196 protein-coding genes, 1 tRNA gene, 1 other RNA gene and 1 riboswitch (1 of these 199 running past the window's edge) are annotated in these 230,686 nt (G+C 46.3%); of the genes, 147 read left to right on the plus strand and 51 right to left on the minus strand.

Annotated features, from left to right (window positions below; genetic code table 11):
- From MKY95_RS10995 to MKY95_RS11010, 4 genes are all read right to left on the minus strand, one after another.
- Positions 1–159: the beginning of a DsbA family oxidoreductase gene (locus tag MKY95_RS10995; RefSeq protein ID WP_076318403.1), read on the minus strand. It extends 567 nt beyond the left edge of the window; the window shows 159 of its 726 coding nt (coding positions 1–159); its start codon is at positions 157–159; its stop codon lies off the left edge, out of view.
- Between the two features lie 82 nt (positions 160–241).
- Complete coding sequence (locus MKY95_RS11000) at positions 242–670, minus strand: cytidine deaminase (protein ID WP_076318404.1); 429 nt, start codon at positions 668–670, stop codon at positions 242–244.
- Between the two features lie 75 nt (positions 671–745).
- On the minus strand, positions 746–2,746 hold the full coding sequence (locus MKY95_RS11005; RefSeq protein ID WP_076318405.1) for an LTA synthase family protein: 2,001 nt from the start codon (positions 2,744–2,746) through the stop codon (positions 746–748).
- A 213-nt stretch (positions 2,747–2,959) separates the two neighbouring features.
- Entirely contained in the window at positions 2,960–4,114 is a 1,155-nt protein-coding gene (locus tag MKY95_RS11010) for a class I SAM-dependent RNA methyltransferase (RefSeq protein WP_074094429.1), read from the minus strand.
- 238 nt (positions 4,115–4,352) lie between these two features.
- Here MKY95_RS11010 and MKY95_RS11015 point away from each other — a divergent pair, with 238 nt between their 5' ends.
- Positions 4,353–4,985, plus strand: a complete 633-nt coding sequence (locus tag MKY95_RS11015; protein WP_076318714.1) for an O-methyltransferase — start codon at positions 4,353–4,355, stop codon at positions 4,983–4,985.
- 185 nt (positions 4,986–5,170) lie between these two features.
- On the opposite strand, the gene MKY95_RS11020 is transcribed toward MKY95_RS11015, so the two are convergent.
- Entirely contained in the window at positions 5,171–6,382 is a 1,212-nt protein-coding gene (locus MKY95_RS11020) for an asparaginase (protein ID WP_047842361.1), read from the minus strand.
- 486 nt (positions 6,383–6,868) lie between these two features.
- Between MKY95_RS11020 and MKY95_RS11025 the strand changes: the two genes are divergently transcribed.
- Positions 6,869–8,071, plus strand: coding sequence for a cytochrome P450 (locus MKY95_RS11025; RefSeq protein WP_076318406.1), 1,203 nt, complete (start codon positions 6,869–6,871; stop codon positions 8,069–8,071).
- A 106-nt stretch (positions 8,072–8,177) separates the two neighbouring features.
- Here the strand turns inward: MKY95_RS11025 and MKY95_RS11030 are convergent, their stop codons facing one another.
- Positions 8,178–9,389 (minus strand): MFS transporter, encoded by a 1,212-nt coding sequence (locus MKY95_RS11030; RefSeq protein WP_036670103.1) that lies wholly within the window; start codon positions 9,387–9,389, stop codon positions 8,178–8,180.
- Positions 9,390–9,593: 204 nt separating this feature from the next.
- On the opposite strand from MKY95_RS11030, the gene hemE reads away from it, so the two are divergent.
- The 6 genes from hemE (at position 9,594) to MKY95_RS11060 (ending at position 16,088) form a co-directional block, all read left to right on the plus strand.
- A complete protein-coding gene (hemE, locus tag MKY95_RS11035; RefSeq protein WP_076318407.1) occupies positions 9,594–10,658 on the plus strand; it encodes a uroporphyrinogen decarboxylase in 1,065 nt (354 codons plus the stop codon).
- On the plus strand, positions 10,651–11,601 hold the full coding sequence (hemH, locus tag MKY95_RS11040) for a ferrochelatase (RefSeq protein ID WP_076318408.1): 951 nt from the start codon (positions 10,651–10,653) through the stop codon (positions 11,599–11,601). Before hemE ends, hemH begins: the two co-directional genes overlap by 8 nt.
- Positions 11,601–13,025: a protoporphyrinogen oxidase gene (hemY, locus tag MKY95_RS11045; RefSeq protein ID WP_047842365.1), complete on the plus strand. Its 1,425-nt coding sequence runs from the start codon at positions 11,601–11,603 to the stop codon at positions 13,023–13,025. Before hemH ends, hemY begins: the two co-directional genes overlap by 1 nt.
- A 185-nt stretch (positions 13,026–13,210) precedes the next feature.
- Positions 13,211–14,632 (plus strand): CapA family protein, encoded by a 1,422-nt coding sequence (locus MKY95_RS11050; protein ID WP_076318409.1) that lies wholly within the window; start codon positions 13,211–13,213, stop codon positions 14,630–14,632.
- A 24-nt stretch (positions 14,633–14,656) separates the two neighbouring features.
- Positions 14,657–15,409, plus strand: coding sequence for a glycerophosphodiester phosphodiesterase family protein (locus tag MKY95_RS11055; protein WP_047842367.1), 753 nt, complete (start codon positions 14,657–14,659; stop codon positions 15,407–15,409).
- Positions 15,410–15,455: 46 nt separating this feature from the next.
- Positions 15,456–16,088 (plus strand): fumarylacetoacetate hydrolase family protein, encoded by a 633-nt coding sequence (locus tag MKY95_RS11060; RefSeq protein WP_076318410.1) that lies wholly within the window; start codon positions 15,456–15,458, stop codon positions 16,086–16,088.
- A 122-nt stretch (positions 16,089–16,210) separates the two neighbouring features.
- On the opposite strand, the gene MKY95_RS11065 is transcribed toward MKY95_RS11060, so the two are convergent.
- Positions 16,211–16,618, minus strand: coding sequence for a hypothetical protein (locus MKY95_RS11065; protein WP_036609695.1), 408 nt, complete (start codon positions 16,616–16,618; stop codon positions 16,211–16,213).
- A 386-nt stretch (positions 16,619–17,004) separates the two neighbouring features.
- Here MKY95_RS11065 and MKY95_RS11070 point away from each other — a divergent pair, with 386 nt between their 5' ends.
- The 9 genes from MKY95_RS11070 (at position 17,005) to MKY95_RS11110 (ending at position 26,456) form a co-directional block, all read left to right on the plus strand.
- Positions 17,005–17,562 (plus strand): MarR family transcriptional regulator, encoded by a 558-nt coding sequence (locus tag MKY95_RS11070; protein ID WP_076318411.1) that lies wholly within the window; start codon positions 17,005–17,007, stop codon positions 17,560–17,562.
- A gap of 58 nt (positions 17,563–17,620) precedes the next feature.
- Complete coding sequence (locus MKY95_RS11075) at positions 17,621–19,069, plus strand: aryl-sulfate sulfotransferase (protein ID WP_076318412.1); 1,449 nt, start codon at positions 17,621–17,623, stop codon at positions 19,067–19,069.
- 12 nt (positions 19,070–19,081) lie between these two features.
- Positions 19,082–20,137 carry an ABC transporter substrate-binding protein gene (locus tag MKY95_RS11080; protein WP_076318413.1) on the plus strand — a complete coding sequence of 352 codons (1,056 nt, stop codon included), beginning with the start codon at positions 19,082–19,084 and terminating at the stop codon, positions 20,135–20,137.
- A 27-nt stretch (positions 20,138–20,164) separates the two neighbouring features.
- A complete protein-coding gene (locus MKY95_RS11085; protein ID WP_076318414.1) occupies positions 20,165–20,941 on the plus strand; it encodes an ABC transporter ATP-binding protein in 777 nt (258 codons plus the stop codon).
- A gap of 17 nt (positions 20,942–20,958) precedes the next feature.
- Complete coding sequence (locus MKY95_RS11090; protein WP_074094444.1) at positions 20,959–21,732, plus strand: ABC transporter permease; 774 nt, start codon at positions 20,959–20,961, stop codon at positions 21,730–21,732.
- A gap of 228 nt (positions 21,733–21,960) precedes the next feature.
- Positions 21,961–22,770: a DUF92 domain-containing protein gene (locus tag MKY95_RS11095; RefSeq protein WP_076318415.1), complete on the plus strand. Its 810-nt coding sequence runs from the start codon at positions 21,961–21,963 to the stop codon at positions 22,768–22,770.
- Between the two features lie 13 nt (positions 22,771–22,783).
- Positions 22,784–23,362, plus strand: coding sequence for a TetR/AcrR family transcriptional regulator (locus tag MKY95_RS11100; RefSeq protein WP_036609680.1), 579 nt, complete (start codon positions 22,784–22,786; stop codon positions 23,360–23,362).
- A 60-nt stretch (positions 23,363–23,422) separates the two neighbouring features.
- Positions 23,423–25,354: an ABC-F family ATP-binding cassette domain-containing protein gene (locus MKY95_RS11105; protein ID WP_076318416.1), complete on the plus strand. Its 1,932-nt coding sequence runs from the start codon at positions 23,423–23,425 to the stop codon at positions 25,352–25,354.
- 163 nt (positions 25,355–25,517) lie between these two features.
- Positions 25,518–26,456 (plus strand): hypothetical protein, encoded by a 939-nt coding sequence (locus MKY95_RS11110; RefSeq protein ID WP_076318417.1) that lies wholly within the window; start codon positions 25,518–25,520, stop codon positions 26,454–26,456.
- Between the two features lie 119 nt (positions 26,457–26,575).
- Here MKY95_RS11110 and MKY95_RS11115 read toward each other — a convergent pair whose 3' ends face one another.
- From MKY95_RS11115 to MKY95_RS11135, 5 genes are all read right to left on the minus strand, one after another.
- Complete coding sequence (locus MKY95_RS11115; protein ID WP_076318418.1) at positions 26,576–27,616, minus strand: M42 family metallopeptidase; 1,041 nt, start codon at positions 27,614–27,616, stop codon at positions 26,576–26,578.
- Positions 27,617–27,729: 113 nt separating this feature from the next.
- The gene (locus MKY95_RS11120) at positions 27,730–28,110 is read right to left on the minus strand and encodes a lipopolysaccharide assembly protein LapA domain-containing protein (protein WP_076318419.1); all 381 of its coding nucleotides are present in this window, start codon (positions 28,108–28,110) and stop codon (positions 27,730–27,732) included.
- A gap of 132 nt (positions 28,111–28,242) precedes the next feature.
- Positions 28,243–30,033 carry an oligoendopeptidase F gene (gene pepF / locus MKY95_RS11125; RefSeq protein WP_076318715.1) on the minus strand — a complete coding sequence of 597 codons (1,791 nt, stop codon included), beginning with the start codon at positions 30,031–30,033 and terminating at the stop codon, positions 28,243–28,245.
- 213 nt (positions 30,034–30,246) lie between these two features.
- Positions 30,247–30,432, minus strand: a complete 186-nt coding sequence (locus tag MKY95_RS11130; protein WP_036609669.1) for a hypothetical protein — start codon at positions 30,430–30,432, stop codon at positions 30,247–30,249.
- Between the two features lie 3 nt (positions 30,433–30,435).
- Positions 30,436–30,669: a hypothetical protein gene (locus tag MKY95_RS11135; RefSeq protein WP_017689395.1), complete on the minus strand. Its 234-nt coding sequence runs from the start codon at positions 30,667–30,669 to the stop codon at positions 30,436–30,438.
- A 162-nt stretch (positions 30,670–30,831) separates the two neighbouring features.
- Between MKY95_RS11135 and MKY95_RS11140 the strand changes: the two genes are divergently transcribed.
- A complete protein-coding gene (locus tag MKY95_RS11140; protein ID WP_017689394.1) occupies positions 30,832–31,029 on the plus strand; it encodes a cold shock domain-containing protein in 198 nt (65 codons plus the stop codon).
- Positions 31,030–31,185: 156 nt separating this feature from the next.
- Here the strand turns inward: MKY95_RS11140 and MKY95_RS11145 are convergent, their stop codons facing one another.
- Together MKY95_RS11145 and MKY95_RS11150 are read right to left on the minus strand one after the other, a co-directional pair.
- Positions 31,186–32,358: an MFS transporter gene (locus tag MKY95_RS11145; protein WP_036670134.1), complete on the minus strand. Its 1,173-nt coding sequence runs from the start codon at positions 32,356–32,358 to the stop codon at positions 31,186–31,188.
- 40 nt (positions 32,359–32,398) lie between these two features.
- On the minus strand, positions 32,399–33,739 hold the full coding sequence (locus MKY95_RS11150; protein ID WP_047842380.1) for a multi antimicrobial extrusion protein MatE: 1,341 nt from the start codon (positions 33,737–33,739) through the stop codon (positions 32,399–32,401).
- Between the two features lie 179 nt (positions 33,740–33,918).
- Between MKY95_RS11150 and MKY95_RS11155 the strand changes: the two genes are divergently transcribed.
- Together MKY95_RS11155 and pfkA are read left to right on the plus strand one after the other, a co-directional pair.
- Positions 33,919–34,998, plus strand: coding sequence for a tetraprenyl-beta-curcumene synthase family protein (locus MKY95_RS11155; protein WP_017689390.1), 1,080 nt, complete (start codon positions 33,919–33,921; stop codon positions 34,996–34,998).
- A 53-nt stretch (positions 34,999–35,051) separates the two neighbouring features.
- Positions 35,052–36,023, plus strand: a complete 972-nt coding sequence (gene pfkA / locus MKY95_RS11160; protein ID WP_036609663.1) for a 6-phosphofructokinase — start codon at positions 35,052–35,054, stop codon at positions 36,021–36,023.
- Positions 36,024–36,110: 87 nt separating this feature from the next.
- On the opposite strand, the gene MKY95_RS11165 is transcribed toward pfkA, so the two are convergent.
- The 4 genes from MKY95_RS11165 to MKY95_RS11180 all read right to left on the minus strand — a co-directional run bounded on the left by MKY95_RS11165 (position 36,111) and on the right by MKY95_RS11180 (position 40,198).
- Positions 36,111–37,463 (minus strand): MATE family efflux transporter, encoded by a 1,353-nt coding sequence (locus MKY95_RS11165; RefSeq protein ID WP_076318716.1) that lies wholly within the window; start codon positions 37,461–37,463, stop codon positions 36,111–36,113.
- Between the two features lie 205 nt (positions 37,464–37,668).
- Positions 37,669–38,829: a putative glycoside hydrolase gene (locus MKY95_RS11170; RefSeq protein ID WP_235200769.1), complete on the minus strand. Its 1,161-nt coding sequence runs from the start codon at positions 38,827–38,829 to the stop codon at positions 37,669–37,671.
- A 184-nt stretch (positions 38,830–39,013) separates the two neighbouring features.
- On the minus strand, positions 39,014–39,202 hold the full coding sequence (locus MKY95_RS11175; protein ID WP_029880762.1) for a hypothetical protein: 189 nt from the start codon (positions 39,200–39,202) through the stop codon (positions 39,014–39,016).
- A gap of 174 nt (positions 39,203–39,376) precedes the next feature.
- On the minus strand, positions 39,377–40,198 hold the full coding sequence (locus tag MKY95_RS11180; protein WP_036609659.1) for a YitT family protein: 822 nt from the start codon (positions 40,196–40,198) through the stop codon (positions 39,377–39,379).
- Between the two features lie 305 nt (positions 40,199–40,503).
- Between MKY95_RS11180 and MKY95_RS11185 the strand changes: the two genes are divergently transcribed.
- The 4 genes from MKY95_RS11185 to MKY95_RS11200 all read left to right on the plus strand — a co-directional run bounded on the left by MKY95_RS11185 (position 40,504) and on the right by MKY95_RS11200 (position 43,951).
- The gene (locus MKY95_RS11185; RefSeq protein WP_076318420.1) at positions 40,504–42,102 is read left to right on the plus strand and encodes a DEAD/DEAH box helicase; all 1,599 of its coding nucleotides are present in this window, start codon (positions 40,504–40,506) and stop codon (positions 42,100–42,102) included.
- Positions 42,103–42,320: 218 nt separating this feature from the next.
- Positions 42,321–43,133 carry a DUF624 domain-containing protein gene (locus MKY95_RS11190; protein WP_017689383.1) on the plus strand — a complete coding sequence of 271 codons (813 nt, stop codon included), beginning with the start codon at positions 42,321–42,323 and terminating at the stop codon, positions 43,131–43,133.
- A 51-nt stretch (positions 43,134–43,184) separates the two neighbouring features.
- Positions 43,185–43,376, plus strand: a non-coding RNA gene (gene ssrS, locus MKY95_RS11195) — 6S RNA.
- Between the two features lie 182 nt (positions 43,377–43,558).
- On the plus strand, positions 43,559–43,951 hold the full coding sequence (locus tag MKY95_RS11200; RefSeq protein WP_017689382.1) for a DUF1499 domain-containing protein: 393 nt from the start codon (positions 43,559–43,561) through the stop codon (positions 43,949–43,951).
- A gap of 72 nt (positions 43,952–44,023) precedes the next feature.
- On the opposite strand, the gene tpx is transcribed toward MKY95_RS11200, so the two are convergent.
- Complete coding sequence (gene tpx, locus MKY95_RS11205) at positions 44,024–44,542, minus strand: thiol peroxidase (RefSeq protein ID WP_076318421.1); 519 nt, start codon at positions 44,540–44,542, stop codon at positions 44,024–44,026.
- Positions 44,543–44,690: 148 nt separating this feature from the next.
- On the opposite strand from tpx, the gene MKY95_RS11210 reads away from it, so the two are divergent.
- Both MKY95_RS11210 and MKY95_RS11215 read left to right on the plus strand, forming a co-directional pair.
- Positions 44,691–45,317, plus strand: coding sequence for a rhomboid family intramembrane serine protease (locus tag MKY95_RS11210; protein WP_036670140.1), 627 nt, complete (start codon positions 44,691–44,693; stop codon positions 45,315–45,317).
- 69 nt (positions 45,318–45,386) lie between these two features.
- Positions 45,387–46,298 carry a LysR family transcriptional regulator gene (locus MKY95_RS11215; protein ID WP_036609648.1) on the plus strand — a complete coding sequence of 304 codons (912 nt, stop codon included), beginning with the start codon at positions 45,387–45,389 and terminating at the stop codon, positions 46,296–46,298.
- A gap of 43 nt (positions 46,299–46,341) precedes the next feature.
- On the opposite strand, the gene MKY95_RS11220 is transcribed toward MKY95_RS11215, so the two are convergent.
- Both MKY95_RS11220 and MKY95_RS11225 read right to left on the minus strand, forming a co-directional pair.
- Positions 46,342–47,022 carry a zinc metallopeptidase gene (locus tag MKY95_RS11220; protein WP_036609646.1) on the minus strand — a complete coding sequence of 227 codons (681 nt, stop codon included), beginning with the start codon at positions 47,020–47,022 and terminating at the stop codon, positions 46,342–46,344.
- 28 nt (positions 47,023–47,050) lie between these two features.
- Positions 47,051–47,479 (minus strand): MerR family transcriptional regulator, encoded by a 429-nt coding sequence (locus tag MKY95_RS11225; RefSeq protein WP_017689377.1) that lies wholly within the window; start codon positions 47,477–47,479, stop codon positions 47,051–47,053.
- 352 nt (positions 47,480–47,831) lie between these two features.
- Between MKY95_RS11225 and MKY95_RS11230 the strand changes: the two genes are divergently transcribed.
- Genes MKY95_RS11230 through MKY95_RS11240 form a run of 3 tightly spaced genes read left to right on the plus strand, consistent with a single transcriptional unit; the run spans position 47,832 to position 51,093 of the window.
- Positions 47,832–49,232, plus strand: coding sequence for an ammonium transporter (locus MKY95_RS11230; RefSeq protein WP_076318422.1), 1,401 nt, complete (start codon positions 47,832–47,834; stop codon positions 49,230–49,232).
- A gap of 38 nt (positions 49,233–49,270) precedes the next feature.
- On the plus strand, positions 49,271–50,359 hold the full coding sequence (locus MKY95_RS11235; protein ID WP_143781031.1) for a DUF294 nucleotidyltransferase-like domain-containing protein: 1,089 nt from the start codon (positions 49,271–49,273) through the stop codon (positions 50,357–50,359).
- A complete protein-coding gene (locus tag MKY95_RS11240) occupies positions 50,356–51,093 on the plus strand; it encodes an exonuclease domain-containing protein (RefSeq protein WP_017689374.1) in 738 nt (245 codons plus the stop codon). Before MKY95_RS11235 ends, MKY95_RS11240 begins: the two co-directional genes overlap by 4 nt.
- Here MKY95_RS11240 and MKY95_RS11245 read toward each other — a convergent pair.
- Complete coding sequence (locus MKY95_RS11245) at positions 51,079–51,570, minus strand: M67 family metallopeptidase (RefSeq protein ID WP_076318424.1); 492 nt, start codon at positions 51,568–51,570, stop codon at positions 51,079–51,081. The genes MKY95_RS11240 and MKY95_RS11245 overlap by 15 nt on opposite strands.
- Before the next feature lie 225 nt (positions 51,571–51,795).
- Here MKY95_RS11245 and MKY95_RS11250 point away from each other — a divergent pair, with 225 nt between their 5' ends.
- Positions 51,796–52,347 (plus strand): TlpA disulfide reductase family protein, encoded by a 552-nt coding sequence (locus MKY95_RS11250; RefSeq protein ID WP_076318425.1) that lies wholly within the window; start codon positions 51,796–51,798, stop codon positions 52,345–52,347.
- A gap of 82 nt (positions 52,348–52,429) precedes the next feature.
- Here the strand turns inward: MKY95_RS11250 and cimA are convergent, their stop codons facing one another.
- Positions 52,430–54,049 (minus strand): citramalate synthase, encoded by a 1,620-nt coding sequence (cimA, locus tag MKY95_RS11255; protein WP_047842385.1) that lies wholly within the window; start codon positions 54,047–54,049, stop codon positions 52,430–52,432.
- Positions 54,050–54,580: 531 nt separating this feature from the next.
- Here cimA and MKY95_RS11260 point away from each other — a divergent pair.
- From MKY95_RS11260 to MKY95_RS11270, 3 genes are all read left to right on the plus strand, one after another.
- Positions 54,581–55,882 carry a DNA polymerase IV gene (locus tag MKY95_RS11260; protein ID WP_076318426.1) on the plus strand — a complete coding sequence of 434 codons (1,302 nt, stop codon included), beginning with the start codon at positions 54,581–54,583 and terminating at the stop codon, positions 55,880–55,882.
- A gap of 116 nt (positions 55,883–55,998) precedes the next feature.
- Positions 55,999–56,241 carry a ferredoxin gene (locus tag MKY95_RS11265; RefSeq protein WP_017689369.1) on the plus strand — a complete coding sequence of 81 codons (243 nt, stop codon included), beginning with the start codon at positions 55,999–56,001 and terminating at the stop codon, positions 56,239–56,241.
- Positions 56,242–56,459: 218 nt separating this feature from the next.
- Positions 56,460–57,902, plus strand: a complete 1,443-nt coding sequence (locus MKY95_RS11270) for a L,D-transpeptidase (RefSeq protein ID WP_076318427.1) — start codon at positions 56,460–56,462, stop codon at positions 57,900–57,902.
- 42 nt (positions 57,903–57,944) lie between these two features.
- Here the strand turns inward: MKY95_RS11270 and MKY95_RS11275 are convergent, their stop codons facing one another.
- The gene (locus tag MKY95_RS11275; RefSeq protein ID WP_017689367.1) at positions 57,945–58,082 is read right to left on the minus strand and encodes a hypothetical protein; all 138 of its coding nucleotides are present in this window, start codon (positions 58,080–58,082) and stop codon (positions 57,945–57,947) included.
- A gap of 255 nt (positions 58,083–58,337) precedes the next feature.
- On the opposite strand from MKY95_RS11275, the gene MKY95_RS11280 reads away from it, so the two are divergent.
- The 3 genes from MKY95_RS11280 (at position 58,338) to MKY95_RS11290 (ending at position 60,855) form a co-directional block, all read left to right on the plus strand.
- Positions 58,338–59,435: a quinone-dependent dihydroorotate dehydrogenase gene (locus tag MKY95_RS11280; protein WP_076318428.1), complete on the plus strand. Its 1,098-nt coding sequence runs from the start codon at positions 58,338–58,340 to the stop codon at positions 59,433–59,435.
- Between the two features lie 135 nt (positions 59,436–59,570).
- Positions 59,571–60,386: a GTP pyrophosphokinase family protein gene (locus tag MKY95_RS11285; RefSeq protein WP_036609636.1), complete on the plus strand. Its 816-nt coding sequence runs from the start codon at positions 59,571–59,573 to the stop codon at positions 60,384–60,386.
- Positions 60,373–60,855 carry a DUF309 domain-containing protein gene (locus MKY95_RS11290; protein WP_076318429.1) on the plus strand — a complete coding sequence of 161 codons (483 nt, stop codon included), beginning with the start codon at positions 60,373–60,375 and terminating at the stop codon, positions 60,853–60,855. Before MKY95_RS11285 ends, MKY95_RS11290 begins: the two co-directional genes overlap by 14 nt.
- Positions 60,856–61,072: 217 nt before the next feature.
- Here MKY95_RS11290 and MKY95_RS11295 read toward each other — a convergent pair whose 3' ends face one another.
- Positions 61,073–61,621, minus strand: a complete 549-nt coding sequence (locus MKY95_RS11295; RefSeq protein WP_047842389.1) for a thioredoxin family protein — start codon at positions 61,619–61,621, stop codon at positions 61,073–61,075.
- A 221-nt stretch (positions 61,622–61,842) separates the two neighbouring features.
- On the opposite strand from MKY95_RS11295, the gene MKY95_RS11300 reads away from it, so the two are divergent.
- From MKY95_RS11300 to MKY95_RS11325, 6 genes are all read left to right on the plus strand, one after another.
- Positions 61,843–63,540, plus strand: coding sequence for an RsmB/NOP family class I SAM-dependent RNA methyltransferase (locus MKY95_RS11300; RefSeq protein ID WP_076318430.1), 1,698 nt, complete (start codon positions 61,843–61,845; stop codon positions 63,538–63,540).
- Positions 63,537–64,283: a pseudouridine synthase gene (locus tag MKY95_RS11305; protein WP_076318431.1), complete on the plus strand. Its 747-nt coding sequence runs from the start codon at positions 63,537–63,539 to the stop codon at positions 64,281–64,283. Before MKY95_RS11300 ends, MKY95_RS11305 begins: the two co-directional genes overlap by 4 nt.
- A gap of 267 nt (positions 64,284–64,550) precedes the next feature.
- The gene (locus tag MKY95_RS11310; protein WP_339199947.1) at positions 64,551–65,354 is read left to right on the plus strand and encodes a Cof-type HAD-IIB family hydrolase; all 804 of its coding nucleotides are present in this window, start codon (positions 64,551–64,553) and stop codon (positions 65,352–65,354) included.
- A gap of 96 nt (positions 65,355–65,450) precedes the next feature.
- On the plus strand, positions 65,451–66,491 hold the full coding sequence (locus MKY95_RS11315) for a hypothetical protein (RefSeq protein ID WP_339198752.1): 1,041 nt from the start codon (positions 65,451–65,453) through the stop codon (positions 66,489–66,491).
- A 106-nt stretch (positions 66,492–66,597) separates the two neighbouring features.
- Positions 66,598–67,146 carry a GNAT family N-acetyltransferase gene (locus MKY95_RS11320; protein WP_100529317.1) on the plus strand — a complete coding sequence of 183 codons (549 nt, stop codon included), beginning with the start codon at positions 66,598–66,600 and terminating at the stop codon, positions 67,144–67,146.
- Positions 67,147–67,339: 193 nt separating this feature from the next.
- Positions 67,340–68,470 carry a glycosyltransferase family 4 protein gene (locus MKY95_RS11325; RefSeq protein ID WP_100529318.1) on the plus strand — a complete coding sequence of 377 codons (1,131 nt, stop codon included), beginning with the start codon at positions 67,340–67,342 and terminating at the stop codon, positions 68,468–68,470.
- 135 nt (positions 68,471–68,605) lie between these two features.
- On the opposite strand, the gene MKY95_RS11330 is transcribed toward MKY95_RS11325, so the two are convergent.
- Positions 68,606–69,661: a membrane protein gene (locus tag MKY95_RS11330; RefSeq protein WP_036609619.1), complete on the minus strand. Its 1,056-nt coding sequence runs from the start codon at positions 69,659–69,661 to the stop codon at positions 68,606–68,608.
- A gap of 204 nt (positions 69,662–69,865) precedes the next feature.
- Here MKY95_RS11330 and MKY95_RS11335 point away from each other — a divergent pair, with 204 nt between their 5' ends.
- The 4 genes from MKY95_RS11335 to MKY95_RS11350 all read left to right on the plus strand — a co-directional run bounded on the left by MKY95_RS11335 (position 69,866) and on the right by MKY95_RS11350 (position 71,683).
- The gene (locus MKY95_RS11335; RefSeq protein WP_036609617.1) at positions 69,866–70,447 is read left to right on the plus strand and encodes a xanthine phosphoribosyltransferase; all 582 of its coding nucleotides are present in this window, start codon (positions 69,866–69,868) and stop codon (positions 70,445–70,447) included.
- A 97-nt stretch (positions 70,448–70,544) separates the two neighbouring features.
- Positions 70,545–70,874, plus strand: a complete 330-nt coding sequence (locus tag MKY95_RS11340; protein WP_036609615.1) for a hypothetical protein — start codon at positions 70,545–70,547, stop codon at positions 70,872–70,874.
- Positions 70,875–70,993: 119 nt separating this feature from the next.
- A complete protein-coding gene (locus MKY95_RS11345) occupies positions 70,994–71,212 on the plus strand; it encodes a hypothetical protein (RefSeq protein ID WP_036609613.1) in 219 nt (72 codons plus the stop codon).
- 141 nt (positions 71,213–71,353) lie between these two features.
- Positions 71,354–71,683, plus strand: coding sequence for a carboxymuconolactone decarboxylase family protein (locus MKY95_RS11350; protein ID WP_017689352.1), 330 nt, complete (start codon positions 71,354–71,356; stop codon positions 71,681–71,683).
- A 73-nt stretch (positions 71,684–71,756) separates the two neighbouring features.
- Here MKY95_RS11350 and MKY95_RS11355 read toward each other — a convergent pair whose 3' ends face one another.
- Positions 71,757–72,221, minus strand: coding sequence for a C40 family peptidase (locus MKY95_RS11355; RefSeq protein WP_036609611.1), 465 nt, complete (start codon positions 72,219–72,221; stop codon positions 71,757–71,759).
- A gap of 5 nt (positions 72,222–72,226) precedes the next feature.
- A riboswitch (cyclic di-AMP (ydaO/yuaA leader) is annotated at positions 72,227–72,358 on the minus strand.
- A 419-nt stretch (positions 72,359–72,777) separates the two neighbouring features.
- On the opposite strand from MKY95_RS11355, the gene pelA reads away from it, so the two are divergent.
- Together pelA and MKY95_RS11365 are read left to right on the plus strand one after the other, a co-directional pair.
- Complete coding sequence (pelA, locus tag MKY95_RS11360) at positions 72,778–73,740, plus strand: pectate lyase (RefSeq protein ID WP_036609609.1); 963 nt, start codon at positions 72,778–72,780, stop codon at positions 73,738–73,740.
- A gap of 176 nt (positions 73,741–73,916) precedes the next feature.
- Positions 73,917–74,000 (plus strand) — tRNA-Leu (locus MKY95_RS11365).
- Positions 74,001–74,144: 144 nt separating this feature from the next.
- Here the strand turns inward: MKY95_RS11365 and MKY95_RS11370 are convergent.
- A complete protein-coding gene (locus tag MKY95_RS11370) occupies positions 74,145–75,830 on the minus strand; it encodes a carbohydrate-binding protein (RefSeq protein WP_339198756.1) in 1,686 nt (561 codons plus the stop codon).
- Between the two features lie 415 nt (positions 75,831–76,245).
- Between MKY95_RS11370 and MKY95_RS11375 the strand changes: the two genes are divergently transcribed.
- A complete protein-coding gene (locus tag MKY95_RS11375; protein WP_101313410.1) occupies positions 76,246–77,085 on the plus strand; it encodes a divergent polysaccharide deacetylase family protein in 840 nt (279 codons plus the stop codon).
- On the opposite strand, the gene MKY95_RS11380 is transcribed toward MKY95_RS11375, so the two are convergent.
- Positions 77,060–77,806, minus strand: a complete 747-nt coding sequence (locus MKY95_RS11380; RefSeq protein ID WP_036609607.1) for an N-acetylmuramoyl-L-alanine amidase — start codon at positions 77,804–77,806, stop codon at positions 77,060–77,062. The genes MKY95_RS11375 and MKY95_RS11380 overlap by 26 nt on opposite strands.
- A gap of 195 nt (positions 77,807–78,001) precedes the next feature.
- Between MKY95_RS11380 and MKY95_RS11385 the strand changes: the two genes are divergently transcribed.
- Complete coding sequence (locus tag MKY95_RS11385) at positions 78,002–78,220, plus strand: YqzE family protein (protein ID WP_036609606.1); 219 nt, start codon at positions 78,002–78,004, stop codon at positions 78,218–78,220.
- Between the two features lie 120 nt (positions 78,221–78,340).
- Here the strand turns inward: MKY95_RS11385 and MKY95_RS11390 are convergent, their stop codons facing one another.
- From MKY95_RS11390 to MKY95_RS11400, 3 genes are all read right to left on the minus strand, one after another.
- A complete protein-coding gene (locus tag MKY95_RS11390; RefSeq protein WP_339198762.1) occupies positions 78,341–79,291 on the minus strand; it encodes a hypothetical protein in 951 nt (316 codons plus the stop codon).
- Positions 79,292–79,501: 210 nt separating this feature from the next.
- Positions 79,502–80,701, minus strand: coding sequence for a YqhG family protein (locus tag MKY95_RS11395; protein WP_339198765.1), 1,200 nt, complete (start codon positions 80,699–80,701; stop codon positions 79,502–79,504).
- A 3-nt stretch (positions 80,702–80,704) separates the two neighbouring features.
- Positions 80,705–82,468 carry an SNF2-related protein gene (locus MKY95_RS11400; protein WP_051447131.1) on the minus strand — a complete coding sequence of 588 codons (1,764 nt, stop codon included), beginning with the start codon at positions 82,466–82,468 and terminating at the stop codon, positions 80,705–80,707.
- A 566-nt stretch (positions 82,469–83,034) separates the two neighbouring features.
- On the opposite strand from MKY95_RS11400, the gene MKY95_RS11405 reads away from it, so the two are divergent.
- Positions 83,035–85,674, plus strand: a complete 2,640-nt coding sequence (locus MKY95_RS11405) for an adenosylcobalamin-dependent ribonucleoside-diphosphate reductase (protein ID WP_339198769.1) — start codon at positions 83,035–83,037, stop codon at positions 85,672–85,674.
- An 82-nt stretch (positions 85,675–85,756) separates the two neighbouring features.
- On the opposite strand, the gene catA is transcribed toward MKY95_RS11405, so the two are convergent.
- Entirely contained in the window at positions 85,757–86,404 is a 648-nt protein-coding gene (gene catA / locus MKY95_RS11410; RefSeq protein WP_339198773.1) for a type A chloramphenicol O-acetyltransferase, read from the minus strand.
- A 233-nt stretch (positions 86,405–86,637) separates the two neighbouring features.
- On the opposite strand from catA, the gene MKY95_RS11415 reads away from it, so the two are divergent.
- From MKY95_RS11415 to MKY95_RS11455, 9 genes are all read left to right on the plus strand, one after another.
- A complete protein-coding gene (locus MKY95_RS11415; protein WP_076318443.1) occupies positions 86,638–87,198 on the plus strand; it encodes a flavin reductase family protein in 561 nt (186 codons plus the stop codon).
- 574 nt (positions 87,199–87,772) lie between these two features.
- Entirely contained in the window at positions 87,773–89,866 is a 2,094-nt protein-coding gene (locus MKY95_RS11420; protein WP_076318444.1) for an acyltransferase family protein, read from the plus strand.
- Positions 89,867–90,124: 258 nt separating this feature from the next.
- Complete coding sequence (locus MKY95_RS11425; protein ID WP_036609593.1) at positions 90,125–91,438, plus strand: extracellular solute-binding protein; 1,314 nt, start codon at positions 90,125–90,127, stop codon at positions 91,436–91,438.
- A gap of 101 nt (positions 91,439–91,539) precedes the next feature.
- Positions 91,540–92,421 (plus strand): sugar ABC transporter permease, encoded by an 882-nt coding sequence (locus tag MKY95_RS11430; protein ID WP_076318446.1) that lies wholly within the window; start codon positions 91,540–91,542, stop codon positions 92,419–92,421.
- 36 nt (positions 92,422–92,457) lie between these two features.
- A complete protein-coding gene (locus MKY95_RS11435) occupies positions 92,458–93,312 on the plus strand; it encodes a carbohydrate ABC transporter permease (RefSeq protein ID WP_235193817.1) in 855 nt (284 codons plus the stop codon).
- Between the two features lie 30 nt (positions 93,313–93,342).
- Entirely contained in the window at positions 93,343–95,124 is a 1,782-nt protein-coding gene (locus MKY95_RS11440) for a sensor histidine kinase (protein WP_339198778.1), read from the plus strand.
- Complete coding sequence (locus tag MKY95_RS11445) at positions 95,121–96,707, plus strand: helix-turn-helix domain-containing protein (RefSeq protein ID WP_339198781.1); 1,587 nt, start codon at positions 95,121–95,123, stop codon at positions 96,705–96,707. Before MKY95_RS11440 ends, MKY95_RS11445 begins: the two co-directional genes overlap by 4 nt.
- A 90-nt stretch (positions 96,708–96,797) precedes the next feature.
- Entirely contained in the window at positions 96,798–99,374 is a 2,577-nt protein-coding gene (locus tag MKY95_RS11450; RefSeq protein ID WP_339198784.1) for a glycoside hydrolase family 2 protein, read from the plus strand.
- A gap of 215 nt (positions 99,375–99,589) precedes the next feature.
- Positions 99,590–99,820, plus strand: a complete 231-nt coding sequence (locus MKY95_RS11455; protein WP_076208990.1) for a hypothetical protein — start codon at positions 99,590–99,592, stop codon at positions 99,818–99,820.
- A 117-nt stretch (positions 99,821–99,937) separates the two neighbouring features.
- On the opposite strand, the gene MKY95_RS11460 is transcribed toward MKY95_RS11455, so the two are convergent.
- Complete coding sequence (locus MKY95_RS11460) at positions 99,938–101,053, minus strand: FAD-dependent monooxygenase (RefSeq protein WP_076318450.1); 1,116 nt, start codon at positions 101,051–101,053, stop codon at positions 99,938–99,940.
- Positions 101,054–101,323: 270 nt separating this feature from the next.
- Between MKY95_RS11460 and MKY95_RS11465 the strand changes: the two genes are divergently transcribed.
- The gene (locus MKY95_RS11465; protein WP_036609579.1) at positions 101,324–101,806 is read left to right on the plus strand and encodes a MarR family transcriptional regulator; all 483 of its coding nucleotides are present in this window, start codon (positions 101,324–101,326) and stop codon (positions 101,804–101,806) included.
- A 98-nt stretch (positions 101,807–101,904) separates the two neighbouring features.
- On the opposite strand, the gene MKY95_RS11470 is transcribed toward MKY95_RS11465, so the two are convergent.
- Positions 101,905–102,204, minus strand: a complete 300-nt coding sequence (locus MKY95_RS11470; protein WP_076318451.1) for a hypothetical protein — start codon at positions 102,202–102,204, stop codon at positions 101,905–101,907.
- Positions 102,205–102,418: 214 nt separating this feature from the next.
- On the opposite strand from MKY95_RS11470, the gene MKY95_RS11475 reads away from it, so the two are divergent.
- The 5 genes from MKY95_RS11475 (at position 102,419) to MKY95_RS11495 (ending at position 107,370) form a co-directional block, all read left to right on the plus strand.
- On the plus strand, positions 102,419–104,443 hold the full coding sequence (locus tag MKY95_RS11475) for a Na+/H+ antiporter (protein WP_036609574.1): 2,025 nt from the start codon (positions 102,419–102,421) through the stop codon (positions 104,441–104,443).
- Positions 104,444–104,552: 109 nt separating this feature from the next.
- Positions 104,553–105,491 (plus strand): aldo/keto reductase, encoded by a 939-nt coding sequence (locus MKY95_RS11480; RefSeq protein WP_339198788.1) that lies wholly within the window; start codon positions 104,553–104,555, stop codon positions 105,489–105,491.
- Between the two features lie 66 nt (positions 105,492–105,557).
- Positions 105,558–106,346 (plus strand): polysaccharide deacetylase family protein, encoded by a 789-nt coding sequence (locus MKY95_RS11485; protein WP_051449686.1) that lies wholly within the window; start codon positions 105,558–105,560, stop codon positions 106,344–106,346.
- A 215-nt stretch (positions 106,347–106,561) separates the two neighbouring features.
- Complete coding sequence (locus tag MKY95_RS11490; RefSeq protein ID WP_026081155.1) at positions 106,562–106,768, plus strand: YwbE family protein; 207 nt, start codon at positions 106,562–106,564, stop codon at positions 106,766–106,768.
- A 20-nt stretch (positions 106,769–106,788) separates the two neighbouring features.
- Positions 106,789–107,370, plus strand: coding sequence for a DUF4269 domain-containing protein (locus MKY95_RS11495; RefSeq protein WP_339198791.1), 582 nt, complete (start codon positions 106,789–106,791; stop codon positions 107,368–107,370).
- Between the two features lie 184 nt (positions 107,371–107,554).
- Here the strand turns inward: MKY95_RS11495 and MKY95_RS11500 are convergent, their stop codons facing one another.
- Positions 107,555–108,997 (minus strand): hypothetical protein, encoded by a 1,443-nt coding sequence (locus MKY95_RS11500; protein ID WP_339198794.1) that lies wholly within the window; start codon positions 108,995–108,997, stop codon positions 107,555–107,557.
- A 397-nt stretch (positions 108,998–109,394) separates the two neighbouring features.
- Between MKY95_RS11500 and MKY95_RS11505 the strand changes: the two genes are divergently transcribed.
- The 20 genes from MKY95_RS11505 (at position 109,395) to MKY95_RS11600 (ending at position 138,861) form a co-directional block, all read left to right on the plus strand.
- A complete protein-coding gene (locus MKY95_RS11505) occupies positions 109,395–111,194 on the plus strand; it encodes a sensor histidine kinase (RefSeq protein WP_076249870.1) in 1,800 nt (599 codons plus the stop codon).
- Positions 111,169–112,782 carry a helix-turn-helix domain-containing protein gene (locus tag MKY95_RS11510; protein ID WP_076318456.1) on the plus strand — a complete coding sequence of 538 codons (1,614 nt, stop codon included), beginning with the start codon at positions 111,169–111,171 and terminating at the stop codon, positions 112,780–112,782. Before MKY95_RS11505 ends, MKY95_RS11510 begins: the two co-directional genes overlap by 26 nt.
- Positions 112,783–112,962: 180 nt before the next feature.
- Positions 112,963–113,949: an ABC transporter permease subunit gene (locus MKY95_RS11515; RefSeq protein WP_036670214.1), complete on the plus strand. Its 987-nt coding sequence runs from the start codon at positions 112,963–112,965 to the stop codon at positions 113,947–113,949.
- A 17-nt stretch (positions 113,950–113,966) separates the two neighbouring features.
- On the plus strand, positions 113,967–114,875 hold the full coding sequence (locus tag MKY95_RS11520) for a carbohydrate ABC transporter permease (RefSeq protein ID WP_017689303.1): 909 nt from the start codon (positions 113,967–113,969) through the stop codon (positions 114,873–114,875).
- A 133-nt stretch (positions 114,876–115,008) separates the two neighbouring features.
- The gene (locus MKY95_RS11525) at positions 115,009–116,538 is read left to right on the plus strand and encodes an ABC transporter substrate-binding protein (protein WP_036670216.1); all 1,530 of its coding nucleotides are present in this window, start codon (positions 115,009–115,011) and stop codon (positions 116,536–116,538) included.
- 182 nt (positions 116,539–116,720) lie between these two features.
- Positions 116,721–117,419, plus strand: coding sequence for a hypothetical protein (locus tag MKY95_RS11530; RefSeq protein ID WP_339198798.1), 699 nt, complete (start codon positions 116,721–116,723; stop codon positions 117,417–117,419).
- A 300-nt stretch (positions 117,420–117,719) separates the two neighbouring features.
- Positions 117,720–119,474, plus strand: coding sequence for a sensor histidine kinase (locus tag MKY95_RS11535; protein ID WP_339198800.1), 1,755 nt, complete (start codon positions 117,720–117,722; stop codon positions 119,472–119,474).
- Positions 119,475–119,536: 62 nt separating this feature from the next.
- The gene (locus MKY95_RS11540) at positions 119,537–121,165 is read left to right on the plus strand and encodes a response regulator (RefSeq protein ID WP_036670221.1); all 1,629 of its coding nucleotides are present in this window, start codon (positions 119,537–119,539) and stop codon (positions 121,163–121,165) included.
- Positions 121,166–121,288: 123 nt separating this feature from the next.
- Complete coding sequence (locus MKY95_RS11545) at positions 121,289–122,974, plus strand: extracellular solute-binding protein (RefSeq protein ID WP_076249867.1); 1,686 nt, start codon at positions 121,289–121,291, stop codon at positions 122,972–122,974.
- A 189-nt stretch (positions 122,975–123,163) separates the two neighbouring features.
- Complete coding sequence (locus MKY95_RS11550) at positions 123,164–124,054, plus strand: ABC transporter permease subunit (protein WP_339198803.1); 891 nt, start codon at positions 123,164–123,166, stop codon at positions 124,052–124,054.
- A gap of 29 nt (positions 124,055–124,083) precedes the next feature.
- A complete protein-coding gene (locus MKY95_RS11555) occupies positions 124,084–124,962 on the plus strand; it encodes a carbohydrate ABC transporter permease (RefSeq protein ID WP_036670224.1) in 879 nt (292 codons plus the stop codon).
- A 32-nt stretch (positions 124,963–124,994) separates the two neighbouring features.
- Positions 124,995–126,080, plus strand: a complete 1,086-nt coding sequence (locus MKY95_RS11560) for an arabinogalactan endo-1,4-beta-galactosidase (protein ID WP_082219046.1) — start codon at positions 124,995–124,997, stop codon at positions 126,078–126,080.
- 91 nt (positions 126,081–126,171) lie between these two features.
- A complete protein-coding gene (locus MKY95_RS11565) occupies positions 126,172–128,244 on the plus strand; it encodes a beta-galactosidase (RefSeq protein WP_339198807.1) in 2,073 nt (690 codons plus the stop codon).
- A 208-nt stretch (positions 128,245–128,452) separates the two neighbouring features.
- Positions 128,453–129,892, plus strand: coding sequence for an NAD-dependent malic enzyme (locus MKY95_RS11570; RefSeq protein ID WP_036670229.1), 1,440 nt, complete (start codon positions 128,453–128,455; stop codon positions 129,890–129,892).
- 1 nt (position 129,893) lies between these two features.
- Entirely contained in the window at positions 129,894–130,616 is a 723-nt protein-coding gene (locus MKY95_RS11575; protein ID WP_339198809.1) for an HD domain-containing protein, read from the plus strand.
- Between the two features lie 300 nt (positions 130,617–130,916).
- Complete coding sequence (locus tag MKY95_RS11580; protein ID WP_017689291.1) at positions 130,917–131,984, plus strand: aromatic acid exporter family protein; 1,068 nt, start codon at positions 130,917–130,919, stop codon at positions 131,982–131,984.
- Positions 131,985–132,303: 319 nt separating this feature from the next.
- Positions 132,304–132,765 (plus strand): hypothetical protein, encoded by a 462-nt coding sequence (locus tag MKY95_RS11585; RefSeq protein ID WP_076249985.1) that lies wholly within the window; start codon positions 132,304–132,306, stop codon positions 132,763–132,765.
- Between the two features lie 244 nt (positions 132,766–133,009).
- A complete protein-coding gene (gene helD, locus MKY95_RS11590; RefSeq protein WP_339198812.1) occupies positions 133,010–135,385 on the plus strand; it encodes an RNA polymerase recycling motor HelD in 2,376 nt (791 codons plus the stop codon).
- Positions 135,386–135,695: 310 nt separating this feature from the next.
- Entirely contained in the window at positions 135,696–137,555 is a 1,860-nt protein-coding gene (locus tag MKY95_RS11595; protein WP_339198814.1) for an adenine deaminase C-terminal domain-containing protein, read from the plus strand.
- Between the two features lie 385 nt (positions 137,556–137,940).
- Positions 137,941–138,861: a hypothetical protein gene (locus MKY95_RS11600; RefSeq protein WP_036609539.1), complete on the plus strand. Its 921-nt coding sequence runs from the start codon at positions 137,941–137,943 to the stop codon at positions 138,859–138,861.
- Between the two features lie 175 nt (positions 138,862–139,036).
- Here the strand turns inward: MKY95_RS11600 and MKY95_RS11605 are convergent, their stop codons facing one another.
- Positions 139,037–139,957, minus strand: coding sequence for an AraC family transcriptional regulator (locus MKY95_RS11605; RefSeq protein WP_339198817.1), 921 nt, complete (start codon positions 139,955–139,957; stop codon positions 139,037–139,039).
- Positions 139,958–140,129: 172 nt separating this feature from the next.
- On the opposite strand from MKY95_RS11605, the gene yicI reads away from it, so the two are divergent.
- From yicI to MKY95_RS11625, 4 genes are all read left to right on the plus strand, one after another.
- Positions 140,130–142,448, plus strand: coding sequence for an alpha-xylosidase (gene yicI, locus MKY95_RS11610; RefSeq protein ID WP_339198820.1), 2,319 nt, complete (start codon positions 140,130–140,132; stop codon positions 142,446–142,448).
- A gap of 75 nt (positions 142,449–142,523) precedes the next feature.
- Positions 142,524–143,534 (plus strand): aminoglycoside phosphotransferase family protein, encoded by a 1,011-nt coding sequence (locus MKY95_RS11615; protein WP_339198823.1) that lies wholly within the window; start codon positions 142,524–142,526, stop codon positions 143,532–143,534.
- A gap of 19 nt (positions 143,535–143,553) precedes the next feature.
- Entirely contained in the window at positions 143,554–146,505 is a 2,952-nt protein-coding gene (locus MKY95_RS11620; protein ID WP_339198826.1) for a glycoside hydrolase family 3 C-terminal domain-containing protein, read from the plus strand.
- A gap of 82 nt (positions 146,506–146,587) precedes the next feature.
- Positions 146,588–147,889 carry an MFS transporter gene (locus MKY95_RS11625; protein WP_339198829.1) on the plus strand — a complete coding sequence of 434 codons (1,302 nt, stop codon included), beginning with the start codon at positions 146,588–146,590 and terminating at the stop codon, positions 147,887–147,889.
- Between the two features lie 160 nt (positions 147,890–148,049).
- Here MKY95_RS11625 and MKY95_RS11630 read toward each other — a convergent pair whose 3' ends face one another.
- Entirely contained in the window at positions 148,050–149,393 is a 1,344-nt protein-coding gene (locus tag MKY95_RS11630; protein WP_339198832.1) for an MFS transporter, read from the minus strand.
- Positions 149,394–149,423: 30 nt separating this feature from the next.
- Positions 149,424–149,870: a MarR family transcriptional regulator gene (locus tag MKY95_RS11635; RefSeq protein WP_235200756.1), complete on the minus strand. Its 447-nt coding sequence runs from the start codon at positions 149,868–149,870 to the stop codon at positions 149,424–149,426.
- A 231-nt stretch (positions 149,871–150,101) separates the two neighbouring features.
- Here MKY95_RS11635 and MKY95_RS11640 point away from each other — a divergent pair, with 231 nt between their 5' ends.
- The 3 genes from MKY95_RS11640 (at position 150,102) to MKY95_RS11650 (ending at position 152,042) form a co-directional block, all read left to right on the plus strand.
- The gene (locus MKY95_RS11640; RefSeq protein WP_036609525.1) at positions 150,102–150,575 is read left to right on the plus strand and encodes an RbsD/FucU domain-containing protein; all 474 of its coding nucleotides are present in this window, start codon (positions 150,102–150,104) and stop codon (positions 150,573–150,575) included.
- A 267-nt stretch (positions 150,576–150,842) separates the two neighbouring features.
- A complete protein-coding gene (locus MKY95_RS11645) occupies positions 150,843–151,343 on the plus strand; it encodes a GNAT family N-acetyltransferase (protein WP_339199950.1) in 501 nt (166 codons plus the stop codon).
- Between the two features lie 78 nt (positions 151,344–151,421).
- Positions 151,422–152,042 carry a TraX family protein gene (locus tag MKY95_RS11650; protein ID WP_339198834.1) on the plus strand — a complete coding sequence of 207 codons (621 nt, stop codon included), beginning with the start codon at positions 151,422–151,424 and terminating at the stop codon, positions 152,040–152,042.
- A 116-nt stretch (positions 152,043–152,158) separates the two neighbouring features.
- On the opposite strand, the gene MKY95_RS11655 is transcribed toward MKY95_RS11650, so the two are convergent.
- Together MKY95_RS11655 and MKY95_RS11660 are read right to left on the minus strand one after the other, a co-directional pair.
- Entirely contained in the window at positions 152,159–155,866 is a 3,708-nt protein-coding gene (locus MKY95_RS11655; protein ID WP_339198837.1) for an amino acid adenylation domain-containing protein, read from the minus strand.
- A gap of 46 nt (positions 155,867–155,912) precedes the next feature.
- On the minus strand, positions 155,913–157,655 hold the full coding sequence (locus MKY95_RS11660) for a methyl-accepting chemotaxis protein (protein ID WP_036610901.1): 1,743 nt from the start codon (positions 157,653–157,655) through the stop codon (positions 155,913–155,915).
- Positions 157,656–158,165: 510 nt separating this feature from the next.
- On the opposite strand from MKY95_RS11660, the gene rpiA reads away from it, so the two are divergent.
- The 13 genes from rpiA (at position 158,166) to MKY95_RS11725 (ending at position 171,370) form a co-directional block, all read left to right on the plus strand.
- On the plus strand, positions 158,166–158,837 hold the full coding sequence (gene rpiA / locus MKY95_RS11665) for a ribose-5-phosphate isomerase RpiA (protein WP_047842431.1): 672 nt from the start codon (positions 158,166–158,168) through the stop codon (positions 158,835–158,837).
- A gap of 25 nt (positions 158,838–158,862) precedes the next feature.
- A complete protein-coding gene (locus MKY95_RS11670) occupies positions 158,863–159,462 on the plus strand; it encodes a GNAT family protein (protein WP_076318719.1) in 600 nt (199 codons plus the stop codon).
- Between the two features lie 15 nt (positions 159,463–159,477).
- Entirely contained in the window at positions 159,478–159,939 is a 462-nt protein-coding gene (locus tag MKY95_RS11675) for a MarR family transcriptional regulator (protein ID WP_036670259.1), read from the plus strand.
- A gap of 286 nt (positions 159,940–160,225) precedes the next feature.
- Entirely contained in the window at positions 160,226–161,314 is a 1,089-nt protein-coding gene (locus MKY95_RS11680) for a cobalamin-dependent protein (RefSeq protein WP_076318470.1), read from the plus strand.
- Positions 161,315–161,329: 15 nt separating this feature from the next.
- Positions 161,330–163,027 carry an ATP-binding protein gene (locus MKY95_RS11685; protein ID WP_339199951.1) on the plus strand — a complete coding sequence of 566 codons (1,698 nt, stop codon included), beginning with the start codon at positions 161,330–161,332 and terminating at the stop codon, positions 163,025–163,027.
- Between the two features lie 36 nt (positions 163,028–163,063).
- The gene (locus tag MKY95_RS11690) at positions 163,064–164,017 is read left to right on the plus strand and encodes an alpha/beta hydrolase (RefSeq protein ID WP_047842434.1); all 954 of its coding nucleotides are present in this window, start codon (positions 163,064–163,066) and stop codon (positions 164,015–164,017) included.
- Between the two features lie 68 nt (positions 164,018–164,085).
- Entirely contained in the window at positions 164,086–164,799 is a 714-nt protein-coding gene (locus tag MKY95_RS11695; RefSeq protein ID WP_339198840.1) for a class I SAM-dependent methyltransferase, read from the plus strand.
- A gap of 68 nt (positions 164,800–164,867) precedes the next feature.
- A complete protein-coding gene (locus tag MKY95_RS11700; RefSeq protein ID WP_339198842.1) occupies positions 164,868–165,053 on the plus strand; it encodes a hypothetical protein in 186 nt (61 codons plus the stop codon).
- 55 nt (positions 165,054–165,108) lie between these two features.
- Positions 165,109–165,546: a GNAT family N-acetyltransferase gene (locus MKY95_RS11705; RefSeq protein ID WP_036609514.1), complete on the plus strand. Its 438-nt coding sequence runs from the start codon at positions 165,109–165,111 to the stop codon at positions 165,544–165,546.
- A 220-nt stretch (positions 165,547–165,766) separates the two neighbouring features.
- Positions 165,767–166,225, plus strand: coding sequence for a MarR family transcriptional regulator (locus MKY95_RS11710; RefSeq protein ID WP_339198846.1), 459 nt, complete (start codon positions 165,767–165,769; stop codon positions 166,223–166,225).
- Positions 166,222–169,389 carry an MMPL family transporter gene (locus tag MKY95_RS11715; RefSeq protein ID WP_339198849.1) on the plus strand — a complete coding sequence of 1,056 codons (3,168 nt, stop codon included), beginning with the start codon at positions 166,222–166,224 and terminating at the stop codon, positions 169,387–169,389. The genes MKY95_RS11710 and MKY95_RS11715 overlap by 4 nt, the downstream gene beginning before the upstream one ends.
- A gap of 200 nt (positions 169,390–169,589) precedes the next feature.
- A complete protein-coding gene (locus tag MKY95_RS11720) occupies positions 169,590–170,216 on the plus strand; it encodes a GDSL-type esterase/lipase family protein (RefSeq protein WP_017689264.1) in 627 nt (208 codons plus the stop codon).
- A 92-nt stretch (positions 170,217–170,308) separates the two neighbouring features.
- A complete protein-coding gene (locus tag MKY95_RS11725) occupies positions 170,309–171,370 on the plus strand; it encodes a phosphotransferase (RefSeq protein WP_339198852.1) in 1,062 nt (353 codons plus the stop codon).
- A gap of 113 nt (positions 171,371–171,483) precedes the next feature.
- On the opposite strand, the gene MKY95_RS11730 is transcribed toward MKY95_RS11725, so the two are convergent.
- From MKY95_RS11730 to MKY95_RS11740, 3 genes are all read right to left on the minus strand, one after another.
- Positions 171,484–172,161, minus strand: coding sequence for a tetratricopeptide repeat protein (locus tag MKY95_RS11730; RefSeq protein ID WP_339198855.1), 678 nt, complete (start codon positions 172,159–172,161; stop codon positions 171,484–171,486).
- 14 nt (positions 172,162–172,175) lie between these two features.
- Positions 172,176–174,164: a translation factor GTPase family protein gene (locus MKY95_RS11735; protein ID WP_339198858.1), complete on the minus strand. Its 1,989-nt coding sequence runs from the start codon at positions 174,162–174,164 to the stop codon at positions 172,176–172,178.
- Between the two features lie 141 nt (positions 174,165–174,305).
- Entirely contained in the window at positions 174,306–175,232 is a 927-nt protein-coding gene (locus tag MKY95_RS11740) for an AraC family transcriptional regulator (RefSeq protein ID WP_339198861.1), read from the minus strand.
- A gap of 141 nt (positions 175,233–175,373) precedes the next feature.
- On the opposite strand from MKY95_RS11740, the gene MKY95_RS11745 reads away from it, so the two are divergent.
- Entirely contained in the window at positions 175,374–176,891 is a 1,518-nt protein-coding gene (locus MKY95_RS11745) for a tagaturonate reductase (protein WP_339198863.1), read from the plus strand.
- Positions 176,888–178,402: an altronate dehydratase family protein gene (locus tag MKY95_RS11750; protein ID WP_338708415.1), complete on the plus strand. Its 1,515-nt coding sequence runs from the start codon at positions 176,888–176,890 to the stop codon at positions 178,400–178,402. The genes MKY95_RS11745 and MKY95_RS11750 overlap by 4 nt, the downstream gene beginning before the upstream one ends.
- A 100-nt stretch (positions 178,403–178,502) precedes the next feature.
- Here the strand turns inward: MKY95_RS11750 and MKY95_RS11755 are convergent, their stop codons facing one another.
- The 3 genes from MKY95_RS11755 to MKY95_RS11765 all read right to left on the minus strand — a co-directional run bounded on the left by MKY95_RS11755 (position 178,503) and on the right by MKY95_RS11765 (position 182,646).
- The gene (locus MKY95_RS11755; RefSeq protein WP_339198866.1) at positions 178,503–179,222 is read right to left on the minus strand and encodes a hypothetical protein; all 720 of its coding nucleotides are present in this window, start codon (positions 179,220–179,222) and stop codon (positions 178,503–178,505) included.
- Position 179,223: 1 nt separating this feature from the next.
- Entirely contained in the window at positions 179,224–180,180 is a 957-nt protein-coding gene (locus MKY95_RS11760) for a YafY family protein (protein ID WP_339198869.1), read from the minus strand.
- A gap of 438 nt (positions 180,181–180,618) precedes the next feature.
- The gene (locus MKY95_RS11765; protein ID WP_036670290.1) at positions 180,619–182,646 is read right to left on the minus strand and encodes a beta-galactosidase; all 2,028 of its coding nucleotides are present in this window, start codon (positions 182,644–182,646) and stop codon (positions 180,619–180,621) included.
- Between the two features lie 128 nt (positions 182,647–182,774).
- Between MKY95_RS11765 and MKY95_RS11770 the strand changes: the two genes are divergently transcribed.
- From MKY95_RS11770 to coaD, 16 genes are all read left to right on the plus strand, one after another.
- Entirely contained in the window at positions 182,775–183,608 is an 834-nt protein-coding gene (locus MKY95_RS11770) for an AraC family transcriptional regulator (RefSeq protein WP_036670294.1), read from the plus strand.
- Between the two features lie 143 nt (positions 183,609–183,751).
- Complete coding sequence (locus tag MKY95_RS11775; RefSeq protein WP_036609494.1) at positions 183,752–184,540, plus strand: alpha/beta hydrolase; 789 nt, start codon at positions 183,752–183,754, stop codon at positions 184,538–184,540.
- 81 nt (positions 184,541–184,621) lie between these two features.
- Complete coding sequence (locus MKY95_RS11780) at positions 184,622–185,287, plus strand: SGNH/GDSL hydrolase family protein (protein ID WP_017689253.1); 666 nt, start codon at positions 184,622–184,624, stop codon at positions 185,285–185,287.
- 12 nt (positions 185,288–185,299) lie between these two features.
- Positions 185,300–186,181 (plus strand): SMP-30/gluconolactonase/LRE family protein, encoded by an 882-nt coding sequence (locus MKY95_RS11785; RefSeq protein WP_036670296.1) that lies wholly within the window; start codon positions 185,300–185,302, stop codon positions 186,179–186,181.
- 404 nt (positions 186,182–186,585) lie between these two features.
- Positions 186,586–189,654 carry a X2-like carbohydrate binding domain-containing protein gene (locus MKY95_RS11790; protein ID WP_036670298.1) on the plus strand — a complete coding sequence of 1,023 codons (3,069 nt, stop codon included), beginning with the start codon at positions 186,586–186,588 and terminating at the stop codon, positions 189,652–189,654.
- 271 nt (positions 189,655–189,925) lie between these two features.
- Positions 189,926–191,473 carry a response regulator transcription factor gene (locus tag MKY95_RS11795; RefSeq protein ID WP_127543821.1) on the plus strand — a complete coding sequence of 516 codons (1,548 nt, stop codon included), beginning with the start codon at positions 189,926–189,928 and terminating at the stop codon, positions 191,471–191,473.
- Positions 191,474–191,491: 18 nt separating this feature from the next.
- Entirely contained in the window at positions 191,492–193,261 is a 1,770-nt protein-coding gene (locus MKY95_RS11800; RefSeq protein ID WP_339198876.1) for a sensor histidine kinase, read from the plus strand.
- Positions 193,262–193,614: 353 nt separating this feature from the next.
- The gene (locus MKY95_RS11805) at positions 193,615–194,898 is read left to right on the plus strand and encodes an extracellular solute-binding protein (RefSeq protein WP_235193818.1); all 1,284 of its coding nucleotides are present in this window, start codon (positions 193,615–193,617) and stop codon (positions 194,896–194,898) included.
- Positions 194,899–195,039: 141 nt separating this feature from the next.
- The gene (locus MKY95_RS11810; protein ID WP_036610887.1) at positions 195,040–195,930 is read left to right on the plus strand and encodes a sugar ABC transporter permease; all 891 of its coding nucleotides are present in this window, start codon (positions 195,040–195,042) and stop codon (positions 195,928–195,930) included.
- Positions 195,923–196,753 (plus strand): carbohydrate ABC transporter permease, encoded by an 831-nt coding sequence (locus tag MKY95_RS11815; RefSeq protein ID WP_036609483.1) that lies wholly within the window; start codon positions 195,923–195,925, stop codon positions 196,751–196,753. The genes MKY95_RS11810 and MKY95_RS11815 overlap by 8 nt, the downstream gene beginning before the upstream one ends.
- A gap of 157 nt (positions 196,754–196,910) precedes the next feature.
- Positions 196,911–199,958, plus strand: a complete 3,048-nt coding sequence (locus tag MKY95_RS11820) for a glycoside hydrolase family 2 TIM barrel-domain containing protein (protein ID WP_339198880.1) — start codon at positions 196,911–196,913, stop codon at positions 199,956–199,958.
- A gap of 168 nt (positions 199,959–200,126) precedes the next feature.
- Positions 200,127–200,432 carry a hypothetical protein gene (locus MKY95_RS11825; RefSeq protein ID WP_017689244.1) on the plus strand — a complete coding sequence of 102 codons (306 nt, stop codon included), beginning with the start codon at positions 200,127–200,129 and terminating at the stop codon, positions 200,430–200,432.
- A gap of 183 nt (positions 200,433–200,615) precedes the next feature.
- A complete protein-coding gene (locus MKY95_RS11830; protein WP_143781035.1) occupies positions 200,616–200,822 on the plus strand; it encodes a hypothetical protein in 207 nt (68 codons plus the stop codon).
- A 46-nt stretch (positions 200,823–200,868) separates the two neighbouring features.
- Entirely contained in the window at positions 200,869–201,303 is a 435-nt protein-coding gene (locus MKY95_RS11835; RefSeq protein WP_076326834.1) for a hypothetical protein, read from the plus strand.
- Between the two features lie 302 nt (positions 201,304–201,605).
- Positions 201,606–202,214 carry a 16S rRNA (guanine(966)-N(2))-methyltransferase RsmD gene (rsmD, locus tag MKY95_RS11840; RefSeq protein ID WP_076326833.1) on the plus strand — a complete coding sequence of 203 codons (609 nt, stop codon included), beginning with the start codon at positions 201,606–201,608 and terminating at the stop codon, positions 202,212–202,214.
- 1 nt (position 202,215) lies between these two features.
- Positions 202,216–202,722 carry a pantetheine-phosphate adenylyltransferase gene (gene coaD / locus MKY95_RS11845; RefSeq protein WP_085981453.1) on the plus strand — a complete coding sequence of 169 codons (507 nt, stop codon included), beginning with the start codon at positions 202,216–202,218 and terminating at the stop codon, positions 202,720–202,722.
- Here coaD and MKY95_RS11850 read toward each other — a convergent pair.
- Entirely contained in the window at positions 202,700–204,037 is a 1,338-nt protein-coding gene (locus MKY95_RS11850; RefSeq protein WP_076326832.1) for a nucleoside recognition domain-containing protein, read from the minus strand. The genes coaD and MKY95_RS11850 overlap by 23 nt on opposite strands.
- Before the next feature lie 251 nt (positions 204,038–204,288).
- Between MKY95_RS11850 and MKY95_RS11855 the strand changes: the two genes are divergently transcribed.
- On the plus strand, positions 204,289–205,329 hold the full coding sequence (locus MKY95_RS11855) for a SepM family pheromone-processing serine protease (protein WP_076326831.1): 1,041 nt from the start codon (positions 204,289–204,291) through the stop codon (positions 205,327–205,329).
- Between the two features lie 362 nt (positions 205,330–205,691).
- Here MKY95_RS11855 and MKY95_RS11860 read toward each other — a convergent pair whose 3' ends face one another.
- Both MKY95_RS11860 and hmpA read right to left on the minus strand, forming a co-directional pair.
- Positions 205,692–206,924, minus strand: coding sequence for a nucleotidyltransferase (locus tag MKY95_RS11860; protein ID WP_339198886.1), 1,233 nt, complete (start codon positions 206,922–206,924; stop codon positions 205,692–205,694).
- 218 nt (positions 206,925–207,142) lie between these two features.
- Positions 207,143–208,378, minus strand: coding sequence for an NO-inducible flavohemoprotein (hmpA, locus tag MKY95_RS11865; protein ID WP_076249835.1), 1,236 nt, complete (start codon positions 208,376–208,378; stop codon positions 207,143–207,145).
- Between the two features lie 463 nt (positions 208,379–208,841).
- Between hmpA and MKY95_RS11870 the strand changes: the two genes are divergently transcribed.
- The 21 genes from MKY95_RS11870 to MKY95_RS11970 all read left to right on the plus strand — a co-directional run bounded on the left by MKY95_RS11870 (position 208,842) and on the right by MKY95_RS11970 (position 228,987).
- A complete protein-coding gene (locus MKY95_RS11870; protein WP_339198889.1) occupies positions 208,842–209,348 on the plus strand; it encodes a DUF177 domain-containing protein in 507 nt (168 codons plus the stop codon).
- A 67-nt stretch (positions 209,349–209,415) separates the two neighbouring features.
- Positions 209,416–209,589: a 50S ribosomal protein L32 gene (gene rpmF / locus MKY95_RS11875; RefSeq protein ID WP_017689233.1), complete on the plus strand. Its 174-nt coding sequence runs from the start codon at positions 209,416–209,418 to the stop codon at positions 209,587–209,589.
- Positions 209,590–209,961: 372 nt separating this feature from the next.
- Positions 209,962–210,510: a transcription factor FapR gene (gene fapR, locus MKY95_RS11880; RefSeq protein WP_047842457.1), complete on the plus strand. Its 549-nt coding sequence runs from the start codon at positions 209,962–209,964 to the stop codon at positions 210,508–210,510.
- A complete protein-coding gene (gene plsX / locus MKY95_RS11885) occupies positions 210,507–211,502 on the plus strand; it encodes a phosphate acyltransferase PlsX (RefSeq protein ID WP_017689231.1) in 996 nt (331 codons plus the stop codon). The genes fapR and plsX overlap by 4 nt, the downstream gene beginning before the upstream one ends.
- A gap of 8 nt (positions 211,503–211,510) precedes the next feature.
- Positions 211,511–212,500, plus strand: coding sequence for a beta-ketoacyl-ACP synthase III (locus MKY95_RS11890; RefSeq protein ID WP_036610885.1), 990 nt, complete (start codon positions 211,511–211,513; stop codon positions 212,498–212,500).
- 25 nt (positions 212,501–212,525) lie between these two features.
- Positions 212,526–213,467, plus strand: a complete 942-nt coding sequence (gene fabD / locus MKY95_RS11895; RefSeq protein ID WP_339198894.1) for an ACP S-malonyltransferase — start codon at positions 212,526–212,528, stop codon at positions 213,465–213,467.
- A gap of 211 nt (positions 213,468–213,678) precedes the next feature.
- On the plus strand, positions 213,679–214,428 hold the full coding sequence (gene fabG / locus MKY95_RS11900; protein ID WP_017689228.1) for a 3-oxoacyl-[acyl-carrier-protein] reductase: 750 nt from the start codon (positions 213,679–213,681) through the stop codon (positions 214,426–214,428).
- Positions 214,429–214,580: 152 nt separating this feature from the next.
- Positions 214,581–214,814 (plus strand): acyl carrier protein, encoded by a 234-nt coding sequence (gene acpP, locus MKY95_RS11905; protein WP_024630176.1) that lies wholly within the window; start codon positions 214,581–214,583, stop codon positions 214,812–214,814.
- 177 nt (positions 214,815–214,991) lie between these two features.
- Complete coding sequence (fabF, locus tag MKY95_RS11910; RefSeq protein WP_036609459.1) at positions 214,992–216,230, plus strand: beta-ketoacyl-ACP synthase II; 1,239 nt, start codon at positions 214,992–214,994, stop codon at positions 216,228–216,230.
- A gap of 13 nt (positions 216,231–216,243) precedes the next feature.
- Positions 216,244–216,948 (plus strand): ribonuclease III, encoded by a 705-nt coding sequence (gene rnc / locus MKY95_RS11915; protein ID WP_036670338.1) that lies wholly within the window; start codon positions 216,244–216,246, stop codon positions 216,946–216,948.
- Between the two features lie 371 nt (positions 216,949–217,319).
- A complete protein-coding gene (gene smc, locus MKY95_RS11920) occupies positions 217,320–220,889 on the plus strand; it encodes a chromosome segregation protein SMC (protein ID WP_339198898.1) in 3,570 nt (1,189 codons plus the stop codon).
- 108 nt (positions 220,890–220,997) lie between these two features.
- Positions 220,998–222,011 (plus strand): signal recognition particle-docking protein FtsY, encoded by a 1,014-nt coding sequence (gene ftsY, locus MKY95_RS11925; RefSeq protein ID WP_036609455.1) that lies wholly within the window; start codon positions 220,998–221,000, stop codon positions 222,009–222,011.
- 146 nt (positions 222,012–222,157) lie between these two features.
- Entirely contained in the window at positions 222,158–222,805 is a 648-nt protein-coding gene (locus MKY95_RS11930) for a hemolysin III family protein (protein ID WP_338708453.1), read from the plus strand.
- Between the two features lie 262 nt (positions 222,806–223,067).
- Complete coding sequence (ylxM, locus tag MKY95_RS11935; protein WP_017689221.1) at positions 223,068–223,418, plus strand: YlxM family DNA-binding protein; 351 nt, start codon at positions 223,068–223,070, stop codon at positions 223,416–223,418.
- Positions 223,419–223,480: 62 nt separating this feature from the next.
- Positions 223,481–224,860 carry a signal recognition particle protein gene (gene ffh, locus MKY95_RS11940; RefSeq protein ID WP_017689220.1) on the plus strand — a complete coding sequence of 460 codons (1,380 nt, stop codon included), beginning with the start codon at positions 223,481–223,483 and terminating at the stop codon, positions 224,858–224,860.
- Positions 224,861–224,913: 53 nt separating this feature from the next.
- Complete coding sequence (rpsP, locus tag MKY95_RS11945) at positions 224,914–225,186, plus strand: 30S ribosomal protein S16 (protein ID WP_017689219.1); 273 nt, start codon at positions 224,914–224,916, stop codon at positions 225,184–225,186.
- Positions 225,187–225,209: 23 nt separating this feature from the next.
- Positions 225,210–225,440 carry a KH domain-containing protein gene (locus tag MKY95_RS11950; protein ID WP_017689218.1) on the plus strand — a complete coding sequence of 77 codons (231 nt, stop codon included), beginning with the start codon at positions 225,210–225,212 and terminating at the stop codon, positions 225,438–225,440.
- A 301-nt stretch (positions 225,441–225,741) separates the two neighbouring features.
- Positions 225,742–226,254 (plus strand): ribosome maturation factor RimM, encoded by a 513-nt coding sequence (rimM, locus tag MKY95_RS11955; protein ID WP_036609454.1) that lies wholly within the window; start codon positions 225,742–225,744, stop codon positions 226,252–226,254.
- Position 226,255: 1 nt separating this feature from the next.
- Positions 226,256–227,023: a tRNA (guanosine(37)-N1)-methyltransferase TrmD gene (gene trmD, locus MKY95_RS11960; protein ID WP_036609453.1), complete on the plus strand. Its 768-nt coding sequence runs from the start codon at positions 226,256–226,258 to the stop codon at positions 227,021–227,023.
- Positions 227,024–227,210: 187 nt separating this feature from the next.
- Positions 227,211–227,585, plus strand: a complete 375-nt coding sequence (locus MKY95_RS11965; protein ID WP_036609452.1) for a VOC family protein — start codon at positions 227,211–227,213, stop codon at positions 227,583–227,585.
- Positions 227,586–227,739: 154 nt separating this feature from the next.
- Positions 227,740–228,987, plus strand: coding sequence for a hypothetical protein (locus tag MKY95_RS11970; RefSeq protein ID WP_076326824.1), 1,248 nt, complete (start codon positions 227,740–227,742; stop codon positions 228,985–228,987).
- A 3-nt stretch (positions 228,988–228,990) separates the two neighbouring features.
- Here MKY95_RS11970 and MKY95_RS11975 read toward each other — a convergent pair whose 3' ends face one another.
- Entirely contained in the window at positions 228,991–229,893 is a 903-nt protein-coding gene (locus MKY95_RS11975; RefSeq protein WP_235200753.1) for a polysaccharide deacetylase family protein, read from the minus strand.
- Between the two features lie 357 nt (positions 229,894–230,250).
- On the opposite strand from MKY95_RS11975, the gene rplS reads away from it, so the two are divergent.
- Positions 230,251–230,592 carry a 50S ribosomal protein L19 gene (gene rplS / locus MKY95_RS11980; RefSeq protein ID WP_017689212.1) on the plus strand — a complete coding sequence of 114 codons (342 nt, stop codon included), beginning with the start codon at positions 230,251–230,253 and terminating at the stop codon, positions 230,590–230,592.
- Positions 230,593–230,686 lie beyond the last annotated feature (94 nt).

The raw sequence follows: 230,686 nt of genomic DNA on the forward strand, positions 1-230,686 counted from the left end.
TTTGCCTGGGTTCAATGCAGCGTTTGGATCAAGCTCGAAGCTTTTGAATTGCAGCTTCACTTCATCACGGTGTGGGAACTGTTCCAGTACATTCTCCAGGCGGCGTTTGCCGATATAACAGAAAGGGCACAGAAAATCAGACCATATCTCAATATTCATTTTATTATAACCTCCATCATCCTTTTAGTTGAAACCAATATGGTTACAATTATAAAGCCACTTTCTATAATTCGCAAGGAGATTACTTTTTATTCTGATATGCCTTGGACCAATGGTAAGGTTGAATCTCATCCAGTCTCTTAAAGACCAGTTGACCAGAAGGATCATATACGGCAGCTTTGACTTCTTCGCCCCAGTAAAATAATCGTTCCTGGCATACACCGCAAGGTGTAAGAACCTTAAATTCCGAATGCTCGTCATCACGAGCGATACAGAGGGAGTGGGTGACACGTTCGTTCAATTTGTGGGCTTCCAGATAAGCTCCTGTTTCCATACACAGATGCGTGGCATCGTTGATGACCTCTGGAGCTACACTAATCAGCAGGGAGCCAGCTTCGGTATAGACGGCACCCGCGCCGCCCCATCCCTGAGGATAACGTTGCTTCACAAATTTTGCGGCTGCATCGAACAATTGCTGTTCGATATTGAGTGGTTCAGTGTGTGATGTCATGTAATGAGAGTTCCCCTTTTTAAATCCAATTCAATTCATTTCGTGTATTTGTTTAGTTTGTCATTACGATATTGCTCATTGCGGTGTTGCTGCTCCACTGTCTTCCTCTCGAAAGCGCTGAATCAAATCATAAGTAATGACCGTGTCCGAGACATGCAATCGTTTGGTTGCTTCATCATGACCGGGGCGGCAAGCATTGATGTCCGTTTTGTCGCGTGTGGACAGGTCATAACAAGCACCGCTCTCATAGATATAATCATCCGATGGAATATAGAATACAGAACCATCCGAGAATGTGCCATTACGCAGCACAACCGTACGCCCAGACCCGTCATATACGTCGTTACCCATGTGATAATAGGACTGGTCGGATAAGCCTAGCAAATGCAGTACGGAAGGCGTGATGTCCAGTTGTCCCGAAGGTTCGTTGATGGTTCCGGCAGCTGCTCCGTCCGGTAAATGCACGAGCAGGGGGACCTCGTTCATGATCTGTGCCATATCCAGTTCGTTCAGTGAACGTCCCAGGAACTGTTCGTATTGTGATTGTTCCTTAATCGAGTTGTCGTGATCCCCGTAGAACATAAAGATGGTATTTTCCCATAAGCCCCGATTTTTCAGATCCTCGACCATCTTACCCAGTGCCGAATCCACGTAATGAACGGACTGCAGATAGTTACCAAACATGGTTCCCTGGAACTCGCCTACATCCAGTTGCTGCTTCTCTTTTGGCAAGGCATACGGATGGTGACTGGTAAGAGTGATTAGGAAGGAATAGAATGGTTCGGTCACCTCACTACTCATTTTCTCAACGGATTGCCGGAAAAAGGATTCATCAGACAGGGACCAGCCAAGCGGGTCATCCTGTGCAAAATCATTTTTACTATAGAACTTGTCGTACTTCATGTTCTGATACATCGTATACCGATTCCAGAAGCCACTCTCATAAGCGTGAAATACGTTGGTGCTGTACCCGTTATCCTTCAGGATGGAAGGAAGGGAATCATACGTATGGTCTGCATAACGTACAAACGCTGATCCAACCGGAAGCGGATGTAGGGAAATGTTTGCTCCAAAATCGGCATCTGACGTTCTACCCTGACCTGTCTGGTGGTAAAAGTGGCTATAATACTGACTTTCTTTCATCAGTTCATTAAAATGCGGTGTGATCTCCTGACCGCCAATGCTCTGGCCAATCATGAAGTTCATAAAAGCCTCACCCTGGACAATGATGACATTGCTGTCCTTATATTTGCCGAACAAGGCATCGTTCTGTGGTTCAGCTCCTTGCCTCTCAGCAAAGAATGCCTTTGCTTGTTCAACATCTGCGGGTTCAGCCTGCGGCCCGGAGCCGATGTGGTCTTTGGCATAGTTGTACAGATCATAACCGTGAAAAGCGAGCAGTCCGGTCACATTATACATGGATACATTCCACCAGTTGTTATCAAACAGGCCTTTGGCCCATGTTTTGCTGTAGAAATAAATCGGGCCGACGGCGAGGCCAAGTCCCAGCACAAGGGCAATGCTGCCAGCCGTGAGACGGCGGCGCAACCGTGCCTTGCCATCGTTGTACGAATAACTCCCATAGCCATGAACAGACGGACTGATGTGCTTCGAACGGTAACGTCTGTTGAATAGTACGATAGTTGCGAATGGAATGACGACAAGCCAATCAGCAAAGAACCATAGATCGCTTGTGTAGATCAATGTAGCGATGCTGTCACCCAATGCGTCAACTTGTCTAGCCTGCAACAATACCGGGAGGGTCAAGAAATCCTGGAAATAGCGATAATACACCATATCGGCGTAGATTAGTGCGGTAAGCAGCAGGTTAAGCACCACGAGAGACACGATCATTCCTCTACGTGGCAGCAACCAGGTCCAGAAGGACAAGAGTAGTAAAGATCCAATAGCAATGACTTTATCCAGCAGTCCCATCGTAATGTTATAAGCGTGAAGATTGTGGTGGAGCCACATGAGTTTGAGCAGCATGAGCACAAGAAAAATAAGATATAACGTTAATGGATGATTTAAAAGCCCGCGTGGCATGGAGCTGCGCGTAGGCCGAGTGACAACCATATGTATGTCCTCCTTGCTTTTGTTGTTTTGTAATCGGAATGTAAAATAGGGCTCCATCCATTATAGCGTGGCCTCATGTGTTTTCAACTATGCCTCAGAAGAATTGATTTCTGCGGAAGAGAAGACCGAAGTCGGTGAATTCATATGACCAGAAAAGCGCACAAAAAAAGCGCCCCGGCCATGGATGGCAGGAGCGCTTTAGATTCGAAATAATTATGAAGATTGTGGTGCTTTATTTCGTGGGGGCAGTGGGCCCAAATACTGATAGTACTGGGTTTCTATTCGTCCGTTGAACAACTTGCGACGTTTGTCTGCCTTATGACCGAAATACTCCTCAAAAGCTTTGGTTGATGTGATTGCAAAAAAGGACCATGTTGGCATGTCGAGGTAACTGCGCCCTAATGAGCGGAGCAACTTCTGAACTTCTTTTTCTTCACTCAAACGTTCACCATATGGGGGATTGGTAATGATAACACCATATTCACCCTGTGGTCTTGCGCGATGAGCGGGCAGGACGCTGACTTCAATATCTTTGGCGAACCCAGCACTTTTGATCGCTGCCATAGCAACTTCAATCGCTTCAGGATCAATATCGCTACCTGAAATTTGTAACGGGACATCGTCACGTACAGCATCAAATGCTTCTTCGCGCGCCTGTTCCCATAATTCTTCAGGAATAACAGCCCAGTCCTCGGAGTTGAAGGTCCGACGAAGTCCCGGTGCAATGTTCCAGCCGATCATAGCGGCTTCGATCAGCATTGTGCCTGATCCACAGCATGGATCATAGAATGGACGAGATACATTCCAGCGGCTGAGCTGAATAAGAGCTGCAGCAAGTGTTTCTTTGAGTGGCGCTTCGGTGACGAGTTTACGATAACCCCGTTTATGCAGACCTGGTCCCGTCGTATCTAAAGTAAGCAGGGCGCGATCGTTCAGCAGAATGACCTCAATCACATAACGAGACCCATCCTCTGGGAACCACTCTGTGTCATAAGTCAGCTTCAGTTTCTCTACGATTGCTTTTTTCACGATCCCTTGTGATGCAGGCACACTGCTTAACTGGGATTTTTGAGAACGACCCTCTACAGGGAATTCGCCGTCGGCTGGAATCCACTCTTCCCAAGGCAGTGCTTTGGTGCCTTCAAACAATTCGTCGAAAGTCGTGGCAGGGAATTCACCCATTTTCACCAATACGCGATCCGAACTTCTCAGCCACAGATTACAACGGCAAATATCAATATAATCTCCTGTGAAGAAAACCCGTCCATTGTCGATCGTAACATCTTCATACCCCAGTTGTTTCAGTTCCCGGGCAACAACAGCCTCGAGTCCCATCGCCGAGGTTGCAATCAATTGCAATTGAGCCATGTGATTCATTTCAACTCCATTTCAAGCTGGAGAAGGATATCCTTCTCTCTGCTGTATAGTAACGGTGCGGCCTTGCCGCTTTCCGTGAAAAAACTTACAATGAGAAATGCGGTGAACGTATGCACTCCTCTTTCGAAGTGATGCATCAGTCAACCGCCTGTGTTGATAACAAACATTTATTATAGAACATTGGCATCCATATGGAAAGCAGTCCAAGTGTCCAAGGAGGATTTTAGTGGTGAATCTGACCCCTGATGAATATGTAAATCAATTATTTCAAGAGGATGAGCTTTTGCTGAAAGTGAAAGAGGCCATCCGTTCGAACGGTATGCCGGAAGTTTCGGTTGCGGCGGCATATGGACGATTGCTCACGTTTCTAGCGAAGACATCCAAAGCAGAAGCTGCGCTCGAAATCGGCGTGCTGGGCGGTTACAGTGGGATCTGCATTGCGCGTGGATTGCGTGAGAATGGAACCCTGACTTCGCTGGAACTGAAAGGGGAATATGCGGCAATGGCGCGTGGTCATCTGGAGGAAGGTGGTTTTGGCGAAAAGGTGGAGTACCGCATTGGCCCGGCGGCAGACAGCCTGGAGCAATTGGAGCAGGAAGGTCGCACATTCGATTTCTTCTTTATTGATGCAGATAAGGAGAATTATCCGGTATATCTTGACTATGCCATCAAGCTGGCTCGGCCAGGTGCTGTTATTGTTGGTGATAATTGTTTCCTGCGTGGTCGTACGCTGAATCCGGACAAGCAGGGCCCGGCCGTGCTTGCTGTTCGTCGTTTCAATGAACAGATGGCAAGTGACCCGCGCCTGGTGACGACCATGTTGCCGGATTACGATGGGCTGGTACTTGCTTGGGTAAAGTAAAAGTGGAAATTTCCTAAAGATAAAACTCCGATGGAGCACGATCTCACGCTTTTATGTTTGTGAGGTGGATCGTGATGCTGTACGGAGTTTTCTAAAAACACACAAAGAAAGAGACGACACACCTTGAATCACAGGGAGTATCGTCTCTTTCTTTGTATTTACAGATATCGTTGTTGTAGTTCGATTTATACTTCAGGTGTTCCGTACGTTTCAAACCATTTTTTGATGGTGTCAAAATCATCACTGAAGGACAAGCCCAGCATCAATAATACACGAGCTTGTTGTGGACTCAGGTTGTCGCCTGCAATGATACCTTTGCCGCCACCGTACACACTTCCTGAACCCGTCCGAGTGGTGGTCACAAAGATGACACCTTCTTCAATGGCTTTGGTACGAGCTTGTCCCATAGCTCTGGAGATACCGCCAGCTCCGGTACCGGAAGTCACAATTCCTTTGGCACCGCTGCTCACGAATCCTTCAATGGCTCCGCCGCCAGCTTCTTGATACGAGATCGCAATTTCTACTTTGGCCAGATCTGCCTTTGTGATTTTACTTAGATCAAATACGGGCTTTGCTGTGCCTTCAGGTTTCAAGGCACGTGCAGGAGCACGGTAGATTCGGATATTTTCTTCATCAATATATCCTACAGCGCCGAGCATCGGCGTTTCAAACGTATCTGTCCGATAATCATTTGTCTTGGTTACACCACGAGCAAGCTGGATTGTATCATTCAACATGAGTACTGTGCCAAATGAAGTGGTACGACCACTGCCTGCAAGTTTGATGGCGTTGTACAGATTGGCTTGAGCGTCAGAACCGATGACGGTCCATGGACGCATGGAGCCTGTGATCACGACAGGTTTGTCACTCTGAACAGTCATATCGAGGAAATAAGCGATTTCTTCCATTGTATCTGTACCCGTGGTAACGACAACACTGTCATACGTTGCTAGAGCTTTGTCTACCGTCTGCGACAAGTCATAGAGGTCGGTCATGCTATAGGAACCTGAACCTGAGTTTCCGAATTGGAGTGTGCTAACATCGGCAATCTTCTGTTTATCCGGTAAGGCGTCTACCATCTCTCCAATGGGAAGTGTACCTGCCTTGTAATTCTGGAAGCTGGTGGCATCCTCGGATTGACCGGCAATCGTTCCGCCAGTTCCAATCACCAATACATTAGGAAGTGCAGATTGTTTGGAAGAGTCTGGTATTGCAGGAATGGAAGTATTGCGAGCCGGAGTAGTAGTTGCTGTCTGAACAGCACCTGTTGTGCCTTTCACCTCTACCGTAGCTGCGTGCGCGGCGTAGGTTCCAATGGGGGACAACGAGATGGTCAATGCTGTTAAAGCTGCGGTACTCCATACGGCCCAGGGACGAAGATTGGATGTTTTACTCATGAATAGCACTCTCCTTCAAGTAAGTGTGATGTTAAGTTTGTTAAGAAGAATATGTATACCATTTCAAATTTATTGTATTTCATGTTAATTAATATGACAAACGTAGATAATGGTAGAGTAATCGGTTACATTCGTAGATAATGAGAGTAAAGTGATTATTTATGAGGAATTACGAAAGAATATTCATTTTGCTAGAGATATATAAGAGCTGGTTTTAGTAATTTTGAAGGAAAATAAACCCTTTTAATGTTAGTTAACATTACATAATGAGTCTTTTGTCCTGATAAAATGAAGAATTTCAATAAAAGAATGTCGAATTGGGACTCATATCAGAAGTAGGTAACAGAATGAGAGGATGATAGTAACGCATATTAGGTAATGGGGATCAATTACGGTCTAAAGAGTGGTTTCGTAATAGAGTTATGTTTATAATAGGGGTGATCACCATATGTAAATAAATATATAATATTGATTGGAGGAGAAACGATGAAACAGGCACCGAGAAAGTATGCAAATTACATTCCGATTCGGGAACTGGAGACTTTGGAAGAGAGGTTATCTCCCTTCAAGGTGTATGCAGAACTTCGTGATAACACTCCAGTCCGCTATGATGAGCATCGAGAATGTTGGGATGTTTTTGGTTATGAAGATGTGAAGTACGTTCTGAAAAATCCGAAACTATTCTCTTCTGCACGTGATCGTGCCAATACGAGCATGTTGACGACAGACCCTCCCAAACACAAACAGCTGCGTGATCTGGTGAACCAGGCGTTTACACCCAAGGCAATTGAAGCATTGGCTCCGCGTATTCAGGAAATCACAGATGAGTTAATTGCTCCACACCTGTCAGAAGGACATATGGAACTTATTGATGACCTTGCAACACCATTGCCCGTCATTGTCATAGCGGAATTGATCGGAGTCCCTGCGGCGGATCGTCAAAAGTTCAAAGACTGGTCTGATGTGTTGGTGAAAGGCGCGCGTGACGATAGTGAGCAGGCCTTCCAGGAGTTATTGGAGGAGAAAAAAAGAAATATGCAGGAGTTGCATATCTATTTCACTGGCATTATGGAAGAACGTCGGTTGCAGCCAAAGGATGATCTGATCTCATTACTGCTTGCTGCGGAGATTGATGGTCAGCAATTGACTTCAGATGAAGTGGTAGGCTTTTGTATTCTCTTACTTGCTGCCGGTAATGAAACAACAACCAACCTGATTACCAATGCGGTTCGCATTCTGTCTGAACAACCCGAGCTACAACAGGAGTTGCGCGAACATCCAGAACGGATTACTTCTGCGATTGAAGAGACGCTGAGATATTATCCGCCAATTGTCGCGATTGGGCGGGTCGCCAAGGAAACTGTAGAGTTGAATGGCCAGACGATTCAAGCTGGAGAGCAGGTGATTTCCTGGGTTGGAGCAGCTAATCGGGACAGTGCCCAATTTGAAAACCCGGAAGATTTCATCTCTGATCGCAAGCCGAACAGGCATATGGGGTTTGGTTTTGGCATTCATTTTTGTTTGGGCGCACCACTCGCTCGATTGGAGGCAAGGGTAGTTCTTCATACATTGCTTCAGCACATGGGAAACATTCAACTTGTGTCTGGAACGGCTCTGCAACCGATACAAAGTGCTTTTGTATTTGGTGTGAAACATTATCCGATAGAATTCAATCTAATAAATAAATGATGAATGGCGCATGAATGACAAAAGCCGCTCTCAGGCCAATTAGGCGCTGGAAGCGGCTTTTTCAAATGAAAAATTAAGATGGACTATTTAAGAAATGGATAGGGAATCAGGATTCCCGAATAGAAGCAGGTTTGTTATACAATTTGAATCGGACCCAAACCATATTAAGCAGCAGCAGTCCGCCAGAGACGATAAACAGACCTTCGATCCCGATGAATCCTGCCATAAATCCTCCAATGATCGCTCCAAGCATGTTGCCCAGCGCCAGAGTACTCGTATTAAAACTGAATGCACGGCTGATCATGCTATCTGATGTATAGGAACGGATCAAGGCATTAACGCTTGGAAGCAAGCCACCCATGAACACACCCATCATGAAACGAACAAGAATGAGCTGCCACACGGTCTGAACAAATGCCTGCGGGATAAGCATGAGTCCTGTTCCTATGAGGGAGAACGTCAGCACCTTGTGAGGACCAATCCGGTCACTCAGCTTCCCGAGAATCGGAGACATTGCCATATTGGATAGTCCCGTAACTGCACCGACAAGTCCTGCCCAGAAGGCCACATTTACATCCGAAGCATGCAATTTTTGCACATACAGCGGCAAGAGTGACATGGGGCTGATCATTGCAAACTGCAACAGAAACGTCACAGCAAACAGTGCGGGCAGTTGAGGTGACTTGTTCAATTCCTTCAGACCGGATAATACGGATTGTGCCGGCAGTTTGGCTGCTTCTTGACGGTCAAACTTCTCTCTGACCAGGAACATGGCGAGCATGGAAGCGACAAAGATCAGTCCACCTGTAATGTAGAAAATGGGGCGGAAGCCTACCGCATCCGCTAACAAGCCACCAATAAGTGGACCCAGGATTGTACCGGCAACCTGTCCGGACTGACTGATTCCCATGGCAAAACCCATGCGATCTTTCGGAGTGGTACCCGATATCAGTGCAACAGCTGCAGGGTTGAAACCGGAGATGGTACCGTTAAGCAAACGCAATAAGAGAAGCTGCCAAGGATTCTGTGCCAGACCCATAAGGGCAATTACGATGGCCATCCCGAATCCCGACCGCAGCAGCATAACTTTACGGCCATACTTGTCCGATAACTTGCCCCAGAGTGGTTGGAACAAAAATGAGGTGAGGAAATTGGCTGCAAAAATAAACCCCGCCCAAATGCCAATTTCATGTTCGCCAACAACACCCAGATCTCTTGCGAGATAAAGAGACAAAAATGGGGTAATCATGGTCATGCCCGAATTGACCAAAAATTGTCCGAACCAAAGCACAATGAGGTTTACTTTCCACGTTTTCAAAGTGCTTTCACTTCCTTTCAAAGATATTTCTGTAATTCTCAAAAAAACACCATTCTTTCATTATAACATAATTGGCATATGAGGGATGGGTGTAAGGAATGTCATAGTATTGTCACGTAGAACGCATCTGCATGTGGTTGTTACGGCTGTTTAAAAAGGGCATAATGGTAATTATGAGTCCAAAAACTATTGGAGGCTTCTTACATGAGCTATAATGATCGACTGATTCGGGCAAGTTTTAAACAACAGGTAGACCGTGTCCCGGTATGGTACATGCGTCAAGCTGGACGTTACGATCCTGAATATCGCAAAATTAAAGAAAAGTACTCCTTGCTAGAAATCTGCAAACAACCCGAGCTGGCGGCTGAAGTTACACTCATGCCGGTACGCAAACTTGGTGTAGATGCGGCTATTTTGTATTCCGATATTATGAATCCGGTTGCCTCTCTGGGCATTGATTTTGACATTGTAAAAAATATTGGTCCAGTTATCGATAATCCTATTCGGTCCGCTGCAGATGTGGATCGGCTGCGTCCCATCGACGTAGAAGGAGATCTGTCACATATTCTGGAAACCATTCGAATTCTGGATAAGGAGCTTGATGTGCCTCTTATTACGTTTGCGGGCGCACCATTCACGATTGCGAGTTATCTGATTGAAGGACGACCTTCGAAAGGTTATATCCGCACCAAAACGATGATGTACAGCGAGCCTGAGGTGTGGCACAAGCTGATGCAGAAGCTTGGTGATATGGTTATTACATATGTCCGTGCGCATATTGCGAATGGCGGTAAGGCATTCCAGTTGTTTGACAGCTGGGTTGGAGCACTTTCTCCCAAAGACTTCAGAACATATGTGTTGCCTACGATTACCCGTATCTTTACCGAATTATCGGATTTGAATGTACCGAAGATTTATTTCCCTGGTGTTGCATCCGGTGAGTTGTTGCCAGCACTGCATAATCTGCAAGCCGATGTGATTGGACTCGACTGGAGAGTATCCATTTCGGAAGGGCGTCAACGTCTTGGCGGCAAATTTGCAGTACAGGGTAACCTGGACCCATATTTGCTGACTGCCCCGATGGAACTGATTAAAGAGCAAGCCAAATTGATTATTGACGAAGGAATCAAGGAGCCGGGTTATATTTTCAACCTCGGACACGGATTATTTCCTGAAGCATCGCTAGAAAAGCTCAGAGAACTAACGGCGTATATTCATGAATATTCTGCCGAAGCAATGAAGAGTGGGGTGACGGTAACCAATGACTAATACTGTAGGTGTACTGGTGATGTCGTATGGCACACCGGAAAATATGGAGAGTGTTGGAGCGTATTACACACATATCCGCAGAGGACGTCCGCCTGAACCAGAGCAATTGAAAGAACTGACGGATCGTTATGAAGCCATTGTTGGCGGTGTTTTTCCACTTCGGGAGAACACAGACAATCAGGTCAAGGCCCTTCAAGAGACATTAAACCGCGATGAGCGTGGCACTGAGGTGGAATTCCGTTGTTATCAAGGACTGAAGCATGCCTATCCGTTTATTGAGGATGGCGTGGAGCAGATGGCGAAGGATGGAATTCAGACAGCGATTGGTATTGTACTGGCTCCTCATTTTTCCACGATGAGTGTAGGCAGTTATATCAAACGTGCGCGTGAAAAAGCAGAAGAGCTGGGCGTTCATATGTCCTTTATTGAGAGTTATCATCTGCATCCGAAGTTAATTCAGGCGTTGTCCACACGTGTCAGTGCCAAGTTGGATGCGTTCGAAGAAGCTGGAGCAAAACGCGGAGATGTGAAGGTGTTGTTTAGTGCGCACAGTCTGCCGGCGCGTATTGTGGAGATGGGTGATCCATACCCGCAACAATTGCTGGAGACTTCAGAAGTGATTGCCTCACGTGTAGGCATAACCAATTGGCAATTTACGTGGCAGAGTGCCGGACGAACAGCTGAGCCTTGGCTTGGACCGGATATTCTGGATACGTTACAGGAGCTTTCTCGTGAACAGGTAGAGGATGTGCTGGTGGCACCAATCGGGTTTGTCTCGGATCATCTCGAAGTGCTCTATGATCTCGATATCGAGGCCAAATCGATTGCCAAAGAGATCGACATGCGCCTGATGCGTATTGACTCTCTCAATAGCGATCCTCTATACATGGAGACGTTAAGCGACGTTATTATAAGCCAATGGCAGCAAGGGTCGGATGAGTAATGGGTGATAAGAAACGCCGTGTTGTTGTTGTCGGCGGTGGCCTTACCGGCCTCAGCGCGGCATTTTATATCCGCAAGCATTACCGGGAAGCGGGCGTTGAACCCGTGATTACTTTGGTCGAGAAAAGCTCGTCCATGGGAGGCATGATTGAGACACTGCACCGGGATGGATTTGTGATTGAAAAAGGGCCGGATTCTTTCCTGGCTCGCAAAACAGCAATGATTGATCTTGCCAAAGAATTGGAGATCGATCATGAATTGGTAAGTCAGAATCCGGAGTCGAAGAAAACGTATATCATGCAGCGTGGCAAGCTTCATCCTATGCCAGCAGGACTTGTTCTCGGTATTCCGACAGAACTAAGACCATTCTTGAGAAGTGGTCTGGTCTCTCCGGCAGGCAAACTGCGGGCGTTGATGGATTTTGTCATCCCGCCGCGTCGTACAACAGAGGATGAATCGCTCGGTTATATGATTGAACGTCGTCTTGGAGCAGAAGTGCTGGAGAACTTGACGGAACCACTGCTCGCAGGAATCTATGCAGGTGATATGCGGCGATTGAGCCTCCAGGCTACCTTCCCGCAGTTCGGAGAAGTAGAGCGCGATTACGGCAGCTTGATCCGGGGCATGATGACGGGTCGCAAACCGGCTGAGACGCATACCGGAACAAAACGAAGTGCCTTTCTGAACTTTCGCCAGGGGTTGCAGAGCCTTGTTCATGCCCTCGTACATGAACTGCAGGATGTGGACCAACGTCTGAACACTGCGGTGAAGTCGCTGCAACGCCTTGATGGAGCGCAGACCAGATACCGTGTTGAACTGGGTAATGGCGAAATGCTTGAAGCGGATGATGTAGTGGTTACTGTGCCAACATATGTTGCGTCGGAGCTGCTGAAGCCTCACGTCGATACAGCGGCACTGGATGCAATTAACTATGTGTCTGTAGCCAATGTGGTGCTCGCTTTTGAGAAAAAAGAGGTGGAGCATGTATTCGACGGATCGGGTTTCCTCGTTCCGCGGAAAGAGGGCCGTAATATTACGGCTTGCACGTGGACATCGACGAAATGGCTGCATACGAGCCCGGATGATAAGGTGCTGCTTCGCTGTTATGTTGGTCGCTCCGGTGACGAACAGAACGTAGAGCTTCCGGATGAAGCGCTGACGAATCTCGTTCTCAAGGATCTGAGAGAGACGATGGGTATTGAAGCAGTGCCGATCTTCTCCGAGATTACAAGGCTACGTAAATCCATGCCACAGTATCCGGTGGGACACCTCCAACATATTGCCGCCCTCCGTGAGGAGCTTGGCAGCAAATTACCTGGTGTGTACATTGCAGGTGCAGGTTATGAGGGCGTAGGCTTGCCTGATTGCATCAGACAAGCGAAGGAAATGTCTGTTCAGGCTACACAAGAGCTTGCAGCAGATTAAGTACAGCAAGAGAGCTGTCTCAAACGTAGAATTATCTACTGGAGAGATGGCTTTTTTTATGTGAAGATCTGGAAGCTAACTGAGTTCATACCCTTTCAATCGATACAGTTCCAAGGAATGATGGAAATCCAGAATATGCCTGATATAATGGTATGTATGGCTGTGAAGAAGAAGAGGAGTTGCTTATGTATCCCCCAAGATCAGAGCGAAGCGTAAAGAAGAAAAAAGGTAGTAAACGCACCCGCAATACAATCACAATCATCTGGACAGTTAATATTGTATTGATCATTGCAATTGGTCTGGTGGGCATTTTTTATGTCATTGATACACGTCAGCAACAGGCAGACCAGCCGGTGAAACAAGAAATCGTCGATCAGGATCAGCCTTCCATTGGAGACGATGCCAAAGGCGGCGATCAAGTAACTTATCCAGACTCGGAATCCGATGAGACTTCGGAAGAAGAACACGAAGCTACGGATGAAGAGACAACAGCGGATGCAGATAAGACATCTGGAGTAGCGACACCTGACACTTCAAGCAATACCAATAGTGAGAAAGTAGAATCCGGAACGAAAAAACCTACGGCAACTTCAACACCATCCAGCACCAAGGGAAATGCAGGTGTGGATCAGGAATCAGGGACGTCGAAACCTTCCAATTCAGCGAAGGATGTTACGATTAACTTTGTGGGTGATATTCAATTTTCGGGCAAAGTTGCTGAACTGCTGGATAAAAACGGTTATGATTATCCCTTTGCCAAACTCGGCAGATTATTCAAGGATGATGATCTTACCATCGGTAACCTGGAGACACCAATAACTCAGGGTGGTACCAGTGCAGCTGATAAAACCTATGTCTACAAATCTTCGCCCAAAGCATTGGCGGCAATGGCTTCAGCCGGTTTTGATGCTGTGAATTTGGCTAACAATCATATTCTGGATCAGGGCGTAGAGGGCTTGGTGGATACGTTAACTTATCTCAAGGAATATGGCATAGCTCACACCGGGGCAGGTATGAACAGGGATGAGGCCTATGCACCAGCATATCTGGAACGCAAAGGCATGAAGATTGCATTGCTTGGGTTCTCCCGAGTTGTACCGGAAACGAGTTGGAAGGCGGAAGGCAATCGGGCTGGCGTAGCTGAAGCCTATGATTCCACAGGAGCAGTCAAAGCGATCCAAGAGGCCCGTAAGAAGGCTGATCTGGTCATCGTGGTTGCACATTGGGGAGAGGAACGTGTAAGTACTCCGAATAGTGACCAGACCCGATTGGCTCATGAGTTTGTAGATGCTGGCGCTGATCTGGTCATAGGTGGTCATCCTCATGTGTTGCAAGGGTTGGAGTACTATAAGGGGAAGTGGATTGCATATAGTACGGGAAATTTCATTTTCTCCAGATCAACAACCGAAGAGACGTGGAAAACGGCGGTATTTCAGGCTCGCTGTAGTCAAGATGCAGCTTGCAGCATGAAAGTTATCCCTTATGAGGCCGGGCTAGGTCAGGCCATTCCAATGATTGATGAGGCGAACAAACTGCTGTTGGAACAGATGGCTAAGCTCTCCCCGGGTATTCGATATGATGGGAATGGGGTCGCTTCACCTAATTAACAACCTTTTTGAGGAGGGAATCGAATGAACAACCTTTGTGTAGCGCACCGTGGATTTTCTTCTATTGCACCAGAGAATACGATGGCTGCATTCCTGATGGCCATGGAGCGGCCTGAAGTTCAGTGGATGGAGCTGGATGTGCAGTTGTCGCGTGATGGTGTGCCAGTGGTCATTCATGATTTTACAGTGGATCGCACGACGAATGGCAAGGGCCTGGTACGGGAAACCGATTGGGCTGATCTGCAACGTTTGGATGCCGGAGCATGGAAAAACAAGTCTTACAAAGGCGAACGGATTCCGGCGCTAAGTGAATTGTTAGATCGCTCGTGCGGCAGAGTACGTTTGAACATTGAACTGAAAACGCAGGGAGACATGTACCCGGGTCTGCCTGCGGCTGTTATACATGAAGTGAGAAAAAGACATATGCAAAATGATGTTGTGATCACCTCATTTGAACCAGCCGCTCTGATCGAAGTGAAGAAACTTGCACCGGAGATCCAGACAGGGCTGATTATCGATGCACGACCAGGTGATCTGTTAACCGCATTGCGGCAAATGAATTGTACATTCCTATCGATTGGATACACCAATGTAGACAAATCCTTAATGAACGAGATGCGGAGTGCAGGCATTCGGGTGATGGCTTGGACAGTGGATGACAAGACCATTATGAAGAAACTGGCGGCAGTTGATCCAGAACTGATGTTATGTACGAACCGTCCTGACGTGTGGGAGCTGGCATTTCAGGAGACAAGTAGCCGATTTTTCAGACCTTAACTTTACTATATGCACTAATGAATCCGATAAAGGTGGTAATATACCCATGTTGACTAACATTCGCAATGTATACTGTGTAGGACGCAATTATAAACTTCATGCGGAAGAATTGGGTAACGCGGTTCCGGATGAGCCAATGATCTTTATGAAACCTTCTCATGCAGTCGTGCCCTTGAATGGTGAAACGCTTGAATTGCCTGCTAGCAAGGGTGAAGTTCACTATGAAGCTGAATTGGTCGTGCAAATCGGCCGGAGTTATGAGTCAGGTATGGCGGTAGATGAGCTGGTGGATGCGTATGCGTTTGGTATTGATTTTACGTTACGTGACGTACAGACCGTGATTAAGAAAAAAGGCCACCCGTGGACAGCGGCCAAAGGGTTCAGAAATTCCGCTCCGGTTACTGCATTTCAGGCATTCCCGGGTGCGGCAGCTTTACTGAAGAAAGACTTTACATTGACCAAAAATGGTGAGGAAGTCCAGCGTGGTAACATTCGTAACATGATCTTCAGTTTACAAGATATTGTGGATTATGTAGGTCACCATTACGGCCTGGGGCCGGGCGATGTCATTTTTACAGGAACACCTGAAGGTGTTGGACCAACACAAGCAGGAGATGTGCTCGAACTGGCATGGGACGGCGAATCCTTGGGTGCCTGCACGATTGGGGCAGCGCAATAAGGATTACACATCATACCTGCTTGAGATGAATAGGGTACAAGAAAGGGGCGTGAATACGCTCCTTTTTGCTGTGTTATCGTGGATATATGTTTATATCTTCATCGTACGGATACGCTACTAATTTAGGCCAAGCTGTATGCGGTGTTTGCACTCCGCGTGACCAACTCTTCCAGTTCAGCTTGTTGTGCAGCATGTTGCTCCGAGCTGATACTTCCACTTGCGAGCCGTTCATCCAACTGTTCCTTGAGCTGCCTTACTTGTATAGCAATGACCTCATCCAAATTCCCGTTGTTTTCTTCCGTAATCGTCCTCAGTGATTTGCCGTTGTACAGTTCCTGGTACAGATCCACTTCTGAAGCCTGATTCAGAGCGTCGAGCAGCTCATCACTGCTTCCCTCACGAGTGTCCAAGTCAACGATGGACCATTTAGCAGTAGGTATGGGAGAGATGGCAGACTGGCCCCAGGCTGTTCCAGCGAAGGACATAGTGACAATCATTGTGCCTATAATAATGACTCTTTTCATATTCATATGGATAATCCTCATTTCTTTAGTTGAGTACGAACTGAATCGTAGCTTGTCGTTGATGTAGTTGTAGATGTTTCGATCTGAGAATAGTGTAAACGGGAAACCTGAAGTGAAACTTAAAACAGGATAAGTAATTTCAAACCGGCGGGTAATGACTGTAAAAGTAGATCTATATTTTAATTCTCACTTGACAGGTTGGGTTAGTTGGTTATATGATAATCTCAATTATTTTAATACTCATTAAATGAACAGTGAAATAATTTGAACTGAAAACTGCATTGAGCTGATTGGATCACCAAAGGCTCCTGGGACTACTCCTCTAAGGAATGTCCTCGGGGGCCTTTTTTCGTATCTTTATTGAAGCTTCAAACGATCAGGGAGGTTATGAAATGAGTGATAGAGACTGGGAAGCGTTGGAGCGGACGGATTGGTTATTTCGCAAAATGGTCAGACGATTTGTCAAAGAGCGGGATCGCATCTCTGTAGAAGGTATCAGCCTGCCAGGCATGCTTATCCTGCACAAAATCATTCGTGAGGGAGAACAGCGGCTTGGAGATCTGGCAGAACAGTTGGACTTTACATCCGGTGCCATTACTGCTCTAACCGATAAGTTGGAAAAAAAGGGACTCACCATCCGCAGACGAAAGGAAGACGATCGCCGGACGGTTTTACTGGACATCACATCCAGCGGGCGGGAGATGTATGCGAGAAACAGCAACATCGGTGCCCGATGTATCACGCTTCTGTTTGAGGGTTTTACGAGTGAGGAACTGGAGCAGCAAAGTCAATTCTACGAGCGGGTAGTAGCGAATCTGGAGGGATTCTCGGACACGGTGCTGGAATTGGCGGAGAGCAACGGGATACAAGAACATGATCGGTCCTCCACAAGTGACCTTGAGCAGAAGCAGCGGGACAATGCCGGGAAGAGGAACTATCTCAGTTATTGAGGTTGGGTCAATGTAACGACATTTGATATACCACAAACATTCTAGGGAGAGATGATCAATGGGACACTCAACAATATATCCAACTGGAGCGACGTTATACAATCCGGATAAGGCTTGGGGCGGTTATACCGTTTATCAGGCAGGTGAAGAAGGCGTAGTATTGATCGATATGAATGGCAAGGAGGTTCACCTGTGGAAAGGATTATTAGGTTTTCCGGCCAAAATATTACCTGGCGGCTACGTGCTGGGCAGCACGGGTCGGAGAGATCCGAAGTTCGGTATTCAGGATAATGTCGATCTGGTTCAGGTGGATTGGGACGGCAACATTGTATGGAAATACAATAGCTACGAACACATCGAAGATCCGGGGTATGAGCCACTATGGTATGCCCGCCAGCATCATGATTATCAGCGTGAGGGGAATCCGGTAGGTTATTATGCACCTGGCCTTGCGCCAAAGACGAAGAGTGGTAAAACACTTATTCTGGCTCACAAAAATGTGAGTAACCCGCAAATTTCAGATAAGCCATTGCTTGATGATGCCATTATCGAAGTGGATTGGGAGGGGAAGGTACTCTGGGAGTGGCTGCCTAACGAACACTTTGAAGAATTAGGTTTTGATGAAGCTGCTCGAAATGTCCTGTTCCGTGATCCAAATACACGTTCTTTCGGTCATCTGGGTGGTGGCGTTGGTGACTGGTTACATATTAATTCTGCCTCTTATGTCGGACCCAACCGTTTCTATGAAGAGGGAGACGAACGGTTCCACCCCGACAATATTATCTGGGATGCCAGAGAGGCCAATATTATTGCCATTACAGACAGACAGAGTGGAAAGATCGTGTGGAGATTAGGGCCAGACTATACTTCAACTGAAGCGAAACACATCGGCACAATTATCGGACAGCATCATGCACATATCATTCCCCAAGGTCTACCAGGAGAAGGCAACTTGCTCGTATTCGACAATGGCGGCTGGGCAGGTTACGGCCTTCCAAATCCGGCTTCTCCATTTGGATTGAAACATGCGATTCGGGATCACTCCCGTGTACTGGAGATTAACCCGGTCACTCTGGAGATTGTCTGGCAGTATACATCGGCAGAAGCAGGTTTCTCAGTTCCGACGGATTCTTATAAATTTTATAGCCCATACATCAGTTCCGCCCAGCGTTTACCTAACGGCAACACCCTAATAACCGAGGGTTCCAATGGCAGATTGTTCGAAGTGACTGCGGAGCATGAGCTGGTCTGGGAGTATGTCTCCCCTTACATGGATGGGCGGAATACCAATATGGTCTATCGCTCATATCGAGTTCCTTATCAGTGGGTTCCACAGTTGGAGAAACCGCAGGAAGTTGCCATCGAAGCCATTGATGTCTCCACCTACAGGGTCCCGGGAGCAGCACCCAAAGGTTCTGCATCCATCGTGAGCGTAGAGACAACTCTTCCATTTGTGGAGGGTGCAGCCTGTGTGGCAACGTCGGATGAAGGCAAGTCAGGCGGTTAAGCGTCAAGAATCATGACTAGATCGAATGGGGTGTATATTGTGAGAAAACCATCCATAGTAACCGGCGTATTGATATTATTCTTGGCAACGGCACTCCTATTATCCGGATGCAGTTCAAACGCAGCAGGATCTGGAGCAAAAGACGCTACCGGTAAAAATACCGATAATGTAAAAATTCGAATCGCAGATACAAGTACCAACCCAACGTTCAGGGTAGCCATTGCCAAAGGTTTTTTTGAAAACAGGGGCATTGATGCAGAGAGTATTACGTTTGGCTCACCGGCTGAAGGTGTAAATGCACTATTTATCAAACAGGTAGATATTGCGTACGGGGCGGACTTCCCTGTATTAAATGCTTTGTCTAAAGGGGAATATTCAGTCATCGCTTCTGCAGGCCAGACTACGGATGAAGCGGCAGCCGCCTGGAAGCTGTATGCAAAGGAGGATATTCAGAGTGGAGCGGATTTGAAGGGCAAGAAAGTGAGTTTCATTCGAGGCACATTTATTCCATATCTATGGGATGAATATTTGAAAGATCAGGGGGTGGCGCTGAGTGATGTGACGCAAATTGGTCAGGGGGCTTTTGATGAGGCCTACATCGCACTGAAACAGGGAGACCTTGATGCCGCTTGGGTCATAGGTTCCGCGTTAACCGATAAATTCGATGCACTCGAAGGAGTACACCAGCTGACGGATATGTCTCAGACGCCTATACGCCTTGGTATGGGACTGGTATCAAGTAATGAATTCATCCAGGCAAACCCTGAAAAGATCAGTGACTTCCTTGCGGCGCTGGATGAAGCTTCCACGTATGCTCAAGCGCATCCTGAAGAGGTTGCAGATCTGATGTATCAAGAGACCAAACAGCCTAAAGATGCCACATTAAAAGACCTTCCGATCAATCCATGGGAAGTTGGATTTACGCAGGCTGCTTATGATAGTTTGGCAGGTCAGAAGCAATATATGGTGGACACTGGAATCATCGAACAGGATTTTGATCTCGACTCCAAACTCGATCTGACTTCTCTCCAGCAGGCTCTGCCGGATAAAGTGACATATAGTAAATAATTTATATTCAAATGGGAGGTGTCCGTTATGTCCTTACCTGCAACTCAGCATACCATTCATATTGAACAGCTACGGAAAACGTATCATGCCCCGACCAATGGGGATGTGCATTATATCATTAAGGATGTCGATCTGGTTATCAAGGGAGGAGAGTTCTTTGTCCTGCTTGGTCCCAGTGGGTGTGGGAAGTCAACGCTGCTGAACATGATCGCGGGTTTTATCTCCAAGTCGGGTGGACAGCTCAAGGTAGACAACAAGGAGATCGACAGACCGGGAAGGGATCGGGCAATGGTATTCCAGCAGGCGGATTCATCTCTCTTTCCATGGTTAACTGTGAGGGAAAATGTTGAATTCGGACTTCGAATGTCCAAGGTGCCTAAGACAAAACGACGTGAGATCTCTGATCGATACATCCAGCTTGTGGGACTGAGTGCTCATGAGGGGAAATTTCCGAAAGAACTCTCGGGTGGCATGAAGCAGCGGGTTCAATTGGCCCGGGTACTTGCGAATGACTCGGCGATCTTGCTGATGGATGAGCCATTTGGTGCGCTGGACGCAATGACGCGGCGGACCATGCAGAAAGAACTGGTGAATATTTGGAAAGAAACCCATAAAACCGTTATCTTTGTCACTCACGATATTCAGGAGGCGTTATTGCTTGGTGAGCGCATAGGCATTATGTCTGTAGGTCCGTCTTCGAATATAACGGATATTTACCACAACACGTTACCTTACCCGAGGAACATCGCCTCGTCTGAGTTCAACACTTTGTATGACCGAATTCAAGGCCACTTTGAAGAATAATTGAGGTGATATACAAGATGAAATGGTTGGAGAAAAAATGGGTGTCTATCCCGCTTCTATGGGTAACGGTCATCTTAATCTGGCAGCTGGGTGCCCTTATCTATGGGCCTGACGTAATCCCTGGTCCGTGGCACACGATCCTGGGAGCACGCGAACTGATAGCTGACGGTACGCTGATGGAGTATATCGGAATCAGCTTCACTCGTGTACTGGCGGGCTGGGTACTCGGAAGCATCATTGCTATTCCGGTAGGGCTGATTATTGGCAAAGTTCATCTCATCCGGCTGTTCGCGGAACCGTTCCTTAACTTTATACGTTTTATCCCGCCGATCGCCTTTATTACCTTATTTCTGGTGTGGTTCGGAATTGGTGAGCAATCCAAGATCGCGCTCATTATGTATGCAACCTTCTTCATTGTTGTATTGAATACACTGACAGGTGTACTCTCCGTTGAAGAAGACAAAATCCGGTCGGCCCGCAGTATGGGAGCCAATGAACGGCAGATTCTGCTGCATGTGATTGTTCCGGCGACAACCCCGTATATCTTCACAGGTGTGCGACTGGCGATGGGAACCTCGTATATGGCCATAATCGGTGCTGAGATGATTGCCTCCAATGAGGGAGTGGGTTACTTAATCTGGAACTCCAGACTCTTTTTCCGAACAGATTGGATCTTTGTCGGACTGATTTCCCTGGGTTTTATGGGATTCCTGACGGATCGATTGTTCAACTGGTTTGGTCGCAGAGTACTCTACCGATATGGAGTCATTGGAGGAGCGAAGCGGGTCTGAAACAGAACCTGGGAACACCAAATTCCAGACGTTACTTGAAGAGGGAAGTTATCTTATTTTAACGTTTGATCAATAACCTGTTTTGGCACTTCTACACGAGGCCAAAACGGGTTTTTTGTGTGCTGGCGTAAGGAGTTTCGGCATTGGGATCAAACCGTGGTATAATTGAATTTCAAAAATACAATAAACGTCATGCGGGCTGTACATACGCTGCATGCAGGAGACATTATGGATTGGATTATTGGCGCCGTATGCGCTTCTATGGTGGCAGGTGCTGCCTATGCGAAAAAGTCGCTAACCTTGTCTGGCTGCCTGGCAGCCATCATGATGGGAACGATATATTACGGAGCGGGCAACCTGTTCTGGTTTGGCACGTTATTGTTGTTTTTCATTACTTCAACGTTGCTCTCCAGGTTTCGTAAAGATCGGAAGCAGGAGCTGGAGAAATCCTATGCCAAGTCAGGAAATCGGGATGCCGGACAAGTGATGGCTAATGGTGGAATGGGCATGTTCCTATGTCTGGGATACTGGATATTTCCACATCCGGCATGGGTGTATGCTTTCATTGGTGTAATGGCTACCGTTACATCGGATACATGGGCAACCGAAATTGGGAGTCTCAGTCGCAAGCCGCCGCGCTCTGTTCTCACGTGGAAGGTACTTAAGCCAGGTGCTTCAGGAGGTGTTTCACTTCTTGGCACCGTGGCTGCAGCCGTAGGCGGGGCTCTGATTGGTGCGGGAGCATTCTTGTTTTCCTGGATCGCCGGGATAGAAGGGCTTAGTCTGTTTAGTTGGACTTTTGTCGGTCTTGCAGGCGGGTTGGCAGGGGCTTTTGCCGATTCCTATCTGGGCGCAACGGTGCAGATGATGTATCGTTGTACTGTGTGTGGCCGTGAAGTTGAGGTACATGAACATTGCGGGCATCCAACGGTTCGGGCTCGTGGCTGGGCATGGATGAGTAACGACCTGGTGAACGTGCTTAGCTCGGTGATCGGCGGATGTGTGGCGATTGGTTTAGGTAACATTTTGGCGTTGTAGGGGGGAGTACATTTTGAGCACTGTACAGGGAGACAAATCGGAGGCTATTTTGGATGCGGCCTATGGTATTTTTGGCTCGAAAGGTTTTTATGAGACCAAAATGTCTGATATTGCAGACGAAGCCGGCATCGCAAAAGGCACCATTTATTTATATTTCAAAAGCAAGGAACAATTATTTATCGCAGTATCCAAGCGGGATTGTAACAGTTTTATCAGCCGTCTTGAATATGCTTTGAACTCGTATGAGAACACAGGTGATAAACTTGGAGCAATAGCCAAGACCCACCTTACGTATTATTATGAGCGTCGCAATCATACCAAGCTCTTTTTTATGGCACCCAATAATGATCCGGATCTGATGAAATTCATGAAGGCATTCATGAATCAATACATGAGTATGGTGTGTGAGGTACTGGAGAGTGCAAGTGTACCTGAGCCTGTATTGCTCGCTGAAGCATATATCGGAATTCTGGACCGGCTGAAGATGGATATCATGTTAAATCCAGAGTTTAATGAGGAACATCTGAACAAACGAATTGCTTTTGCAGCAGCATTGTTTCTGGACGGATGCCGTTCTTTTTTACAAGTTTAAAGTAAGTGCGCGGATGTACGTAATATTGAATTTTAATTCACAGAGAAGTGGGTACGAGCAATGAACATAATGACGGTAGAGCAAATTGCAAAAAGTTATGGCGAAAAAATATTGTTCAAGGATGCTTCATTTGGTATGGCTGATCAGGACAAGATTGGTGTCGTTGGTGTAAATGGAACCGGTAAATCTACGTTTTTGCGTGTGATATCTGGTATGGAACCTGCAGACGCGGGACAGATCTCGATCGGTAATGACGTACGTATTCAGTTCCTGGCGCAAAATCCGGATTTCAATCCGGATAATACGGTACTGCAACAAGTATTCGAAGGTGACAGCATGGAAATGAAAACCGTGCGTGAATATACGGAAACGATGGAATTAATGGAACTGAATTCGTCCGATCCAGCGTTGCAAGAGAGATTATTACGTTTGAATCAGCAAATGGAGCAGCTTCAGCTCTGGCAGATGGAGAGCGAAGCGAAGAGCATTTTGTCCAAATTGGGTATTCGTCAATTCGATGCACTGATGGGCACATTGTCTGGTGGACAACGCAAAAGGGTAGCACTCGCTGCTGCGCTGATTCACCCTTGTGAACTGCTCATTCTGGATGAGCCGACGAACCATATTGATAATGATTCGGTCGTTTGGTTGGAGCAGTACTTGCAGAAGCGCCGCGGCGCACTGCTTATGATTACGCATGATCGGTATTTCCTGGATCGTGTGGCGAATGTCATGCTGGAATTGGATCATGGACGTTTGTTCCGATACGAAGCGAACTATACACGTTTCCTGGAACTTAAGGCGGAGCGCGAAGAACGGGAAGCTTCTTCGGAACAGAAGCGTAAGAACTTGCTTCGGACGGAGCTTGCATGGATTCGTCGTGGTGCCAAGGCTCGGACGACGAAACAAAAAGCGAGAATTGATCGCTTCGAACAACTTAAAGATCAACAAGGACTCCAGCGCTCGGGTTCATTGGAAGTATCGGTTGGCTCCACTCGTTTGGGTAAAAAGATTCTGGAGATCGAGCATCTTTCCAAATCCGTCGGTGGCCGCACGCTGATCGAAGATCTGAGTTATATTGCCGTACCTGGAGATCGGGTAGGGATTGTCGGACCGAACGGTAGTGGTAAGTCCACGTTGCTTCAGATGATATCTGGCAAGCTGGAACCCGATGCAGGTGTGGTTGACGTTGGTCCTACGGTCAATCTGGGCTACTTCACACAGGAACATCAGGAGATGGATGAATCACTTCGTGTGATTGAGTACATCAAGGAAGTGGCCGAGAATGTGAAAACAGCTGATGGCTCTCTGATTACAGCATCCCAGATGCTGGAACGGTTCCTGTTTACCCCGGCATCCCAGTGGACGCCAATCTCGCGTCTGTCTGGTGGAGAGAAGCGTCGCCTGTATCTGCTGCGTGTGCTGATGGCTGCGCCGAATGTATTGCTGCTGGATGAGCCGACGAATGATCTGGACATCCAGACACTCGCTGTACTGGAAGACTACCTGGATGATTTCCCCGGTGTTGTCTTTGTCGTATCCCATGATCGCTATTTCCTTGATCGTACTGTGGATAAAGTGCTGTCTTTTGAGGGCAACGGTGCTGTACGTGTGCACGTCGGCGACTACAGTGAGTATGCGGAATGGATGCTGAAAAATGCGCCTGGAGCTAATCAAGAGAGTGATACAGGAGCGGCGAAGGTGAAGCAGTCATCGGAGAAAACGACGCCTGCAGTGTCAGCGGCTAAACCGAAGTTGAAATTCAGCTTTAAGGAGCAACGTGAATACGACCAGATTGATGAAAATATTGAGAAGGCTGAAGCCAATCTTGTCCGGATTAACAAAGAGATGGAAGAGTCATTTAGTGATTCTGCCCGTCTGCAGGAGTTGATGGCGGAGCAGGTTGAGGCTGAACGTCATCTGGATGAATTGATGGAACGCTGGACCGTTCTGAATGAACTTGCAGAGCAGATTGAACAGAGCAAGTCTTGATTTATAACTAAACATCGCCCTTTCTTCTACAGTGACTTTATGTCGCATTGGAGAAAAGGGCGATTTTTTTGTCTGCGAATTTGCGATTTTATGTGAAACGTTCTGTATGTTCATTACGTTGTATAAGTAAAGAATTCCATAGAAGGGAGAGAACACCACACTTATGTATAAAGAAATTAATCAACAGTTGGCAGCGCTCAAGGAAAAGGGGAGAATTTACGAGAAATGGACCAAACGTCTGGAGAAGCTTCAAACGGAGGAAAGCGAATGGGAAGCAAAGGTGAAACGTCGTCTGGAGCATCTCCAGAAGGAGCAGAAGGACGTTGATCGACTGAACAGTATGACATTGTCGGCATTTTTCTATCAACTGATAGGCAAGAAAACAGAGCGTCTGGAGAAAGAAGAGCTGGAACTGATGGAGAGCAAGGCTGCATACGACACCGCTTGTCGCATGTTACAAGACGTACAGGAGCAACGAATTCATGTGGAGCAGGAGTTGGAGGGCGGGCGGCAGTATCAGTACTGGCAGAGCGACTACAACGCGCTGTGGGGGAAGAAGGAAGGTCGTCTGCTGGACCAGGATGCGGAATTGCAACACATGGCTGAGAATCGGGAACATCTGGCGAGTGAGCTTCAGGAACTGGATGAAGCTTTCCGGGAGGGAGAATACCTGCTCTATGCTCTTGAACGTGCCGAGAAGGCTTTGTCTTCGGCAGGTAATTGGGGTGTATATGACATGATGGGTGGTGGAGTGATCTCCACACATATCAAGCGAGGACGAATGGATGACGCTCAGGTCGCCATCATGGATGCAGGTAAGCGTCTACGACGTTTCCAGAAGGAGTTGGAGGATGTAGAGATGGCTGTACACGCGGATCTGCATCTGGGAGGTCTGCTTTCATTCGCAGACTATTTCTTCGATAACCTCTTCGTGGACTGGATGGTTCAGGACAAAATTCGCAAAGCCGAACGTCAGGTGAAGGATGGACTGAGTGCGGTTCGGAAAACCATGCATGTGTTAAGAAATGAAATACGTGACCATAAGGCAGAGTTAGAGATATTGGATCGTAAGTATCATGCATATGTCGAACAGGCAGATTAAAAGACATGACAACAAAGGCCCCTTCCAAGCACACCGAATTGTGTGCTTGGAAGGGGCCTTCTGCTTAGACGAACATGTGGATATTATTCATGACAATTTCGTCGATCAATGATTCTGTTTTACTTGGTTGTAATGTAGGCTGCGAGCAATCGTGCCGTATTCAGGACAGCATCCTTATGTGTACGCTCCATGGAATGAGATGCATGAACTCCAGGACCGATCAGTGCTGCACGGATATTGTTTCCTCCGCGTAATGCTGCACTGCCATCTGAGCCATAGTGGGGATAAATGTCCACGACGTAATCCATTCCATCTTGTTTGGCCAGTTCAATGAGACGGCTAGTCATATCATAGTCATACGGGCCAGAAGAATCTTTGGCACATATGGAAACGTCGGTTTCTTTACAGCTTAGGTCATCACCCATAGCTCCCATGTCTACAGCGATCATTTCACTGATTTCCGCAGGGATATATGATGCGCCATGTCCAACTTCTTCATAGTTCGAGATAAGCAGAGAGACGTTATGTAATGGTTTCCAGCCTTCACGATGTGCAGACTCAAGGATGCCAAAGAGGGCAGCCACGCTGGCTTTGTCGTCCAGATGACGTGATTTGATATAACCACTCGGCGTGATGACTGCGCGAGCATCAAAGGAGATAAAGTCGCCGACAGAGATCCCGAGTTTCAACACATCTTCCTTGGAGGAGACGACCTCATCGATTCGAACTTCCATATGGCTCTCGGACCGTTCAAAGGTACGTGCATCCGGATAGACGTGGACAGACGGATGAAGGGAGAGAATGGTGCCTGTGTATGTTTTTCCATCCCGAGTATGGATGCTGCAATATTCGTTTTCGATACTTTGCATCGAAAATCCACCGACAGAGGTAAGCTTCAATGTGCCGTAGGATGTAATTGAGCGTACCATGGCCCCTAGCGTATCCACGTGAGCGCTTAAAGCGATTGTCTTGGAAGAGTCCTGTCCGGGCAATGTAAGCACCGCACCGCCCTTGTTATTCAGCTCACAGGCGATGCCCAGTGCGGCTGCTTCCTTCCGGATCATCTCGATAATATGATGTGTGTAACCACTTGGGCTTGGTGTATCCAGCAATTTTTTCAGGAAAGACAGAACGTATGATTCATCAATTGTAAAACTCATTGTGTAATTTCCTCCTCGGATCATGGGTATGGTGTGAAACAAAATACAGCCTGTCTGGGGGAGAGAATGTGATACTACCATTCCTGACTCGCCAGCAGGCTGTCTCTGATTGGTTACAGTGTTCCCGTAGGGTTTCCTTTGCGCTGACTCTGGATCGAATCATTCTCCAATAGGCTGTCGGATTCATTTGAGTCAAGCGAATCCATCGATTTGAAAGAATCCAACGTAGATTTGTTTGTCGCGGAACTTTCCAATTCAGTTACACGCAATTTCAATTGCTTGTTCTCGCGTTGCAGTCTGTATTGGCGATAGATGCCATATGACCCTACAATAATTCCACCGATCAGGGTACAGCCGAGAATCAGCAAGATCAGCGGGATTTGTACCGTGTTAAATAACAGGTTGACTTGCACGGAATCCACATTAATAACCGCAAAGATTCCCGTGAGCAGTGCAAAAACAAGACCTGCTATGAGTGCCCATTGCATTTTCATGGTGTTGCCTCCTTGTTGAACAATTGAGAACTAGATATGCATTACCCATATTCGGGTATGTTGCATCTTGCAATGATGATAAAATCCCCTGCCCGAACGGGCAAGGGATGCAGGTCACATGGAAAGACAACCTTATTTGGTTAGTTGCTCCATCTGTTCAATCAATTCCTTGAACACACTCATGGCTTCACGAATTGGCTGTGGTGTAGACATATCCACACCTGCTTTTTTCAGAATGTTGATGGAGTAATCACTTCCACCACTCTTCAGGAAGCCAAGATATCGGTCAACAGCCGGTTGGCCTTCTTCCAGGATTTGCTTGGAAAAGCTTGTTGCTGCGGAGAAGCCTGTAGCATATTTGTAAACGTAGAAGCTGTTATAGAAGTGGGGAATACGAGCCCATTCCATTTCAATTTCTTTGTCAACAGCCATGCCTTCTCCGTGATATTTAACGTTCAGATCATAATAGATCTCGGATAACAATTGTGGTGTTAATGCGTCACCTTGTTCCGCGCGTTCATGAATGATTTTCTCGAATTCAGCAAACATGGTCTGACGGAATACCGTTGTACGGAATTGGTCGGCATAATAGGTCAACAGATACAATTTTTCCTTTGGATCTGTTGATTTGTTAAGCAGATAATCCATCAGCAACGCTTCGTTGGTTGTGGATGCAACCTCAGCCAAGAAGATGGTGTACTGTGCATCACGATACGGAAGTGTTGTATCCGAGTAATGTGAATGCAGAGCGTGACCCATTTCATGTGCGAGTGTGAACATACTGTTCAGGTTATCTTTGTGATTCAACAAGACATACGGGTGAGTGCCGTAAGCGCCCCAGGCATATGCGCCTGAACGTTTATTTTCATTCTCATATATATCGATCCAGCGGTTATCATATCCAGTCTGCAATGCGTCAGCATAGTCCTTTCCGAGTGGTTTCAGACCGTCTTTAACCGTTTGTTTCGCTTCCTCATAGGTAATATCCATTTTGTATTCGTCTACGAGTGGAGCGAACAGATCGTACATGTGCAATTGATCCACACCCAGCAACTTTTTGCGCAGGTCCATATAACGATGCAATAACGGAAGGCTCTCGTGAATGGTGTCTACCAGATTGGTATACACATCCGTTGGGATGTTATCTCCATATAGGGACATTTCCATCACGGAAGGGTACTTCCGAACATTAGCATAGAACATATTTTTGGTTACATTTGCATTCAAGGCAGCCGCAATTGTGTTCTTCTGTTTGGCATAGGTTTCGTATACCGCTTTGAAGGCACGTTCGCGAACTTCACGGTTAGGGTTCTCCAGGAACTGAATGTAGCTGCCGTGTGTCAGCTCAACGTCGTTACCATGTTCATCCTTGATTCTTGGGAACTTGAGATCGGCGTTATTCAGCATGCTGAAGATTGTCTGTGGTGCTTGTGAAAGGTTGCCTACCTGTGCAAGCAAAGCCTCTTCTGCTTGGCTAAGAACGTGGGCTTTTTCGCGTTTCATCTCTTCCAGCGTAAATGTATAAGCAGAAAGTTTTTCGTTCGCAATAAATGCGTCCAACTGATCATCCGGCAGGGAAAGAATCTCCGGTGTGACAAAAGAAAGTGCTTCACCAACCCGTACGCCTAATTTCTGGGCTTTTTGGGACAGGTTTTGATATGTAGGATTCGCTGTGTCTTCATCTTGATGCATACGTGCGTACACAAAGAGGCGTTCTATTTTGAGGCTGATCTCATCTTCGAATTCGAAGCAAGATTTGAGTACATCGGGTTGATTCAGTTTGCCTTGGAATTCGGAGGCCTTCTTGGTCAAAGACGATACTTCTTCATATTCTTGATCCCAGGCTTTCTGATCGGCAAATAAATCTTCCAGTTTCCAGCTATGTTCAGCCGGCACCTCGGAACGTTTCAATAATTGACTCATGGAAATCCCCCTTTGATGATCTGATGAATGTATGGACGAAGCTGCCTTCGTCTCGCTTGCCTGTGCGGAGAGAGACGAAGGAATCAGACTAAGTACCAGGATAACAGATAGCGATTTCTGGTATTTCAACGGCCTTCCTCCTTACGATACGAATAATCTCGTATAGTATGACCTTAGGCACGTTGAAATATTTGAGCATCTGGGTCCCCGTGATTAGGCTCCCATGTTATACAGAAAATAAACGATCAGGAAAAAGGCGAAACAAATGAGCAGGGTAGCAATAAGCGCCATTCCCCGTCTTAATCGATCCGGGATGGAATTGCGTCCCAGAATAAGCACAATACCAAGGGAGAAGGCAAGGATAATGAAGATGACGACATTGCTTGAGTCAAGCTGCATGGGTTAGACCCCTTTGAAGGCAGCCATCAATTGACGCCATTCATCCTCACGGTTCTCAAAATCTGCTTTTGGAAAACGGCGTTCAGCCCAGTGCATTAATGCAGGACGGCTAAGGAATGTATGGCATTCTTCGCCCCACTCTTCCGAAATTTCTCGCAGTACGAGATATTTGCCTTGAACTTCTACGGTCATCATATTCCACTTGTCTGTTTTGTATATTTCATGTTTTTTTATCATAGGTAGTCTCCAAACTAACGGTTTTGGTAAAATGATACCGTACCCTACGATTCAAAGCAAATTTTTTCGACATTTATGGAAAGATAAATTGCAAAATGGAAGCCCATACAGTATAATAAGGGTATTCGCCATAGATGGCGATATTTTTAGGAGGTTTTTCATTTGAAAGGTACAGTTAAATGGTTTAACGCAGAAAAAGGCTATGGCTTTATTTCAGTTGAAGGCGGCGAGGACGTATTCGTACATTTCTCCGCAATCCAAGGAGATGGCTTCAAAACATTGGAAGAAGGTCAAGCGGTAGAATTCGAAATTACTGATGGAAACCGTGGTCCTCAAGCAGCTAACGTAAACAAACTGTAAGAATTTATCCGGCTAACGGACTTCTTATATATTATAAATTTATAGCTGAATATTAAGAACCTAAGCACAGTCCCCCCATGGGAGGCTGTGCTTTTTTTGATTCTAAAATTTTCAGTTTAAATAACGGTTGAATACGATGGAAGTTTCCCTGTGTGTTCAGGAGACACGATTGGTCATGCTGGACCATAACTTCAATCCGAAACCGATCAGTGCAGCCAGGGAGAAAGCCATAGCGGTGAGATAGAAGGTTTGTCTGCCTGCATGTTCCAGCAGCAGTCCGCCCAACGTTCCGCTAAGAAGTCCCGAAGCACTGGACCAGACAATGGTGAACAAAGCCATACCTGTAGCTCTGTAGCCGTCCGGAACTAGGCGAATGATGTAGCGGACCGCCGTAACGTAGAAAATACCAAAGGTTACACTGTGCATCGTCTGAATCGCAACAACAGCTGCAGGTGTATCGGAGACGGACATGAGAAGCAAACGAACCGTATACATCAGTGCAGCAAAAGCAATTAGCGGCAGTTCTTTATAACGGTTTCCATACTTGCTGAGCAGTAGAAATATGGGGATTTCACTTACGGAAGAGATCAGCAAAGACCAGCCGATCAGCCCCTCACTGGCACCCAGATCTTTTAGCGTGATGGTAAGGAATGCTTCGTTCATGCGATGTCCCATGGCAAGCAAAAATACACAGCCAAAAAAAGTGAGCACATCTCTGCGTTTCAAAATAGCCCATAACCCCGATAGGTCCATTTTGCTACTGCTCCCCGAAGGTTGATCCTTCAGTTGAAAACTGATCAATAGTGTAGTTGCAGCAAGACCAACGCAGACCCAAATCGTCCATGCTGGACCAAAAGATCCAAGGAAATACCCGATACTTAATGCAAAGAAGGCATAACCGATCGATCCGAAGACTCGAATGGAAGTGAAATTTCGGCCGTACTTGCTGGCCGTTGTAATAGCCATCGTATCGGAGAGTGGATAGACCGGATAATAGAAAAAGTAAAACAGGGTCACGAGTACAAATACCTGACCAAAAGTTGTCGCATTGGCGAGCATGATTCCTGTGATCAATTGACCACCAAGCAGAATGATCATCACTTTGCGTACCGTTTGGTAGCGGTCGCTGGCCATGCTCCAGAACATATTGGAGAACACAGAGATGAGGGGGCCAATTCCGTAGAGATATCCAATCTCAGCCCGACTGAAGCCCAGATGACTGAAGTAAAGCTGGAAGTAGGATACCACCAGGACGGTGGAACCAAAGATGGTGAACATGAGAGCCCGCAGCCAGTTCTGGTCCGGGCGGGCGTTGTGACTTAATTTCATGATGAGAGACTCCAATCCTGATAACAATTCAATGATTTTATTACCCTTTCAGGGATGTTGATTTACGGGCTCTAGGCACGGACATCGTAGGTTCTTGCTTCGTGCGCCGGATGACAAGCCAGACAATGATAAGTTCGGCGAGCAGGCCAAGGGATTGGGCTACAGCGCCAATCATGCCGTTCCACGCAGGAAAAATACTAACCAGTATAAGCAGCACAATCACCGTGCAGATTGCATTCGCCGTTTGCGAACGAAACATCGTTTTTGTCTGACCGCGAAGCAGAATGAGGCCATTGCTGAAATCCAGAAAAGGGAAGATCAGTGGAAATAAGACGAACGCACGCAGTGTCCACAGACTTTGTTGCAAAAGTTCGCCCTGAACGCTCATGACATTTTCGAGTACCCATGGTCCCAAGGGGGTATAGGCAATCGACACCATCATCGCAAACGGAATAAATCCGGTGACAAGTGCAAATTTTCGTACCAATTTGGCGTCCACAAGGTAGAAATTCAGCACGATCTGATGGATGTATGTAAAGAAGCTTAGCATCAACTGCATCAGACTGCTTGCTATGGCAAAGGATGAAATGGCTAGTGCGATCCCGGTCGTTTTGCCAAGTACGATGTTAATAACCGGTCCTATGAACAGCGCTACAAAGCTGGATAAAAGCAGTGGCTTATAAAAGCGAAATACGTCTCCCTTGCTCTCGACGGGATGATCCTCAAGCTTGGCTGGCATCTTGCGCTTGATGCTGTTACCCTCCAGAAAGCTGACAAGCGCTTCAATCATCATGCCAGTAGCAAAAATGATAGCGCCTACACGTCCACTGTCAATGCTGTCTGTGTATATGAAATAGAGGGATAGGCCGTACATTCCGGCTAAACGGAATACCATCCCGATGGTTAACCACTTGGTGCGGTTATTCGTAATGATGATCCCCTGATAGATGTTGCGGATCACTGAAAAGATACTTACATACATGAGAATTTCATATACGTCGATGACTTTGTTCAGCAGATCCGGACTTACACCAAACAAGTATTTGAACACCCCGGTACCAACGGGAGAGTATACGATAAGAAACCCAATGAGAAGCACACAGGCAAGAAATATTTTGGTCACAAACGTGAGGGCCTGAAAGGAAAGGCGATCGCGGACCAGTGCGGAACAGGTTTGCCGCAGCAGGGTGGAGGGGCGTTCCGTGAGGGTTAACAAGCTACCGGCGATGGCATAGCTGGCAATAACCGTCTCGGGATGAGCGGAACGTGCTAATGTGCTGTTTATGATGACGTGAGAAATGGTGACGAGAGAGGCGGAAATGCCAAGTGGCACAAAAAAAGAAAATAACCGTCTCCACGAAAGTGATTCACTTGACGACATGTCAACGACTCCTTTGATGGATGAAATATGCCTAGTATATCACAAAGCTTTGGGCGCGGATGCGATTTTTTATGCGGAATATACGGCAGATCATTTGTACAATTAAGGGGATCATATTATAATAGGAATGGTTAAAAATCGCTCTAATACGTATTCAACCAAGTGGAGGCACATTTATTTTGAGCCAATCAAATCGAAAACGTCATCAATATCCGCGTGGACCGCTGGCATTGATGAGAGGGGTGTACAAATACACCATTCCGGAAACACGGAAGGCACTGAATGGATGGCGTGCTCAAGCTGAGGCGATTCCGAATGAGGAGTTGCGTACACAGGCACTTGCCAGTCTGAAGGATAAACAGTTTCACTGTGAAGGCGGAACCGTCTACGCATTGGCTGATTTGCCCAACAGGCACATTCTGATTCCGCTGATCGTTTCATATCAAACTATTAGTGATTATTTGGACAATCTGTGCGATCGCAGCACGTCGATGGACCCGGATGACTTTCGTCTTCTCCATCAATCCATGCTTGATGCGGTAGATCCCGAAGCAATTCCCGTCAATTATTATGCCCTCCGTGAGGAGCAGGATGACGGTGGATATCTGCGGAATCTGGTGACAACATGTCAGGAACTGACCCGTCAGTTACCAGGCTATACGTCCGCCAAGCCCCAAATTCAGGATCTGGCAGGCCTATACACGGACCTGCAGGTATATAAGCATATCAAGCCGGAACTGAGAGAAACGGCACTGCTCGAATGGTGGTCGGAGCATCGTCATCGCACACCTCAGTTTCGTTGGAACGAATTTGCTGCTGCAACTGGCTCTACACTGGGCGTTTTCATGCTGTTTCTGGCTGCGAGTGACGATCAGTTGACTGAAGAGCAAGCGGCCTCGATCCACACGGCCTATTTCCCACATGTATGCGCATTGCACATTATGCTCGATTATTTAATTGATCAGGATGAGGACCGCATCGGGGGAGATCTCAACTTCTGCAACTATTATGAGAATGTGGAGACAATGCTGGACCGAATTGCTTTTATTGTGGAGATGGCACGCAGCGATGTGCAGAAGATTCCGGGAAGCTCCTTTCACCGGATGATCATCGAAGGACTGATTGCCATTTACCTGTCTGATCCCAAAGTTAGCGAACAACAGGAAGTTCGCGTTGTATCCAAACGTCTGCTGAAAAATAGTCCGATCACAAGAATATTTTTCTTCATTTTCAGTCGCTGGATACGGAAAAATATGTAAGTCAGGTGTGATATTGCGGAGCCTGAAGTGAAACTAGAGGAGGAAGAAACATCATGACAGCAGTAAAGAAAATCGCAGTATTAACGAGCGGTGGTGATTCACAGGGGATGAACGCGGCTGTTCGTGCGGTTGTTCGCAGCGGACTGTTTCACGGTCTCGAAGTATTTGGAGTTCAACGTGGATACCAGGGTCTTTTGAATAATGACATTTTCCCAATGGATTTGCGGAGTGTAGGGGATATCATCCAACGTGGGGGAACGGTTCTTCAATCGGCACGTTGCAAGGAGTTCTATACCGCTGAAGGTCAGCAAAAAGGTGCGGACATTCTGCGTGCGCGTGGCATTGACGGTCTGGTTGTTATCGGTGGGGATGGTTCCTACAACGGAGCAAACAAACTCAGCAAGCTGGGCATTAACACCATGGGTCTGCCAGGAACGATTGATAACGATGTTTCATTCACCGACTATACCATCGGATTTGATACAGCTGTAAGCATAGTAGTTGATGCAGTAAACAAATTGCGTGATACGATGTCTTCACACGAACGTTCTTCCATCGTTGAAGTTATGGGTCGTCACTGTGGAGATATCGCTCTGCATGCCGGACTTGCTTCGGGTGCTGAAACGATTCTTGTCCCAGAAGTTCCGTTTGACATGGACGAAGTAGCAGATCGGATGAAAGCTAACTTTGCACACGGCAAACGTCACAGTATTATTATCGTTGCTGAGGGCGTGGGCAAGGGTGAAGATGTAGCAAAAGAACTGATGGAACGTTGCCCAACGTATGAGCCGCGTGTAACCGTTCTGGGTCACATTCAGCGTGGGGGTACGCCAACACCTTTCGACCGTAACTTGGCAAGCCGTCTTGGCGACTTCGCTGTTCGCAGTCTGATTGCAGGCGAGACAGACAAAGGTTGTGGCATTATCAAGGGTGAACTTACCCTGACGGATATTGATAAAGTGGTTAACACAAAAAAAGATTTCGATATGGTGACTTACGAGCTTGCACAACGTTTGTCCCAATAATTCGATTCATAAGCAAAGAGCACAATCCCGCATTGACGAGGATTGTGCTCTTTTTGTTGTTTTCCAAAGTAAGTAAGTGTTCCGATGTTACGCCTTGCGGAGTGCGGCTTGTTTTTGTACCAGGAAGAGTCTCCAGAGAAGCGCTGTTGCTCCTACAGCAAGGCCGGCAATGAGGCCGATCCAGTATCCGAAGGCACCGAGTGAAGTATACGTAGCAGTTAGATAACCTACAGGCAACCCAATAATCCAATACGCTATGAACGTAATGATCAGTGCCGGATTAACATCTTTGTAGCCACGCAATGCTCCTTGGGTCGGTGTAGCAATCGCATCCGAGATCTGAAAGAAAATGGCGTAGATGAGGAAATGCTGCGTAAGTGCAATGACCTCTCGATCGTTTGAATACACGCCTGCAATCTGTTCGCCGAACACAATCAACACGATCGCTGTCAGCAGTGAGAGCCCGATGGCTCCACCAATTCCAAGCAGACTGTATTGTCTGGCATCTCTCAGACGCCCCGCACCTGCTTCATAGCCCACAAGGATCGTAAGAGCCATACATATGCTCACAGGCAACATGTAGAGCGTAGAAGCGAAATTCAGCGCCGCCTGGTGGGCAGCAATGGTTGTGGTATCGAAACGGCTCATCATTAAAGTCACAGCAGCGAAGATGGACGTTTCGAAAAAAGTCGCAAATCCGATGGGCACTCCAATCTGGAGTAACTCTTTCCATTTGGAGAATGAGACACGGGTCCATTGACGGAAAATGCCATACTGGGCGAAAGGTTCGACCCGATGGACAAAAAAGAGACTAATAAGAAAGATCAGCCAGTATGTACATGCTGTAGCAACACCAGCACCAACACCGCCTAATTGTGGAAAACCCCAGCGGCCGAATATTAGCAGATAATTTAGAAAGATGTTAACGGGCAGGGAAACCAACGTAATGAACATCGTAGTCCGTGTCTGGCCAAGTGCATCCATGAAGCTGCGCAGCACTGTATATCCGAAGAGCGGAATAATGCCAAAAGCGAGTGCGCACAAAAAATAGAAGGCGACTTGGGCAACCCTGGGCTCCAGAGGCATTCCGTTCAGTATAGGGCCAAGTAACAACGCCCCGGCTCCGATAACGACGAGACTGACTGCAATCCCGAGATACAGCGCCTGGATGACGTTATACCCAATCTGATCATTACGTTTGGAACCTAACAGATGGGAAACGACAGGTGTAATACCGATCAGAATCCCGCTTAGTCCAGTTTGAACTGGCATCCACAGACTTGTGCCAATCGCGACGCCTGCAAGGTCGGCCGGAGAAAACTTGCCTGACATATTCGTGTCGAAGAACGACATGGCAGAGAGGGCGATTTGAGTGGTGAAGATGGGCAAAAATATAATCAGGAATTGCTTCACTTTTTGGGAAAAACTTGTTGTGTTCATGTTCACTGGCAGTGCCTCGCTATTCTGAAGAGATGTCATCCAAGTGTCATATCTGGACAGCTATTTATTGTAGTGGATTTTGATCAATTTGAATAGGGACAGAAAGCAGAGTAGGGGTGTACAGAGAAAAATGAACACCAAAAAACCTCGCTCCGCTTCAAGCAGAACGAGGTTGGATGAAATGAGAAGTATGAAAGAGTGCGGATTACTTATATTGTACACCTGATGTATAACGGTTGGACGCATTCCAGAGCAGATATTCATGCACATCCATGTCTTTCATCGCTCGAATCTGGTCTTCCACTTGTTTCTTGCCATACTTGACATAATGCCCACTGCCCAGCCAGCTTGCTGTGAAGTCCTGGATCCACGGACGAATGACAGGTTTGAGTTCTTTGGTAGGGTCCAGTTTCTTGTGTGTATCTTCCATTGAACCCTTGATGGTTGTGTAAGGATCTTTGTCAGGGTCCTTGACCCCATACCAGCCAGTAGAATAGTGACTAGGGTATACCATCGGTGAGATGACATCCACATTTTCGGATATTTTAACAAAATCCTGTCCAATGCCTTCAGCCGCAGGTACAGAAGCGGCATAACCGAAAATATCAACCGAGACACGAACACCTAGCGGGGCCAACTCCTTGCGTGCATATTGCACGAATTCAGCCACAACATCGACGCGTGACTTGTCAGATTTGGTATATTTCAGTACATCGGCTCGAGTTTCGAAACCTTCCGGGAAACGAACGTAGTCAAATTGAATCTCTTTAAATCCAAGCTTGGCAGCTTCCTTTGCAATCTCAATGTTATAGTCCCATACTTCCTTGCTGTACGGATTCACAAAGCTGTCGCCTTTGCCATTTGCCCATACAGATCCATCCTTGTTGCGGAAGGAGAGCTCCGGATTTTTCTTGGCAAGAATCGTATCTTTGAATACAACGACACGTGCAATCGGGTAGACCTCATGTTTTTGCAATCGTTTCATCAAGGCATCGATATCCCGGATAAAAGGTTGCGATTTACCCATTTTCTGAAGCGCTTTGTTTTCTGTGGGATAAGTTATGTATCCGAGATCGTCTTTGATATCAATGACCATGGCATTCAGTTCTGTACTGTCGGTCAGTTCCAGCAATTCTTTCATACGTGCACCGCCGGCACTGTAGGCCGTTACATAGATACCTTTGACCACGGGTGCATCAGGTTGAGGATCAATTTTGGCAGGTGGGTTATCGGCATCAATAACAACCTGATCTTTTTGAGATTGGATAATTGCGGTGTTAAAACTGTTGGTTAACGATTGGAATTGAGGGGTTCCCTGGTCCGCCACTGCGGGGGCACCACCAAAGCTTCCAAAGGCCATAGCCATTAAAGCCCAAAACATGTTCATTCATTTCCACTCCCTTATGTGTGCATTCCATGTATGAATTATACATTAAAGCCTCTGGGCTTTTAACCATATTAATCAAGTAATGAAACACATGGAAAAAATGAAAACCGCTTCCTGCTGAGGAAATCCCCTGCAAGAAGCGGCGTGATCAATCTGAAAAAAATTATTGAATGTAAATCTCATTTTGATGCTCACAAATACTGTACTGAATGATTTCCATTGCGTCTCCCTGTTCCAGGATGCCCAGCCCATCCCGGAGGACAATCAGTGAGTCGAGTTCATTCGGTTTCAAGAAAGGGAGCATTTCCGGGCACCATCTGTTGACAATCTCAAACAGTTTTACCGTTTCCATATCCACAATAATCACCCTTTCCTACTCGAATTCCAAAATGGTAAGTCATTCGGCGCGATTCGGGAAAGCATATGGCCTGTGAAATTGAAGGGTTGAACCTGCTATACAACATATTTAGGAGCCGTACACCGTTATTATACCACAATGTTGTGAATTGTTAACCGTACAGGTGTCTCAACTTCTGCGAAAAGAACCCATAACACCAACCGTTTCCACAATGTTAACAAAAGCGTTTGGATCTGTATCCTTGATAATACGTTTAATTTCAACCAACTCGTAGCGGGTGGTAACGGTCATGAGCATGTCCTTCTCAATATCCGTGTATGCTCCCTGAGTCTTAATTTTGGTAACTCCACGAGGCCGAACAAGTAATTTTTTTAACATGGCTTCGGTTTCGTTTGTAATAATGTACAGTGTTACTTTGACGTGACTGATATGGATCAGATCAAGCACTTTGCCTGTAATGTAGATGGATACCATCGAGGCCAAGGCTGTATTCCAATTGTCACTCAGGTATCCTGCAAGCATAATGATCGTACCGTTCATGCCGGCCATCACTGTACCAATTGGAAAGTCACGTTTACGCGTGAAAATGGACCCAACAATGTCGAGTCCTCCTGTGGAGCCGCCGACTCGGAAGGAAACGCCAGTGCCCATTCCAATAAGCACACCGCCAAATACAGAACTAAGTAAAGGGTCTGTAGCCACAGCAAAAACAGGCAGAAGCGCAATGAACCAGGAAGTGGCTGCTACCGAAAGAATACTTAATGTAATGAAGCGTCGTCCAAGAATAAACCAACCTGCAATGAGCAGGGGAATGTTAAGAACAAAATACATTATACTAAGATTCAACGTTGTAAAATAACCCAGAAGCATTGAAATACCGGACACCCCGCCGCTTAAAAGCTGATGGGGGACCAAAAACCAGTTGAAGCCGCAGGCAATAGCTGCAGCACCCAAAATGATCACTAAAGAGTGCCAAATTATTTTGGGCAATTTAATCACCTCATTTATATTTAAAACCAGATTGCTGGTAATCTTGAATTGTTTTGTGATATAATAATTTGTGGATATTCTTGAGTAGGAAACTTTTCCTAAATGGAGCAATAAAATTTTGAAATGTTTCAAACACATGTATGTAGTTTTAGTCTTATGTTGGGGACCCATTCATGGAATTATATTCGTTAGTGAAAATAATTTGCCCTGTTGGGATACCCTATAAATATTAACGCTACTTAAGAATACAGACAACAAAGTGGATTGTCCACCATGTCCACCATATAAAAGGAGCATGAATAATTTTGACAAATTTAAATTTCTCAGATTTCAATCTTGAACCACTGGTGCTGCAAGCCATCACTGAGCTCGGGTTTGAAGAAGCAACACCGATCCAATCCAAAGCGATTCCTTTGGCACTCGAAGGCAGAGACTTGATTGGTCAAGCTCAAACAGGTACGGGTAAAACAGCTGCATTCGGTATTCCGTTGATCAGCAAAATCTTAAAAAGTGACGAGAAAATCCGCGCCCTTATTATGGCACCTACACGTGAACTTGCAATTCAAGTTGCTGAAGAGATCGAAAAACTCACTCGCTTCAAAGGTCTGCGCTCCCTGCCAATCTACGGCGGACAAGATATCGTGCGTCAAATCCGTGCACTGAAAAGAAAACCACAGATCATCATTGGTACACCTGGACGTCTCCTTGACCACATCAACCGCAAAACAATCAAACTAGATGATGTACAAACTGTTGTTCTGGATGAAGCAGATGAAATGCTCGACATGGGTTTCATGGAGGATATCCAATCCATCCTGAAACAAGTTCCAGACGAGCGCCAAACGATGCTGTTCTCAGCAACAATGCCTCCTAACATTCAAAAATTGGCACAACAATTCTTGAACAATCCTGAACACATTTCTGTGATTCCGAAACATGTTAGTGCACCATTGATTGACCAATCCTATATCGAAGTACCTGAGCGTCAAAAATTCGAAGCATTGAGCCGTTTGTTGGATATGGAATCTCCTGAACTGGCGATTGTATTCGGACGTACAAAACGTCGTGTTGACGAATTGGCTGAAGCTTTGCAAAAACGTGGATATTCTGCAGACGGTCTTCATGGTGACTTGTCCCAGAATCAACGTGATGCGGTAATGCGTAAGTTCCGTGACGGCAGCATTGACGTACTCGTTGCAACAGACGTGGCTGCACGTGGTCTCGACGTATCTGGCGTAACTCACGTTGTTAACTTTGACCTTCCGCAAGATCCGGAGAGCTATGTTCACCGTATCGGTCGTACAGGTCGTGCGGGTAAAGAGGGTGCTGCTTGGTCCTTCGTTACACCGCGTGAGATTGATCACTTGCACTTCATCGAGCGTGTAACACGTCACCGTATTCCACGTAAACCACTGCCAACAATGGCAGAAGCGGTTGAAGGTAAACAACGTTTGACAGCAGAGCGTTTGCTGGAAATCGTACAATCAGGCGAACTGAACGAATACAAAGGTATTGCGATTCAAATGCTTGAGCAATATGATTCTGTTCAACTGTTGTCGGCTGCACTGAAGCTCCTGACAGGTGACAAGAAAGATGCTCAAGTTGATCTGACTCCTGAAGATCCAATCCGTGCAAAACGTCGTAAACCGGATGTTCGCTCTGGCGGACGTAAACCATCGGGTTACAGCGGTAACCGCACAAGTGGTAGCGGCAGTGGTGGTGGTTACAACCGCGATCGCAACAGCAGTGGCGGCGGACGTGGCGGTTACAACCGTGATCGTAACAGCGGCAGCAGCACTGGCACTGGCGGTGGAAGCAGAGAAGGTGGTTACAACCGTGACCGCAAACCGCGTCCAAGCAGTAACGAAGGACGTCGTCCAGCGAAAGATTCTTCTTTCGAGTAATTTAAACGTATGATCTGAAAAATGGAGCGGGCAACTGCTCCATTTTTTTATTTTCAAAGTGACTGCATCATTTTATTTTACTATCATAAGCGGCCAGAAGCGCTAGCTAAGGACAATGACGATCTCTTTTCGGGAAGTACTGGCTTTTCCTATCTATAATAAGGTATATTAATATTAGACTTCAGGTAATTCGCAAGGCTGCAGAGGAGGAGAAATGTTTGGAATTTAAAGGAGCTATGGGTGGGATCTACCGGCTTACAGAGTGGATTACGAGACTGGCCGCAACCAATCTGTTGTGGGCTATTTGTTCGTCTCCGTTCTTGTTTTTCTTGATTATGAAACTGCTCGTGATGCAGCAGAACCTCGCAAACGAATCATTGCAAATGAACTGGGCTATAGCTATTGTGGCACCGCTTACACTGTTCCCGGCGACTTCGGCGCTGTTTACGGTTGTTCGTAAATGGAATATGGGCGATACGGATGTACCGATCTTCCGTACTTTCTTTGTAGGTTACAAGGAAAACTACAAGCAAAGTTTAATTGGGGGTATTTTTTACACACTGCTATTCGCGATTATGTATCTGGATTATACAGTGTACATGACGCAGTTCCGCAATATGCAGCTCGTGGGAATCATCATGTTAGTACTGTTGCTCTTGTTATTTGTATCACTCTTTAACTTTTTCTCGATGGTTGTACATTATCATATGTCCATCGGACTCATTATCAAAAATGCGGTATTGCTTACGCTGATCAGACCATTCCGTGTATTTTCCACATTGCTGGGAAGTGGATTGCTGTTCTACATCGGTTTCCGTTATCCGGTCTTGTTTGTTTTCTTCATTATCAGCATCATTGCCTGGTTCGCTTTCTTTAACTTCTACGCAACCTTCAACAAGATGCAGGAGCAGATGGAGAAGATGCAACTCAAGAAGGAAGAAGAGGAAGCTGCTGCGCTGGCTGAACAATCAGCAGAGAATGGTGAAACATCTGAGCCATCAGACGACAAAAACATTACATTGCAAAAATAAAACATGATGAATCGCCATTTACTTTTTACACAGTTAGGGATATAATAATTGTACATCCTGCGATGTACGTTTCGGTTATTCGTTGTTTTGAACCAATGATGATGTCTTCGGGAGATCAACACAGAATGTTGCTGAAAAGCCCTGTCTATACGACATGGGGACTTCAAAAAGCATTTTTGCGGTCACCCACCTGCCAAGCAGGTTCATAAGACAATGTAGCCGGACGGCATAGGCGGGTTCCTAAATCTTCATGTACAGCACCCTGACTTTTCCTCTACAAAAGGAATTTCAGGGTGTTTTTAAGTTGTGATGAATGTTTTTGATTGGTTTTATGATAAATATGATGCTTGCCCTTTTGTTACTACTTGAACAATGTTACACTAAGATACATAAATGGAACGGTTACAATCAAAGGAGGAAGGGTCTTGACCTTAAAGAGAACGCTCGTCGGTATCATCCGCAGCATGGAGGGGACCAGCGATCGAGCCAAGGATCCCAAATTAAAAACACGGTATTATAACTTATCCAAAGACAGAGCCTGGGAAGAGGTCTCTTCGACACTCAAAAAGATTCCGGGTTATAAAGTGCTACATGAAGTGCCTTCTGTTGGAGAAGTTATTCTGGAGAAGCGGACTACCTTTGGACGGACGATGGATATTACAGTTTCCATTATCTCAGTAAGTCCTGTTCGCAGTGCGGTGGATATGTATTCAGCTTCACGTGGTTCACTTGGAGACTTGGGTTCCAATTATCGCACGATTATGAACTTATTCTCTGTACTGGATAAAAAGCTAAGCAAGTATAAAGCAAATGATTGAAATAGATGATAAATAACAAAAAGCGAGTGAAGGTTAACCTTCCTCGCTTTTGTTCTGAACGTATGATAACTTCTACAGCAAAGCTTTTACAGCAGCAATCGCTTGTTCGAAGTTAGGGGAGTCTGTCATTTCAGGCAAATACTCCACATATGTAATCCGGTCTTTGGCATCCAAAACAAAAATGGAGCGCATGTCGAGTTGGAATTCTTTGATCAGAACGCCGTAGTCTTCACCGAAAGAACGTGTTTTGTAGTCTGACAATGTAACTACGCGGTCAACACCAGCTGCTCCACACCAACGAGCCTGAGCAAACGGAAGGTCAACACTGACTGTCAAGACAACAACATTGTCTCCGAGTTCTCCAGCTTCCACGTTGAAACGACGAGTTTGCGCATCGCATACGCCAGTATCCAGGGAAGGAACAACGCTGATTAATTTGATTTTGCCTGCGAAGTCTTTCAGGGAAGCATCCTCAACCAGGTTCTTGCTCAGTGTAAAATCAGGTGCTTGATCGCCGACTTTCAGTTCGGGTCCGATCAATGTAATAGGGTTGCCTTTAAATGTGGCTGCGCCTGTACGTTCTTGTGTCATAATAATGTTCCTCCTTATAAATTGGTGATCCGTGCCAAAATCCATTATAATCTTTTATGAAAGGCATTGTCCAATTTGGGCATGTACCATTACGATGGATCAGAGATGTGAGTCCGATCTGAACAGGGTGGAGTGAAAGAAGAAATTTATGATATTTATTCGCTATGAGAACTGGAAAGGTTATTTGAAGTATTTCCCTTTGACGTCGCTTTTTTTAATTGCCAATGTAGTCATGTTTATTGTGTTAACGGTAAACGGTGGATCAACGAACAATATGGTGCTGCTGAAATTCGGGGCACTTACGAATCATGAACTGTTCGCGCATGAATGGTGGCGTTACATTACATCCATGTTCCTGCATGCGGGCTTCGGTCATTTATTGTTTAACAGCTTTGCGTTAATTGTATTTGCTCCACCGATGGAGCGGTTGCTCGGGTCGGTAAGGTATGGTGTATTGTACCTGGGTGGCGGTGTATTGGGTAATATTCTTGCTGTTGCGTGGTACAACTCGGTTGGGAGTATTACCATCTCGGTAGGTGCTTCAGGAGCGATCTATGCCGTCTATGGTGCATTCCTGTATGTAGCGCTGTTCCAGCGAACGATGATGGACGAGGCTTCGCGCAAAACGATGTACACATTGCTTTTGTTCGGGATCATATTCTCCTTCGCCATGTCAGGCATCAACTGGATGGCTCACCTTGGCGGATTGTTGGGTGGATTCTTTATTTACGGACTGTTGATCAGATTGTGGAAACCCCGCAGCTTAAAGCGGTAGTCAGAACGTTCTCAAGATGGAATACAGTCAAGGATAAGTAGGGTATAACAGATTGGAGCGATCAGGCGAGTGGAATTAAGACAGTTGCATTACTTTTTGAAAGTGGCACAGAAGGAACATGTAACACAGGCTGCTGAAGAGTTGCATGTGGCACAGTCGGCGGTGAGTCGTCAGATTCATCAGCTGGAAGAAGAACTGGGCGTGGACCTTTTTATGCAAAAGGGACGAAACCTGCAGTTGACTGCAGTGGGGCAGCTTTTTTGCAAACGAATTGAAGGTATATTAAAAGATTTGGACAAGGCAGTTGGGGAAGTTCATGAGTTTCTGGACCCGGAGCATGGAGAGATTCGAATTGGGTTTCCGCATAGCCTGGGAATTCATCTCATTCCTTCCGTGGTGGCTGCTTTCCGTCAGCGCTACCCCAACGTGAAATTCAGATTCAAGCAGGGGATGTTCCCTACGCTGATTCGTGATGTGTTATCCGGAGAGGTAGACTTGGCATTCATTTCTCCTTTTCCAGAGAAGCATGATCAAGTAGATGGCGATATTGTACTCACGGAAGAATTACATGCGATCCTTCCTCCTAATCACCCGTTAGCTGGTGAAGAGACAATTGCGCTTGAACAGCTCAAGGATGATAAATTTGTATTGTTTAGCAAAGGTTATTCTCTTCGTCCTATTGTGTGGCATGCCTGTCTGGAAGCTGGTTTTACACCCAAGATCGCTTTTGAAGGGGAAGAGACCGACACCATCCGCGGATTGGTCGCTGCGGGCATGGGGGTCAGTCTGCTGCCTGAGATGGCTTTATTCCAGACGAATCCGTTGCAACCGGCACATGTGGCTATCTCCCATCCAAAAGTAACGCGAACTATCGGGTTAATTCATCGTGCGCATGATAAACTGCCGCTGGTTGCTCAGTCCTTTCGTTCATTCTTGCTTGATTATTTCGGTTTACAACAAAACAATACCCCATCCGATTAACGGTGGGGTATTGTTTTGTGTTTTTGTTGTATTAAGTATCCAATTAATCGCGGCTGTTGAAGATTCCGATGTAACGAATCAACTCAAGCAGTGAAATCAACGCTGCAGCAACGTAAGTCAAGGCTGCGGCATTCAGAACTTTTGCAACACCTTTTTCTTCTTCATTACGGATGTACCCTTCGGATACCATAATCTCTCTAGCGCGATTACTTGCATTGAACTCAACCGGTAAAGTGATGAGTTGGAATGCTACAGTTACGGAGAAGAAGATGATACCGATACCTACAAGATTCATGGCATTGAAGATGAATCCTGCAATTAACAGGAATGGAGCTAATCCGGATGCAAAGTTCACAATTGGGAAGATTCGGTGACGCAGTGCCAGCATCGGATAACTTTCTTTATGCTGAATGGCGTGGCCAACTTCGTGACACGCTACCGAAACAGCTGAGATTGAGTTTTCGTAATATACTGGTTCTGATAAACGTACAACCCGATTGATCGGATCATAGTGATCAGAGAGTGTACCACGTACAGGTTCAATTGGAACATCATGCAGGCCGTTAGCATCAAGCATCTGGCGAGCGGCATCGTAACCAGTCATTCCGTTCTGGTTCGGAACCTCCGACCAACGTCTAAACGTACCTTTAACGCGAAATTGCGCCCATAAAGAGAGCAAAAAGGCGATAATGATCAATACGAACATACCGTTATTAAAACTCATATTCATTCCTCCGCTTTCTAAGAATAAGCTACATCATGGTGTTCTCAAGCAAGATTTTTAGTGCCTCCATTGTACCGGCACTTTTGGTGAGGAGTCCTGCCATCATTTTACGTGCTTGTACAGGTTTCATCTCTCCAAGTAGCGGTTTGAGTTCGTTAACCTCTCGCTCAAGTTGTTGTACGTGAAGTTCCAATGTTGTCAATTTGCTGGCAACTTGTTCTTCTGTACTAACCAGACGCCACTTCTCAAGAGATTGCTTAATCTCGTCGAGACTATACTTCTCTTGTTTCATCTGTACAATACGTTCAAGCCTCGTTAAAGTTTCATTACTATAGAGACGATAATTTTTTTGTGTACGTTCTTCGGGAGCGATTAGTCCAAGCTTTGTGTAATAATCAATCGTCCGTTCACTAACACCAGCGGTCTTGGCGAGTTCGCCAATCCGAAAAAGTTTCATATCCCCAATGATATTCACCTCGCTTGCAAGTTCAAATGTAGGGAATTGTAGTTTCCACTTGTGAATTTCTAGACTACGCCCAATTTTTCTTACTAATAAGTATGATACATGATCTTTAACCGTACAGTCAAACGTTATGCTTTGGCAATCAGCATACTGCATTTCTATATCTATGTACTCATAGAATGTGATTATGTACTTAAGTGCAAGAAAAAGACGTATGACTTTATTCCCAGAAATAATTTTCAATTTTGATGAAAATACTCTTGTCAACTTTCCTCTCTTCTGCTTATAATGACATTAAGAGTTTCACGTTATGTGAAGAAACTTAACATAAGAGGGAGTGGGGTATATGAGAAAGAAATGGTTGGTTTCCATGTTAGTAATGCTTACTTTGTTCGCTTTTCCGCTTAGCGCATTTGCGGCTACGGAGGGTCCGACTAACATTGAACTTCAAAGTGGTTTGAACTCAGCCTTTACGTTTCTGGCTGTTGTACTCGTGTTCTTGATGCAAGGGGGATTTGCTTTACTTGAAGCGGGTTCAACACGAATGAAGAATGCAGGACACATTGCGGGTAAGACCATCCTGACATTGGGAATTTCAGTTATTGCCTTCTGGGCTTTGGGTTTCGGTCTTGGTTTCGGTAATGGTAACAGCTTCTTTGGAACAACAGGATTCTTCCTGAGCGGTGACAAGATGGCTGCTTCCTTCGAATCACTGGCTTTCTCTGATGTTCCACTGACTGTTAAATTCGTTTTCCACCTCGCTTTTGCGGCGGTATCTCTGGCCATTGCCTGCGGTGGTATGGCTGAACGTGCAAAAATGAGCGTATATATTGTATTCGGTACACTTTATACCATTATCATGTATCCGGTTGTTGCTCACTGGGTATGGGGCGGCGGCTGGTTGGCTGAGCTGGGTATGCAAGACTTTGCAGGATCGACGGTTGTTCACTTGACTGGTGCGACTGCAGCATTGGTAGCGACCATCTTGTTGAAACCACGTATTGGTAAATACAACAAAGACGGCAAACCTAACATCATTCCAGGTCACAACCAAGTGTATTCCGTACTCGGGGTTATTATCCTCTGGATCGGTTGGTTCGGTTTCAACCCAGGTAGTACGTTAACGGCCTTGGACGATGGATTCTTTGGTTATGTTGCATTAACTACTAACGTAGCTGCTGCAGCTGGTGGTGTTGCTGCACTGTTGATTTCTTGGGCAGTTCTTGGCAAGTCCGATATTCCTAGCATGTTGAACGGTGTGCTTGCGGCACTCGTTGCAATTACAGGTGCTTGTGCCTTCGTTGAACCTTGGGCAGCGCTGGTTATCGGTGCTTTGGCTGGTGTTATCACATTCTTCACGGCACAGTACTTCGATCGTAAAGGAATTGACGATCCAATCTACGCTTTCTCCGTACACGGTGTTGCTGGTATGTGGGGAGCAATCTCCACAGGTTTGTTCGCTACACCAGAACTTGCTGAGCATGCGGGTGTAGGTCAAGCGGGTCTGTTCTATGGCGGTGGATTCCACCAATTGGGCGTACAGCTTCTCGGTCTGGTAGGTGCTTTTGCCTTCGTACTGGTAATGTCCTTCATTATTCTGGGCGGTATGAAAGCGATCATGGGCATTCGTGTTACTGAAGAAGAAGAAACAATGGGTCTGGATATCAGTGAGCACGGTACTTACGGATACCCTGAACAAATGAAAAATGTAGATTCTAAATCCAATGGTGGTACGTTCAGCTCCTGAGGTGAATGATGCTGAATCATGCTTCAAGGAGGCTGGACATGATGGAACCCATCTCGTATACAAACTATTCCTGGTCTTATCAGGGAATCGATGGTGCGGTGTCTTCTCAAGAACTGCGCCAGGCACGTGTGATATTACAGAACGAGCTCCAGGAATTGTTGTCCGCTTCCTTGTCGCCGATCGAGTGGTACCAAACGGTAAATGAACTGCATGACCGGATTGCACGGAAAGCAGTAGAGTTATGCATTCAGGGGATGGTTGAGGAAGGCTTCGGCCAACCTCCCGTCCCCTATGCCTTTATCGTATTTGGCAGTTCCGGCAGGGAAGAAGCAACGTTATGGAGTGACCAGGATAATGGCATGATCATTAGCGATACTCCGCATGAAGGTAAAGAGGAATATTTTGCTCAGCTCGGACAGCGAATGACGGATGTGTTAGAAGAGCTTGGTTACGCCAAGTGCGAAGGTAAAGTCATGTGCTCTGAGCCACTCTGGAGAAAAACACTGGCGTCATGGAAACAACAATTAGCAGATTGGAGCTCGGATCTGAATTGGGAGCCCGTTCGTAATCTGATTATTGCTTCAGACATGCGTTTTGTTGCAGGTGAGCAAAGTCTGGCGGAGGAATGGATCACGAGTTTTTATGAACAGTTCAGACTGATTCCTGAACTTTCGGATGCGGTTCTTCGCAATACGGTTAAACATAAAGCTACATTAAATGTACTTGGACGTGTGGTCACAGAACGATTTGGTGAACATGCAGGCGGATTTGATGTCAAGTATGGTTTGTACATTCCGCTGGTGAACAGTGCTCGTTATTTGGCTTTGCAACATGGGATCAAGGAGTCATCGACGTTAAAAAGAATGGAGAGACTGACTTCACTTGAAGCTGTTCCATTTACATTACTGGATGCATGCCAGCGGGCCTTCTTTGCCGCTTTGAAATTTCGCCGAAGTACACCGGTTGTCATCCAAGGGGATTTGCAACATAGCAGTGGGTTCCTGGATGAGAAACAGATGAAACAAAAGCAAATTCATTATGAGCTCAGGGATACGCTCGGGTTGGTACGACGAGTGCATCGTGCTTTGCAAAGACAGTTGCGTTTTGCAGAAAGGAGACGTCCATGAGAGAGCCGGCAAGGGGCAATACAGGATTCTGGAATTCGCTGCGTCAGGGAGGGGTTCCTTCCGCCATCGCTTCCATTATGGGAGCCCCTACGGCGCAACACATGGCGTTTATCCGCTCTATGATGAGAGAACAGCGCAGACCTGAGGTTCTGCATACACCTCTAAATGAGTTGGACGCAGTTGTATTTGATCTGGAAACGACGGGATTTTCGCCCCAGCACGGGGATGAGATTATCTCATTTGGTGCGGTCCGTATACATGGTGGTGTGGTACTGGAAGGGGAGCAGTTCTACACGGTGGTGCAGTCCAAGACTGCGGTTCCGGAACATATTACTGAACTTACAGGTATTACACAGGAGATGACGTTGGACGCACCGACTTTGCTGGAAGGGCTGCATGATTTCATGTCTTTTGTAGGTGGAAATGTTCTGATTGCACACGCAAGTGCGCATGACCGAGCCTTTCTGAATGCAGCTCTGTGGCGGACTTCAAAGGTAAGGCTGACGCATCGTTTAATCGATACGATGATGTTGGCCCGCTGGCTTGAACCAAGCAGGCCGGGGTATGGTCTGGATGAATTGCTGGAATCCAGAGGGATTCCGATCTATGGACGTCACCATGCACTGGAAGATTCAAAAATGACTGCACAGTTATGGTCCTGCTACTTGGAGGACATGACTCGTAAAAATGTGGAGACCTTGGGTGATCTGTATACCCAGCTAAGTCACGCATAACGGAACGGGAAGCAGATTGTATGAAGGCACAACGTGTTGTGCCGGATCCTGCGATTCCTTCGAAGATTCAATCAGATAACCGTTCAGATGCATATGAGATCGCGACCCGCTTGTAAGGTCGGGTGAGCCGATGAGGTACATCTGAAGCAAACCGGCGAAGGCCGGAAGAGCTTGCAAGTCCTCTAAGGAAGGAACAGGCCTGGTCTGGGGATGAGAATGGAAGATACCGATGAGCTTGGGCTCGGAGAATACGCACCGAATCCATTCGGCATCGTCCAGAGTAAAATGGTGCAGCGGGTCAGGTGCTACGTTACGAATGGGCTGAAACCGACTGATTCGTATACCGCCCGCTGCGGTTTCACCCAGCATAACCCCACAGGCTTCTTGTGGCAGCGAAAGGAACATGTGCTTTGACATCTCTTGTTCTACGGAAGAAGGGATGTAGAAGGCGTTTTGCTGCCCGTGAAGTGCTGCCATTTGTATTCACCCCTCTCTCTTTGGCTCCTGCTACGGCAGGAGTCCTTTTTCATTTTATTTTCTGTAATGCGGATTGTAAAATTTTAAAGGAAAAGGGTACAATAACAAAGAGAACATTTGGAATCATGTTCTGGTGAACTGTCATAGAGCGTGATAAACACTTAGCATGTGCAGAAATTATGGTTTCAGTTTCAATATGCTAATTATATAAAAGGGTGGCGGGTTATGAAACGAAACATATACATACTCCTTGGTGCTGTCTTGCTAGTTGGGATTGCACTGGCCCAGAATGCGGGTGACGGCATTGCAGCCGTCTTTAAGCAGGAAGAACCGATGCCTACTGAGACGGGACCACGTGCGGGTCTTCTGGCGCCTGCTTTTTCTCTGACAGCAATGGATGGAGAGACATACAGTGTGGGCGGTGCCAAAGATAAGGCCACATTCGTCAGTTTCTGGGCATCCTGGTGTGAGCCGTGTAAGCAGGAAGCTCCGGAGCTGAACAGAATGGCTGCGAAATACAAGGATAAGCTTGACATGTATGGGGTTAATGTAACGTCATACGATAAACTCAAAGATGCCAAAGCTTTTGTAGATGAGTACCAACTGACATTCCCTATTCCCTTGGATGAGAAGGGGACTGTGTATGCTCAATACAATGGGGTGGCTTTTCCAACGAATGTTCTGATTGACTCCAGAGGAGTTATACAGGAGATTGTTCTGGGCATATTGCCTGAGAAAGAGTTGGAACGTAAGATTAAAAAGTTAATTGCGAATTAATTTCCATGTAAACAAAGAAGCCTTTGCATCCATGAATCATGGGTACAGAGGCTTCTTTATATTTTCCGGGAAATAAGCGTTATTAGTGGTTGCTTATCCCATGAGCAGGAATAGGGAGTGTGCCCGGCTCATCCTGTAATTTTTCTTGAAGCAAAGCATAGCGGAAACTGTGAACGAGCGCTTCCCAACTTGCTTCAATTACGTTCTCGGATACACCAACAGTGTTCCATGTGTTTTCCGTATTTTTGGATTCGATCAATACACGAACTTTGGCAGCTGTAGCATCCTTCTCATCCAGAACACGCACTTTGTAGTCCGACAGATGCATGTTGGCAAGTGAAGGGAAGTATTGCACCAGCGCTTTCCGAAGGGCGTTATCGAGTGCGTTAACCGGACCATTGCCCTCAGCAGCGGTATAAGCGCTTGTTCCAGCGATATTCACTTTGACAAAAGCTTCAGAAACAACGGATTTGCCTGCCGTTTTCTCCACAAGCATTTTGAATGATTCAAACGTGAACAATTCCTTCATGTCACCGTTCGCTTCACGAATTAACAATTCAAGCGAAGCATCTGCACCTTCGAACTGGTAACCCTGATGTTCCAGATCTTTGATCTTCTCAATAATCTGACGTGAATTGGCACTGCTTGGATCGAACTCAAGCCCCAGTTCCTGGGCTTTGGATACAATGTTACTTTGTCCGGCAAGTTCAGAGACCAGCACACGTTGTTTGTTACCAACCAGTTCAGGCACGATGTGTTCATAGGTACGTGAATCCCGCAGGATGGCAGAGACGTGAATCCCACCTTTGTGAGCAAAAGCAGCATTGCCGACATAAGGCTGATTAATCGGCATATTCACATTGGCAATCTCGCTAACATAACGAGCCACGTTTGTAAGTTGTCTCATGGAATCATCAGTAACACATTCATAGCCAAGTTTCAGTTGCAGGTTCGGGATAATGGATGCGAGATTGGCGTTACCGCAACGCTCTCCATAACCATTCATCGTTCCTTGCACCTGACGGGCTCCGGCTTGTACAGCGCTGAGTGTGTTGGCCACAGCCAGTTCACAATCATTATGTGTATGGATGCCGAGATGTGCATGAGGCAGGCTTCTATGCAGTGTGGATACGATCTCGTGCACCTCGTTTGGCATCGTCCCGCCGTTGGTATCACACATAACGAGCCAGTCCGCTCCAGCTTCGTGGGCCTTGGTCAAGACCGCTTGAGCATACTCCGGGTTATGTTTGAATCCGTCAAAGAAGTGTTCTGCATCAAAGATCACTTCCATTCCATTCTGTTTCAGATAGGCGATGGAATCATAGATCATGGACAAATTTTCTTCCAAAGTAGTCTGCAAAGCGGTATGCACATGGAAGTCCCATGATTTACCGACCAAGGTTGCAGCCTGAGCACCAGATTCGATCATGCGCTTCAGGTTGGCGTCTTCACTAGCAACACTGCCTTTTCGGCGGGTACTGCCAAAAGCAACAACCTTTGCGTTCAGGTTTAATTCCTTGACTCTTTTGAAAAACTCAATGTCCTTGGTATTGCTGCCGGGAATTCCGCCTTCAATATAATGGACACCCAGGTCATCAAGCTTCTTGGCAATTTTGAGTTTGTCGTCTGCCGATAAGCTGACACCCTCCCCTTGTGTGCCGTCACGTAAAGTCGTATCGAAGATGGAAATGGCCTTTGACATGAAGATCCTCCTTTGAGATAAAGCGCTCTTTTAAAAGTTTGGATTTTAAGTTAGGAAAAGCTGTTAAGTACGTTAGTGGTCGAATCCTTCGATTCGGCAACGCTACACTGTGTTAAACTCAATGCGCTGATTTGTCCTAAAGTCGTCAATTTGTATAATTAATTATTATAGCACCATTATAGCCAAATGCTACATAGAAATCGCAGTTTCATGTAACAATTAACGGATTTTAGAGAAAAAAGAAGGATGTTAATCATAATCCGGATGTATGTTATAATCTATTATTGAGTTTTAATTGGAATATATGGAAGAAAAGGAGGGTTAATTTTGACTTTTGTATGGGAAAATACGATTATTGCTCTGATCACTTTGATACTTTTTGTGAGTGTAGGCTGGTTAATTATTCGCTCTCTGATCAGATCTCGCAGAAAATAAATGCTCATGACTGAATTAACATAACGGGTTTGATATACTATAGAAGAAAGAAATTCGTTTCATTAATTAGTGTGCAAGAAAGGGCGGGGGTTCATGATGTCTTCAGGCGGCAATCCTCCAGCAAATGTGGATCAATATTACCCTGCAGCCGGACGGGTAATTCTGCATGTCGATATGAATGCTTTCTACTGCTCTGTACATGAAGCCGAGGAACCAGATTTATATAGAGGAAAAGCAACGGCCGTTGCGGGCAGCAGTGAACTGCGAAAGGGTGTAATTGTAACCTGCTCATATGCCGCTCGTAATCGAGGCATCTCAACAGGTATGGTTGTGCACCAAGCCATGAAAAAGTGCCCTGATCTCATTGTGATACGTCCTGATTTTCATTTATATCGTCAATATTCAAGAGCCTTCATGCAGATTGCGTATAGCTATACGCCTCAACTTGAGGCGACATCCATTGATGAATGTTATCTTGATATTACAGGTTCAAGGCTATTCGGGAATCCAATGGAGATTGCGGAGAGCATTCAGCGGAGAATCAAGGATGAATTGGGGCTGCCATGTTCCATAGGCATTGCGCCCAACAAATTACTGGCGAAAATGGCTTCGGATCTGAAAAAACCGAACGGTATCTCCATTTTACGCATGAGGGATGTACCCCGGATTCTTTGGCACAGACCATGCAACGAGATGTTTGGCATTGGCAAAAAAACGGCCGAAAAGTTGAAAAAACTGGGCATTGAAACGATTGGTCAATTGGCCAAGTCGGATGAGAACATGTTGACCGAACTATTTGGAGTTAATGGAGCATGGCTCAAAAATTCCGCAAATGGCATTAACCATTCCGCAGTTCACGCGGAACGTGAGGCCAATAAATCCATTGGGCATACAACCACTTTACCGGCGGATGTATCGGATATGAATGAGATTCATCGGGTGTTCCTCAATATAAGTGACCAGGTAGCCAGAAGGTTGCGTAAGCACGAAATGTTCAGCCAGGGTATTCAGATTACAATCCGGACACCGGATATGAAGACAATCACTCGATCACGTCTAATGGAAGTTCCTACGGAGGATGCAACGGTCATTTACCGTGAGGCCTGTAAACTATTTGAGAAGCATTGGGGTAGTGGCAAGCCTGTACGCATGCTGGGTGTGACACTTCAAAACCTGATTCCAAGAGAGGAATCCGCTGTACAGATGGACTTGTTCGAATATGAGCAGAAGCCCAAGAAGGACAATCTGATTCGGATTATGGATCAGTTACGTGATAAATTTGGTGAGAATGCTGTTGTGACCGCGGGCATGCTTGGAGACGATCCTTCCGTGCTGCTTCGTAATCATAAAGTGCGCGGTACTTCCCTGCAAAAAGATAACTTGCAAAGTCTTGATTAAATAAGGGATAATAGAGACTTGTGGTTGCAAAATGTTTGTAATTATCCTTACTTTGTATTAATATGTTTCTAGATAAAAACACTGTACGTTTTGAATTTTAGGAGGAGAGAATGTAAATGAGTAAATATACTTGGGTTGAAAAAGACACATGCATCGCATGTGGCGCTTGTGGAGCAACGGCTCCAGACATCTACGATTATGATGATGAAGGTTTGGCTGAAGTTATCTTTGACGGCGATGCTAACCATGGTGTCAAAGCTATTCCAGACGACTTGTTTGACGATATGCAGGATGCATGCGATGGCTGCCCTACAGATTCAATCAAAGTAGCGGACGAGCCTTTCAATAAAGAAGGCTAAGTATCTCTCACATGAACATAGAGCACTTTCTTTTGTCTTAACGACAAGGGAAGGTGCTTTTTTTGCATTCATTTAACTGTGATTATCTGACTATGGATCAAGGACGAACATTGTCGAACCCCCTTTTTTCCACCGGGTACTCAAGTCCTATGGATTCAACGCCTGGTTATGCCGATATATAATGATATACGGAAAAAGGCGAAATAGTGGAGGATCGGATGCAAAATACTCATCTAAGAACATATGTTAAGAAACATCCCGACAATAAAATGGCTTGGTACTTGCTCGGAAAGGAGTATTTGGGCGAAGGACAGGAGGCCAAAGCCAACTATTGTTTTCAGCAAGCGGGCGAGGTTTATGAGGCATTTGAACGCAGTAAAGCTCCTGCGGACATCTGGGTAGACTATCAGGATAAACTGGTGGAAATGTCTGAGCAAAAAGAGAAAAAACAACGTAGACGCAAAATGTGGCTTACATTGTTAATGCTGCTTGTGCTGGCAGGTCTGCCACCTGCGGACGCTCCGGGTTTCAGTCGTGAAGCAGCTGACGCACTGTCAGCAGCACTGGAATCCACAGATGACATCGAAGCGCCTGTAGAAGCGGATAAACAGGTTGGAACTGCATCCATTGCGCCAAGCAATGTGTTCACTGCTGCGGCATTTGGTGGAGGTAATCATGGCGAGACTGCGCTCGCAGCTGCCTGGTCCGGGTCTGGCCCAAAAGTAGAGACCTCTGCTGTACTGGGCATGCAAACCTCGGATGACTGGTCTTTATGGAAACGAAATATGCCTGTGAAATACATAGTACAAACCAATACAAGCGGGAAATTAACTGCACAGAGTTATGATGCCAAGCAATGTAACTGTGAACCTCCTGAAATTACACCGAAAATCAAAAAGATGGCCTTGGCGTGGACCGCCAAGCAGGAAGCAGCTGCATCATTATCAAGTGCAATCGTTGCCTATCGCAAAAAAAATGATGCTTGGCCCAAGAGTGTAACACAAATGGCTCAGCCATTTCCGAACAATATTCTGGGAGAGACTGCGTCAGGGATGAGCGAGATGTTTCCGAAGCTGCTAGCTTTGCATCAAGGAAAGGTACAGGAAGGAAAGAACGATTCGAGTGGTAAAGAGAATGGTTCAACGACTTCGAATTCGTCTCAAAGCAAAAATGCCGCTTTTGCAGATACGCTGGGAGGTCTGCCTTTTTTGCAGGAACCGCTGGAGATTGTCATTGATAAGGATAAACATAAACTTGCATTAATCAGTGGGGATACCATTATTCGTATGTATGATGTGGGACTTGGCGGTGATCGAACACCGGAGGGCTCATTTATCATTACAGATAAAGTGGTCAATCCGAATGGACGCTCGAACGGTGAGTTTGGAAGCAGAGGTATGCAACTCTCGAATACGAATTATGCCATCCACGGGACCAACGAGCCAGACAGTATCGGACTGGATGAGTCCCTTGGATGTGTGAGAATGCGTACAGGAGATGTAGAAGAGTTATTCGCTCTTGCTCCGCAAGGCACTCCGGTACGCATTGGAGAAGATGTACTGCCAGATCTGACGCTTGTTCCAGAAGCAAAGCAGCGTTATCAGCATACGCTTGTTCCAAAGCAGAATAATCCGAACAAAACGTATCACTGGCTGAATTGATCTGTTTGATATGTAGAATCAGATGGATTCAGCCTGAATCATCTACATGTTGGCAATAATGATAAGAGCACCAATGATGATGATCAGGCCGCCTACACTGGCTGCTGTCCATGCAATGGCTTTGCGATTCACTTCTTCTTTCTTTTGCTGTAATGCAGGTGGTTTACGTTTGGGAGCCATGAGTTATTCCTCCTTATTTGGAATAGAACTGGTGTAGAGTAACCATGCTCTCATTGTAAAGAATTCAACTCGTCATTTCCAGTGGGCGGGTGGATTTCTTGTGAGCATTTTGTATTATTCGATTTGTGCTGTCTATGCGCAAACTACTTTCCTTTTTAATAAGAAACAGATAAACTTGTGAGTAGAGTGTTTTTTTACATATGAAAAGACGGACAACGGCTTTTTGGCGTACCGGACCAGAACGGAGTGAGTGATTTGTTATACAGAAGTCTTGCTAAACCTTTGTTGTTCAAAATGGACCCTGAACAGGCCCATCATCTGATTATTGGCGGCCTTAGTGGCGTGGGTAGCATCCGTCCGGTTCCTTCCGGACTGCGTGTGATGTACGGCGTTCGTGAAACGTCTGATCTGGCTGTTGACATGTTTGGGTGTCATTTCCCTACACCTGTTGGTCTGGCTGCGGGTCTGGACAAAAACGGGCAGGCCGTAACGGGCTTTTCTTCCATAGGATTTGGATTCATGGAAGTGGGAACCGTGACACCACTTGCACAACCAGGTAACGATCAACCACGGCTGTTCCGTTTGCCTCCAGATGAGGCGTTGGTGAACCGAATGGGCTTCAACAATCTTGGCGCGGAAGCCATGGCAGGTGAATTGGCACGTCTACAGGATCGGCGTATTCCAGTGGCTGTTAACATCGGCAAGAATAAGGCAACTTCTAATGAGGAAGCTCACCTGGACTATTCGAAGTGCATTCAGGCACTATACAATTATGCTGATCTATTCGTGGTTAATATCAGTTCACCAAATACACCGGATTTGCGTAATCTGCAACATGGGAATGAATTGAAGGAACTGCTCGCTGCGGTTATGAACGAGATGAACGTGCAGCATGCACGAGCGGGCGGAGCGACCAAATCCGTTCTGGTGAAAATTGCACCGGATGTGAATGATCAGGAACTTGAATATATGGTTCGCACAATTGCAGACAGCGGTGTTGCTGGTATTATTGCAACGAACACAACCATCAGTCGTACAGGACTTTCCCACCAACATGCGAAGGAAACAGGCGGTCTGAGCGGTAAACCTCTACGTGACCGTTCAACGGAGATTATTCGCCAGATCTATCGCCAGACTGAGGGAAAACTTCCGATTATCGGTTCAGGTGGCATTTTCACAAGTGAGGATGCATACGAGAAAATTAAAGCCGGAGCAAGCTTGGTCGAAATATATACAGCATTGATCTATGAAGGACCTGAGGTGAATCGGCGCATTCATGCCGGACTGCGTGAGTTGCTGCGCAAGGACGGTTATCGTCATATCTCCGAAGCGGTTGGTGCGGAGCATCGTTAAGAAGGAATGTGAATCCCCGGAATGAAAATATAGAAGCATGGGAAGAGCGTAAAATGGTTCGGGACTCTTCCCCCCACCAAACATCATGTATAATGGAATAGAACAGGGGACGCTATAGAGACAGGAGGCATAAGCATGGACGGTAGAGACTGGGGTACATTTTTACTTCCTTATGAACAAGCGGTAGAGGAATTGAAAGTCAAGTTTAAGACAATGCGAGCGGAACTGAAGAAACGGGAAGAGTATGCCCCGATTGAATTCGTTACCGGTCGTGTCAAAAAAATATCCAGTATTCTGGAGAAATCCAGACGACTGAATGTGTCGCTTGATGACGTGGAAACAGGCATTGAGGATATTGCAGGTATCCGCATTATGTGCCAGTTCGTGGATGATATCCGTCGGGTTGCCGAGTATATTCGAGGTCGTAAGGATCTCACGGTACTCATTGAGAAAGATTACATTACGAATTTCAAAGAGAGCGGCTATCGTAGCTTCCATATGATTATTGAGTATCCCGTTCAGACGGCTCTGGGACAAAAGAAAGTTTTGGCCGAGATACAGATCCGGACACTTGCCATGAACTTCTGGGCTACCATTGAACATTCGCTGAGTTACAAGTTTCGGGAAGGGTTACCTGATGAGATGAGAACTAGGCTGAAAAAAACGGCTGAGGCCGCGTTTATACTGGACAACGAGATGTCTGCTATTCGTCTACAGATTTTGGAGGCGCAGAAGGCATTTGAGGATGATTCCAATATCGTGTCAAGAACATTGAATATCATTCATCAATTATACTTCTACCACCTTGTCAGTGAAGCAATTGAAGCACAGAAGCGATTTAACGATTACTGGGAACGGCATGATATGGAAGGGCTCAAAGACTTGCTGGATGACGTGAAGAAACTTCTGAACAACGCCAGAAAGGGCGAAAACCCGGATGAGCATCTATGAGCCACTGTACGTTGACTACTTAATCTACTTCAATCGGGATCAGGATTATTTCGAGTGTCATGAGGTGTTGGAAGAATTGTGGCTGGAACGTAACCGGGATTCTCTCTATAAAGGGTTGTTGCAAATTGCAGTTGGTTTATACCACTTCAGGAATGGCAATCTCCGCGGAGGAACGATGATGTTACAGAGCTCACTTGATCTTCTGGAACCTTATCCTGCTACGATTCTGGGCATTGACCTAGGGGCTTTGGTACGGGATGTACAGGAAATCGTGAAGCAACTGTCCCAATCAGATGTTCAGTCTGTAACTTACAGGAATTTGTCCATACGAATTGTTGATGAGGTCTTAGAACAAGAGATATCTAGAAGATCGCTTGAGCTAAAACCAAATATTCCGCAACGCCGGAGTCCTACCAGAGGGCGAATATACGAAGAGAAGATGAAGGCGATGGATCAGAGTAAAAGTTGAACCGTAATCACGCTAACATTCAAATGAGCATCCCATGGATATGAAGTTCCATGTATATGAAACACCCCGACGATTCCTGTAAAGGGAAAGATCGGGGTGTTTTTGAATGTTGCGTCATATTCAGATGATTGCAGGTGGCATAGCCTGTCCTTCAGCAGAACAGTTTCTGGTGATACAAGTGCCTGATTGTAGATACTTGTGGGAACGGATCTAGCAGTTAGCTTGCCGAAGGAGCGGCACTGCCTTTATATTTTTGGAAAAATTGTTTGTAATCATCCAGCGTGTAGCCCTGATCACTACCATTCTCTTGCAGTCCGCCAACCATACGGTCTTTCTCGACACCAGCCTCATAATAGACGAGTGTAGGTGTGAACTCGATATTGTAATCGGTCCATCCTGCTTCGAATTCACGCAGATTGAACTGTGGAAGCTCAATACCTTCACTGTCAACCAGTGGCATCAACTGAGGTGTTGTGGCACGGCAGTGCGAGCAATCGGAAGCAAAGAAATAAACAAAAAAGCTGTCTTTGTTATCGATTTTGGCTTTGAGATCAGTGGGTACAATAATTTGTTGATAGTTGGGATCACTAAGTAGCTCCCGTGTAGCTGGATTAAGCTTGGAAGCAGCGATGCCATAAGCATTTTCCACTGAATCCATCTGTTTCTTGGATTGCTGGTCTACGACAACCAGTGCTGCAATCATAATGATTAAAATACCCAGGAATATAAGGATCGCAGCACTTTTCTTTTTTTTCTTGGATTTCATTGGACATCCCCCATCGATCATATCGAAATATAGTTTGGGCAAAAATAAAGGTTGGGATAATATGCATAAACACCCGAATTTTTGCTCAGGAATCAATCTACTTGCCATTATACTACATTACACGCTGTAGTGGAATAGATACGATATGATAGGAAAGCAAAGCTTGGATATGATAAAATAAAACGATATTGCAATCTTACCAAGACAGGATGAGTGGGAATATGGGTGTAAAGTTACCTTTGATATTTGCTGAGCGAATGAAAAGTTTGCTGGGTGATGAGTTTGAACAATTTATGAAATCTTATGAACAGTCTCCTCATGCGGGACTGAGAGTGAATACGCTAAAAATATCGATGGAACAATTCGATGAGATTGCTCCGTTTGATCTAAGACCTATTCCATGGTGTGAGACAGGATTCTATGTACCTCATGGTGTTAAACCGGGGCTACACCCTTATTATCATGCAGGCCTGTATTATATACAGGAACCAAGTGCAATGGCTCCAGTTGAATTATTGCAGGTGGAGCCTGGAGATCGCGTGCTAGATCTATGTGCTGCTCCGGGAGGAAAAACGACACAGATTGCTGCAAAGCTGCAAGGCAAGGGTGTACTTGTGACGAACGATATCCATGCTGAACGCACCAAAGCGCTAGCCAAGAACGTGGAATTGTACGGGGTGCGTAACGCGGTTGTTTTGAATGAGTCGCCAGAGCGGATCGCAAATGCATTTCCTCATTATTTTGACAAAGTATTAATTGATGCGCCTTGCTCAGGTGAAGGCATGTTCCGCAAGGATGAAGACATGGTGAAATCGTGGGAACATCATTCGGTGGAAAAATGTGTGCTCATGCAGCGAGATATCTTGGAGACTGCGGCACGATTGTTAGCCCCGGGCGGAACTATCGTGTACTCGACATGTACCTTTGCGCCGGAGGAAAACGAAGCAATGATTGCGGAGTTTCTGAATGTAAACCATGATTTCGTTGTCAGGGACATTCCTGAAGAGACAGGGTTCGCTCCAGGACGTCCAGAATGGGTCCGTCAGATGATGCCGGAGAAGGCAGAAGAGACGGAAGCTGTGTTGGATCAAACGCTTGGTACCGCAAGATTGTGGCCTCACCTTTTGGAAGGAGAGGGACATTATGTCGCTGTATTGCAGCATCGTGTAGGGCAAAAAGTAGAAACAGATCAACCTGGAGTAGTTAAAGAAGGAGCAATGGAGTATGGACAGGTCGTGGATGTGTCCAGGATTGAAGTAGAGGGGAACAAGGATCACTCTATTGCTGCTTCTTCAATTGCTATAACCAAGGCTGATCGTAAAAAGGAACGTTTATTGCGAATCGAATCCCGAGAGTCCCATGACAGACAGGCTGGCGGCGGCAAGAATTCGGGTAAACAGGGCAAAAAAGGTAAAGATCACGGTGGACGTAAATCGGAACGGGGTCAGGGACGCGGAGCTGATTCGGCAAGTATTGATCCGGTTGCGATCTACAGTCAGTTTATGAAAGAACAATTGGAGATTGAGTTAACTGGAGAGACGGTATGTTATGGAGATCGTGTGTATCAATCATCGGTTGGTGCACCTCGGTTGGAGGGACTGAAAGTCATTCGTCCAGGTTGGTTTATGGGCACGATCAAGAATGGACGATTTGTTCCGTCCCACCCGCTTGCGTGTGCTTTGAATGCATCTGAAGCACGGCGAAGCGTAAATCTGTCATCCGCTGATGGCGAAGCCGTGAGATACCTCAAGGGTGAAACGTTAAATATTGAAGAAGAACGAGTGGTGCTCAAGGCGGATACGTTTGCCAAAGGGTATGTTCTTGTATGTGTAGATGGTTATGCCGCTGGCTGGGGAAAATGGCTGGATGGTGTACTGAAGAATGAATATCCGGCAGGGTGGAGGTGGACATCGGTATGAGTGGAAAAGGCAAACAAACGTTGCGTCTGGACAAAATATTAAGCCATATGGGTGTGGGAACACGAAGTGAACTCAAAAAGATGGTGAAACAAGGCAGAATCCATGTGGACGGCAAAGCGGTGAAAGACAGTGGTGTACAGGTGAACCCTGAGGTCAACGTCATTGAAGCCGATGGGGAGCGGATTGTATATCGGGAGATGATCTATCTGATGTTGCATAAACCTCCGGGTGTTGTGTCTGCTACGGAGGACAACAGAGATAAGACGGTACTGGATCTGCTGCGGAAAGAGGATCGGGTCTTCAATCCGTTTCCTGTGGGACGACTGGATAAGGATACGGAGGGACTGCTCATTCTTACGAATGACGGTCCACTTGCCCATGATCTGTTATCTCCACGCAAGCATGTGCCCAAAACCTATGAAGCCCGTGTTCTGGGAAACGTGGATGAAGCGGATGTGCAACGTTTCGATGCGGGCATTCAATTGGATGACGGGTACGAGACGCTGCCGGCCGAACTGACTATACTTGGTCAGGAAGAAACGGAAGAAGGCACGATATCGTCGATCTCGCTTATTATTCACGAAGGGAAGTTTCACCAAGTGAAACGTATGTTTCAGGCGGTAGGAAAGCGTGTGATCTATCTGAAACGCGTAGCCATGGGTGAGCTGGAACTAGCTTCAGATCTTGCTATCGGAAGCTATCGTGAACTAACCGCAGATGAGTTGAGCCTTCTGCGGAAGTAAAAGCTCCCGCTCTTCACGAAGTGAAGCAGGGAGCCGGGCAGAGAGCGAAGCCCTGCCCGTAATGGTCCCGGTTAAGCTTGGGCGGGACCGCCGCTGACCAGCGGTGTGCCCGGCAACAAGCGTTCCTACAACAACCGTGACATAGCAAGACCCGACCTAACACCGGTGAGCAAGACGGGAGTCCAGAGGGCAGAGCCCTCTGGGGCCCTCCCTCGGAAGGGAGGGTTTGGGTGGGTGCGACTACTAACAGATGAGGATGAAGCTGAAATGACCTATAAATTAATTGCGCTTGATGTAGATGGAACACTGCTGACTGATCATCATGAACTTACGGAATGGACTCAGGAGACCTTGATTCGTGCTTCCCGTCAGGGAGCAGAGATCGTTCTGTGTTCAGGCAGAGGTCCTGCGAACACAATTCCTTTTATGGAGCAGATGGGACTGGATGGATATGTGATTACACATAATGGTGCCGTAACGGCACAGGTGGATACACGTGAAGTGGTTCATCATTTTGCATTAGATGGACAAGGACTGGAACCGATCATCGATTACTGTCGGACTAATGGCGTGCATTTTGATATCAATACGGCATTTGGTCTGTATGTGGATCAACCGGAAGGTTTGGGGTTGCAGGTGCGTGAGATGTATTACAACTTTATGGCCGAGCCACTGAAGTTACCCAAGTGGGTTGACATGACAGAACCGCTGGCGAAGTTCACTGCATTTGGTCCGATTGAACAGATGGATGCAGTACTTCAGGAATGGTCTACTTGGAATCTGCCTTATTATATGACACGGAGTGGTGACTTTTTTATTGATCTGATGCATCCCGAAGCGTCCAAAGGCGCTGCACTTAAAAGGCTTGCCGAATCGAAAGGAATCATGCCTTCGGAGATTATGGCGATTGGTAACTACTTCAATGATATTACGATGCTGACTTTTGCGGGAAAAGGCATTGCCATGGATAACTCACCGGATGAGGTGAAAGCTGCTGCGGACGAGGTTACACTCTCCAATAACGAGCAGGGTGTGGCACACGCAATCCAAAAATATGTGTTATCCGTCTAACCCTACATCCTATACTTAAAATGCACACTTTCCTCATAATCTACCGTCCTCGGGGCATCCTAAGAGAATAACGTTAGGAATGGAGGAGGACACGTGATGAAATATGATGTGGAATTGGTTGCAGACCTGCGGACATCAGGTGGAGAAGTACAGGACGTGATGGTCAATGGTCAATATGCAGGCTCACTTTTCCTTGTGTACAGAGAAGGAGATCGTTTATCTGGTAGTCTTCAGATCGAGCAGGAGTCTCTGCCAGATGATACAGAGGAATTTATTGTGGAAAAAGTATATGCCTATGTCCGATCTCTTGCAGATGCGTTGGAAGCTGCGTATTATGAAGTGCTGGTTAGTTGTGGCTCATTACATACGGTTCTGCATATGCCTGAGTCAGAGACAGTGTGGACGTCTGAAGAGATGAATCATGACGAAGGCAGCTATGACGATATAGGTAGCAGTGGAAGTAAGGTAATCCCTGTTTCACAAGCCGAATCGTTTACATATGAAGATCGGGATCAGGTTCTGGAGATGGAAATGGTAAGCGCAGGACGCAGCATATCGACTTATATTTTCAATGATGTCGAAGGGCAGGAACTTGCAGAAGCTTCCTTAAAACAATATGGCGCTGATGTACAAGGTGAAATACACTGGTATGACGAGCCGGAAGAGAATCAATTGGAAGCTGCGGCAGAGTTACTGGTCAGAGAGCTGGATGAAGATATCATCGATACGATTACAATCCGCATGTGGCATCAGGGCAACGAACTCGAGACGCTAGAGTGGGTACATCGCGATTTCTCCGAGGAATTTGAGGATACCGATGAATCGGATCTGGATGAGTTGGAAGCTGCTGAAGAAACATGTTATGTCATGCTGAAGCGTAAGGATCGGGAGTTCCGGGTATATGAGTTGTTTCTTCAGGAGCGAGGTGGATTGCCTGTGGGAACAGCAACTATAGACACTTCTCATTCCGATCTGACGGGATACATTGAATACGAGGTTCCTGGTACCAGCATTCAGCGAAAGAGCCTGGTCGAAGTGTTGATGCAGGAGTTGGACAAGGAAATGGAGTTTGACACCTTGCACCTGACGATGTTGTATCGAAATCAGATTATTGATGAAGCCAGAATAGATGGGTAAAGGGCAACCGCCTTTTACCTTTTTTTGTTCTCGTTTTGACGAAAAATCCATTTCCCGGTATAGTACCATTAGTTTAAAAGAGATCAGGAAGCGGAGGAGAACAATGATGCACTCATTCAGGATCAGTAGCGAATATATTAACGATGGTTTTCAAGCGGTTCAGGCGAAGCTGGAAGATACGGAGGATGTGATGTCGCTGCTGGTGGAGACAGCCGAATGGTTACAGAGCCAAGGTTCTTCCCAATGGAACGCTTTGCTTAAAGGTGAAGATTCACATGATACGGCAGGGGCGATTCGCCGTGGGGATGTGTTTGTATTCAAAAAAGGGGCGGACGTAGCGGGGATGGTCATCCTTTTGGTTCAGCCAAGTCCTTGGGATATTCATCTTTGGGGTTCAAAAGCTCATGCCGAGGATGGCGCAATTTATCTGCATCGGTTAGCGATTCGAAGAAAATATGCTCAGAGCGGTTTAGGACGTTCCATTTTGCAATGGTCCAGCAGCGGGATACATTTTGAAGGCAAACATAATCTTCGGTTAGATTGCGGAGCGAGCAATGCTACGTTGAACGCCTTTTACGCGCGGAACGGGTATACTTTTTTGGGAGAGACCGATGGTTACAGTACATATGAGAAGCCCGTGGAGCCACTGAGCTGAGAATTCTGACTATCCTATGAATATGTTGACGACAACCGCAAGCGATGGGCTGCTGAATTAGAGCTTTTGCTTCTGAGGGGAACGTTTCATGAATATGTTGTATATACGAGTTATCGTAATATAGATGTTCCGGCTTCCCTATGTCATAATGGATAGTAGATTAGTACGTAAGTTAGAAAGGGGGAAACTAACGGTGAAATTGCTGCAGGCGCTTTTCTTTCCTCCGGAGCAGCCCGGAGGTGTATCCTCTATGATTCCGTATATGCAAGAGAGATTTACAACCCCGAGGTGGGAAATGGATCTGTTCTCGTTGCCAAAGCGAATTCGCAACAAGGGCAGAGAGGAAGTTCAGTTCGAAACGTTTGACTGGACGGAATATCAGGATAGTCCTGTTGTCCAAAAATATATTCAAACTTATCGTGATTATCTTTGGTGGACCAAACTGCGTATTCAGAAGCCCTATGATCTGATCCATGCCCACCACCCAATTGCAGGACTTGCGATGAGAACGGTTTTCCCGGATACACCCCTCATTCAGACGATACACTCCAGTTATGAACGAGAATTAATCCTTAATGGACGCATTGAAACGGATGGACCGGAGCATCGATTCCTGCTTGCGATATATGGTGAGCTGGAACACCAGGCAGAGCGCCTTTTGACGGTGTCGGATTCGTTCCGCCGTTATCTGGCTCCCTACGTGAAGGAACCTGATGTCATCGGTGTGATTCCCAATGGATTTGATGAGAAGCGCTTTAAGCCGATCCCTCATGATAATGCGATACCACAGCTGGTCACGGTATGTCGGCTTGTTCCGGCAAAAGGGTTGGATATTCTTTTCAAAGCTTGTGCGGAACTGAAGGGTCGAGGTCATGATTATGTGTTACATATTATTGGAGATGGACCGATTCGTCCTGATCTGGAAGAATTGGCGCAACGATTGGGGATCTATAATGAGACCATTTTCTATGGTTACACGCTGCACCCTGAGGAATTCATGCCATTCTTTGATATTTTTGTACTTCCTTCACGGGCAGAAGCATTTGGTTCCGTCTTCGCTGAAGCGGCGCTGAGTTGTCTTGCCCTTGTGGGTACGGATGTAGGTGGTATACCGGAACAGATCGAGAACGGTAGCAATGGGTTGCTTGTACCGGCAGAAGATCCTTCTGCATTGGCTGAAGCGCTTGAAAAGGTGATGCTGGACCCGGCTTATCGTTATGAACTTGCCCGTTCAGCGTGTGAAAAAGCCAAGACACATTACTCGCTCGGCAGATCAGTCAATGAGCTGAAAAAGATGTATCTACAGTTTCCTAGCCAAGCCTAAAACGTAGAGCAAAAAGTGCGAGCCGCTGTGATAAACAGCGGCCTTTTGTCATGTTTAAGGAAAGAGTACCCGCGGTGAATTGTGGTTAGAAGGCAAACGGATGCTCATATTCATGAAATACATGGACCGTGAGATTTATATATTGTTGCGTTTACGAAAGGTGCCCCAGCGGTTCAGTACCAATTTGGCAGCCCAGATTAATGCCATTGTTCCAAAGATGGGGTAAAGGATGGACAGCAGGGAACTGAATCCAAACTGGCTGAGTGAGTAACACAATAGCATAATGGTTAATGTAATGAAACGGGGATGGACACGTATATGTTGTCTCAGTTGCAAGGTCATTCCATAGATATCGGCTACAAAGGTAGTGAATATTTCCATGAAAATAAGGGATACATATACAGATTGCACTGCCCATCCAAGTTGAAAGGCAATGCTGCCCATCGGGATTTCGAATTGGATGATGCCGGGCATCTGAGCTGACATGGCAAAATGAGCTGCCATCAGCATGAAACCAACGCCAATTCCACCCAATACTCCACCCCACTTCAGCACATTCCGGCTACGAATCTGGTTACCTACAGGCACAAGAACAGCTTGAGCCAACACCAGATTGAATGAAGTATACAACAGTGGAGACAGCCACACTTGAATAGGGTTTGAGTCTGTCGTCAGTGTGATGAATCGGGAAGCACCTGGATGATGGATGGTACTTGTGATCATGAGCAGAGATAACAGGAGCATCATGGGCACAACGATGCTATTCATTTGTAGGATGGCTTGAATGCCCCGACCGAGAAGCAGATATGTCCCTACAAGTGTGACGATCAGACCTGTCTGATAATGCAAACCCAGATGTTCGACAAAAACGGAGCCTGCTCCGGCAAGCATGACACTGTTCACGCCAATGAGAATGAGAAGGGTCACCCAGGTGATCCATTTGCCCGCCTTATGGCCGAATAAATGTTTGTTCAGATCCTCATAAGAGCGGGACCCGGTATCGTGAGCGATCAGCATCATTTTGGTACCTAACCAGACAAAGAGCATGGTGGATAAGCCTATGGTGATGGTGGCCCATTTGCCATACTGGGTAAAAAACTGCAAAATTTCCTGCCCTGTAGCGAAGCCGGCTCCAACAACCGTTCCAATGTATGTAAATGCGATCTGCAGCACCCGAAATGCCTGTTTCATGTGTTTCCCCTCTCAGGCCCCTGTATAGTTTGGACATGCGGGTACCATGGTACAAGGTATGCTTGACCCACGAAAGTCATGACAATCGATAATGAGCTTTGGCTTGAAATGCGTCCCAAGGACAGCGTCAAGGCAATTTCGCTTGAACTTATAGATAGATATATGATACTTTTACCTCATAGGATAGGCTTGGGAGGTCAAATCATGGAATTATTGAAACAACGAATTTTACAAGAAGGTGTGGTTATCTCGGATCAAGTATTAAAGCTGGATGGTCTGTTGAACCACCAAATTGATCCTGCATTAACGATGGAGATGGGACGTGAGTTCGCTGCCCGTTTTCGTGAAAGTGGAGTAACTCGGGTAATCACGGTAGAATCCTCAGGGATTCCGGTTGCGTTTGCCGCAGCCTATGAACTGGGGGTGCCACTTGTATTCGCCCGTCGCAAAAAAACACTTCTGGCTGATCCTGATGCTTACTGTGAACGTGTACCGTCCTTTACCAAAGGAATTGTAACTGACATTATGGTATCCCGCGAGTTCATTCATGAGAATGACCGCATTTTGTTCATTGATGATATTATTGCCAATGGAGATGCCGCTCGTGGCGTCATCAAAATTATCGAGCGTTCCGGTGCGGAACTCGTCGGATTCGGCGTTGTGGTCGAGAAAAGTTTTCAGGCGGGGGCACGCACGATTCGTGAACAGGGTATTCCGGTGGAAGCCTTGGTACGCATTCGTTCCCTGAATGATGGTACGGTACAATTTGACGATAACGAAATGTGACATTTTAAAGGAATAGGGCCTATTTTTTGAACTATGCCTTTGCATGACCGCCGATTTCATTTATAATGGGGTTATGTTAGGGAGAGGAGGCAACACCATGGGGAACCAACCGGCAACAGAACAATTTTTTAATGATAAGCTGGCGGAATCGAAAGTTCATTTTGAACGTGCCCTGGATTGTAAACATACGGAATTCGATGACCTTTATCCCTATATGATTGAACATCCTCAATTTTTCTGGTACAAACGCTATGTTGCCTGGTCAGAATTACTGACGATTGTAGGCTTGTGCGAAGAGTTGTCCTTCTCTTGGAAAGAACAATTTACACCGCATCAAGTGGAGTACCTTGAAGAACGTGTGATGTCCGCCAAAGTGCTTGATTTTTGGTTCGAGAAGAACGACAGCAAAGAGCACGCGCAGCGGTAACTTTCAGTCGGGACATAATTTCGAATGACATGACAGTCCAATACAGTCACGTGAGACCTAAATGACTTTTCATTTAGGTCTCTTTTTGTAAATAAATTTGAAATATAGGAGCCATGAAGATGATTAGTGATACAGAATTGGACGCCCTGCGTCTGTCAGGTGAGAAAGTTAGAGTCGTACGGGACGAGCTGGAATCGAACGACGTGAAGGGCATTGTGGTTGCCTGGGATGGCGAGCAGGTACTTATCCGTCGTCAGAATCGACGTGTCGTTAAGCTGGACCGAGGTTACAGCTATCAGCTGTTCAGCGAGCCGCGCCAGAGTCCACTTAGTGAGTAACAGCTGATAATTATGGCAGGGCCATGAGCTTTAAATGTTTGGAATTACCATGATTTCTTGGCATAATTGGCTCACTCGGGAGAGAAGATAGGTACAGTGAGGAAGATCTGTAACTATAGCCGAGAGGGTGTGCTACAAGCCATGACATTGATGAATGATAAAGTTCATGCCTACAAGGATCAGATTGGAGCATTAAGCGATGTGCTGCCAGGTGTGGTGAAGTCGTATCATGAGTTTACCGGAGAATGTTTCCAACCTGGTGTGATTGATGCGAAGACAAAACAGCTAATTGCGCTTGGCATTGGATTATTCGCCAACAATGAGGTATGTACCTTCTACCATGTAGAAGAAGCCCGTGCTAAGGGCGCAACAGATCAGGAGATTATGGAGACCGTAGCCGTGGCTGGAGCTGTTGGTGGAGGACATGCCCTGTCTCAGGGTGCGATGCGAGTGCAGAAGGCTCTGCATTAGTAAGCAATGCAACATACATTTTTAAGTGCAAAAAAGGCATCCGGTTAATAACCGATGCCTTTTTGTATGTGAATCACATTTTACCTAACATTTTATCATACATAAACTGTCCAGTTACCCGACGTGCTGTTACATAACGATCATTGAAGTATGGATTCGATAACTTCGTGATGCTTACACCTTTACTGCTGGAGGCATGAGCGAATTGTCCGCCGCCGATATATACACCTGTATGTGAAATGCCTTTGCCTGTTGTATTAAAGAACACCAGATCACCTGTCCGAACATTGCTCTTGGATACGGGAGTACCTGCTTTGGCTTGCTGCTGCGAAGTACGTGGTAATTCAATGCTGTATTTGTTGAAAAGATATCTCATAAAACCAGAACAGTCGAAGCCGGCTACAGTTGTGCCACCCCATTTGTAAGGAATACCTGTCATGTTGTTCACTACGGAGTTGATACTGCTTGCCTCTGTGCTTGTTGCCCCGGATGTAAATAATACAGCTGCTCCAAAAATGGAGATAATCAGTTTTTTCAAAATCAATGTTCTCCCTTCGATGTCTACGGAGTTAGCTAAGGGTTCGGTAGAAGGTTCCCTATATTTCCTATGTATAAGAATAATTCACCCAAATTGGTTCCCCCGTTTTCAAACATGAAACTCGGCAATGAATAATTAAGTTTTTGTAACTATTTGAAACTATATTGCATAAATGCGTAATTGTCAAACCCATTTAAACCCTTTCTTAATACCTCAATGTTAGCGGAATTAAGGTTTTTATATGAAAAAAGGGATCGAGTTTGGGTATCATTCATGACAAAAACGTCATTATTGATTCGTGTAAGACGAATTTGGATAAATAGATAGGTTTGTCATGAGTTAAAAGAACTATTCCGTTATGTAGAATTAGAGAGATTATATTCATTAAGTTGCATATATTGACAAAAATCGATTTTTTGCATATTATCTGATTATCCAATCCACATATTGGATTAAAATTGATTTTATTATGCGATAAATACAAATAAAGGAGGTTTAGAGACGCGTATCATAGGTAAAGTAGAAGTGGAAGATTTATAAAAACGAACATAGGAGAGTGTTACATTTGAAAGCGAAGAAAATAATTACTTTTGTCCTGGCATGTACGATGGTGTTCTCAGCAGTTGGAATGGCAGTTCTCCCTGTAGGGACGGTATCTGCTGCAGATGCGTCGGGTACTACAGCGAGTATTTCTGATATTTTGAAGAACCAGCTGCCGGATGGAGGTTGGAGAAAAGATTATAAACAGACAAGTGGAGAGTGGGCAAAGTCCACGATAGACAACAAGGCTACATACTCAGAAATTAGAAGATTGGCGAAGGAATTTAAAAAGACGAATGATCCGCGTTACTCCACAGCTGCAATCAAAGGAATTAACTTTTTGATCAACATGCAGTATTCAAACGGCGGGTGGCCACAAGTTTACCAAAGCTCCGGATACCACAAGCACATCACTTACAATGATGATGCCATGATTAATGTAATGATCATGCTGGATGAAGTAGCGGCACGCAAAGGTGATTTCTCATTTATCGACAGTACACTTGCTAACCGCAGTAAAAATTCAGTTGCCAAAGGTGTGGAGGCGATTCTGAATACACAGGTCGTTTCAGGTGGTAAGCTGACAGCATGGGGACAACAACATGATTCCAGCTCTCTTAAACCAGCGAGCGCAAGAATCTACGAAGTGCCATCGCTGACAGCTGGAGAGAGTGTAACGATTGTTAAATTTCTGAAAACCAGACCTGCTAACGCTAAAATTACCGCATCCATTAAAGGAGCGGAGGCTTGGTTTAACAAAGTGAAAATTACGGGTTACAAGTATGAAAGAGCTAATGGAGATAGTAAAATTATCGCTGATTCCAAAGCTGCACCAATTTGGGCACGCTTCTATGAGATCGGAACGGATAAACCAATCTTTATTGGTCGTGACGGGGTAGTTAAATACAAATTAAGTGATATTGATAAAGAAAGAAGAGGCGGTTATGCATGGTATGGCAACTGGCCTTCCAAGCTGTAATTTGTAGTATGCTTCCGTATTAATGAACCAAACTATTAGCAACAGTTAAAGGTAAGGCCCGAATCGACATGGACGTCTGATTCGGGCTTTATTGTTATTATTTTCAGTGTTGACATGATAGATTACGCATGATATATTATTTCTTGTCGCCGATATTGATGACGGAGATACAATATGCGGTCGTGGCGGAATTGGCAGACGCGCACGGTTCAGGTCCGTGTGGGCTAACCCCCGTGGAGGTTCGAGTCCTCTCGACCGCATCTAATAAAAAGACTCCTTAAGCTAATGCTTAAGGAGTCTTTTTTGCATTTTTTTGATATAACACTAACACTAGATTTAGTATCCAAGAGGTTAGTGCTTAGCTGCACGTACAGCAAATGTCTTCCATCAGCCATACGGAACGTTTATTGTGCTGCGGTAACATTAACGCTGTCAATATTCGGTCCTTCCGATCCGGTGGTAACCACTTTCAATGTATTGGTCCCCGTGTTCATGGGGACCTGTATTGTTTTTTCAACCCAAGTGGACCAGCTTCCCGTAGCCGGAAAGGGCTCGTTGCTGATGACTTTGGTTCCGTTCACAAAAATGTCGAGGTTCCGAGTGCCGCTTTCCAGCGCATAACGAAACTTTACGTTTTTGGTACCTGTTGTCGTGTTATTAATGCCGTTCCATTGAATGGCCGAACCAGTCATCGCATTGAAGTTAACATACCCGGACCCAGTGTAACCGGTGTAGATTGTTTCAATGGCAGCTTCCGTAAGTGACGTTCCGGTCTCGGCTTCATACGTAGTGCCATTGCCTGTATTCCCGCCGCTATTTCCGCCAGTAACGTTGGCAACAAACGTTGTTACGCTCTGAGGCGGGAGCTGTGCCGTGAAGGCTCCATTGGATACGTTAAGCGAGGTTCCGCTTGCCAGATTTCGACTGCTGTCCGTAATCCATGAGGACACAGTAGAGGCATTACCATTCTGCAGAACGAATTTTTGGCTTGTGGCTGAAGTTCCACGGTTAATTGCCACGACGACTACTTTGTTATCACCTTTATAGGCTGAGACAAATGTGTTTGTATCCGGATTTTTCGTTGCATCGACTCTTAGGAAGCCTGGACGCACGAATTTAGAGAAATGAGCCATATTATACCCGCGTTTGCTTATGGTACCGTCCTCTTTCATCGGACCATACTGTCTGCGGATGTACCACCACACGTAGGCTTGGAAATCACCTTCTACCATGGCATTGTGCATGTGATAGGAAACGTCTAATGCTTCAGGCCAGCGGTCTGCTGAGTTGTTGTCACTGTTTGGAACATACACCTCAGTCATCCACAGTTCTTTACCGGCTCCTTTTTGCTTAAAGAGAGGGTAGGCAAAATTCGAAATCTGGGTTCCATACGTATGTGCTCCCAGAATGTCCATGTTGGCAAGTGCCTGCGGATCATTCAGGATTGGGTCGGATATGTTCTTTAAGTACTGGAAGGATTCAGGCGCCATGACTTTGGTACCTTGAATTGACCCGGCATTTTCTTTCATGAATCGAAGGATCTCTTGTGGAGTCCACCAAGTCCAGTCATGAGCATAATCCGGTTCGTTTTGCACAGAAATGGCATATAGATCTACGCCGTTATTTTTCATGTAGGTTACAAAGTCGTTCAGATGTTGCGCATATGCGGTATATTTGTCGTATTTCAGACGTTTGGCATTTGTGTCCCCATTGCGGTTAAATGTTTCAACCATGCTGCTTGGAGGATTCCATGGGGATGCAAATACAATAGCACCCTTTTCGATAGCCCGTTTGGCTGTGGCAACTTCACGATACCAGTTATTGGAATCTGGATCAACGTAGATTCTGAGAATTGAGAAACCTAACTGATTCTGATCATTACCAAAAGCAGTTTCACGTTGAGCGGGAGTCAGATCACCAATCCAGGCAGGAAGGTTAATGCCCCCAAAGCCCTTGATTAGCTGTTTTTCCGAGGACAAATTAATGTTGGCATCGCTGGCTGCTGACACATTTGTCGGGGTTAACATCAAAGGCAGGGCTGTTAAACAGGCCAAAAGAACATTAATCGTCTTTTTTAGTTTGAATTTCACTACTTTCATCCTCCTCGATAATAGTAAGTTACATAGAGAAACCGCAACCAGGAATAACAAACAAGAATAGCGGATTGTCTGGCATTTATTTTATGTAAACCCTTTCAAAACCTCCTTCCATAAATCATAGGATAGAAATGAAGCATAGAACCTCTTTCATTTGTTGATTCTACTAAAAAATTCCTAAACTGAAAACCTGACAAATTACAGTATTTTTCCTAATTAATCTCTATTTTCCAACTGTTCAATGACAGTTATTGTCTGAATGCTAAGGAGAAAACTGGAATGATGGAGATCTTCACTTGAGATAGAGGTCTTCAATGGCGGGGATATGATCATTAAGGAAGGCTTTGGCTTACATAATCCTCCCTTCATTATCAAACAATGAGATCACAGAAGTTACGGGGAGGGAATCATGATGAAGGTACAGAGAAAGATTTATCGATTCATTGCAGGTATCATGGCATTTTTGATTGTGATTTACGCAGGCATATCGGCAGGAGGGCCTACAGCGGCAGCTTCAGAGTCCACATCGAATCACAAACGGTTAGCGATTATCATCGATGATGTTGGTAATGACATGAAGGGTACGGCAGAGATCCTGGCGATGCCAGTTAAACTAACGGTAGCGGTCATGCCTTTTTTGCCAACAACGAAGAAAGATGCGATGGCTGCACATGAAAAGGGGATGGATGTGATTGTGCACATGCCCATGGAACCCAAGAAAGGACGACCTGAATGGCTGGGCCCGGGTGCAATCACATCCAATCTAACAGATGAAGAAGTCCGCTCACGTGTGGAGAAAGCGATTGATGATGTGCCCCACGCCATTGGCATGAACAATCATATGGGTTCCAAAATTACTTCAGACAAACGCATCATGTCCATTGTGCTCGATGTATGCAAGGAGCGGGGCCTCTTCTTTGTAGACAGTCGTACGAACTTTCGCTCCGTGGTGGGGGAACTGGCCATATCCAAAAACATGCCACCTGTAGGTAATGACATTTTCTTGGATGATCAAAACTCCAAGCAACACATTCGCAAGCAACTTGATCTGGCTGCTCAGCGTGCGATCGACAAGGATATCTGTGTTGTCATTGGTCATGTCGGTCATTCGGGGATGAACACATCCGCAGTAATTCGTGAATCCGTCTCCCGTCTGCAAAATCAGGTCCAATTTGTAGGGATTGGTGATCTGGTTCGAGATGTGTGGCAATGGCAGTCTGCTCCTACACTACCGACAGATAATAAATAATGCCATTGGCAATGGACTGGGCGATTCGTTTTTGCTCAGCGGGGTCATTCATTCTGGCTCGATCTGCCGCATTGCTCAAAAATCCGGTTTCGACGATGACGGCAGGTTGCTTCACGTAATTCAATATATAAAAGGGCTTGCCCCATACAACCCCGTGCTCCGTTTCGTACAACTTGTTCATGGCATCCTGAATGGATTGGGCCAGCAAATAACTCCTGCCTTCTTTCTGGTGCAGTACCACCGGGCCGTGTGCTGTCGATCGGGGACTCCAGTTCGCATGAATGCTGACCACGATATCTGTACTTACTTCTTCGCTAAGGCTTTTACGTTGGGCAAGATCTCTGGTATGACGGGAGCGGCTGTTCAGCCAGCGGTTCTCATCACTAAGTGCATAATCACCAAGTCGATTGATGATAACGGCATAACCTTTGCTGCGAAGCAGGAGATAGACCTTTTGGCTAATGGCCAGGTTGATATCTTTTTCCAGCACACCTTGGGCTGACGTACCACCGTCAATACCCCCATGGCCTACGTCGAGCAGGATAACGGGTGCTGCAAAGGCATGATGACTTGAGCGATAAGCATCTCCATCGGTCACTGGCAGCATGGATGGACTGTTCTGGGACGGGGCTGCTTTTCCATGCGCGACATGGTGGGGCAGGATGGGAAGACAATGGAAGCTAATGAGCAAGGCCACCGAAGCGGTCAGCAGCTTATACATGGGAATACACACTCCTTCATGAAATAGGTACCGGATGCAGATTAAAGACTGTATGGATACCTTTGGCATTAGACTGTGCATTTTGAGGGTTTTCATACTCCTTTCAATAAAAAAATGTTTAACCATTGCACATCCTGCACACAATAGAACTATCGTAAGCTCCGTGAAAGTGCAGGAGCGAAGGAGGCAGAGGTTATGGCCAAAAGTGATGAGTTGGTAAAATACATTACGCAACGTGTAGTGCATTATATCGATACGCCGAAGGATGAGCGGAAAGGTCGCACCAAAAGGAAAGAGCCGTGGGCGATGAAGTGGTTTGGTATGATCCCTTTCGCTGTATCCCTGTGGGTGGGGAAAAAGGAAAAAGAATTCGATACACAGTCTCATAAACGAAGTTCTTCGGGCAAAGGGTGACTATCGCTTACCTATTTCACTAATAGTAAACCAAAAGACGCAATCCCTTAATAAAATGGGAAGGCGTCTTATTTGTTGTTTTACAAATTATCTGACTGTGTCTTAAGAATTTGCTGATGATCAAGGATTTACGAGGTAAAAATGGCCATCTTGCTGCAATGTGCTCAAAGGGACAAAGCGTTGAATGGATGATTTTCCACCTAGCGCTACATATAGAATGGACTCTGCTTCCTGATCTGCATGCCATAGCTGATAACCGCTAACGGGTAGAGGACCACCGTATACGGCGTTACGATCACCCGCTGAGAAAACAATCTCTTGATTCTCCCCGTGTTGTATCACATCTTGTGCCCGGTCGGCAGCAACAGGTTTGGAGGTAAGCCACAACAGATTGTCAGCCGGATTGAAGACGGGTCGGAGATGAAGTGGGTCGACTGATAAAGATGGCGTTGTGGATAAATCAGTTATGCTGACAGAGGTCTGTTTGGAATAAGCCTCCAGCAGGTTCAGAAACTCTGACGGTAGTACATCTCCGTTGGTAGCATCAATATAAAGTGCAGGATGATTAGGTTGCTCCACTTTCCAATAAGCCAGCAGGGGAAGAGCATAACCAAGATGAAGCTCTCCTCCTCCAGCAAGTAATACCTCAAGGTTCACATGTTGTCGATCCAAGGTTTGTCCAAGAAGTTCATTGTTGTATGGTGACTGTTCTCCATGACCATATTCACTAAGCATCAACTGACCCTGCTCTGTGGCCGTAATAATCATATATCCGATCGGTTTGCCTTCAAACTCAGCTTGTACGAGCCAGCTATGTAAACCCGGCCCCAGAGGGTAGAAGTCCAGGTCGGCGTTCTTCCAATGCACTTCGCCGTTAGCTGTACCAAGTGTAACAGCTTGTTGCTCTGCAAACCGTTGCACAGCAGCGGGAGCTAGCTTTTCATTCTGAATGGCATGATGTTTGGGACTATACTCAATTGATGATGCGGGGGATAGCGAAGACGTTTTTTGTTCCTCTGCATTGGCTATCGACCAAAAAGAGAACAGGGCAAGACAACTGAGCAAGCCCAAGGTTATACAGGTTGTTTTCCGAGCGTTGTTCCAACACGTATGAAAGAATCGTTTCAAATTTACACCTACTTTTCATTTATCCGTTACCTGAGCGGGTCCTAGTTTCATTCTAGGGGACAGGCTATGCAAAGGTTGCTGCAACCTGTCGGGCGGCTGATCATGAATAAACACTACTTTTGCCAGCATTTGCAGGAAAAGTAGTGTCTTCGTCTATCTTAAGTGAAACATGCCGCTGCTAATGGCAGTCACTTTCACTTTGGGTTCATATTGCCAGATCATCTCGGTCCGGCGTGTCTCATACTGCAGTTTCATAGCTTCGCGATCGATTACCGCCTGTTTTGCTTTCTCTTCTTCGGCATCTGTCTCGGAGTCGATCGGTACTGCGGCCTCTGCCGCCAGTTCTACATCTGCTCCAATGGGTTTAGCGTTAGTTATATCCACAACTTTTATCAGTGGTGCAGGTGGCGTGCGGTCAGAATGGACATTCTCATTCTCCGTGTCTGAGGTTATGTTACCTGGTAATTCTACCTCAGGCGTATCTTCCCGGAGTACCGCCTCATAGTAGGTGTCCAACACGTCCAGCTCCAGATCAAGCCGCTCTTGGGCTTTCTCTGCCCAGCTATAATCGAGTTCCAGCAAGCGGTTCGTCAAATGAGATTCCAGAGCAGCTCCGGCATCAAATAACGAAACTTTAGCTGTCTGTACATGCATGTTCTCCGCAAGCCTCGGACTAAGATCTCGTCGGTTCAGCTTGGTGCCGAATTTTTCTATAATTTCACCCGAGCGAAGGGAAATGCCGAGAAAATGCAATTCCTCCCGTTTCAAATCACAGGCGAATTCCACCTTGAAACAGACACCAAGCCAAGGCTCATATACGGCTGGCGCTGTAGCCCGCAATTGCCGTTTGGCAGCCTGTTCGAACAGGTTCACGAAGGCACCGCCCTCACGGGCAGCGCCGAAAATCTGCTGGAGTCTGCGACTGCCATACACCACTTCTTCACGCAATATTCGTCCTGGCCCCAGCTGTGGCAGCGATGGCGTAATACCGAAGTAACGGCCTAGAATAGTTTCTTTTGGTGGATCGCCTTGAGGACTACCGTTGGTTACGCCATTCGTTCCATCAGGGTTAGGAACAGCAGGAGGTGATGCTTGCGCAACTGTGGCTTCTGCTGCTTCAATGGCCTGCTGATAACTGTCAGGATCAAATATAAATGTAAAGGACATTGTCTCAGCGGGTGCTCCGGTTCGTTCCACGAACCCCCAATAATAGGGGCGATTGGTCAACGCTTTGTCCGCCTCAGGCGAGAGTTTGACTGTAACATGGGCAGGGGAACGCTCCATAATCTGACAATCCAGTGCTTCCAGATAGGTGAGAACATAAGCCTGCACTTCATGGGGAGACATGGTCATGAGTTAGCTACCTCCTTTACGAAGATCTAACAACCCGGATACGGCAGGCCCTTCATCTGAAACCTCACGTTGAATAGAGTTCAGCGATTGTCCAAGTGAATCCATTTTTCGGCGAATATCTTCATCAGTTTGTGATTCCAGCATGATCTTGTACAAACTTTTCTCAATAGACTCCTTCTTCTCCAGCCGTTCCAGAATGACATCCAGCCCGCCGATCACCATCTCAAACATATTGATCTTCTCATGCAGCAGATTCAGAATATGTTCCTCAATGGTTCCAGTCGTGGATAAATTGAAGATGTTCACGTCATTTTGCTGTCCCAGCCGGTGTACCCGACCGATCCGCTGCTCTACCCGCATAGGGTTCCAAGGCAGATCAAAGTTGATCATATGATGGCAAAATTGCAAATTGATGCCCTCACCACCTGCTTCGGTTGCAATCATGGCCTGCACACGCCCGCGGAAGAGATCCATCATCCAGTCTTTTTTGCCTCGATTCATGCCACCCCGATAGGGTACTGCCGTAAGCCCATTGTTGCGGAAATAGTTTAGCAGATACTCCTGCGTGGCCCGGTATTCAGTGAAGATAATTACTTTTTCATTCATGTTCCGAACCAGTTCCATCGTTTTCTCCGCTTTGGTATTCTCCTTGATCGCTTTAATATGGGCAACGAGTTCCCAAATCTTGTCCCGAAGGGGAGAGTCCAGCGGAAGTTTCTTCGACAGATTAACCAGCGTCACGAATACAGCATCCCGACTGCTGCACACTTCACGCTGCAATGTAACAAGGGAGAGCATGCTGCTCAGGTTGCCGCCAGCTTCCTGGTACTGGTCTTTAACAAAGGAAGTCACGCCATCATAAAGCGCTTGTTCTTCGGGCGATAGTTGCAGATTCACGTTGGAGACATTCCGTTTGGTAAATTGAACAGGGCCTTCGCCGCGGCGGTTACGAATCATGACTTTGGATAACTCGTTCTTAAGCTGTTCCTGATTTTTCGGAACCCGTTTGTCTACAACAAAGTTGGCCGCAAAGTCACCCTGACGACCCAGTTGACCGGGCTTCAGCAGGTTGATCAGATTGAACAATTCACTCATATCGTTCTGCACAGGTGTAGCTGTGAGCAGCAGACAATACTTTTTGCGCAATTTGAGCATGAATTGATAGTTGGTTGTTTTCTTGTTTTTGAGTTTATGAGCCTCGTCAATAATAATCATGTCGTAGTCGGTATTCAGCAGCATATCTTTATGCGGGTCACGTTTGGCTGTATCCATGGAAGCAACAACCACTTCATTCTGCCAGGAATAGGCCTTTTTCTGGGCAATAGCAGGGATGCCAAATTTTGAATTCAACTCCCGTACCCATTGCAGTACAAGAGAGGCTGGCACGAGAATGAGTACCTTGGATACGAGACCCCGAACCATATATTCTTTCAGAATGAGACCGGCTTCAATGGTTTTGCCAAGACCCACCTCATCGGCGAGAATGGCCCGGCCTGACATTTCAAATAATACTCTGCGTGCAGTGTCCATCTGGTGAGGGAGTGGAGTGAGACCTTGTAGATGCTTGAGACATTGGATCTCGTCAAAATTGGGAATCAGGTTGGTCTCTTCGGCTTGAATGCCGAGTTGGAAGAGTCGATAATCCCCCCAAGGACCTCCTTTATCCAGTCGTGATTCCAATTGATTAATCCAGGTCCGATCAAATTCCAACGGAACGGGTAGCTCGGCTACAGGTTGATTCATGTGGTGCGGGTTTTTCCGGTTCATGGTGTTTCCTCCCCTGCCATACGTGATGACGTTTTATTCGTAGGTAATAGTATGGACGAATGAGAGTCAGTTCATAACTATATAAGTTGAACTACATTTTATTTGCACGAACACTACGATGACAGAACAACCTTCCAATCGCTGTTATCCCCAGATTTCTTTGATTCCCTTTTCTGGAGGGGGAAATCCGGGGATAGCGTATGCTTTCGATGCAGCTTTCTTTCAGAAAGCTTTTAGGCGAACGCTTCGCTTTTTCAGGTTTTTTCTGTCCTCTCCGTTGACGTGCAAATGATTAGTTTAACTTATATTGAACCCAGAAATTTAGTAAAGGCACATGTTTTTTCTGTGCCAAAAAATTCACTGATGTCGTATTCATGCGTATGAGGGTGTGTGAAGAAGCTTGTCCGTGTATAGGGAGTCTATAAAATAAGGTCTGTGATAAAAGTCGCATGGAAAATCAATATATGGTGTAATATACTGTTTTTATATCACTATATGTGGTGTTTCGTCATAATTTACTTTTATAGTGAAAATGGAGCTTTATGCCGGGGAGGTTGAATGTAGCGATGAAATCGAACCAACGATCGTACCAATTAGAAGGACTTAGCGAAAAAATATTCCTGGACCGATACGCCTGGAAGGACGCTGATTCGAATCATGCCAAGGTCGGAGATGTGGTATTGGTATTAACGAAGGATGATCCGAAGTTCCCAACCAAGGAAGTGGGCGAAATCATAGAACGTCAGGGTCAGCTTGTACAGGTAAGGACTCGAAGCGGAGAGATGATTGAGACAAACGTGGAGAAATTGACACTCAACATAGAAAAAACACCGGAAGAGATGTGGGACCGTCTTGCCAAAGCGATGGCTTCTGTCGAATCCACAGCCGATCAGCGGGCAACGTGGGAGTCCAAGTTCCGCTCCGTGTTGGAAGATTGGAAGTTAGTACCCGGAGGCCGCATTGCTGCGGGCGCGGGGGCAAGCGATGAGCTGACACTTTTCAATTGTTATGTCATTCCGTCTCCGCAAGACAGTCGGGGTGGCATCATGAAGACTTTGACCGAGATGACGGAAATTATGGCACGTGGGGGAGGTGTAGGTATTAATTTGTCCTCTTTGCGTCCTCGCCGAGCGGTGGTGAAAGGTGTCAACGGATCATCCAGCGGTTCCGTATCGTGGGGCGGATTGTTCAGTTATACGACTGGACTGATTGAACAGGGCGGAAGCCGCCGGGGTGCGCTCATGCTGATGATGAATGACTGGCATCCGGATGTGCTTGATTTTATTACCGTGAAACAAACGATGGGGCAGGTGACCAATGCCAATCTGTCTGTATGTGTGAGCAACGCATTTATGGAGGCTGTCAAGCAGGACGGAGATTGGGATTTGGTTTTCCCCGATACGAACGATCCGGACTACGACATCGAGTGGAACGGGGATATGCAGCAATGGAAAGCCGCAGGTCATGCGGTGGTGCACTATCGTACACTGAAGGCGCGCGAAATCTGGCATACCATTATTGAATCAGCCTGGAAATCTGGAGAGCCCGGTGTGGTATTCATGGAGTACTACAACCAGATGTCCAACAGCTGGTACTTCAATCCGATTAACTGTACTAATCCTTGCGCAGAACAGGGTCTGCCTGCCTGGGGTGTATGTAATCTGTCTGCGATCAATCTGTCCAAATTCTACGATGAAACAAATCATGATGTGGCATGGGATGAACTGGCGGAAACCACTCGTATCTCGGCTAGATTTTTGGACAATGTCATCGATGCAACACCATATCATTTTGAGGAAAATAGACTGAATCAGCAGCGTGAACGCCGGGTTGGGCTTGGCACCATGGGACTGGCAGAGCTGATGATTAAGCTGCGTATTCGATACGGCAGTCCTGAATCTCTTGTTTTTCTGGATAGACTGTATGGATTCATGGCGAAGGAGGCCTATCTGGCATCGGCAGAGATTGCAGCAGAGAAGGGAGCTTTTCCAGCTTTCGAAGCTGAACCGTATTTACAGAGTGGATTCATGAAAAACATGGTTGCGACGTACCCTGAAGTGGGAGAGGCCATCCGTAAACAGGGCATTCGAAATGTCACACTGATCACACAAGCGCCAACGGGAAGTACAGGTACGATGGTGGGCACATCAACAGGTATTGAGCCGTATTTCGCCTTCAAGTATTTCCGTCAAAGCCGTCTAGGTTATGATGAACAGTTCGTACCGATTGCACAAGACTGGCTGGATGAACATCCGGGTGAAGTTTTACCAGAATATTATGTGACGGCGATGGATTTGTCGGCTGAGAATCATATCCGGGTGCAGGCTGCGATCCAGCAATGGGTGGATAGTTCGATCTCGAAGACGGCCAACTGTCCGGCTGATTTTACAGTGGAGGATACGGCTGAGCTGTACGAACTGGCCTTCGACCTTGGCTGCAAGGGAGTAACGATATACCGCGACGGCAGCAGGGATGTGCAGGTGTTGTCCACGTCGAAGAAGGAAGAGACCCAAGGTGAAGATCAGAACACGGCGGAAGCTGTAGAGAAGACAGTCGTATCTGCTATAGAAAACCCGAATAGTGCTGAAGTACAGGCAAGTGATGGAACTTCCAATAGCCAGGTTGGTGTTAGAACGCATTCTTCTGATCAAGCCCCGTCCTCTTCTACAGTACTGGATAAACAATATAGAAGCCGTCCTCAGGTACTGCGTGGTGCAACATACAAAATCAATACGCCATTTGGTATGGCTTACATTACGATCAATGATCTGGAGGGAACGCCGGGTGAGATCTTCCTGAACGTGGGCAAAGCGGGATCGGATGTGTTTGCCATGGCTGAGGCACTCGGTCGAGTATGCTCTCTATTCCTTCGATACGGAGATCATGGGCACAAGGTTGAACTGTTGATCAAACATCTCAAGGGAATCGGTGGTTCGGGAGCGATTGGCTTCGGAGCCAATAGGGTTGAATCGATTGCTGATGCAGTCGCCAAAGCATTGGAAAGTCATGTACAGAGCGATGTGCAGGAGAACGAACCTGGAGCATTACAAAAACAGAATCAAGTGGAGAGCACGTATCCAAAAGTAGAGGATCAGAAAACCTTTACCGAATCGAGAGATTTATGTCCTTCATGCGGCTCGGCATCCCTGATGAATGTGGAAGGTTGCAAAACATGCAGCAACTGTGGGTACAGTAAATGCAATTAAATATCTTTTGAAAAAAAGAGAAAAAGAAAGGCACTCCTGACTCCATTACGAAGTCAGGAATGCCTTTTTGTCATTTAGATAACTAACACCAATCTTGGCATCGATCTGCAAGTGATTGCAATTCATGAAATACAACACCAGCATGGTAGCCGTCGCACACGGCGTGATGTAACTGAACGGATAAGGGAAGATATACTTTATCGTTCTGTTGAACATATTTCCCCATCGTGAATATAGGCAACAAGTAGGTTCCCTCATTGTAAATATTCAGATTAAATCCCGTAAAGTTCACCCAAGGAATACTGGAAACGGGAAAAGTATTTGGCGGTTCATTGGGTTTGGCAACAAATTGTTTGTGATCTTTGTAATTCTTCATATCTTCCAGATAACGAATGTGGAACGTCTCGAAATCTTCATGGAATGCTGTCCAGATCGTTGAGAAACTTTTGTTGTCCTCATGAAAAATCGTATAACTCGGAGACATTTCGTCCCAGTAGCCCAATCTCCCCTCGGCATCAAAACAAGTTCGAAATTCTCTGTGTGCATTGACGACCGTAGAGATCATATGAATAAGAGCCGGATAGAACTTCAATCCTTTAAGCTTCAGTTCGTTGATCAAAAGAGTGATATCCAGATTAGCAGTTATGCTGTAGGTACATCTGACCTGATTCAAGTAGTGGTCAAAGTATGGCTTTCGATCCCACTGATCTAACACGATTGAATTAAACATAAGTTATAACCTCCTAAATTTGAATAATGTCTTTTATTTAGGAGGTATATTTGACTGATTTGACCATATCCTATCACATTCCCAGTATCGTATTTTTAGAAATTGATCCATCTCAGTATAACATGATACTGAATGTGTCGCTTATAGCGAAATCCTCTGCAAAACGCTTTTTCAACCTGTTTCTTTCCTTTATAATTAAAGTTGTGTTTATAACGAAGAAGAGAGGGGATTAGATGCGTCAGCCGATAGAAGAACCTATATTTTATTCTTATCCTGGAATGGTAGCGGTGGTGACTTCACGTCATGAGGGAGTTCAGAATGTGATGGCGTCCGGATGGCATACATACATCGGATCATCACCAGGCGTATACGGCATCTCCCTTCGTAAGGAAACATACTCCTATGAACTCATTGAGAAGAGTGGCGTATTCGGTGTTCATTTCCTGCCAGGTCATCGATCGGAGTGGATTCAAGCTGCAGGAACGTTCAGTGGGAGAGATACGGATAAATTCACAAGATTCGGCATTCCGTATGAGGAAGGAATCAAGGTAAGTGTACCCATTTTGACAGATGCTTATTTTGCTTATGAATGCAAGGTTATGGAGATTACGACATATGGTGACCATGAATGGATTGCAGGCGAAGTGTTACAGCGATATCAGGATCAGAAGTACTTTCTGGAGAATGGAATGGTTGATCTGGAGAAGTTGCAAATCCCAATGTACACAGGGCGTTCAGCATACCGGATCATGGATGCGAGGACAGAAGAAAAGATTCACCCGTTCCACCTCTAGGGTCCTAGGCAAGAAGAAGCAATTATGAGCAAAACTTTCAATCCGGTCTGACATAGGTTTATAATGGACATTGGCTGCTGAGCAAGTCGGCAGCCTTTTGTTATGAATTCAATTGTTTCAATCGATGTGTGCGTGGGTATGCTGGTTTGCGCAAGCGGGACAGGTAATTTTAGCCACTCGATGAAAAGTACTATATTTAACGACAAAATTAGAGTATGATTTTACAGCTATATGAGCTGGCAGGAAAGGTTACATCGGTTTAATCGTTTGTAACTATTCCTGTAAAGTATAAGGCTTAATACGGGCGTATAATGCTAAACGTGAACTCACGAATGAATATAAAGAATATTTTAATAATTAAACTTAATGGACAAGCAATTCGTCTTCTTTAAGATTATAGAATTCACACAGAATGTCGCATCATCGGATCGTGCTTCGAACAGAAGCTTTTCTTATGTTGTAAATGAAAGATGGAAGGTGCAATACGTATGTTAATGACAACCAGAACGATCAGGAGTTCCTTTATGCCCCCAACACCGATGTTGTTGACTCACAGTAACAAGGAGGGGCATGCATGTCACAATCGTTAAATCGTAAGAGACATATGAACGGACTTGACGGCTTGCGAGCCATCGCTGTACTTGCGGTAATCGCGTATCATCTGAATTTGGATTTTATTCCGGGCGGACTGCTCGGTGTAGGTATATTTTTTGTTCTCTCGGGATATTTAATTACAGATATTCTCGTGTCACAGTGGCAGGAACATGGACGCATTTCACTCGGTGATTTCTGGGTAAGACGGGTAAGGCGTTTGCTTCCAGGCATGCTGACCATGACAGCTGTGGTGATGATCTGGTTGGCTTGTACAGATCCATCCCGGCTTGCTGCGCTTCGTGGTGATATCGTTTCGGGTGTATTATACATAAGCAATTGGTGGTATATCTTTCACAACGTTTCCTATTTCGAAAGTTTTGGCCCTCCATCACCGTTTGGACATTTCTGGTCACTGGCTGTGGAAGAGCAATTTTATCTTATATGGCCTCTTCTACTGATCGCAGCAATCGTAGTGTTCAAAAGAAAGGGATGGCTGGTCGTTTTCATTGTCGTCGCAGCTGAATTATCTGCTGGCGCAATGGCCATCATGTATAATCCGGATTTGGACCCGAGCCGTGTATATTATGGAACAGACACGCGGGCATTCGCACTGCTTGCTGGTGCTGCTCTTGCCGTGGTGTGGCCTAGTCGCAAGCTATCGAACTCTCTGTCTGGCATGAACCGGCTTGTGCTCGATGTGTCGGGACTTGCTGCGCTCGCTTTGTTAATCTACATGATGCTGAACAGCAGTGAATATGATCCGTTTCTGTATCAAGGGGGCATGGTGCTTCAGGCTATCGCAACAACGTTGCTGGTAGCGGTGTTGGCTCACCCATCGTCTTTCCTGGCACGTATCATTGGTGCGAAGCCATTACGCTGGATCGGAGAGCGATCCTACGGATTATATCTGTGGCATTATCCAGTCATTATTTTAACCAATCCCGCGGTGGATACGGGAGGAGCACATCCTGTACGCATCATTTTACAGGTTGCTGCAACGGTTGTACTGGCCTCATTGTCCCTTAAATATATTGAAAATCCGATTCGGTACAATGGATTCCGTGATTCTTGGTCCCGATTATGGGGAAGAGGGCGGTCATCAATCGGTATACGTAACGTATGGTGGAAGCGGGCAGGTCTGTTGATGACGATTCTGCTGTTGTCCTATACAGTATCTCAGATGATGGTCTCCCATGCAGCGAACTCCGATTCCCATTCGGTATCGATGTCCAACACATTAAATGGAGAGAATTCCGTAGCGGAGGAACAGGGACAGGATGTGTTGCCGGCTATTACAGGAACGTCAGGCTCTGGCCAAAAGAACGATGCTCATACCCATAAACCGGAAGCAGGAACGAAAGATGATCCGGGGAAAAATGAGAAGCCAACAGGAGAGTCTGCTCCAGATTCAAAACCTGACGAACAAGACAATTCAGTGAATGCTGGCAAGGACGGTCAGTCTGAAGATAAGCCGACTGATGACTCCGTGACTAACGAGAATGATACACCAGATGACGCTGGAGCGAATCAATCCGATGATACGGATCATGCGGATGATGCACCTGATTCATCTCAGGACAATGAAGAAACGGCTCCTCCTGCCGAGGATGGAAAGGTTCATTATACCGTTATTGGAGATTCGGTGATTTTGGATGCAAAACCGTATCTGGAGCAAAGTATATCGGGAGTGTATGTGGACGGACATGTTGGTCGTCAGATGTGGCAGGCAGGCGATGTATTGGAAGGTCTGAAGCAAAACAACCAAATGGGCAGCAAAGTGGTGCTGGAGCTCGGGACGAATGGTTCCTTTAACTCCAAAAACTTGAATGCTGTGCTTGATTATCTGAAGGATGAGGATCGGGTATATCTGGTTACTGTGCGCGTACCTCGTCCATGGGAACGAACGGTGAACAGGGCGTTGAATGAAGCAGCATCCAAATACAGCAATGTCTCGTTAATTGACTGGAACAGTGCAAGTGAGGGACATGACGAATATTTTGAAAAAGATGGCGTACATCTCACTACGCAAGGGTCCGAAGCTTTTGCAGAACTGGTGAAGAACAGTATCCAATAATACGCAATCCATATTTAATACGATTTAGCACTTATTCATTATATATAGCCTGGGGTGAAGCTACCGACGGCTGCAACAAGAAAGAGCTCTCATTGTGAGGGCTCTTTTTATATGTTATGAACAAATAAGTCAGCAAAGTAAATTCCAAACATGGGAACCGATATTTTTCACCCCTGCATCCGTGGATCGTCACCTTACGGTATGATAGCGTTAACATTTACAATAAGTGTATTCAAATCGCCGAGGGGGATTATAGAGATGTTGAAAAAATGGCTTTCGGGTTTCCTGGCAATAACATTGTTCTCCATTATTCTGGCTGGCTGTGCTGGCGGGGACACTTCAGAAGGAGGCAGCGGCAATGACAAAGTAACCGTCACACTCTGGCACAACTGGACCGGACAGGATGCAAAGGCGGTTGCGATGCGCAAAATAATTGAAGATTTCCGCGCGGCGCATCCAGATATTGAAGTTGTGGATGAAGGCCTGCCAACAGATGGTCTCAAAACCCGGCTTCGTACGGTGGCCGCTGCCAACGAGATGCCAGACCTGTTCGTGATGTGGCCGGATGCCATGACGAAGGAATTTGTCAAAGGGGATCTGTTACAGCCCATTAATGCAGAGCTGGACGCAAAGCCGGAGTGGAAAGATAACTTTATCCCGAATGCACTGGACGGATACACCGTAGACGGGAATATCTACTCCGTGCCGATGAATCTGGCGCCAAGTTCCTTCATTTATTACAATGAAGCTCTTTTCAAACAGTACAACGTAAAAGTGCCTGAGACCTGGGCGGAACTGGAACAAGCGATTGCTACTTTTAATCAAAATAAAGTCATTCCCATGGCACTTGGCAACAAAGCCAACTGGGTAGCTCAATCAACGATATTCAGTACACTGGCTGATCGAATTACCGGCACAGACTGGTTCTTGAAAGCGGCAGCACAAGAGGGTGCAAGCTTTACCGATCCACAATTTATTGAAGCCTTGAACAAGATGCAGGAGCTTGGCAACACCAAAGCATTCCAAGATGGTTTCAACAGTATCGATGAGACACAGATGATGCAGCTTTATTTCCAAGGTAAGGCAGCGATGGTCATGAACGGCGGATGGGCCTTGGCAAATCTGGTGAACAATGCACCTGAAGAGGTGTTGAACAACACACATATTACGATTCTTCCTCCAGTGGACGGAGGTCAGGGTGAACCAAGAACAACATCCGGTGTAGTAGGAACCGGGTTGGGTGTAAGTAAAAAGCTGAGCGGTGCACAAAAAGAGGCAGCGATGGAGCTGTTCTATGCGCTGGCAGGACCTGATGGTCAGAAGGCCACATTGGATAGCAGCACATTGGTGAGTTACAAGATTGATCTGGACAAAACCAAAGCACATCCATTGTTCGTAGAATTATATGATCTGATGCAGGAAGTGAAGATCACGCCAGTATACGATTCCAAGCTGGGATCGGCAACGGTTGAGGTTATTAATAATGCATTGCAAGAGTTGCTTATGGGCGGCAAGGCCGAAGACATTGCAGCCAAAATTCAGGCGGCTCAAGCCAATGCAGTTAGTCAGTAACCATTCGTTAAAACCCCTTCCCGGCAGGGGAGGGGTTTTAAGTATGAATGGGACAGTCAGTTACAAGTTGGTAAAGGCATTTATGGAAGGGAAGTGAACAGATGAACGCACTGCGCAGTCGGCGTTTTATTATGCTGGGGCTGGCCCCGGCAGTCATCATTTATGCATTGTTTGTATTTGTACCGGTCGTGTGGTCGGCATACTACGGTTTCTTCAACTGGTCCGGCATTGGCGCATCCAAATATATTGGTGTGGATAATTACATTGAGATCTGGCATGATCCTGTGTTCTGGCGAGCACTGAAAAATAACGTTATTTTTGTGTTGGCATCGGTATTTGGACAAATTCCATTAGCGCTGATGTTGGCGGTCATCTTACACAAAAGTAATCCGTTACAGCGGTTTCTGCGCTCAGCCGTATTTCTGCCGATGGTGTTATCCACTGTCGTTATCGGTATGATCTGGCAGTATATCTATCATCCGCAGATCGGGATATTGAACTTTCTGCTGGACGCACTGGGGCTGGAAAGTTGGAAGCTGCAATGGCTTTCCGATGACAAGATTGCCATTTTCTCATTGGTACCGCCGCTGCTCTGGAGCTTTGTCGGGTTGTATCTGATTATCTTCATCTCGGCGTTGCAGAATATTCCCGGCGAGATTCATGATGCTGCCAAAATAGACGGTGCTTCAGGAATTCGGAAACTGGTATCGGTCTCTTTGCCCATAATCTGGGGTACGGTTCAGGTAGCGATCATTCTATGTATTTCGGGTAGTCTGAAATCATTCGATCTGGTCTACATCATGACCAAGGGTGGTCCGGCACATGCGACGGAACTGCTTGCAACGTATATGTACAATTCAACCTTTACAACATACCGATATGGTTTTGGTAGTGCGATCTCCACAACCATCGTACTGATCTCCCTGCTGCTGATCGGAACAAGCCAGTGGCTAACTAGTCGCAAACGAAAAGAGAATCAATAGAGAGGAGGAGCTATCATGCGCGTGACACCTGTATCCATGCCATCACCTCAAAGCAGCTCGGGCCATCCGATTCGTCGCTTACGTAGCGGAATTGTTTGGACGCTGCTAACGGTCTATGGTATTTTAACATTGTATCCGTTCTACTGGCTCGTGATTAGTGCATTCAAAACAAATGAAGATTTCTATAGCAGGCCCTTTGGTCTTCCGGAAAACTGGAATGTTGCCAATTTCAGCAATGCATGGGAAAGCTCCAGGCTAGGGACCGCTTTTGGCAATTCACTAATCGTATCGGTGGGGTCACTTATTCTGACGCTGTTTATTGCAGCGCTGGCTTCATTCATCCTGGCTCGTTTCCAGTTTCGCTGGAAAGGGTTAATCATGACCTTCTTTGTTGTTGGTATGCTCATTCCGATCCATAGTACGCTTGTCCCCTTATTTATTTTAATGAAACAGATGTCCTTGCTAAATACGTACTGGGCCTTAATATTACCTTATACGGCTTTTGCATTGCCTACGGCCATTTTTGTGCTTACTGCTTATCTGACAAGTGTTCCACGTGATATTGAAGAGGCAGCTTTTATTGATGGAACAGGACTTTGGGGGCTGTTTACCCGAATCATGCTACCCATGTCTGTGCCTGCGTTGTCAACGGTTACGATCCTGAGTTTCCTGCATGCGTGGAATGACTTTTCATTTGCGCTTGTATTCATCAACAAAACCGGATTGAAAACGTTACCGCTGGCCATTGCGAACTTTGCGGATGGGTATCAAACCGATTACGGATTAACGCTTGCTGCCATGACCCTATCGGTCATTCCAACCATTATCTTGTATCTCATATTCCAGGAACAAGTTATGAAAGGCATGACAGCAGGAGCTGTCAAAGGGTAAGCGAAAGCGCATCCAGAGGAGGAGAAACGTTTGGCACGCTGGCTCACATCTTCGTTACAAAGGAAGCTATCCGTCGTTGTGACGGCTTCAATGATTGTGCCTTTGCTGGCCTTGGGCCTGTTCGCCTTTCTGATCTCTTCCCGCATCACAGAGCAAAAAACAAAGCTGTCCGGCATGGATACGCTGAAACAGGTGGAAGCAAATCTTCGTTATATGTTGCAGGATGCCGAGAATCTCTCCATTTTCCTGATTGGAGAACGGGACATCCAGCAGTATCTTAGCCACAATGAAGATCATGAGCTGGACCGGGTGGATATCCTGGGCAGGATGACCAATCTGGCTGCTTCCAAGAAATATATTGCGAACATCGCCATATATCCAAGCCGATTCGATGCCACATTGTCTACGGCTACCTGGTATGAATCCAATAATTCAAGCTTATCTTATCCACCAGTGCCGAGCGGAGAAGCAGTGAAAAAATGGACGGGGGTATATCCGGTCCAGAATTATGCGGGTATACAAAATGTGATCACATTGGTTCGGCCGATTCGCAGTATCCATGATTATCGACCCATCGGCTGGTTAGCCATTAGTCTGGATGAGAAGGCCATATCCAAGGGATGGGCCGCTCTGGGATTAGGCAGAGGGCAAGGCAGACTGGAGCTCATCGGCAGTTCTGGAGAGATTCTGTCTTCGATGGACAAATCCCGGCTTGGACTTAAGCTGGAAGGTGTCGAACCAGGGATTTCGACGTTAATTCAGGATGGCGGTAGCGGAACCACCACGTATGGCAGTGGTGACGATAAACGGACGTTGCTCTATTATCCGGAAGAATTGACGGGGTGGACATTGGTTGGAACGGTTCCTTATGACCAGTACAAGTCGGAGAATCGGTACATTCTTATTCTAACTGGCTGCGCCGTTGCCATGTCTGCTGTGATCAGTGCTGGCTTGGTCTGGTTTACGGTGCGGCGTGTGACGAGGCCGCTTCGTTTGCTTACCAGACATCTGTCCCGAATTGATCCGGAACGACCTCTTCCGCTGTTCCGCTCTGAAAGTGATGACGAGATTGGCAGGCTTGGGGAGAGTTACAATCTGCTCGGTGCACATATTCAGTTATTAAAGGAAGAGGTTATTCGAGGTGAAGCTCGCAAAAAAGAAGCGGATCTTCGGGTGCTTCAGGCGCAGATTAACCCGCACTTTCTGTATAACACACTCTCTTCAATTCATTGGATTGCCTTGATGTCTGAAGAGAAGCGGATCGCGGATATGGTTGAGGGCTTGAGTGATTTTCTGCGCATCAGTTTAAACAATGGTCAGGATTACTGCCCTGTGGAACAGGAGATAGCTCATATTCGCCATTATGTGCGTGTGCAGTCGATTCGTTTCCCTGATCAATTTGTGTTGCATTATATCGTAGATCCAGCGCTTGAGAAGCGAGTGATGCTGAAGCTATTGCTGCAACCGCTCGTTGAGAACGCCATGATTCATGGCATTCAGCCCAAAGCAGGCGTAGGCACCATCACCATAATGATTCGTAAGGACCCGGATAATGAACAGATGAATGTGCTGGTGCTGGATGATGGTGTTGGCATGGAGCCGGACAGACTGGAACAATTAAGGATAAGTATTAGGGAATGGAAGGGAAAACAGCCGGAAAAACAGCTAAACCAAGGCGGTTATGGGCTCTGCAATGTAAATGAGAGACTGCTGCTCCATTATGGAGCGGATGCACAGCTTGAAGTAGACAGCAGGGTTGGGGGAGGTACTCGGATTTCGTTTTCCATTCCAATCTTGGAGGGTTCGCCATGAGACTATTAATTGTTGATGATGAAGTGATTATCCGTACAGGGCTTGCCAGCGTTATCGCTTGGCATGAACTCGGAATTGAACTTCTTCAACCTGCTGCCTCGGCAGAGGAGGCGTTAACACGCATGGCTGAGGAACGTCCGAATATCCTGATGACGGATATTCGGATGACAGGCAGATCGGGGCTGGAACTGGCAGAAGAGGGACTACGATTGTTACCTGAGCTGGAGGTCATTATTTTGTCCGGATACGATGACTTTTCTTATGCGCAACAGGCGATTCGCCAAGGCGTTACAGATTATCTGCTCAAAACAAGCAAGCCGGAAGAGATCATCAAAACCGTATTACAGGCCAAACAGCGCATCACGGAACGTTGGGCAGAGAAGTCCAGAGAGGGACAGCTTATGCGGGAGAATCGAGAGCGGTTATTTGCTGGATGGATCATTGATGGTGACACCGCTTCGGGTCATTTTCCTTCATTCTTGCGATCTGATGCTGGAAAAGAGGCAGGGGTTGTTGGCCTTGATGATGAACAGATTCTCAGACAAGTCATTATTCTTCGAGCAGAGGGTTGGGATCAATCCTCGGATGCGCTATTACGATTTGCGGTGCAGAATACCCTGGAGGATATGTTACCTGGTGCCATTGCTCATGTAGAGAAACAGCAAATTATCTGTGTAGTTTCATGGCCGCCTGTGGAACATGAAACTACGTTCAGGCTGGAGAGTGCACTACGTCGGGTGGAGCAATTACTGAAGTGCACCCTCCGCGCAGCGGTAGGTCTGCCTATGCGTGGATATGCAGATCTGCACGAAAGCTATAGAACTGCTTCAGTTGCCTTCCGATATCGGGGTTTGATGGATGATAAAGTATGGCATTATGAGCACGTTCAGGATCGCCAAGGTGGTAAAACTGTACTTACGCACGAAGAGGAGACCAGACTTGGTACAATATTGCTGGATAATGATTCAGTCACGTTAACGACATGGACGCGGGAACTTGTGGCTAATCTGATTACAGAACCGGAGGTCACACCAGAATCGTTCAGTGCTTGTTTGCACTCGGCTGTCATTGCAGGTCATCGCTGGCTGACTCGCACAATGCGAGCCACAGGGCGTGAAGAACCCGCAAGGCTCGAGCCCTGGTTGCCGGAACCGGATGCCGAAGCTGTGGAGCTCGGGGATATGCTGTTCCATCATCTGTATGGCCTGATGCATGTATATCATAGCCGAATGGGCCAGGGACAGGCTGCCCATGTGCAGAAGGCTATCGGTTATATTGAATCATCATTGGCACAGGATATTAATCTGCAGCAGGTAGCTGGACATGTTCATTTGCATCCGGGTCACCTCAGTGAACTGTTTAAAAAAGAAATGGGTGTGACCTTCGTAGATTTTGTCACCGATATGCGTATACGAAGAGCGATGGATATGCTGGCGGTGTCTCCAGCGAAGGTCAGTGAAGTCGCTGCAATCAGCGGCTACGAGGACGTGAAATATTTTAGCAGACTGTTCAAAAAACATACGGGCAAGACCCCGAGTGAGTATCGCGAAGAGGCGTTGTTGTTCAAGCCTTCGGGAAGTTAGAAATGAGCAGATTAGGAAACATGTTTTACCTGTCTGCAAACGTTTTCGATATGGTATTACTCAGGGTTATTGGAGAGTGAGGGCATACTGATGAAGACCTATAGTTCAAGTCAGGATTTATCGGGACAATGGAAGATACAGCATTTTGAAGTTGGAGAGAAGCGGGCAATGGATGTGGCAGCAGCTACACTGGATGACCGTTTCTGGATCGGGGCTGAAGTGCCTGGCGATGTACATGCTGCATTGGTTGAGCGCAGTATCATTGATCCGCCCTATTACGGACATAATGATGCCAAAAGTCGCTGGATTGAGCAAAAGGAATGGTGGTATCGCACAACCTTCAATCTGGTGAGAGATGCAGAGACGGAGGAGCACTTTGAATTGGTGTTCGAAGGATTGGATACGTTTGCAACGGTATATGTCAACGGCCATGAAGTCGGGAAAACGGCCAATATGCTTATGTCACATGCATTTGATGTAACGTCTCTGGTACGCAGCGGTTGGAATGCGATTGCTGTCAAGTTTGATCCGCTTCACCTGCATCACCGGGACAAAGAAACCTTTGACTGGTCCTCGTATACGAAGGAACGGCCATGGTTGCGCAAAGCAGCGATGAACTTTGGCTGGGACTGGGGTCCACGCATGGTTACGGTGGGGATCTGGGGTGCGGTAAGGCTGGAAAAACGAACAATCGCCAAGCTGGAAAGTGTATATGCTCGAACGGAATCAGTCAGTTCAGAGCTAGCTGTCTTACATGTCACGGCTGATGTGAAGTCGGTCTTGTCTTACCGTAACAGACAGAAACGTGAGCAGGCTGTGGTTGCGACCTGTAATGTTCGTCTGTTGGATCGCAGTGGACACGAGGTGGCAGGTGTCACTGAACTACCCGTAGAGGGTGGTATAGCAGATACCACATTAAACGTTACGTCACCTCAGTTATGGTGGACTCATGATCTGGGTGAGCCGTATCTGTATACGCTGGAGGTTACATTATTCGCCGATGGCGTTGAGGTGGATCGTTATAGCGAGCCTTATGGGTTACGAACGATTGAGCTGGCTCTTCACAATGAACGGGGTGAAGATGCATTTACTTTTATTCTGAACGGAGTCAAAGTATATGCCAAGGGTGCCAACTGGATTCCGGCTGATCATCTGATTGGCGCCATCCCGAACTCTCGATATCGTGAGCTTGTCGAGCTGTCGGTGGAAGGGCATATGAACATGTTGCGTGTCTGGGCTGGTGGTGTATATGAGAAGGATGTCTTCTACGATGAGTGTGATCGGCAAGGGGTGTTGGTGTGGCAGGATTTTGCATTCGCAAACGCATTATTCCCGGATTTCAATCGTGATTTCATGGATAATGTACGGCAAGAGGTAGAAAACAATGTCCTGCGCCTGCGTAACCGTGCCTCGCTTGCTATTTGGTGTGGTAATAACGAGATTGACTGGCTCTATGATATGAAGTCGGCAAGTGGAGATATTACCAGTCCGTTCTACGGCGAACAGATCTATCATGAGCTAATCCCTGAAGTGCTGGAGCGCTTGGATCTGTCTCGTCCGTACTGGCCTTCTTCGCCGTTCGGAGACAGCAACGGTCAGGATGCGAATGACCCGGATGTGGGGGATCGCCACAACTGGCAGGTATGGCATGGTTCGGTCTATCCAAGGAAGCATGGAGAGCCACCACTGCTGGACTACAGTATTGAAGGTGTAACGTTCAAAAATTACAAAAACGATCATGCATTGTTCAGCAGTGAATTTGGTATGCACGCCTCGGCCAATCGTTACACACTGGAGAAAAATATGCCCGCAGGTCAGTTTTACTGGGGCAGTCCGGAGATGGCCTATCGTAACAAAGATACCAATCATCAAAAAGGTATTTTGCTGATGGAGGGTTACACAGGGATTCCGCAAAATATAGAAGAGTATATGAACTACTCCATGCTTACTCAAGCAGAAGGGCTACGATATGGAATTGAACATTTCCGGCGCATCAATCACCGCAACAGCGGAGCGCTTGTATGGCAATTGAACGATAGTTGGCCAGGAACAAGCTGGTCCATGATTGATTATGAACTGCTGCCGAAGGCATCCTTTTATTATGGGAAAATATTCTTTCATCCTGTCCTGTTGTCACTGGAGCATGAGCCGGGTGAGCCGCTTGCGTTGTGGGTTGTGAACGATACACGTGACGTCTTGAAAGGGGAGCTTCGACTCAATGTCTATGCATTGGATGGAGAGAAGATCTACTCCGGCTCACGTGCTGTTGAAGTAACATCCCAATCCTCACGGTGTATTGTTGAATTAACTGAAGTAGAGGTGTTACAGGGTAGACGCGCGGAGGAAGTAATGGTTGAGTTGATATCCGAAGGATTTGCGGCACCGAGTAATCGTTACTTCTTGCGCGATCCTAAGGATGTGACGTTGCCAGAGTCGCAATTGAGCGTACATGTGAACGAGGAGGAGCAGTCTGTTACGGTTACGGCCAGTGGTGGGATTGCACGATTGGTGAAGCTGGAGCTTCCCCTTGGGCGTGTCCGATTCAGTGACAATTATTTCGATCTGCTCCCCGGTGAGAGCCGAACAGTGAGACTACTTCACCCAGAGCAAACGTCTCTGCCACTGACAGAACTTCGAGTTAGTGCCATGAACGGCAGAGAAGGATAAAATAATAATCACAGACTTCGAATCTTATTCGAGGTTCAAGGTGGTAATCCTGATCAGGGATGCCACCTTTTTTACTTTTGCAGCAGGGTGAGTTCATGTCGTTGTGTCAGGTGGTTTAGTCCTTATTCCACAAGCGAAACTTCCAATCGGGTTCACATCTTGAATCATTAAGGTTAGAATGATATAGAGAAATCGTTTTCAAAGGAGGTGGATTCATGTCATTTGTCTTTTATCCGGAGATGGTTATATTCATTCTGATGTTGATCCTGCTGATTATTGGTATTGTATATATCGTTCGTAAAAGCAAACAAGTATTGCGCCGCTTAAGCAATCTGGAGAAAGCAGTATATGAAAAAGATAACATCTCATCCTATCCGAAGGACGTTGATACTGTACAAGAAGGAGCACCCAGAGAAGACACGTTTGCTCCACGCAAACGAAAATGAAGAAGGATACGGAATTACATAAAAAAGATAAACCAACAAACCAAACAGCCGATTCTTCTCTATGAGGAAGTGATCGGCTGTTTGGGCATATAGGCATTTTATCTGTATTAACTGGGTTTAGAGAAAGGATTCATACCGCTGTTGGAAAGAGGATTCCATCTCCACTTGTCGTGCAAGTTGCTGCTGTACCTTTGCACCGCGAATCGTCTGAAGTTCCTGAAGTTGTGCAGTGGAACTGAATTGATCTGCAGCCATTTGGACAAGTAATTCGGAGAGCACATCCGCATCTTCGAGCGCCGCATTTAGTCCAAACGCACCGGTTGGTGTCATGGTATGAGCGGCATCACCGATGAGTACAACATTGTCCTGTGCCCACGACGGGCAATAGCTGCTTTCGACAGATAACAGAACAAAATCACTCCAGCTCTGAATGTTGGCAGCTACAGAATCAGATAGGCAAGGAAAAGCAGATACAAGTTTATCTACAAAAGGAGCAATCGGCTGCTCTCGCAGCTTGGAGTAAGCTCCTTCGGGAATGTTCCATCCAATCTGAACATAACCGCCGAACTGTGAGAACAGTGCGAGCTGTTGACCATCCATGCTGGCCATTCGAACAGCGGGTTCCCAACCTACGGGTGCCGGAATGCGTGCCCAGAGCAGATCATACCCATGCTTACGAATCTCCGGGGTCATACCGGAATGTTTGCGTACAGCAGAGTATCTGCCATCAGCACCCACAATTACAGATGCTTCAATGGAGGCAGGAACACCCTTCTGCCGAATGTTAATACCCACGACCTGGCCGTTCTTGTCTCGTAACAAACCGGTCATAATCGTATTGAATAGTACTTGTTCGTTTGAATTGTGCTGCTGAGCATGCGACACGATGGCTTCCAGGAGATGATCTTGGGGTACATGAATACCAACATGAGATTCTCCATTGCCTGGTGATACCGTATGAATAATCTGCCCATTTTCCCAATACTGAATCTGTTCCAAGAGCAGCGCTCCGCGTTGCTGAATGAGGGAATAGAGGCCGTGTTTATTTAAAATGGCTTCGCCGTCCACATTAAGCAACTCCCCGCGAAACGACTTGTGCAGGTGGGGCTGCCGCTCAATGAGCATCGTGGAGATTCCTTTTTGATTCAGTAAATAAGAAAGCAAAGCACCGCCAGGTCCAGCGCCCACGATGCAAACATCCGTTTTGAGTTGTGATTGTGTATTCTGATTCATGTGCATAAGTCCCTTGCATTATAATGGTGACGCTTTATTTACTTTATAACAACAGATTTATTAAAATCATTAAGTAACTAAAAGTAACTTTAAAGATATAGGCTATTATAAACAAACCCGTTGCCATAATGCAATAGGCGAAACCCAAAATAAAACAAGAGTCTTGCAGTCAACGATAAGGTGTCGGATACAAGCGCATTTTTCACAAACATCATAGTGTAAATATGTTACAATATAAGGTAGGTTATGATGAAAGGCGGAGGAACGTTTATGAGCCCGGATACGGAGCGAAACTCTCAATTGGCAAACGTAGATCAATTGTTGGAGGCCTTCTTCAGATATAAAAATAAAGTATTGGATCAGCAACAGAAGACCGAAACCAACTGTAAACTGAATCCGACAAAAAGTCATATATTGGGCATGATTTTACGTGAAAAACGCTGCATGGCGGTTGATGTGGCTAGACAACTCAGTTTGTCTTCCGGCGCAACCACCATTGTACTGAATCAACTGGAGACGGAAGGGTTGATCCAGCGGGTGCGCAGTGAAGAAGACCGGAGAATTGTGTGGCTGTCCTTAACGGATGAAGGCGCGCAGCTTGCCAAGACACTTAATGCGAATCGCGGCCGAATGACGTGGGAATTGTTGCAAGCACTTTCCGAAGAGGAGCAACAGCAGATGTTTGGCATGCTGAAGAAAATTGAACTGAAACTGCTGGAGAACATGAAGTCGTTTGAGCAGATCCACCGGTAGTCCATAATATGACTTGATTCCTTGAAGACGTCAGTCCTCATGAGTTCGTCCCTAATTGCGGGGGGATGAACCTTGAAGACTGGCGTTTTTGAGTTGGTTTACAAATGAAAGCGAACCACATGATCTGTCATGCCTTCTTGGATCAAAATTTCTTTTTGCTTGCTGCCCATCAGGTCAAAGTGGGGAAAGGGCTGCCGCCGATGAATATATCGCGGGTCCAGCCCATGATCGTTGCACCAACGTTCGAGACGTTCCAGATCTGCACAGCCAACTTTGGTGACACTGGTGACACCGGGGAATCGGTTGTCAATCCAGAAATGAGTGAGGTACGCAATCTCACCCCGAGCCACTTGTTCTTTCCACGCAGCAAGCTCTTGTCGTTTAATTCCAAATGCCATAGATGCAAGTTCCTTTCCAAACGGGTATTGTCCTGAGCATATTGTAACATCTTATATACAGAATCCATCAGAAATCTTTCATTCAGACTGGTCTGAGGCGAGTTGATTGGGTATATGAATATGACAACATTTTTATAATAAAGTCTGGATTATGTTAAAATAAACCTATACAACAAAGGTTTCACCACTTCTATAGCGGAAAGGGATTGTCATCATGGAAATATTTATTGCCGTACTTGTGTTACTGGTACTGATTGGTTTATCCAATATCTTAAACCGGTTTGTACCCTTTATTCCCATTCCGCTCATTCAAATCGTGCTTGGTGTAGCTATAGCTTTGCTTCCCGCAGGTGTTCACCTGCCGTTGAATCCGGAATTGTTCTTTGTACTGTTCATCGCTCCTTTGTTATACAACGATGGTAAGCGAACGCCAAGGAATGAATTATGGAATCTGCGTGCACCGATACTTCTGCTTGCACTAGGGCTTGTATTCGTGACGGTGGTCGTGGCGGGATATGCCATTCACTGGCTGATTCCTTCGATTCCGTTACCTGCTGCTTTTGCTCTTGCAGCCATACTGTCCCCGACAGATGCTGTGGCCGTTGGCGCCATGGCGGGCCGGGTACATTTGCCCAAAGGCATACATAGGCTTCTTGAAGGTGAAGCATTAATGAATGATGCATCTGGCCTCGTGGCCTTCAAATTCGCAATTGCAGCCACAGTTACAGGTGTATTTTCCCTGGCGAATGCAACCTTCAGTTTTATTCTGATTGCGATTGGCGGACTTCTTGTCGGGGCATTGTTATCTTTTCTGTTAATCAGGCTAGGGGTATGGATCCGTAGATTGGGCATGGAAGATGTGACCATTCACATGCTGCTGCAAATCCTGACGCCATTTATCATCTATCTGGTAAGTGAAGAAATTGGGGTATCAGGTATTCTTGCGGTAGTGGCAGGCGGTATTATCCACGCCATAGAGCGTGACCGCGCTGAATCGGTTCAGTTGAAAATGCAGGTGGTATCTGCGAGCACATGGTCAGTCATTTTATTTATACTAAATGGTCTGGTGTTTGTTATTTTGGGTGTACAGGTACCGGATGTGTTGAGTACCATCTTTGAAAATGTTTCGTTTAATAATCTGCAGGTGTTGGGATATGTGGGCTTGATCTCGGTGCTACTGCTGGTTCTGCGTTTTCTCTGGATCTATCTGTTCTGGCAAGGGAATGAATTGCTGCGTACCAAATCCTCTATTGGCAGGCCCAGATTCAAGGATATTACGATCATTTCCCTCTCTGGAGTGCGGGGGGCTGTAACATTGGCGGGTGCGTTCTCCATTCCTTATGTGCTTCAGGATGGATCACCTTTCCCTGAACGGGATCTGATTATTTTCCTCGCGGCAGGGGTTATCCTCTTCTCCCTGATTGCGGCGAGCGTGTTTCTTCCAGTTCTGGCCAAGGACGATGGGAAATCCACAGAAGAAACACCGCAGAAGTCAGAACGAAAAGCACATGACATTATGCTGAATGCGGCAATACGAGCTGTCAAATCCGAAATGAACGATGAGAACAAAGCTGCGGCACTCGCGGTTGTCTCCGACTTGTCCAAGTACATCAGACAGGCCGCAGGTCAGCTTACCGCCGATAAACGCAAAGATATTCAGAAACAAGAAACGGCGATTAACCTGATTGCCACCCGGGCGGAGCGTAAAGAAGTTGAAGTAATGTTAGACGAAAATGCAATTGCTTCTGATGCGGCCTTCAAATGTGACAGCTGGCTGGATCGCAAGGAAATGATGCTGGCGAATCGCGCAAACACTCAGTTCATGACCTCGATCAGCGAGATCGGGCGTGTGTTAGGACATCTGTTCACCAACCGGTCCCAGAAGCCGAATCAACCATTCATGCTTGAAAATGCAGAACTGTTCCGTCAGGTGAAGCTGCGCACCTCTGAAGCAGCAATTAAGGCTATTCGTGCCCATATGAATGATGGGAATCGTGTCGTCGCACTGTCGGTCATTGCCAAGTATGAGCGTGTAATTGCCAAATTGCGCACCTGGAACCAGGGTAAAACGGAAGATCCGTTTAATCAGGAGAAATTGGAGTTGCAGATGGTGGCGATTCAGGAACAGCGTAATACAGTGCAACAACTGTATGAAAACGGCGAAATCACCCGTGATGTGGCTGCAAAACTGCGCCGGTTTATTAACGACGTGGAAGCAACTGCGCTGAAAAACACCTAATCCGATAAATCCGATATTTTAAATATGCTAAATGGTTTGATATAATATGGGACAAGAAAGACGTTACAACTAAATTGTACTTATTCGATCAGTGAAGGAGAGATGAGACATGGCAGAACAACAAATTCGGTTGGGCAAGACGGATCTGATCGTGAATCCCATTGGACTGGGTGCGAATGCAGTAGGCGGACATAATATCTATCCGGACATGCTGAATGATGAGACGGGTAAGGAAGTGGTTCGTACAGCTTTGAAACAAGGTATTAACTTTTTGGATACGGCATACATCTATGGACCGGAGCATTCCGAACGACTGATTGGTGAAGTACTGAAGGAAACTGGTCAGCGGCAGAATACCATCATTGCAACCAAGGCAGCTCATAAATTAGTGGATGGCAAAATTGTCATAGATAACTCACCTGCTTTTCTGAAAACAGCCGTGGATGAGGCGTTGAAACGTCTGCAAACCGATTACATTGATCTGTTCTACATCCACTTTCCGGATGAACATACACCTAAGGATGAAGCGGTAGATTCGTTAAAACAATTAAAAGACGCTGGCAAAATTCGTGCCATTGGCGTATCTAATTTCTCCATTGATCAGTTGCGTGAAGCCAACAAGGACGGGCATGTAGACGTTCTGCAATCTGAATATAATCTGTTCAAAAGAGATGCGGAGAAAGAGCTGTTGCCGTATACGGCTGAGCATAACATTTCTTTTGTTCCTTACTTCCCTCTGGCAGCGGGACTGCTGGGCGGGAAATATAATCGTGATACAACCTTTCAGGATGGACGGGCAAAGAACCCGCTGTTTACAGGTGAAGCTTTCATTGAAAATCTCGATAAAGTTGAACAACTGCGCAGCATAGCACAATCCAAGGATGTTGAGGTCGCTCATCTGGTTCTGGCCTGGTACCTGACTCAGCCTTCTATTGATGCATTGATTCCGGGTGCCAAGCGACCAGAGCAGGTCATTAACAATCTGCAAACATTAAATGTGGAATTAACTGCTGAGGAAATTGCAGTCGTGGATCAGATCTTTCGTTAATGAGTTCGGGTGAATCGGGAAATGCTAACAGGGAGTTTACGTATGAAGACAAAGTGAGGACACCACATGAACCTGAAGGCAGCCCGAGTCATCGGAATGTTCACGCTAATTATTTTGCTGGGTAGCAGTTCTGCCTATGCGAAGCCTGTACAGAAGAACCGTCAGTATTATGAGGAACGAGGAGAGATTGTGTGGGAAGTTCCCACACAGGATAAACTCATCGCCCTTACCTTTGATGATGGACCAGATCCGATTCAGACTCCGCAGATCCTGGCTTTGTTACAGCAGTATCATGCTAAAGGAACTTTTTTTGTACTTGGCAAATGGGCAGATAAATTTCCTAAACTGATTAAGCAGGAACAGCTCGAAGGGCATGAAATCGCCAACCATACGTATGCGCACACGTATGCAGTTCGATCAACACGTGCGGACAAGTACATGAAGGATATGAACGAAGCGGAAAGTTCCATCATTAAAGCTGGCGCGGAGCGTCCCCTGTTGTTCAGACCACCGGGCGGCTATTACAATGACATGGTCATCCAGGCTGCCAAACAAAAAGGGTATACCATTGTACTCTGGTCTTGGCATCAGGATACACGGGACTGGGCTTCTCCAGGTGTATCGGCTATCGTTAACAAAGTGTTGAAGAACGCACGTAATGGGGATATTGTACTTTTTCACGATAAGGTGGAAGGCAAGTCGCATACGGTAGCAGCACTCAAAACGATCCTGCCGAAGTTACAGCAGCAGGGGTACCAATTCGTTACGGTGTCTGAGCTACTTGCTGTAAAGGCACGCGAAGCCGCGAAGGATGGAACTTCGCCTTCATCTATTTTGAAGCATGTGCAGCCCTGAACATGGCTAATCCAATTAGAAACCGCAGGTCTCAGATGAAGAGACCTGCGGTTTCTTTATCTTGGTCTTCATATCAACCAGGGAATCAGGCGTAGGAGGTTATTGCCGTGTCCCTTTTGTTTTGAAACCAAAACGTCTACAATAGATGGAGCTTTGAGTTTAAGGGTTATATAGTATACATGGTATGAATTACGACATAGAGGAGAGTGAACATAATGAATGGACAACAACGTGTAAATATTAAGCCAGGTCTGGAAGTGGACATTGTGCTGAAGCAGGATCAAGCTACAGGTAAGCTGACACGTGGCATTGTGAAGGATCTGTTAACCAAGTCACCTACGCATCCACACGGAATCAAAGTACGACTGACGAGTGGTCAAGTAGGACGTGTGAAACAGGTCATTACAGGAGGCTCGAACTAACTGTGGTCCAAGGAGGGGAGATGAGTACTACCGCAGAAGTAATGGCACATCTGGCATCGGGTAATACACGTCAGCAGGACGCATATCATATGTTACAGAGCAGTGGATTGCTCGATATATTAGCTGACTATCACCCATATCCAGCAGGAACGGTACCAATTGATATTGATATTCCGGGCAGTGATCTGGATCTGCTGTGTTATGCAGAGAATCTGGATGTGTTTGAAGCCGAGATATACAATCGAATCGGAGCCGTTGCTGAATTTCAATGTTTACGTGGTGGGGATCTTCCAGACCAACGTCCTTATGTGACTTGTAATTTGCAAGTGGGACATTGGCCTGTGGAGATTTTTGCCCAATCCGTGCCAGTTTACAGGCAGAATGCATACTTACATATGATCGTAGAGTGGAGATTGTTGCAACTGTGGGGAGACGCGGGACACCGTGAGATCCGCAGACTGAAACAGGCAGGTTGGAAGACGGAGCCTGCTTTTGCTTCTGTACTTGGACTACAGGGAGATCCATATGTGGACATGCTGCATCTGGCAGAGATGAAACGTGAAGATCTCTGGAACTGGGCGCGTTCGCGCACGTCTTTTTAAAATGTCTATTTGAGATGAACTAATCATTTACACGATAACGGAGAGGACAGAAAGAACCTGAAAAAGCGAAGCGTTCGCCTTTATTACCGGATTTCCCCTTGAGAAAGGGGATCAAAAAAATCTGGGAATAACAGCGATTGGAAGGTGCTTCTGTCATCGTAGTGTCAGTGGAATTAACCTTTGGTCAGATCAGAAAGATGGCTACAATTGTTGTTACCGTGAGTCCCAGCAGTACAGGCTTCAGATTGCGTCTTGCAAGTTCAAAAGGATTGACTCCGCAGATTGCAGCAGCGGGAATCAATGCCCATGGAATCAAGGTTCCGCCACCTACCCATATGGCTGCAACCTGACCTAATGCTGTCAGCACAGGTGCGGAATCTGCCGAACCTGCAAACATGGACGCAATCGAGCCAACCAGGGATATCCCCGAGAACCCCGAACCATCCATTCCGGTCACTGCTCCGGTTACCGTCATTGTAATGGCGCCCACCGTATCATTTAATGGTACCAGTCCAGCAAGCGCGACCCCGAGATCATTCACGATCCCGTGTGAACCTTCAGGAAGAGGGTTGATGAACAACTCCGTAATTGCAGCATCTCCCAGATAAAAAAATGCGGCTATAGGAATAACCGGTCCAAACACCTTGAAACCAAACTGAAATCCTTCTATTAAATAATTGGTCGTTTCCTCTGGGCCGGCATGACGATGTGCGGCAAGGGTAACGGCGATCAGTATAACCACAGCGGTTCCGCCAATCAAAGCTGTTGCATCGCCGCCTTGCAATTTCAATACAAACATCAGAATCACATCAACTGCGAATAACAGAGGGATAAGCAGAGCAAACGCCTTTTGCAGACGGGGTGACATGGCTTGACGTTGAACAGGCTGATTAGTGGGTAGGGAGGTGGACACAGCCTCTGATGAAGAAGAAGGTTCCGTGCTCACGGTACCTGATATAACGTTTGGGGAATGAACAGGTGAACCTGATTTCATCTCTTTGCGCAGCATCCAGAAGGCCGTAAGTGTAGATACTGTGCCCATGACAATGACCAAAGGAATGCTGGCCGTCATGACGGAAGTGACTGGTATACCCGCCGCATCAGCTGTAAGTTTGGGAGCCCCCTGAATAATGTAATCTCCCGACAGTGCAATCCCATGTCCAAACAGGTTCATCGCAATAGCAGCTCCAATCGGAGGAAGACCTACACGCACGGCTACAGGAAGCAGTACTGCACCAACGAGTGCTACGGCCGGGGATGGCCAGAAAAATAGTGATACTACCATCATGATCAATCCGATACCCCAATAAGCGACCTGAGGAGAACGGATAAACCTTGTAACGGGTGTTACCATGACCTCATTAATGCCTGTTCTGATTAGAACACGGCTCATCGCCACAATAATCGAGATGATAAAGATCGTACTCAGCAATTCTTTTGTTGCATAGATAAAACTGCTGAAGATCCCGGCAACTGACCCGCTTAAGGTTTCGGTTGCCAGAAGTCCAATGGTCATAATACCCGCGACACAGATGATGGTAGTATCCCTGCGCCGGATCATTACCGCAATAATCAAGACGATAAATGCCAGATAGACATAGTGTAACGCAGTGAGTTGAATATTCATCGAACAGGCCTCCCTACATCCTGGTGACTAACCCGAGGAGTGATATATCGTATGCATGTCAAGATCGGGCGTTCGTGGAGTCCGGGGCTTGCCGCAGCATTTATTTTAGGGAGAAGCTTCTGAGTAATAATGAAGGATTTTTTTTACAACTGGAGAATTTATTACTACATGAAGCTTGTTACTTTTGAAATTGGAGCGGATGGAAGTCACCAGAATTGATATGTGAAGGTCACGGGACCCCATAGACAATGGCAAGCAGGGGTGATTACAATAAACATGCCATCATAAGGAAGAAAATAGAAAAACTATGTTGAAATAAAGTGTGCGTTCAAAAAGTCTGGTTTTCAGTACAGCGGACTCTTTGAACTACCTCTAAAAGGGCGGGAATCCATAATCCATGAGCTTTATCCGTTCACTTCGTTTTAAATTTATAGTGGGTCTTACATTGATCATGCTGCCATTATTCATGCTGCTTTATTACAACAACGTCTACGCCATGAAAGTTGTACGTGACAAAGTATCCCTCACCAATATGAATCATCTCGCCAAGAGTGTGGAGCAGAATGAACGTGTGTTACAGGAGACGAATCGGTATTTATATAGTCTGGGCGAGCGGGACCCGGATATTATCTCTCTGTTTTTTCTGAAATACGGCAGCGGTGATTATATCATTGCAAAGCAACGGATTATGAACAAATTCATGACAGATATCGGTTTTTATAATCTAATCGATTCTTTTTTTCTATATGATGCCGTGAATGATGATTTGCTGCTCGCGACTTCAGGCAATTATGATGTCAAAAAGTCGGTTGTGCAGGAGAGTATGCCAGTCCAGATGCAGCAATTGGAAGGGGATATTCAGAAGCCGGAATGGAGCATCGTGCGTGGCGGGACGTGGAATGCGCTGGTGAAAACGGTGCGAATCAACCAGCAGTTCTATGCAGGTGCACTTGTTGATATGAATGCACTGAATCATACACAACAATTCACTGAATCCGGAGATCGGGGAGGCGCAGTCATTGTTGGAACAGACGGTGGGGCACTATCGGATTCCACATTAAATACTGCACAGATTCAGCTGGCTGCAGCGCATCTTCCCGGCCTGAAGAATCCGTATCAGGTGATCTCTGAAGTTGTGAACAAGGGAGAAGCACGTCAATATTTGATGTTGGGTACTGCCTCGGCCATGTCACAGATGAATTATATCGTGCTGCTGCCTGAGGAAGACATGATGCGTAACCTCCCGTTTTTCCAGCAGATCATTCGTCTGCTTCCCATTGGTGCGGCAGTAATTCTGGTTACTGCACTGATCTTTTTGCGGCATCTGTTATTCCGCCCGATGAACGCGTTAATCCGAGGCATGAGAAGGGTCAGCCGTGGAGATCTCGATGTGAAGCTGGACCCGCCATCTTCGTCGGAGCTTGAATTTATGACACGAAGTTTCAATCAAATGACCAGTGAGATCAGGCATCTGAAGATTGATGTGTATGAGGAACAGTTGCGGACGCGGGAGGCAGAGTTCAAACAACTGCAGATGCAGATCAATCCTCACTTTTACCTGAATTCACTCAATATTATTCATAGTCTGGCTTCCTTGCAAAAACATGAGTTGGTGCAGCAGATGGCTGGTCATCTGGCCGATTATTTTCGATTCAGTCTGCGTGCAGGCAAACGTGTTATTCGTCTGGATGAAGAGCTCGAGCACATTCGTCATTACTTAGAAATTCAAAAGCTGAGGTTTCCAAGCAGATTCGATTTTGAACTGGATGTTGAGCCGAATCTGGGACATTATGTGATTCCGCCATTAACCATTCAGCCTTTTGTGGAGAATGCCATTATTCATGGATTTCAGCGCCGGACACAAGCATTTGTCATTCGGATCGTGGCGCGCCTCGGTGAGAAGTCATCCGGTCAGGTCGATGGGACGGTGCTTCAACTGATGATTGTGGACAATGGTGTTGGATTTGAAGAGGAATTGTTGGGGCGTCTGCAACATGGACAATACGCTGAAGATCCGAGTGGACAGCATATCGGTATATGGAACGTGGCTCATCGGCTTTTAGTGAAGTATGGTGATCAAGCCAGTTTGCAGTTTGGCAATGAGGTGGATCATGGCGCCAAAGTCATCATTGATTTACCCGCTCAGACCGAAGAGGAAGAAGGGGGAGCCTATGCGGAACCTGTTGATCGTGGATGATGAAGTGTATGCATTACAAGCGATGGTGGAAGGAGTCGATTGGCAAGCAGCAGGCATTGACCAGGTATACAGTGCTGGTGATGCCGAAGAGGCAAGAAAGATTTTAAAGGCTAATGCTATTGATATCATGATCTGTGATATCGAGATGCCTGGTGAAACAGGGCTTGACCTGCAAAGTTGGGTGTTAAAACATGATCCAGGTATAATGACCATTTTCCTGACAGGGCATGCTTTATTCGATTATGCTCAGACAGCCATTAAGCTAAACAGCTTTGATTATGTGTTGAAGCCGGCTCCAGCGGATCAATTGATTAAGGTAGTAACCCAGGCGGTGGAGAAGATCAAGGATGGAGAGCAGCGTACCCGTACCAACGAAGTTTATGAGACCGTATACAAACGCTGGAAAACCCATAAACCGCTACTGACGGAACGCTTCTGGAAAGATGCCATCTCTCAGCGTATCACGTTAACCGAACAACGGTTGCAAGAGCTCGCAGAACTGTATGGTGCCGAGATTGATCCGCATGCTCGTGTGTTACCTATTGTGATCTCAGTAGAGGAATGGGTGCGTGATTTTGATTTGCGTGACGAAGAGGTATTGGAATATGCCCTTCGTAATGCAGCCAAAGAGATGCTGCTTAGCGACAAGCCCGGTGAGGTGTTTCAGGATCAAAGTGGATTAAATATTGTGCTTGCTTATGAGCAAGATGGCATCATTCCGAGTGCGAGCGAAGTGGCACAACGTTGTCAGGGATATATTCAGGAATGTGGTACGTATTTCTACTGTCGGTTGTCCTGTTATGTTGGTGCCCCGGTTGCTGTGACTGAGCTGCAAGGCATGTTAAATGAACTGATGGATATGGAGCGGCGCAATATTAAGGAGCTTGAAGAAGTTTTTGTCTATGATGAGCGGGGAAGAGATCAGGAAGATCGCTTTTTGCCTATTCCATGGTTTTCGGAATTATCTATTCTTTTTGAGACAGGTAAAGTAGGGGATTTGCGAGAACGTGTGGATGAGATTTTTGAGTTGCTTGCTGCCCAAGAGGGTTTATCTCCTGAAATGCTGCATCTCTACTATCATGCCATGCTGCATGTGGTCTATCCGCTGCTTCATCAGAAAAACGTGTCAATACGCAGTCTGTATCCGGGTGAACGGGAGCCGGAGGAGAGTATGGTGACAAGGTCGTTGCCGCAGTTGAAGCAGTGGACGGCTGATCTGATTGATCGTGTTATCCCGGTGTTGTACCCGGACGATCATAGCCCTATGACCATTGTGGATCAGTTGTGCGTTTATATTGAAACTCATATTGGTGAAGAACTTATGCGAGAGGAACTTGCAGCTTTTGCCGGATTCAATCCCGCTTATCTATCACGTCTGTTTCGGAAAGAGAAGGGGATGTCCCTATCTGAGTTTATTCTGCAGGGCAGAGTAGCCAAAGCGAAGACATTGTTGTCCCAGTCCACCGTCAAAGTGACGGATATCGCTGGCAAGGTGGGGTACTACAATTACTCGCATTTCACCAAAATGTTCAAAAAGTGCACGGGTATAACGCCACAGGAGTTTCGAAAACAGTCACGTACCGTATAGTTCAGGGCGCAGCATGCTGCGTCTTTTGTTTTTTTTGGTACTAAAGTCATAATTTGATAAGTCAACAGGTCACCACAGCAGATAGAGGTCTTACTCGCCCCGCCGTATACTTGAACCACAGGAGCCGCAACGGAGCTTCATCCTGAGGAAGAATTCAAGAGGAGTGAGGGAGAACAAGTTATGAAGACACAACCCCAGGCGGGTAAGGGAGTACGGATATCGGAAATACCGGGAGAAACAGTCCGAAAGCGCAAGTCTGTGTGGCACAATCTTGGCAAATTCAAGGTGCTGTATCTCATGTTCTTGCCAGGTGTCCTGTTTCTGCTGGTGAACAACTATATGCCGATGTTCGGCGTTCTGATCGCATTCAAAAATGTAAACTATGCTGATGGTATTTGGGGTAGCCCATGGAGTGGATGGGACAATTTTAAATATTTGTTCTCAACCAGTGATGCATGGGAAATTACCCGAAATACACTCGCGTATAACACGGTGTTTATTGCACTAAATCTCTTAGTAGGTGTCGGGCTTGCTATTCTGCTCAATGAAGTGAAGAACAAGGCAATGTCCAAGTTATATCAATCACTTATGTTATTACCGTATTTCCTGTCCATGATTGTGGTCAGTTATCTGGTACTGGCTTTCCTGGGCAAGGATTCAGGCTTCATGAACTCAACGGTTCTGCAGATGTTCGGCGGTCAGCCGATCGACTGGTATTCAGAGCCGAAGTATTGGCCGTATATTTTGCCACTGGTGAACACATGGAAGAATATTGGATATTATGCGGTCATTTATCTGGCAGCTGTCGTGGGTATCGATGAAGAATATTATGAAGCAGCTGTGCTCGATGGCGCAACCAAATGGCATCAGATACGCTTCATCACCATTCCGTTTCTCGTCCCATTAATCGTCATTATGACATTATTGCAAATTGGCCGTATATTCTATGCAGACTTCAGTCTGTTCTACCAGGTTCCATTGGAATCGGGGGCGCTGTTCCCTGTAACGAATGTACTGGATACCTACGTATATCGTACGTTCCTTATCGGTGGAGATATCGGGATGTCATCAGCAGCCGGTCTATACCAAGCAATCGTTGGATTTGTGCTGGTTCTTGTATCCAATACCATCGTAAGGCGAATAGATAAAGATAATGCATTATTTTGAGAGGAGGCAAGTCAGCTGTGAAATCACGTGATCCACTAGCCGTATCGAAGCGTTCCGCATCCGTTATTCATGCGATGTTTCTATTCTATGCCATTGCCTGTATCGTGCCGATCCTGCTTGTCTTCGCCATCTCATTTTCGGACGAGACAACAGTAATTGCCAATGGATATAAGCTTATTCCAGAGAAATTCAGCCTGACGGCTTATGAGTTTCTGTTCAGAGATATGGATCAGATCATTCACTCGTATGGTATATCCTTTATCGTTACCGTTGTAGGTACCATTACAAGTGTTGCGCTGACCGCATTGTATGCGTATCCGCTCTCACGGAGAGATCTGCCTTACCGGGGCTGGTTCGCCTTTTTCATCTTCTTCACAATGTTGTTCAATGGGGGGCTGGTACCTTGGTACCTGGTCTATGTCAACGTATTGGATCTGAAAAACTCCCTACTGGCACTCATTATGCCGCTACTGCTATCCCCATTCTTTGTACTGGTCATGCGTACATTCTTCGCGAACTCCATTCCGGTGTCTATTCTGGAATCGGCTCGGATTGATGGTGCGGGAGAATTGAGAACGTTTGCACGTATCGTGCTTCCGCTCTCTCTTCCCGTAATGGCAACCGTTGCGTTGTTCAGTACATTGAATTACTGGAATGACTGGTACCTTAGCATGATTTTTATATCAGATAACCGGACGATCAGCCTTCAGTACCTTATGTACCGGACGCTGCTCGATATTCAATATTTAACAACCAACTCCAACGTCTCTTCACAGATTTCGTCGCAGGGTGGATTGCTGAATCTGCCTAACAAAACTCTGCAAATGGCGATGGCTGTAGTCGGTATTGGTCCAATTGTACTGGCATATCCGTTCTTCCAGCGTTATTTCATCAAAGGTCTTACGGTTGGCGCTGTGAAGGGATAACTCTGAACCGGTTAGCGGGGTGGGCAAGGTAAATGAAGATGGACTGAAAGGGCATATACAGAAGTAGTTATCGGTTTATTTGTGAATTGGGGAATTCGGTTGTATGGTTCAACACATGACAGGAGGGGTTCAATTGGTTAGATCATTAAAGGTATGGTCACGCATGATGGCAACGGTTATGGCGCTGAGCCTGGTGCTGGCTGCTTGCTCATCAGACAAGGGTGGAACAACAACACCTGGCGCAGAAGGCGGAGGAGCAAGTGAAGGTGGGGGCAAACCCTATGAAGTGACACTGTTCTACCCAGGGACACCACAGAAGGATGTCGCTCTGGTGGAAGCCGAGATTAACAAAAAGATGGAACCAAAGATCGGAGCCACGCTTAAGATCAATGCAATTGACTGGGGACAGTGGGATAACAAGCTGAATCTCATGATTTCCTCAGGTGAAAAATCAGATATTATCTTCACAGCGGCTTGGCAGAACTACACGGTGAATGTAGCTAAAGGCGCATTCTTGCCCTTGAATGATCTGCTTGATGCACATGGTCAGGATATTAAGAAAAACCTGGACCCTGCCTTCCTGGAAGGTTCCCAGGTGGACGGTGTGAATTACGGCGTTCCTACGAATAAGGAACTCGCTGCCACACGTGGTGTGTTGGTACGTAAAGATCTGGCTGACAAGTATAAGCTGGACCTGACAGCTGTAAAAACTTGGGCTGATCTGGAGCCACTTCTCAAAACAATCAAGGAAAACGAGCCAGCCATTACACCATTCTATATGTCCAATACCAACGGTAACGGGCTGTTAGAGAATCTGGATTGGGATTATCTCGGTGATGCTTCCGTACCTGGAGTCATCTCCAAAACAGCAGGCGGAACAACGGTGCTGAATGAAGTGGAGACCCCAGAATTCAAAGAAGCAGCTGAACTCGCTCGCAAGTGGTATCAAGCGGGATATATCAACAGTGATGCTGCTACTTCTAATGTGTTCCCGAAAGACCAGGCGAAGGCTGGAAAAGCGTTTCTCTGGACAGATGGCATGAAGCCAGGCAAGGATAAAGAAGAAGAAGGGTATGTGGGTTTCCCACTCACTCAGATTGAGATGACACAGCCAACAATCACGACGGGTGATGCGTCTGGAGCGATGCTTGCAATCTCCCGTTCTTCCGAGCAACCGGAGAAAGCGATGCAGGTCATTAACCTGCTGCATTCCGACAAGGAAATTAACAACTTGTTAAACTTCGGAATTGAAGGTACACATTATGTGAAAAAAGACGGACAGGATAATATCATTGCTCTCCCTGATGGCGTAGATGCCAACAGTCGTACCTACAATCCAGGTGCACAATGGCAACTGGGTAACCAATTCCTGAACTTCCTCTGGGATAATGAAGATCCACAGAAATGGGAGAAGTTCAAAGAGTTTAACGCCAAAGGTGTGAAGTCGCCAGCACTGGGCTTTACGTTCAACAGCCAATCTGTCAAAAATGAAATTGCTGCGGTCAACAACGTGAACAAACAGTTCAAGCCGGGTATGACATCGGGCGCAGTTGATCCAAATGAGATGATTCCGAAATATCTGGAGAAATTGAAAGCAGCGGGAATCGATAAAATTATTGCAGCCAAACAGGAACAACTCGATGCATTCTTGGCTAAGCAATAAATGATCGTCAGCCATGACAGAGAGACCTGTGTTATTACAAGCTCTTGTCAGCGGTGAAAATGGAGGACGTTTTCGGTGAACAACCGAAGACGTTCTTTTTATTGTTGTTTTTTTGATTTGGATTGTTAATCATAAATAGGAAAAATATGATATAATAAGGTGGTTGATTAGGGGGTGTTCGTGTGTCGAGAACCAGACTTGTGTTCTCAGGGGCTTTATTGCTATTTGCTATTATCTTTACATGTAACCATCATCTTGGTTTTTCTGTTGGAGATACCATGCTGTCAGCAATAGGTATATCACCGTATACTACATCTTACTTGAGTGGAGTTCATATCACACTTTTCCTCGGATTGGGGATATTCGCGTGTGGATTCTACCTTACTCGCAAAGAGATTGGAAAATCATTCCCCGGTCTTGCAAAGGGGTTATGGATCGTAGTTATCGCTATCGTTCTCAGTTATTCGTACATGACAGATAAATTCATGTATGTAGCCAAGTGGGGAGCTTCAGGCATTAATGCGGTATCCTATGTACAGAATGCAAGCTCTTGTACCTTTAACGTGCTGAAAACGGGTGAGACCCGAGCAACCTGTGACCTGACACTCAAAAATTACGGCAGAGATTCCGTATCCGCCGTGTTATTGCCTGATCTCGCACGCAGTTATAAGTTTAAGGACGATCCACTATTGGAAGCTTTGCAGTCTGTCCAATTAAGGCCCGTACATGTTGAGATTGAACGCCGAGGAACTTTTACAGGTAAGTTGGAGTTTTACGGGAAAGCGGAATCCCCTCTGTTCGTCAATGGGAAACTTATGGATATTGTGCTGGATGTAGGCGTGGATGGAGCGAATACGGTATTTGATTATGATATTCCATAGTTGATATTTTCATAGAAAAAAAGAATAATTACATAAACAGAAGTGGAATAAAGTTAAAGTTGAATAGAACGATTAAAGATATATACTGAAATTAGATAGAGAGCTGGCTAATCGCTGGCTCTTTTTGTGCGTGGAAGTTGCATTTAGTGCAGAAATATTGGTTTTATCTCCTTTCCCCTTGAATTGGTAACGCTTACGCTAGATAATGAATAGGTTTGTCTCAAAAATAATAGTTTGTCTTTAGCGCTTACATCATTACAATTAATGTCACGACAAATTAAGACAAGGTGAGATGAAAAAATGTCATATCGGACAAACCTGTTTTCCAAAATGGTCATTCTTATTCTGATTATGCTGATTCCTGTAGTGCTTTTGTACTGGTACTCCAATCACAAAACAACAGCTGTTCTCAGAGATGAGTTGAATCGATCGAATAGTAACCAGCTTGAATTTTTCCAAAATCAAGTGAACACACACATCGAACTGTTATCCTCATGGCCGAATCTGCTCATACATGATCCTGATATTGGCAGCTTCCGGCGAATCTATGCGGACAGTAACTACTTTGATCTGGATGCGATCAACCTGGTCAAACGTATTCAGAATAAGCTGAGTATTCAGGAAAGCTCATCCAATTGGGCCACGAAATTATATCTGTATTCTCCTTCGTTGGGCAGGGTGGTTTCCGAAAGGGACGCACGTTCTTACGATAAAGAAGCGCTAAGGGAAAATATTATTTCCGGCTGGGATGTACGCAAAATTCAGGATGGGGAAGATGATCGGTTCATGTTTAGCTGGATTACGGTATCTCCATACGGTATTAAAGACCCGGCTAATAATGCAGAAACGATTATTAAACTGGAGTTTGATAGTGACAACATCCGGGATATGCTCGACAAATTCAAAGACGATGGCAGGCATGACCCCTTCTATTTCCGTGAAGAATCGGGTGTTATCTATAACCGGACTTCAGATCGTTCATTAACGAATCAGTTGATGGAAGAACTGTCCATCCATAAACTTCAGGACGTTGATAATCGTACAGTAGTGATCGGGAACGAGCCATATATGGTCAACACGGTGAAATCCAGTACAACAGGCTGGTATTTGGTGGACTACATGCCCCTGTCAGATATTCTGAAGCCCATTCACCAATCCAATATGCTGTTCTATTCTTCCATGATTTGTTTGTTGTTAATGAGTTTTGGTGTGGCGTATTTGTTCTATGTTCAGGTGCAGGTGCCAGTGAAACAACTCATTCGTGGGTTCCAGCGATTGAAGCAGGAAGATTATTCAGTGAGGATTACGCCAAAGGGCCGCAATGAATTCAGTTTCCTGTCCGAACGTTTCAACTTGATGGTGGAGCAGATCCAGCAGTTATTTGAACACGTTTACCTGGAACAGATTCATGTACGTGAAGCTCGGTTGAAGCAGCTGCAATCGCAGATTAACCCGCACTTTTTCTATAATTGTTTCTCCTTCATTACAAGTATGGCGAAACTCAAGCGTATGGACGCTGTTGTAGCGATGTCGCATAATCTATCGCGATATTATCGGTATACAACAAGACAGGAGCGGGACGTGGTACCGTTGACAGAAGAAATTGAATTTGTCAGCTGTTATCTGGAGATCCAACGGATGCGTATGGACCGCATTCATTACAAGATTGATCTGTCTGATGAAATGTTAAGACAGGAGGTACCGCCACTCATCGTACAACCACTAGTGGAGAATGCGGTGATTCACGGTATCGAAGCGGACGCGGAGGCCGGAGAAATAAGAGTATCCGGGGAAAAACAGGGCGGTGTCATGGTTCTTGTCGTTGAAGATGATGGGCAAGGCATGACGCAGGAGGCACGTGAGGCGCTTCTGAATAAGCTCAGGGGAACGATGGATCAGGAGATGGGCTGTGGCCTGTGGAATGTGAATCAGAGACTCCAGCTTCGATATGGGGAGCAGGCAGGGCTGGGTGTAACGGAATCGGAACTTGGTGGATTACGCGTAACGCTGTCATGGCCTGCCGAACAGGAGTTTCTTCTGGAGAATGAAGGATAAGCACTTGGAATGTGTAGCGATGGAATCCATTTGCAGAATGAACGAAATAGGGAGTGAATCACTTGATTGATATATTACTGGTAGATGATGAGACTTACGTAACAGAAAGTCTGGAACTTACGATCCCCTGGGGAGAGCTTGGAGTAACGACCGTGCTGCGTGCCGCATCCGGTAAGGAAGCGTTGGAGATTATGGAGGAAAATGCAGTAGATATCGTGGTTACCGATATTCGCATGCCTGGCATGTCAGGACTGGATCTCATTGCAGAGGTAAGCAAGCGCTGGTCTCATATCCGCTGTATTTTACTAACGGGTCACAGTGATTTTGATTATGCTAAAAAAGCCATTCAATTGCAGGCAGCAGATTATATCCTGAAACCCGTAAACGATGATGAGTTTATGGGATCGGTGTCGGCAGCCATCACGTCTCTTCGCGATGAGTGGGATGAATTCGATAAATATCACCGGCTGTTATACAGTCGGAAGTCTGACTATAAAATTTTGCGGGAAAATCTCATGCATGATCTGCTGCTGGGGCGTGAGATCACGGCGCGGGCACTTCGGGAACAACTGCAACAATATGAGATTCATATCGATCCAGAACAATCGGCTGTGATGATGCTGATTCGTCTTACAGGACGCTTCTCATCGATGGACCAGCAGTCTCTGGATCTGATGGATTTTGCGGTAGGTAATATTGCAGAGGAAGTACTTGGAGAGCAATTTAACGTGTGGTTTGGTCGCGGACCCCATGAGTGTCTGGTTATGTTCTTGCAGAATCAAGATCAGATCGGAGCTCCGCAGATGGACTTGGAGACGTTGAGAATCTCAGCTGAAACTTTCCGTGAGCATGTCATTCGATATTTACAGGGAGATCTGTCCATGGTAGTTACACCGTCATTTCCCTTTAACGAGTTGACAGCAGCTTATCGAAAAAGTCTGGGTTCGCTTGTCCTTTCAGGACCGGAAGAACACAAGATTATATACATGGACATGGATCAGGCACTCAGCAAAAGACCGGAGAATGATGCAACGCAGGCGCTCGAAGAGCTATATAAACCACCTGTACTTCCGCAATTGCTTGAGACCAAGCAATGGGAAGCGGCAGCGCGTAAGCTGAACACGGTCTTTGACGCGGCAGAACAGGTACGATTGTCCAGAGAACATGTGTATGAGATGTATCTGTCGGTAACTAATGCATTTATGTATATTGCCCATAAACAGGGGCATCTGGTGCATGAGATTGATCATGCGGGATTCGATCTGCTCCTTGCTCATCAGTTGATTCAATCCCCCGAGAAGCTGCGGCGTTGGGCCACCGAGATGCTGGCGAAGCTTCAGGAAGAGTTGTCCGATCAGGAAGGTGTGCAGAGCCGCAGACATGTGATCAAGCAGGTTCAGGAGTTGGTGACAAGAGATACAGGACAGGATCTGTCGGTGAAGATGATTGCGGACAAGGTATATTTACACCCCGTATATCTATCGAAAATTTACAAGGCAGAGACTGGGGAAGGTCTTGGGGACTACATGATTCGTATGCGCATGGAACGTGCTCTATATCTGCTTAAGAATAGCAACAAAAAAATATACGAGATTACGAGTGAACTTGGCTATCAAAATCCGCAATATTTCAGCAAAATGTTCAAAAAACATTATGGTATGACACCAAATGAATTTCGAGATCAGGCATAATTTCAACAACATTCCAGAATATAGGTTGGCAAAGGTGCAGAAATCTTGATTTCGTATCATAGGCTCAAAGGCCTGGTCAGCCTATAATGAAAGGGTAACCAAAACGATTTAAGGGGGAACAACATGAGAGCGCAATCAACAAAAAAGAGATTCTTGACGCTTCTCGCTACAACGCTGAGTCTAACTGTCGTTCTTGCAGGATGTTCAGGAGGCAGTGGGGGCGGAGATAGTGCAACACCAAGTACATCTGGAACCCAAAACGAATACAAAGAGAAATATGATCCGGCAGTTACTATTACTACAGCATGGGGAATCGATCCAGAGCTGAAATTTAAAAATGGCGAATCCATGGAAAATAACGTGGCAACCAAGTGGGCCAAAGATCAATTCGGGATTGAAATCAAATCGTTGTGGTCAGTAACAGACACAAATGGAGCATTTGCAACCAAGCTTCGTCTTGCGATGTCATCAGGACAGGAAATGCCTGATATTGTAAACGTAGGTGATAATCTGCTTGCTCAGGATCTGATTGATTCTGGAATGTATCAAGAAGTAGGTCCACTGTTCGATAAATATGCTTCGGACACATGGAAAAAAGCAATTGAACAAGATCCAAACGTATGGAACCAGTATAGTCGTGATGGAAAAAGAATGGGTATCCCTGTTCTGGACTATGCCTACAACAATGATTACTTGCTCTGGATTCGTCAGGATTGGCTGGATAAGCTGAACATGAAGGCGCCAAAAACCATCGACGAACTAGAAGCTGTTATGGAAGCATTCAAAAACAATAACCCTGACGGCTTGGCTCCTGATAAAGTCACTCCGCTCAGCATTGGTTTCAAAACTTCCATGAATACATGGATGGGAGACCCATCTTGGATCTTCGGAGCATATGGAACATTGCCGTTCCAATGGAATCTGGGGGAAGACGGCAAGCTGGAGTATGGCTCCATCAATCCGGGTATGAAGCAAGGTCTGACCAAATTGAGCGAATGGCTCAAAAAAGGATATATCCCGCAGGAAGCAGCTCTATGGGATGAGAACAAAACAGCAGAGCCAGCAGTTGCAGGAACTGCGGGTATTATTCCAGGACCTTACTGGATGAGTGGATGGCCACTTCTCGATACAGTGAAAAATGTACCGAGTGCCGTGTGGAAACCGATTGAAATTCCTACCGGTCCTGAAGGCAAAGCGATGCGTCACGGGACACAGTTCGTTAATGGTGTTACGTTGATCAAAAAAGATATGGCGCATCCAGAAGCATTCTTTACGTACCAGAACTACCTGTTCGACAATTATGCAGACCCGGCACCAGGTAGCCCTTATGATAACGGTCTGTTTGCAGGCTATGACTATCAACTGGATGCAAATGGAAAACAAATGCCGATTGACGAGATCGAAGGCGGATACGTGAACGTTGTACGTTATTTGCTTGTTCGTGACGGTGCTCGTATTCCAGATGCACAGATGAAAGCTCTGATGAATTTGGCCAATGGCAAAGAGCCGGAAACCAAGCTTGAAAAAGATGTTGCTGTCAACTACGGTAAAGAGACTCCAGCAGCAGCGAAAGTGTTGCTGAGCCAAGAAGAAATTTCCTTCAAGAACATGTTCACAGGTCCGACAACAAAGACGATGAAATCCAAGCTTGACTATTTGAACAAAATCGAGAATCAAGCATTTAACGAAATTATCTATGGCAAAAATCCGGTTGATGCGTTTGATACCTTTGTACAAACGTGGAAATCCGGTGGCGGTGACCAAATTACGCAAGAGGTTAACGAATGGTATGACAGTGTGAAAAAATAGTTACAAGCAGCGCTCAGACGACTAACGTCTGGGCGCTTTTTTTGTTTATTCAAGTTAAGGCAAAGTGGTTGAATTTGTGCCATTTATATTGCTTTTATGTGCTGTTTGGACCCCGTAAAAGGTTGATATAATCGCATTATAAGCCACTCAGGGAGTACTTGAGTAGGAAGAAATACAGGGGGAGCAATCATGAGAACTTTGAAACGCACTTGGCCATTCCACGTTATGCTGTTGCCAGCCATTATCTTTCTGATTATCTTCAGTTATGTGCCTATGGGCGGAATCATTATGGCGTTCCAGAACTACAAGCCATGGCTTGGGATTAGCGGTTCTGAATGGGTTGGGCTGGACAACTTTAGATATTTGTTTGAACGTGAAGACAGCTTACAGGTCATCTGGAACACATTAATTATTGCTGTACTTAAACTGATTTTCAATTTATTTGTTCCATTTGTTTTTGCCATTCTTTTGAATGAGGTTCGCAAGATGGCTGTACAGCGAACGATTCAAACACTCGTATATTTACCTCACTTCTTGTCCTGGGTCATTCTGGGCGGGATTTTGATAGATCTGTTGTCAACAGGCGGCTTGGTTAACCGGGTTCTGGGAACCTTTGGACTTGGGCCATATTTCTTCCTGGGAGACAACAGTTGGTTCCGAACTACGGTCATTCTGACAGATGTGTGGAAAGAATTTGGCTATAACATGATTGTCTTTCTGGCTGCCCTTGCCGGAATTAATCCAGCGTTGTACGAAGCAGCGGAAATTGACGGAGCAGGACGCTGGAAACAGACACTGCACATTACAATCCCTTCGCTTGTGCCGATGTTGATGGTTGTAGGAACACTGGCGCTTGGTAACGTACTGAATGCCGGATTTGACCAGATATTCAACTTGTATAACCCGCTCGTATATCAAACGGGTGACATCATTGATACATTCGTATATCGTTCCGCAATGCAGAATGGTGAGATGGGCTTTGCAACCGCGATCGGATTGTTCAAATCGGTTATTAGTATGATCTTGATCCTTGTATCGTACAGCTTAGCCAAAAAATACGCTGGATATCGCATATTCTAAACGAATGAACAGAGAAAGAAGGGACCACGATGTATCATAAATCATTGCCTTATCGCGTGTTTAATATAGTCAATACCTGCTTTCTGATTTTGGTCGCCATTATGTGTATCGTACCAATGATTCATGTACTGGCAGTATCCTTTAGTACAAAGGCTGCTGCCGATGCCAATCTGGTCAATCTCTGGCCCGTAGGTTTTTCACTTGAGGCTTACAAAAAGACGATGAACAATCCAATTTTCTTGAACTCGCTCTGGATTTCACTTCTACGTACAGTGATCGGTACAGCTATTACCTTGCTGATTACGTTCCTGGCGGCGTATCCGTTGTCCAAAGAGAATAGTGAATTCAAAGGCAGAACGATCTACTCCTGGATTTTTGTATTCAGTATGATTTTCAACGGGGGACTGGTGCCGTTCTACATGGTTATCCAGAAGATCGGGTTGATGGATTCCTTCTGGGTACTGGTACTCCCAGGAGCAGTTAACACATTCCTTGTCATTCTGATGCTGAACTTCTTCCGCGGTATTCCAAAAGAGCTGGAGGAAGCGGCGCTCATGGATGGAGCTAACCATTTCAGAACATTGTTCAGGATCTTCCTTCCCATTTCGATGCCGTCCATTGCAACAATTGCATTGTTCAGTATGGTGTTCCACTGGAATTCCTGGTTTGATGGATTGCTCTACATGAATAACGCTAAGGATTACCCACTTGCTACATTTATGCAAACGGTCATTATTGGACGTGATATGAGTAGCATGAGCATGAATCCAAAAGAAATGGAAGCTCTCTCTCAAACTACGGTAAGGGCAGCTCAGATTTTCATCGGAAGTGCACCAATCTTGATTGTGTATCCTTTCCTGCAACGTTTCTTTGTTAAAGGTATGACGTTGGGCTCAGTTAAAGGCTGAGCCTGTACCCCAAATTAATGGAGGTTGATACAGTGAGCAACTTGACGGAAAAGACATTCATTCTGGGAATGGATGTGTCCTTTATGGATGAAATCGAACAGCATGGCGGGAGTTATAGTGATGTGGATGGCAAGGAACAAGACTTGCTGTCCATCCTGAAGATTAATGACGCTAACGCGATACGACTTCGAATCTGGAATGATCCTGTTGGTGGATTCTGCAATCTGGAGCGGACGGTGGAGGTAGCCAAACGGATCAAGGAACAGGGATTGAAATTTTTGCTTGATTTCCATTATTCTGATCGCTGGGCTGATCCAGCCAATCAATGGAAGCCGAAAGCATGGGAGAATCTGTCCTATGAAGAGCTTCAACGTGCGGTATGCATGTATACGGCTGACGTTCTGAGAACGTTGAAGGAACACGATGCGCTTCCAGACATGGTGCAGGTGGGCAACGAGATTACACCAGGCATGTTATGGAATGAGGGACGTGTCGGTGGAGAAGAGCATGATACGGATGAACAGTGGGAGCGTTTTGCAGGCCTTGTGAAGTATGGAATTGCTGCGGTCAAATCCGTTGACGCGGATATTCAGATTATGATACATATTGATCGTGGTGGAGATAACGCCGAGAGCCGCAAGTTTTACGATCGCTTTGAAGCACTGGGTGTGGAGTTTGATATCATTGGTCTCTCGTATTACCCTTGGTGGCATGGAACACTCGATGCGTTACGTGACAATCTTCATGATCTGGCTGAGCGTTATGGCAAACCTATCAATGTAGTTGAAACCGCTTATCCCTGGACGCTGGAGCAGCCGGAAGGCATTGAATGGATTTTGAATCAGGAAGATATGTTGTTACCAGGATACCCTGCAAGTGTAGAGGGACAGACCAAATATCTGAAGGATCTATTGCAGATTATTCGCGAAGTTCCTGGTGGTTTGGGGCACGGATTCTATTATTGGGAACCTGCCTGGATACCAAGTAAAGAAGAATGGTCCGTCGGACATCCGAATAACTGGGGCAACCTCACCATGTTTGATTTTAAAGGTCGCAAGTTGGAATCGTTTACAGCACTTGCTACTGTTGAAGAATCAGATGTCGTGACATACGTGTAATCTAGCGTAATACGTATCGTCTGTGAAGTCGTTGTTATCGTTATCGTATATAAACTAAAAAAACAGTAATTAAAGCAAGGGAGTTGTCCTTATGACATACAAATTTCCACCTGTAAGTTCCAAAGCCCCGCACATGTTGCATGGCGCAGACTATAACCCGGAGCAATGGCTCCGCTATCCTGAAGTTCTGGAAGAAGATATTCGCTTGATGAAGCTTGCCAAGTGTAACGTGATGTCCATTGGTATCTTCTCGTGGGTATCCCTTGAGCCGGAAGAGGGCGTATACACGTTTGAATGGCTGGATCAGGTGTTGGATCGTTTTGCAGCAAACGGTATCTATGCATTCCTCGCTACACCAAGTGGTGCCAGACCTGCTTGGATGTCCGCGAAGTACCCGGAAGTGCTCCGTGTATCCGAGAAGCGTGTCCGCAATCTGCATGGTTTCCGTCACAACCACTGTTATACTTCCCCGGTATACCGTGAGAAGGTTACTGCGATCAACACAAAACTGGCAGAACGTTATTCGGATCATCCGGCTGTAATTGGCTGGCATATCTCGAACGAGTTCGGCGGAGACTGTCATTGTGATTATTGTCAGGAAGCATTCCGTGGTTGGGTTCAGAAGAAGTATAAAACACTCGATGAACTGAATCATTCGTGGTGGACCACATTCTGGAGCCATACGGTTACAGACTGGAGTCAAGTGGAATCTCCGGCGCCACACGGTGAGACACAGGTACACGCAATGAATCTGGACTGGCGCCGTTTCGTTACGGATCAGACAGCTGATTTTATCGTGCATGAAACGAAACCATTAAAAGCTCAGAATCCTGATCTGCCAGTCACAACCAACCTGATGGAATTCTATGGCGGTCTGAACTATTGGAAGTTCGCTGATATTCTGGATTTCCTCTCTTGGGACAGTTATCCGACTTGGCATGATGCAAATGACGATGCGAAACAGGCATCACGTATCGCGATGATGCATGATATCGTTCGTTCCATCAAAGGCGGTCAGCCGTTCTTGCTGATGGAGAGTACTCCAAGTTCGACGAATTGGCAAGATGTCAGCAAACTGAAGAAACCTGGCATGCATCTGCTCTCTTCTCTCCAGGCTGTGGCACACGGCTCCGATAGTGTTCAGTACTTCCAGTGGAGAAAAAGCCGTGGGTCCAGTGAGAAACTTCATGGTGCGGTGGTAGACCACGTAGGAACGGAACACACTCGAGTGTTCCAAGATGTCACCGACGTAGGAACGGCTCTTGAAGGCATGGAAGCTATTGTAGGAACAGCGGTTCCGGCAGAAGTTGCAATCATATTTGATTGGGAAAACCGCTGGGCCGTTAATGATTCCCAGGGTCCGCGTAATATCGGTGTGAAGTATGAGCAGACGGTGGAAGAGCATTACGAAGCGTTTTGGAAAAAGGGAGTCGCTGTAGACGTAATTGATATGGATGCAGATCTGTCCAAGTATAAGTTGCTGATTGCTCCAATGCTCTATCTGGTACGTGAAGGTGTCGGGGAACGTATTGAGAAGTTTGTAGAACAAGGTGGTACGTTTGTAGCAACTTACTGGTCTGGTATTGTTAACGAAAACGATCTGTGTTTCCTGGGTGGATTCCCAGGCCCGCTGCGTAAGACACTTGGCATCTGGTCCGAGGAAATTGACGGACTGCATGATCGTGATCTGAACGGAATTATCCCTGAGAAGGGCAATGAGCTTCAGCTCAATACAGCGTATGATGCAATTGAACTGTGTGATCTGATTCATCTCGAAGGCGCGAAGTCCCTGGCTACGTACCGTTCTGACTTTTATGCCGGACGTCCGGCATTGACGGTTAACCAGTTGGGTTCAGGAAAAGCATATTACGTAGCGACACGTCTGAAAGCACCATTCTATGATGATTTCTATGCGAAGCTTATCGCTGACCTGAACATTGAGCGTGGACTTGAAACCGAGCTGCCTGCCGGAACAACGGCACATACGCGTACAGATGGTACAGCAGATTATGTGTTTGTACAGAACTACACGCCAGATGAGAAGCTGGTTAAACTAGATGGACAGTCCTATACCGATCTGCTCAGTGGTGATGCTGTGGAAGCAAGTCTCAGCTTGAAGCCATATGACATTTGTGTTCTGCGCAGACCGACTGCTCGAAAATAATATAGGTTCATCCTTACTTTATAAACGGAGTTAGGATAGACAAAGAGTGCCCTGAACGCCTGCATTGGTGTTCAGGGCATCTTTTTTAATTTTATGCATTTGGCTGTTGAACCACTTTTTCTGGACAAGATAAAGGATAAACGTGTCCGCGTAGCGAAGACAAACACGTAACATGTAACTCAAGACTTTCAGTCTGGGAGGAATGGAAATGAATCAAAGAAATCTGGATGGTAACAGCATTATTATTCGACTGGAAATGACAACTAAGGATATCAAGTTTGGCGAAGTGGCTTCGGTCATCTCGGAAGCTGGGGGAGACATCATTGCCATCGACGTGATTTCCACCAATCAGGATGTAAGCGTGCGCGACTTGACGGTCGCAGTTACAGATGCACAAGATAACAGTAAAATTATAGAAGGGGTGCGCCAGCTCAAAGGTGTATCCATTATTAATGTATCGGATCGGACGTTCCTGCTTCATCTGGGCGGTAAGATCGAAGTAACACCAAAGACCCCGATTCAAAACCGGGAAGATCTGTCACGTGTGTACACTCCGGATGTGGCTCGTGTGTGTTCAGCCATTTCAGAAGAACCCGGCAAAGCCTTCTCATTGACAATTAAACGGAATACAGTAGCCGTCGTATCTGATGGCAGTGCGGTACTTGGACTGGGCAACATTGGTCCCCGTGCAGCGATGCCTGTCATGGAAGGTAAAGCGATGTTATTCAAACAGTTTGCTGGTGTGGATGCTTTCCCAATCTGCCTGGATACACAGGATACCGAGGAAATCATACGTACTGTGAAAGCGATATCACCTGGTTTTGGCGGCATTAATCTGGAGGATATCTCGTCACCGCGTTGTTTCGAAATTGAACGTCGTCTGAATGAGGAATTGGACATTCCTGTATTTCATGATGACCAGCATGGCACAGCGGTTGTGTTATATGCTGGTCTGATCAATGCGCTCAAACTGGTGGGCAAGTCCATTGAAGATGTGAAGATTGTGGTCTGTGGCATCGGTGCAGCAGGTGTAGCGTGCAGCAATATATTATTGTCCGCGGGAGCCAGCCGGCTTATAGGTGTCGATCGTGAGGGTGCAATTGTACGGACACAAACCTATGAGAATGAAGTCTGGAGTGATTATGCAGCTCGTACTAATCCCGAACTGGAGACTGGATCGCTGCGTGATGTCATTCGTGGAGCCGATGTGTTCATTGGCCTGTCCCGCGGGAATCTGTTAACTCGCGAAGATGTGCAGACCATGGCAGAAGATCCAATCGTGTTTGCAATGGCAAACCCGGTACCTGAGATTATGCCTGCCTTGGTGGAAGACATTGTGGCTGTAATGGCAACAGGACGATCCGATTATCCGAATCAGATCAACAACGTGTTATGTTTCCCGGGTATGTTCAGGGCAGTTTTGGATTGCCGAGCCACCGAAATTAATGAAGAAATGAAGCTGGCAGCCGCGCAAGCGATTGCTTCGGCCATTACCGACGAAGAGCGTACACGTTATTACATTATTCCGAGTGTGTTCAATGATAAAGTAGTCAAATCGATGCGCAGTCGCGTAATTGAAGCAGCTGTTAAGACGGGTGTAGCTCGACGTATTCCTCGTGAACAGGCCCGTGAAGGCGGGGAATCGTAAGATGTCAGAGAACCCTCTTCAACCTGGTGGGAATCTGCAAGAATTAGGGCACATGCATAATATAGATGGAATAACGGCAGGAGAGGCTGTTCTGCGCGCCGCCCGATCCTTTGTTCAAGGGGACTCATCCAAGCATAGTGATGGTCATGACTGGCCGCACATTGAACGGGTAACCGCACTTGCGGTTGAACTCGCTCACCGTATGGGTGCAGATCCATTTGTCTGCGAACTGGCTGCATTATTACATGATGTACCGGATGAGAAGCTGAATGAGAGCTTGGAAGCCGGGATGGCCAAACTGAATGACTGGCTGGATACCCAGCCTCTTGACCCGGATATACGTAATAAGGTTGTGGGTATTATTAGTACCATCTCATATGCGGGAGGCCAGCGTCCTGCGGTCAGTTCGCTTGAAGCACAGGTTGTTCAGGATGCGGATCGACTGGATGCATTGGGTGCGATTGGGATCGCGCGAACCTTTGCCTTTTCAGGTGCCAGAGGGCGCGAGATGTACGATCCTTCCCTTCCCCCACGGGAGCAGATGACCCGTGAGGAATATCGCAATGGGCGCAGCACAACGATAAATCACTTTTACGAGAAGTTGTTCAAGCTCAAGGATCTGATGAATACCTCCTATGGCAAGGAGCTGGCGGAGCAGCGTCATGATTATATGGTGCAGTTTGTGGACCAGTTCAAAAGGGAATGGGAGGGCACGGAGCGTTAGGCAGGCATAATAAGCATGAGCATTCCACAGAGGTATCATAAGTAACAGAGGCGAATCTTTGAAGTGGTGAAAATCCATTTTGAAGATTTGCTTCTTTTTGGGTTAATAATGTGTATTAACATACATAAAGGAATCAATTTCACAATACCTCTGACTTATGACATGGCAACGGAAGACCTTACATGGTACAATAAATCGTTCTCCTGAATGAATTCAGGCAAAAAAAGAAATATGGGGTAATAATGAACATGATTATCAAATGTAAAATTTCAGGTTCGGTAAAGAGGAGGGGTCATCACCATGTCGTTTGGTGCGCGTGTACTTAAGACGGGGATCGCGGTCACGCTTGCCTTGTACCTAAGCAGCCTGTTCTTGAACCCGCAATCTCCCGTGCCTGCCGCAATCGCGGCTATATTCGCCATGCAGCCTTCCATCTATCGTTCCTGGAAATACTTCCTGGATCAATTGCAAACGACCACGCTGGGAGCTATTGTCGCCCTGGTGGGGGGCATGGTGTTGTCCAATGAGCCAATCGCCGTTGGATTAATTATTGTACTTGTCATCATGATCTGTCTTAAATTGAATATGGGTGAGACGGTTGGCCTTACACTGGTCACGGTTGTATCCATTATGGAAGCCTCGGGTGACTGGCATTTTGCACTCAATCGTTTTCTGTTGACACTGGTTGGTATTGTATCGGCGTTTCTCATCAACATTACGGTATTTCCTCCGAAACCGAAGGTTCAGTTCGTGAAGCAGATCCATAGTGTATTCAGCGGTATGTCATTGCTTCTACGAACTTCGATCTCGGATGAGATTAAGGAAGTTGTATTCCGGGAGGAGAAAAGCAACCTGGGCGGTTCCATTAAGTCTTTGTCCGACAAGTATAACTTGTTCGAAGAGGAACAGAAAAAGATGAAACGTTCGAAATTCAGCGAAACTCGTCAGATGGTGGTCTACAAACAAATGCTGCTGAGTCTGCAAAAAGGGTATGAGGTGCTGGATTCGGTGGAACGCCACTATTTCCAGGCACCGCGGACAACGGCCATGGATCAGTTTTTTGACTCACATCTTGAACTGGTTATCAAATTCCATGAGCATGCACTGCTCAAGTTCGAGGATAAGCTGAAACCTAATGGGGAAGAGGCCGCACAGTTTGTATTGGATAATGACCGTTTCATGGAGCAGGCGATCACCCAGTTTGATATCGACAAGGAAGGGATGTTACGATTGTCTATCGTGGCTGCTGCCATTTATGATTATGGATATCAGTTGGAACGTTTGAATCGACTTGCCGAACATGTGCATAGCGCCAGTGAAGACAAAGAATCACAGGACAAAATTTTGAATTGGCTTAAGTGGCCTTAAGTACGAGTTCAAAAAGGCTGGTTTTCAGTACCGAGAAGATGGAATGAAGATAGAAATGGAGTAGCGGAGCGTAGGAAAAACTACGTGAGCAACGGACATTTCGGCTGAATTTCATATTCGATGCTGATGATGCCGTTAGGCATCCTTCGTAATCAAAAGTAGACTTTTTGAACAACCTTTCTAAGTGCGAATTGCGCACCTGCTTGGCGATCATATACAATGTAGTTACAACATAGCCCGGACCATCGTGTCCGGGTTGTTTTGTCATACATAGGGCTGAAGGGCATGAATGAATATTAACGAACTGAGGGATAGAGACATGATTATAGAGGAATTGGACGCTGAACTAATGGAATGGTTGAGTGGGACAAATCTGGAGCATAAACAGCATGAAGCCATGCAACTGCTGACCGTATCTGAGGATCAATGGCCGCATCAGGCGATGATTAGTATGGGGGAAGTGATTGCGATAAATCCGCATCAGCTTAGACTGGCTCTATGGCCAGGTACACAGACCAGTATGAACATGAGCAAAACAGGCAAGGCTACCTTGATTGCGGTTCAAGGACATCGATTGCTGCATATTCGTACAGAAGTAGAACGGCTGCCTGAGATGAAGGGGGCTGTCCATCCGAGAGATCGTTTTGAAGCACAAGTGCTCCATGTACGTGTGGATCACGCGCCATATGCGGAGATCACTTCAGGAATTACCTTTCAACTAAAAGATGAACTTGGAGCAATTACACGCTGGAAAGAGACGATTGAAGAATTACGAAAGTAGGCAAGAGTAGCTAAGTCAGTTGAGGACCCGGTGATTGGGTAATAATGAAGAAGAAAACAACAAAAAACGCCTCCGCTTGCATCGGGACGTTGTCACTGGTACAATAAAAAATGGTTTTCAGAAAATTAGAACTAATTAACATATAATTAAAATGTTTACTTTCTAATAATTATACCATTGCCTTTTCGGGCTTGTCAAATGGGATTTTGAGGACACAATCCGGGGAAAGAGGGGCTATTAACATATGAGTACAGATCAGCAATGGATTAAGGAACAACAACGGGTCAACACCGTGACCGATCAGATCGAACGCAAGATCACAACGCTGGAAGATGAAGTTGGTTCCTTCCGTGACGAAGTGGTTGGCATGAGAAAAGATTTCTGGGACGAAGTCACGATGAACTTTAGCGAAGCGGATGATGTTGGGGAGACTTCAACTAGCATGCGGCAGCAGTCACAGGTACTGTCCGATCGGGAGCGCAGCCATCTCAATACAGCAGCTGCGTTGGATAAAATGAAACGACTGCATCATTCACCGTATTTTGGGCGCATTGATTTTAAGGAAGACGGATATCCAAATGCAGAACGCATTTATCTCGGCATTGCATCGTTGCTGGATGAGAAGGAAGAATCTTTTCTGGTCTACGACTGGCGTGCGCCAATCTCTAACCTGTATTATGACGGAGCACCGGGTCCAATCACGTATCATACACCCAGTGGGGAGATCAGCGGTGATATAGAGATGAAGCGACAGTTTGTCATTCGGGACGGTCGTATCCGGTTTATGTTTGACACAGGGGTTACGATTGGTGATGAGTTGTTGCAGGCCGTGCTCAGTCGAACTTCGGATGCACAGATGAAGAGTATTGTAGCGACCATTCAGAAGGAGCAAAACCGGATTATCCGTAATGACCGAACACGTATGCTCATTGTGCAAGGCGCAGCCGGCAGTGGCAAAACATCCGCGGCGCTCCAGCGTGTGGCATATCTTCTCTATAAATACCGCGAGCATCTGCAAGCGGATCAGATGGTTCTTTTTTCACCAAATCCAATGTTCAACAGTTATGTCTCCACGGTACTGCCTGAGCTTGGGGAGGAAAACATGTTGCAAACGACCTTCCAGGAGTATCTGGAGCGCCGTTTGGGTCGTGAATATCAACTGGAAGATCCGTTTATTCAGCTTGAATATGTACTTACGGGGACGGAAGATCCCGATTACGATGTTCGCATGTCCAGCATTCGCTTCAAGTCGTCCGAAACGTTCCTCAAGGTGATTACACGTTATAAGGAAAGTATGTTGTCAGGTGGCATGAAATTCAAGCCGGTTCGCTTCCAGGGCCGAGCGATTGTCACGTCAGAGGCTATGGCTGAGAAATTCTACAGTTTCGAGTCATCCGTTAAACTGGTGAGTCGACTGGAGATGTTACGGGACTGGATGCTGAAAGAACTGTCTGCCTTTGGTAAAGGTGAACTGGATGCGCCTTGGGTTGATCAGCAGCTTGATCTGATGGAGCCGGAGGATCTGCAACGTGCTTATCAACGGTTGAAGCGCAAGCAAAAAGGAAAGGCCCATACGTTTAATGACTTCGAGCAGGAAAGAGGGATACTGGCACGTATGGTGGTCAGTGACCGACTCAAACCGTTGCGGAAATGGATCAAGTCCTTACGATTCGTTGATATAAGACAATTATATGCACATCTATTCAACGATCAGGCTCAGATGGAGCGATTGCTGGGTGACGAAGCGCTGCCTGCTCAATGGGATGAAATCTGTAAGATGACGTTACGCAGATTGAAGCTTCAGGAGTTGGCATATGAAGATATTACGCCATACTTGTACTTGCGTGAGCTTATGCTTGGATTCCATATTAACTCGAATATTCGTCATGTCATCATTGATGAAGCCCAGGATTATTCTGCGTTTCAGTTGGCATTTATGAAGAGATTGTTCCCACGGGCGAAAATAACAGCACTTGGTGACTTTAATCAGGCAATCTATGCCCACTCTTCAGTACTTAGTGGAACAGGACCTTTGACTAACCTGTACGGACCAGAAAACACGGAAGTCATTGAGCTGACCAGAAGTTATCGATCTACCCGGGAGATCGTGGAGTTTACACGTGGTATGGTGCCTGGTGGGGAAGAGATTATTCCATTTAACCGCAGCGGTGAGAAACCTAAAGTGATCGTTTCTTCTGATTCAGAGCGTCATATGAATGTCATCACGACAGACTTGAAGCATTTGATTAAGGAAGGGTACGAATCGGTTGCAGTTATCTGCAAAACCGCCGAAGAGAGCAGAGACGTACATGCTGCATTGAGTAAGGCGCTACCCACAGCACCGAAGTTAATCAAAAAAACGACGCTGGCTTTTGAGCAGGGTGTTCATGTCATCCCAGCGTATCTGGCCAAAGGTGTGGAATTCGATGCTGTCCTGATCTATGACGGCTCTGCGGAGCAGTATGCTCAAGAGCATGAACGCAAGTTGTTCTATACGGCTTGCACACGAGCCATGCATCTGCTACACGTTTACTGCGTGGGCACACCGAGTCCGTTCATTACCGCCCAGTCGGAAGAACAGTATGATCTTGGCAAGGTGTCTACTGCGCAAGTGGACTGACATAACACTTCATATGCATGAGGAAGGCTTCCGTTCAATGGAACGGGAGTTTTTCTGTATATGATACATATATCGGGAAGAAGCTAGCTTAGCGAGGGAATTATACGTGATGAGGTTACAGCCATATAGGTGATCGTATTGATAAAAATACCTAACGTGATTTCGTAAGGATTGGGTCCCGTGGATAAAAATGACTTGATAATTTGTATTCAAGGACAATGGATGTGATTTTTCTTTACACATGAGGTCCGGACTCATATAATCGTAACAATATATTTTTTTTGGATCGTTTATTAAAGGAGGCAACAAAATGAACAAATCATCTTTTGAACGGCCACTTATGGCCGATTGTGTACCGGATCTGGTCGCTACAGCACGGGGAGATTTGCCAGCGACTTTGGTCATTCGGGGAGGTACGCTGGTAAACGTGATATCGGGTGAGATTTTACCTGAGATGTCCATAGCTGTACAGGGAGCTCGAATCGCTTATGTCGGTAAAGATGTGAGCCACACCATCGGAGAACATACCCGGATCATTGAAGCAAACGGTAAGTATATCGCTCCTGGTCTGTTGGATGGACACTGCCATATCGAAAGTACACAGATGAAAGTAACCGAGTTTGCGAGAGCGGTATTGCCTTCAGGCACGACCGGAGGTTTCTTTGACCCTCATGAGATCTCTAACGTGCTTGGTCTCAAAGGTCTGAGAATGATGCTGGATGAAGCGCGGACCACACCGATGGCTGCTTATATGCAGGTGGCTTCCTGTGTCCCTTCCACGCATCCAGGATTGGAGACAACAGGTGCTTATATCGGACCTGAAGAGGTAGCTGAGGCTCTTTCCTGGGGTCCGGACATGATTGGTCTTGGTGAAGTGATGAACTTCCCTGGAGTGGTCTATGGGGATGAGACGATGATCGGTGAGATACAGGCAACGCTCCGGGCAGGTAAAGTGGCAGACGGTCATTTCACCTGGGCTGCAGATGACTGGCGTCTGCCAGCCTACGCAGCGAGTGGTGTTACAGGGGATCATGAATGTGTGACCAAGGAAGATGTGGTTGAACGTCTGCGACTCGGGATGTACGCGAAGATGCGCCAAGGTTCAGCATGGCATGATGTGGCTGAGACGATCAAAGCCTGCACTGAGCTTGGACTGGATACACGCCGGATGATGCTGGTGACCGATGACCGAAGCTCTGAATCCTTGCTCAAAGAAGGACATATGGATTTTGTTGTTCGTCTCGCAATCTCCCAAGGGGTGAAGCCGGTTACGGCTTTTCAGATGGCAACCATTAACACGGCTGAGCGCTTTGGTGTTGCGCGCGACATTGGTGCGATTATTCCGGGCAATATAGCTGATATTATTCTGCTGGACGGCCGGTTGGCGGATGTACGTGTGGGCATGACGATTGCTGCCGGGCAAGTTGTAGCTGAGAACGGGAAAATGACGGCGGTCTGGGACAGTTTCACGTACCCGGAGGAAGCGCTGAACACGGTGAAGTTAGAAGCTAATATTCAGCCAGAAGATCTGGAGTTGGCTGCGCCGATTCAAGAGGGAATCATTGGTGCCAAAATCATTCATGTGACAGAGAACCATGTGGATACAAAGGAGAAACACCTGCCTGTTACCGTAGAGAACGGCAAGGTTGTGGTTTCAACTTCAGGGGAAGTATGCAAAATTGCGGTATTGGAGCGTCACAAACAAACCGGGAATCGAGCGGTAGCACTTGTTGGAGGCATCGGCTTCACATCACCTGCAGCGATTGCGATGACAGTTGCTCATGATAGTCACAACCTGTTGATTATCGGTAATGATGATGCATTAATGGCTGAAGCCGGCAATCGCGTCATTCGTATGCAGGGCGGGGTGGCCGTGGTAACGGCAGCAGGGGTAACCGAATTCCCGCTACGGATTGCAGGTTTGATGTCAACTGAATCTTTCGAAGTCGTTGCAGCCCAATCGGCAGCAGTCAGTGAAGCTTTACAGTCCGCAGGATGTACGTTGAATAATGCGTTCATGACGCTTTCGTTATTGGCGCTGGTTGTGATTCCAGAATTACGTTTGTCCGACAAGGGGCTTGTGCGGATCTCGGCAGAAGGTATTGAACTGGTGTCTCTTTTCGATGAAGTGGTTGACAATACACCTGTAGCTCCATCGGGTAATGAATGAACGGAAATATCGACAAGACATCATTAAATAGGGTTCCATATAAAGCCGCCTTAGGGCGGTTTTTTGGTGTATTTTGGGAGAAAACGCTTTCTAGGTCTTCTGGAGCTCGGTGTACATATGGCAATAATGACTGAAGTCATGCTGAAATAAGGATTGAATTTGAAAATAATGAATAATTGCGACTTTTGAACTATACATACAGAACTACGAATTCCCGAAATATAGTTATATGATTCTTTCGTCGTAAGTCTTAAAGATGATATTGCATATAAAAGCAATCCAAATTCGTCGTACCTAATAAGTATCCATTAAATGAATATGAAACGACACAATTTCATCCAGATTTGCACGTCAGAGCTGATAACTTCAGAGGGAGTGTACAAATATGAAAAGCAAAAGGGGTTACCGTTTTATCGTATTACTGAGTTGTTTGATCCTGTGTGCGAGTACAGCCTGTTCTTCCAAAGCCATAGCGGATGGTTCAGTTGACAGTTATGCAACGATTCATGGAAAACTTGATGTGCCAGTGAGAGCGACTTGGGTGTGGGATACCACCCAGATCCGAAGTAATCCTCAAGAGGTGTTAAATTACGCTACAGCGAACAAGATCAATACGATCTATCTGCAGATGAACCGGGATATAAAGATTCCTGAGTATAAAAGTTTTATCCGCCAGGCGAGAGCCAAGAACATTGCGGTTGACGTCATGGATGGAAGATCAGCCTGGGGGCTGACGGAAAGTCGGGAGCAGATTGCATCTTTCCTGGACTGGATCGAGGCATATCAGGCGCAGGCGTTGTCCAATGAGAAATTTGCTGGTATTCATCTGGATATTGAACCACATGTGCACCCGCAATGGAAAATCAATCAGGCCAGTGTAATTACGCAGTGGCAAGGCAATGTGGAGTACATTGTTGAGCGAGCATCACGGATGAAGATGCCGGTTGCGGCTGATCTGCCTTTCTGGCTGGATAACTACAAAATTCCGGGTTCAACGATGGCCGTAAGCAGTTGGATGATTCGCAAGTTTGATTCCATCACCATTATGGCTTACCGCGATACAGCTGCTGCAATCTATAGTGTAGCGAAGGATGAACTTGCGGAAGCAGCTCTGCTTGGCAAGACGATCTCAATCGCCGTGGAAACAAAGCAAAGCAAGGAAGGTGACTTCATTACTTTTTATGAAGAGGGATCTGCTTATATGGAAGCACAATTAAAGTTGGTCGAAAAAATGGCTTCAGTATATGCGTCCTTTGACGGTTTCTCCGTACATGAGTACACTTCATGGAAGACGCTGAAAAAGTAAGACACTGTTAAGCTTCAAAGCGTTAGGCTGATAGCAGCCAATGAGATGAGTTCTAACTGAGACAATGTGGCTCAGATCAGATCGTTACCTCACTCGTTCCCAGGAAAGTTGATAAAGTAGATAAAGAAGGTGTTTGCAGCTGAATGCTGTGAGCACCTTCTTCTTTTACACCCTTTTACACCTGAACCAGGGCAGACTCCATTCCTACGTTCTCATAGAACATTTTGCGATACTGTGAAGGTGTAGTGGCTTTATGCTTTTTAAATGTAGTGATGAAGTAGCTTAGATGCTCGAAACCCACATCCATGGCGATATCAACAATTTTGTGATCCGTATTCTCAAGCTGAACGCAGGCCTGTTGAACGCGGTAATAGTTAATGTAATCAACCGGGGTTTTCTGCACCATCTGTTTGAAGAAACGGCAGAAGTGTCCTTCGCTCATATTGGCTTCATCGGCCAGTTCTTTCAGCTTTAATGGTTCAGGATAACGTTTGTGGATGTACCCGAGCACGGATTTCAGGCGCTCTACCTTGTCATGACTCCCTGTAGCTACGGTGCCTTTGAGCGGAGCAGGTCTCATATGTTCGAACATTCGGGCAAATATGAGGTACAGGTACGCTTTTGTTGACATTTCACACGTTTCGGTTCGGGTAGCATGGTCCGCAAATATGCGTTTCAGGTGATCCAAGATTTCTTGTCCCCAATCCTCATCTGCCTTGATATGGCTGGGGGGAATCACCGTTTTGCGTACCAGTGGACCGATGAATTTCTCTTGGACCGTATCGAAGGTACGGCTGCCAAGCAGTTCGGGATTAAATACAATGGAAGAGAATACGCAGGGCACATCGCCCTTCAGATACCCCGCATGAATCTCGCCTCTATTGATGAAAATCGCTTCTCCAGCTTGGACCTCAACAGTGTTCATATCGATCTGAAAGACGGCGCAGCCCTGGGTCACCATGGTGAACTCCATCTCATCATGCCAGTGGCAATCGAGAATGCTATCCCCGTTCAGTTGTTGAATATCCGGGTACACACTGACGGGATACATGGCATTGCCGTGAATCCGGTCTTCCCGTAATCGTTCACGTTCCATATCAGATTCTCCTTTTGTATCATTATTAATGTAATCGTTTCCATAGATTGGTGATGATGTTCAAGAATCGGATGTTTATTATCAAAATCGTGATATATTTGGTCAAAATAAGAGAAGAAATTCGTTATTAATATCAATATTATTATAATATAACCAAAGGGGGAAAGAAAACATGAAATTTACTGATGGATTCTGGATGACTCGTGAAGGGTACCAGATTCAAAACCCGACTGACATTCGTGATATTGTGCAAAAAGATAATTCTTTGACCGTATATGCGGCAACTAAATATATTCGCAGCAAAGGCGACACGTTGAACGGTACATTGCTGAAAGCAATGTACAGCTCACCAATGCCTAACGTTATTCGTGTAACCTTGAATCATCATAAAGGCGGAGTGAAAAAAGGGCCTGTATTTGAGCTTAACACACAAGAAGCTAACGTTGAGATCTCAAAAAATGAACAAGGCGCAGTTTTGAAAAGCGGCAACCTGGAAGTTCAAATCGACAAAACAAACGGTTGGGACGTTAGCTTCCTATATGGAGGAAAACGCATTACAGGTAGCGGTCAAAGAGCAGCTGGTTATATTACAGGTCCAAGCAAGGAAGCGTACTTCCGCGAGCAGCTTGATCTCGGTATTGGTGAATACGTTTACGGACTAGGTGAGCGCTTCACACCGTTTGTTAAGAATGGTCAAATCGTCGATACCTGGAATGAGGACGGCGGTACAAGCAGTGAGCAGTCCTATAAAAACATTCCGTTCTACCTGTCCAATAAGGGATATGGCGTATTTGTAAACCATCCTGAACGCGTATCGTATGAGATTGCATCCGAGAATGTATCTAAAGTTCAGTTCAGCGTAGAAGGCGAGACGTTGGAGTACTTCATTATCGGCGGTGACAATCCAAAGGATGTACTTGATAATTATACGAAATTAACAGGTAAACCAGCGCTTCCACCGGCATGGACTTTTGGTCTGTGGCTGACAACATCATTCACAACGGATTATGATGAAGCAACGGTTAATCATTTCGTAGATGGCATGGCTGAACGTGATCTTCCGCTGTCTGTATTCCATTTTGACTGCTTCTGGATGAAGGAATACCAATGGTCTGATTTTGTATGGGATGAAGCGATGTTCCCGGATCCGGAAGGCATGCTTGCACGTCTGAAAGAAAAGGGTCTTAAAATCTGTGCTTGGATCAATCCATATATTGCAGAAAAATCATACTTGTTCGATGAAGGTATGGAGAACGGTTATCTGGTGAAAACAGCGGATGGCAGCGTATGGCAATGGGATATGTGGCAAGCAGGTATGGCTCTGGTTGATTTCACAAATCCGGATGCTGTGAACTGGTATAAGAGCAAGCTGGAAGTCCTGCTGGATCAAGGTGTAGATTCCTTCAAGACCGACTTCGGCGAAAGAATTCCGACAGATGTCGTGTACTTCGATGGTTCTGATCCCGTAAAAATGCACAACTATTATACACAGCTCTATAACAAAGCTGTATTTGAATTGCTTGAAGAGAAGATTGGCAAAAACGAAGCTGCCCTGTTTGCACGCTCTGCAACAGCAGGTGGTCAACAGTTCCCGGTTCACTGGGGCGGTGACTGTTCTTCCACGTATGAATCCATGGCTGAATCACTTCGTGGTGGCCTCTCACTGGGGCTTTCCGGTTTCGGATTCTGGAGCCATGATATCAGTGGTTTTGAAAGCACAGCGAGCCCTGATGTCTACAAACGTTGGGTACAATTCGGACTGTTATCTTCACACAGTCGCCTGCACGGAAGCACTTCGTATCGTGTGCCTTGGCTGTTTGACGAGGAATCCGTGGACGTTGTTCGTGACTTTACCAAACTCAAAATCAGCCTGATGCCGTACCTGTACAATTCTGCGGTGGAGTCGACTGTAAAAGGTATTCCGATGATGCGCGCTATGCTGCTGGACTTCCCAGAGGACCCAACAACATACAGCCTGGATACGCAATACATGTTCGGTGATTCAATTCTGGTTGCTCCAATCTTCAATAAGGAAGGCGATGTGCGCTACTACCTGCCTGAAGGAACTTGGACGAACTATCTGACAGGAGCGAAAGTACAAGGTGGACGCTGGATCAGTGAAAACCATGACTTCAAAACACTGCCAATGATGATTAAGCCAAACAGTCTGATCGCTGTGGGTGCGGTGGATAGTAAACCGGATTACGACTTTGCAAATGATGTGTCCCTGCACTTGTTCGAACTGGCTGATGGTCAAACGGCTCAAGCTGTCGTTGTGAACCAAGCGGCTGAACAGGAGCTGACAGTTAACGTTACACGTAAGGGATCAGTGCTGGATGTTCGTGCTGAAGGTGCAGGCAAACCATGGAACATCGTGCTTCGGGGTATTGAAAGTGTATCCAGCGTTGAAGGTGGTTCCCAAGTGTCTGGTGCAAATGGTGTTGTTGTTACAGCAGCAACAGGCGCAAGCGCGCTTACAATCCAACTGTAAAATGATATAGTAAAAGAAAAGGACGGTGCCGAAAGGTGCCGTCTGTTTGTCTACGATGATAGGAGATTGAATGAAATGAGTACAATGAATTCCGGTTTGCATTGCACGATATCAGCAGAGATGCTGCATCATCTGGTAGAAGTTAATTTTGGAAGCGATACCAAAGTGAAGGAGTTTGGTCTCCTGCAAGGTGGACTTTTTAATACAACCTATCGGATTCAACTTGAACATACATCCTATACGGATGTGATTTTACGTTTGGCTCCAGAGCGGGGAGAGATGGCGGCTGGTTCTGCGAGTGATCCCCTATTTTCGTTTGAACGTACGATGATGGCGGCTGAACCGATTGTGTATGAATATTACCGTAAGGCAGGCATTCCTGCTCCAAACATTATCGCCTGTGATGACAGCGGATCGATCATTCCAAGAACGTACATGTTTATGGAGTTTATCCCGAGTAAGCAGCTGGATCACGCATCGATTTCAGATATAAACAAAGAGCGATTGTACCATCAGCTTGGCGCCTATACCGCCATCATGCATCAGATCGAGGGGGCATCGTTTGGGTGGCCGCAGGGGGATGGGACGATTAAAGGATCGGATCAATGGTCCGAGGTGTTGCACTCTTTTGCAGAAGAAACGGCACTTAAAGCGGCACAAGCCAATTATATGTCAGGTGTGGGAGAAGAGATCGCAGCTATATTCATGAAAAATAAAGACTTATTTGATCAAGTGATCCGTCCGGTACTCGTTCATAATGACCTGTGGGAAGCAAATGTACTTGTTCATGAGGAGAATGGTGAGCTGAACATTGCGGCCATCATTGACGGAGATCGTTCCATGTTTGCCGACAGGGAGTTTGAAGCCATATTGTCGTCAGAATCGGCGGCTTTTCATGAAGGATATAATCGTCCACTGGATTCATCCACTGAAGGACAGGCACGCAGGCTTGCCTATCGAATACTGTCTTCGTATTTTAATGCCTACGTTCATGAACATCAGGTCAATCAACCTGAAGATGGTCAGAAGTATCACCAGCGCACGCTGGATTTACTGGAGCAATGGAAGCAACTTGGACTTAACTAATTCGCAGGGGGAATGAAGGATGAAGGAGTATCATCAATACCCGATGTGGGATGCGTCACTTTCACTTGAGGAAAGGTTGGATGACCTGATTGCACGATTGACAACGGAGGAGAAGATCAGACTAATTCCTACACGCGAAGCAGCTGTACCAAGACTGGGCATTCCAGCCTACAACGTTGGGGGCGAAGCTGCTCACGGGGTTGCATGGAAAGGGGAGGCAACGGTATTTCCGCAACCGCTCGGTCTATCAAGTACCTGGAATACAAGGCTCATGCGGGAGATTGGTTCAGTCATTGGCGATGAAGCGAGGGCATACCATCACCGTAATCCTGAAGTTCACGGGCTAACTTTGTGGGCACCAACGGTTGATCTGGAACGTGACCCACGCTGGGGTAGAACGGAAGAGGGATATGGCGAGGACCCGGTCCTCACGGGAGAAATGTCGGCAGCTCTCGTCAAAGGTATGCAGGGAAATGACCCTTTTTATCTGAAAATGGTCGCGACATTGAAACACTTTTTTGCCAATAATAATGAGAAAGATCGGCTGAATTGTTCATCCAGCATTGATCCGCGCAATCTGCGGGAATATTATTTAAAAGCATTTGAGACACCATTTGTGGAAGGTGGAGCCTTGTCCATGATGACAGCTTACAATTCCATCAATGGTACACCTGCCATTGAAAGTCCATATGTGAATGATGTGGTTAAGGGTGAGTGGGCGATGCCAGGTTTCATTGTATGTGATGGTGGAGACCTGTCACAGACGGTGAATTATCATGGTTATCATACCAGTCATGCCGAATCAGCAGCAGGTGCGTTGAAGGCAGGAGTGGATTGTCTTACAGATGAAGTTGATCTTGTTGTATCTGCTCTGGAGGAGGCTCTTGACCGGAATCTGTTGGAAATAGCTGATTTGGACAGAGCGATCCGCAACATCTTTGGTGTGCGAATGCGACTTGGACAACTCGATCAGTCCGGGCTCAATCCATATGCGTCTATTCCCGAGTCGGTATTATGTGCACCGGAACATGCCAAACTTAGTTATCGTGCCGCTGCCGAATCGATTGTTTTGCTCCAAAATGATGGATTACTTCCCTTGCAGGCAGAAGCGTTGCAGAAAATCAGTGTGATTGGGCCACTTGCGGATGTTGTCTATACCGATTGGTACAGTGGCACATTGCCTTATCGTGTATCCGTCCTCGATGGACTGCGTAATCGGCTACCTGAAGCAGACGTGACCTATGTCGATGGGAATGACCGTATTCAGCTGAAGACAATAGACGGTCAGGTTATAACCTTGGGTGCGGAAGGTACACTCGTCGCTGTACCGGAAGTCAGTGCACCTACAGCCGTCGAATTTGTACATCAGAATTGGGGTTGGGGAAGTCATACGCTGAGAAGTGTGAACAATAATCGATACGTTAGCTTAACCGAGCAAGGCATCTATCAGGCAAACGCACCGGAGATTGGTGGCTGGTTTGTGAAGGAAGTTGTTCGAATAGATCCTCTAACGGATGGAAGTAACACCTTGCGGACATGGAACGGTATTCCTGTTGGACTGAGCGAATATCAGGGACAATCTGCTGTATCACCACTCCGGCCACAAGGAGAACAAACTACAGCTACTGGTACAAATCCGAATGATATTGGTGACTCTGGACACGCAAGTCAGTCACCAGGCAATACACAGATACCTTCTGCATTCAATATTGATATTGTGACCAGCGGAATACAACATGCCGTAGAAGCCGCACGTAGCAGTCAGGCATCTATCGTTGTTGTTGGCAACAGCCCATATATCAACGGCAAAGAAGAAATTGACCGCCCAAGTCTACTGCTTCCGCCGAGTCAGGTCGAGCTTGTCAAAGCCGTATGTGAAGCTAATTCCAATACAGTGGTTGTCATTATGGGCAGTTATCCATTTGCCTTGCAGGAGTTGAAAGGTATTGCCCGCTCAATCGTTTATATGACACATGCAGGTCAGGAATTGGGGAACGCGCTTGCAGATGTGCTGTTAGGTCATTATGCCCCTGCAGGCAGATTAAACATGACATGGTATGAAGACGAATCACAGCTTCCTGACATGATGGATTATGACATCATTCAGAATGGCATGACTTATATGTATTATGAAGGACCGGTTCAATATGCATTTGGTCATGGCCTGACGTATTCGGAATTCGAATACAAAGCGATTCGTGTAAGTCGAAGTGCTTCGGCGGAAGCCGCCACCACAGATCAATTGAAGATTGAGGTGGAGGTACACAATAAGGGTGAACGTAACAGTGATGAAGTCGTTCAGATTTATGGATATTCACATACCTCGCGTGTGAAACGCGCTCAGAAGCAACTGCTTGCTTTCCGTCGTGTTCATGTCAAAGCAGGGACGTGTGTTACGATAAGTTTCGAAGTCCCTGTTCAGAAGCTGGCGTTATGGGATGTTACCCGAGATCGATACTGCGTGGAGAGCGCGACTTGGGCCATCCTGGCAGGGCGTTCTTCCACAGATATACGTCAGTCGGCTGATATTGAAATTGAAGGTGAGACGATTCCGGATCGTCCGCTGCACTTGCTTACCTTTGCGGAGAATTACGATGCTTGTGCAGGTGTTCTACTGGATGAATGTCTGGAAGGACGTTCGGCAGTTCGGACAATCACTCCGGAGGAACCTTTATATCGAAAGGGTCAGTCGTCCTGGATATCATTTAACCATAATGCTGTTCAGGAACTGCATGGATTTGAAGCTAGAGTCGCAACTTTCGGGGAAGAAGGCAGACTGGAGATTCGTTCCGGAGGACTGGAGGGCGAACTGCTCGGTGTGTGTGAAGTTTCCGGACCTGGAGGCAGTGTGAATGGGAAAGATATTAAGTGGACAACGGTCCAGTGTTCGCTTGAGGCGCCACATAAGGTGAATGAGCTATATATTATTTTCAAAGGTGGAGCAGCGTTACGGCACTTTAGATTGTTGTAGTTGTAGCATGTCCTGAATAATCAACCTCCGAAACAAGCACAATAATGCTGTTGTGTGTAGAATCTGTAAAGGTGGTTGTGGTATGAACGATAAAAAGTGGGACCTCGTCGCACTTGCTTCCATCCCTTTAATTATGACCTTGGGTAACTCCATGCTAATACCGATCCTGCCACAGATTGAACGTGAGTTGAAGGTATCTGCATTTAAGGTCAGTATGCTCATTACAGTCTACGCTGTAGTTGCCATCCTGCTTATTCCTCTTGCAGGGTACTTGTCGGATCGTTTTGGCAGAAAAGCAGTTATCATTCCCAGCCTCGTTATTGCAGCCGTCGGAGGTGCTGTCGCTGGTGTGGCAGCATGGATGCTGAACGGAAACATAGCCTATTGGACCATTCTGGGTGGCAGGTTATTGCAGGGAATAGGTGCTGCTGGGGCATTTCCTATTGTTATCCCGTTGGTTGGGGACATGTTTAATGATGAGAATGAAGTAAGCAAAAGTCTGGGTATCATTGAGACCTCGAATACGTTTGGTAAAGTCATAAGTCCGATTCTGGGTGCAGCGCTGGCAGTCTGGTTGTGGTATGCGCCATTCATGGCTATTCCTATCCTTTGTGTGCTTTCGCTGGTCCTTGTTATTTTCCTGGTGAAGACTCCCCGGAAAAAAGAAAAGCCTCCCACCTTTCCTGAATTTGTAGCATCCATTCGTGACGTATTAAAAGAAAAGGGACGCTGGTTGTATGCGTTGTTTGCAATCGGCGGTATTTGCATGTTTGTCATCTTTGGTGTGTTATATTATCTATCCGAGACGCTGGAGAGCGAATTTGCCCTGAAAGGTGTACTTAAAGGACTTGTCCTTGCGATTCCGCTGGCAGCGTTATGTCTTTCTTCTTTCCTGGCAGGGAAGTGGATTGGGAAGAACAAAACACGAATGAAATGGCTTGGCTTCGCAGGACTTGCGCTTCTGACGGTATCCCTTGGCGTTATAGGTTTATTCGATAATATCTATGTTGTAGTAGGTCTTTTTACATTGGGGAGTGCCGGAATAGGTGCAACGTTACCATGTCTGGATGCCTTAATTACAGAAGGCGTGGACAAAAAACAGCGGGGCACAATCACGGCTCTGTTCAGCAGCATGCGATTCATTGGGGTATCTCTCGGTCCACCTGTCGTTTCTTTGTTGATCGGTTCTCATCATTTCCTGCTTTTTGGTGTGCTCGCTGCGTCTGGCGCAGTGGGCGGATTGCTCACCTTATTTGCAGTTAAACCGGACAAGGGAGATCAACCTACATCGGGAAGCAAGCAGAAACAGGATGAAACATCTATGGATGTGATCGAGACGAGTAGGAGGTATACTCCCATAGGTCGCAAGAAAAGTCCATTTTAGATAGACGGTGCTGTATGCTGCGTTCATTTCGATGCTGTCTTAAGTTTAACATTCAGATCTGTTTCAATAAAAAACGCGTTTACGCCTAAGAAAGCGGATGAGTTTGCTTTCTCGGTTTAAACGCGTTTCTCGTTTCTATGAGCAGAATGACTTTAACCAATCATTCGTGTTTACTTTTATTCGACTGGCTAGTTTTGGTGTTGCCGGCTCCAGATTCTGAATTCTTGGATTGATCTTGAGGTGATTCCGTTGCAGTAATATGAGTATGAGCGAGCAGAGCATGAGGTTCAATGGAGAAGCTGCCGCTTCGTTTTCCCTGAATCAGATATATAAGCAAGAACAGAATCATAAACATCACGGAATATCGATACATATCGGTATAACTGGTTATCGCCGCAATGGCGCCAAGAAGAAGGGCACCGGTCGCAATACCCAGATCCAGCGAGTTTAAAAACATACCATTAGCCATACCCCGTTGAGTAGGAGATACAACTTGAATCATCCAGGTCTGCAGAGACGACTGCATGGAACCATAACCGACTCCGTAGATAAAGGCAGCAATGAACAGGAGGGACATGGAGGTTGCATACGAGAGCAGAATGAGGCCGACAGCAACGAATATTGCCCCTGGAATGAGCAGTGCTTTTGGCCCTTTATTGTCATAGATCCGTCCTGCAAATGGTCTAACCAATAACACGGCGAGTGCATTGAACAAAAAGAACAGCGCAGGATTGGCCAGATTGGCTTCCTTACCATACAAAACGATGAATCCGACAAGCCCGCCATAGGTGATGGATAATAGGCAATTCAGCACACTGGGCAGAATCAGCTTGCGGTTGAAAGGTGTCTTCTGTTTTGGGTTGGACCCTGAAGCACTTGTTGTGGCTTGTGGCATGATGGTTGTACTGTTATCGGTTCTGACTGCTTTTTTGCGTGTCAGCGAATAACTCAGTGGATAGATCACAGCGAGCACACCCGCAGTACATAACATCAGGGTTACAAAACCTGCACCCTGGAGCAGAGTAACCCCAATGATTGGCCCCATAGACATAGCCAGGCTAGTTGATAGACCAAAGTAACCCATACCTTCACCCATTCGTTTGACGGGCACAATGTCCGAGGCCATCGTTGGAAAAGCGGTACTGCTCATACCAAACCCGATACCAAACAACATTCTGAGCAACAAGAGCACAGCTATACCGGCAGCAAAATAATAGCCGAGCGTTGCCAGCAGGGCTACGGACAGGCCTATATAAATCATGGCGTTACGAAGACCCTTCTCCAGTGCTTTCGCGGAATAGAGACGGGCTGCTATGGCACTTAGTGCAAACAGACAGGTGAATAAACTTACTTCAAATGCATTGGCGTGAAATCGCTCCTGAACGTAGGACGGAAGCGGAGAGACAATCATGTGAAGTTGCAAGAACAACAAGAAGTTGCACAGCATCAGCAGTATAAAATCGGTGGTCCATAGTCTAACTTGTTGTGTAGATTGTTCTTTCATGATGATGTATTCCCCCTGAGTTGTGATTCATTACAAGTTGCGGTTAATGAGGGAAAGAGTATGTTTAAATGCTTCCATCTGGTCTTCGGATATACCTTCAGCAAGTTCTTTATTCATTTCTCTTTCAATCGGAACGAGGATATCAATTAACGCTTTGCCTTCCGTGGTGAGATATAACAGATAGGCTCTGCGATCCTGTTCGCTGGTCCGGCGTTCTACCCAGCCTTTTTTCTCAAGCAGATCAATAATCCGCGCAGTGGTGGGTTGGTCTTTGAAGACACGTGCAGCGAGTTCCTTCTGATTCACACCTTCACCGCGGTCAACATTAAAGAGAACAGAAAATTGCTCTGTCGTAATATCATAAGGTTTGAATCGCGTCGCAAGTAAAGCTACTGCTTTACGGTGTGTGAAACCCAGCATGAATCCAACAGATTGTTCCAGTGTATAGTCCATGTGATTGCTAGACCTCGCTTCCATAATAAAATGTCCCAATTAATTAGTTGTTACAACAACTATATGTCAAACAAGTATTTTTGTCAAAATGAAATATTCTCATATCGAACGTACGTGTGCGCTGTGCAATCATCCAGAAATACTGTTAGAATAGTGATGAAACCGCTCTTATAGAATCGATATCTAGCGTGCTTGAAGAATGGAGAAAACCAATCTGCTCTAACTGATGTTGGAGATGAACAAGGAGATCTGTGTATGCTAAAGAATATACCCGCAATAATACCTCCAGAGTTACTCAAAATCATGTCCGAAATGGGTCATGGAGACGAGTTGGTTCTGGCGGATGGCAATTTCCCCGCAGCCAGTCATGCCAAGCGACTGGTACGTTGTGATGCACTGGGAGTTGTTGAACTGTTGGATGCCATCCTGCAATTATATCCACTGGATACCTATGCTGAGCGTCCCGCTGCTGTCATGCAGGTTGTGAAAGGGGATCAGGTGATCCCGATCATATGGGAAGACTACCGCCGGTTGATTGAAGAATACGAAGGCATTACGGATGCTTTTGATCATGAAGAACGATTTGATTTTTATAAACGGGCTTCGAATGCCTATGTGATTGTTGCAACTGGTGAGCGAGCGCAATACGCCAATCTGATTTTGAAGAAAGGTGTCATTTTCCCCGATGCTGATCCTGGTCAGGAACAGCAGAATGCTGAATCGAACTGAATAATTACGGCGACGGAGCAGTGGATGCTTTGGTCGCCTTTTTATTTTTACCAATACGAAGTAAATATAACAAAACGTGCAGAATGGGCATGGACTAGATAAGCAGGATGCAATCTGGAAGCGCGCATGAACGAACGTCATCTCACTGCTCAAGATACTACAAACTTTGATGCAGATGATGAATGGGGAAAAGGAAAGGACTGTTTTACAATTGAAAGAAATACAAAGGAGGAGACGATGCTCTCCATCCCAGAGGAGTTGAGTGAAATGCAGCACCGAATCAGACAAGCGGGTCTTCTTGATAGTAACGAAGTGGGACGTTTGTTCAATGAGTACAGGATGTTCTACAACCAAAATGCTGATATTGAGGCAGCACGTCAGTATATTAGAGAACGAATGGAAGGCCATGAATCGGTGATTTTGGTAGCAGAAACAGATGCGGAAAGTGATCATGGGACAGATGAAAGTAACGTTATGTCACTCTCGAAAGGCTTAATTTGTACTGGATTCGTTCAGCTATATCCCAGTTTTAGTTCGGTATCGATGGGGCCTGTCTGGGTGCTTAATGATCTATATGTGCATCCGGATTATCGTCAGCAAGGCATTGCTAGGAAGCTCTTGCAAGCAGCCAAGCAATTGGCATCTGAGCGAGGAGTTCTTCGTATATCACTCTCAACTGAGTTAAGTAACAAACGAGCGCAAGCTTTATATGAATCCGAAGGATATGCACAGGATACCAAATTCATGTATTATGAACTTAATGTATAAGAGTTTGCTCCAAAAGATGGACTATATGAATGAATGGCACACTTGTGTCGTCGGCAACAAGGGAGGGGGAGTCGCAACATGATGCAGTGGATTGCCATGATCACGATGTTAATTGATCATATAGGGGCTGTCTTTTTTCCACATATTATAGAGTTGAGGATCATAGGTCGTATCGCTTTTCCAATCTATGCTTTTGCAGTGTATATCGGTTATAAACATACACGAGACGTACAAAAATACATATGGCGGCTGTTCTGGATTGCGATCATATCACAGGTGCCGTTCATGGCTGCTTTTAATCATTATTCTCTGAACGTGGTGTGGACATTGTGGTCAGCCCTGTTGGTATTATTCGTTATCGATAAATTGCCATCCAAACTACTGGGGATTCCGATTGTAATTGGAGCAGGTTGGTTCATGGAAATTAGCCAAATGGATTACGGGATGTACGGGTTGTTATTGGTTCTGTTATTCCGCTATTTCCAGGGTCCTGTACTTGTCGTAGCACATGTTGTGTTAAATGCACTATATCTTCTGCTGCATAACAGCTCTGTGCAAATGTATAGTGTGCTCGCAACCGCCGGCATTGCTATTGCTCAGTATTATCAAGCGGGATTCCGTATGAAGGGGCCACGTTGGGTCTGGCGTTATTTCTATCCAGCTCATCTTGCCATCATTGCAATTATCCGATGGATCTAAAAGAATGACCCAAAAATGCGAAGTAAAGAAGCCATCTTATCGTCAGTGAATGACGATAAGATGGCTTCTTTCGTGTGACCTTATTTATTAATTAAATGCTAATGATAAAGTGAAACTTACTCCATTGCTGTAGAAGTGCCGTTATGGTGCCGGATTGCAGACGGGAAATATCCAATCTGAACGGCGTAGTCCAACATGGCGGAGATGAAGCGATCATCTGTTTTTGCACATGAGATTCCGGCAGGCTCCACATAAGCCGTTGTGACAGGGCAAGCATAGACATATGCTGAATCCTTCGCACCGTCTCCTTCAAGCTGTGCAATAGCCAACTGAAGAGCTTCCGGCTCTTTGCTGATGCTCGCATCGAACAACCAACGTGTGTAATCCGCGAATGGTAGCGTCTCGACTTCGTAACCAGCCCGATTCACAGAACGGATCAGCTCATCATAACGGATGGGCTCCGGATTACAGATGTGGAATACACGACCAGCGGTATCCTGACGTAAGGCCAGATGAACGATAGCTTCACTTGCATAGTTGATCGGTGTAAAATCAACCATCCAGTCAGCCGCAGGAGCCTTGCCGAGCAATAACATCGCTTTGATCATACGATAAAAGGCGTTGCTATCAATATTGGACTGGAAGCGTCCAGTTTCGGAGTGGCAAGTGAGATTACCTGCACGATAGATGCTGACAGGTACACCTTCCTCTGCCGCAATCATGAGCACTTTCTCGGCTTCAAGCTTGCTGTCCGAATACAGGTTGTCCACATGCAAGTCAGCCGGGAACCGATCATATTGCAGGGAAGATTCCCATTGTCCGCTGAGTGCCAGATCTTCCGGAATACCCATCGTGGATACATGGTGGAAGGAGGCCCCAGGTTTGCTGCGAATCAAGTCTAGCAATGCGACCGTTCCTTCCACGTTTGTTTTAGCGAACTGATCGGCATCGCCAAAATGACGTACGTCTGCAGCGCAGTGGATGACACGATCAATTCGATCCTGAACATAAGCCCTTTGTTCAGCGGAAAGACCGAGATTAGGTTGTTCGAGATCCCCTTCAATAATCTCCACACGAGTGGAGAGATGGTCAGTCAGTTGTTTGCCGAAATATCCTTCCAGCACGTTAGTCAAACGTTCCATTGCAGTTATTCCATTGGAAGGTCGACGAACAAGGGTGTAGATCCGTGTACTGGAATTCAGAATTAACTGTTGCAGCACATGAGAGCCCAGATAACCAGTTGCTCCAGTCAGTAACACATGCTCAGGTTCACGAATGAGCGGATACCCCAACTGGGGCGTTAGCTCCACAGGGTGTTCGGATAATTGTGTAATCATACCGTCGGTCACCACTGAATCCGTAACTACTGCTGCACTGAGAGACAATACTTCCACACGACGAGCGAGAGCACGGACTGTTTTCTCGGCAAAGAAGTCGGCAATGTTCAGTTGCGGATAATGTGGCTTCAGAATAACCAGTACATGAATAACCCGGAGTGAATCCCCACCGATATTGAAGAAGCTGTCTTCGACACCGAAGTCATCGTGCTGAAGGATTTCTTTCCATGCGTCCAAGATAATGGATTCCGTCTCCGTCTCAGGCATGACCCGGTCAGGGCGATCTTCATGTCGTTCCACATGAGGCAGGGATACCATCGCTTTGCGATTGATTTTTCCAGTCGGTGCAATCGGCATTTCATCCAGCTGACAGATCCACTTTGGTACAAAATAAGAAGGAAGTTTCTCCGTCAGTTCTGCCTTGATGTCCGTAACAGAGAGGGTACTGCCATCTTTCGATGTAAAGTAACCAACCAGCATATTTTGTCCATCGGATTCTTTTTTCGGAATGACCGCAACGTTCTGGATCTGATCAAGCCGTGCAAAGTGATCTTCAATCTCCCCGATCTCAATCCGGTGACCACGAATTTTTAGCTGAGAGTCACTGCGACCAACATATTCCAGCAACCCGGTATCCAGCAATTTGGCAATATCGCCCGACTTGTAGATTTTCTCACCTATCGCAAACGGGTTCTCAATGAATGCTTGCTCTGTACGTTCTGGCTGATTCAGATAACCTTTGGCCAATGCAGGGGTAGCAATATATACCTCACCAGGTACACCTGCCGGACAGAGCTGTTGTTCTTCATTCACAATGTATACTTTGTAGTTATGAATCGGTTTACCGATAGGGATGTTCACCACATGTTCGGGAACCTGCTCACTGATGCGGTGAGTAGTTGTGGCTACTGTACATTCGGTAGGTCCGTACACATTAACAATATCAATCTGGTTTCCAAATTTGCGCTGGAAGGCACGAACCTGTTCACCATATAACGCTTCTCCGGCTACAGTAATGATTCTGACTTTGGCCAGCTTGTGGAAACCTTCATCGGATAAGTAGGAAGCAAGCTGATTGAAGAAAATCGTAGGCAGTATCGTAATGATGGTTGTTCCTGTCCGTTCAATTGCACTTGCGAATTCTTCAACGGATACACGTTCTTCCGCAGACAACAGATATAATTCTGCTCCATAGAACAAGGCGCCAATGGTATCCCACACGGATGCATCAAAGCTGTATGTAGCAAACTGGGTTAATACATCACCTGGTTGAATGTCACAATCACGCTGAACCACACTGCCAAGATTGGTTACACCTCGGTGGGCAATCAGTGCACCTTTGGGTTTACCGGTCGACCCTGACGTGTAGATAATATACGCAAGATCATCCGGCTGAATATCCAGATTGGGATTACTTGCTGCAAATCCGGCTAAACGACCATTCACAGCGAGAATCTGACGGACCGTAGCTATACTGGAGAACAAGCTGGAAGCTTGGGCATAAGAAGCCTCCGTTGTCAGCACGAAGGAGGATGCCGTATCTTCCACGATATAACTGTTACGTTCTTGTGGATGCTCAGGGTCGATCGGAACATACGCACCACCTGCCTTCAGAATACCAAGCAGGGAGATGATCGTCTCCAGACTTCGATCCATAAAGATACTCACGAATTCACCTTTCTGCAATCCATTGGATAACAGAACACGTGCAACCTGATTAGCTCGTTCATTCAATTCCCTGTACGTATAACTTTTGGATGGCGATGTTATCGCCGGTGAATCTGGATATGCCGCTGCCGTTGCTTCGAACCAGCCATGAACCGTTTGATTCTCTGGATCGAGAACAGAAGTATCATTCATTTCACGGTAAAGCAATCGATCTGAGGCGGAAAGAATATCTACCGTACCGATTGCTTTCTCACCGTCACGCACGAGGGCGAGTAGAAGAGTCTGATAATATTCTGCATATCTCAGCACGGTAGACTCTTTTAACAGTGAACTATCATAGAACAGATCGAGGATGAGCATGTTCTGATCATCTCGAACGTTCCAATTTAATATTTGAGGAGCTTGAGGCAACTGTACACTATTCAGCATAAAAAACGATTCAGGGTATCCACCGTTTTGCAACGTGTATTCAATCTTGAGCTGCTCTGAAACTTGATGACATAGTTGGCTGAAGGTCGATTTCCCCTGAATCTGTAATGAAAGATAGGAAGCTGCCTGATCGGGGGAAAGTATACCTATGGCAAGTTCCTGTTCAGCTGACAATCGGAATAACAAGGCTGCATAAGCTGAGAGTAGTACCGGGTACACCATCTGTTCTCCATACTTCTGTTTAAGTTCACGGCTCAGAGAAGCATGTAATGTGATTTGAGCAGACTGATAAGAGAATGATTGTTGACGTCGCCCAAAATCCAGTGGAATCTGCAGAACTGGCAAGCTAGATTCCATGGAATGGGAAGAAGATGGTTGGTTTTCAATCACTTCAGTTATTCCTCCTTGGTTCAAACCGAATGTTTGTGGATTTGAATTATTGTTTGCTTACATTGAAATGAGAGATCAATTCTTGGAGTTCCTCAGACATGCTGTTAAGGCGTGTGGAGGAGTCTACCAGTGTAATCAAAGATGCTTTTTGCTCATCAACAGATGAGGAAATTTGTTCACTGCTGTTTGCTGTCTTACTTACGCTTGAAGACAAGTCGTCCGCTGTAGCGGTCATTTCCTCCGTACCCGCAGAGATTTCTTCTGTCGCGCTTGATACTTCCTGAATCTGATTAGATACTTTTTTCGCTGCTTCTAAAATATCTTCGAACAGTTGTCCTGTTTGATCGGCTACGCTGAGTCCTGTATCTACTTCTGACGTACCTTGTTCCATTGCACGTACAGCTTGTTTAATTCCAGCTTGAATCTCTTGGATCAATACGCCAACCTGGCTGGTTGCTTGTTCAGACTGCTCGGCAAGTTTGCGTACTTCACCTGCAACAACTGCAAATCCTCTTCCTTCTTCACCAACACGAGCTGCTTCAATGGAAGCATTAAGAGCAAGCAAGTTGGTCTGGCTGGAGATACCCGAGATGATATTGAGAATATCGCCGATTTCCTGTGAACGACTCTCCAGAACCTCAATGGCAGAAGCGGTATTCTTAACCGATTCCGTAATCAGATTCATCTGTTCAGACACCTGACGGACAACGCTGTTACCTTGTTGCGAACGACGTTCCATCTCATAGGCTTCATCCGCTACACTTGCCGAGCTGCTGGCAATCGTCTGGATTACGGTAGCCATCTCGGACATGGCACGTGCACTATCCCGGGTTGCCTGTTCCTGTGAACGAATGTTGGAAGTGATTTGAGTTACATTATTATTGATAGAATCTGCATTCTCACTGTTGCGCTCGGAAACTTCATATAGCTCTTTGGCAGACTGATTTACTTCTTGTGACGTGATTTGCACTTTAACGATAGTATCGTTGATTTTGCGAACCATGGTGTTGAACTTCTCGTTAACGAGTCCCAGATCGTCTTTGCCTGTCGGAATGTTGACATTCAAATTACCCCGACTTACGTCATCAATTCCTTTGATCAAGTGACGGATAGGGGAAAGTGTGTTTTTAACTACAAGGTATTGGATAATCAGGAATAACAGCAAGAAGGCCACAAGGATGATAATTCCGTTTTTGAGCAAGGAGTTTAGTCCCGCGGGTACGGCTGATGCATCTGCATCAACGGCAAAATATGAGAAAATCTTTCCGTTGCTGTCTTTGATTGGATATGCAATAGTTGTCCATGTTCCGAAATCATCGGAATAAAATGTTGTGAATGTTGGGCGATCCGTATTAAGCATTTCTTTCAGTGCATTGGCTACAACGACCGGCTGCTCATACATGTCACCAATATTTACGTTCTCACTTTGAAAAGCCTCTCTTAGGTTGGTTGGCATCGCTACAAGGGAAGTTAATCTCTTGTTATCGCCACCGAGCTCAACACCGAAGATGTAGGCTTGTGCAATGTTAGGATAATATTCTTGCATCTCATCGAAATACGCTCGTAATTTCGTTTGTGTTGCTCCATCATAGCTACCTTCCGTAATAGCAGCTTGTACCTCGGCAGGATTGATATCTTCAGCCCATTTTTTGGTAATTTGTTCCACCTGTCCATGCAGCTGTTCAACAAGAACTGTTTTTTGAAAATAGTAACTGCTTGCGATAAGTGCTACCCCGATGATAACGATATTGGTAAATGAGAGTAACAAATTTTTGGAGAAAAAAGACATGCTTTTCCAACTTAATGATTTCACTAAATTCCACTCCTGATCTTCTTTAAATTAAGAAACTTTAGGGTTGCATTGGTACAGTGAACTAGATCATTCCGTGATCCCCTCCAAAGGAAATTTATGCGACCATGGTCTTGGTTTATCAGTCGCTTTCGTAGAGACTTATGTACCGTATGAACCATAGGTGTCTAATTATTAAAACACATCTATAATTAATATGTCGTATAAAATGTCGTTAAATTGAATAGTATCGTTAAATTTTTTTTAATATTTTACGTATTTATGGACATATCAGATGGTTTATAGGTATTTAGAACTGTTTATTTTAAAATTTCCCATTTTTTAGCTTCATTCTGTATTCTATAACATGGTGGGTAAAAATACATCCTTCAACAAAACAAAAATATGATGGCAGAGATGCAACAGAAGGCACGGATATACATCGGAAGCGGTTTTATCTATAATAACTACATATGCATTTCTCAAATTATGAGCAGCGGGGGTTTATAGATGAATCTTAAACAGATAGCAGCAGAGCGTGCGGCAGAATATGTTGAAGATGGAATGAAGGTTGGATTGGGTACAGGTTCAACAGCTTATTATGCCATCTGCCGGATCGGTGAGCGGGTACGTGATGGATTGAACATTCAAGCGGTTGCCACTTCAGAGGCTTCGGACAAGCTTGCCCGTGAATGGGGGATTCCCATCGTCCCATTTGACCAGATTGGACGTCTGGATCTGACCATTGATGGTGCTGATGAAGTTGATCCCGAATTTAACCTGATTAAAGGGGGGGGCGGGGCTCTTTTGCGTGAGAAAATCGTGGCGGCCAATAGTGACAAATTGATTATTGTAGCGGATGGCAGCAAAGCCGTGCAAAAGTTGGGGAAATTCCCGCTTCCAGTTGAGGTGGTTCCATTTGCTTCTGAGTGGACCTTCCAGGCGCTCGAAAAATTGGGGTGTCAACCACAGTGGCGGATGGATGGACAGCAACGTTATCTGACAGACAACGGAAACCTGATAGCAGATTGCCACTTGGAGGCGATTGATCACGCTGCGGACCTTAATGTTCAATTGAATATGTTACCAGGTGTTGTTGATAACGGACTATTTGTTGATATGGCTAGTACAGTCATTCTTGCCAATGCGGATGGAAGTATCGAAGAGCTTCATCGTTCTTAATATGGAAGAGGGTGATTTTCATCGTATGAAAGAACTGCCAATCGTTGATGGTGAACTTGTACTCAGGTGTGTGGAGAAACAGGATCTGAAAGAACTCTATGAATTGATCTACAGTGATGACGTACCTGAATGGAAGCAATGGGATGCACCCTATTACCCACTTAAACACGAAAGTTATGAAAGTTTTGAACAAGGTATGCTCAAACGTATGGACGTAGATCCAGGCGATTCCAGACCCGTATCAATCCGTATTATTGAATCCGACAGACAAATTGTGGGTACAATCAGCTATTACATAGAAGATGAGTTATCCATGTGGCTGGAAATGGGGATTGTAATATACAGATCTGTCGAGTGGGGACGCGGGGTTGGCACACGCTCACTTGTCATGTGGTCAAGTCATTTGTTCGAACAGATGCCTTTGGTTCGGGTTGGATTGACTACTTGGTCTGGTAATGAACGTATGATGCGTGCGGCTGTGAAAGCCGGATTACAGGTGGAGGGGCGAATGCGGAAGTGTCGTATCGTTCGCGGACAGTACTATGATTCAATTCGTATGGGGATGCTCCGTGAGGAGTGGGAGCAGAAGCTGGCCCCTCATACGAGCCGAAATGTAAACAACTGATGGAGGATTATTGAAATGCTGAACACGGAGGACAACCGGGAACTGTCTTTACAATTATTCGTGGTTCTTGTTCGGGCCTACAATTCTGTGACCTCACGTTCCAATCGGGACATCCAGAGTCACGGACTGAATACGACAGAATTTGGTGTGCTTGATTTGTTATATCATAAGGGACCACAGGCATTGCAAAAGATTGGTGAAAAGGTGTTAATGTCTAGTGGTAATATTACGTATGTTGTAGATAAGTTGCAAAATAAAAATCTGCTGTTTCGTCGACCATCCAAGGAAGATCGGCGTGTCATTTACGCTGAGTTAACCGAGGAAGGAAGAGAATTGTTCACACAGATATTTCCTCAACACCATCAGGTCATCATTGATGCTTTGGAAGGACTTGACCCTTCCGAGAAAGTAGCTGCGATTAAGATGTTGAAGAAGCTGGGACTGGCGGCAGAAGGGAAAACTGACTTGCGTTCATAACGCAGGTCAGTTTTTTTTGTGGATCTTGAAAAGTACAGGTATATACTGGCTGACTGACTTGCAAGGCCCTCCATAATATAGGAAGATTGTTCTATACATTCATCGTGTGTAAAACATGATTATCGAAAGTTCATGTATAATGGAACATAACGATTAAGAGCGGAATGGATGGATTGGATCAAGTAGAAGAACCTATCCCGATTGCAAGTTAGCTAACATCAATCTCATTCTGGATTAGTCACGAATGAAGATTGAGTGTGATGCGGGTATGAGGAGGGGTGCATCTATGAGTCATCAAGAAGCAGGAGAACGTTTGCTCCAAGAATCTGCGAACTTAGCTGATAAAATAACGGAGAAACAGTATCTCAGACAGCCCGATTTACTTGAGCGATTTGGCGAGAATGGAAAAATGCGAACCAAACAGGATTCGGAGTATAGCTTGAACTATTTGGCAGAAAGTACGCTCGTACAGAGTCCAGGTCTGTTTACTCATTATATTGCCTGGCTGAAAGTTCTACTTGAGGGTTATAAGGTATCACCAGAAGACCTGGCGATTAATCTCAATCTGATCAAAGAGACATTGGAAGAAGAATTTGACCATCCGTCAAAGGCACTTCTGCTCGAGTATCTGGAGATGGGAATATATAGAACAACACATATGGAGTCACAAGCGGGTTACATCAACGAATCCATGCCATATGGAGATGCCGCGCAATCGTACTTACAGTGCTTGCTTGAGAATAAACGGAAAGAAGCCTTTGAGATCATTGAAGCCCAGTTAGAAGCCGGGGTGACAATTCGAGATATTTATCGATATATCTTTCAGCCCACCCAATATGAAATTGGACGATTGTGGCAATGCCATCGTATCAGTGTGGGGCAAGAACACTTTTGTACGGCAACGACCCAGTCATTCATATCACGTCTTTATTCCCGCTGGCTGATTCATACGGGTCAGGATAAAAAACTAGTGGCTACCTGTGTAGGCAGTGAGCAACATGAGATCGGACTGCGTATGCTCACAGATGTGTTCGAGATGGAAGGTTGGGATACGCACTATCTGGGAGCCAATGTTCCCAATGGAAGTGTCATAGAGGCTATAGAGCGGCATCAGGGCGATGTTGTTGCGATTTCAGTTACGATGACGTATCACCTTCATCTGGCCAAAGAGTTGATTCATCTGATCCGTCATCATCCAGCAACGGCACATGTGAAGATTATGGTGGGGGGATATCCCTTTAATATTGATCAGGAGTTGTGGAAAACGATAGGAGCTGACGGTTATGCTCCAGGAGCCGATGAAGCGATAGCGGTTGCAGAACAATTACTGTCTCAGCCAGTTACATGTAATTATCTTGATATGGTTAGGGATTAGGAGAGGGATGTTGTGATGTCTAATGAGAGCGGAGAGATACAGAGGCTACGCAGAACGATTAAGCAGTTATCAGATCAGATGATCCGGAGTAAAGAGCAAGAGGAACGGATACTTACGGAATTCTCGGATATGAATAATGAACTGGTGACACTCCAGCGTCTGCTTGCAAAGAACAATAACAGTCTTGAAGCTGCACGTCAGCAAGCAGTAGACGCAGGTGATTCAAAAATCGCATTTATTGCAGGCATCAGTCATGATTTTCGTACGCCATTAAATGGCATATTGGGGATGGCTGAGATGCTGAAGCTGTCTCCATTGTCTGAAGAACAGGAGAATTCCGTTTCCGTTATACAGGATGCTACCAAACTGTTGCTTAAGCTGATTGAGGATCTTCTGGATCTGTCCAAACTTGAGGCGGGTCAGATGCGACTTGAACTGGGAGAAGTGGATCTGCAAGAGACGATAAACTATATTGTTCGTTTGCTCGAACCCCAAGTCAGAAAGAACGGAAATCAGTTATCGATAGACTGTGACCCCAGAATCTCTACCCTTCTTGAAGGGGATTCAACGAGGATTACACAGATACTGATCAATCTAATTCAGAATGCGAACAAATTCACATCAGAAGGTACAGTGCGGATACGAGTCGCCCTTATGAAAGATGATGAGATTACACAAATGATCCGATTTGAAGTCGAAGACACGGGGATTGGTATCTCGGAAGAAGATCAGAACCAGTTATTTCAACCCTACGTGCAGACTGAACGAGGACGCTCAAGTGAGTATGGAGGAACGGGCCTTGGATTATCGATCTGCAAGTCGCTCGTTACACTGATGGAAGGTCAGATTGGAGTAGACAGTCAGGAGGGTGAAGGATCAACATTCTGGTTCGAACTTACACTTGGTAAGAAAGACGGTAACCAGTCTGTTGCTTCCGCTCAAGAGCATCAGGGGCAGGATATGGATGATGAAGCTCCTTCTGTATCTGTATTGCTGGCCGATGATAATGTCATCAACCGGCAGCTTGTTATGTTGCAGCTCAAAAAACTGGGAATAACCCAAGTGGACGCTGTAGTGAATGGGGAAGAGGCAATAGCTGCTTTTCTCAGCAAAAAATACAGTTTGATTCTCATGGATTATATGATGCCAGTGATGGACGGTTTGGAGGCAACATGCAAAATCCGCTCGATAGAAATGGATGAAATGCGCCATACCACACCAATCATTGCAATGACAGGTAATGTCATGCAGGGAGAGAAAGACAAGTGTATGGAAGCCGGGATGAATGACTTTATTGGCAAACCCTTCACGCTGGAAATTTTGAGTAAGATGATCGAGAAGTGGCAGCAATCCTCCGAACCGACCGAGGTACTAAATATGAGCATCGTACATGAGATTGCGGAATTAAACACCGATGGCGATCGTACACTCCTTGGTATGTTGTTGGACATGTATCGTACCGATACACCTGGCAAGATTGAGGTGCTGCGCAGACATATTGTGTCCGGTGACCATGTTGCTGCAACCGAGGTAGCCCATGATCTGAAATCAGGGAGTTTGAGCCTAGGGATTCGTTATTTATCAACTTTGTTTGCTCAGATAGAGCAGTTCGCGAAGGAAGGTCAATCACGGAAAGCAGAACCTTTGCTGGATGCTTTGTTACCCGCCTATCAAGCAGCATGTGCAGCACTGCAACGAGTAAGTAAAGATTGAATATATCTTAATAAGGAAAGAGGGTAGGGCTCGTTCATGTTATTCTACGTACTTGCAGTACTGGTACTGATCGTTCTTGCACTTCTGTGGACAGGAGGGCTTTATTTTTTCAAAACGGCCATTCGCCGTACGCCAAAAACGTTTTTGGTAGATAATCCAAATCTGATGCCTGAACCGGACAATGAAATCATTAGCAGTGCTTCTGACCTGAAGTGGCTGGATGCTCAGCCTACAGAAGAGATATCTCTTCAATCACATGATGGATTAAAACTGTATGGTACATGGCTCGGTTCCAATAAAGGGTCGAATCAGACGGTTATTCTGGCACATGGTTATTCGGGGAGAGGCAGAGAAATGGCTGGATTCGCCCGGTTTTATGCGGAAAAGCATGGTTATAACGTACTCATGCCAGATGATCGAGGTCATGGACAGAGTGAAGGTGATATCATTGGTTTTGGTTGGTTAGATCGGAAGGATTATGTCCAGTGGACCAACTGGGTGCTTGAAAAAGTGGGTACACAAGGGGAAATCATATTGCACGGCATATCCATGGGAGGAGCAACCGTACTGATGACAGGTGGTGAAGTTCTGCCGATTCAGGTTAAAGCGATTGTATCTGATTGTGCGTATACATCCGTGGAAGAAGAACTGACGTTCCAGTTGAAGCAATTATACAAGCTACCTGCATTTCCGTTTATACCTGTCACAAGTCTGATCTCCCGGTGGAAAGCAGGGTATTCCTTTAGAGAGGCTTCTGCTCTCAAGCAGCTTGCCAAAGTTAACGTTCCCGTGTTATTTATCCATGGTGAGGCTGATACGTTTGTACCAACGGAAATGGTGTACAGGTTGTATGAAGCCTGCCCAACCGAAAAGGAATTGCTGACCGTCCCCCGTGCCGGTCATGGCACAGCGTTTCAAGTCGATCGCACCGGATATGAGGCGGCACTGGAATCCTTTATGAAGAAAAATCTGTCGCCTGCTTTTAATTGATTTTTTTGTGACAATCTGGGTATTAAGTAGAAGATGCAAATCATTTACTAAACGATGGGGGTATCTTGATGGGAAACGAACAATTTGAGGCTGCACGAAAAGCAGAGGCAGGTTATCATTCCAATTTCTATCAGAATAATGAATTATTCGCCTCTGGTACCTGGATGTCGAGGCCCATGCCTATGGTGATGGATATGCTGGAACGCCTACTTGCTCACAAGGAGGAATTGCGTGTCCTCGATCTGGGATGCGGAGTGGGAAGGCATACGATACCGATTGCACAGCGCCTTGCAAAAACGAACAGTGAAGTCATCGGTGTGGATTTGCTGGATGAGGCCGTAGACGGACTTCGCAAGTATGCGAAAGAATATCAGGTTGATCATATCGTACAGGCAGTGAAAGCAGATGTTGAGCATTATGCTGTGGAGCCAAACTATTTTGATTATATTGCTGCATGTTCTTGTTTGGAACATGTCTCAAATAAGCAAGCCTTCATGGAAGCGATAGACCGGTTACAGGTCGGAACTCGTACAGGGGGCATTCATTGTATTACGATGAGTACCAATGTGGAGGAGAAAGAAATCAATACAGGCAAGGAGATTGAACCATTAATTGAACTGAACCTGCCCACAGCCGAGGCGATTGCTATACTGGAGGATGCCTACAAAGGCTGGAATATTCTGCTTCAGGAACACGTTACACAGACGATTGAAGAGGAAAAGTATGATGAACCGACACAATTTCGTTGTGAACTGCTTCGTTTCGCTGTGCAAAAGCAATAAATTCTCTGCCGGGACCTGACAATGGACCCGGCAATCTTAATGTGTGGTCGGAAGGGAGATGGTTAAGGATGAATACATATGTATTAGGGATGGATGGAGGAGGGAGCCACACGCGTGTGGCTGTCGCAGATCAGAACGGGAAGATTTTATCCTATGTGCAAAAGAATGGTTGCAACCGTTATCACGATACCAATGCTGAGCAAAATGTGCTGGAGGGTATCGGAGCTGAATCGGCACACGACTTGAACTTTTAGAGGCTAACGACTACAATACGATAACGGAAACAAGCAAGGTATAGGAGGAATCAAGGTGTTAATTAATCTGAAATCACGCATACAGGAGCCGGAAGTACAGGAACTATTGTCCTACTCGGTCTTTCCTGATCCGGATCACTTGAACCGTGCGTTGCAACAATATGTAGAGAAAGACGAATTGCAAATGGGCGGTTACGAAGATGAGGGACAATTAATCGGTCTGATTGGATATGAGAAGACAGGAACAAGTGAGGTTACCATTCATCATATCTCGGTTTTGCCTGAAAACCGCTTTAAAAATTATGGACGTGGTATGATCTCACAACTGTTGGCAACATACAACCCTGATAGACTGATTGCGGAGACCGAGTTGGAAGCCGTCGAATTTTATCGGAATACGGGGTTTGTGGTATATAGTCTGGGTGAATTATACCCAGGTGTGGAGCGATTCCGTTGTGTGCTTGAAAAAGAGGAAGATACTGACGAAGAGTAGCACAGAGACCATTTATTACTTTAAGAAATATATGGATTATAATCAGTACAGGATGTTGGATTTGGCAATGAGCTGAGTCGGACGTCCTGTTTTTTTTGTCGTTTTCATCAGAAAAGCAGGAAAAAAGTATTGCTTTGTAAGATTGTTTCATTATAGAATAGTTTCACAGAAGAATAGTTCGTTAAGTGAACTATATAGATTCGGGAAAGGAGAATGAAGAATGAGTACACCGGATGCAAAAAGTTTGGTGAACCGCTATTTGGATGCTTCCTTTATGGTCAATAAGCGGTTTGATACGCGGATACGTGAACAAGTGGGGCAGACCATAACGACCGATCAGTTCTGCGCACTTCGTCTGATTGAAGAGAAACCTTTCTGCACGCCCTCTGATCTTGCAGAGCTTCTGTGTATAGGTAAGAGCAGCATTACCGCTTTGGTCAACAAGCTGGTGGATCGCGATCTGGTCCATCGGGCCGGGGATGAACGTGACCGCCGCGTTGTATATCTGACACTGACAGATACCGGACGACAGGTATACAAGGAAACAGAACAGGAAATACAGCAGATTCTGGAGCCGTATCTGGTTCATTTTAAACCGGAAGAAGTCCGAATTTTCATTGAATCTTTTGAGAAGCTTGCAGCTTTGCTATCGCATGAAGGAGGACGGGAGAACGAATGAGAACGATACTAAAAGCAAGATGGTGGTTAATGGGGCTATGGGTTGTTGTAGCTGCCGTGTTGATGTTTACCGCTCCTAACATGAGTGAACTGATTCGGGAAAAGGGACAGTTTTCGGTTCCGGAAGGGTACTCTTCCACCCAGGCAGCAGCGATTCTGAATGAAGCTGCAGCACAAAAAGGAGAACAACAGGGGAGCCAGATCGCCCTTGTATTCTATAATCCCGATGGGCTGGGCACCACGGGGAAACAAGAGGCAGAGAAGGCAGTTAAGCAATTGGAGGCCGACAAGGAGAAGCTCGGTATTCTGTCCATTCTGGAACCTTTCTCTCAGCCTGAACTGTCCGAGAAGATGATCTCAGCTGACGGAAAAACGATTCTAACATCGCTATCCATTGATCAGGGAGATCGTACGGTCAAGGAAATGCGGGAAGACCTGAATGAAGCATTGAAGTCCGTCAATGTGGAGCACTACATAACCGGTAAAGGTCTGATTGATGAGGACACCATTGAAAGTTCCCAAGAGGGGCTTAAGAAATCGGAATATATTACCGTTGTCTTTATTTTACTCATTCTGTTCCTGGTCTTCCGTTCGTTTGTAGCTCCTTTTGTCCCGCTACTGACGGTGGGGATCAGTTACATTGTATCGCAACAGATTGTTGCATTTCTGGTGGATGGGATGGACTTCCCGATATCCACGTTTACACAGATCTTTATGGTCGCCGTCATGTTTGGTATTGGTACGGATTACTGTATCCTGCTGATCAGTCGGTTCAAGGAAGAACTGGCTCATCATGAGAATACGTGGGATGCCATCATTGCCACCTATCGTACTGCCGGTAAAACGGTACTCTTCTCAGCACTAGCTGTGCTGGTTGGATTCATTGCGATTGGCTTTGCCCAGTTTATGTTGTACCGTTCTGCGGTTGCCGTAGCTGTAGGTATTGCTGTGATGATGCTTGCCTTGGTGACCATTGTGCCATTCTTCATGGCGGTGCTGGGCAAGAAGTTATTCTGGCCGTCGAAGGGTTCACTTGAACATGCCGAGAGCAAGATCTATGGTGCAGCTGGTCGCTTTTCACTAAAACGTCCATGGGCTGCGCTGCTCATCGTTGCAGCTGTCTGTGTGCCTCTTCTGGCAACCTACGATGGCAAACTGTCGTTCAACAGTCTCGATGAGATTGGCGAGAAATATGATTCAGTAAAAGCATTTAACATTATCTCTGACAGCTTCGGTCCGGGTGAATCACTGCCGGGTCAGATCGTCATCCAGAACGATGAAGCGATGGATAATGCAAAGTATATGGCCGTTGCCGAGAAAATTAGCCGGGAAGTAGAGAAAGTAGCCGGAGTCTCTGGTGTCCGTAGTATGACACGACCTACGGGTGATGAGATTAAAGATTTTGAAGTTACACAGCAAGTGGGAACATTATCGGATGGACTGGGTGAAGGCAAGACGGGTCTGGACAAAATCCGTGATGGCCTGAGTGAAGCCAGCAGTCAGCTAAGTAAAAATGAACCACAGTTAAAAGAAGCTGCTGATGGAGCAGGTGAACTTACCAAAGGAACCTCCCAGTTGCAATCGGGTATCACGCAACTCAGTCAGGGACTTGGGCAGATTGAAAAAGGCATTCGAGATGGTTCCGCAGGTGCGGGTGATCTGAAAGCCGGACTTCAGCAAGCCAAAACGAGTGCAGATCAACTTGCACAGGCGAACAATCAGTTGCTTGAAGCCTATCGTCAGGCGGGAGCAGGGGTCGCTGCGCTGGGGGATGGAACCCGCGAACTGGAACAACAGCTGAACGGGGTTTCAACAGCTCTAACCAGTCTGTCCGAATCCTTCACAGCACTTGAAGAGCGTTATCCTGAATTGCAGCAAGATTCTGATTACCAGCGTATCAAAGGTACGATTGGTGAAACAGGTTCTGGCACAGCGCAGCTTGCTCAAGGTTTGGGTCAGATTAAGACCAAACTTGGGGAAGCCGCTGCTGGAATTAATCAGGCCAATGAAGGGTTTGCCTCCGCAGCAGCCGGACAAAAGGCGCTTGCCGATGGCCTGGGCCAGATTGTAACGGGAATCGGTCAGTTGCAATCCGGTCTCAAACAGGCTGCGGATGGTCAAGGCAAAGTGATTAGTGAAATTCCTTCCATTCAGGATGGACTTGGCCAGCTTCAGGGTGGTCAGGAGAAAATTCAGCAAGGCTTCTCGGATCTGAGTGGTCAGCTGACACAACTGACAGATGGACTGAACCAGAGTGTCGATGGTATTAAACAGGTATCCGGGGGACTGGATTCAGCGCAGGACTACCTGACGCAATTGCAAAATTCACCAGATTCCGATCTGGCAGGCTGGTACGTTCCTGAAGAAGCACTGAACAGCAAAGACTTCACACAGGTATTTGATACGTATTTGTCCGAAGATCGGAAAACGATGACAATTGATGTTATTTTCGCCGAAAATCCATACGGAACAGAAGCCATTGATCGTGTTCCTGACATTGAGGCGGCAGTACATCGCGCGGTACAAGGCAGTACACTTGAAAAAGCAGATATCGCCATAGGTGGCGTTACCAGCACGTTTGCAGATTTGCAGGAGATCTCGAATAACGACTATACACGTACTGTAATGCTGATGCTGGCAGGCACATTTATTATTCTGGTCGTACTGCTTCGCTCGGTCATTATGCCATTGTATCTGATTGTTTCCTTATTACTGGCTTATTTCACATCGATGGCGTTAACTGAAGTGATCTTTGTTAATATCCTCGGATTCGCAGGCATTAGCTGGGTTACTCCGTTCTTCGGATTTGTTATGCTGATTGCACTTGGTGTGGATTATAGCATCTTCCTGATGGACCGTTTCAATGAGAACAAAGGCATGAAAGTACAGGATGCGATGTTGTACGCGATGAAGAACATGGGCACCGTTATTCTATCTGCCGCAGTCATTCTGAGCGGTACATTTGCTGCGATGTATCCATCCGGTGTTCTCTCGATGATGCAGATTGCCACAGTAGTCCTTAGCGGACTGATCTTGTACTCTCTGCTGTTCCTGCCATTCTTCGTCCCAGTGATGGTGAAGATGTTTGGCCGGGCCAACTGGTGGCCGTTCCCGAACAAGGAACAATCAGATTCCGTTGATTCGGATCGGACCATAGGCATGTAATACATTGCAATGAATCAGGCTCTGCCGCGTTATGCGGCAGGGCTTTTTTCTTTTTTTACCTCCACAGAAGGATCACGGTCTTGTGCAAAAGAAAGGTGCATGCCTAAGGACACCATCCCGCGCCTTGTCTTGCCACTCATCATAAGATATAGAGCAATTCATTATTGTTCAGAGAAATCACAGCAGAGAGGGGCGACGGGATGGTATATCGATATGTGGCTATAGGAGATTCATTAACGGTAGGTACAGGAGCGTTGCTGGGCACCGGCTTTGTTCCTTTATATCGGCGAATGGCAGAAATGAATGTTCGTACGTTTGTATCCATGGAAAATATGGGCGTCAATGGACTGACGTCGGGGGAAATGTTGCAGATGATCTCTTCGCATCCCCGAGTGCGGCAATCGCTCCGTGAAGCGGATATCATTACCATATCCATTGGCGGGAATGATCTGATTCGTACGTTTAAAGCAAGTAATGGCATTCCAAATGCCAGCAAAATGACACAGGTGCTTGGAGAAACCCGCAGTAATGTATCCCAGATCATGCGGCACATTCGGCAGTTAAAGGGCAACCATGAGTATATGGTCCGATCCATCGGATTGTACAACCCGTATCCACAAGCGACGGAAGCTGCGTACTGGGTGCGCCAATATAATTCGTTTCTGAATGGAGCCGGATCAGGCAACTATGCGTGTGCTCAGGTGTATGACAGGTTTGAAGGTCGTGAACGTGAACTGTTGTTCTGGGACAGAGTGCATCCCAATGCAAGAGGGTATCGTGTCATTGCGGAGCAGCTTAATCGGACGGGATATTATCCGTTCTCTTGATCACTTTGGAACAGAACTAGACCAAGCGATGGACTTCCTTTAAGATAAATAGAAGTCAGTTCCATTTTGTGAGATAAAGGGGTTAATTTTTGGTGCAAAACATCGATTCCGGTTCCCTCCATCCTTCAGAGCAGCAACGTATATCCGAAGTGTTGGCCTTATATGGTTTCACATCGGATTGGAAAGGCGAGCGTGGAAAGGGTGGGATGAATAATTCTACTTACATGCTCCATGTAGACGGGACTAATTACGTCATGAGACAATATGAAACACATAATGATCCGATGAAAATCACCTTTGAACACGAGGTGCTGGAAGCCCTACAACGTTCGAACTTTAAGCTTGATACACCTTCACCTGTAAGGCGGTTATCTGGTGAGGGAGGTACATTCCTTCCTGTAAAAGATACCCTCACTGGTCATACCAAAATAGTGACTCTGTTTCATTATAGGGAAGGTGTCAATCCCATCTGCCACACACCAGATCAATTGATAGGGCTCGGTAAAGCGGCGGGGGCCCTGTCTTCTGTTATGGCTACGCTGGATATACCACTTGAACCTGTGTATCCACCATACTATCGAATTCAGGATGCGTATCCGCTCTGTTCACCAGAACGATTATTACAGCTATGCACATCGCCGCCGGAGCAATTGGCCGCATGTGCAAATGAGTTGAAGCAACTGAGAGAGGCGCTGCCAGATCTGTTTGAAGCCCTGCGTGGTATGGAACATCTGCCGCATCAATTGGTTCATGGGGACGTGAATGCCTCGAATGTATTGGTAGATCAGCAGGATGGTGAAATCTGTGCCATTTTGGATTTTGAATTTGCGACATGGGATTTGCGGGTAATGGAGCTGGCTGTTCCGATGTCTGACCTCCTTACCATGGACAAGAGTGAAGATTGGATGTGGCAGGCACAGGAGGGACTGATCAGGGGATTTCGGGAACAGGTCAGCCTGAAACCGGAAGAGTTGCTGGCTATACCTCGATTGATTTTGCTGCGTAGTCTGGATGTGGTCATGCATTTCATCAGTCGGATGTTCGAGGGTACAGATGAGCCGGAAGTGGCTGTGGAGCAGATTGTGAAGCTCAAACAGCGGATTGACTGGATGCGTCTTCATGAAGAACGACTGCGTGAGATATTGGTGTATTAATATCGTTGTTAAGAATAAAGTGCACTGGTTCTGCTCATACGAGGGCAGAGATCAGTGCACTTTTATTGGTTAGAAAAGTGATATATGAAGATTACGGCGTATAGCGGATGACATTACAATCCACGTTTGCGGAACCAACTGCGGACAGCCCAGCGGCGCTCCTGACGTTTTTTGTATTTGGGTAACGAACGATAAACGTTCAACGATTGCTCGTAAGCCTGTTTTGCATCAGCATTGCGCCCAAGGGAACGGTGAACCGAGCCGAGCAGATAATAAGCTTCACTGGAAGAGGAATGAATCTCCTGAAACTGATGCACATAATCCAGCGCTTTGTCCTCTTGCGTATCTTTGAAGGCTCCAGCAAGGGTTAGGTACGGGCGTCCGTACTTGACTCTGGGGTTGATCTCGAGGGCTTGCAAAATATGACGTTCGCCTTTTTCGATGTTGCCCAAATGAAGCTCAGTTGTCCCTAATGCCTCCCAGTACTCAGCTGATTGTTCGTATGGGCGCTCCAGTTCAAGCAATAAGGCATGTGCGTCGCTGTAACGCTTGCGCTCAATTAACAGGCGAGCCAGTTCCAGCTTGGAAGAAACTTCATTGGGACTCATGGCAAGCTGTTGCCGAAGCCGTGAGATGTTACGCATACGTTTGAGAGGTTTCGTGAAGCTTGGGAACACCCCAACGTAACGACGATCCAGGAAATACAGTATAACGAGTAAAATGAGGATGGCAATGAACGGATTACCTACAATCCGCCATAGAAGGCCAAAGATAAGAAATTTAATAAGCACAGGTTCAACTCCATTTATGATGTAATCGCGTTTCGTACACTTAAAATATATTTCGACTGATCCAGCGGGTTAACTCCTCTGCGTTTGCGAGCATGATTCACATCCGCAGGACAATCTTGGTATCCGGCAAACGAAGTCGTAAGCACCCCGCGGCCGCTGGTCTCGGAACGCAGTTTCACCGGATAATCCATTGAGGTCGCAAGAGGCATAACTCCTTCAATAATGCAACGTCCGCTACCTATGACGGGGGCTTCGAAGGTTGCCCGCATATGTACCAGATCGCTAAGGGCCTTACCGCCGTATTCTTCCGGGACCGTCAGCCGGAACTGAAGAAGGGGTTCCAGCAACGTAGTACCTGTTCTCGACAATCCATCCATGATTCCCATAGGCGTGGCTACAACAAAATCCAGCGGATGTGTATGCCAGACATGATGTTCCCCTTCCACCAGCGTGATGCGCAGATCGGTGACTTCCCAACCGAGCATACCTTGAGACAAGGCTTCCGGAATTCGTCGTTCAACTTCATTCTGATAACGTAACAGCAGATCTTCTGTCCTTACGGTTGAGGCATAGATCAGACCGCTTCCGCGAGGCAAAGGTTCAATCTTGAAGCGGAGGATGGCCCAGCAGGGCTTAGGCATCGTATAGGCGATGTAACCTTCTCCGGCTGCACGAGGCGTTTCCTTATAGATAACGGATGGTGGATCAAACACGGCGTCCAATCCGAAACGACTCAGCAACAGGCTGGATAAAATCTCAAGCTGAATGGTTCCCATGACCTTGAGATGCAGTTCTCGTTCCTCCGGCAACCATTGCAGGTCGAGTAAGGGGTCTTCATCCGTCAACTCTTGCAATGCTGCAACAAGATCGGGGTAACGTGCCGGGTCCTTGCCATGTACTTGTACGGTCAGCAAAGGTACAGCCATCTGTGGCAGAGGAGGTACACCCTCAGGATTGCCGATAATGTCACCCACATGTGTGTCACTCAGTCCGTACAGCGCAGCAATCTGCCCCGCGTGAACGGCACCGGTATCCGCCCATTTCCGTCCATCCATGCGGCGAATCTGCGTCACTTTCTCTTCAAGCTCCCGCGTCGAATTATGGATGGTATCCCGATTGTGTAAGCTGCCACCATACATACGGACATAAGCCGTGCGTCCCATCGTACGGTCACGTTCAATTTTGAACACAACACCGGATACGGGAGAGTCCACTGGTTGTGCAGGTGGAGGCAGAAATGCAAGGACCGTGTCCAGCAATGCCGTGACGCCAATTCCTTTGCCGGAAGCCCCATAACACACAGGGAACATCTCACCCTGATGCACATACCGCAGGAATGCTTCATTCAGATCCCTTTGTGATAACGGAGTCTCCTGGATGTAGGCTTCCATGACCTTTTCGTCCAGCTCGGCAAGTATCTCGACCAGACCTGGAATGGAAGGTGTGCCATCTGACAGAGAATCTTGATTCGGGTTCCATAGCGAGTCGATGCCATGAAATGAATCTTCGTGGAACTGATACGTTTGGATTTCGCATGCGAAAGGGGACAGGGTGGAACGAATCTGCTCCATTACCGCTGGGGCAGACGCACCAATCCGATCCATTTTATTAATATAAATGATGGTTGGGATGCGAAGTGAACGAAGGGCATGCCAGATGGCTTCACTCTGGGACTGAATGCCTTCAACTGCCGACAGAATGAGAATAGCGCCATCCATTACCCGTAGCGTTCGCTCTACTTCGGAGCTAAAATCAATGTGACCAGGCGTATCAATCAGGTCAATGATGGTGTTTTTCCAGATCAGAGAGGTCATGGCTGCCTGAACGGATATGCCACGTTCTTTCTCAATGTCCAGGGAGTCTGTGGCTGTTGTTCCGTCATCTACACGTCCCGGACTGCGGACGACACCACTCTCAAATAACATATGCTCGGTGGTGGTTGTTTTCCCTGCATCCACATGGGCGAAGATGCCAATATTCCTGCGATTCAATTCGTTTAACATGGAATGCTAAGCTCCTCTGACAACGGAATGCAATGTTTCCGACAAGTAATAATCCAGATTATCATACCACATCTTCCATATGGAAGAATATGTGGATATATATGATTAGACCCAGGAACCTACGTCCAGTCTGGTTCTATTTTAACGTGAACTGTGCATGGTTCTGCGATAAGCTGCGGGTGTTGTACCGGTTAATTTTTTGAATTGACGGTAAAAGTGGGGCAGGCTGTCGAACCCGCAAGCATCGGCCACGGCTGCCATCGTCTCATCACCTTGCACCAGATGTTCTTTCGCCATAATGACCCTTCGTGCTAATGCGTAATCCGTTAGAGTCATTCCCGTGTATCGTTTGAAGGCACGACTGAAATGGGCAGGGGATACAGAGGCGTACTGCGCCAGTTCAGGGAGGGAAAGGCCATTCCGAAGGTTCTCGTCAATATGAGAGATCGTAGAAGAGAGCCAGGAGGGACCCGGAGCGGATTTACCCGGATTCGCAGGTCCCGCAGCTTCCAGACGTTCCAGAAAAATGAGCAACAGTTGCAGCCTTAACAGGGCCGCATGTGCGCTTAGATGATGACCGAGCTGGAATTCGGTCTGAATATCATCAATGAGGGCGGCCACCTGTGATTGCTCCTCTGTGTTCAAATGCCTCTTATACACACGTTGTTTACGACAACGTTCAAACAGGCTTAGCAAGGAAGAAGCAGCGCCTCCGGCGGTCGATGCCAGCAAGCCCGGGCTGAAGAACAATGCGGAAGATGTGACAGGATTGCCTGCATCCGGCAAAGCTCGATGAACCGTGCTGCCCGGTATAATGAACAGGTCTCCTTCTTGCATATTCTCAAGTCCCGTATCAATAAAGATGCTTCCCTGACCCCGATATACATAGATAATTTCATGCCAGTCGTGAAGGTGATCTGGCAATTCGTTCTGAGGGGATTTGGTATCGCTGTACACCAGGCGGAACGGAATACCGGATTCTGCTTGAATAGTCGTACGAACAGGTGAACGTTCCATAAAGACTCCTTTCCAGACGATCGTCTTCAACGAGATGTTATACCTGGTCATGAGAGAGTATATTTACCGCAATATAAGCAATTTAATTTCCTTTTATTGATGATACAATGAATTTAAAGCGTTTACAATAAAAGGGTGCAGAGCCTTTGAGCTGCATTCCGACAGTACAAATAATCGATGAGGTGAGTGTCCATGTCGGCAAGCACAAAACGGCCAAGGTTGAAGCTGAATTTACTGGGGAGCGATGGTCAGCGCAAGTGCAAGGAGATTATGGAACGTCCCGTGAAGGTTTTGCAGATTGGAGAAGGTAATTTCTTGCGGGGATTTGCAGACTGGATGCTTCATGAGAGTGCCAGACAAGGCAAATTCCATGGAAGTGTAGCTGTTACCCAACCACGACCGGGAGGCAAAGCCAAGCTGGAGCAGATTCGTGATCAGGATGGATTATATACGATGATTACGCGAGGGCTGTCTCAAGGGAAGCCGGTTGAGCGGACAGAGTTGATCTCCATTTTCTCACAGTGTATCAATCCGTATGAGGAATGGGATGCCTTTCTGAACTTGGCGGAACTGCCTTCACTTGAGTTCGTTATTTCCAATACAACCGAATCAGGATTGAAATATACGTATGCGGACTATATCGAGGGTGAACCCGTCCAATCATTTCCGGGGAAATTAACAGTTTTCCTGCATCAGCGATATTTGAAATTTGATGGTGATCCATCCAGAGGTTTGATTCATCTGCCATGCGAGCTGCTTGAAGGCAATGGTGACGTGCTTCGAAGTTGTGTTCTCCGCCATAGTGAGGATTATGGGTATTCGGATGGCTTCCGTTCATGGATCGAGAACCATAATCACTTCCTGAACAATCTGGTAGATCGAATCGTAACAGGTGCGCCGACCCAGGAGGAAGCCGATTCCCTGACGAATCGCTGGGGGTATGAGGACCAGTTGATTAATACGGCAGAGCCATATCATTTCTGGGCCATTCAGGGTGATGAATCATTGGACAAAAAACTTCCTCTCAAGCAGGCAGGTCTCAATGTACATTGGGTGAAAGATCTGAAGCCTTTTCAGGTACGCAAGGTTCGTATTTTGAATGGGGCACATACCTTAATGTCATCCCTCGGCATTCTGCAAGGTAAGCAGCATGTGAGAGAAACGATGGAAGATCCACATTTTGGCTCATGGATCAGGGAAGCTGTGCATCAGGAGATCGTGCCTGCTCTGGATATGCCCGATCATCAGCTGGACCAGTATGCAGAAGAAGTGTTCGAACGGTTCCTTAACCCGTATATTGATCACAAATTGCAAGATATTGCTTTGAATACGATCGGAAAATTCAAGGTGCGTGTGCTGCCAACACTTTTGTCTTACGAGCAAAATCAGGGAAGTTGGCCAGAACGTTTAATTCAAGGGTTTGCTGGATTATTGTGTCTCTATCGTCCGGTAAATACGCCAGAAGGTTACAAGGCACAACGACTGAATGGAGAGGACATTCTGCTGCGGGATGACCCGGATGTCCTGGCTGCTTTGGCTGCACACTGGGACGGTTATGACACGCTTAACAGGGATCAGAACCAACTGGATAACCGGGTAGCGGCTGTGTTGTCAGATACCCTGATCTGGGGCGAAAATCTGGATGCAAGAGAAGGGCTGCGTGCAGCACTTGTTCGTGAAATCGGATTGTTGGAAGGTGAAGGGAAATGAACACAACAAGTACAATCAATGACTGGATTGCCATTCAACCACAGGATGATGTCATTATAGCGCTTCGGGATTATGCCAAAGGAGAATGCATCACCCTGCCAGACGGTGTTTCTTTTACCTTGCTGGATGACGTGCCCAAAGGGCATAAGATTGCTGTGCATACCCTGGCACCGGGTGATGATGTGATGAAGTATGGTTTCTCCATCGGGATTGCCCAAGAGCAGATTGAGCAGGGAAGCTGGATTCATAGTCACAACCTGAAGACGGGTCTGCACGGATTACTTGAATATGAGTATCAGCCGGGCGCGCAGGTTCAGACGGACATGCCTCCGGAACATCTGCGCTCATTTGATGGATATTTGCGCCCCAATGGTGACGCAGGTATTCGTAATGAGATCTGGATTGTGAATACGGTTGGATGTATCAATAAAGTGTGTGAAGCTTTGGCACGTATGGGGCAGTCCCAGTTTGGAAGCCGGGTCGATGGTGTATTTCACTTTCCGCATCCATTCGGGTGTTCACAGCTTGGTGATGATCTGAAGTATACACAACAGTTGCTGGCCTCCTTGGTGGAGCATCCGAATGCAGGAGGCGTGCTTGTCATCGGTCTGGGCTGTGAGAACAATCAGGTCGATGAATTCCGTGAGTGTATTGCTCCGGAATACCGCGGTAAAGTACGGTTTCTCAAAGCACAGGAAACGGATGACGAGCTTGAGGAAGGGCTTCGACTGATGGAAGAACTTGTGGAGATCGTTGAACATGAACAACGGCAGCCGCTTCCGCTCAGTAAACTTAAAATTGGTTTGAAGTGTGGCGGTTCCGATGGTTTATCCGGCATTACAGCTAATCCGCTGGTCGGTGCAGTTGCTGATATGTTGGTTGCTGCCGGGGGTACGGCTATTCTGACGGAAGTTCCGGAGATGTTTGGTGCGGAGACGATCTTAATGAACCGGGCTGCCAATGAGCAGGTATTTCACGATTTGGTGGACCTCGTGAACGGCTTCAAGCAATATTTTGTGAACCATGGCCAGAACATCTATGAGAATCCTTCACCTGGGAATAAGGCTGGTGGCATCACAACGCTGGAGGAAAAGTCACTTGGATGTACGCAAAAGGGAGGACGTTCTTCCGTAGTCGACGTTCTGCGTTATGGCAAACGTGTAACTCAAACCGGTCTGAACATTGTAGAAGCACCGGGTAATGACCTGGTATCTGTAACGGCACTGTCTGCGGCGGGTGCACATATTGTGCTCTTCACAACAGGGCGGGGGACTCCCTTCGGAGGTCCGGTACCTACCGTCAAGATTGCGACCCAATCCGATCTGGCGAATCGCAAAAAACACTGGATTGACTTCAACGCAGGCCAGCTGTTGGAGGGGCAGACGATGGATGAGGTGAAAGTACAGCTGTTCAGCCAACTGATTGATATTGCTTCAGGACGGTCACACACACTCAGTGAGCAGCATGGATTCCGGGAGATTGCCATATTCAAGGATGGAGTAATTCTCTAAATCGTTCTGGATGGAGGCTGTTTATCGTCTGGGTTACATTATATGGTGAACCACAGCCAATTCCGGTTGAAATTTGCACTACAACCGGGATTGGCTTTATTTAGATTCCACGGATGCCAAGCGCTTTGGCGATGCTTGATAATGCGGCTGGTGAGGCATGTTGTTGCAGTTGTGCAACCAGCAGTTCACGCGCCTCTGCAACGCTACCTTCAAACGGCTTAATGCCGTGACGTTCCATCCAGTGACCAGCAGTCTCGTATGCGGAGCTGTTCCAGGCGACTTTGCCTTCTGCGAGCCCCTCTTTTTCTTTGGTGCCACTGATCACAATAGCTGCACAGCCCTGAAGGTCCAGAAGTCCACGGTCAAATGTTTTTTTGTCCTCTTTTGCCCCGAAACCGGCTTGTGATCGTAAAGCACGTCCATCGATGCCTTCCTGTTCTGTAACTAACGCATGGAGTTTGAACGCTTCACGGGAGAGCAGACCCGCTTCATACTGTTCCTTGATGGTTCTGGAGTCGGCAAGCAGTCGATGTACCCAAGGGAAGTATTCAGATGAGACAAGAAGCGCTTTCTTTTTGACAAATTTTCCATATGCAGCAATGCCCTCCTCAGCCAGGCGTGAACGCCATAACCAGGGATCGAATTCATCATCCTTGTGCCAATGTTCTTTGGGGGTTAGCGATGAAAGAGAAGGATATTCGGCAAATAGTGGTGCCAGAGGCAGCAGCCCTATAGTTTGGATACGCTGTACTGCTTCTTCGTACGTTGTAACGGCTTCATATGTCATGATATCAGTAGGCTCCTTTTTGTGTGTAGTCATGCTACGACTTGGTTGATGCAAGGTATCTCCGGCTCACTTCCTCGGCATGCTGACGAATCTCACTGCGAAGTTGGAGGGGTTCGATCACTTCGGCTTCACGTCCCAATCGGTAAAAGAATCGTACGGCCCAGTCCCATTCCCCTGGTGGACAAAGGAATGATAATTCCCAGAGATCCGGGGCAATTTCAATCATCTTTTCACCAATATGCTCGTCCTGTTCAGCTTCAATCATTCCCCTATAGCTCAGTTGTGCCTTAACCAGGGTTGGCGGCTGTTCTGGAGGGATCGGCTTACTCTGTTGTTGCTCCGCCTGTTCGTTAAGCACCAATGCATCCTGTGGTTCGATCTCTTTGACATCGGTAATTCGGTCAACCCGGAACAGACGCTGTTCACCATGTTCGAGGGAATATGCTTCACAGTACCAGAAGCCGGAGGAAGCATATACCCGTGTGGGACAGATATGCAACCAACGCTGACGTGATGCGGAGCGATACAGCACACTAAGCCACCCGTGTTCGGGTATACATGCCAGCAGTGCGTCCAGATGAGGAAGAATGTAATTGCGGTCTGGAATATGATGATGCAGTTGTTTGAGCATGGGATCAATTCGCGACATAATATCATCCGGAATGATAGCCTTAACTTTGTTCATCAGGGTCCAGCGTTTCTCATGAAAGGGTGTGTCGGCGTAGCGACTTAGACCTTCAAGAGCGAATAAGAGCGTCGCTGCTTCTACCGGGTCCAGCTGTAATGGGGGTAATACGTAACCCTCCATAAGACTGAAACCGCCTCCCGGACCGGAAATGGCAATAATGGGCACATTCATCTCGGAGAGGGATTGAATATCCCGAAGAATCGTGCGACGGGAAACCTCAAATTTCTCACCTAATGAGTGTGCCGTTTCGTGACCATGCTGTAATGCCATTACAATGGCAGCAAGCCGATTTGTTCTGTTCATGTCAGCCACTCCGTTTCGATCTGCGCCGCCGGAAAGTGATGTCGTAGTTATATTTCTATTGTAACAACGAATAAGTGACATCATGAGTGTCACCAATTTTTCAACTGTTCATTATTTTATAATGGATCAGCATCAGGATTCACAAGCATGTTCCGGCAGGCTTTGTTAAAATGTGTTTCTCGTCCAATTCGCTTTGCATACTGATATTTCCTTCTATCAAAAAGACCACAGATCATGCCCAAAACCCGTATCCGGTGTAGACAGATACGGGAAGTAGCAGCTTTTGGCTTACAGAAGACGATAAAGGTCTGAAATCTATACCAATATCCTCGCTGAAGACAATAACAAGTATAAAAGGAATGAATATGTGACACTTTGTATCGCGGGTATTTCTATCACATTATATTATTCCGAATGATTCCAATTAAGCGAAATCGCTTATTTCATTTCGAGCAATTGCACTCCACGGGCTTCAATCTCAACACTTCCCGAAAGCTCACGATTGGTGAGCAGATCATGTGCCTTAGTTGTTCCCAGATCATAGGATTGTGTGGTTGCGTTATGGTTCATGACAAACAGGTAGGGTCTGCCGTCTTTGGTTCGTGCGCTTACTTCAACACCTTCTGGTGTCTCAAGCAAGGATTCTACGTTCTTGGCTGCTGCAAGCTGTCCCAGCAAACCATCCAGGAAGCGCTCATCCGGGTCGGATGCAACGTACCAGGCTTCACCTTGACCAAAGGTATTACGTGTCACAACAGGCATGCCTTTATAAAAGTCGTCTCCATACTCCGCGATGATTTCGGCTCCTTCACTGTGCAGCAGGTCACACAGCATGCCGCAGCCATACTCTCCTTGAAGATCACCGTAGGTTTCTTTGAGGACAATGCGGTTCTTTTGCTCAGGTAGCAGGGCATCAATCTCTTCCACCCAGATTCCGAGCAGTTTACGAAGTTCTCCCGGATATCCACCTGTGGTCACGAGATCGTTCTCGTTGACAATGCCGCTGAAGAAGGTCGTCAGGAATGTTCCACCTGCTTCAACATACTTCTCCAGTTTGGCGGCAAACCCTGGTTTAAGCATGTAAAGAACAGGGGCAAGGACAATATCGTATTTGCTCATATCCGTATCCACACTGATGATATCTACTTGTATGTTGCGGCGGAAGAAGGCTGCGTAGTATTTATGGATCTGATCCACATAGTTCAGGGCAACCGTAGGTCCGCTTGATTTTTCGATGGCCCACCAGTTATCCCAGTCGAACACAATGGCTACTTTGGATTCAACAGATGCATCCAGCGTGGTATCTCCAAGGATCTGCAATTCCTTGCCCAGCTCAGCGACTTCGCGGAATACACGTGTATTCTCATGCCCAGCATGCTCAATAACTGCACCATGATACTTCTCACAGGCACCAATGGAGCGACGAAGCTGGAAGAACATAATGGTATCGGCTCCGTGCGCAACAGATTGATAACTCCACAGACGCATGACACCTGGACGTTTCAGTGAGTTATATGGCTGCCAGTTCTGCTGACTTGGTGTTTGCTCCATCAGCATGAACGGTTGACCATCTTTCAGTCCGCGCATAAGGTCATGAGCCATTGCCGTGAAGCTGACAGGAGTGGCGAGACCAGGATAACTGTCCCAGGAGACGATATCCAAATATTTTGCCCATTTGAAATAGTCCAATTGTTTGAAGAATCCCATCAGATTGGTAGTAACGACGGAGTCCGGAATATGTTTTTTGATTGCATCGTATTCCAACAGATAACAATCCAGCATGCTGTCGGAGTTAAAGCGAGAGTAGTCCAGCGAGATTCCCTGGAACGTTGAATTGTTGTTACCCCAATGTTCGCTCAGGTTACTCGGTAATACAATCTCGTCCCAATCGTAGAAGGTATGCCCCCAGAAATTCGTATTCCATGCTTTGTTGACCTGTTCCAGAGTCTGATAGCGTTCTTTCAGATACACGCGGAACGCTTTTTCACAGTTGTCACAGTAGCACTCACCGCCATATTCGTTGGAGATGTGCCATACGAGAACCGCGGGGTGATCCTTGTATTGTTCGGCCAGTTTATCCGCAATCTTCTCAGCGTATTTGCGATAGGTCGGGCTGTTGGGACAGGAATTATGGCGCCCACCGAATTTGCGTTTGCGTCCATCGGCATCTACACGAAGCACGTCTGGATATTTCTTTGCCATCCAGGCCGGATGGGCAGCAGTGCTTGTTGCAAGGCATATATAGACACCGTTTTCATGTAAACGATTAATTAGTTGGTCGAGTTCTTCAAAACGGTAAGTAACTTCATCAGGCTGAATCAGTGCCCATGAAAATACGTTGATTGTGGCAATATCAATGCCTGCCAATTGGAACATGCGCAGGTCTTCAAGGTGGGTTTCGTGATCCCACTGTTCCGGGTTATAATCGCCCCCGTAGAACATTTTGGGCAGTTTGTTACTAATCAATGTGTTCACCTCTTGTATAAGAATAATCCTATACTATATGATACATATGACTTTTAAAATATAATAAAAGTAATGACTGATATAAGAATACGGAAGTGTATTTCAGCTTGTACCCAAGGAGGCATCCCATGTTTATCTCCCCCCGACATCAACGATATTTCATGACATCACGTGATCAGCCGTTGCCCCTTTATATTGAGAGCCTAGGTTATAACGGCAATCAGGAGAAGGTGTCCAGACCTGTGGGGTATCCCTGTTACCATTGGCTTCAGACAGTAAAGGGAGCCGGAGAATTCAAGTTTGCCGGGTCCACGGTCGTACTGGGGGAAGCATCAGGTATTTTGCTGCCGCCAAATGAACCGCATGAATATGTGCGCGCCCAAGGAGAGTGGGAGACATTCTATATTACATTTGGCGGTTCCCAGTGTCCGGCAATCTTGGAGTCACTTAGTCTGGGTGAAGCAGCGTTGCATCAGTGGGAGCAGAGCAGTCCGTTCAATGATTACGGCCAGGAAGTGCTGGATTCGATCAGAAGTGATCAGGATTTGTCGGGACTCGAGGCGTCAGCGGATATATATCGATTTCTGATTTTGCTCAAAAAACATGGCATGACCGGCAATCGCTCTTCGATCTCTCATGCCGTGGAGAGACTCGCTCCGCTCATTGCATTCATGGAACAGCATTATGCGAATCCTGAGATTGGTCTCGAACATATGGCTGACGTCACGGGGATCTCATCCAGACATCTGAACACCTTGTTCAAGCAGTCCTTTGGCATGACAGCCTACAGTTATTTCATTTTGCTGCGCATTCGCAAAGCTAAGGAAATCATGACCGCAGACTATAGACCCACGATTAGGGAAACTGCAGTTAGGGTAGGGTTTCGCGATGCAAGCCATTTTGTAGCAACCTTTCGCAGGATTGAGGGGGTGACTCCTGAACAGTTCCGTAATTTGTACTAACATGTACCCAAATGAACAAAAAGTGATGCCAGGAAGGTATTGATGCGTTAGGGTCATTACCGTTATGATGGTATCGATTCCTGAGATTCGAAAACGTTTAAACGGACCCATGTATCCGTTCTACTTGGAGAGGATGATTGAAGATGACAACAACTATACCCTTATGGGATCATGCTGCACCTTATGCAGCCCAGGGTCATGAAGACGAGATGCCACATTTGATTCCATTTATTCAGCCCGGTTCCGAGAGCGCTGTCATTGTATGTCCAGGGGGCGGTTATGGATTCTTGGCTGATCATGAAGGTGCTCCAATAGCGGAATTGTTGAACCGTGCAGGTATAAGTGCATTTGTCCTGAATTATCGGGTGGCGCCTCACCAGCATCCTGCACCGATAACAGATGGTCAGCGTGCCATACGTTATGTTCGTGCTCATGCTGAGCAGTATGGCATCAACCCTGCTAAGATTGCAGTACTTGGTTTCTCCGCAGGCGGACATCTCACAGCAACACTGGGAACGCTGTATGACGAGGGACAACCGGATCATGAGGACCTCATCGAACGCCAGAGTTCACGCCCGGACCGAGTTATTCTCTGTTATCCGGTCATTACGATGGAGTCCTATGGACATGCCGGTTCCCGTGAGAATTTGCTTGGGTCGGACGCCTCTGCCGAGCAGATCAAGGCTTTCAGTGCGGAGCAGCAGGTAAGAGCGGATGCTCCTGAAGCGTTCATCTGGCATACCAGCGATGACCAGGCAGTACCTGTAGAGAATAGCTTGCGTTACGCACTTGCATTGGGTGCGCATGGCATCCCCTATGACTTGCACGTTTTTGAGAAAGGGTCACATGGACTTGGATTGGCTGAGGACAACCACGCGGTTCGGGTATGGTCAGATCTGTGTCTCACATGGCTCAAGAATCAAGGCTGGTAATCACTGATTGGATAACAACTTAACGGTCTGATTAATCAATTATTCTTATATTAGCGCCTTGGAGCGAAGGAGAAAATGACGATGAAATTGCAGAAAAATGACAAGCTTCTGTTTATCGGGGATTCAATTACAGATTGTGGTCGGGAACATCCTGTAGGCGAAGGAAGTTCAGGTCTGGGCCATGGTTACGTAGCGCAAGTCTATGCCCTCTTGCGGTCCATCTATCCGGAATTGATGTTGCGTGTCCAGAATGTGGGTAATGGTGGAAATACGATTCGTGATCTGAAACAGCGTTGGGATCGTGATGTGCTTGACCTTAAACCGGACTGGCTGACGATCATGATCGGCATTAATGATGTATGGCGTCAGTTCGACAACCCATTGTCAACAGACTCACATGTGTTTCTTGAAGAATACGAATCCACATTGCGTGAACTGGTGGCTTCGGTTCGTCCCAACCTGAAAGGTCTGGTACTAATGACACCTTATTATCTTGAGGCTAATCCGGAAGACCCGATGCGGGCAACGATGGATATCTACGGAGAAGCGGTACGCAGGGTAGCCAGTGAGTATGATGCAGTGTATGTGGATACACAGGCTGCATTTGCTCCATTTTGGGATCATTTCTATACGTCTGTGCTGACTTATGACCGGGTACATCCGGATGCAACGGGCCATATGGTACTGTCCAAAGCATTCTTGGATGCCATCGGATTCGAATGGTCAGGCAGCGTCAAATCTGAATAAGGACGTGAGGGCATGAGCGACGTAACTGTAGCAGTACAAACCCCGGCATTACTGGGGGAAGGTCCAAGCTGGGATGCAGAGAACAATCGATTGTTGTGGGTAGATATTGAAAGCTTCAAGGTGCATGTGTATGATCCAGCTACAGGGCAGGATCAGGCTTATGATGTCGGTGAACATGTCGGGGCTGTTGTTCCCTATCGTGGTGACGAAGTTGTGGTTGCTTTACGCAGTGGATTCCATACGTATCACTTGCTTACGGGTGAGCTGCAGGCTATTGAAGACCCTGAACAAGATAAGGATACCAATCGTTTTAATGATGGAAAATGTGATGCGAAGGGCCGCTTCTGGGCAGGCACGATGAGCATGAATAATGAGAGCAAAGCCGGATCATTGTATTGTTTGGAGCAAGGGCAACCCGTTCGCACAATGGTACAAGGTGTGTCTACATCCAACGGTCTGGGCTGGAGTCCGGATCGGCAGAACATGTATTACATTGATACCCCGACACGTTCTATTGACCGGTTTGATTTTGATCTGACGGCAGGTACGATACAAAATCGGACAAGTATCATTCACATACCGGAGGAATTCGGTTTTCCGGATGGGATGACGGTTGATGGTGAGGGCATGCTGTGGGTTGCGCACTGGGGCGGAGGAAGAGTCACTCGTTGGAACCCGCATACATCAGAACTGTTGCAACAGATCGAGGTGCCGGCAGATCAGGTAACATCCTGCTGTTTTGGTGGACCGGATCTCGAAGAGTTATACATTACAACAGCACGTATAGGGATTAAGGAAGAACGTTTGAAAGAGACACCGGATGCGGGCTCACTTTTTGTCATCAGACCGGGCGTTAAAGGGCAGGAGACTCACGCTTATGGTAGCCAGCAATAAACAGGTGCCAATTATGTAGTGAACCTTAGTGAACCTCTGCCTGGTTTGCCAGGAAAGAAACGATTCCATTTTTTTACTCTTATATAAAATGTCGAAAGGTGCTGTTCTAACAGCATCTTTTTTTGTTGTATAAACCAGTTTAAACACTGAAAATATTTTACAAAAATCGGAATTTCGACAGAGGGGTTTGGAGATTGCTAGCGAATGTTATTTATTGAAAGTATTATCCAGATAACCGCGAATCAAGAACAATTATGTAAGCGCTTAACAATATGACTGGAAGGGGGTGAGGCTTCTTGTATCAAGGGATGCATTGATTCGTCTGGCACGCCATCATCAGCACGATGAGACAGCGGGGATAGACCGAAATGCAGTAACGAAGTAGAAGAGGAGGATAAGTTAATATGAGAACGTTTATGAGGAAATTGCGAATGATGAGCCTGACGGTTGCTGTAGTAACCGCCTCGCTGGGAGGACTTGCTGGAATAACAGCGGCGGCACCAAGTGAAGCCTATGAGTGGAAAAATGTGGTGACTGGTGCAGGTGGCGGGTTTGTGCCGGGTATTATTTTCAACGAGTCGGAAAAGGATCTGATCTATGCCCGTACGGATATCGGGGGAGCCTATCGCTGGAATGCGGCTGACGAGAGGTGGATACCCTTAACGGATTTTGTCGGCTGGGATGACTGGAACAAGAATGGTGTGGACGCACTGGCTACGGACCCGGTTGATCCCGATCGGGTGTATATGGCAGTTGGGACGTATACGAATTCATGGGATCAAAATAATGGCTCCATCTTGCGCTCTACGGACCGGGGAGATACATGGCAAACCACAACACTTCCGTTCAAAGTGGGCGGCAACATGCCGGGACGTTCAATGGGAGAACGCCTGACCGTGGACCCAAATGATAACAGTATTCTGTATTTCGGTGCACGAAGTGGTCATGGGTTATGGAAAAGTACCGATTACGGTGTGACCTGGAACGAAGTCACAAGCTTCCCGAATCCGGGAAATTATGTGCAAGATCCTTCGAATGAATATACCAGTGACATCGTGGGTCTGGCATGGATTACATTTGACAAAACAACAGGTTCGGCAGGGCAAGCAACCCAGACAATCTATGTGGGTGTTGCGGATAAAGATCAAAGCGTATATCGCAGCACAAATGGCGGCCTGACCTGGTCAGCTGTTGCTGGTCAACCTACAGGTTATATTCCGCATCATGGTGTGTTTGATTCAGACGGAAGCCTCTATATAACGTACAGCGATGGTGTTGGACCCTATGATGGGGCAAAAGGTGACGTGTGGAAACTGAATACGTCGACAGGTGTCTGGACCAACATCAGCCCTGTTCCAAGCAGTAGCACGGATAATTATTTTGGATATGGCGGATTGGCTGTTGATGCACAGAATCCCGGTACATTGATGGTTGCGACATTAAATTCCTGGTGGCCGGATGCCACCTTGTTCCGGAGTACAGATGGCGGAGCGACGTGGACACGCATATGGGAATTTGAAGGATATCCGAATCGGAAGTTACGTTATACACAGGATATTTCGGCAGCGCCATGGCTCACATTTGGCACCAATCCTGCCCCACCCGAAACAACCCCAAAACTGGGCTGGATGATCGGTGATCTGGAGATTGATCCGTTTGATTCGGATCGTATGATGTATGGAACAGGTGCTACGATCTATGGAACGAAGAACCTGACAGACTGGGATGATGATGAAAAAATCAATATTTCAGTGATGGCGAAGGGGGTTGAGGAGATTGCCGTACTGGATCTGGTCAGCCCGCCAAGTGGTGCACATTTGATAAGCGGATTGGGAGATGTCTCCGGATTCCGTCATAACAATCTGGACCAGGCTCCAGCTACCATATTTACGAGCCCGAACTATCCTTCCACAGAAAGTCTGGATTTTGCAGAGTTAAGTCCAAATACGATGGTTCGCGTAGGTAAAGCAGATTATGCTGCTGATCCAAATGCAAAATCCATGGGTTTGTCCAGTGACGGAGGTACTACGTGGTATAAGGCTAATGCAGAACCTGCCGGCACAACCGGAGGAGGGACCGTAGCCATCTCTGCGAATGGTAACCGACTCGTATGGAGCACATCAGATAAAGGCGTACATTATTCGACTGACGGCAATTCATGGACGGCAAGTACGGGCATACCTGCACAGGCAAAAGTGATTTCGGATCGTGTCAATCCAAACAAATTTTATGGATTTGCAGCGGGTAAAATCTATGTGAGTGTGAATGGTGGTGCTACTTTCACGGCAACATCTGCGACCGGACTTCCGATGGAAGGAAATGCCGATCTGGATGCCGTTCCAGGTGTTGAAGGTGAACTCTGGTTTGCAGGTGGTAGTGAGGAAGAAGGTCCTTACGGATTATGGCATTCTACGGATTCAGGCGCAACATTCACGAAGCTTGCCAATGTAGAGGAAGCAGACAGTATCGGATTTGGTAAAGCGGCCCCTGGGCAGAGTGTTGTTGCGTTATACACGGTTGCACAGATCGATGGAACACGTGGATTCTTCCGCTCCGATGACGGTGGTGCCAATTGGGTTCGTATCAATGATGATCAGCATCAGTATGCTCGTGTAACTACAATTACGGGTGATCCGCGTTTGTATGGAAGAGTATATCTCGGAACAAATGGCCGCGGAATTTTGTATGCTGACCGTGTTGGAGGTAACAATGGCGGAGGTACTCCAGTGACCAACTCTGCGATTACACCGGTTACAGCCGAATTTGATCGCAAAGCAGGCAATCAGATTAATATTCCAGTCACGTTAACACTTAACGGCAATACACTTGCATCCATTCGCAACGGGAATGCAACACTGGTTTCAGGTACAGATTACACGTTGACAGGCAATGAGGTCGTATTAAGTAAAAACTACTTGGCTTCACTTCCCAATGGCGCAGTGACGCTAACCTTTCAATTCAGCGCAGGTGCTCCTGCGACCTTGAATCTGCTCATTAAAGACACAACAGCTGCACCTGTTGGAACCATACGCATTGAGATGTTTAACAGTAACACTTCAGCGACGGGCAGCTCGATTAGTCCCAAATTCAAACTGACAAACACAGGTACTACAGCCTTGAATCTGTCTGATGTGAAGATCAGATACTATTACACGATAAACGGCGAACAGCCTCAGAACTTCTTCGCTGACTGGGCGACTGCTGGCAGTGCGAATGTAACAGGCACGTTCAGTGCACTCAATCCGGTTCGGACAGGTGCTGACCACGTGCTTGAGATTGGATTCATAGCTTCCGCTGGAACTCTGAATGCAGGACAAAGCACAGAAATCCATACGCGCATCTCCAAGAACAATTGGACCAACTATACGCAAACGGATGATTATTCTTTTGCAGGTAGTCAGACTTCCTATACGGACTGGTCCAAAGTCACTGGTTATATCGCGGGAAGTCTCCAATGGGGAATTGAACCATAAGTGAGTGATTTAACGAAATAAAGGATTGAAATAGGGGTCCTGATTCGCCAGATGATCAAATGGCGAGTCGGGGCTTCTTATTTTGTCGAAATATAGTGTAAACTATAGATAGTTACCATTGCTTAAAGGATCGTTTTAGGATATAAAAAGATGTACAATTAATTTAGAATTAATGTAACCGCTAACACTGGAAAGTGTTTATAACCGATATATAATAGTTGGTATAGCCTGTACAGATATAGAGGAAAGATTAGACAAGGGGGTCGCGATCATGAACCGGTTGTGCAAGGTGCTGATTGTTGACGATGAGTTTCTGGTAAGACAGGGCATAAAGCACCATATGAACTGGGAAGCGGAAGGATTTATCATTGTGGGTGAAGCTTCCAACGGTGAAGAAGGATTACAGCAGGTGAACCTGTTAAAACCGGATATTGTGATCACCGACATTGTCATGCCTGTCATGGATGGGGAAACGTTTGTCCGTACACTAAAAGCCAGTAATCCGCAGATTGAAGTTATTGTACTTAGCAGCTTCAGTGAATTCGAGTATGTACGTTCAACGCTTCAGCACGGGGCAGCCGATTATATACTGAAACCCAAGCTGGATACAAATGAATTATTGCAAGTCCTTCAACGCACAGCGGGTAAAATTCCGGAATTACAGTTCGAGCCGTCGCACGATGGCTGGAGACTTGGGCAACTGATGGAGAAGATGCTGTCCGGATTTACACTGGATGAAGATAGCGAAATGCCGATCATTCGAGATACCTTTCCGTATGAATCCTTTCGCTTGCTTGTGTATAAACCCGTGGGTGCTGGAGGGAATCCACTGAAGATGGATCAGGAGCAGATTGAGTCCAAGCTCCGCTGTGATCTGCCTGAAGTAGAATGTGCAATGGTTCCCGCAGAGGGTACATTACCTGTGATGCTTCTTAATGTCGATCCTGCGAGAGATGAATGGATGCTTGAACGGATCAGACAGTTGGCCAGTGAAAATGCAACAGGAGAAGACAGTCCTGGTTGGGTGCTTAGTGAAAGCTTTACTTCATTTGAACAGATGGGTGTTGTTTACCGGGAACGCCTGATTAAGCTGATTGAATATCGTTTCTATTATAAGGATCGACCAATCCTGGTGTATGGTGAACTGCCTCCAATGCATTCCGCAGGTTACCAGTTTAATGTGAATATGTTTTTGCAGCATGTGAAGCGTAACCGGGTCGAAGCGGCAAGGGAGTATTTACAGGATCATGCAAAAACACTTGGACGGGATTATATTGCCGATGTTTTTGAAATCAAATCATTTCTCGGTAACTTGATATTTAACGTGACCATTACCCTCGCGGATATGGATGTCCAGTCTGCCGGGCTGGAAGAGAGCAAATATACTTATTTTAAAAATGTGGACGGGGCTTCGAGTCTGGACGAAGTCATGACCGTGCTTGATCAATTCATGACGGAAGTTCAGGAGTGCACCGTTGGTGCGGGTGGAAAACGAAGTGATCCCAACATGAAGATGTTGCTGGATTACATGCATGAGCACTTTGATCAGCCGCTCGGGCTTGCTGAAGTAGCCAAGCACTTTCATTTTAATCCATCGTATTTATCCAGTTATTTCTCATCTCACAAAAAAGAAGGATTTAATGAATACTTAAATAAAATTCGGATTGAAAAAGCCGAGGAACTGCTACGATCCGATGATGTAACGATCTCTGAGATTAGCAGTATGGTAGGTTATTCCGATCATAGTTACTTTTGCAAAGTGTTCAAAAAATTCACCGGATTATCACCAAGCCGATACCGGCGCAAATTCTGGGCATAAAGTCAGAAGGATAAGATCATGAAGAAATGGATGAACCAATTATCTCGTCTCGGATTGTTTCCCAAGTTGTTTCTGGTTATGGTGGTCAGTATTGTCCTCGTTTCTGTACTCATCTTATGGACGACCATTCACATGTCAACCAATCTGTTTACTGAGACGTTCAGTATCACAAACTCCAAGGTGCTTAATCAGATCAAAACAAATTTTGAATCTTTTAATGAGGCCATTGCTGCCGTATCGAATAATGTGACGCAGAGTGGATCGATTCGAGGATTCCTGTCCGAAGGTGATGCCGATTCCCTCACGATGGCCAAATCCTTCTATAATATGAGGGAAACGATGGACCGCGTTCAATCCATCACAGAATCCTACGAAGTTGGGATAACAATTATCGGGATTAATGGACGGAGCTATTCCACGAATCGTGCTCACCTTCAGTTGTCCGTGGATGAATTGAAGCAGGAGCCAATTACGATGGAAGCCGCTGAGACGCCGAGTCGTCTTATCTTTGATGTTTACCAAAACGAGTCAACGCTCGGGAGTCAGCAGATGATCTCTGCGACGAAAGCGTTGACGGACCGAACACGCAGCCGGATATACGGTACGCTCTATGTCACGATGAGAGAAGACATATTCCGGCAATTTTACAGCAGCTTTACAAGTCGTGGCAATGATGTGGTCATTATGAATGAAAAAGGTGAGATTGTATCATCGAATCGTGAAGACTGGATCGGAACAACTCAGCTGGATTTGCTATCGTATGCCCGGGATATGAACAACAACTCTCCGAGAAGTATTAATGCTCGTGTGATGGATCAGGATAGCGTTGTGTTATCCGAGTATTTACCGTTCTATCGGTTTTATATTGTCAATGTAGTGGATAAGGATCTGGCGATGGGTCAACTTATCGACATGAAGACGGTTGCCCTGATCTGTGCAGCTATCGTTGTGGGGGCACTCATCCTTGTGTTTCTCATCACCAGCCAGATTACCAAGTCACTGCGCAGACTTGTGAAGCAGATGTCCAACATTACAAAAAGTGATCTGGACAACTATATTCCGGTGAGCGGAAGCTACGAGAGCAGGCAGCTTGGTCATGCTTACAATTACATGCTTGATGAACTGCATGATTATGTGGATCAGTTAGTACAGACACAGCATGAACAACGGAATGCAGAGCTTGCGGCATTACAGAGTCAGATTAATCCTCACTTCTTGTACAATACACTTGCATCTGTCAAAGTTCTGGTGCAACAAGGCAACAAAGACAGGGCTGCGGAGACGATTAATGCATTAATTGGATTGCTGCAAAATACGATCAGTGATGTGAGTCAGACGGTTACAGTGGAACAAGAAGTCGAGAATTTGAAAAATTATGTCTTCATTAATCACGTCAGATATGGTGGCCGGATTAAAGCAGCTTTCTACGTTGCTCCGGATTGTACACACTATCATGTACCCAAACTGGTGATCCAGCCGTTTATCGAGAATGCATTTTTCCATGGATTCATCAAGAAAGAAACGGGTACGATTCATGTCATGGTTTCCAGAGCGGGAGAATCACTCATCTGTGAGATTATGGACAATGGGGATGGAATTGAAGGGCTTGTCATGGGAGAAACGTTGCCCAATCCAAAGAACAATCGTCAACTATTCAGTGGGATCGGTATTCGCAATGTACATGACCGTATTGAGTTATTATATGGATCACCTTATGGGGTCACCATTATGAGTACGGTTGGGGAAGGAACGAGAGTCACCGTTACACTACCTTTAATCACGAGTTGAATCGAAACCCGATTCCATTAAATACACTTAAAATCGAGATCCCTCGCTTCTGTTTTCTACAGAGTCGGGGGATTTTCACGTTTCAGAGGGTAAAGCGGGTAAAATCATTTTTGTACTATTTCAAGATCAAGAAATTACAAAATCAAAAGAAATTACAAAAAACCAAATTTAATGCAAACGATTTCTGTAAAGGTTTTCATTGTGGCAATAAGATGACAAATCCGTACAAAATTATTACTAACGAATGGAGATATGGGAATGATAAGATGAATACATCGAAAGCAACCGCTTTCAGAAAACGCAAACAAATTACACACAAAGAGGTCGAAGGGGAGTTGAATGTTTTGAAAAAAATGTGGGTATTGATGCTCGTTACAGTACTGCTGTTGTCCGCATGTTCATCCGGTGGCGGAGGTAAATCCGCTAGTGGTGGTGACGAAAAAACAAACGAAATCACGGTCTGGGCTTGGGACAAAGCTTTTAACGTAGCTGCAATGGAAACAGCAAAAGAAGCATATCAAAAAGCAAATCCTGATGTGAAAATTAACATCATTGAATACGCTCAAGCTGATATCATTCAGAAACTGAACACAGGTCTTAACTCCGGAACTGCCAGTGGTCTTCCAAACGTAGTTCTGATTGAAGACTATCGTTCACAAAGCTTCCTGAATGCATATCCTGATGCGTTCAAAGATCTGTCTTCCAGTATCACGGCTTCCGATTTTGCAGATTACAAACTCGGACCAACAGCGTTTGATGGTAAACAATACGGAGTACCATTTGACTCCGGCGTTGCTGGTTTGTACTACAGAACAGATCTGCTGGAGCAAGCTGGCTACAAAGCAGCTGACCTGCAAGACATCACTTGGGATGACTACATCCAAATTGGTAAAGACGTAAAAGCTAAAACAGGTAAAGAGCTTCTTTCTCTTGACCCGAATGACCTTGGTTTGATTCGTATGATGATCCAAACTGCAGGTAAATGGTATTCCGCAGAAGATGGTAAAACACCTGACATTGCTAATAATGCTGCTCTGAAAGAAGCGTTTATTACTTACAAAGCAATGATGGATGCCAACATTGTTAAATTGCACTCTGACTGGAGTCAATTCGTTGCCAACGCCAATAACGGTAGCGTAGCAACAATTCCTACAGGTAACTGGTTCTCACCATCTGTACGTCAAGAAGCTTCCCAATCCGGTAAATGGGCTGTAGCTCCAATACCGAAAATGGCTGGTCAAGCAAACTCTGTTCACGCATCCAACTTGGGTGGTAGCTCTTGGTATGTTATGAACAACGTTCCTGGCGCAGATCAAGCAGCTGATTTTGTAGCAAAAACATTTGGTTCTGATAAACAATTGTATCAAGATCTGTTGAACAACATCGGCGCAATTGGTACGTACAAACCAGCAGTTGATGGTGACGCGTATGCCAAAGCAGACGAGTACTTCGGCGGACAAAAAATCTTCACAGACTTTGCAAATTGGACGAAAGAAATTCCAAGCGTAAACTATGGTATCAACACATATGCCATTGAAGATATTCTGGTAGTAGAAATGCAAGCATTCCTGAACGGTAAATCAATCGATGACGTTCTGGCTGATGCACAAAAACAAGCTGAAGCACAATTAAACTAAGATACCCAAGGTAACTTATAGAACCCTAGGAAACATCGGAGCCATCTCCTATGTCCGGCGCAAGTCGAACCGGATATGGCGAGGGGCTCCGTGGGTTCTACCCATGTTCCATGGAGAGAGAGGAGCCATACTGTGAAAGCCATGAATACAGGAGACAGTCTCCAAAAGAAAAATAATTTGACTGGATGGGCTTTTGTTTTGCTGGCTGTTGTCGGGATTGTTGCATTTTACTTCTACCCGATGATCCAAGCGCTGCTCTTATCGTTCAAGTCTGGTGTAGGAGCCAATCTTGAATTTTCGGGCCTTTCTAACTACAAAAGATTGTTAGTTGATACAACGTTCCGTACAGCATTATCGAATACATTTATCTACTTGATTATTCAAGTGCCTGTAATGATCATTCTTGGTTTGTTTATTTCCGTATTGCTGAATGACAGCACACTACGTTTCCGGAGCTTCTTCCGTACAGCGATTTTCTTGCCTTGTGTAACTTCATTGGTAGCGTACTCTGTTGTATTCAAATATCTGTTCGCACCAGATGGAATGGTGAATCAATTCCTGATGGGCTTGCACATTATTGGAGATCCAATTCAATGGATCACAGACCCGTTCTGGGCTAAAATTACGATCATAATCGCCGTTACTTGGCGTTGGACCGGATATAACATGATTTTCTATCTGTCATCCCTGCAAAACATCGATCAATCGATCTATGAAGCTGCAAGAATTGACGGAGCGAATGCTTTTACACAATTCTTCAAAATCACAGTACCTTTGCTTAAACCGATTATCCTCTTCACGTCCATCACATCAACGATTGGTACATTGCAAATCTTTGATGAGATCATGAATATTACCAAAGGTGGTCCAGGTAATGCGACCATGTCGATTTCACAATACATCTACAACCTTTCGTTCAAATATTCACCGGACTTCGGTTATGCAGCAACAGTGTCGTATTCCATCGTAATCTTGATTATTGTATTGTCCATCATCCAGTTTAAAGTGGCAGGTGATAATAAAAATGGCTAAAGCTAAAGCAAAACGGATTTTCACGTATGTGTTCCTATCCATCGTCGCCTTTGTATCCATTTTCCCTTTCTTCTGGATGCTGGTCAGTTCAACAAATGCATCAGTCGATGTCACCAAGGGTAGACTGCTGCCCGGTTCAGCTTTTATTGATAACTTCAACAAACTGATTGATTCGACAAATCTGGTACAGGCTCTCGGAAACTCGGCGATTATCTCTGTGGTCTCCACTCTCTTGGCACTGTTTATTGGTTCCATGGCAGGTTATGGTTTCGAGGTATATCGCACGAAGTCTCGTGACATTGTGTTTAATATCCTGTTGTTATCCATGATGATCCCGTTTGCAGCGATTATGGTACCACTGTATCGTATGTTTGCAACAATCTCTGGAGTTGCACCGGTTATCGGAATCAACACGATGGCAGCAGTGATCCTGCCAACCATCGCAACAGCGTTCCTGATCTTTTTCTTCCGTCAGAACACCAAAATGTTCCCGAAAGACTTGCTGGAAGCTGGACGTATTGATGGTTTGAGTGAACTCGGCATCTTCTTGAAGATCTATATGCCAACCATGAAAACAACATATGCAGCGGCAGCAATCATTACATTCATGAGTAGCTGGAACAACTATCTGTGGCCACTCATTGTATTGCAAACACCTGACCAACAAACGATTCCACTGTTGATCTCAAATCTGGGTGCTGGTTATTCTCCGGATTACGGAGTAATCATGACAGCAATCGTGATTGCAACACTGCCTACAGCAATCGTTTTCTTCATCATGCAGAAACATTTTGTTGCAGGTATGGTAGGTTCCGTGAAGTAATGAAAACAGCATAATCCGTGCAAATGACGGATGCAGGAAAGAAGAGAGGGCGCTGTTATGGCGTACCTCTGTCTTTTTTGTTTATGTAAAGCAAAAGGAAATCCAGCGTTAACCTTGAATAAGTCAAACTATAACGTTTTAAAGGGAGAGAGAGCCGATGAAAGCAACAAAGGCAGATATCAACTGGTTGGGGGACGTAAGTGTATTTGAGGTAAACCGACTTCATGCCTATTCCGATCACCGTTACTACCAAACAATGGACGAGGCTGTAGGTTCAGGCGCGATGTCCATGCGTTATGATCTGAATGGTACGTGGAAATTCAACTATGCAATTCGTCCAGACAGCCGTTCTGAGTTTTTCTATACATCCGATTTTTCCAGTGAAGGCTGGGATGATATTGAAGTTCCGGGGCATATCCAACTACAAGGATACGGACAGATTCAATATGTTAATACACAATATCCTTGGGATGGTCTGAACGAAATTCGTCCGCCGGCATTACCACAGGATAAAAATCCGGTTGGAAGTTACATTCGCACATTCCACCTGCCGACAGGTTGGGAGTCGAATCCGGTATATATTTCTTTCCAGGGTGTAGAGTCTGCATTCTATGTATGGCTTAATGGACAATTCGTAGGATACGGAGAAGACAGCTTCACGCCATCTGATTTTGACCTGACGCCATTCCTTCAGGATGGAGAGAACAAACTCGCGGTTGAGGTGTATCAACGCAGCACAGGCAGCTGGCTGGAAGATCAGGATTTCTGGCGTTTCTCCGGTATTTTCAGAGATGTGTATCTGTATACCGTCCCAACTGCACACGTTCGTGATGTTCATGTTCGCACAGATCTGGACAAGTCCTATACCAACGGTACGTTGCAACTAGATTTGAAACTGGAAGGAAAAGCGGTTGCTGGAGCGCGAGTAGAGGCTGAACTTCGTGATCGTGAAGGCAATACCGTTAAAATGTTTGAATCCAAAGTTAACGATGGGCAAGTAAGTCTTCGTGAAGATATCGGTACAGTGAACCTGTGGAGCGCAGAGATTCCATACTTGTACCGTCTCTATATTCGTGTATATGATGCTGCGGGTGCACTGGTTGAGGTTGTTCCTCAAGCCGTTGGTTTCCGTACATTTGAAATGATTGATAAAGTGATGCACATCAACGGTAAACGTATCGTATTCAAAGGTGTGAATCGTCATGAGTTCAACCCGCGTCGTGGACGTGCAGTTACGAAGGAAGATATGCTGTGGGATGTTCGTACGATCAAACAGAATAATATGAATGCCGTACGTACGTCACACTATCCGAACCAAAGTCTTTGGTACGAGTTGTGTGATGAATACGGACTATATGTTATTGACGAGATGAACCTGGAGACACACGGATCTTGGCAGAAACTTGGTGCTGTTGAGCCTTCATGGGTTATTCCAGGTGACAAACCGGAATGGCATGATATCGTTATGGACCGCGCTGTATCCATGGTGGAGCGTGACAAAAACCATCCGTCCATTCTGATCTGGTCTTGTGGTAATGAATCACATGGTGGTGAAGTCATCTACAAAGTATCCCAATACTTCAAATCAGCTGATCCAACACGTCTGGTACATTACGAAGGTGTATTCCATGATCGCCGTTTCGATGAAACAAGTGATATGGAGACTCGCATGTATGCCAAACCGGCGGACATTGAGGAATTCCTGAATGCAAACCCGACGAAACCTTATATCAGCTGTGAGTACATGCATGCCATGGGTAACTCTATTGGCGGTATGCACAAATATACAGAGTTGGAAGACAAATATCCGATGTATCAAGGTGGATTCATCTGGGATTACATCGACCAATCCATTTATAAAAAAGATCGTTACGGCAAAGAATTCCTCGCTTATGGCGGAGATTTTGGTGATCGTCCATCAGACTATTCCTTCTGTGGCAACGGTATCGTCCATGCTGACCGTAAAGTAACTGCGAAAATGCAGGAGGTTAAATTCCTGTACCAGAACATCAAGCTGTTCCCGGATCGTGAAGGTGTCAAAATCGTGAATGGTAATCTGTTCGCAGATACATCTGCGCTGGAACTGGTATACAGCCTGGAGCGCGATGGACATGAAGTGCTGCGTGGAACATTGGAAGTCAACGTGGATGCCCAAAGCGAGATGGTAGTGAAACTTCCGCTGGGTGCAGAAGCTCTGGCGGGCGGCGAGTACGCTGTGAACACTGCATTTGTGTTAAAAGAAGCTACACTGTGGGCTGACAAAGGCGAAGAAGTGGCATTTGGACAGTTTATTTTCACACAGGATCAGGTAAATGATGCAGTTGAAGTCGACTTGAATCTTGTAAGTGATGTACAAGTTATCGAAGGTGACGTTAACATCGGTGTTCGTGCTGGCAAGACACACGCGCTGTTCTCCAAACAGTTTGGGACACTGGTTTCCCTGAAATTGTCTGGTCGCGAGACGATTGCTGTACCACCTGCACCGCTCTTCTGGCGTGCAATGACGGATAATGACAAAGGTATGGCGATGGGCTTCGAACTGGGCGCCTGGTATGCAGCGAGCCTGATGCCACGTTCTGTAGAGTGGAAAGCGGAACAGAAACCGGATCAATACCGGATCGAGTTCACGTACAAGCTCAACATTTCGGAGGATGTACAAGTGAAAGTGGTATATACCGTTCATGCAGATGGAAGTGTGCGTGTGCATAATACGTACAAAGGTACTGCTGGATTGCCAAACTTGCCAATTCATGCATTGTCCTTCAGAACATCACCTGACTTCGAAAACGTGGAATGGCTTGCGATGGGACCAGAAGAAAACTATGCAGACCGCGCATTTGGCGCACGTCTGGGTATCCATGGCAGCAAGGTAGCTGATACCATGGCTCCATATCTGGTACCACAGGAATCAGGCAACCGTACGGGCGTACGTTGGGCCAAATTGACAGACAACGCGGGACGTGGCTTCAAAATTGAAGCATCCGGAACTCCGGTTGAGCTGAATGTTTCACCATATACGGCATTTGAGCTGGAGAATGCACAACATGCGTACGAATTGCCTCCTGTACACTATACGGTCGTGACTGTAGCGGGTAAACAAATGGGTGTTGGCGGTGATGACAGCTGGGGTGCTCCGGTTCATCCGGAATACCTGATCCCTTCGGACGGCGAACTGACATTTGAGTTTGTCATTCGTGCACTGTAAGTAAAAGGATCATACAGAATAAAGAATGTATTCTATAAAGAACAGAGGTCTTCGCTATCGGAGGCCTCTGTTTTGTTATGTCAACGAACAGCTTGAGGGCATTGTATGAAACCGTTCTCTCTCCAACCTCGTAATGTACGAGACAGGAAACATAAGAGGGGGTTCAAGATGAGTAAAAAAGCAAAGACAGGTATATGGGTGACGGTGTTGGTCTTCTTGGGTATCATAGTTGGATGTTTCATATGGTATTTCAATACCGCTTCGGGTGAACGTGCACTCAAAACGATGAGGTCCAATAACTCGGGTGGCCTGGAGAGGGTTGTTAAAGTGTACAGCAATAATGGTGAATTGATTCAGACCTATGATGGCAAGATTGACGTGGAAGATACGGAATACGGCAATAAAGTATTATTTGATCTCAATGGGAAACGTGTTGTGATCTATAATGCAACGATTGTTGTTGAAGAGAAGTAAAGCGTAAATTGCCAGTCTTGACGAAGCGCTGGTTTGGAATTTGGAATGACACCTTATCTCTTATATGGTAAAATTAAGAAAATGATATAAGGGTCGGGTGAGATTTTTATGGTGGATATGTACCTCATAATCCTAGTTGCTATCTTGGGAATGATCCTGTTCTATAGCTTGATCGCTTATTTCTTGATTCGTTTCATTTCGAAAAAAGCATTCAAGCTGACGTTAACCAAATATGAAATGATGGAGATTATGACTTGGCTCGCCGTGTTGTTTATTACCTTCATGATGATTAAGAATGGTTCAATAAATCTTCTCTTACCGGTTGTTGCACTCATCATTCCATTGATCAATTTGCGAAGGTCTAATCGGAAGCATCGAGAGATGAATTAGTATAGCTCTTGCTACGTTGGGGCAAGGCACAAGGAGGAGTTTAGTGATGATTCTGGGCCGATCAACTGACACTTCAGGTTTAACGCAAGTTGCCAATCTTTCGGATGAGTTGCAGTCTGTTTTTGATCAAGCAGAAAGCAAATATCAAATAGTAGATATTGAACTATTCTTTGTCTTCAGGTGTCTTCCTGAGGAATACGAGAGAAGGTCCACGGTCAGGCATGTGAAGAAGGAGAATGTCATCTATTTTGATCTGGTGGTCAGCGAGGATCGGTATAAGACATTAAGCAAAAGCAAACAACGGTATGTCTTAAGCCATGAGTTTTATGCTTTTTTAAGTGAAAAGATCCAGAAATACAAGATTGAACATTTAAAAGTGAATGAGTTTATCGCAGATATGGGCATGTGGCTGAGGGAGATCGGATGGTTGCAGACCGAAGAGCAAGCCGACATAAGTGAATTTGAAGAAAAGTATAACTAGCAAAATAAATTAAAACATAAACAACAAAAAGAAGCCCTCTTTCGAGAGCTTCTTTTTCATGGGAGAGGAGAAACCGGACGAAGAGCTTATGGGGAAACGTAAGTCTTCTCCGCGGTTGTCTACGACACTTGTGATGTCGATAATTATAGAATCGCCCGATTGTTTCCTTTTTATACATATGCGTCAACAATTCGTCAACAATTTTCCAAGGGAAATGAAGACCGCACATTTTTCAAACCGAACCCGAATGTGGTACGATAGTCGTATCAATAAACTTACATAGAGAAAAGGTGACTCGTCAAGTGAGAGTGGTATCTGGGAGTGCAAAAGGCAGGCCGCTGAAGGCTGTTCCTGGCACGGGTACGCGGCCAACCACCGACAAGGTGAAGGAAGCGTTATTTAGCATGGTTGGTCCTTATTTTGAGGGCGGCACAGCATTGGATCTGTTTGCAGGCAGTGGAGGTCTCGGTATTGAGGCGCTGAGCCGCGGCATGGACAAGGCTGTTTTTGTTGATTTGGAATCGAAAAGTATTGAAGTCATCCGCATGAATCTGAAGGCAACCAAGCTGGAAGACCAGGCGGCCGTATATCGTAATGATGCAGGTCGAGCATTGAAGGCACTCGCCAAGCGAGGCACAACGTTTGATCTGGTGTTTCTCGACCCGCCATATCGCATGAAGAACGGGCACGAGTTAATGCTGACCATGCACGAACTGGAACTTTTGGAACCCGAAGCAACCATCGTGCTTGAATATGAATCCAAACATGATTACCCTGAGCAATTCGGCCCGTTTGAACAAACGCGCAAGGCTTTGTATGGGGAGACGGCAGTATCCATCTATTATTATGCGCCTGAAGCAATTGAAGATGGAGAATCCATTACACCGGAAGAGGAGGCTCCTCATGACTGAAATGATACATCGACAGGAACGGATCGCCGTATATCCTGGAAGTTTTGATCCCGTAACGATGGGGCATCTGGATATTATCGCCAGAGCGTCGAAGCAATTTGATCGCGTCATTGTGGCTGTGTTGAACAATATGAGCAAAAATCCGCTGTTTACGGTGGAGGAACGCAAGGAACTGATTACGGAAGTAACCCGCCATCTACCGAATGTCGAAGTGGACAGTTTCCGCGATCTGACAGCCAATTATGTCCGGCAAAAGGAAGCTCAGGTCATCGTTCGTGGTATACGCTCGGTAACTGATTTTGAATACGAGTTGCAATTGGCGTCGACCAATAGCAAGTTGAACCCGGATGCGGAAACCATATTTATGATGACAAATCCGAAGTATTCCTATTTAAGTTCCAGCATCGTCAAAGAAATCGCTCATTATCATGGAGATGTTACAGATCTTGTCTCACCTGAAGTGGAAGCTGCGCTCCGTCAGAAAATCAGCGAGAAAACCGGCGGTTAAACCAGAAGGTAAGACCTGATAGACTAACCATGACTGCAAGAAGTAACGCAAGTCCCATGCATGCAGCAGGGAAGATGCTCCAAATGGTGTTGATCGTGTATGTGTTACCTGGACTATGTATGAGTAGCCAACCAAATGGTGTCGAGAGGTCTCGCTCTGCATTCGTCTGTAATGTGGTCCAGACTTCTGTGTTATAACGGCTGAACGGCATCCATAGGAACAGACTGATGAAAAAGGCGATTAATCCATGAGTCAGACGAACTCCGGCAAAGTACAACATCGATTTGCTGCTTGGACCAGTTGTTTTCAATACAGCAGAGACTTGCAGATGGGAGCATAAACCACCCCATCCCAGAACGGCTGCAAGTAGAGACATGAGCAGCATGGGTGTTAATGAAGTCTGGCTCAAATGATAGGTGCCGAGGTGAAGCTCGAAGAAGGCTGGCCACAGCGCAGCAGACGACCCGGGAGTCAGATAAAGGGAGACCAACCGGATAAATACGGCAAAACCGATCATGTATCCCCCAGTCATCATTAAGGTCTGCACAGCTTGGGATACGGTGTCACCGAGCAGTTTGCCAAATCCTCTTCCATCACGACGATGTGCTTCCCTCGCTGCAATCATCATATCAGACCATATACTGCGTCGTTTGTTCGTAGCGTGGTGGGGGGCAGATGAGCGACTTGTGGAACTTGCAGGACTTGCAGACTGAGAATCAAGAGAGTTGTTATCTGTTTGCGCGGCTGTGGAGCCAACCCTGTTTGTCTGGTTACCCGGTGCTGGCAGGAGACGTGTGGCAAGAATGGCAGCAATCCAGCCGCTGATCCAGTGGACCGCGAGTAGAAAATATCCGGCCGCCGGCTGGTGAAGAAAAGCAGCACCAACGACCAAAATGATCATCATTGGATTGGCAAAATGAGATGCCGCCGCAAGGACAACCGCCTGCTTGGCGGTAATTTGTCTATCCTGAAATAAACGGGATACCGCATCTGCTCCTGCGGGGAATCCGCCGCACATGCCAACGGCAATCGCCAGACCTGCGTTGCCTGGGAGTCTGAACCAGCGTTGCATTAACGGTCCGAGCAAGGCGCCGATCGCGTGGGTGAAGCCAAACGCAGTGAGCATTTGGGATAACATGAGGAACGGGAGCATGGCAGGGAAGATGATTTTCCACCATATATCCAGACCTTGAATAGAGGCGTCAAACGCTTCTTTGGGGGACGCAACTACCGCAATGACCAACATTAAAGCGCCGGTACTTAGGATTATCGTTCGTAACGGGCCAGAATCTCTAACCTCGCTCTGTAATGTCATCGTTTCACCTCATATCAGATAACGCCGATTCGGCATCTGAATCGTTATGGACGGCCGAATGACGCCCGAAGGGCGGTTCGGCCTTGACCGGACAGGCTATTGTATACAGCGGCCTATCCGGCCTGTACCATTGTATGCACAAGGACCAGAGTGTTAGACTTGAAAAAAATGATTAAACAAGATGGAATTACGATTGCTGATTAGTGTAGAGTTCAGCTTATATAGAGATACAAAGAACGGAGGCTCATGCGATGAATCGGATTCGGAAATCTGGCGGATTCAGAGCTTCGATCTTTGTGATCGTGGTGGCTCTGGTCGTCTATGTTGCCGTGTACATGCCAACGCCGTATATCATATATATGCCTGGCAGTGCAGATGAAGTAAAACCAATGGTAACCGTTAAGGGCGGAGACCAGGAAGAACACGGTGTGTTCATGATGACAACCGTGTCGGCAACATATGCCAATGTGTTTTTGCTAGGAACCTCTCTGTTCAATAAAAATGCTCAAGTGGATAAAAAGGAAGACCGACTGCGCGGCAAAAGCGAAGCGGAATACTCTGCCGAACAGGTGTGGTTCATGAGTGACTCACAATCCTCCGCAATGGAGGCTGCATATGAGCAGGCTGGTGTGACTTACTCTATTGTACCTGAACATATCTTTGTATTTGGACTGTCTGAAGATCCAAAACCGGAAGGAGACATTGCTCCGGGAGATATCATTCTGGGAGTGAACGGAACAGCTACGCCGGATAATACGGTGCTTTCTGCCGAGTTAAAAGATAAAAAGGTCGGAGATACGGTTGGAATGCAACTGGAACGTGGTGGAGAGACCATTAGCCGGGACGTGAAACTGATTCAGGTAAAAGACAATAAAACAGGTGAAACCCGCCCGGGACTCGGAGTAATGATTGGTACGGTTCAGAAGGTGAAAGCTGAAGAGCCGGACAAACAGATCTCCTTCACCGATACTCAGGTTGGTGGTCCGTCTGCCGGCTTGATGTTTACGTTGGAGATCTATAACCAGTTAACACCTGGAGATCTGACCAAGGGGCATCGAATAGCGGGTACAGGTACCATTACCAAGGAGGGTGTGGTGGGTGCCATTGGTGGTGTAGTACACAAGATTGTAGCCGCTGATCGAAAAGAAGCGGAGATCTTCTTTGTACCGAAGGATAACTATAAGGAAGCAGCAGCCAAGGCTGAACAGATCGGCACCAAAATGAAACTTGTGCCTGTGAGCACGGTGGATGATGCGCTGGCTTATTTGAAAACCTTGTCCGTGAAATCATAGGTTATAATCGGGCGGGAAGAGATCGATTTGAGTTGAACCGGATGGATAAAGAACGGATGAAATCCGAATAATTGATTACAGTGGAATGAAATATGATCAAGAGAATTGAGAAGATCAACAGACTCACTAGACCCAAAGGGGTAGAGATACCCAAAAGATTTAAGAGAACAAGAATTAAGAGAATAAGAGAAGTGAATAAGAGAAGTGAATAAGAAAATCCCCTTGTTGCGAGGTGCCTGAGAGGCGCGCAACAAGGGGATTTTTTAATTGTATAGTTGAGTGTGGAACAGTGGATATCAATGATCTGTTTGATGATGGAATAAAAAGCTCCATAGAGATGAAGCCTTATGGTCAAAAGCGGATTACAGTCTCACAGGCGACTCATAGTAGTCACTGAACATCCTACGTGTGTCCCTGTGCTCGCAAGCGAGCCCATACGCAACCTGAGCTTGTATATCCAGTTCCAGCTGATTGTGTGTGAACGTCGATGGTTTCAGCACAACAGGAAGCGATGCGGTTTTCTTCATTTGTTTAAGCAGGCTCTGCCCTTGAGTATTAAATCCGAGGACTCGGAGATATCCAGGTCCGGCAGCCAATTGCTCTGGTGAACACTCGGCTTTGGTGTGATTCAGGAGCAGGTGTGCGAGCATACGCTGGAGCTTGGTGCGTGTGTATCGTTTGGTCTTCAATGCATTCAGGAGTGCTTCGACTGAAGGCTCCGGGAGCTGAGCGAGTGCACGGCTCAGCCGGTGTTCCAGGCCTTCCGTGACTTCGGCGATGCGTTCCAGCTCGGAGGCACGGCGGGTGGCCGCGAGGTGCAACAGCGGCTGTGCAAAGCGCTCCCAGTGTATGGGAGCGCGCCCTTCTTGCCATTCGCGATGCAGAATGGCAAGGGTTGCCGCCGGCACGTATGGCGCGGCGGCGTTGGGGCCGTCCGCCATCAGCAGGCGGCGCACGGCTGTGGCACTGGCGATCGCCCCCGGCCCGGGCGTCGCCTCATGATACGCGGCACCGGTACGCGCCGCCGTAAAGGGCTGGATCGCGCTGCCAAGTCGTTGCAGCGCGATCAGGTAGTGCAGCCCAAGCGAATTGTTGGGCTGCTCCAGCAGTGCAGCGGCGTCGTGAGCATCGACGCCGCCGGGCGCCAGCGCTGCCGCCGCGCCTGCGTACGCGGCGGGGTAGCTGGCGCCTTCCCGCAGGCGGCGCGCGATGTCCTCGCGCATCCCTGCGGGCTCCACAGCCAGCACGCGCGCAATGCGCTGCAGGCTGTCCAGGTCGCCGGACTCGCTGCCAAAGCAGAGCGAGTCCACAATGCCGGTGCGGTGCAGCAGCGATACCGCACCGAAGGCAAACCACTCTGCCGGTTGGACCGCGTACGCAACCGGCAGTTCAAGCACGAGATCCGCGCCTGCGTGCAGCGCCATCTCGGTGCGTGCCCTTTTACCCACGATGGCGGGTTCGCCACGCTGGAGAAAAGGGCCGCTCATGACCGCAACAACGGCGTCTGCGCCGCTTAGCCGCCGAGCTTCCTGCAAATGATAGACATGCCCATTGTGCAAGGGGTTATATTCAACAATAACGCCTACGGCTTTCATGATTAGACGTACTCCTTTCGATTGGATAACCGAGTATGTATAACATCCATTCCATCATAGGGGATGTCATGTATTAGATCAAATCATGCACCAATTCAGACAAGAAAAAGGCACAAATCCAACATCAGCAGATGTCAGACTGTGCCAGCAAATCTATTGTATATTACACATTTTCGATAATCGGAGAACGGCTTCTTCATCTTAATAAATCAGCACGCTTAGACACTTTCCGGCGCGGGAGACAGACTTGCTTTTGGCCCAAAAAATTCATAATGAATGTTGTCCGCTGCAACACCTAGCGCCTGAAGTTCCGTATACACTGCCCGCATGAACGAAACTGGTCCGCACAGATAATAAGTGGAATCCAGTTCATCGATCACTTGACGAAGCCAGATCGCATCTATATAACCTTCCTTATGAAAATACTCATTTTCACGATCAGCATCCTCAGGTTGAGTATAACAATAATAAGCTTTAACGCCCTGATTACGTTTGGCCAGACTGTCCACATAATCACGGAACGCGTGCGATTGACCATTGGGACTTGCGTGCAAAAATGTAATGTTGCGATTTTCATTCAAGTTAACCAGCGTATTTAACATACTGATCATGGGCGTTAGACCGACACCACCACTCAGGAGAACAACAGGTCGTTTATCGTCTGCAATCAGCGTGAAGTCCCCAGCAGGAGCAGATAGCTCCACCAGACTACCTTCTTCAATGTGATCGTGGAGATACGTTGAGATAACTCCGTCAGGACGCTCTAATACACCTCGCTCACGCTTAACGGAAATGCGATAGTGGGGTTTACCCGGGGTATCTGAAAGGCTATACTGACGAATCTGGGTAAATGACTGTGCCTCTGGTTTGATTTTGATACTGATGTATTGTCCCGGTTCATAACTAGCAATGGGCTGGCCATCGTCTGGAACGAGGTAAAAGGACGTGATGATTTCACTTTCCTGCACTTTCTTGGCAACCTTGAAGGTACGGAACCCTTCCCAGCCACCCGTCTGGTTTTCCGCTTCTGTATACATGTCCTGTTCAATCCCGATAAAGGCGTCTGCAATGACATTATAGGCTTCGCCCCACGCCGTGATAATTTCATCCGTTGCCGCGTCTCCAAGTACATCTTTGATGGCTTGAAGCAGATAGGTGCCAACAATCACATATTGCTCGGGAACGATACCCAGGCTGCGATGTTTATGTGCAACTTGCCGGACGGCAGGCAGGATGGAGGACAGATTATCGATATGCAGGGCAGCGGTGTATACCATATTGGCGAGGGCGGCTTGCTGTCGTCCCTGTTTCTGATTTGCGTGATTGAAAATATTCAGTAGTTCCGGATGAGCTGTGAACATCGTTTCATAGAAATGGCGTGTGATCGCTTCGCCGTGGACTTCAAGTACAGGTACTGTAGATTTAATGACTCTAATGGTGTGCTCGCTTAACATACATTTTCCCTCCCGATATAATATGAAATAGTTGGATAATAAATCGGTCATGGAGCTGATCATGCTTCGGTTTATAGCAAGTATAGATAGGGAGCAAGCGGGTCTGTGTGACATAGATCACACTAAACGTTAACGAAATGTGACCGCTATTTGCAAGGAACTACAATTAAAATGACGACTTGTAGTTTATCTTAAAGTGAGTCTATAATAGACCAGATGGAGTAAACGGTTCTGGGCCATTGGTTTTAAAATAGGGTGTAAAGTTAAAAGTGTTGACAAACGTCTTGAAAAATCGGTATAATGATTTTTGTTTGTTAAGTCAATTTCATAATACTTTTAACGAAGATTCGTCAGAATACATACAGTCAGGATTTATTGCTTTACAAAAGCAGGCTTGACCTGTATAACTGTCGTGATACGTTTGATACGAATTATGAAATTGGTTTCGTTTGGAGTGATGGAAATGTTAATGCCATTTCGCAAAGTGGCTACCAGTGATGGTCCCCTGAAGTTTAATGAACAGTGGGAGATCAAGGAACTGGTTTCTAACCGACAAGATATCACAGCCGTTACCCCGCTGACTGCGGACTTATCTGCAGAATTCAGAGAAGGTGACGTTGTGGATGTTCATGGCAAGCTGACTGTAGGAGTGGACATGTTGTGCTCCCGTTGTCTCAAGCCAATCAATGAACATTTTCATATTGATTTTCATGAGCAATTCAAGCAGGGAAAACAGCCAGAGGGATTACACGAAGACGATGATACGCTCTATGTGGATGGAGATACCGTTGATCTGAAGGGTTATGCCGAGGAAGCTTTTCTGCTGGATCTTCCGTTTATACCGCTATGTAGCGATACATGCAAAGGGTTATGCCCCAAGTGTGGCCATGAGCTGAACGAAGGTGACTGCGGTTGTGATAACGAGGTTATTGATCCGCGGCTTGCAGGGCTCAAGGATTTTTTTAAATGAGCATGATTGAAAATCGAACATTTTAAGACTACCTGCAAAGGTTGATTTTGATAAGGAGGTGGGAATAATGGCAGTACCTCAACGGAGAACGTCCAAGACGCGTCGCGACAAACGTCGCACTCACTTTAAATTGGCTGTACCGGGCATGGTGAAATGTGAACAATGTGGCGAACTTAAACTTAGTCACCACGTGTGCAAAGTGTGCGGAACGTACAAAGCAAGAGAGATCATCTCTCAATAATAGTTGGACATTAAGTAGCACTTCATTTCGATGAGGTGCTACTTTTTTTGGATTAGAGAGTGTAGGTAGAGTGAGCTAACAAGCATGGAATCCTTGCACTAGAAGGGTGAATTGTTTTTGTTAGGCCAGTCTTTCTTTTTGACACGGGATGAGATATACTATAGTTTAGTACCAGGTTCTAAGATTTGACGTTACATATAGATGAACCACAATCCGTTTGAGAACGACCCTGGTGACCAGGGATGCAACTATAGAAGCAACACGAAAGAATGGTTGAACTGGCCGGACGGGACGGTTCCGTAAACGATACAGCGGGGGGTGTCAGGCATCGAACGTGTACCGAAGAGACAGAGGCAACAGCAGTTAACCAGAATGATAGAAGAGAACCCGTTTGTGACGGATCAGGAACTTACACGCCAATTGAAGGTGAGTATTCAGACGATTCGTCTTGACAGGCTGGAACTTGGAATACCCGAACTTCGGGAGCGGATGAAACTGATGGCAGAGCTCTCGTATGATCAGGTACGCTCGTTGCCCTTGCATGAGATTATCGGTGATATTGTGGATCTGCAACTGGATAAGAGCGGGATTTCCCTGTTTGAGATTAAGGAAGAACACGTGTTTTCCAGAACAGGGATTGCACGCGGACACTATGTCTTTGCACAGGCCAACTCCTTGGCTGTAGCGATTATTAATGACGAGATCGCGTTGACTGCATCAGCAGACATTCGCTTTGTCCGTTCGGTTCATTTGGGAGAGAAATGTATTGCAAAGGCTTATGTGAGATCGATTCCGGGTCAAAAGGGCAAAGCCAAAGTGGAAGTATTCACTTATGTAGGTGAAGAAATGGTGTTTCAAGGCAACTTTGTAATCTACCATTCAGGTGGAGAAGACAGCGGAGAAGGAGGTCATTTGGAATGAAAATCGTCATTGATGCCATGGGAGGCGACAATGCACCTGCATCAACGGTAGAAGGTGCGATTGCCGCAGCCACGGAATGGGCGGATACACAGATCGTCCTGATCGGCGATGAAGCCAAGCTGGAACCTCTTTTGAGTCAGTCAGGTGTTAGACCTGCCAATCTTACGGTCCGGCATGCTTCCGAAGTTATTGGTTCGGATGATGAACCCGTCAAAGCAGTGCGTCGCAAAAAGGATGCCTCCATGGTGGTCGCAGGCCGCATGCTGAAAGAGGGCGAAGCGGACGCGATGATCTCGGCGGGCAATACTGGAGCGCTCATGACAGCGGGTTTGCTTGTTGTAGGTCGCATGGAAGGCATTGAACGCCCGGCGCTTGCGCCTATGATTCCAACGATTGATGATGTAGGTGTGCTTGCGCTGGATCTAGGAGCGAATATGGATGCCAAACCGGAGCACCTTGCACAATATGGCTTGATGGGCAGTTTGTATCGGCAAAAAGTACAGGGCATTGAGTCCCCACGAGTGGGCTTGCTCAATGTAGGAACAGAGCCAGGCAAAGGAAATGAGTTGACCAAACATGCATACCCTTTACTGGAACAACTCCCAATTCGTTTTGTCGGTAATGTTGAGGCACGTGATGTGCTGACTGGTGCTTGTGATGTGCTTGTATGTGACGGTTTTGCAGGAAATATCCTGCTGAAGTCGCTGGAAGGCACAGCAGGTGCCATTTTCGCCTTGCTTAAGGAACAATTTTCATCTTCTCTCAAAAGTAAACTGGCTGCAGCTGTACTAATGCCTGAGCTGCGTGGGTTGAAACGAAAGCTGGATTATACGGAGCATGGCGGAGCGCCACTCCTCGGTTTGAGCAGATTGGTTGTGAAAAGTCATGGATCTGCTGATGGCAATGCCATCAAAAATGCTGTGCGCCAAGCTCGGATTGCAGTGCAGAATCAGCTGGTAGAGAGCATATCTAAGGAAATTAGCGGGAAGTGAGTGACGATATGAATAATTTGCGCCCAGTAGGGATTATTGGTACAGGGAAATATGTGCCTGAGAAAATTTTGACAAATAGCGATCTGGAGAAAATGGTCGATACCAATGACGAGTGGATCGTCAGTCGTACAGGAATCAAAGAGCGTCACATCGCTGCACCCGATCAGGCAACTTCTGATCTGGCATATGAGGCGGCTATTAAAGCCCTTGAATCTGCAGGCATGACAGGCAGTGATCTTGATCTGATTATTGTTGCAACCATTACTCCGGATTCTTCGTTCCCATCGACAGCCTGCATCTTGCAGGACAAATTGGGTGCAAAAGGTGCCGCGGCATTTGATCTGTCGGCTGCTTGTTCCGGATTTGTATACGGTTTGGCTAGTGCTACGAGCTTCATCCAAAGCGGTATGTACAACAATGCACTTGTCATTGGTGCGGACTGCTTGTCTCGTATTACGGATTATACAGACCGTAACACATGTGTCCTCTTTGGTGATGGAGCAGGCGCGGTAGTTGTTGGTGAAGTTCCGGAAGGTCGCGGATTCAAAGCGTTCGATCTCGGTGCTGAAGGTGCTGGCGGTAGTCTTCTTCAGATGGAAGGCGGCGGTTCCCGTCTGCCTGCTACTGCAGAGACCGTTGAAAATAAAAAACATTACATCAACATGAACGGTCGTGAAGTGTTTAAGTTTGCGGTACGTGTCATGGGGACGGCTACCATTGAGGTATTACGCAAAGCTGGTATGGAGCGTACGGATGTGGATCTGTTTGTTCCTCACCAAGCGAATATTCGAATTATCCAATCTGCGATGCAACGCCTTGAACTTCCTGAAGAAAAGGTTGTAGTCAACGTGGATAAGTATGCAAACACATCAGCTGCTTCCATCCCGCTTGCTCTGGTAGAAGCAGCGGAGGAAGGTCGCATGAAAGCCGGAGATACCGTTCTGATGGTTGGATTCGGTGGCGGTTTGACATGGGGTGCATCGGTACTCGTTTGGTAAAATAGACATCTGGGAGATGAATGAGATGGGTAAAATAGCATTTGTATTTCCCGGACAGGGATCACAGGCTGTAGGCATGGCCAAGGACGCGTATGAGTCCGTGCCTGCGGCAACCGAAATTTTTCGCACAGCAGATGAAACATTGGGTTTCTCGCTGAGCAACCTTGTATTTGAAGGACCGGAGACCGAGTTGAAACAGACATCAAATACACAACCGGCTCTGTTGACAGCAAGTATTGCCTTGCTTGAAGCTTTCAAAGAAAAAGGAATTCAGCCTGACTATACGGCTGGACACAGTCTGGGAGAATACAGTGCACTGGTGGCAGCGGGCGTTCTTTCGTTTGCTGACGCAGTGAGCACTGTGCGGGCACGTGGTCAGTATATGGAACAGGCAGTACCGGGTGGACAAGGAGCGATGGCTGCTGTGTTGGGTGCGGATCGGGAAGCGCTGGGGGTGCTTTGCCGTGACGTATCTGAAAGTGGTCATGCGGTTGAACTTGCCAACATTAATTGTCCGGGACAAATCGTCATTTCTGGTGTGAAGGAAGGCGTAGCTGCTGTTGCGGAACGAGTGAAAGAAGCAGGCGGTAAACGCGCCATTGCATTGGAAGTAAGCGGTCCGTTTCACTCTTCATTGATGAAGGGTGCAGCTGATAAGCTGGCAGAGAAACTGAAAACCGTTACGTTCTCACCGGCAGCGGTCCCTGTAGTAGCTAATGTGACTGCAAGACCTGCAGAGGATGGACAGGTTCAGGATTTGTTGACAGCTCAGGTCTATTCTCCTGTATTATGGGAAGACAGTGTGACATGGCTTATTGAGCAAGGCGTGGATACGTTCATCGAGATTGGATCTGGCAGTGTGTTGACTGGTTTGATTAAAAAAACAGATAAAACCGTAAAACTGTACAATGTGAACAGTCTTGAAACGCTCGAAGCAACGGCAAGTGAATTAGAAGGAATTATATGAGTTAAACTAAACTTTTTACACGAGAACGGAGAGGACAGAAAAAAACTGAAGAAGCGGAGCGTTCGCCTTTATCACCGGATTTTCCCTTTATAAAAGGGAATCAAAAAAATCTGGGGATAACAGCGATCGGAAGTTTATTCTGTCATCGGAGTGGCAAGTGTAAACATTCTTTGGTTGAACTGATATAGATTTGGGGAAAGGAGGAATGGTTATGTCTAAACCATTAGAAGGTAAAAATGCACTTGTTACCGGGGCATCCCGGGGCATTGGGCGCAGTATTGCACTGGCACTTGCAGAAGCTGGAGCGAACGTAGCCGTGAATTATGCGGGTAGCCAAGCAGCAGCTGAGGAAGTAGCGGAAGCGATTCGTGCCAAAGGAGTCAAGGCGATTACACTTCAAGCCAATGTTGGCCTGATGGATGAAGCTGAACAAATGGTCAAAGCTACACTCGAAGCATGGGGCAACGTTGATATTCTGGTGAACAATGCTGGAATTACCCGTGATAATCTGATCATGCGTATGAAAGAGGAAGAATTCGATCAGGTTATTGAAACCAATCTCAAAGGTGTGTTTAACTGCCTTAAGGCGGTTACACGTCCAATGATGAAACAACGGTCGGGAAGAATTATCAATATCTCCTCGGTTGTAGGTGTGCTCGGTAATGCTGGACAAGCGAACTATGTTGCTGCCAAGGCAGGAGTCATTGGCCTGACAAAGGCATCTGCTCGTGAACTGGCTTCTCGTGGAATCACAGTTAACTGTGTTGCACCAGGTTTCATTGAGACAGATATGACAAAAGAGTTGTCCCAGGAGCTGGTGGACGGTATGCTAAGTGGTATTCCGTTGTCCCGTTTGGGTCAGCCGGATGAAATCGCGGGTGTAGTCACGTTCTTGGCTTCACAGGCTTCATCTTATATGACAGGGCAGACGCTGCATGTCGATGGTGGCATGTACATGTAATTCTTCCCGGACTTGAACAATAGTCGGGGAACAGGCGCTGGACGATCCGAAATGCCGGAAAAAGGCCGGGTTCCCCGGCCGGGAGCCGCATATGTCTTCTATGGCATTTTGCCTGCGATTCTCGTATAATACCAAAGAAGGAGGTGAACCGGATGTCCGATGTATTGGAGCGTGTAAAACGCATCGTCGTCGACCGCTTGGGCGCAGACGAAGCTGAAGTTACACTTGAAGCATCTTTCAAAGAAGATTTGGGTGCTGATTCTTTGGATGTAGTGGAATTGGTCATGGAATTGGAAGATGAATTTGATTTGGAAATCTCTGATGAAGATGCAGAAAAAATCACGACCGTAGGTGAAGTTGTAAACTACATACAATCTCATACCTAAAGTCATTTTTAGTCCCGCACATGTTTTCGAACAGGCGGGACTTCTCATCATTCATTGGTTTTTCTCATTCCGCAAGCAGCTCTACTCAAACAGGCCTATCTTTGTTGAGTAGATGTCTGTTTGCGGATATTCCCACAAAATACTTGCGTAATGCAGTCGATATAGAGGTGACTCGGTTTGAAACAAAGAGTAGTAATTACCGGAATGGGCGTAATGACATCGCTCGGAAAAGATTTGGAAACGTTCTGGGGCAGTTTAATGGCAGGAAAGTCCGGAATTTCTCAGATTGAGGCGTTTGATGTTAGTGAATACACGACACAGATTGCAGCCGAAATCAAGGATTTCAACCCGGAAGAATATATGGATCGCAAGGATGCTCGCAAAATGGACCGTTTTGTACAGTTCGCTGTGGCAGCCGGCTTCAAAGCCGTTGAAGACAGTGGTCTGAAAATTAACGAGAATATTGATGCAGAGCGTTTCGGTGTATCCATCGGATCAGGTATTGGTGGATTGGGTACGTGGGAGGACCAACATAATGCATTATTGCAAAAAGGTCCAAAACGGGTAAGCCCATTCTTTATTCCCATGATGATCTCCAACATGGCTTCAGGCCAAATGTCTATTTCCCTTGGTGCCAAAGGTCCTAACATTAACGTTGTTACCGCTTGTGCAACAGGTACACACTCCATCGGAGATTCCTTCAAGCTGATTGCCAATGGTGATGCAGATGCCATGATCTGTGGTGGTGCGGAAGCAACAATCAGACCAACGGGTCTTGCAGGGTTCTGTGCGATGCGCGCAATGTCTACACGTAATGATGATCCTGCGAAGTCAAGCCGTCCTTTTGATACAGAACGTGATGGTTTTGTTATGGGCGAAGGCGCTGGTGTTATGATTCTGGAATCCCTGGAGCATGCTCAAAAACGTGGTGCACGCATTTATGGTGAAGTGATCGGTTACGGTCTGACAGGCGATGCACATCACATGACAGAACCAGATCCGGACGGAGCAGCACGTTGCATGAAGATGGCACTTCGTAATGCGGGCATTGAGCCTGAAGAAGTGGACTACATTAATGCACACGGAACTTCGACGCCTGTAGGCGACAGATCCGAAACGCTTGCGATCAAAAAGGCGTTTGGTGATCATGCGTACAAGCTCGCCGTGAGTTCCACTAAATCCATGACGGGCCACATGCTTGGCGCTGCTGGTGGTGTAGAGGCGGTTATCTGCGGATTGTCACTGACACATCAGACACTGGCTCCAACGATTAACCTGGAAAATCAGGACCCGGAATGTGATCTGGATTATGTACCAAATGTTCCACGTCAAACCAAAGTTAATATTGCCATGTCCAATTCATTTGGATTCGGCGGTCACAATGCCACCATTATTCTCAAAAAATTTGAAGCATAAGGGGCTAGTTCGTTTGAGTGAAGATCTGAAGCAGTTACAACATAAACTTCAAATCAAATTTGACAACAGGCAGCTTTTAAAACAAGCGTTTACCCATGCTTCTTATGTAAACGAACACCGGTTCAGTCAGCATCAGGACAACGAGCGCCTGGAGTTTCTGGGCGATGCCGTGCTGGAACTGACTGTATCGGAGTACTTGTATCATTTGTATCCTAACCGTCCGGAAGGTGAATTAACTAAGCTGCGGGCATCCATTGTCTGTGAGCCTTCCCTCGTCAAATTTGCTGAAGCGTTGGGTTTTGGGCAGTATGTACTTCTTGGTAAAGGTGAGGAACTAACTGGAGGACGGACACGGCCGGCTCTGCTGGCAGATGTGTTTGAATCTTTCATTGGTGCATTGTATCTGGATCAGGGGCTTGCGCCTGTTCGGACATTTCTTGATCAGCATGTCTTCCCATTAATCGTATTGGGCAGCAAGCTGCAAATGAGTGATTACAAAACGGAACTGCAGGAACTTACTCAGCATCACAATATGGGAGCTTTGGAATACCGTATCGTTGAGGAACGGGGACCTGCCCATGAACGTGAGTTTGTCTCGGAGGTCCATATGGGTCAAGAAAGGCTTGGCAGAGGTACAGGACGTTCCAAAAAGGAAGCGGAACAACAGGCTGCATCTGCAGCACTTGATCGACTGAAGCTTCCGGAAGCCGGAGCTTAACCGATAGCGCATAGACAAACGAAGAGCAAAGAGCAGCCCGCGGGTCCGCCCCGGCGGAAGTAATCGGCCGGACTGCTTTTTGCTCTTTTTTTTGTAAAGAGGTTCAGGAGAAGGTTACCTGATCGTTAACTAAATAAGTGAACTTTATTTTACACAAAACGAAGAGTGCAGAACCAATCTGAAGAAGCGAAGCGTGCGCATTTATCAACGGATTTTTCCCTTGGATAAGGGAATCAAGAAAATCTGGGGATAAGGGCGATCGGAGGATGGTACTGCAATTGGAGTGATCATGTGTAATGACAATTGTTCAATTTATTTAGGCGCTGGAATGCAATACTTGAAATTTGCAAGAGGAGGTGACGAGAAACCCTATGTTTTTAAAACGGATTGAATTGGGTGGATTCAAGTCATTCGCCGACAAAACGGAGATGGAGTTCGTTCGTGGCATTACGGCTGTTGTAGGTCCGAACGGAAGTGGAAAGAGTAATATATCGGACGGAATTCGCTGGGTTCTGGGTGAACAAAGTGCCAAGTCGCTGCGTGGTGGTAAGATGGAAGATATCATCTTTGCAGGCAGTGACGCACGGAAGGCCGTTAATTTCGGTGAGGTGTCGCTAACACTTGATAACGAGGATCACGCACTTGCATTGGATTTTGGTGAGGTGACGGTGACTCGTCGTGTACATCGCAGCGGAGATAGTGAATATTTTATTAACAAACAATCTTGTCGTTTGAAGGATATCACGGAGTTGTTTATGGATACAGGCATCGGTAAGGAAGCCTACTCGATTATTGGACAGGGGCGAATCGAAGAGATTCTGAGTACCCGTTCAGAGGATCGCAGAGGTATCTTTGAAGAAGCTTCAGGTATCGTTAAATATAAATCCCGCAAGCGGGATGCGACGCGCAAACTGGATGAGACAGAGCAAAATTTGCTGCGTATTCATGATCTGGTGACTGAACTGGAAGATCAGATTGGACCGCTAAAGGAACAATCGGAGAAAGCGATCCACTATAAGGAACTTCGTTCCCAGCTCAAATCGCAGGAAATTTCCATGTATGTGTACCAGATCGAACAGATTCATGCGTCCTGGAGTAAGGCGAACGAGCGCCTGCAATCGCTAAAACAGGAAGAGGTTGGACTCGCAGCGATTGTCTCTACGCATGATGCCAAGCTGGAAAATGATCGGAATGCGTTGCGTATCCTGGAAACAGAGACAGAGCAACTGCAAGCTGCTTTATTGCAATTCAGTGAAGCGACGGAGAAAAGTGAAGGACTTGGAGAATTGCTCAAGGAGCGCTCGCACCATCTGCAAACAAATCAGGAGCAGCTCAAAGTAACGCTTGCCGCCAGTGAAGAGAGACATCGCGAACGGGAAACCGAGCTGCTTGCACTGCGTGAGAAGTTTGGCAAGCTTGAGCATGAACTGAATGATGTGAGAAATCAGTTGTCTCAGGAAGAAGCCAAACTCATCGGTGTCACAGGTGGCATTAGTCAGCAGCAAGAGGAAAGCCTCAAAGGCAATTTGCTGGAACTGATGAATCAGATGGCTCAGACACGCAATGAAATTCGTTATGTGGATCAGCAGAAAGAAACGCTGGAGCGCAGAATGAATCGCGCGGCTGAAGAATCAGGCAAATGGGAAGAGCAGAAAGAGACACTGGAGAGTCGCAAAACGGACATTGAGAAAAATGTTGTTCGCTTGGGCAAAGAAATCAGTGATCTACGTGGTGGATACATTACGGAAAGTGAACGACTCCAGTCGCTGCAGAAGCTGCTTGAAGAAAGTCGGGGTACGGTCCGTAAATGGGAACAGAAGCGTGAAGCTCAAGTTTCCCGCCGCGATACGATGAAAGAGATGCAGGATGATTTTGACGGATTCATGCTGGGTGTCAAGGAGGTTCTCAAGGCTTCACGTAAAGGTACGCTGAGCGGTGTTCATGGAGCTGTGGCTGAACTCGTAAAAGTTCCCGAGAAGATCGAACTTGCGGTAGAAACAGCAATGGGAGCATCCTTGCAGCATGTGGTCATGGAAAATGAATCAGTTTCCAGACAGGCAATTGCTTTTCTGAAGCAACGCCAGTTGGGGCGTGCAACGTTCCTGCCTCTGGATGTCATTCGTCCTCGTGCCATTGGAGCGGCTGAACGTTCTATGATTGAAGGTATGGAGGGTTTTGTGGGGATCGGTGCTGATCTTGTACAATTCGAATCCAAATATGCTTCAATCATTGGCAGCTTGCTCGGTAATGTTATTATTGCCGAAACGTTGGAGGTCGCCAATAAAATTGCGGCTCGCTGTCAGTATCGTTTCCGGGTTGTGACGCTTGAAGGTGACGTGGTCAATGCGGGTGGTTCCATGACAGGTGGTAGCCAGCACAAGAAAAATGTGAGTCTGCTCAGCCGGAAACGGCAGCTGGACCAGCTCGACCAGGATATTTTGGATACGGAAAATCAAATCGTGAAACTGCATCGCAGTGTGGATGATGTAAAAGTCCAACTGGAACAGTGTCAGGACAAACTGGATGAACTTCGTCAGTCCGGTGATGATACCCGAAATGCAGAACAGCAGGCTTCGATGGAAATGAAACAGGTAGAGCATGAGCTTCGCCATGTGCTTGAACAGGTTGCCGTTGCCGGGCAGGAGAAGAGCGGCTTTACCGAAGAGATCAAAGAGCTGGATACGGCTCGGATCGTCGCTGTGAAGAAGCTGGAGCAGCTTGAAGAGGAAGAAAAAGCGACTCATCGTGCCATTCATGCAGCCGAGTTTGCTCGGAAAGCCAATGAATCTGCGAAGGAAGAATTGCAGAGCCAACTCACCGAATTGAAAGTGCGTGAAGGCAAGCTGGATCAGGAGCGATTCTCCAATGGAGAACAATTGCGACGTCTGGAGCGGGAAGTAGAGTCGCTGGTGAAAGATCTTCGTCAGAATCGCACGTTGCTGGCTTCGATGGAAGCAGATCTCAAGAAAACACAGACCGAGAGTGTTAAACAGATTGAAGATCTGAACCAGTATAAGCTGAAAAAAGCGGAAGCTTCTCAGGATCTGGACTTCAAACGTGCTGCCCGAAGTGAGTTGTCGAAAAAGCTTGAGCTTGCCGAGAGCGAAACGAAGGAACAGCGCACGCAGTTAAAAGCTGTGGAAGAACAGATGCGACAGACGGAAATTTCCGTGAACCGGTTGGATGTTGAGCTGGAAAATATACTGCGAAAGCTGACGGATGAATACGAACTGGGCTATGAACTGGCCAAAGAGCGTTATCCTGTACCGGAAGACGTGGAGCATACACAGGCAGAGGTACAGAAGCTGAAGCGCAGTATATCCGCCCTGGGTGATGTGAACCTGGGAGCGATTGAGGAGTTCCAGCGAGTCAATGAGCGATACGAATTCCTGAGTGAACAGAAGAATGACCTGGTGGAAGCTAAAACAACGTTGTATCAGGTTATTCGGGAAATGGAAGACGAGATGGCGAAGCGATTCAAGATTACGTTTGATGCCATCCGCCGTGAGTTCGGTACCGTGTTTAGCAAGCTGTTTGGCGGGGGACGTGCTGACCTTGTTCTGATGGACCCGGAGCGCTTGCTTGAAACGGGAATAGATATCGTGGCTCAGCCACCAGGCAAGAAACTGCAAAACCTGCAACTGTTATCCGGTGGGGAGCGGGCTTTGACGGCGATGGCTTTATTATTTGCTATTTTGCATGTCAAACCGGTACCATTCTGCGTGTTGGATGAAGTAGAGGCAGCACTGGACGAAGCTAACGTGGTACGTTTTGCCCAGTACTTGCGTGAATTCTCCGAACAGACACAGTTTATCGTTGTTACCCATCGTAAAGGTACGATGGAAGAGGCAGATGTGCTGTACGGTGTTACGATGGAAGAGGGCGGAGTATCCAAGCTTGTTTCGGTTAAACTGGAAGATGAGGAAGCAGTAATTGCCTGATCTGATCCAAACTTGCGAGACAAATGAACTCATTGTAATCATTGAAAATCATTCAGATTGAGCATTTTTGCAAAAGCGCTTAGATTATGTACACGATGGAGGGGCTTTATGAGTTTTTTTAAAAAGCTTAGAGACAGCATTGCAAGCAAAACGGAGTCGGTCACCAAACAGTTTAAGGATGGATTGGAAAAGACACGTAAAGGGTTAGTGGAAAAAGTGTCGGATCTCGTAATCCGTCGCAAAAAAATCGATGAAGAGTTCTATGAAGAACTGGAAGAGATTTTGATCGGAGCAGACGTTGGTGTGAATACAGTCATGAATCTGATCGAAGACCTGCGCGTTGAGGTGAAAAAACGAAAAATTGAGGATGCGGCTGAGTTGCAGCCTGTATTGTCCGAGAAACTGACGGGTCTTCTTCGCGGTGAACAGAATAACGAATTGAAAATGAACCCGGATGGCATTACCGTCATTTTGTTCGTTGGTGTTAACGGTGTTGGTAAAACAACAACGATTGGCAAGCTGGCACATCGATTTAAACAACAAGGTAAAAAAGTCATCATGGCAGCTGGAGATACGTTCCGTGCCGGAGCCATTGAACAGCTGGAAGTATGGGGGCAACGTGCCGGTGTCGATGTGATCAAACAGCAATCTGGTTCTGATCCAGCAGCGGTTATGTATGACGCGGTACAAGCAGCGAAACAACGGGGTGCGGATGTTCTGCTCTGTGATACAGCAGGTCGTCTGCAAAACAAATCTAACCTGATGGACGAGCTTAACAAGATCTATCGTGTCATTCAGCGTGAAATTCCGGATGCTCCGCATGAAGTACTGATGGTACTGGATGCAACAACAGGTCAAAATGCTTTGAACCAGGCTAAACTTTTCGGTGAGAAAAGCGGTGTAACAGGCCTCGTACTGACGAAACTGGATGGAACAGCCAAAGGCGGGATCGTTGTTGCGATCCGTCAGGAACTGGACTTGCCTGTGAAGCTCGTAGGACTGGGTGAGAAAATTGATGATCTGCAGCCGTTTGACTCGGAGCAATTTGTGCATGCTTTGTTCGCCGGATTAATCCAGGAACAGCCAGCGGAAAGTGCTGAAGAAGAGGAAGCTAATTCCTAGAACCATTAATAATAGAATGAATTAATAATGTTAACCGTATTGCCAGTGATATACGTGATAAGTGTCACGTGTAATGTCACTGGCAATACGTGTATAATGGAGGAATAAAGCAGGCAATGTTAAAGGGTTAGAAAGGACGGTTGAAAATGGCCAATACTCATACCTATTCTCGCCGTGAAGAAGTCGCCAATGCGGTGACACATGGAATCGGCGCTGCACTCAGTGTAGCTGCACTGGTGATATTGATTGTATTTTCAAGTATGAAAGGCACAGCTTGGCATGTGGTCAGTTTCACGATCTACGGGATCACCATGCTGCTGCTCTATACAAGTTCTACACTCGTGCATGCATGGAAAGATGGAAAAGTGAAAGATTTATTTGAGATTTTCGACCATTCTTCCATTTATTTATTTATTGCGGGATCGTACACTCCGCTTTTGTTTATTGCTGTTCGCGGTACACTTGGATGGACCCTGTTTGGTATAATCTGGGGTATCGCATTATTCGGCGTGATCTTTAAGGCATTTTTTACGAAAAAGTTTCTATTCATGTCCACGATTTTCTATATTGCGATGGGCTGGCTGATCGTTATTGCCTGGCAACCTCTTATGGCGGCCATTCCTACAGGCGGCATTGTGTTGCTGGTGGCTGGAGGCCTGATGTATACACTTGGTACGCTCTTTTATGTATGGCGTGGATTTCCGTACCACCATGCGATTTGGCATCTCTTTGTGTTAGCAGGCAGTATTCTTCATTTCTTTATGGTACTGCTGTACCTGACACCACTTCGTTAGAACACCATAGACGGATGCATCTCCACGGACTGAGACGCATTCGTTTTTTCTTCTACATAGAGGCGGCTCGCAGGGACACGGATAGAATTTGCTTCTAGTGAAAAAGGGTATAAACCATCCGTTAAACATCGAAATAACGTATCATCAGAGCTGTTTTTATTGTGACAAGTATTTTTGCTTGACAACCTGATTTGTTTTAGGTATTATTAGGAACGTTGCAAGAGTGTAAAGTGTTTTTCCTTGACGAAGGGAGTGCCCCGATGTGAGTCAAGAAAATCGGCTTGAGAAGACAAACCGGATTAACTTGCTGTTTGCTTTTTATGAATTGTTACTTACCGAGAAACAGCAGACTTTTCTAAAGTATTACTTTCATGACGATTTCTCACTTGGTGAAATTGCAGCCGAGTTTGAGATCAGCCGCCAGGCGGTATACGAGCATATCAAGCGTGCCGAACAAGTGCTGGAAAATTACGAAAGCAAGCTGGGCTTGCTAGAAAAGCATGAACGGCGTAATCGCAATCTTGAAGATTTGCAAAATGCATTGGAACGCGCAGGCGTCTCCATTGATAACAACAAACAAATACACGATATCGTTGCTCAGCTTAGTGAATGATAATTGGCTGAGCGGAACGTATCGGTCTTGAAAACAGTATTAAAGCTTAAGGAGGTGGGATCATGGCATTTGAAGGATTAACGACCCGATTACAGAATGTGTTCAGCAAGCTGCGCGGCAAAGGCAAGGTGTCTGATGAAGATGTAGCCGAGGCTATGCGCGAGGTACGTCTGGCATTGCTCGAAGCGGATGTAAACTTCAAAGTGGTCAAGGAATTCATCGCCAAGGTGAAAGAGAAGGCTGTTGGCAAAGAAGTGATGGAGAGCTTCACGCCAGGAATGGTCATCATCGACATCGTTAACAAGGAACTAACGGATTTGATGGGTGGAAGCCAAGCGAAACTGGCTAAAGCGAACAAACCGCCTACGGTGCTGATGATGGTTGGTTTGCAGGGTGCTGGTAAAACAACCACATCGGGTAAACTAGCTAAAATGCTGCAAAAGCAAAACAGCAGACCATTGCTTGTTGCAGGAGATATTTATCGTCCGGCAGCGATCAAACAGTTGCAAGTACTTGGCGAGCAGATCAAAGCGCCGGTATTCACACTGGGAGATCAGACAAGCCCTGTTGAGATCGCACGTCAAGGTCTACAACATGCCAAAGATAACGGTAATGACTATGTTATTATCGATACAGCTGGACGTCTGCATGTTGATGAAGAACTGATGGAAGAACTTCGCCAGATTCACAGCGTAGTGAATCCGGATGAAGTACTGCTTGTCGTAGACAGCATGACAGGTCAGGATGCGGTTAACGTAGCAGAACACTTTAACCAGCAGCTTAATCTGACCGGGGTTGTCCTGACAAAGCTGGATGGAGATACTCGTGGTGGTGCTGCGCTTTCCGTCAAAGCAGTTACGGGTTGTCCAATCAAGTTTGCTTCCCTTGGAGAGAAACTTGACGCTTTGGAGCCGTTCCACCCGGAACGTATGGCTTCACGGATCCTCGGTATGGGTGATATGTTATCTCTGATTGAGAAAGCACAATTAAACATTGATACCGATAAAGCCAAGGAAATGGAACGGAAGATGCGTAATGCAGAATTCACGTTTGAAGATTTCCTGGAGCAGATGGATCAAGTGAAAAAGCTGGGACCAATCGATCAGATCATGGATATGATCCCCGGCATGGGCAAGATGAAACAAGCCAAGGATCTGAAGGTTGATGATAAACAGATGGGCCGGATCGAAGCGATCGTTTACTCAATGACGACCGAAGAGAAACGTAACCCGGACATGATCAACCATAGCCGCCGGAAGCGTATTGCTACCGGAAGCGGAACATCTCTGGCTGAAGTAAATCGTCTGATCAAGCAATTTGATGAGATGCGCCGCATGATGAAACAGTTCTCGGATATGATGGGACCTAAAGGCGGCGGTAAAAATAAAGCTATGAAGCAGCTTAAAGGTATGGGTAAAGGAATGAAGTTTCCTTTCCGTTGATTTAAGCGAAGCTGGATCATATACAGATTTCATTGAAGGAGGTGAATTTTCAAATGGCAGTTCGTATTCGTCTGAAACGTATGGGTGCTCACAAAGCTCCTTTCTACCGCGTAGTGGTATCGGATTCCCGTTCCCCACGTGACGGTCGTTTTATCGAGGAGATCGGTTACTACAACCCGGTTGAACAACCGGCTGTTGTTAAGATCGATGAAGATAAAGCATTGGCATGGCTTCAAAATGGTGCACAAGCATCTGACACTGTCCGCAACTTGCTTAGCAAAGCGGGCGTGATGAAGAAGTTCCACGAGTCTAAATTATCTAAATAAAGTGCTGATTCGGAGGGTCATCTATGGAAGAATTAGTAAGCATAATTGCTAAGGCTTTAGTCGATCATCCGGAAGATGTGACGGTTCGGACGGTTGAGAAAGACCGGCTTGTCGTTTATGAGTTAACTGTTCATCCTGACGATGTCGGGAAGGTAATTGGTAAACAAGGACGAATCGCGAAATCACTTCGTACGGTCGTCACATCAGCAGCAGTTAAGATGGATAAACGGGTTACCGTTGATATCATATCTTAAAGATATACGAAAGGGGGTTAGGATGCATGTCCTAGCCCCTTTTCGTGCATGCTGAACTTAATATGTTGAATTAGATATTGAATTAAAATATTTTGGGTATGAGTGACTTCGGAGCAGTGCAGGGGACGGGATCGATTCTGGAGAAGCGTCAGCGTTCGCCTTTATCACCTCATTTTCACCTTTTAAAGTAAGTTCGAAAAATGAGGGGGTAACAGCGATCGAAAGAACGAACCGTCGCCGGAACGACCGTACGAGAGTCGAAGTAGCTGTTTAGTTTGATTTAATTTCGTAGGAGGAACGTATGGCAGAGTTTATGAATGTAGGTAAAATCGTTAATACGCATGGAATTCGCGGTGAGGTGAGAATCATGCCTATAACCGATTTCCCGGAAGTGCGTTTCGCGAAAAATGCAGAGTTGTTTTTCTTTACACCAGATAATCATCCAGTCATGGTTAACGTGGAATCTGCACGTTTGCATAAAAATATGTATATTCTTCGTCTGAAAGAGTATGGCAATATTAATGAAGTAGAGAAGTTTAAAGGCGGTATGGCCAAAGTGTTAAAAGAGAACCTCGCTGAGCTGGAGGAAGGTGAATACTACTTCCATCAAATCGTTGGGTGTTCGGTTATCACCGAAGAGGGTGAAACGCTTGGAACTATCTCTGAAATTTTGACTCCGGGTGCCAATGATGTATGGGTTGTCAAAACGCCAGCAGGTAAAGAAGTGCTGATTCCCGTTATTGATGATGTAGTACTTGATGTGGACATCGAACAGCAGCAAGTGAAGATTCACCTGATGGAAGGGCTGCTGTAACATGAAAGTGGATGTATTAACACTATTCCCGGAGATGTTTGATGGCGTATTCGGAGCAAGCATTCTGGGTAAAGCCCAAACGAAGGGGCTGGTGTCCCTCGGTGCAACCAACTTCCGTAATTATGCCACAAATAAACATAATACGGTCGATGATGCTCCTTACGGTGGGGGTGGAGGCATGGTGCTAAAACCAGATCCGATCTTTGCTGCTGTTGAAGATGTACTGGAGCAACGCGGAGAAGCCGCGGCAACCATGAAAGCTCCACGTATCATTTTAATGTGTCCGCAAGGTGAGACGTTTACACAGAAAAAAGCAGAAGAACTTGTACAGGAAGATCATCTGATTTTTATATGTGGACATTATGAAGGTTACGATGAGCGAATTCGCGAATTTCTCGTGACGGATGAACTATCCATTGGTGATTACGTGCTCACTGGTGGGGAATTGCCTGCTATGGTTGCGATCGACAGCATCGTACGTCTTATTCCCGGTGTGCTTGGCAATGAGACAAGTGCTGTGACGGATTCATTCAGTACTGGACTCCTCGAATATCCACACTACACACGTCCACCCGAGTTTAGGGGCATGAAAGTACCGGATATGCTGTTGTCGGGACATCATCTGAACATTGAGGCATGGCGTAGAGAACAGTCGTTGCTTCGTACGCTGGAGCGCAGACCGGAGATGTTGGAAACGGCTGATTTGACGGATAAAGAACGTATTTGGTTGAAAAAGATACGCTCAAACCGTAAACATAACACAGAGTAAGTATAAGTATCGTATAAACACGTAAATATATCTTTTTATAGAGTTTGAAAAAGCCAACCTTGATACCAAAGGTTGGCTTTTCTTATGTGTTTTGTAAAGAAAGCTGGATATTCAATGGGTTATTCTATAAAATGGAGGTGTATTTTAAAACTCAGTTTCACTAAATGAAACCAAAGGCGGTGTATGAATGACTTACAATATTATTGGTCTTGATCATATTCAGCTCGCAGCACCTGAATCTTGTGAAGCGGAGGCACGTCATTTTTTCCATAAAGTACTGGGCTGGACGGAGATTCCCAAACCTGAAATTCTGAGAAAACGGGGTGGTGTATGGTTCGAGTGTGGTAGACACCAAGTGCATATTGGCGTACAAAAAGATTTTATTCCCGCCACAAAAGCTCATCCGGCTTTTCATGTACAACATTTGGATCAGTTGCGTGATCATCTCATTCATAACCAAATTCATATTGTCGATGACGAAGCAAGGGCAGATGAAGGTGTAAGACGTTTCTATATAAATGATCCTTTTGGCAATCGTCTTGAGTTTTTAGAGTGGGCTTAAAATCATTCGTTTAAATCGTTTAATTACGTAGGCACTTTTTTGCAGCTTTGAACATTTTTGCATGACCACATAATAGGGTTGTAAAAAACAGGGGTTTTCTTTATGGTGAACTCAGCTGGATTTGAATAACAACGATAAGCTGAGGAGGAAGATGATGAGCATTCAGCCTTATGAAATCGCCAGACTAAATATTAGCCAAGCCGGAGAACGCTGCAAAATGCTTTTGGGAGATCTAAACGGGGATAGCAGACTTGAAATGTTGCTGGTACAGGCAGATGGGGGTATAGACGATCGGTACGTCCCGCATCAGGTATGTTGTTTGACTGCATTTGATCTGGAAGGAACATTACTATGGCAGGTCGGAACTCCTGATCCCGATGCAGGGGGTCCGGGTTCAGACTATCCCGCTCAGGTAGCAGATTGGGATGGAGATGGAAATAATGAAGTATTGTGTGTCATGGACAAACAATTTCTGGTGTTGGATGGCCGGACCGGAGAGATTAAAGAAACACGTGATCTGCCAGGTGATGAAGCACATGACTGCATTATTCTCACCAACCTGACGGGTAACCAGCAGAAAATGGACATTATACTGAAAGACCGCTATAAGACGTTATGGGCACTCGACCATGATTTTAATTTGTTATGGAAGCATGAAGGGAATCCGGGACATTTTCCATGGGTATATGACATCGATGGAGATGGGAAAGATGAAGTGATGGCCGGATATGACATGCTGGATCATGATGGGACGTTGTTATGGTCTTGTCATAATCTCGATGATCATGCTGACTGTATATGGTTTAGCGACGTTGATGGTGATGGGGAAGTCGAGATTGTTATCGGTGGCAGTGTTACGGTCATGATGGACCGCTATGGTAATGAGAAGTGGCGTTATGAAGATTCGATTGAATCACAGCATATTGCATTAGGCCATTTTTGTACTGGAATGATAGGTTTACAGATTGCAGGTCTGGACCGGATTGTCCGTGGGGATGAGAATGGTAAGGATGGAATGTTCATGCTGGATAGCGCAGGGCAAGAAATATGGAAAGAAAACCGCACGACTCCTGGCTGGTTAACCATTATAGAGCCTGTATGTAACTGGGATGAAGGTGGACTCGATTATATTTTGGCGTATCGTAGAGGTGGAGATGTGTTGCCTTCTTTGGTAGATGGAGATATGAAAACGGTTACTGAATTCCCGAAAGAGGGATATGCGGTACATGCAGACCTGGTTCAGACGGGGAAAGAACAGATCATCATCTATGACGCAGAGGAAGCAGTGATTTATTCCAGCTCTCCGATGACATTATCACTTACCGATGCAAAAAGAGCCAAGCCACAGCTTAAAAGGCTGTATAACTCGACTCTGTATCCGGGCGGTGAAGTTAAAATCTAGGTTTTACTGGTCATTCTCCGATGCAAATGGTTCGTTCTGCGGACTGGATTCGGGTTGAAGCAAGGTCGCCAAATCAGTACCTGTCGTGACCGTCAAGCGAGGCAGCTTCATGGGATGATCTCCTGGATGCACAAATCCAGACTTTACGGTAAAAGCCATGCGATATCCATGTTGCTGTAACTTGTAGATCATCTGTGTGCTGGTATAACCAAAAGGATAGGCCAAATAAGGTGTGTCTATTCCGGTTTGCTTCATATGCTGGATATCATCATCCAGAAGACTGGTGTCCAGACCGACAGGAACACTGTTACCACAGCGCATAAATCCCTTGTGATGCAGGTTATAGGTATGGCTATTGAATTCAAATACGTCAGTTGCTGCCTGCATCTCTGGTTTGGAGATGAAACTGTTAATGGCGGGCTCAAATTCCGAAGGTTGATCTTGAATTTTACTGCCTATGACAAACAGCGAGGCATGAAAATTATATTTCTGAAGCACAGGGTAAGCTAAAGTATAATTGTTCTGGTATCCGTCATCAAAGGTAATTACAATGGACTTCTGTGGCAGGGAAATCTTCCCGCTAACATATTGTTCAAGCTGATTCAATGTAATCGTGCGGTAGCCTTCATCATGCAGGTATTTCATATTTTGCTCAAAATCCTCCAGATTAATGATGGATTTATTATCTGTCTCGTGATTATTCAGTTTGGGCTCTATGTAATGATACATCAGCACAGATTGGTTAGAGAAGTCAGTGTGTGACAGCTCGAACGCTTTGCGTTTGACTATGTCCCAGGATGTGCAGGCTTTGTGTGACAGTGCATTCGTTGGGTGAGTTACGGCATATGAATATAGTGTAATGGAGCATGTGAGCATGGCGAGTAGGGCAAGTGTGATCTTTTCCAATATTTCATAAGTCTTGGGATTCTCCTTTTAAAGTGGTCAATAAGTTATATCATAGACGATATTACTACACTGGAAGTTACAGTATTTTTTCCTGTATCAGGTTGACTTGCAGATGAGAGCGTTGATTCACTTTCCATACGGGAGAATGTATTTTAGAATGAAGTTAACATGTGATGGATGAGTTTCAGAGTGGCAGATTGAACAATAGGCATTTGTTTAATTTCTCTTGTGTTTTGATATGCTGCGTGATACAATAAGTCTGTTATGTGGAATACGGCGGTCCTCTATGGATGATGAAGGAGACAAGGTGATCTCTGGAAGAAGTATGAACGCCTGTATGGAAGGAGGGAGTCATAGATGAATATCGTTCAAGCGATTACACAAGAACAACTTCGCAAGGATCTTCCGAGTTTTCGTCCTGGTGACACTTTGAAAGTGCACGTTAAGGTAATCGAGGGAACTCGCGAGCGTATCCAATTGTTCGAAGGTGTTGTGATTAAACGCCGTGGTGGTGGAATCAGTGAGACTTTTACAGTTCGTAAAATTTCTTACGGTGTAGGTGTGGAAAGAGCTTTCCCGCTTCATTCCCCTAAAATCGATAGAATCGAAGTGGCTCGCCGTGGTAAAGTTCGTCGTGCGAAGCTTTATTATCTTCGTGAACTACGCGGTAAAGCAGCGAGAATTAAAGAAATTCGTTAATATAACGGATACCGGGAAGGGCTTGGAGACAAGCCCTTTTCGTTTTTGTCCGGGAAAAGTTGAACCGGAGGTACACTTCCGAGTAAAATGGTAT

It is taken from the genome of Paenibacillus sp. FSL P4-0176 (genome assembly GCF_037975265.1).
Lineage (GTDB): Bacteria > Bacillota > Bacilli > Paenibacillales > Paenibacillaceae > Paenibacillus > Paenibacillus amylolyticus.

What these genes read in the sequence shown, in the direction of transcription:
- MKY95_RS11675 (WP_036670259.1), top strand. Translation starts at nt 159,478, where the DNA reads ATGCTGAACACGGAGGACAACCGGGAACTGTCTTTACAATTATTCGTG.
- MKY95_RS11345 (WP_036609613.1), top strand. Translation starts at nt 70,994, where the DNA reads ATGATTAGTGATACAGAATTGGACGCCCTGCGTCTGTCAGGTGAGAAA.
- MKY95_RS11605 (WP_339198817.1), bottom strand. Translation starts at nt 139,957, where the DNA reads ATGGAACGTGAACGATTACGGGAAGACCGGATTCACGGCAATGCCATG.
- MKY95_RS11595 (WP_339198814.1), top strand. Translation starts at nt 135,696, where the DNA reads ATGAACAAATCATCTTTTGAACGGCCACTTATGGCCGATTGTGTACCG.
- MKY95_RS11585 (WP_076249985.1), top strand. Translation starts at nt 132,304, where the DNA reads ATGATTATAGAGGAATTGGACGCTGAACTAATGGAATGGTTGAGTGGG.
- MKY95_RS11235 (WP_143781031.1), top strand. Translation starts at nt 49,271, where the DNA reads ATGATGGAACCCATCTCGTATACAAACTATTCCTGGTCTTATCAGGGA.
- MKY95_RS11635 (WP_235200756.1), bottom strand. Translation starts at nt 149,870, where the DNA reads ATGGAAGCGAGGTCTAGCAATCACATGGACTATACACTGGAACAATCT.
- MKY95_RS11710 (WP_339198846.1), top strand. Translation starts at nt 165,767, where the DNA reads ATGAGTACACCGGATGCAAAAAGTTTGGTGAACCGCTATTTGGATGCT.
- MKY95_RS11335 (WP_036609617.1), top strand. Translation starts at nt 69,866, where the DNA reads ATGGAATTATTGAAACAACGAATTTTACAAGAAGGTGTGGTTATCTCG.
- coaD (WP_085981453.1), top strand. Translation starts at nt 202,216, where the DNA reads ATGATACATCGACAGGAACGGATCGCCGTATATCCTGGAAGTTTTGAT.
- MKY95_RS11625 (WP_339198829.1), top strand. Translation starts at nt 146,588, where the DNA reads ATGAACGATAAAAAGTGGGACCTCGTCGCACTTGCTTCCATCCCTTTA.
- MKY95_RS11535 (WP_339198800.1), top strand. Translation starts at nt 117,720, where the DNA reads ATGTCATATCGGACAAACCTGTTTTCCAAAATGGTCATTCTTATTCTG.
- MKY95_RS11740 (WP_339198861.1), bottom strand. Translation starts at nt 175,232, where the DNA reads ATGACCAGGTATAACATCTCGTTGAAGACGATCGTCTGGAAAGGAGTC.
- MKY95_RS11515 (WP_036670214.1), top strand. Translation starts at nt 112,963, where the DNA reads ATGAAGACACAACCCCAGGCGGGTAAGGGAGTACGGATATCGGAAATA.
- MKY95_RS11795 (WP_127543821.1), top strand. Translation starts at nt 189,926, where the DNA reads ATGAACCGGTTGTGCAAGGTGCTGATTGTTGACGATGAGTTTCTGGTA.
- MKY95_RS11315 (WP_339198752.1), top strand. Translation starts at nt 65,451, where the DNA reads ATGAAATATGATGTGGAATTGGTTGCAGACCTGCGGACATCAGGTGGA.
- MKY95_RS11750 (WP_338708415.1), top strand. Translation starts at nt 176,888, where the DNA reads ATGAACACAACAAGTACAATCAATGACTGGATTGCCATTCAACCACAG.
- MKY95_RS11275 (WP_017689367.1), bottom strand. Translation starts at nt 58,082, where the DNA reads ATGGCTCCCAAACGTAAACCACCTGCATTACAGCAAAAGAAAGAAGAA.
- MKY95_RS11970 (WP_076326824.1), top strand. Translation starts at nt 227,740, where the DNA reads ATGAGCATTCAGCCTTATGAAATCGCCAGACTAAATATTAGCCAAGCC.
- MKY95_RS11395 (WP_339198765.1), bottom strand. Translation starts at nt 80,701, where the DNA reads ATGACCATGTCTCCCCATGAAGTGCAGGCTTATGTTCTCACCTATCTG.
- MKY95_RS11735 (WP_339198858.1), bottom strand. Translation starts at nt 174,164, where the DNA reads ATGTTAAACGAATTGAATCGCAGGAATATTGGCATCTTCGCCCATGTG.
- MKY95_RS11785 (WP_036670296.1), top strand. Translation starts at nt 185,300, where the DNA reads ATGAGCGACGTAACTGTAGCAGTACAAACCCCGGCATTACTGGGGGAA.
- yicI (WP_339198820.1), top strand. Translation starts at nt 140,130, where the DNA reads ATGAAATTTACTGATGGATTCTGGATGACTCGTGAAGGGTACCAGATT.
- MKY95_RS11285 (WP_036609636.1), top strand. Translation starts at nt 59,571, where the DNA reads ATGGACGGTAGAGACTGGGGTACATTTTTACTTCCTTATGAACAAGCG.
- MKY95_RS11380 (WP_036609607.1), bottom strand. Translation starts at nt 77,806, where the DNA reads ATGTATAAGCTGCTGACCGCTTCGGTGGCCTTGCTCATTAGCTTCCAT.
- MKY95_RS11495 (WP_339198791.1), top strand. Translation starts at nt 106,789, where the DNA reads ATGAGTACTACCGCAGAAGTAATGGCACATCTGGCATCGGGTAATACA.
- MKY95_RS11455 (WP_076208990.1), top strand. Translation starts at nt 99,590, where the DNA reads ATGTCATTTGTCTTTTATCCGGAGATGGTTATATTCATTCTGATGTTG.
- MKY95_RS11435 (WP_235193817.1), top strand. Translation starts at nt 92,458, where the DNA reads ATGCCATCACCTCAAAGCAGCTCGGGCCATCCGATTCGTCGCTTACGT.
- MKY95_RS11825 (WP_017689244.1), top strand. Translation starts at nt 200,127, where the DNA reads ATGAGTAAAAAAGCAAAGACAGGTATATGGGTGACGGTGTTGGTCTTC.
- MKY95_RS11855 (WP_076326831.1), top strand. Translation starts at nt 204,289, where the DNA reads ATGAATCGGATTCGGAAATCTGGCGGATTCAGAGCTTCGATCTTTGTG.
- fabD (WP_339198894.1), top strand. Translation starts at nt 212,526, where the DNA reads ATGGGTAAAATAGCATTTGTATTTCCCGGACAGGGATCACAGGCTGTA.
- MKY95_RS11405 (WP_339198769.1), top strand. Translation starts at nt 83,035, where the DNA reads ATGAAATCGAACCAACGATCGTACCAATTAGAAGGACTTAGCGAAAAA.
- MKY95_RS11950 (WP_017689218.1), top strand. Translation starts at nt 225,210, where the DNA reads ATGGAAGAATTAGTAAGCATAATTGCTAAGGCTTTAGTCGATCATCCG.
- MKY95_RS11545 (WP_076249867.1), top strand. Translation starts at nt 121,289, where the DNA reads ATGAGAGCGCAATCAACAAAAAAGAGATTCTTGACGCTTCTCGCTACA.
- MKY95_RS11850 (WP_076326832.1), bottom strand. Translation starts at nt 204,037, where the DNA reads ATGACATTACAGAGCGAGGTTAGAGATTCTGGCCCGTTACGAACGATA.
- MKY95_RS11210 (WP_036670140.1), top strand. Translation starts at nt 44,691, where the DNA reads ATGATATTTATTCGCTATGAGAACTGGAAAGGTTATTTGAAGTATTTC.
- MKY95_RS11005 (WP_076318405.1), bottom strand. Translation starts at nt 2,746, where the DNA reads ATGGTTGTCACTCGGCCTACGCGCAGCTCCATGCCACGCGGGCTTTTA.
- MKY95_RS11660 (WP_036610901.1), bottom strand. Translation starts at nt 157,655, where the DNA reads ATGTCTTTTTTCTCCAAAAATTTGTTACTCTCATTTACCAATATCGTT.
- MKY95_RS11745 (WP_339198863.1), top strand. Translation starts at nt 175,374, where the DNA reads ATGTCGGCAAGCACAAAACGGCCAAGGTTGAAGCTGAATTTACTGGGG.
- MKY95_RS11600 (WP_036609539.1), top strand. Translation starts at nt 137,941, where the DNA reads ATGAAAAGCAAAAGGGGTTACCGTTTTATCGTATTACTGAGTTGTTTG.
- MKY95_RS11835 (WP_076326834.1), top strand. Translation starts at nt 200,869, where the DNA reads ATGATTCTGGGCCGATCAACTGACACTTCAGGTTTAACGCAAGTTGCC.
- MKY95_RS11050 (WP_076318409.1), top strand. Translation starts at nt 13,211, where the DNA reads ATGTATCCCCCAAGATCAGAGCGAAGCGTAAAGAAGAAAAAAGGTAGT.
- pepF (WP_076318715.1), bottom strand. Translation starts at nt 30,033, where the DNA reads ATGAGTCAATTATTGAAACGTTCCGAGGTGCCGGCTGAACATAGCTGG.
- helD (WP_339198812.1), top strand. Translation starts at nt 133,010, where the DNA reads ATGAGTACAGATCAGCAATGGATTAAGGAACAACAACGGGTCAACACC.
- MKY95_RS11010 (WP_074094429.1), bottom strand. Translation starts at nt 4,114, where the DNA reads ATGGCTCAATTGCAATTGATTGCAACCTCGGCGATGGGACTCGAGGCT.
- MKY95_RS11300 (WP_076318430.1), top strand. Translation starts at nt 61,843, where the DNA reads ATGGGTGTAAAGTTACCTTTGATATTTGCTGAGCGAATGAAAAGTTTG.
- MKY95_RS11470 (WP_076318451.1), bottom strand. Translation starts at nt 102,204, where the DNA reads ATGGCATTTGGAATTAAACGACAAGAGCTTGCTGCGTGGAAAGAACAA.
- MKY95_RS11820 (WP_339198880.1), top strand. Translation starts at nt 196,911, where the DNA reads ATGAAAGCAACAAAGGCAGATATCAACTGGTTGGGGGACGTAAGTGTA.
- MKY95_RS11565 (WP_339198807.1), top strand. Translation starts at nt 126,172, where the DNA reads ATGACATACAAATTTCCACCTGTAAGTTCCAAAGCCCCGCACATGTTG.
- MKY95_RS11105 (WP_076318416.1), top strand. Translation starts at nt 23,423, where the DNA reads ATGAACATAATGACGGTAGAGCAAATTGCAAAAAGTTATGGCGAAAAA.
- MKY95_RS11340 (WP_036609615.1), top strand. Translation starts at nt 70,545, where the DNA reads ATGGGGAACCAACCGGCAACAGAACAATTTTTTAATGATAAGCTGGCG.
- MKY95_RS11120 (WP_076318419.1), bottom strand. Translation starts at nt 28,110, where the DNA reads ATGAAAATGCAATGGGCACTCATAGCAGGTCTTGTTTTTGCACTGCTC.
- MKY95_RS11720 (WP_017689264.1), top strand. Translation starts at nt 169,590, where the DNA reads ATGGTATATCGATATGTGGCTATAGGAGATTCATTAACGGTAGGTACA.
- MKY95_RS11460 (WP_076318450.1), bottom strand. Translation starts at nt 101,053, where the DNA reads ATGAATCAGAATACACAATCACAACTCAAAACGGATGTTTGCATCGTG.
- MKY95_RS11070 (WP_076318411.1), top strand. Translation starts at nt 17,005, where the DNA reads ATGAGTGATAGAGACTGGGAAGCGTTGGAGCGGACGGATTGGTTATTT.
- MKY95_RS11555 (WP_036670224.1), top strand. Translation starts at nt 124,084, where the DNA reads ATGTATCATAAATCATTGCCTTATCGCGTGTTTAATATAGTCAATACC.
- MKY95_RS11330 (WP_036609619.1), bottom strand. Translation starts at nt 69,661, where the DNA reads ATGAAACAGGCATTTCGGGTGCTGCAGATCGCATTTACATACATTGGA.
- rimM (WP_036609454.1), top strand. Translation starts at nt 225,742, where the DNA reads ATGGCAGAGTTTATGAATGTAGGTAAAATCGTTAATACGCATGGAATT.
- MKY95_RS11805 (WP_235193818.1), top strand. Translation starts at nt 193,615, where the DNA reads ATGTGGGTATTGATGCTCGTTACAGTACTGCTGTTGTCCGCATGTTCA.
- MKY95_RS11890 (WP_036610885.1), top strand. Translation starts at nt 211,511, where the DNA reads ATGAATAATTTGCGCCCAGTAGGGATTATTGGTACAGGGAAATATGTG.
- MKY95_RS11260 (WP_076318426.1), top strand. Translation starts at nt 54,581, where the DNA reads ATGTCTTCAGGCGGCAATCCTCCAGCAAATGTGGATCAATATTACCCT.
- MKY95_RS11685 (WP_339199951.1), top strand. Translation starts at nt 161,330, where the DNA reads ATGTCTAATGAGAGCGGAGAGATACAGAGGCTACGCAGAACGATTAAG.
- MKY95_RS11025 (WP_076318406.1), top strand. Translation starts at nt 6,869, where the DNA reads ATGAAACAGGCACCGAGAAAGTATGCAAATTACATTCCGATTCGGGAA.
- MKY95_RS11250 (WP_076318425.1), top strand. Translation starts at nt 51,796, where the DNA reads ATGAAACGAAACATATACATACTCCTTGGTGCTGTCTTGCTAGTTGGG.
- MKY95_RS11505 (WP_076249870.1), top strand. Translation starts at nt 109,395, where the DNA reads ATGAGCTTTATCCGTTCACTTCGTTTTAAATTTATAGTGGGTCTTACA.
- MKY95_RS11420 (WP_076318444.1), top strand. Translation starts at nt 87,773, where the DNA reads ATGTCACAATCGTTAAATCGTAAGAGACATATGAACGGACTTGACGGC.
- MKY95_RS11465 (WP_036609579.1), top strand. Translation starts at nt 101,324, where the DNA reads ATGAGCCCGGATACGGAGCGAAACTCTCAATTGGCAAACGTAGATCAA.
- MKY95_RS11860 (WP_339198886.1), bottom strand. Translation starts at nt 206,924, where the DNA reads ATGAAAGCCGTAGGCGTTATTGTTGAATATAACCCCTTGCACAATGGG.
- MKY95_RS11265 (WP_017689369.1), top strand. Translation starts at nt 55,999, where the DNA reads ATGAGTAAATATACTTGGGTTGAAAAAGACACATGCATCGCATGTGGC.
- MKY95_RS11000 (WP_076318404.1), bottom strand. Translation starts at nt 670, where the DNA reads ATGACATCACACACTGAACCACTCAATATCGAACAGCAATTGTTCGAT.
- MKY95_RS11375 (WP_101313410.1), top strand. Translation starts at nt 76,246, where the DNA reads ATGATGAAGGTACAGAGAAAGATTTATCGATTCATTGCAGGTATCATG.
- MKY95_RS11640 (WP_036609525.1), top strand. Translation starts at nt 150,102, where the DNA reads ATGCTAAAGAATATACCCGCAATAATACCTCCAGAGTTACTCAAAATC.
- MKY95_RS11150 (WP_047842380.1), bottom strand. Translation starts at nt 33,739, where the DNA reads ATGTCGTCAAGTGAATCACTTTCGTGGAGACGGTTATTTTCTTTTTTT.
- MKY95_RS11510 (WP_076318456.1), top strand. Translation starts at nt 111,169, where the DNA reads ATGCGGAACCTGTTGATCGTGGATGATGAAGTGTATGCATTACAAGCG.
- rpiA (WP_047842431.1), top strand. Translation starts at nt 158,166, where the DNA reads ATGAATCTTAAACAGATAGCAGCAGAGCGTGCGGCAGAATATGTTGAA.
- MKY95_RS11240 (WP_017689374.1), top strand. Translation starts at nt 50,356, where the DNA reads ATGAGAGAGCCGGCAAGGGGCAATACAGGATTCTGGAATTCGCTGCGT.
- pfkA (WP_036609663.1), top strand. Translation starts at nt 35,052, where the DNA reads ATGACAGCAGTAAAGAAAATCGCAGTATTAACGAGCGGTGGTGATTCA.
- MKY95_RS11485 (WP_051449686.1), top strand. Translation starts at nt 105,558, where the DNA reads ATGAACCTGAAGGCAGCCCGAGTCATCGGAATGTTCACGCTAATTATT.
- plsX (WP_017689231.1), top strand. Translation starts at nt 210,507, where the DNA reads ATGAAAATCGTCATTGATGCCATGGGAGGCGACAATGCACCTGCATCA.
- MKY95_RS11085 (WP_076318414.1), top strand. Translation starts at nt 20,165, where the DNA reads ATGTCCTTACCTGCAACTCAGCATACCATTCATATTGAACAGCTACGG.
- MKY95_RS11350 (WP_017689352.1), top strand. Translation starts at nt 71,354, where the DNA reads ATGACATTGATGAATGATAAAGTTCATGCCTACAAGGATCAGATTGGA.
- catA (WP_339198773.1), bottom strand. Translation starts at nt 86,404, where the DNA reads ATGTTTAATTCAATCGTGTTAGATCAGTGGGATCGAAAGCCATACTTT.
- tpx (WP_076318421.1), bottom strand. Translation starts at nt 44,542, where the DNA reads ATGACACAAGAACGTACAGGCGCAGCCACATTTAAAGGCAACCCTATT.
- MKY95_RS11550 (WP_339198803.1), top strand. Translation starts at nt 123,164, where the DNA reads ATGAGAACTTTGAAACGCACTTGGCCATTCCACGTTATGCTGTTGCCA.
- MKY95_RS11430 (WP_076318446.1), top strand. Translation starts at nt 91,540, where the DNA reads ATGAACGCACTGCGCAGTCGGCGTTTTATTATGCTGGGGCTGGCCCCG.
- MKY95_RS11715 (WP_339198849.1), top strand. Translation starts at nt 166,222, where the DNA reads ATGAGAACGATACTAAAAGCAAGATGGTGGTTAATGGGGCTATGGGTT.
- MKY95_RS11870 (WP_339198889.1), top strand. Translation starts at nt 208,842, where the DNA reads ATGTTAATGCCATTTCGCAAAGTGGCTACCAGTGATGGTCCCCTGAAG.
- MKY95_RS11670 (WP_076318719.1), top strand. Translation starts at nt 158,863, where the DNA reads ATGAAAGAACTGCCAATCGTTGATGGTGAACTTGTACTCAGGTGTGTG.
- MKY95_RS11445 (WP_339198781.1), top strand. Translation starts at nt 95,121, where the DNA reads ATGAGACTATTAATTGTTGATGATGAAGTGATTATCCGTACAGGGCTT.
- MKY95_RS11290 (WP_076318429.1), top strand. Translation starts at nt 60,373, where the DNA reads ATGAGCATCTATGAGCCACTGTACGTTGACTACTTAATCTACTTCAAT.
- MKY95_RS11500 (WP_339198794.1), bottom strand. Translation starts at nt 108,997, where the DNA reads ATGAATATTCAACTCACTGCGTTACACTATGTCTATCTGGCATTTATC.
- MKY95_RS11775 (WP_036609494.1), top strand. Translation starts at nt 183,752, where the DNA reads ATGACAACAACTATACCCTTATGGGATCATGCTGCACCTTATGCAGCC.
- fapR (WP_047842457.1), top strand. Translation starts at nt 209,962, where the DNA reads ATGATAGAAGAGAACCCGTTTGTGACGGATCAGGAACTTACACGCCAA.
- MKY95_RS11450 (WP_339198784.1), top strand. Translation starts at nt 96,798, where the DNA reads ATGAAGACCTATAGTTCAAGTCAGGATTTATCGGGACAATGGAAGATA.
- MKY95_RS11095 (WP_076318415.1), top strand. Translation starts at nt 21,961, where the DNA reads ATGGATTGGATTATTGGCGCCGTATGCGCTTCTATGGTGGCAGGTGCT.
- ffh (WP_017689220.1), top strand. Translation starts at nt 223,481, where the DNA reads ATGGCATTTGAAGGATTAACGACCCGATTACAGAATGTGTTCAGCAAG.
- smc (WP_339198898.1), top strand. Translation starts at nt 217,320, where the DNA reads ATGTTTTTAAAACGGATTGAATTGGGTGGATTCAAGTCATTCGCCGAC.
- MKY95_RS11645 (WP_339199950.1), top strand. Translation starts at nt 150,843, where the DNA reads ATGCAGCACCGAATCAGACAAGCGGGTCTTCTTGATAGTAACGAAGTG.
- MKY95_RS11220 (WP_036609646.1), bottom strand. Translation starts at nt 47,022, where the DNA reads ATGAGTTTTAATAACGGTATGTTCGTATTGATCATTATCGCCTTTTTG.
- MKY95_RS11815 (WP_036609483.1), top strand. Translation starts at nt 195,923, where the DNA reads ATGGCTAAAGCTAAAGCAAAACGGATTTTCACGTATGTGTTCCTATCC.
- MKY95_RS11080 (WP_076318413.1), top strand. Translation starts at nt 19,082, where the DNA reads ATGACTAGATCGAATGGGGTGTATATTGTGAGAAAACCATCCATAGTA.
- MKY95_RS11400 (WP_051447131.1), bottom strand. Translation starts at nt 82,468, where the DNA reads ATGAACCGGAAAAACCCGCACCACATGAATCAACCTGTAGCCGAGCTA.
- ftsY (WP_036609455.1), top strand. Translation starts at nt 220,998, where the DNA reads ATGAGTTTTTTTAAAAAGCTTAGAGACAGCATTGCAAGCAAAACGGAG.
- MKY95_RS11575 (WP_339198809.1), top strand. Translation starts at nt 129,894, where the DNA reads ATGTCAGAGAACCCTCTTCAACCTGGTGGGAATCTGCAAGAATTAGGG.
- MKY95_RS11930 (WP_338708453.1), top strand. Translation starts at nt 222,158, where the DNA reads ATGGCCAATACTCATACCTATTCTCGCCGTGAAGAAGTCGCCAATGCG.
- MKY95_RS11310 (WP_339199947.1), top strand. Translation starts at nt 64,551, where the DNA reads ATGACCTATAAATTAATTGCGCTTGATGTAGATGGAACACTGCTGACT.
- MKY95_RS11055 (WP_047842367.1), top strand. Translation starts at nt 14,657, where the DNA reads ATGAACAACCTTTGTGTAGCGCACCGTGGATTTTCTTCTATTGCACCA.
- MKY95_RS11770 (WP_036670294.1), top strand. Translation starts at nt 182,775, where the DNA reads ATGTTTATCTCCCCCCGACATCAACGATATTTCATGACATCACGTGAT.
- MKY95_RS11490 (WP_026081155.1), top strand. Translation starts at nt 106,562, where the DNA reads ATGAATGGACAACAACGTGTAAATATTAAGCCAGGTCTGGAAGTGGAC.
- rpsP (WP_017689219.1), top strand. Translation starts at nt 224,914, where the DNA reads ATGGCAGTTCGTATTCGTCTGAAACGTATGGGTGCTCACAAAGCTCCT.
- MKY95_RS11650 (WP_339198834.1), top strand. Translation starts at nt 151,422, where the DNA reads ATGATGCAGTGGATTGCCATGATCACGATGTTAATTGATCATATAGGG.
- MKY95_RS11270 (WP_076318427.1), top strand. Translation starts at nt 56,460, where the DNA reads ATGCAAAATACTCATCTAAGAACATATGTTAAGAAACATCCCGACAAT.
- hemH (WP_076318408.1), top strand. Translation starts at nt 10,651, where the DNA reads ATGACTAATACTGTAGGTGTACTGGTGATGTCGTATGGCACACCGGAA.
- rplS (WP_017689212.1), top strand. Translation starts at nt 230,251, where the DNA reads ATGAATATCGTTCAAGCGATTACACAAGAACAACTTCGCAAGGATCTT.
- cimA (WP_047842385.1), bottom strand. Translation starts at nt 54,049, where the DNA reads ATGTCAAAGGCCATTTCCATCTTCGATACGACTTTACGTGACGGCACA.
- MKY95_RS11415 (WP_076318443.1), top strand. Translation starts at nt 86,638, where the DNA reads ATGCGTCAGCCGATAGAAGAACCTATATTTTATTCTTATCCTGGAATG.
- MKY95_RS11060 (WP_076318410.1), top strand. Translation starts at nt 15,456, where the DNA reads ATGTTGACTAACATTCGCAATGTATACTGTGTAGGACGCAATTATAAA.
- MKY95_RS11965 (WP_036609452.1), top strand. Translation starts at nt 227,211, where the DNA reads ATGACTTACAATATTATTGGTCTTGATCATATTCAGCTCGCAGCACCT.
- MKY95_RS11475 (WP_036609574.1), top strand. Translation starts at nt 102,419, where the DNA reads ATGGAAATATTTATTGCCGTACTTGTGTTACTGGTACTGATTGGTTTA.
- MKY95_RS11700 (WP_339198842.1), top strand. Translation starts at nt 164,868, where the DNA reads ATGAATACATATGTATTAGGGATGGATGGAGGAGGGAGCCACACGCGT.
- MKY95_RS11230 (WP_076318422.1), top strand. Translation starts at nt 47,832, where the DNA reads ATGAGAAAGAAATGGTTGGTTTCCATGTTAGTAATGCTTACTTTGTTC.
- MKY95_RS11065 (WP_036609695.1), bottom strand. Translation starts at nt 16,618, where the DNA reads ATGAATATGAAAAGAGTCATTATTATAGGCACAATGATTGTCACTATG.
- hemY (WP_047842365.1), top strand. Translation starts at nt 11,601, where the DNA reads ATGGGTGATAAGAAACGCCGTGTTGTTGTTGTCGGCGGTGGCCTTACC.
- MKY95_RS11790 (WP_036670298.1), top strand. Translation starts at nt 186,586, where the DNA reads ATGAGAACGTTTATGAGGAAATTGCGAATGATGAGCCTGACGGTTGCT.
- MKY95_RS11615 (WP_339198823.1), top strand. Translation starts at nt 142,524, where the DNA reads ATGAGTACAATGAATTCCGGTTTGCATTGCACGATATCAGCAGAGATG.
- MKY95_RS11385 (WP_036609606.1), top strand. Translation starts at nt 78,002, where the DNA reads ATGGCCAAAAGTGATGAGTTGGTAAAATACATTACGCAACGTGTAGTG.
- MKY95_RS11480 (WP_339198788.1), top strand. Translation starts at nt 104,553, where the DNA reads ATGGCAGAACAACAAATTCGGTTGGGCAAGACGGATCTGATCGTGAAT.
- MKY95_RS11320 (WP_100529317.1), top strand. Translation starts at nt 66,598, where the DNA reads ATGCACTCATTCAGGATCAGTAGCGAATATATTAACGATGGTTTTCAA.
- MKY95_RS11680 (WP_076318470.1), top strand. Translation starts at nt 160,226, where the DNA reads ATGAGTCATCAAGAAGCAGGAGAACGTTTGCTCCAAGAATCTGCGAAC.
- MKY95_RS11755 (WP_339198866.1), bottom strand. Translation starts at nt 179,222, where the DNA reads ATGACTACACACAAAAAGGAGCCTACTGATATCATGACATATGAAGCC.
- MKY95_RS11110 (WP_076318417.1), top strand. Translation starts at nt 25,518, where the DNA reads ATGTATAAAGAAATTAATCAACAGTTGGCAGCGCTCAAGGAAAAGGGG.
- fabG (WP_017689228.1), top strand. Translation starts at nt 213,679, where the DNA reads ATGTCTAAACCATTAGAAGGTAAAAATGCACTTGTTACCGGGGCATCC.
- MKY95_RS11690 (WP_047842434.1), top strand. Translation starts at nt 163,064, where the DNA reads ATGTTATTCTACGTACTTGCAGTACTGGTACTGATCGTTCTTGCACTT.
- MKY95_RS11130 (WP_036609669.1), bottom strand. Translation starts at nt 30,432, where the DNA reads ATGCAGCTTGACTCAAGCAATGTCGTCATCTTCATTATCCTTGCCTTC.
- MKY95_RS11580 (WP_017689291.1), top strand. Translation starts at nt 130,917, where the DNA reads ATGTCGTTTGGTGCGCGTGTACTTAAGACGGGGATCGCGGTCACGCTT.
- acpP (WP_024630176.1), top strand. Translation starts at nt 214,581, where the DNA reads ATGTCCGATGTATTGGAGCGTGTAAAACGCATCGTCGTCGACCGCTTG.
- MKY95_RS11620 (WP_339198826.1), top strand. Translation starts at nt 143,554, where the DNA reads ATGAAGGAGTATCATCAATACCCGATGTGGGATGCGTCACTTTCACTT.
- MKY95_RS11225 (WP_017689377.1), bottom strand. Translation starts at nt 47,479, where the DNA reads ATGAAACTTTTTCGGATTGGCGAACTCGCCAAGACCGCTGGTGTTAGT.
- trmD (WP_036609453.1), top strand. Translation starts at nt 226,256, where the DNA reads ATGAAAGTGGATGTATTAACACTATTCCCGGAGATGTTTGATGGCGTA.
- MKY95_RS11115 (WP_076318418.1), bottom strand. Translation starts at nt 27,616, where the DNA reads ATGAGTTTTACAATTGATGAATCATACGTTCTGTCTTTCCTGAAAAAA.
- MKY95_RS11305 (WP_076318431.1), top strand. Translation starts at nt 63,537, where the DNA reads ATGAGTGGAAAAGGCAAACAAACGTTGCGTCTGGACAAAATATTAAGC.
- MKY95_RS11695 (WP_339198840.1), top strand. Translation starts at nt 164,086, where the DNA reads ATGGGAAACGAACAATTTGAGGCTGCACGAAAAGCAGAGGCAGGTTAT.
- MKY95_RS11135 (WP_017689395.1), bottom strand. Translation starts at nt 30,669, where the DNA reads ATGATAAAAAAACATGAAATATACAAAACAGACAAGTGGAATATGATG.
- MKY95_RS11570 (WP_036670229.1), top strand. Translation starts at nt 128,453, where the DNA reads ATGAATCAAAGAAATCTGGATGGTAACAGCATTATTATTCGACTGGAA.
- MKY95_RS11175 (WP_029880762.1), bottom strand. Translation starts at nt 39,202, where the DNA reads ATGGAAACGGTAAAACTGTTTGAGATTGTCAACAGATGGTGCCCGGAA.
- hemE (WP_076318407.1), top strand. Translation starts at nt 9,594, where the DNA reads ATGAGCTATAATGATCGACTGATTCGGGCAAGTTTTAAACAACAGGTA.
- MKY95_RS11245 (WP_076318424.1), bottom strand. Translation starts at nt 51,570, where the DNA reads ATGGCAGCACTTCACGGGCAGCAAAACGCCTTCTACATCCCTTCTTCC.
- MKY95_RS11170 (WP_235200769.1), bottom strand. Translation starts at nt 38,829, where the DNA reads ATGGCTATGGCCTTTGGAAGCTTTGGTGGTGCCCCCGCAGTGGCGGAC.
- MKY95_RS11780 (WP_017689253.1), top strand. Translation starts at nt 184,622, where the DNA reads ATGAAATTGCAGAAAAATGACAAGCTTCTGTTTATCGGGGATTCAATT.
- MKY95_RS11075 (WP_076318412.1), top strand. Translation starts at nt 17,621, where the DNA reads ATGGGACACTCAACAATATATCCAACTGGAGCGACGTTATACAATCCG.
- MKY95_RS11810 (WP_036610887.1), top strand. Translation starts at nt 195,040, where the DNA reads ATGAATACAGGAGACAGTCTCCAAAAGAAAAATAATTTGACTGGATGG.
- MKY95_RS11760 (WP_339198869.1), bottom strand. Translation starts at nt 180,180, where the DNA reads ATGAACAGAACAAATCGGCTTGCTGCCATTGTAATGGCATTACAGCAT.
- MKY95_RS11165 (WP_076318716.1), bottom strand. Translation starts at nt 37,463, where the DNA reads ATGAACACAACAAGTTTTTCCCAAAAAGTGAAGCAATTCCTGATTATA.
- rpmF (WP_017689233.1), top strand. Translation starts at nt 209,416, where the DNA reads ATGGCAGTACCTCAACGGAGAACGTCCAAGACGCGTCGCGACAAACGT.
- MKY95_RS11800 (WP_339198876.1), top strand. Translation starts at nt 191,492, where the DNA reads ATGAAGAAATGGATGAACCAATTATCTCGTCTCGGATTGTTTCCCAAG.
- MKY95_RS11295 (WP_047842389.1), bottom strand. Translation starts at nt 61,621, where the DNA reads ATGAAATCCAAGAAAAAAAAGAAAAGTGCTGCGATCCTTATATTCCTG.
- MKY95_RS11090 (WP_074094444.1), top strand. Translation starts at nt 20,959, where the DNA reads ATGAAATGGTTGGAGAAAAAATGGGTGTCTATCCCGCTTCTATGGGTA.
- hmpA (WP_076249835.1), bottom strand. Translation starts at nt 208,378, where the DNA reads ATGTTAAGCGAGCACACCATTAGAGTCATTAAATCTACAGTACCTGTA.
- MKY95_RS11425 (WP_036609593.1), top strand. Translation starts at nt 90,125, where the DNA reads ATGTTGAAAAAATGGCTTTCGGGTTTCCTGGCAATAACATTGTTCTCC.
- MKY95_RS11020 (WP_047842361.1), bottom strand. Translation starts at nt 6,382, where the DNA reads ATGAGTAAAACATCCAATCTTCGTCCCTGGGCCGTATGGAGTACCGCA.
- MKY95_RS11145 (WP_036670134.1), bottom strand. Translation starts at nt 32,358, where the DNA reads ATGAAATTAAGTCACAACGCCCGCCCGGACCAGAACTGGCTGCGGGCT.
- MKY95_RS11630 (WP_339198832.1), bottom strand. Translation starts at nt 149,393, where the DNA reads ATGAAAGAACAATCTACACAACAAGTTAGACTATGGACCACCGATTTT.